We start from the raw sequence: 227460 nt of genomic DNA, 5'->3' as shown, positions 1-227460 counted from the left end.
TCGCACGTGCGGGGCTGGACGTGGAAATCGTTGTGCGTGACGACGCGCGAGGCGACACGCTCGATCACGTCATGCGCGGCGATGTGCAACTTGGCGTGTGCCCGACCCGGCGCGTGCTGGCCCGTTATGAAACGGGCGAGCCGGTCTGCGGTGTGGCCGCCGTCAACCAGCGCAGCCTGGAAGCCATCCATTCAGTGAGCGGCCGTGGCATCGCCCGCCCGCGCGATCTTTGTGGGCGCCGTGTGGCGCTCAACCCCACGAAGCGCGCGCGGGCATTGCTGGCCGACATCGTCCGTGCAGATGGCGGCGATTCCGATACGGTGAAGCTGGTCGACGCCGGCGTGCGCGAGCTGACCTTCGATGAACTGCGCGATGGGGCCGCCGATGCGAGCTTCGGCAGCTACTGGGCGTGGGAGGGCGTGATGCCCTCAACCTTGCCCGATGTGCAGCGCCAGGTCTGGCCGATCGACGAGATTGGCGCGCCGTCCTATCACAGCTATCTGCTCGCTGTGGATTCCCGCTGGCTGGCCGGCAATGCAGGCGTCGTCAGAGGTTTGCTGACAGCCGCTTCGCACGGATTTGTCGCGGCCCACGCGGATCCGGCCAGCGTGCTGCCGCTGTTCGAGCGCGTCATTCCGTATTTCCCTCGAACCACGATTGCCCGGTCGTTGCGCGCCGTGTCGACGACCTGGCTGGCCGATGGCGCGTGGGGCCGGCACGATGCCTCGCTCATGTGGGGCTACGCCGCTTGGCTGGCCCGACACGGCATCGTCCGCCGGCCGCAAGCATGGTCCGGCGCCGTGACGGACGCCTATTTGCCGCCGCGCATTGCGCGTGCCCCCGAGAAGCCGTGCGTGCCGACGTCACCGCGCGCCTTGGCCTACGCCCGCCCGTAGTTGTCGGCTGCCGCCGTGTTTCGATACTGAAGCGGCTCATGTTTTCCCCATCCATCGAAACACGACGCCGTGCGGCGTCAGGAGACGGTCATGACACTGGCGTCAGTGACATCGGTATCGGTCAGCGGTCCGAGCTGGTCCGGCGATTTCCTGCGCACGCTGCAGGCCCCCGCAAGCGGTGTTGGGCGCGTGGGCGGCGATGCGTGGTTGCGGGTCGAGCCAAGCCGCGTCGCTGCGCCGCGTGCCGACGAAATCGTCGTCAATGACGTGATGTTCGCGGTCGATGATGTCGATGTTGCGCATCGGCGGGCGGTGCGTGCCGGCGCGGCCGATCTGGCGCCGCCGCACTGGGGCGTTCTGCCCACGCCGCATGGGGAGCGCCCTGTGCGCATGGCACGCGTGGGCGGGATCGGCCATGTCACGCACACGCTTGTCGAGCGCGACCCCGCTGCTGGCGATGCTGCCTTCGATGCAGCGCAGGGTCTCGACCATCTCGCGCTATGCCTGCCGTGCGAAACCATGGGCGCAACGGTTGCGCGTTATCAAGCGGGCTTTGGCTTGCATGTCACGCAAACCGAGCACATCCAGACGCGCAGTCTCGGCATGGTCAACACGGTGCTGCAGAACGCCAGCGGCAGCGTGAAGCTCGTGCTCTCGGCGCCCACACCGACCAGCCAGACGACGCAACTGCACCGCTTTGTCGACGTGCACGGCGGCGCGGGCATTCAGCACCTGGCGCTGCGTGTGCCGGCTCTGTTGGCCCACAGCCTGGCGCTCAAACGCCACGATGTGAACTTTGCGGGCTCCATGCCCGAAGTGTTCGATGCCATGCTGGCCCGGATCGGGCACTGCCCGGTCCCGCGCGATGCTGCGCTGGCGCTCGGCATCATGGCCGATCGCGATGCCGATGGTCTGCTGTTGCAGTCCTTCCTGGCGCCGTCTCGCACGGCGGAGCCGGTGTTCTTTTTCGAACTGATCGAGCGCCAGGGCGCACGCGGATTTGGCGCTGCGAACATCCGCGCCCTGTTCGAGGCGGTGGAGCGTGTGCAGGGTGCGCCCGTGGAGGTGGACGAGCCGCAGCGTCAGCCATCCACGGTCTAGCGCCCCGGCGATACACCGCCGCCTGGGCCGTATTCCTCTTTCTTGCTGCAAGCGCTCAGGGACAGCGCAATCAGGATCAGGCCGAGGGGTCGAGTCATGGGCAAATGGAAATGGAACGACGTGAGGCTGTACGCAAAGTCCGGGGGATAGCGTCGCCGCCTAGCGCACACAGCGGAGCAGATTCCCGCCGCCCCGCAGACAAGAAAAAACGCCCGCCGGCAGAACCGGTCGGGCGTTTTTTTCCAGCGTGCAACCGTGGCGTCAGACGCCTTGAGGAACTTCGCGCGCGCCGCGCTTGCGGTCACGCACTTCGGTTTCTTCGTGCACGCTGTCCACCTCGTCCAGATAGCGCGTGTGCCAGCCGCTGACCACGCCCCAGTGGTAGAAGAACAGCGAAAGCACTGCGACGATGCCCATGTCCCAGCCGTAGGGGATGTAGCCGTGGCCGCCGAACTCCGTGCTGCCGCAGTACGACAGCGCTGCGATGGTCGGCAGGTAGGCGATCATCCACCACGCGCCCTTCAACTCCGTCTTGAAGTCGGGCCAGCCGGCCTTGGCCTGGTAGTAGAAGTACACGGGCAGGGCCACCAGCATCAGCACGATGATCTCGCCGGTCAGCGGCCACTTGGCCCAGTACAGGATGAGCGATGCGCACACAAACGCGAACGGCGCGATGAGCGACAGCCCCGGCAGACGCAGCGGACGATGCAGCTGCGGCGACGTGCGGCGCAGCGACATCACGCTGATCGGACCCGTCAGGTACGAGATGACCGTTGCCACCGAAATCACTGCAGCCAGCGCACCCCAGCCGCGGAAGAAGAACAGGAAGATGAACGACACCGCCAGGTTGAACCACATGGCCGGGCGCGACACGCCATACAGCGGATGCACGCGGCCGAAGATGGCCGGCATGGTGTTGTTGCGCTCCATCGCGTAGATCATGCGCGTGGTGGTGGCCATGTACGTACTGCCGGTGCCCGACGGGCTGACGAACGCGTCGATGTACAGCACGAGGGCGAGCCAGTTCAGGTTCAGCGCAATCGCCAGCTGGGCGAATGGCGAGTGGAAGTCAATGCCGTGCCAGCCGTTGACGAGCGACTCAGGCGGCACCGCACCCAGGAAGGCCACCTGCAGCGCCACGTAAATCACCGCGGCCAGCAGGATCGAACCGATCACCGCGATGGGCACGTTGCGGCCCGGGTTGCGCGCCTCGCCCGCCAGGTTGATCGGGCTCTGGAAACCGTTGAACGCAAACACGATGCCGCTGGTGGCGATGGCGGTCAGCACCGCAGACCAGCCGTACGGGGCGAAGCCTTGACCTGCCACATTCGCGCCCGTGCCCGTGCCGAAGTTGCCCGGATGGAAGCCTGCCGCAACCAGCGCCACCGCAGTCGCGGCCGGAATGATGAACTTGAAGATCGTGATGGCGTTGTTCGCCTTGGCAAACACCTTCACGCCCCAGTAGTTCAGCAGGAAGTACACCACGACGAGCACTGCCGACAGGACGAGCCCCGGCGGCGTCAGCTCACCGTGCTGGAAGAGCGACTGCGCCCAGGGCCACGGCCAACTGCTCATGTACTGGATCGAAGCCTCAGCCTCGATGGGAATGACGGTGACGATGGCGATCCAGTTGGCCCAGGCCGCCACGAAGCCCACCAGCGAGCCATGCGAGTAGCGCGCGTAGCGCACCATGCCGCCTGATTCCGGGAACATCGCGCCCAGTTCGGAATACGTCAGGGCAATGGCCAGAATGACGATGGCGCCGATCACCCAGGTGAAGATGGCAGCGGGGCCTGCCACCTTTGCCGCGTGGCCGGCGCCAAACAGCCAGCCGGAGCCGATGATCGAGCCCAAGCCGGTCAACATCAATGCCCAGGCGCCGAGATTGCGTTGTACGTTTTTTTCCAAGAGGAGTCTCCGCCCCGGCGAGTCGGAAGTTCGACAGGGCACCGCGGTTTGCTTACCAGTCCGCTTAGTTCTACCGAGGCGACGCTGTTTGGGCGTCGCCCGCCGTCCTATGTGGTGGGTGTCACCAGCCCAGGACATGCGTGTGCTGGATGATGCGTAGCATCAACCGCACCCGTCCGGCCGCGATGAAAGGCAGAACACGATGTCTGTCTTCCGGGGGGATTCGCGTATAGTCACCGACGACGTTGTGCGGGGTGCCGCACTTGCCGCCCGATTCCGGAGCCCGCAATGGGGCGCAATGATAGCGAAATCGTGAGCGGTTGCACCGCCTTTTTCATCGTTCCACGCAGTTTTTGTCCCCATGGACTCCTCTTTCGCCACTTCGGTTGCACCTGCGTCCCGGGCCCAGTGGCACCGGCGCGTGCTGACGCTGGCGTTTCCCATCGTGCTGGCCAACCTGACCCAGCCGATCCTCTCGGCGGTGGATACCGCCGTGGCGGGGCACTTGCCCGGGCCGGAATACATCGGTGGCGTAGCGCTGGGCGGGGTCTTCTTCAACTTCGTGTTCTGGGGGTTTGGTTTCCTGCGCATGGGCACCACGGGGCTGGTGTCGCAGGCACACGGCGCGGGCGACACGCAGGCGTTGCGGGCGAGCGTGGTGCGCGCACTGCTGCTGGCCTTTGCGATTGGCGTCGCATTGCTGGTGCTGCAGGTGCCGGCGATCCGGATCACGCTGGCGCTGCTCGGTGCGAGCGAATCCGTCACCCGCATGGCCGAGGTGTATTGCCACACACGCATCTGGTCGGCACCGTTTGCACTGGCCAACTATGTGGTGCTCGGCACGCTGCTCGGGCGACAGCAGGTGCGGCGGGCGTTGCTGCTGCAGGTGTTCATCAACGCTGTGAACATGGTCGCGGTGCTGACCCTGGTGTTGGGTGCTGGCATGGGCGTCGCTGGTATCGGCGCCGCCACGGCGCTGGCTGACATTGCCGGGTTTGGGTTGGGAATGTTGTTGCTCTGGCTGCAGCGGCCGATGGGCTTGCCGCCGCTCACCCGCGCCGAACTCCTCGCCCGTGACGCCTGGCGCCGCCTGATGGGGCTGAACACCGATATCTTCCTGCGCACGCTGTGCCTCCTGGCTGCCTTCGGCTGGTTTGCGCATGCCGGCGCCAAGCAGGGCGATGTGGTGCTGGCCGCCAACGCGTTGCTGCTCAATTTCCTGACCTTCATGGCCTACGGGCTGGACGGCTTTGCGCACGCCGCCGAAGCCCTGGTGGGCGCCGCCATGGGCGCGCGGGACCGCGCCGCACTCCGCATGGCGGTTCGCGTGTCAACGTTCTGGTCGGTGCTCGGCGCTGGGCTCTTCGCGGCCGTGTACGCGCTGGCGGGTGCCGGCATCATCGGTGTGCTGACCGATCAGCCTGCGGTGCGTGAAGCTGCGCGTCACCATCTGGTGTGGGCGGCGCTGCTGCCGATCGTGTCGGTATGGGGCTTCCAGTTTGACGGCGTGTTCATCGGCGCGACGCGCACGCGTGAACTGCTGGTGACGATGGCCGTGGCGGCTGCCGCGTTCTGGGGCTTGTCAGTCACACTGCAGCCGCTGTGGGGCAACCACGGGCTGTGGTTGTCGATGCTGGGGTTCATGGCGCTGCGCGGGCTGATGCTCGGGATGCTGCTGCCGCGCGTGTGGCACGCGCCTGAACTGCAGGCAGCCTAGGCAGCGTCGATCTGCAACGTCTACTGGGCGTATTCGACCACCAGCAACGCCGTCGCCACCGTCTTGCCGGCGTTCGAGATGGCGTGCTGCACATCCACCGGATAGCGCGCCGATTCCCCGTGCCGCACCTTCTTCTCGCTCGGGCCGGATTGCACCGTCACCGTGCCGCTCAACACAGAGATGTGCTCCTTCGAGCCCAGCTCGTGCGGCTCTGACGCCAGCACGCCGCCAGGCTGGATCGCCAGTTCATACCATTCGAAGCGCGCTGCCAGGTCGACGGGGCCAAGAATCTTCAATTCGCACTTGCCATCCGGGCTTTTGATGACTGGGATGGAGTGAGCGGGAATCACCGTCACCGCAGGCGCTGCATCGGCCGCGCCTTCGGGCGACAGAAAATCGGCCAGCCCCACGCCAAGCGCGGTGGCCAGCCGCCACAGCACCGCGACGGTCGGGTTGGCCAGATTGCGCTCGACTTGAGACAGCATGGATTTGGACACGCCCGCGCGCCGCGACAATTCATCGAGCGACAGCTTGCGTGCCTGACGCAGCGCCTGCAGCTTGGCGCCAACGGCGGGCGGGCCGTCGGCAAGGACATCGGTGGCGGGGGCTTGTGCCATCGGTTGGTATCTTGTAAATTGAACAACTTATTCGATATATCGAACTTGTTCGGTTTATCGATCAACGCAGTCTACAGGAGCAGCACCATGGGGACAACGCAAGCCAGCGCTTCCGCCGACGCCTTCTACGCGCACATCCGCCGCGAACTGGACGCCATCGAGGAAGCCGGTCTCTACAAGACCGAGCGCATCATCACCTCGCCGCAGGGCGCTGTGATCCGCACGGCTTACGGCAAGGAGGTCATCAACCTCTGCGCTAACAATTACCTCGGTTTGTCGTCGCACCCGGAGGTGCTGAAGGCTGCGCACGAGGCGCTCGACTCGCATGGCTTTGGCCTCAGCTCGGTGCGCTTCATCTGCGGCACGCAAGATCTGCACAAGACGCTGGAAGCGCGGCTGGCGAAGTTTCTCGGCACGGAAGACACGATCCTCTATGGCTCGGCGTTCGATGCCAACGGCGGCTTGTTCGAAACGCTGCTGGGCGCTGAAGACGCGGTCATCAGCGATGAGCTGAACCACGCGTCCATCATCGATGGCATCCGCCTGTGCAAGGCGCAGCGTTATCGTTACAAGCACAACGATCTGGACGACCTGCGCGCGCAATTGCAAGCCGCTGACACGGCGGGCGCACGCTTCAAGCTGGTGTTTACCGACGGCGTGTTCTCGATGGACGGAACCATCGCACGGCTGGATGAGATCCGCGCCATCTGCGATGAGTTCGGCGCGCTGCTGGGCATTGACGAATGCCACGCCACGGGTTTTCTCGGCAAGCGCGGCCGCGGTTCGCACGAACACCGTGGCGTGTTCGGCAAGATCGACATCATTACCGGCACGCTTGGCAAGGGCTTGGGCGGTGCGTCAGGCGGTTTCACGAGCGCGCGCAAGGAAGTGGTGGCACTGCTGCGCCAGCGTTCGCGGCCGTATCTGTTCTCGAACACGGTGGCCCCGTCCATTGTCGGGGCCACCATCAAGGTGCTCGATTTGCTGGAAGCCGACACCGCGCTGCGTGACAAGCTCGAAGAGAGCGCGCTGTACTTCCGCCGCAAGATCGTCGAACTGGGTTTCGATATCAAGCCGGGCGACCATCCCATCGTGCCGATCATGGTGTACGACGCGCAGAAGGCGCAGGCGTTGTCCAAACGCCTGCTGGAGCTGGGCGTGTACGTGGTCGGCTTCTTTTACCCCGTGGTGCCGAAGGGGCAGGCGCGCATCCGTGTGCAGATCAGCGCAGTGCACGAGCGCGCGCAACTCGATACGGCGCTCAAGGCGTTCGAAACCGCTGGCAAGGAACTGGGGATCATCTGATGAGCACTGGCACCGGCGCGAATCTGGGAACGGCACCGCGCATCCTCATCATTGGCGCCAACGGGCAATTGGGCACGGAGCTGGCGGCTGCGCTGGCCGAGCGCTACGGCACTGGCAACGTCGTGACAAGCGACATGGTGCCCCGCGGCCGCCACCCGCAGATCCGCCACGAAACGCTGGATGTGACGGATCGCGGCCAACTGCGCGAGATCATCGAGCGCCACGGGATCACGCAGATCTATCACCTGGCGGCGGCGCTGTCGGCCGCGGCGGAGCAATCGCCCACATGGGGCTGGGCGCTCAACATGAATGGCCTGCTCAACGTGCTGGAGGCCGCGCGCAATCATCGGCTCGAGCGCATCTTCTGGCCCAGCTCTATCGCCGCGTTCGGGCCCACCACGCCTGCGGACAACACGCCGCAGAGCACAATCATGGAGCCCAGGACCGTCTACGGCATTTCCAAGCTGGCGGGAGAGGGCTGGAGCCGCTGGTATTTCGAGCACCACGGCGTGGACGTGCGCAGCCTGCGTTATCCGGGCTTGATCTCGTACAAGACCGCGCCGGGCGGCGGCACGACGGACTACGCGATCGACATCTTCCATTCGGCCGTCAAGGGCGAGCGTTATACGTGCTTCCTTGAGCACGACGAGGCGCTTCCCATGATGTATATGCCCGATGCCGTGCGCGCCACCATCGAGTTGATGGAGGCACCGGCCGAACGCATCACCGAGCGCGGCAGCTACAACCTGGCCGGCGTGAGCTTTACGCCTGAGCAACTGGCGGCCGAGATCCGCCGGCATCGTCCGTCGTTCGAGGTGGCGTATGCGCCGGATTTCCGCCAGGCGATCGCGGCCAGCTGGCCCAATTCCATCGACGATTCGGTGGCCCGGCGCGACTGGGGCTGGAAGGCGGAATACGGCGTGGCTGAGATGACGGCCGACATGCTGCAGAACCTGGCGCACTTGGCCGCGCACCCCGCCTGAGCAATTTCAGTCGGGGGAATTGCGGGCGTTGCACGGCGCTGTTTTCTGTTTCGCTTCGATCGGTTGTGTTCAACAATGCAGCATGGCCATCACTTCTCGTCCCTGCCGCATGCCCCGTTCGACGCCCGACCCCGCGCCGCGTCATCGCGACGACCCCCTGCCCGCCAAGCGCACATGGTGGGTGCCGGTGCTGCGCATGTCGGTGGCTGCAGGCGTGGTGGCGGCAATTCCGCATACGTCGATCCAGCTTCCGTTTGCTGACGGTGCGTGGATGTTGCATACGGCCGCCGCGCTCATCTTCATGGTGGGCGCCATCGACAGCCTTTTCCTCTTTGCCATGCGTCATAAGCCCTGAGCGGCGCATCGGTCATTCAAACATCGCCGCGCTGCCGGTGATGTGCTCTTTGCCGCCCTCGCCCGGTAAGTTTTAAAACAGGTTGTAAAAACGTTCAGTGGACAGCCGATGGCATGACGGCGTCTGTCGTCACACCCCGAGGGTTCGTAACTAAATCGTTACAGAAATGCCTCAATTTGCGGCGCCGCATCAATCCATGCGATGGGCCTGCGATCCTTTGCCACAGCGGGTTTTCCTCCGCTTCTGCACCCCGCCGGTTGTGCCACAAGTGTAAGCAGATGTTGCGCTGCACGGAGGTGGCCCGATGCTTGCTCTATGTCGTGCGGTCACTCTGTATGTGCAAGGCAGTTCCGCCACATGCAGAACACGTTTTTCCAAATAAGCGAATCCGGAACCGGGTTGGTCCCCACGGTCTCACGGTCCCACGGCATTCGCACTTCGCTTCTCCAGTGCCGGCACATCGCCGGTGGCAGGGCGCTTCTCTCGGACGGTCCCGGGGTTTCGACGGTCATGTGCGTGCTCGCCCGCAGCGGCTGGCCTGCGCGCGCTCGGCCGGAATCGCTTCACAAGAAAACGAGGAAACCATGAAAGCAGTCCTGCTGGAGAATCATCCGTTGCTGCGAGCCGGACTTGCGCAGTTGCTCGCGCATCCCACCCTCGGTTTGGAGGTCGTTGCCCCGGCATTGCCTGCCCGCAGCTCTGGGGAATTACACGCCTGCGACGAGCGGGCCGACCTGCTCGTTATCGGTCTGGACGAGGCCGATGGCCCGACAGACGCCGGCCAGTTCGCCGCCCAGTTGCGCGAGGCCATCGACGCGAGCGAGGCCAGCCACGTGGTGCTGTTGGCCGCCAGCCTGTCTGCTGAACAAGCGCACGTCGCCATGACGTGCGGTGTGGACGCCTATTGCGCCAAATCGCAATCGCCGGAAGTCTTGCTGGCCACGCTGCGGCTCGTGCTGGCCGGCGGTCAGTCCTATCCGGCGCTGATGCCACGTGCCGCCAGTGCGGCCATGCCGATGCTCTCGCTCGAGGCATCGGAAGCAGCGCAGCGGCTCAATGTGTCGCTACGCCAGTACGAAGTGCTGGTGCTGCTGTCGCGCGGCCACTCCGTCAAAGGTGTCGGCCGCCTGCTGGGCATTTCGGAAGCCACCGTCAAAACGCACGCGTGCACGCTGTATCGGCGCCTGAACGTGCGCAACAAGAGCGAAGCGGTCTACGCCGCCATGCGCCTGGGTATTCCGCTGGAGTTGCAGGCCGGGCCTGCCGCCACGACCAGCGCTGCATCTGCGCAGACATCCGTCCAGGTGTCTGGCGATGTGCAAGACGCCGACGTGTTCGTGCAAACCGCTGCACGCGCACCGAGTCCGTTCCAGGCCCGCACGCCGGCCCGAGACGCGGTGATGGCGTCTTCGTCCCCCCAGATGGGGGCGCCCGAGCGGACGAATGCGTCGGTGAACGCATCGGCCACTGAACTGGGCGCCGAATCCCGCTGGGCCGCCATGACGCGGGCCTTTGGAGGCGTGACGCCTGCCAAGCCGATGCGCGCCCCGGTGCGCACCGCCAACGGTACGGCGCGCCTCGGCTGACTCAGCCCAGGCACCTCTTCATGCAATGCGGATGTCGTGCGCCTGCACGGGCCGCCCACTGGACATGACAACAATGACAATGTACGAGCCACTTTCCTGGCGCCTGCCGGCCGAGCGCACCCGCGCGGCTGTGGCATGGCATCCCCGCCGCTGCGCGATTGCTGCCGCCACCGTTATGGTGGTCGGTACGGTGCCCATGATCGCGCACGCCGCGACCGACGTTGCTTCCAGCGCGGCCACGCGTCGCCTGATCGACACACAGTTGGCCGACGCGGCGGGCAAGGGCCCGGCCACCTCTGCATCTACATCTACCACCGTCATCGTCGGCGGTGACGATCTGCCGGCGTCTCCCGCCAGCACGCTTCTGGTTGCTCAACAGGCGGTGCCGGCCGATGCGTCCGTGACGACATTGCCCGCGGCAACGGCACCCGCCACCACATCGCCGATGCCTGCCGTTCAGGCCGCACCGCCTGCCTCGCCACCCGCGCCGTCGTCACCCACGGTGATCCTGCCGCCGGGTGCGCCTGCACCCGCTACGGCTGCACAGGCCCCGGCCGCGCCTTCCGGCCGGAGCGCAGAGGGCCCGGGCGCGCTCGAACCGCTGCAGGTATCGCCGGAGGCGGCCAATGCGGCGGCCACCCACGCCGCCGGCAATGCCCCCGATAACGCCCCCGTCGGCCCGATGCCGACCGACCGCCAGGCCTTTCACGATGAGGTCATGCGTGAGTCGCGCGAAGGTGCCGCCACGCTGGCGCAAGAGCACCTGCGCGAGCATCCGGACTGGTTCAAGGAAAGCGAATCGTGGCACGTCGACCATGCCGCCGCCGCACAGCGCATCCGCTGGGGGCGCCAGCAGTTGAAGGTCATCAACGGACCGGAACGCTTCGTGATCATCGATCAGGCGGTGGCCGAGATCGAAGCGCTGCTCAAGAAGGTGCCCGATACGCCGGAGAACGCGGAGTTCCGCCAGGAAATCGTGGCGGATGAAGTGGTGGCTCTGTCCTCGCGCGGGCGCATGAAAGATGCCGTCAAGCGCTACGAAGCCATGTCGCAGACCGGCAAGGTGCCGGCCTATACGCGTGTGGCCGCGGGGGATGCCTATGCGTATCTCGATACGCCGGACAAGGCTGCCGACGCCTACGCCCGCGCGCTCAAGGATGCCGGCCCCGGCGAGATCGAAACCGGTGACGTCCAGGAAGGCCTGTTCTACGCCATGCTCGATACGGGCCGCTTTGAAGAAGCGCGCGCGCTGCTCGACAAGATGAAGGCCGACAATCCGGAATATGTACGCCTGGCGCCGGAAGCCGGTACGCCCAATCCCGATTACTCACGCATCAAGCGGCTGGAAGCGCAGTACCTGATCCTGACGGGCCGCACGCACCAGGGCATTGCCGAGCTGGACAAATGGCGCCACGAGGCGCCGTTCGCCGCCTCGCTCGTCAGCGCTCGTGCCGACGGCGCGATGGTGCAGACCGAGCCGTACCGCTCGCGCGACATGTACAAGACGGCGCTTGCCGAGCACCCGGACGACTTGAGCGTGGTGGCCGGCTATGGCCGTGCATCGCTGGCCGTGGACGATCTGAAGACGGCCAAGGATGTCGCCAACGGGTTGGACGAACGCTTTCCCGAGAACGGCTCGGTGCGTGCGCTGCGCAAGGATCTGGACGTCTACCAGAGCCCGCAGCTGATCATTGAATCCACGGCGGACAAGGGTAATTCGGTGTTCGCCAACAACGAGTACGGCATCAGCACCAAGGCCTACAGCGGGCCGTTTGCCGATCACTACCGGCTGTTCTTCCACAACTTTGCGGGCCGTGCCCAGTTCGACGGTGCATCGCAAAGCCGCGTGCGCAACGGCGCGGGCCTGCAGTGGTTCGACACCGGCGTCGAAGTGAACGGCGAGGTGCACCAGTCCGTCGGTGCCGCCGGCAAGACCGGCGGCACCCTGGATGCGACGTGGATCCCGAGCGACCACTGGAAAGTGTCGGGCCTGATTACCAACGATGACCTGGAGGTCCCCTACAAGGCCTACCAGGTGGGGGTGACCGGCAAGACCGTCAGCGGCAACGTGCGCTACACGTGGGACGAAACCCGCTATGCATCGCTCACGTACGGGGTGTCGCGCTACACCGACGACAACCTGCGCCAGCGCTGGGCTGCGAATTTCTATCAGCAACTGTTCGTGTCTCCGCGCCACACCGTGGGTGTGCTGCTGGGTGCCGACACCAGCAGCAACAGCATGACGGGCCTGAACTACTTCAGCCCCTCACGCGATTACAGCGGCACGGCCACCGCCATCTGGTCGTGGACGCCATGGCGCTACGCCGACAAGTCGTTCACGCAGCGCGTGTATCTCACGGGCGGCCTGTACAACCAGCAGTCCTTCGGCAGCAGCCCGATGGTCGAAGCGCGGCTGGAACATGTTTGGCAGATCAATCGCAAGACGCAGGTTTCCTACGGCATCGGCTTTGGCCGCCATCGTTATGACGGCCAGCCCGAGAACCGCAAGTTCCTGTACCTGAACCTCAACATTCCGCTGTGAAGCCCATGCAAGCTCTCCGACAACCGTCATTGCGACGATTCTTCGCCTGGATGGCATTGACCGTGATGCTGGCACTCGTGGGCGCCGTTCACCCTGCCGGCGCCGTACAGGTGGACTTTCTGCCCAAGCCCGATCCGGATGATGGCAAGACGTTCCGCGTGCTCTGCTTTCACGACATCCGCGACAACCTGCGCGCCAGCTTCGAGACATTGCCCGATGCGTTTGCCGTCGATACCAAGATGCTGACGAACATGTTCAGCTGGATCCAGGACAACGGCTACCACCCGGTCACGCTGGCGCAGATTGACGAGGCGCGCCGCGGCGGCAAGCCACTGCCCAAGCGCCCGATCCTGCTGACGTTCGATGATGGCTACGAAAGCCATTACACCAAGGTCTTCCCGCTGCTCAAGCAGTTCCGCTTTCCCGCCGTGTTCGGTCTGGTGACGGAGTGGACCAACGCCCCGCCGGGCGCGAAGATCAAGCTGTCGGACAAGCAGATCGTGCCGCGGGACTTCTTCATGAACTGGAACCAGATCCGCGAGATGCAGGCGTCGGGCCTGGCGGATTTCGCGACGCACACGCAGGACATGCACCACGGCGCACTGGGCAACCCGCAGGGCAATGAGATGCCGGCGGCCAGCACGCACGAATACTTGCGCAACCTCGGCCGTTACGAAACCGATGATGAGTACCGCAAGCGCGTGCGCGACGACCTGCAGCGCAGCGTCGACCTCATCCAGAAGAACCTGGGCACCAAGGTGCAAACCGTGGTGTGGCCCTACGGCGCGCACAACCTGATGCTCGATCAGGAAGCGGCCAACGTGGGCCTGAAGTACATGCTCACGCTGGAGCCGGGTCCGAACACGCCAGACGTGCCCCTGACCGCGATCCGCCGAAGCCTGATGGGCTACGACACCAACACCGGCGACCTTGAGCGCTCGCTGCGCGAGCCCGTGACGCACCACGGCGAGATCAACCCCGTGCAGCGCGTGGTGCAGGTCGACATGGACTACATCTACGACCCGGACCCGAAGCAGCAGGAAGCCAACCTCGGCAAGCTGATCGACCGCATCAAGGACCTGGCGCCGCGCGTGGTGTACCTGCAGGCCTTCGCCGATCCGAAGGGCAACGGCGCCGTGGACGCGGTGTACTTCCCGAACCGGCACATGCCGATGCGTGCGGACCTGTTCTCGCGCGTGTCGTGGCAACTGAAGACACGTGCGAAGGTGGAGGTGTACGCCTGGCTGCCGATGCTGTCGTACAAGCTGCCGGCCAACAACCCCGCTGCCACGCACCTCGTGCAGTCGTTGCCCGGCGCGCCGCAGAAGCCGGGTACGGTCAAGCCGCCTCGGCTGTCGCCGTTCGATCCGCAGGCGCGCCAGATGATCCGCGACATCTATGAGGACCTGGCCAAGAACTCGATCATCGACGGTGTGCTGTTCCACGACGATGGCGTGCTCGACGACTACGAAGATGCCAGCCCCGCCGCCCTCAAGGCCTACGAGGCCATGGGCCTGCCCGGCGACATCAGCAAGATCCGCCAGTCGCCCGAGCTGATGCAGAAGTGGTCGCGGGCCAAGACGGCTGCGCTGATCTCGTTCTCGAAAGAGCTGATCGCGGTGGCGCAGGGCTATCAGAACGGCCGCGACATGCTGACCGCACGCAACATCTTTGCGGGCCCGGTGCTCGATCCGAAGGCCGAGACGTGGACGGCGCAGAACTACGACGACTTCCTGGAGGCGTACGACTACGTGGCGCTGGAAGCCATGCCTTACATGGAAGAGGCTAAAGATCCGAAAGACTGGATGAAGAAGCTGACGGCCGCCGTGGCCAAGCACAAGGATGGCCTGAAGAAGACGATCTTCGAGTTGCAGGCGGTGGACTGGCGCAGCCAGGACAAGCCGATCCCGACGGCGGAATTGCGTGACCAGATGCGCGCGCTGCGCGCGGCCGGTGCCCTCAACTACGGCTACTACCCCGACGACTTCATCGCCGGCCGGCCCGATACCGAGGTGCTGCGCGATGTGATGTCGCTCAAGACGTATATCGAGACACGCAAGCCGCCAGGCGGCAACGCGGCAAGCGTCGAGAAGCTCAACAGCAGCACCGCGCCGCAGAGCCAGCCGCCAAAGGCCGGCGAGGCACCTGCAGACAAGAAGCCCGCGACAACGGAAGCGGCAGCGCCGGCCCACACCATCAAGGCGGGAGGCTGAGATGGTGGACGCACTCATTGCCAAGCGCTGGATCTCCGGCTTTGTTTTCTACTACCCGTTCTTCATGTCGTATTTCTGGATGATCGGGGGGCTGCTGCATTACTTCCTGCTCGAGCGCGGCACACACAAGGTGAAGCATCCGCTGGCGCTGCTGGGGGTCAAGAGCTACCCCAAGGTCTCGATCATCGTGCCTTGCTACAACGAAGAGGCGAATGTGCGCGAGGTGATCAGCCACCTCGTGCGCATGCGATATCCGAACTACGACATCATCGCCGTGAACGACGGCAGCTCCGACCGCACCGGAGAACGCCTCAACGAACTGGCTGCGGAATACCCGCAGCTGGTGGTGATCCACCAGTCGTCGAACCAGGGCAAGGCCATCGGCCTCACCACCGCCGCAAAGGTGACCGATGCCGAGTATCTGATGTGCATCGATGGCGATTCGATCCTGGATGTGGACGCGATTGCCTGGATGATCCGCCACCTGATGGAAAACCCGACCATCGGTGCCGTGACCGGCAACCCGCGCATCCGCACGCGTTCGACCTTGCTCGGTCGCATGCAGGTGGGCGAGTTCTCGTCGATCGTGGGGCTGATCAAGCGGACGCAGCAGATCTATGGGCGACTGCTGACGGTGTCGGGCGTGGTCGTGATGTTCCGCAAACACGCTATCGAGGATGTCGGCTACTGGAGCAACGACATGCTCACCGAAGACATCGACATCAGCTGGAAGCTGCAGGTGGGTGGCTGGATGATCCGTTACGAGCCGCGCGCGCTGTCGTGGATTTTGATGCCCGAGACCTTCCGCGGCCTGTACAAGCAGCGCCTGCGCTGGGCAAAGGGCGGCATCCAGGCGCTGATCAAGTACGCACCGGCGATGGCGAGCCTGCGTCAGTCGATGATGTGGCCGATCTTCTTCGAGTACGCACTGTCGGTGGTGTGGGCGTACAACATGCTGATCGTCATCGCGTGGTCGGTGGTCGGCTTCTTCATCACGCTGCCGCCTGAATGGCGTATGGAAGCGCTCCCGCGCTGGCACGGCACGTTGCTCTTCATCACGTGCGTGCTCCAGTTGCTGGTTGGATGCTTTATCGACCGCCGCTACGACGACAACATCCTGCGCTACTTCATTGACACCGTCTGGTATCCGGTGGCGTTCTGGATCCTGAATCTTGTCACCACGGTGATCGGCTTTCCAGCCGTCGCCTTCCAGCGTACGCGTGCCCGTGCCCGCTGGACCAGCCCTGACCGGGGCATCCAACAACAACAGGGGAATTCGCCATGACCATGCTTGTCATTGATGTTTCGCGAAACTCGATCCGACAGTCGTTCTCGGATAAGGGTGTCGTCGGTACCTTGCACCACGTGCTGTGGTTCCGCATTTTCCGGCCGGTACTCGTGATCTCGATCTGGGGACTGCTGGGGCTGTACGTGGGCTACTCCATCAGCAGCGTCGGCCCCAGCGGTCTGCCATTCGAGCAACTTCGCATGTACGGCAACATCATCGCCGGCATGGGTGGCGTGCTGGTGGTGTGGATGATCCTGTCTCGGCTGGACCGCGCCGTTCGACGCAAGATCGCCCGTACGCCGGCTGTGCCGACGGCATCGGCGGGCGCCACCGTCCGTGCGTCGCGCGGGGCGCTGCACGGACAGCAGCAACCCGCCTGGCAGCGCCCACGCAACACGCGTCTGCTGGTGGTCGACCACGACGACGACGGCGATATCACGCACGTGCGTTCGTGGCAGGAATGGGCAGGCCGCCCGGCTCCTGCTGGCACCGCGACGCCGCCCACGCCGTTCACCCGCAGCCCGGAATACGACCCCGACGAGCCGGTGCTCGGCTCCCGCCCTGTCGGCGAGGCGATCGTGCTGGAGACACTCGACCGCGCAGAGCCTTCGCTGGCAGGTTCGGATGCGCCTGCCCAGCCGCCGCGTGACGTCGCGAAGGCCGTGGATTCGATCACGGCGGACGCCGCAGGCTTCCATCGCTTCGGCTATCGCGGCCGTCTGGGCCGTAGCGATTGGGTTGAGCCGACCTCGCACGAATCGGCCGCGCAGACGTACGCAATGCGCCCCGGCATGGCCCGCTATTACGGCAGCGTGACAGCCGTGGTGCATGGCCGTGCTGCAGTGCAGGCGGCCGACCGCGCGACGGAACACCACCGTACGTGGCATGCATTTGGTGCGCATGCGCAAGTGGAGGATCCGTATGCACGGCTCCAACGTGCCGAGCACATCGACCCGCTGCACGGCTTCGGCCGTCGCGGCAACGTCGTCGCCAACGACGCGTAAGGTCCAGTCCGAGCGCATTGCTCAGCGCCCCGGTGACGCGAGCCACCGGGGCGCTTTCTTTTGCACAATTGACTTAGCGCAAACGGACGAGGGACGTTTTTTCTGCAATGCGCAATCGTTGCCGCCCGTGCGCTGCACCGCACGGCAAACGGTTGGCCCAGAGCCATCGGCGACGCGGCCGGTAACACTGGTGGGAGAAACGTCCCATTGCCCTCTTGAATGCCGCTGCGCGGATGCCTATGCTGGCTTCTCCTGCAAGCTCAGTTGCTCTCTCCCGATTTCTCGGCGGCTCTTGCAGTGCTCATGGTGTCAGTGAAAACCAAGCCCGCCCACCCGCACGGATTGCGTGCGACGGCCAACAGACAAGCTGGAGCCGACTGTGCTGAGTCCCCATGAATTTGCTGTCTTGCTTCTCGTCAACGACGGTGCAGAATCCGATGACCTCGACCGCGCCGACGTCGAAGCGCTCATCGAACGTCAGCTCGTGACACTGGAGCGCCGAGGCCCCGATCATTGCTATGCCCGGGTGACTCTCCAGGGCTATGCGCTGCTCAAGGCATCCGGGCACGTTCGCAGCGGCGGCCGCCGCGCGGTGGCGGTGTCGCATTAAACAATCCGCCGCGATTCACGCGTGCTGTGAGATCGCCGTGGCGATGACGGTACATACCGTCAGCCTCCGCCTATCCCCTGAATGATCTTGCCGCTGCCCTCGCACGACGGGCACGGCCTGCCGTCCTCGCGCTGGCCCGTTCCGTTGCACTCGGGGCAGACCGCTTCGCCGCTGCCGGGCGCGCCCGGCGCCGCTTCGTCGCCGGGTGCGGCGGGTGCGGGCGGCGTGCCGGGAATTGGGTTTTCGTTGTTCACGTGTCCTCCTGTCTGGCACGGGTCTGAACAGCCCTGCGCAGAAATCGTGCCGCTTCCGGAACGGTCGCGAACGGGAATCGCCCTTGCTTGATGCTGCGCTCAAGCGGGCCGGCGTTCGGCCTGCTCCTCAATCAAGGAGCCGCTCGTGGCAGACGACGATTTTTTCAAGGCCCGCCGCAAGGTCATGCAAGGCGCGACCGCAGCGCTTGCAGCCGCCGTAACAACGCCCGCGCTGGCGCAATCACAATCGCAGCCTGGCGCCGCAGCCGGCACTGCACCCGCCAAGGGCGGCGTGCAGGACCCGCGCCCCCTTTACCCGCATCCCCCGTTTCCGGTGCAATCCCAGCCCTGGCCGGGCCTGGCCGCGCGCATGACGCCGCGGCCCGATCATGGAGAACGTAGCTACCGGGGCAGTGGCCGCCTTGCTGGGCGGCGGGCGCTCATCACCGGCGGCGATTCAGGCATCGGCCGTGCGGCGGCCATCGCTTTTGCGCGCGAAGGGGCAGACGTCGCCATCAACTATCTGCCACAGGAAGAGGAAGACGCACGAGAAGTGGTGGAGCTGATTCGCGTGGCGGGCCGCAAAGCCGTCGCGCTGCCCGGCGACATTCGCGACGAAGCGTTTTGCAAGTCGTTGGTCGACAAGGCTGTCAGTGCGCTCGGCGGCTTGGACATCCTCGTCAACAACGCGGGGCGGCAGCACAGCTACGACTCCATCCTCGACATCACGACGGAAGCGTTCGACTGGACGCTCAAGACGAACGTCTACGCGCTCTTCTGGATCACCAAGGCGGCCATTCCGCACATGCCGGCCGGTGCGGCCATCATCAACACGGCATCGGTCAACGCATATGACCCTTCTGAAAACCTGCTGGACTATGCGTGCACGAAAGCTGCGATCGCCAACTTTACAAAGGGCCTGGCCAAGCAGATGGCCAAGCGCGGCATTCGCGTCAACGCCGTGGCGCCCGGCCCGTTCTGGACGCCCCTGCAAGTCAGCGGTGGGCAGACGGAAGCCAACCTGAAGGAGTTCGGGGCGAAAACGCCCATGGGCCGCCCGGGCCAGCCGGCAGAAATTGCCACCGTGTATGTGCAGCTGGCCAGCAGCGAGTCGAGCTATGTGACCGGGCAGGTCTATGGCGCCTCGGGCGGCAACGGCCAGCCTTGAACGCCTGCCCGCCGATGGTCAGGGGTGGGTTGCAGGAATGTTGGGCGGGCTGGCCGGCGGACGCTCGCGCCCCTGCGGGCTGCCGCCGGCCGATCTGTCCTTGACCACGTTGCCGTTGGTGTCCTGGTGCGAGGTGGAGCCTGTGCGCGGTACGTATTCGCCGGTAGGGTTGGCGTGGTCGTTGCGCGTGCGGTTGCGCGTGGCATCGCGCCCCGTGGGGCTGTCGGTCCGGCTCGTGGTACCGGTGGCGGTGCTGCTGTCTGGATGGGCTGCGGGTGCGTTGTCGCTGCTGCCGGACTGTCCGCCCGTTGCTTGGGCGAACAGGAGCCCGCTGCCGAGCGCCATGAACACGGCTGCCGCCGCGCACAACGCACGGGCCGAATAGGTGGTGCGATTCATCATCGTCCTCTTGTGAAGTGTCAATGTCGGTTCCCGTGACGCAACTCACGCGCCCGTGCCGCTAGCTGTCGGCGGCCAGCCGCCGCGCATGTCGGAGGGCAGTCACGATGGCGAGATAGGCGTGTTCCCGAGCGGCGGGGTCCGGCGCGCGAAGTGCGTAAGACGGATGCCAGGTCGCCAGCACCGTGCGGCCGTCATGTCGGACGGGTTTGTTGAAGTGGTCCTGCAGGCGCGCATGCGCATCGTCGAGCAGGGCTTTCAACGCAGTCGCACCCAGCGCCACCACCACGACAGGCGCCTCCTGCTGCAGTTCGCGCTCGAGCCAGTACATGCACGCTTGCACCTCGCGCTGGCCGGGTGTCTTGTGCAGGCGCCGCTTGCCGCGCATCTCCCATTTGAAGTGCTTGACTGCATTGGTGATGAACACGTCGTCCCGCGGGATACCGGCGTCTTCCAGTGCGCGGTCGAGCAACTTTCCGGCGGGGCCAACAAACGGTTTGCCGGCCAGGTCTTCGCCGTCGCCGGGCTGTTCGCCGACGAGCATGATGCGGGCGCGCCGCTTGCCTTCGCCGGGTACGGCTTGCGTGGCGTGGCGCCAAAGGTCGCACCGGCGGCACGCGTCGAGCGACCCGGGCTGCTGAGTCGGGTCGGTCTCGTCTGCTTGTGGGGAGGCGGGCGGCTTTTTCATCGGCGGGGTTCAGCTGTGCAAACCGCAGCAACGGCGATGCCAGGCTCCTGGAACGCCGGTTGCGTGGACAGTCGGTCTGCCAGACACGTCGCACCAATTGCCGGAGCCGGCCCATGCATGAGCCATTTGAGTCGTACCTGATGTACTTCCTGATTCCGCTATGGGTGGCGGCCGGGGTGGCGGACTGGTGGTGCCACCGTGCCACCCGCATTGAACGAACCTCCGGTGCCAAGGAGTCGTTGCTGCACCTGTTGATGCTTGCGGAGATGGGCGTGCCCGTGCTGACAGCGCTGTTCCTGCAGATCAATGCGCTGGTGCTCGTGGTGATGGCCGTCGCCTATGTCGTGCATCAGGCCACCGCCATGTGGGATGTCAGCTATGCGGTATCCCATCGCACCGTGAAACCATTCGAGCAGCACGTGCACAGCTTTCTCGAGATGATCCCGCTCATGGCGCTGTCGGTGGTTGCACTGTTGCACTGGAACGAAGTGCTTGGCCTGTTCGGTATGGGGTCCGCATCGCCCGATTTTTCCCTGCGTTGGAAAGAGCCGCCGCTGCCTTGGGACTATGTCGCGACCGTTTTGTCGATCTTCGTGGCGCTGGAGCTGTTGCCGTACGCGGAGGAGCTTGTACGTTGCCTGCGGCATCGGCGCGCTGCGCCCCTGGTTGCCGGGCAACGACGCGTTTAAGGAGGATTTTTTGGAAGCAGCATCGAATGTTCCATCGGACCGGCGCCGCCGGCTGGGCAACTGGCTGCCTGACGGCGAAGAGCAGTTGGCCGCATTCCGCACCGAACTGGTCGCGCAAGCGCTGTCACGCCCATCGAAGACGCCCCTGGTGGAGGCTGTGCGTGCGCTCGCCAACCTGATCGATAGCGAGCCCGTGTTGCGCATGCATCTTGCGCGTGCCATCGACGAAGCGAGGGACCGCGGATACGAGCTCGGCTACAGGGACAGCACGGAATTGCTGCTCGCCATCGACCATATCGTTACGTGCGCACCGCGCTTCAACGAGAAGGCGCTGGTGATCTGTCCACTGAACGCGTTGCTCGACTGGCCCATGTGCATGCCCTCCGGCTACGCGCTGTTCCGTGATCGGCGCTTCAACGATGCATTGAAGGCAGTGCTCAATGGCTGGAGTGCCTTCCTCAGCGGCCCGCATTCGCGTGCCTACCTGAACACGAACGAACCGGATGGCTGGTTCAGCGCCGAAGCGACGCGCCGCATCGGCATGGACGAGTTTCTGTGCGATCCGTCGCTGCCGTATTGGGGCTTTAGCTCGTGGAACGACTTCTTTACGCGCCGCTTGCGTGCCGGTATGCGCCCGGTCGCGGGGGAGGACGACAACAAACTGATCGTCAGCGCGTGCGAGGCCGCACCCTACAACATCAGCCACGATGCGCGCTATGAAGACGCGTTCTGGATCAAGGCACAGCCGTATTCATTGCGTGACGTCTTCGGGTCGAGCAAGGCCCACTTGGCGGAGCGGTTTGCCGGCGGCAGCGTGTATCAGGCATTCCTCAGCGCCTACAACTACCACCGCTGGCATGCGCCGGTTTCCGGCACCATCGTCGATACCTATCACGTGGAGGGCACGTACTACTCGTGCGCGGAATCGGAAGGCGCGGACCAGGAAGGGCTCAACGATTCGCAAGGCTACAGCGTTGCCGTAGCCGCACGCGCGATCATCACCATCGCGTGCGACGACCCGGCGATCGGCACCGTGGGCTGCGTCTTCGTCGGCATGGCGGAGGTGTCGTCGTGCATGATCGACGTCACGCCAGGCCAGCATGTCTGCAAGGGCGAGGAGCTGGGCTTCTTCCAGTACGGCGGGTCGACGTATTGCCTGTTCTTCGAACCCGGCGTGGTGGACGCGTTTGTCGTGCAGCCGCCGTTTTCGCACGATACGCCGCCATTGCGCGTCAACGCTGCGCTGGCGCGTGCCCGGTAGCGCCAGCGTCCGATCGCGGCCTGCATCGGGATCAGGCATCGACCTCGGCCAGTGCCTTGAGCCCGACGGAAAGCATTGCCAGGTCGGCTGACCCCGCCGCGACCTGATCGGCAATCACACGGTTGTAGCGTGCCAGCGCTTCCTGGCGTTTCGTTCGCCAAGTGTCGATCAGGGCCTCCGCGCTCGCGCCGGGGGCTGCATCTTGCAACACCGATTGCGTCAGACGGCGCCGCAGTTGCCCCAGCTCCTCGAGCAACGTGGCGCGAGCCAGCATCTGCCAATGCGTTTGCGTCGGCAGGCCGAGGATGCCGCCTTGCAGCCATCCGTAAGCGAGCGGTTGGTCGAGCGCAAAGTACACGCGTGCGGCGAGCCGCGCATCACAGCCCCCTGCGGCAGCCACTTCGGCAATGTCGAGCAACGACACGCGTGCCGGTACGCCGGTCGTTACGCGCGCGAGAGTTTCCGGCACACCGGCTTCACTCAAGCTCTGCTGTTGTTGCCCGGCGGCCAGTGCAGATTCCTCGGTTTGAAGCGCGTCGATGTCGGATGCCAGCGCATCCACCGCCCCACGGAAACGGTCGACCGCGGCCGGCACGTCCGACAGCCGGCGCCGCAGGAACCAAAGCGTAGCGCGCTCGTGCAATTGCGCCAGCGAGGTGAATAGGGCCGTCTGCGTTTCGTGTGGCACTTTCGCGTCCAGCGCGTCGACTTCCTCCCACAGCGCATCGAGCCGGTAGACAGCACGTGCCACCAGGCTGGCCCACACCACGGCAAGCGGTTCGGCGCCCGTTTCTTCGGCCATCCGATGCACGAACGTCACGCCGGCGCGGTTGACGAGCGCGTTGGCGTGCATGGTGGCCAGAATCTCGCGCCGCAGCGTATGGCGTGGGATCGACGTCGCGCAGCGCGTGTGCAGCGGCCGCGGAAAGTACGCCGGCAAGCCATCGGCCACGAACGGTTGATCGGGCAGATCGCTGCCCAGCAGCACGTCGTACAGCCACATCTTGCTGTAGGCCATGAGCACTGCGCGTTCGGGCGTGGTCAGGCCTGCGCCGCTGGGCCGCCGGGCGTCGATCTCTTCATCGGCGGGCAGGAATTCGATCGCACGGTTCAGGCGACCGCTGCGTTCGAGATGCCGCATCAACCGTGCTTCCGGGTCGAGCCACAACGCGGTGCGCGTGCGCGCAAGTGACAGCGCCTGCGTCTGGAAGTAGTTGTCGCGCAGCACCAGTTCGCCCACCTCGTCGGTCATCTCGGCCAGCAGCGTGTTGCGCTGCTTGAGCGTCATCTCGCCATCGGCCACCAACAGGCCCAGCAGGATCTTGATGTTGACTTCGTGATCGGAGCAGTCCACCCCGGCCGAGTTGTCGATGGCGTCGGTGTTGATGCGCCCGCCATGCTGCGCGTATTCGATGCGGCCAAGCTGGGTGCAGCCCAGGTTGCCGCCCTCGGCCACAACCTTGCAGCGCAGCTCGGCGCCGTTTACCCGCAGGCCGTCGTTGGCGCGGTCGCCCACCTGGGCATGCGTTTCGGTGCTGGCTTTGATGTACGTGCCGATACCGCCGTTGTAGAGCAGATCGGCGGGCGCCTTGAGGATGGCGTGCAGCAGGTCGTTCGGGGCCATCTCGGTGGCCGTCACGTCCAGCATGGCGCGCACCTCGGGCGTGAGCGGGATCGACTTCACCGTGCGCGGGAAGACGCCGCCGCCCGGGCTGATCAATGCCCGGTCGTAGTCGGCCCAACTCGAGCGCGGCAGGTCGAACAGCCGCTCGCGCTCCGCAAAGCTTGTCGCCGCGTCGGGCGACGGGTCCAGAAAGATGTGGCGATGGTCGAACGCCGCCAGCAGGCGGATATGGCGCGAGAGCAGCATGCCGTTGCCGAACACATCGCCCGACATGTCGCCCACGCCCACGACGGTGAAGTCCTGCGTCTGCGTATCGACGCCCATCTCGCTGAAGTGCCGCTTGACTGATTCCCAAGCGCCGCGCGCGGTGATGGCCATCTTCTTGTGGTCGTAGCCCACCGAGCCGCCGGAGGCGAACGCATCGCCCAGCCAGAAGCCGTATTCGGCCGAGATGGCGTTGGCGTAGTCTGAGAACGTGGCCGTGCCCTTGTCGGCCGCAACGACCAGATAGGGATCATCTTCGTCATAGCGCACGACATCGGGCGGCGGTACGACGCGGCCGTCGACGTAGTTGTCGGTCAAGTCGAGCAACCCGCGCAGGAAGGTCTGGTAGCACGCCACGCCCTCGGCCAGATAGGCATCGCGGTCGCTGGCCGGCGGCGGTTGCTTGACGACAAAGCCGCCCTTGGAGCCCACCGGCACGATGACCGTGTTCTTGACCATCTGCGCCTTGACGAGGCCCAGCACCTCGGTGCGGAAATCCTCACGCCGGTCGGACCAACGCAGCCCGCCACGCGCAACCTTGCCGCCGCGCAGGTGCACGCCTTCCACGCGCGGTGAATACACCCAGATCTCGAACATCGGCTTGGGCTCGGGCAGGCCCGGCACGCGCGCCGGATCAAACTTGAACGAGAGATAAGGTTTGGGCTGCCCCTGCCCAGCATCCGGCACGCTCTGGAAATAGTTGGTGCGCAGCGTGGCTTCGAGCACGCCCAGAAACTGGCGCAGGATGCGGTCTTCGTCCAGGTTGGGCACGTCTTCGAGCGCCTCGTCGATCTGCTTGCGCAACGTTTCGCTGGCACGCGAGCGCTCGGCCTCGGCAAGCGCAGGGTCGAATCGCACCAGGAACAGCCGCACCAGCGCACGCGCAATCGCCGGATTGCCGGTCAGCGCGCTCTCCATATACGCGTTGCTGAAGGTCGAACCGATCTGGCGGATGTAGCGCGCATACGCGCGCAGGATGCGCACCTCGCTCCAGGTCAGGCCGGCCTGCAGCACAAGGCGGTTGAGATCGTCGTTCTCCAGCTCGCCGCTCCAGATGCGCGCGAAGGCATCTTCAAAGCGTGCGCGGGCTTCGTCGAGATCGACTTCGCTGCCGTCGATGGTCTCCATGCCGAAGTCATGCATCCAGATCGGGGCGGCATCGGCGGGCTCGATGCAATAGGGGCGCTCCTCGTTGACGCGCACGCCCAGGTGCTCGAGCATCGGCAGGCTGTGTGACAGCGATGTCGGTTGCCCGGCGCGATAGATCTTGAATCGCAGCGCACCCGGCGGTGCTTCGAGCGGCCGGTAGAGCTGCATGGTCAGCACGTTGTCGGCGGCATTGGCGCCGAGCAGCGGCTCCATCAGTTCGATATCGCGCACGGCAAGGCGCGCGGCGTAGTCCTCGCGGAAACCCGCCGGAAACGCGCCGGCATAGCGGCGCAGCAGGCGGTTGCCGCGTTCTTCGCCGCCGCGTTCGAGCAGGGCGTCGGCCAGGTCGTCCTGCCAGCGCCGCGCTGCCTGCACGATGCGGTCTTCCAGCTCGGCCACGTCCACATCGGGCACATTGCCCGGCTGCGTGCGCACCGTGATATGGATGCGCGCCAGCATCGACTCGGACAACTGCGGCGTGAACTCCACGGCGGTGCCGTGATACGCCGCCTGCAGCAGGCTTTGGATCCGCACGCGCAAGTCGGTGTTGAACTTCTCGCGCGGCACGAAGACGAGGCACGACACGAAGCGGTCAAACGGATCGCGACGCACGAACAGGCGTGTGCGCTGCCGCTCCTGCAACCGCAGGATACCGAGTGCGATGTCGTGCAGCGCTTCGGCGTCCATCTGGAACAGCTCGTCGCGCGGGTATTGCTCCAGGATCGTGACGAGCGTCTTGGCAAGATGTCCGTCGGGAAGGAAGCCCGTGCGCCGGATGACGTCGGCCACCTTGCGGCGCACCAGCGGAATATCTTCGGCGGGCACCATGTAGACGTTCGACGTGTACATCCCCAGGAAGCGTCGTTGCCCGCAGACCCGGCCTTCGGCGTCGAACAGCTTGATGCCGATGTAGTCGAGATACCCGGGCCGGTGCACGGTAGCCCGCGAATTGGCCTTGGTGAGGAAGATGGGCTCGGGCGCTTCGATGAACTTGGCTGCGCCGGGAGCGAGGCGCGTGGTGTCCGGCGTGGAGGAGTCGCGCAGCGCTTCGCGCAGCACGCCCAGGCCCGTGCCGGGTATGCCACGCAGGTAATGGCCATCTTCTTGCGTGATCAGTTCGTAGTCACGGTAGCCAAGGAAGGTGAAATGGCGCTCGAGCATCCAACTGAGAAAGGCCTGCGTTTCCGCAATCTCGGCGCGTTCCACGTCGGCGGTAGAAGGCTGTGCGGCGCGCACGGCCAACGCGTCGATGGCGGCGTGGACTGCAGCCTGCATCGGCTTCCAGTCTTCCACCGCGGCACGCACGTCGCCCAGCACACGCAGCAGGTCGCTGTGCAAAGCCTGCATGCGTTCCGGCTCCGAAAACCGATCGACCTCGATGTGGATCGTGGACTCGAAGCGGGCAACGCCGTGGGTGGCTTGGTCCGCATCGGCGGGCGTGTCGGGCATGTCGCCCGCGAGCGCCGCCGGGCGCTGTACGCCGCCGCCGGCCGAGACCGCCACGCGCATACCCGCGGCGTCGCGCTGGACGCGGTAGACCGGATGGAAGGCGGAATGCAGCGCAAGCCCTTGCCGGTTGATCTCCATGGTGACGGAGTCAAACAGGAACGGCATGTCGTCGTTGACGATTTCAACGACCGTGTGACTGCAGTACCAGCCGTGCTGCTCAAGGCTTGGGTTGTAGACGCGGACGCGCGGTTGCCCCGACACGAATTTCTGGCCCAGTTGCCAGTGCGCCATCGCCGCGCCGTAGAGATCGGCCACGCTGCGCGAGATCACGTCTTCGGGGTCTGCCAGACCGTAGTAATGCCGCAGGAACGGCTCGAACAGGTCGGCAATATCGGGCGCGCGAACGCGCGCCAGGGCCACTGCGTCCGCCAGGTGCTGGCGGACTTTGTCTTCGTACTGGGCAGACATGAGGCGGCTCCCGAAGAAGGGCTGCCTCATGCTACGCCGCGTGCCCATGGCTGGCAATCAGCGTGCGCGGTGGTCGGCTTTCTGGATGCTGCTGTGTGCGGTGCAGCGAGAAAACGGGTGGTTCACTCGCTACTTGCAGCGGGTATCAGCGATGCCTCATCAGCCCTTGACGACATGGATGCGCAGTGGCGGCTCGCCCGCTGCGATAGCCAGCAGGCGGTCCACATTCGGGTGGGCACCCGGGCGGTTGCGCGCGTCGATGGTGTGCTCGGCAAACACGGCCAGGCCGTGCTCGGCGGCCTCGGCGTCGAGCTGGCCGAATGTCTGCTGCAGGTAGTGGTACACCGCCACCGAACCTTGCTTGCCCGGCTTGTTTTCGATGTCGGCGACGACGGCGCCCTGGCCGTCGACCAGATCGATACGTTCGATGCCGTCAATGGCCGGCAGTTGGGCGAGGTTGTCCTTGAATACGCTGGTCGGTTGAATCACTGCGGTTGCTCCGTTGGTTGATCAGGCGGGCCGTATGTTAACGGCTCCGGCCCGACCTGCGGGAGCTTGCGCGCCCTTCAGCGCTTGGCGCCGGCCTTGTTCACGGCGATGGCCGCCTGGATGAGCGCCTTCAGCGCTTTCTCGTTCACCTTGTCGCCCTCGCGGAAATCGATGGCGCGGCGTGTGTTGCCGTCCAGGCTGGAATTGAACAGGCCGGCAGGGTCCGGCACGGAGGCCCCCTTCGCAAACGTCATCTTGACCGTCTGCTTATAGGCCTCGCCGGTGCAGATCAGGCCATGGTGCGACCACACGGGCACGTTCCATTTCCATTCCTCCACCACGCCGGGGTCGGCCGCGCGGATGACGGCGCGCAGGTGGGCGAGCATCTCGCCGCGCCAGTCGTTCAGCTCTGCAATGCGTGCGTCGATCAGCTCGGATGCGGGTGCGGCGCTGTTCTGCGTGCTCGTCTTCATAAGCCTGCCTCCAGATGGACCCAGCAGACCATTCTGGCAGGAACACGGGCCGGCAGCCACTTGGCGCAGGTGCAGAATACCGGCCCCGCCTTCAAAGACTAAATCAGCAACACCCTTTTGTTGTATTTGAAACCACGGCCAAAACAAAGGGGGACATTAAATCGGAAATAAAGGGGCGATATGTAAACGGCAAATCAAAAAATAACTTGAGCGGTTTTTCGACAATTCCCCACCAGCGTGGGGTGCAAAGGGCGCGCTCTGCCGAATTTGCCGCAATCCCAAGCCTCATGCGAGTGTGAAGGCTTATGCCTGCGTGCATCAATGCAATGCCGCAATGCCCCGATGAGGTACATGGCAGTCATCGATTGGTCATCTTTCGACTCAATAATTGCGCCTCCGACGTTTAGGCAAGCAAATTGGATTACCCCTGCTTTCAGGGGGTATGGTGGATTCGAGAGAATTTCAAATGACCATTCGTCATCGCATTACATTGCTGGTGGTGTTGATGTTCGTCGCGCTGGCGGCCATCGGCGGATACGCGGTCTACCAGACCCGCGGCAGCGCGGCTGAGGTCCGCCAGGTGACGGAAGGCGTGGTGCCGAGCGCGCTGGCGTCGGCCGACCTGGTATCGCTCGTCAAGGATGTGCAGCTTGCGACGATGGTGTTGGTGTATGCGCCCGACGGCAACATCGTCGCGCAGGCCAAGGATGACCTGAAGGCGAAAGAAGCCGCCCTGCGTGCTGCATTGGACGTGCAGGCCAAACGCGCCAACAGCCACGCGCAGGAAGGCCTGGTTGCCCAGGCCAAGGAGAGCGTCGACAGCTACGTCGAGGCCATCCAGCAGACCACCGATATGAAGCTCGCGGGCAAGGACGAACTGGCGCAGGCCTTCCTGTTTGCCAACGTGGCGAGCTACCGCGATGTGCTTGAGAAGATTGTCGAGACGCTGCGCATCGAGAAGAACCGTGAGAAGGACGACGCCATTGCTGGCCTGAACGGCAAGCTCGCCAGCACGGCCACCACCATCGGCGTGGTGAGCGGCGTGGCCGTTGTACTGCTGACCGCCATCGGCATGCTGCTGTATCGCCAGATCACCCGGCCGCTCACGCGCATGCAGGCCGAAATGAGCGAGATCGCCACGAGCCAGGATTTCACGCGCCGCGTGCCGGTGGGCCGCATGGACGAGATCGGCCATTCCGTCGTTGCGTTCAACCAGATGATCGAAAAGATCCAGGAGAACGCCGCGCTGCTCAAGCAGAAGACCGCCGACATCCAGGCCATGCTTCAGAACATGCAGCAGGGCATCCTGACCGTGGTCGAGGGCGGCGTGGTGCACGAGGAATATTCGGTCTACCTCGAATCGATCTTCGAGACGCAGGAGATCGCCGGCCGCAGGCTGATGGAGCTGATCTTTGCCGATACCAGCCTTGGCGCCGATTCGCTGTCGCAGGTGGAAGCAGCCGTCGATGCATGCCTCGGGCAGGACATCATCAACTTCGCGTTCAATCAGCACCTGCTGGCGAGCGAGGTGGAAAAGCGCATGCCGGACGGGCGCACGAAGACGCTCGACCTGTCCTGGTCGGCCATCACCGATGAGAGCGACACAATCCTGCGCCTGATGCTGTGCGTGCGCGATGTGACCGAGCTGCGCAAGTTGGCGGCCGAAGCCAGCGAGCAGCGCCGCAACCTGGAGATGATTGGCGAGATCCTGGCGGTGAGCCAGGAGAAGTTCCAGCACTTCATCGACAGCTCCACGACCTTCGTGCACGAGAACGAACGGATCATCCGTCAGTACTCGCAGGCCGACAGCCAGGCCATTGCGGCACTGTTCCGCAACATGCACACCATCAAGGGCAACGCGCGCACGTACAACCTGCAGCACCTGACCAACGTGGTGCACGAGACCGAGCAGACCTACCATGCGCTGCGCGAGGCCGACAGCGAACACACCTGGGACCAGGACTGGCTGATGCAAGAGCTGGCACGCGTGCGCGAGGCCATCGAGAACTACGCCCGCATCAACGAGGTGAAGCTGGGCCGCAAGGGCGACGCGGCGCCGGGCAATGCCTCGCAGGCAGCGCCCGATATGATGGCGCGCATTCAGGAAAGCCTGCGTCTGCTGGAGTCAGCCAACCCGGGCAGTCTGTATGAACTCGTGGCGATGCGCGATTCCGTCTATCAACTGCTGCGCCTGCTCGGCAGCGAGACGTTGGACGCGCTGTTGTCTGGCACGCTGCAATCGCTGCCGTCGCTGGCGCAGGAGCTGGGCAAGGAACCCGTGGCCGTGCGCATCGACGACAACGGCTACCGCGTGCGCACCGAGGCTCGCGGCATCCTGCAGAACGTGTTCATGCACCTGCTGCGCAACTCGATCGACCACGGCATCGAGCCCGCAGACGAACGCATCGCGCACGGCAAGCCGGCGGCAGGCACGATCGACATCGAAGTGGGTGTGGATCAGGGCATGCTGCAGATCACGCTGTGCGACGACGGCCGCGGCCTGGCGCTCGAGCGCATTCGCAGCATTGCGGTGGAGCGCGGCTGGATCGGCGCAGACCAACAGGCCACCGATGAAGACATCGCCCAGTGCATCTTCCGCCCCGGTTTTTCCACCGCCGACAAGGTGACTGAAGTCTCGGGGCGCGGCGTCGGCATGGATGCCGTGCAGGAATTTCTCAAGCGCGAGCAGGGCCGCATCGAACTGCGCTTCACCGACGACCACAAGGGCGCAGCGTTCCGCCAGTTCCAGACGGTGGTGTGCCTGCCCGAACGTTATGCGGTCGACAGTGTGAACGCGGCGCTGGGTGCGCCAACCGACGTACGTATGGATCTGGATAAGGAAGCATCGTGATGGGGTCGATTGTTCTGGCCGTGCTGGCTGGGGGCTTGGTGGCGGGTGTGCTCGTGTGGCTGATCCGTCAGCAGAAGGTGCATGCCATGGCACGCACCTTGGCCGATGCCGAGCGCCGTATCGCAGATCTGTCGGACGATCTTGCGAAGCGAGGCGCACTGGTGGAAACGGCCGGGCGTGAAGTGGCAGCGCTGGAAACCACCGTTGCACAGATGCGCGATGCGGCTGCCGATCAACTGGAAGTCATCGAGCAACTGCGTACCGAACTGCAGTCGGCCACGGCTGCCAAGGAACAGTGGGCAAACCGCGCCCGGCAGATTGCCGAAGAAGCGGCGCGGCTGCGGGGCCTGGCACTCACGTTCGAACGCTGGCACGAGCAGATGATCTCGCTCATGGAGCAGAACCACGACATGCACGTGAAGAACCAGGAGCTGCAGTCCATCGTGCGGCATGTGGTGATCGTCTCGCTCAACGCGTCCATCGAGGCTGCGCGTGCGGGCACGGCGGGCCGCGGCTTTGCCGTGGTGGCCAGCGAAGTGCGTGCGCTGGCGGCGCGTTCTGAAGAGCTGTCGAAGAGCTATCGCAACAGCCTGCATGTGAATGATCTGACCACCACTGCCACGTTTCAGGACATCCAGGCGGGCGGCAAGATGATCACTGCGTCGCTGTCGAGCGTCGAGGCGCTGGCGAGCCAGTTTCAACATCAGCTTCACTAGGCAGGTCTGACGTGATCCGCAGCAACGCACAAGAGAGTTTCGATCGCATCTTCCGCAAGGCCGCGCGTACGCGGCTTGTGCGGCAGGCCGAAGACATGTGCCAGATCAGTAACGCAGCCGAAGGCCAAGCGGTCGGCGGCGAAGAGGCGCTGATCCTGACCATTTCGTCCATCGCCTTCCGCCTGCTGCTGGTGTTGCGCTTTGATGAATCCGAGGCCACGCGCGCTTATTTCACGGGTGAGGGCGTCGGGCGTTCCTTTGAAGAGGCGCGCCTGGAAATCGGCAACCTGTGCTGTGGCGCGCTCAACCAGGAATTGCTGCAGGTGTTTCCCGACCTTGGCATGTCCACGCCTTATGTGGTGAGCGCGCGCTGCCTGCCGTATCTGGACGTGCTCAAGCCCGGCTACACGGCCGCTTATGCGGTGACCATCAACGACACGGTGCGCGTGGACGCCACCGTGTGCGTGTGTGCCCACGCGCCGCTGGACTTCGTGGCCGATGTGAGCGACGAAGTCGAATCGGGCGGCGAGTTGGAATTGTTTTGATTGGAAAGATTAAGAACGAGGAAAGCGTCATGAGCAAGATTCTGGTTGTCGACGATTCGAGCACCGTCCGCGATGAGGTGGCCGGCTTCCTGAAGAAGCACGGCCTGGCGGTCGACACTGCCGTGGACGGCAAGGACGGCCTGGCCAAGATCAAGGCGAACCCGGGCGTCAAACTCGTCATCAGTGACGTCAACATGCCCAACATGGACGGTTTGACCATGGTCGAAAAGGTGCGCGGCGAGCTGGGCAACAAGACCGTCAACGTCATCATGCTGACCACCGAAAGCAGCCCCGCCATGAAAGACCGCGGCAAGGCCGCCGGCGTGAAGGGCTGGATCGTCAAGCCGTTCAAGGGCGACGCCGTGCTCGAGACGTTCAAGAAGCTGGCAAGCTGAAACGCAGGGGAGCATATCCGGGTGCGCAATGCTCAACCCGGTGCGAGTGGTCATGGCGCCCGGGCGATTTTGGAGCCAAACTTGCTTGCCTGAAGCTGGTTTGGCCGAGGGAGCCATCATGCAAGAGCTCGCCTTTCGCACCCTGCTGTACCGCTACTTCTTCTTCGGCTGGCTGTTCAAGGATGCCAGCCGCGGCAACCTGTTCGAACGGTCGGCCGCATGGCGTTTCAACCAGGCGCACGCGCACTGGCTGTTGGCGTACATGCGGCGCTGGCTGTGGTGCGGGTTGCTGTGCTACGCCCTCGGCGGCGTGCTCGAGCTTGGGCTCAAGACACCGTGTCTATCGGTATTGTTCTATGTGCCGAGCGCGTTGAGTGTGCCCGTCAACGTCGTCATCGCGGTGTTGTGGATCGGCCTGAAGGCGCTGCCCGGGCCGTTGCGCGACCGGTAGGCACTTGCGCGTCTAGACCGTCGCCAGCAACAGTTCTTCTGCGTTGCGCGGCGGGCGCAGGCCGTCGGTTCGGCCCAAGAAGTAGCGCTCCGTCAACATATCTGCCGAAATGTGCTGGGCATCGCGAAAGCCGTTTTCGCGGGCCAGCGCGAGCATCTCGGGCGGCGTGAAGAAGCTGATGAACGGTGTGCCGCTTGCGCGCGCGCCTTTTTCCGCCATCTCAAGGCCGGGTCGGACGTCGGGGTCAGCCATCTCCAGTGGCAGCAGGAACGTCATCGCCAGCATCGAGCCCGGCGCAAGCGATGCCACCTGCCGCAGCGTGGCCGCATTGGCTTCCTTCGACAGATACATGCTCACACCCGTCGACACCACGATGGCCGGTCTGCTTGCATCAAAACCGGCCGCGACCAGCGCATCCTGCCAGGATTCGCGTGCCTCGAAATCCACCGGCACGAAGCGCAGCCAATCCGGAACGCCCAAGCCCACATCCGCCAAACGTTGGCGCTTCCAGGCTTGTGGGCCAGGCTGATCGACTTCAAATACCGTCATGCGCGAGGCCACATCCGGCCGGCGTTGGGCAAAGCTGTCGAGCCCCGCCCCAAGAATCACATACTGGCTCAGACCGCGGCCGGCGTGTTCGATGACGAGGTCTTCGATAAAACGCGCACGCGCCACGATGGACGCGCGAAACGGCCGCGTGAATTGCGGGTTCATGTCGCCGCGTTGCTGCCAGCCCGGTTCCGGGGCGAGCAGCTTCAGCCCGACCTCGTCTTCCAGCACATGCGGCGGCGCATCGCTGTGCACATGCAAGGCGCGCCACAACGCGACGCGCGCCGCGGTGCTGTCGGGGGATGCTGTCTGTAGGTCGTTCATTGCACACGCGCCTCCATCGGTGGACCGTCGGTCCGATCAATCGGGATGCCGATACTCGGGAAATACGGCAACGGCCTGCACGGGCTGCTTTGTCATGCAGACCTCGAACAGGCGGCTGCCGAGCCACTCGGCCAGCCAGGCTTGCACCGCCGGCGAGGGCTGAGCGGCAAACCAGTCCGGCTCCACCGCCGCAAATTGCCGCACGAACGGGAAGATCGCCAGATCGGTTGCGCACGGCGTTGCGCCGCCAAGATAGCGTTGCGCCTGCAAGCGTGATTCCAGCGGTATCAGCAGCGTTTCTACTGCCCGGGCTCGAGCCGTCTCTCGCGCCGTGGCCTCCTGCGGATAGCGATCGGGGTATTTGTAGCGATCGAGCTGACGTTTGAACTCGCCGTCATTGGTGCGCAGCAGCGCGAGGTTGTCATCGGATTGCCCGCGGCTCCACCAACCTTCCGGGTCGCGTGCTTCGAAGGCCCACTGCATGATGTCCAAGCTCTCTTCCAGCACGCTGCCGTCGGTCAAACGTAAGACCGGAACGGTGCCTTTCGGGGACAGCGCCAGCAGTTCGGCAGGCTTGTCGCGCATGACGATCTCGAAGGTCTGGAAGCGTCGATTGGCTTGCAGCATTGCCAGCCGCGCACGCATGGCGTATGGGCAGCGGCGATAGCTGTAGAGCAAGGGCAGGGCTGAATTGTCGGCCATCGGTACGAATGCGGGACTACGGATTTCAGGGGCGTCAGGGTAACGGATTCATGGGTGCGGCGTGCTAGGCCGCCAGACGTGTATGTCCGGACCGCCCCGAGCGCCGCACCGATTGCGGCGGCTGCCCGAATACGCGGATGAACGCGCGCCGCATGCGTTCCGGATCGGCAAAGCCGACGGCGCGCGCAATGTGTGCCAGCGATTCGTCACCCGCTTCCACGCGCGGTCGCGCGATTTCGGCACGGAGTTTTTCGATGGCCTTGGCTGGCGTCTGGCCGGTCTCCGCCACAAAGGCGCGGTCGAACTGGCGGCGGCTCAGGTGAGCAACTTCGGCCAGGCGGTCGACGTCCAGCGCCTCGTGCAGGTGCTCGCGCGCATAGCCCAGCGCCCGCGCAATGCGGCTCGATGCCGGGTCCAGCTCCAGCAAGGTCGAGAATTGCGATTGCCCGCCGGGCCGCCGGTGATAGACCACCAGCTCGCGGGCCACGGCGCGCGACACGTCGACGCCCAGGTCTTCCTCGATGAGCGCCAGCGCCAGGTCGATGCCCGACGAGATGCCGGCCGACGTCCACACCGGGCCGTCGTGGATGAAGATGTGGTCGCTCTGCACCTGCACGCGCGGATAGCGCCGCTGCAGCAGCGCCGCCATGCGCCAGTGCGTGGTGGCGCGGCGGCCATCGAGCAGGCCCGCCGCCGCCAGCGCAAAGGCGCCGGAGCACACGCTCGTCATGCGCCGCGAATGCGCTGCCGCTTCCCGCACGAAGGCGATCAGCCGCGGCGAGAACGCATCTTCGCGCGGGCCATTGCCGCCCGAGATGACCAACGTATCGAAGGCCGGATCGTCCAGGCCCTGCGTCTGCATGACGAGGCCGGGCGCGCTTTGCACCTGCGCGCCGCCTTCGGACAGCACGTCGATCCGATACGCCGGCTGTGGCGCGAGCCGGTTCGCCACGTCAAAGGCTGTCAGCGGGCCGGTGAAATCGAGCAGGCTGCAGCCCGGAAACACCAGAAAGCCGATTCTGCGCATGATGTCTTGAAATGAGGGATTAACGTCATTTAGGCCTGATGTTGCTCCGCCAGACTGCTGCTGTCAAACGCATTTCTGGAGAGACGAACATGACAACCGCGATGGGTTTGCCGGCCACGTCGACGCCCCTGCCGCGCCATCACCGCTGGAAGGTGCTGGGCGTGGGCGTGGCGGCCAATGCGAGCTTTTCGGCAGCGTTTTCGGGCATCCCGACGACTGCCGTGTTCATCCGCTCGGCGTATCACCTGGGCAATCCGGAGCTGGGCGTGGCGCTGGGCGCGCTGGGGCTCGGCATCGCCATCAGCGAGTTGCCGTGGGGCTTGCTGACCGACCGCTGGGGTGATCGCACCGTGTTGCTTGCGGGGCTTGGCCTGACCGCGCTGGCGTTGTTCTTGATGGCATGTTGCGTGGTGCCGCTGCATGGCAACGTGCCGCCGCTCGCGTGGCTGGTGGGCGGCATGCTTAGCGTCGGCCTGCTGGGCGGCAGCGTGAACGGATCGAGCGGCCGCGCCGTCATGGGCTGGTTTCGCGAAGGCGAGCGGGGGCTCGCCATGAGCATCCGCCAGACCGCCGTACCGCTGGGCGGCGGCATTGGCGCGCTCGTGCTGCCGACTATCGCCGCGCACGCGGGGTTTGCCGCCGTCTATGGCGTGCTGGCGGCGGCATGTGCGTTGACTGCGGTACTGACGTGGCTGTGGGTGCATGACGCGCCGGACACGGTGAATGCGGTTGCGCAAGCAGCCACGCCCCGGGGCACTGGCCCGCTGCGCGATCCAACGCTGTTGCGCATGGCCCTGGCCATTGGGCTGCTGTGCGTGCCGCAAGGCGCGGTAGTTGCTTTTGCCACGGTGTTCCTGCGCGACTTTGCACACGCCAATGTGCTCACACTCAGTCTGACCATGGCAGCGGTGCAGGGCGGGGCGGCCGTCATGCGCGTGTGGAGCGGGCGCTGGACCGACCGCCACGGCAATCGCCGCGCCTATCTGCTCGCCTGTGCGCGGTTCAGCGTTGCGCTGTTCGTTGGGCTGGCCGGCGTGGCGTGGATGACGTCGGCGCTGTCGATCGATCTGTCGGTCATGCGCATTGCGTTGGTGGCGGCAGTGGTGGCGGGCGGCATCTGCGTATCGGCGTGGCATGGCGTGGGCTATACCGAATTGGCCACGCTGGCCGGTGCGCAGCGCGCCGGCACGGCGCTGGGGCTCGGCAACACGGGCGCGTTTGCGGCACTCGGGCTGGCGTCGCTGTGCCTGCCGCAGGTGTTGGCGTGGTCGTCGTGGCCGGTGGTGTGGCTGATGGCGGCCGGCAGCGCGCTGATTGCATGGCGTGTGCTGCCGGCGGTACGTCGGTAGACGCGCGCAACGCCAATCCCCTCGTTTCTTCCTATAGTGGCCCGCAGAACAACGCAACGAAACGAGGGGGCCACCATGGCAGGCTTGAATGCAATCGAGCACGTGGTCGTGCTGATGTTGGAGAACCGATCGTTCGACAACCTGTTCGGCACGCTTTATTCAAAGAGCGCAGAGTTCGACGGCCTGTCCGGCGAAGAGTCCAACCCCGACGGCGGCGGCCAGCCCATCCGGGTGTGGACAACCCCCGCGCCGCCCAACGTGATGACGCTGCCCAACCCCGACCCGGGCGAGCTGTTCACCGACATCAACCAGCAGCTCTTCGGCCAGCAGATGCCGCTCGGGCAGACGCCCACCATGCAGGGCTTCACCACCAACTACGCCAAGAACGGTGGCGACCCGCGCGACATCATGCATTTCTTCACGGCGGAACAAGTGCCAGCACTGAGCACGCTGGCGCGCAATTACGCCGTGTGCGATGCGTGGTTTGCCTCCGCGCCGTGCCAGACGTGGCCAAACCGGTTTTTCGTGCACACCGGTACCGCGCACGGCTATCCGAACAACTCGCCGGTGCATTTTCCGTACTTGATGCCGACGCTGTTCAATGCGCTCGAGGGCGTGGTGCCTGACGATTGGGCCGTCTATTACCACGACTTCGCGCAGACGCTCACGCTCACGCGGCTATGGCTGCACCTGGATCACTTTCACCTGATCGACGATTTTCTCGACGATGCATCCAGCGGAAAGCTGCCCTCGTACAGCTTTATCGAGCCACGTTACTTTGCCGATCTCGACTGGCCCAACGACATGCATCCGCCGCACGACATCGGCTACGGCGATGCTTTGGTCGCGCAGGTGTACAACGCGCTGCGCAATTCGCCGCAGTGGCATCAGACCCTGCTCGTGATCACCTTCGATGAGCACGGCGGCTGTTTCGACCACGTGCCGCCGCCCGCCGTGGTGCCGCCGAGCCCGCCGCAGCCGGGGCAGCTTTTCGCGTTCGACCGGCTGGGCGTGCGCGTGCCGGCGGTGGTGGTGTCGCCGTGGATTCCCAAGGGCACGATCTTCCGCTCGACCGTGGCGCAGCCGTACGACCACACCGCCATCATCAAGACGCTGCGCATGCGGTACAACATCCAGACGCCGCTGACCGCCCGGGATGCCAGTGCGCCCGACCTCGGTCAGGTGCTGGAGCTGAGCGCGCCCGACGACAACCGTGATCCCGTTGTCGCCCGAGCCGTGGCAGCGAACCCGGCCGGCTTGCAGGCCGCCCGCAACGCGCCGCTCAACGACTTCCAATGGGCCATGCACGAATCGGCGGCGATGCTCGCGCCGCTGGGCACCGGCATCAGCATTGACGACCATGTGCGCAATCTGTCGACCGATCAGCAGCCGCCCGTGCCCGCCGTACAGAATGCCCAGCAGGCGGCGCGGCACATCAAGGATGTGCTGGCATCGATGGATTTGCCGTATGCGGGGCAATGATCATGAACGCACCGCGCCAACACCTGCCCGTCGTCATACGCCCTTTCAGACTTGGGGACGAGCCGCTGCTGCACGCTGTCTTTCACTCCGCAATCCACGGCATCGCCGCCCGCCGATACACGCCCGAACAATGCGAAGCCTGGGCGCCCACCGACTACGACGTCGCCCAATGGAACGAGCGCATCCGCCGCCTCCGGCCGTTCGTGGCGGAATTTGACGGGCAAGCCGTTGCCTATGCCGATCTGCAGGCGAATGGCTATATCGATCACTTTTTCGTATCGGCGGCATATGCGCGACGAGGCATCGGGCAACAACTCATGAGCTACATCCTCGGCCTGGCGGCGCAGCGTGACGTGCGTCTGCAAGCGCATGTGAGTTTGGCCGCGGAGCCTTTCTTTGCGCGCAACGGGTTTGGAGTGATTGCGCGCCAGCGCGTCGCACCGCGTGGTGTCTTGCTCGACAACGCGTTGATAGCGAGACCGCGGGCCGAATGTTTCAGGGGTGGAGCGCGTTGAGGCCGCACCTGTAAAGCACGCGTAGCCAAGTTCCCTCCTCACCGTATATTCAGTACAAACCAGTAGACCTTGATTAAAGATTGCTGACTACCTGTCGTTAGTTTGGCTAAAGTCGGCGCCCCACCCGGCAGTCGCGACGTTCCACTCCTAGCAAACCACGGCAGATATGAAGACGCTTTCCATCAAGGCCCGGCTCGCGCTGGTCCTGTTTGTTCTGGCTGTATTTCTGGCGGGCGTCGGCGCGCTGGGGTTGTACGGCAACATGCGCTCCAACAACGCGCTCAAAGAAACCTATTCGAACCAGCTTGCATCCACGCGTGCATTGGGCCAGGCGATTTCGCGGCTGGTGCAAGTCCGTACTGCACTGGATCGTGCCGTCTATGAAACAGACGATGCCAAGATCGCGGACTTGGTGAAGGCTGCCCGCGAGCAGATCAAGGCAAGTGACGATGGCTGGAATGCCTACAACGCCCTGCCGTTTGCCACGCCTGAAGAGGAGCAGACGGCTGGCGAGGCCAAGCGCTTGCGTGATGCATTTTTCAACGACGGTTTGAAGCCTGCTCTGGCAGCGTTCGACAGCCACGACTACGCCACCGCCCGCCCGCTGGTACTCGACAAGCTGTACGAACTGTTCGTCCCGTATGCCATCAAGGCCGATCGCCTCAACGCCATCCAAGCGGAAATCGCTGCAACGGCTTACAGCAATGCCCAGTCGTTCTTTAACGGTCTGGTGTGGGCCTTCATCATCGTGATTGCCGTGGGCGTCGCGCTGGCCGCTGGTTGCTACCTCGTGCTGTCGCGCGCCATCTCGCGCCCGCTCGCAGAGATGCTCGTGCACTTCCACGAAATTTCGGGCGGTAACCTGACCACCGACGTGCGCATCCACTCGCGTGACGAGATGGGCCTGCTGATGGAAGGCCTGCAGCAGATGCAAGCCAAGCTGAAGGAAACCGTGGTGACGGTGCGTCGCGGCAGCGAGTCGATTGCCTCTGCCACGCAGCAGATCGCCGCGGGCAACACCAATCTGTCGCAACGCACGGAAGAGCAGGCCAGCTCGCTGGAAGAAACCGCGTCGAGCATGGAAGAGCTGACGAGCATCGTGAAGCAGAACGCCGACAACGCGCGTCAGGCGAGCACGCTGGCCGTCAACGCCTCCGAGATCGCCGTGCAGGGCGGTGCCGTGGTGCAGGACGTGGTGACCACCATGGGCGAGATCAGCGAATCGTCGCGCAAGATCACCGACATCATTGCCGTGATCGAAGGCATTGCGTTCCAGACCAATATCCTGGCGCTCAACGCTGCGGTGGAAGCCGCGCGTGCCGGTGAACAGGGCCGCGGCTTTGCCGTGGTGGCCGGTGAAGTGCGCACGCTGGCACAGCGCAGTGCAGGTGCCGCCAAGGAAATCAAATCGTTGATCGAAGATTCCGCTACGCGTGTGGAATCGGGCTCGACGCTGGTGGCGCGCGCGGGCAAGACGATGGAAGAGATCGTCGTGGCCGTGAAGCGCGTGACCGACATCATGGGCGAGATCAGCGCGGGCTCGGCCGAGCAAAGCACCGGTATCGAGCAGATCAACGAAGCCGTCACGCAGATGGACGACGTGACGCAGCAGAACGCCGCGCTCGTGGAAGAAGCCGCTGCTGCTGCACAGGCGCTGGAAGAGCAGGCGGACGAGCTGCGCCGCGCTGTGGCGGTGTTCCGCGTGGCGATGTAAAGCACCATTCCTGATGGGTTGCCGCGGCAGCGAAACGGCTGCCGTGGCGCTACACTGCGGGGTCGGCCTTCGGGTCGGCCCCGCTTTGTTTTATGCGGTGCACTCAGAAGCCGCTCATGGCCTTGCTACGCCCCTCGAGCCATTCGCTACGTGCCATGAGCCGGTTCACATAACGATTATCCGGAGGTGTCATGCGTTTCCAGTGTCGTCGTGTTCCCGTTCGCGTCTTGGTGTCTGCAGCCGTGTTGTCATGCAGCGCCGGCGCGTTCGCTCAGAGCATTCCCGCCAGCAAGCCCGCGCCCACCACGCTCACGCCCGAGCAGCAGCGCTACCACGACATTTACAAAGAGCTGGTCGAGATCAACACGACGCATTCGGCAGGTGACACCACCAAGGCTGCTCGCGCGATGGAAAAGCGCCTGCGCGGTGCCGGCTTTGCCGCCGCCGACATGCAGGTGCTTGAGCCTTTCCCGAAGAAGGGCAACCTGGTGCTGCGTTTCAAGAGCAGCGGTGCCAAGCAGCCCATGCTGCTGCTGGCCCACATTGACGTGGTGGAAGCCAAGCGCGAAGACTGGAAGACCGACCCCTTCACGCTGCAGGAGACCGACGGCTATTTCACCGCACGTGGCGCGATCGACGACAAGGCGATGGCCTCGGCTTTTGTGTCGGTGCTCGGGCAGCTCAAGCAGGAAGGCTTCAAGCCCTCGCGCGACATCATCCTGGCGCTGACCACCGACGAGGAACGCGGCGATGTGCCGACCAACGGCGCGTACTGGATCGTCAACAACAAGCCGGAACTGGTGAAGGCCGAGTTCGGCATCAATGAAGGCGGCGGTGGCGAGCTGCGCAACGGTAAGCCGGTGCTGCACCGCATTCAAGTGGCCGAGAAGATGTACACGACGTACGAGCTGGAAGTGCGTGACGTGGGCGGCCACAGCTCGGTGCCGACAAAGACGAACCCGATCTATGCATTGTCGGCGGCGCTGGATCGGCTGGGGGCGTATCAGTTTCCGGTCAAGCTGGCCGACGTGACGCAGACGTACTTCGCGCGCAGCGCGCCGCTGGCCACCGGGCAACTGGCGGAGGACATGCGTTCGGTCGGCAGCGGCAAGCCGGACCAGGCCGCGATCGATCGGCTCTCGGCAATTCCGTTCTACAACGCCCAGTTGCGCACGACGTGCGTGGCCACGATGGTCAACGCCGGCCATGCCGAGAACGCGCTGCCGCAATCGGCCAAGGCCACCGTCAATTGCCGCATCCTGCCGCACGATGATCCGGCGGATATCGATCGTCAGCTGAAGCAGGTGATCGGCAACGAGAAGATCAGCGTGCGCTACGTCAACAAGCCGCTGGCGAGTCCCGCGTCGCCGCTCAATGGCGACTTGGTAAAGACCGTGGAAGCGCTGACGCAGCAGATGTGGAATGTGCCGGTGATTCCTGCCATGAGCACGGGGGCAACCGATAGCCGGTTCATGCGCAATGCCGGCATTCCGATGTATGGCGTGTCGGGGTTGTTTACCGAGCCGGCTGACTTGCGCACGCATGGTCTGGATGAGCGTATCGAGATTGCGCGGTTGTATGACGGGCGGGAGTTTCTTTATCGGCTTGTGAAGCGGTTGGCCGAGTAAATTGTTGGGCGCTGCGCTCGTGTTTGTCTTCGGGCGCGGCTTGTTAGTGCTGGCTTGTGTTGGGTTTCGTCCCCTGCCGGGGCCGACCTACTTTCTTTGTCTTGCCAAAGAAAGGTAGGCAAAGAAAGGCGCGCCCGAGATGGCGACTTCCCCTTGGATTTGTGTCACGGGGAGGGAGGGGAGGCAAACTCGCTGCGCTCAGACAGCCTCCCCTCTTTTTCCTCCCCGCGACAAAAATCCAAGGCGCCATCTAGGGCAGGGCAGGGTACGGCCACACCGTCTGTGTATCTGTGTTGGCGTCTTGGCCAGCGTCCGTAGAGGGGCGGGTGTTAGATGAAGCCGCCGTCGGTCATCAAGGTGCGGCCGGTGATCCAGCGGGCGTCGTCCGAGGCCAGGAAGGCGATGGCGTCGGCAATATCGTCAGGTTCGGCCAGACGGCCCATCGGTGTCGATTCGCGCATGTGTGCTTTCACTTCATCGGGAATCGGGGCGGTCATGTCGGTGCGCGTGAGGGCGGGGGCCACGGCGTTGACGGTGATGTTGCGCAGGCCCAGTTCTACGGCAAACGCGTGGGTGAGGGCGCTCACGGCGGCCTTGCTTGCCGCATACACCGCCAGCCCTGCGCGGGGCCGGTACACCAGGCTCGACGACACGTTCACGATATGCCCGCCGCGCGCCGGCACATGCGGCAGCACCGCTTGCGTGACGAGAATCGTCGAGAAGGCATTGGTGCGGAACTGCGCGTCGAACGATGCGAGATCGATGCTGCCGACCGGCTGGTTTTCCAGAATGCCGGCATTGTTGACGAGAATGTCGATGGCGCCGAAGGCTTCGCGCACGGTGCTTACCATTGCGTGAACGGAAGTGGCGTTGCTCACATCGGCCTGTACGGCAATGGCCTGCGCGCCGGTGCTGTGGATGCTGTTGACCACGGCATCGGCTTGTGCGGCGTTGCTGCGATAGACCACTGCCACCCGCGCGCCGTCGGCGGCCAGTCGATGCGCCACGGCGGCGCCGATGCCGCGCGAGCCTCCGGTGACGATGGCGGTGCGGCCTGCCAGGCGTTGCGCGGTCGTGGATGGGGTGGTTTGAGTTGCGGACATGCTGTTCTCCTGAATGGGTGAGATGTTTCGGGAGAACAGGTTACGAACGAGCGGGCTTGTGCGCAGCCCGCTCGGCCGCGACGCGGCGTTCCAGCCTTGGAACGACCGAGGCCGCGATCAGCCCTGCTGGCGTTTGCGGTATTCGGCCACCTTATGCCGGTTGCCGCAGACGGCCATGCTGCACCAGCGGCGCTTGTGCGACTTGGTGCGGTCGTAAAACCACAGCGCGCATTCGGGGTGTTCGCACACGCGCACGAGCTGGAAATCGCCTTCGGCGAGCAGATGCGCAGCGGCCTCGGCCAGCGGCGCCAGACATTGCTCGACTGAATCGGTGGGGCGCAGGCGTTCGACATGCGGCATGCCGTTTTCCCACACCAGCACGGGATGGCTTGGCGCCTGCCGCAGGAACACATTCAGCGCATCGGCGCTGGCTGCGCGGCTTGCCTTGCGGGCCTCCACCAAGGCGCGAATCACCTCGCGCAGGTGCCGCGCCACGGCCAGCAGCACGCCAGGCGGGTAGCGGCCTGCCACAGGCTCCGCGAGCCAGCCGGCGCGCACCAGCCAATCGGAGACATCGACGTCGCTCTGCCAGAAGTCGTGCGGCTGGCCGTTGACGTTCGCCACGGTGTTGAGCATGTCTAGCACCGGATCGTCGGCAATCAGCAGGGGCGCATCGGCGGCAGCAGCGGGTGCGGGCATGGCGATTTTCAAAAAGGCGGTGGGTTGAATTGTAACCAATTTAATAAGCTATGCCAGTTACTTGTTGCGCGTGCGTTGCAACGGATCCGTCCGATGAAAAGCCCGCCGCATTACCATGTGTCATCCAAGAAACTCGCCGGAGACGATCATGAGCGCATGGCCCGATGCACGCGTGCTGGAGTTGTTCAACATCGAAGTGCCCATCGTGTTGGGACCGATGGCGGGCGTGGCCGGCGTGGAGCTGGCGATTGCCGTGGCACAGGGCGGGGGCCTCGGTTCGCTGCCGTGCGCGATGCTCAACGTCGAGCAGATCCGCCAGCAGGTCGAGCAGTTCCGGGCGGCCGTGCGCGGCCCCATCAACCTGAACTTCTTCTGTCACACGCCGCCGCAGCCGGACCCCGAGCGCGATGCCAAATGGCGTGCCCATCTGGCGCCGTACTACGCCGAGTTCGGTATCGATTTGAATGCGCAAGCGCCAGCCGTGAACCGCGCGCCGTTCGACGAAGCGACCTGCGCGCTGGTGGAGGAATTGAAGCCGGAAGTGGTGAGCTTCCACTTCGGCCTGCCCTCGCCGGAATTGCAGGCCCGCGTGAAGGCCACAGGGGCGAAGATCATCTCCGCTGCCACCACGGTGGAAGAGGCGCGCTGGCTGGAAGCGCGCGGCGTAGACGCCATCATCGCCATGGGCAACGAGGCAGGCGGCCATCGCGGCATGTTCCTTGCCAAGACGATCGAATCGCAGGTCGGCACGTTCGCGCTGGTGCCGCAAGTGGCGGATGCGGTGAAGGTGCCGATCATCGCAGCGGGCGGCATTGGCGATGCGCGCGGCGTGGTGGCGGCGTTGGCGCTGGGGGCATCGGCGGTGCAGATCGGTACGGCCTACATGCTGTCGCCGGAGGCCAAGACATCGGCCATTCATCGCGCGGCGCTCAAGCAGGCAACGGATGCCGACACCGCGCTCACCAATTTGTTTACCGGCCGGCCGGCGCGCGGCATCGTCAACCGGCTGATGCGCGAGATCGGTCCCATGAGCACGTTTGCGCCGGCCTTCCCCACGGCCGGCGGGGCATTGGCGCCGCTGCGCGCCAAGACGGAGCCGACCGGCTCGGGCGATTTCATCAACCTGTGGTCGGGCCAGGCTGGGCGGCTGGCCACGGAAGACTCGGCGGAAGTCATCACACGGCGCATCGCAGCCCAGGCGCTCGAGCGGCTCACCTGAGTTTTTCTGCTGCATCGTTTCCCGCGCGGGCACGCCAGACGGCGTGCCCGTTTTGTTTCACATCACAAATCGGCATGCGAGCAATGGGAAAATTTCATGTAACTTGAGAAATATTGTTTAAGTGGTTACGATGGTTTCGTTGCTTTTTCTCGAAACCCATCCGGAACCTTGACATGAACGCCCCTGTCCGAGCCGCTGATTTCGTTGTCGATGCGTATGCCGCCACCGCTGTGCGCCACCGCACGGTGGATGTTGAAGGTGTGCGCGTGTTCTACCGGGAGGCGGGCCCCGCCGATGCGCCGACCGTGCTGTTGTTGCACGGCTTTCCGAGCGCATCGCATATGTTTCGCAACCTGATTCCGCAGTTGGCCGGGCGCTATCACGTGGTGGCGCCGGACTTTCCCGGCTTTGGCCTGACGCGGGCGCCGAACGGTTTCCGCTACACGTTCGACAACCTTGCGCATGTGGTCGACGGCTTTACGCAGGCGATGGGCCTGTCGCGGTATGCAATCTACGTATTCGACTACGGCGCGCCGGTCGGCTGGCGTCTGGCGATGGCGCATCCGGAGCGCATCAGCGCCATCGTTACGCAGAACGGCAACGGCTACGAAGAAGGGTTGGGCGAGGGGCCATGGGCGCCCATCAGGGCGTATTGGAGCAACCCGGACGAAGCGCATCGCCGCGCGCTGCATGCGCTCGTGTCAGATGAGATGACGCAGTGGCAATACCTGGATGGCGTGCCGGACCCGACGCGCGTGGCGCCGGATGGCTATCTGCTGGATCAATATTTCCTGAGCCGTCCAGGCCAGCTCGATATCCAGATGGATCTGTTCCTGGATTACGCGAGCAACGTGGCGCTGTATCCGGCGCTGCACGCATACTTCCGCGCGCATCGGCCGCCGCTGCTCGCGGCATGGGGTCGCAATGACACCATTTTCATTCCGCCCGGCGCGGAAGCCTTCAAGCGCGACCTGCCGGATGCGGAGATCCACTTTGTCGACAGCGGCCACTTTGCGCTGGAGACGCACCATGCCGAAATTGGTGCACGCATGCTCGATTTTCTTGGCCGTGTGGTGAAGTAACGTACAGCTTCACTTCAACGGTTGCATGGTGGCTTCCGCCGCAAAGCGCTCGCGCAGGAACGCCACCAGCGCCTTCACCGAAGGCGGCACGCCTGCGCGCGACGGATAGAGGGCATGCAGGTCGGCCGGCTCGGGCGTCCAGCCGGACAGCACCGTGCGCAGTTGGCCACGGCCAAGCGCCGCATGGCAGCAATGCTGCGGCAGGATGGTCAGGCCCAGGCCAGCGATGGCGGCTTCGCGCAGGGCGATGATGTTGTCGCTGGCAAATCGGGGCCGAATCGGCAGCGACAGCCGATGGCCGCGCGCATCGTGCAGCACCCAATCGCGGCTGCGGGTGAGCGAGCCTTGCCCCAGGCAGGGGAGATCTTCCAGCGCGGCGGGCGTGTCGGGCTCGCCCACACGGGCAATCAACGCGGGGCTGGCCACCAGCACGCGCGGCGAGACCACCAGATGCCGCGCCATTACATCGCGCGAGGGCAGCGGCCCCGTGGCCGCGCGGATCGCCACGTCAATGCGTTGCTCGATCAGGTCGACATAGGTGTTGGACAAGTCCAGCTCGATGCGCAGCTTCGGATGCGCATCGGCAAACTCGGCCAGCCAGCCTGCGACCAGCGTTTCTGCCAGCAACGGCGACGTGCCGACGCGCAGCACACCGGCCGGTTCGCTGCGCGCGGCCCCGGCCAGCGCTTCAATGGCTGCCGACGCATCGGCCATATCGCGCGCATGCCGATACACCGCTTCGCCCACCGGCGTGACGGCTACACGATGGCTTGAGCGCTGCAGCAGCCGCGTGCCGAGCTGCACCTCCAATTCGGCAATGCGACGGCTCAGGCGTGACTTGGGGATGCCCGTGGCGCGTTCGGCTGCGGAAAAGCCGCCGGCTTCCACCACGCGCGTGAAGAGGTACAGGTCGTCGAAGCGCTTCATATCGGGACGGGGTTGCGGTCGAACTGCATTGAAGCATAAGCGCCGGCAGGGCACGCTCGCGGGCAACAGATCAGCGCTGTACAGTGTCGCTGGGCAGGTCTGCGCGCGTCGGAATGCCGCGCAGGCCGGATCGGGGTCTGGTACGCCTGCGCCTCGCGCGGGCATCAATGCAAGGAGAAAGCATGGACAGGCAAGGCACGCAAACGCAGGGGATGTCCCGCGAGCGGATCGAACGGGTCGAGCGCTTTATCGATGACGCCTACATTGCCACCGGCAAGCTGCCCGGCGCGCTGGTCCAGGTGTGGCGGCGGGGCGAGCTGGCCTTGAACTCCGTGCTGGGCCTGGCCGACCGCGAGCGCCAGGTGCCGCTGGCCGAAGATTCGATCTTCCGCATCTACTCCATGACGAAGCCGATCACGTCGGTGGCGTTCATGATGCTGGTGGAGGAATGCAAGGTCGCGCTGGACGATCCGGTCAGCAAATTCATCCCCGCGTGGGCAAACCTGGGCGTGCACGCCGGCGGCTTCATGGAGGGCTTCCAGTCCCATCCGGTCAAGCGCCCCATGCGCATGGTCGACCTGCTGCGCCACACCTCCGGCCTGACCTACGGTTTTCACCAGAACACGAATGTCGACGCAGCGTATCGACGGCTGAAACTGGGCGATATCGCTACCGCTGGCACGCTCGACGAGATGATCGAGAAGCTGGCCGGCGTGCCGCTGGAGTTCTCGCCGGGCGACGCGTGGAACTACTCCGTTTCCACCGATGTGCTGGGCTACCTGGTCGGCAAGATCAGCGGCATGCCGTTCGAGACGTTCCTGAAGGAGCGGATTTTTGATCCGCTGGGCATGGTCGACACGGCCTTCCATGTGCCGGAGGAGAAGGCGTCGCGCTTCTGCGCGTGCTATGCCGTGGGGGCGCTGGGCTCGAAGGCGGTGTCCGATCATGGGCCGGTCTTGCAGGACGATCCCCGCACCAGTCTTTACTTGAAGCCGCCCAGCTTCATTTCGGGCGGTGGCGGCTTGGTTTCCACGGCAGCAGACTACCTGCGTTTTTCGCGCATGCTGCTGCAGGGCGGCGAGCTGGATGGCGTGCGCCTGCTGGGGCCGAAAACGCTGTCGCTGATGACCGCCAACCACCTCCCGGGCGGGCGCGACATGTCGAGCCTGTCGTCACATTCGATGTTCAGCGAGGCCGCGTATGACGGCGTCGGATTCGGACTGGGGTTCGCGACCACGATCTCGCAAGCCGCTACTTTGATTCCCGGCAGCACGGGCGATTTCTTCTGGGGCGGCGCGGCCGGCACCTTCTTCTGGGTGGATCCGCAGGAGGATTTGATCGGGCTTTTCCTGACGCAGGTGCTGCCTTCGTCTGCCTACCCTGTGCGGCGGCAATTGCGCACGCTGGTCTACAGCGCGATCACCGACGTGGGTGGCGTGGCGCGCTGAGCGCGCGCTCACCATCAGGGCGGCAGAGCATTCCGCGCCGCCGCCTGATGATCACGTCGATCGAGCGCGATCAAACGTCGAACCGAACGCCCTGCGCCAGCGGCAGCGCGCCGCTGTAGTTGACGGTATTCGTGGCGCGGCGCATGTAGCCCTTCCATGCGTCCGAGCCGGATTCCCGGCCGCCGCCGGTTTCCTTCTCGCCGCCGAATGCGCCGCCAATCTCGGCGCCCGAGGTGCCGATGTTGACGTTGGCGATACCGCAGTCGCTGCCCGCCGACGACATGAAGCGCTCGGCATCGCTCAGGTTTGCCGTGAAGATCGCAGACGACAGGCCCTGCGGCACGCCGTTCTGGATCGCGATGGCCTGCTCGGTGTCGCCGTCGTACGTCACGACATAGAGGATCGGCGCGAAGGTCTCGGTTTCCATCACCTTGGTCGGCTTCGCCATCTTGACCAGCGCAGGACGGACGTACCAGGCGTCGGCGCCGAGGTCTTCGCGTACGCGCTCGCCGCCCAGCACTTCGCCACCTTCGGCGCGGGCCTGCGCGAGCGCCTGCTGCATGCCGTCGAAGGCGGCCTGGTCGATCAACGGGCCGACCAGCGTGCCGTCAGCCAGCGGGTCGCCAATGGCGATGCTCTGGTAGATCTTTTCCAGGCGAGCCAGCAGCGTATCGGCCACCGAGCGGTGCACGATCAAACGTCGCAGCGAGGTGCAGCGTTGGCCTGCAGTGCCGACGGCGGCAAACGTAATGGCGCGCGCCGCCAGTTCCAGATCCGCCGACGGCGTGACGATCATCGCGTTGTTGCCGCCCAGTTCCAGGATCGAGCGGCCGAAGCGCTCTGCCACCTTCACGCCCACTTGGCGGCCCATGCGCGTCGAGCCCGTGGCGCTGACCACGGGCACCAGGTGGCTGGCCACCAGCGCTTCGCCCACGTCGCGCCCGCCAATCAGCAGTTGGCTCAGTCCGGCAGGAATGGCGCCCGGCTTCTCTGCATTGAACGCGTCGACTACCTGCTGCATCAGGTGCTGACAAGCGATGGCGGTGAGCGGCGTTTTCTCCGACGGCTTCCACACGATGGCGTTGCCGCACACCAGGGCGAGCGCGGCGTTCCACGACCACACCGCCACCGGGAAGTTGAACGCCGAAATGATGCCCACCACGCCCATCGGATGCCACGTCTCCATCATCCGGTGCCCGGGGCGCTCGCTGGCGATGGTCAGGCCATGCAGTTGCCGCGACAGGCCGACAGCAAAGTCGCAGATGTCGATCATCTCCTGCACTTCGCCCAGGCCTTCGGAGGTGATCTTGCCGGCTTCCAGCGAGACCAGTTCGCCCAGCGCCGCCTTGTGCGTGCGCAGGACTTCGCCCAAGCGGCGCACGAGTTCGCCGCGCACGGGTGCCGGCACGATGCGCCATGCCAGATACGCCAGATGCGCGCTCTGGATGGCCGCCTCGGCCTCGGTGGCGGTGTGTGATTTCACGGTCGCCAATACCGTGCCATCGCGCGGGGCGCGGCTCGTCCAGTCCGTGCCTTCATAGGCCTTCAGGTCCAGGCCGAGGGACTTCAGTACGGTCTGCAATCGTGTTCGGGAATCTGACATGGCGTGAATCCTTGCTCTTCTCTCGTGTTCAATCGAAAAACTGTTGCGATGCGGTGGTGCGTAAGGCTCAACGCTCGACGATGCGGTTCCAGCGCTTGCTCCACTCGGGGCGCTCGGCGTTGATCACGTCCCAGTCCAGCGCAACGGCCGTCTTCAGGATGGTGTTCATCTTGTTCTGCTCTTCTGCCGCCTTGCCCTTGAGCGGGGCCTTGGGGTTGACTGGATTGTAGGAGCCGTTTTCCATGGCGAGCGCCTGGGCTTCGGGGCTGATCAGGTAGTCCGCCAGCTTCTGCGCCAGATCGGCATCCGGATTGTTGGCCAGCACGCACTGCGCTGTGAGCAGAACGACGGCGCCTTCCTTGGGCGCGACGAATTCCATCGGGATGCCCTTGGATTTCATCAGTTCCACCTGCGTGAGCGTGTACGGGAACAGCGCCGCATCGCCGGCCTGCATCATCTCCACCACCTTCGACGAGTTGGGGATGTACTCGACCACGTTCGGGCCGATGGTGGTCGGCCATGCCTTGAAGGCCGGGTCGACGTTCTTTTCCGTGCCGCCCTTCATGCGATTGAACATCAGGAAAGCATCCAGCCCGAACGACGAAGCCGGCATGGATTGCACGACCACCTTGCCCTTGTATTTCGGGTCAGCCAGATCGCCCCACGAAGTGGGCGGCGTCCAGCCTTTGTCGGCAAAGATCTTGGTGCTGTAGGCGAGGCCCGTCAGGCCCATCGACAAGCCGACGGCGTAGTCACCCTTGAGGTGCGCAATGGCGGGCACAGCCGACAGGTTGGCCGATGGCTTGAGCTTTTCGCACAGCCCCATGCCGATCGCGCGGAACATGACACCGTCGTCCAGCGTCATCACGTGCATCTGTGCCGTGCCTTTGGTGGCTTGCGCCTTGGCGAGGATGTCGGTCGAGGTGCCGGGCACGACGACGACCTTGACGTTGTTGGCCTTCTCGAACGGCGGGAACACGAACTGCGTGTAGGTGCGTTCCATGTTGCCGCCGTTCATGCCGATGTACAGCGTCTTGGTTTCCGCGTGGGCGGCACCGGCGGCGAGCAGCGCGGTTCCGGCAGCCGCAGCAATGATGGACGTGAACGATGTTTTCGCGTGTTTCACAAGCATGGTGGTCTCCTGGGGCATCAAGTGCATCAAGCTGCGGGTGGCAGAAAGCGTTGGATGGAAAAGGGCTCGATCGGCGTGGAAGTGCGGCCCTCGGCAATCAGTTCGGCCATGACATCGCCCACGCCGGGGCCGAGCTGGAAGCCGGCACCGGCAAAGCCGAACGCGTGGAACAGGCCGGGGCGGCGGGCACTGGGGCCAATCACGGGCTCGTCGTCAGGCAGGTTGCCTTCGGTGCCGCTCCAGGTGCGGATGATGTGGGCGCCCGTGAGTTGCGGCAGCAGGGCTGCCAATTGCGGCAACTGGCGCAGGATCGCCACGTGCGACGAGCGTGCGCGCTGGTCATCCAGCACGTAGCCGCGCCCGCCGCCGAACACCACATTGCCGCGCCGAACCTGGCGGCAGTAGATGCCGCCGCCTTCCACGCCCAGGCTCCAGGGCAGGAAGAACGGCAGCGGCTCGGTCACGCCCATGGTGGGCGGGATGGTGAACATCGGTACGGGCTCACCCCATTGCGCGGCAAACTGGGCGGCCCACGCTCCGGCGCAGTTGACGAGCGCAGAGGCTTTGACCTCCAGATCGCGGTCATGTTGACGAGCATGGATGACGAAGCGCGTGCCATCGTGCTCGACCGATTGCACCGGCGCGTGCTCTCGCACATCGGCGCCGGCAGCCTGCGCGACGCGGGCGAATGCAGGCGACAGCAGGCGCGGATTGGCTTGTCCGTCTTCCGGGCACAGCGAGCCGCCGACGATCTGTTCGCCGCCCATCGGAAACACTTTCTGCAGCGCGGCCCGGCCCTCGATGAGCTGCAAGCCGAGGCCGTAGCCCTCGCTGCGTGCTGCGTAGCTCGCCAGCGATTCCATGTCGGCCACGCTGCGGGCGATCTTGAAGTGCCCGCTGCGCTCGTACTCGGCTTCGGTGCCGATCAGCTCGGTCAGGCGTCCCCAGATCTGGTGCGAACGTTGGGCCAACGGCAATTGCTCGATGGAGCGCCCCTGGCGCCGCACACCGCCAAAATTGACGCCGCTGGAGCGCGAGCCGCACAGGTCGCGTTCGAGCAAGGTGACGGCCAGCCCGCGCCGCCGCAGGAACAGCGCCGTGGCGCTGCCCATGATGCCGCCGCCGATGATGGCCACGTCGCATGCAAGCTGCTCACGCATGGTGGCTCTCCGGTTCGATCAGCTCGGTCACATCCAATGGCAGCGGCTTGATCGGTGCCTGACCGCGCAGTCGCCCCACCTGTGCCAGCGGCACGGACTGCGCGTGCGCCAGGATTTCGGCTGCCGACGCGCCGCACATCCGGCCCTGGCAGCGGCCCATGCCGACCCTGCACAGCGCCTTCAGGCGGTTCAGTTCATGCACGCCGCATTCGGCGGCTGTCTGGCGCAGGGTGCCGGCGGTGACGTTTTCGCAGCGGCACACCACCAGGTCGTCGCTGGCGTGCGCGGCCCAGTCATCGGGAAAGGGGAAGGCAACTTCCAGCGCGTGGCGGAACCGCTCGATCTTCTGCAGGCGCTGGCGCAGCGCGTCCAAGCGATCCGCATCGACGGTGATTTGCCGATCCTGCAACAGGGCGAGCGCGGCCAGTTCGCCGGAGTACTCGGCTGCGTCGGCACCCATGATGCCCCCGCCATCGCCTGCCAGATAGACGCCCGCGACGGAGCTGCGCCGCATGGCGTCGATGCGCGGCACATGGCAGCGGTGCAGCGCAGAAAACTCGAATGCGCAGCCCAGCAGATCGGCGAGTTGTGTTTCGGGCCGCAGCGCGTAGCCCATGCCCACCGCGGAGCATGCGGTGTGCTGCTCGCGACCGGCGCTGTCGTTCCACACGAGCTGCTCGACCGCCGCATCGCCTTCGGCGCGCAGCAGTCGCACGCCGTGATGCATGGGGATGCCGTGCAGCTTGAGCCAGCCCACCAGCGCCATCCCCTTGGCCATGACGGCAGGCTGGCCCAACATGGCCGGCGCTGCCTTGTAGCGCGCGGAAGCCGGCGCCGTATCGAGCACCGCCACGACATTCGCGCCGGCCTTGGCGTATTGGCAGGCCACCAGATACAGCAGCGGGCCGGTGCCGGCAAACACCACGGCATCGCCAATCGCACAGCCCTGGTATTTGAGCGCGACTTGCGCACCGCCCAGCGTATAGACGCCGGGCAGCGTCCAACCCGGGATTGGCAGCACGCGGTCGGTGGCGCCGGTAGCGACGATCACATCGCGCCAGGGCAGGCTGCTCACTGCGCGCGTTGGCACATGCAGCAGGTCGAGCAGATCCGGCTGGGCATTCCAGACCAGGGTCTGCGGGTGGTAGTCGATCTGCGGCTGGAGGCGGTCGAAGGTGGCGTGTATGTCTTGCGCACGTTCGGCTTCGGTGCCATACAAATCTGCGGCACTCCTGGCGAAGCCATCCGGCTGGCGGCGATAGATCTGGCCGCCCGAGCGCGGCGCTTCATCCAGCACGATGGGTTTGAGGCCGTGCGCCAACAGCGTCTGCGCCGCACGCACACCTGCCGGCCCGGCACCGATGATGACGGGCGGCAGATCCGCTTGCGACTGCCGCTGCAGCGTGGGGGCGGGTTGCGTCATCACGCGGCTCCCTCGTTACCGGCCGGTTGCGTGCAGATGTGCATGCCTGGTTCGATCATGGTCTGGCAGGCGCGCAGCGATTTGCCGTCGGCCAGGCGCACCCAGCAGTCCTGGCATGCGCCCATCAGGCAGAAACCCGCGCGCGGCTGCTGGCTGAATTCATTGATGCGCAACTGGCGTATGTGCGTGAGCACGGCCGTGAGGACGGTGTCCCCGGCAAGGGCTTCAGCGGGCTGGCCGTCCAGCACGAAGGCCACTGTGGGGCGATTGCGCTCTTTGAGGCGCTGGAGCTGCGCGCGGGCAGAGCGGTTTGCAGGAGCATTCATCGTGATCTGTATCTCAATGCTTGCCGATCAGAATCCGGTCCAGGCCGTAGACCTTGTCCAGCAGCAGCATCAGCGCGAGCGTGAGGAAGACGATCAGCGCCGAGACGGCGGCCATCATCGGGTCGAGCGATTCCGTGGCGTACATGTACATGCGCACCGGCAGCGTGACGGTGGCGGGCGACACCACGAAGATCGACATCGTCAGTTCATCAAAGCTGTTGATGAAGGCCAGCAGCCAGCCGCCCGTGATGCCCGGCAGGATCATCGGCAGCGTCATGCGGCGGAACACCGTGAAGCTGCTTGCGCCCAGCGAATAGGCGGCGTGCTCGACCGAGTGGTCAAAGCCCACCAGCGCCGCCATCACCAGCCGCATCGTGTACGGCGTGACGATCAGTGCGTGCGCGAAGATCAGCCAGCCGAAGCTGCCTTGCCCGCCCACCAGCGAGAACATGCGCAACAGCGCCACGCCCAGCACGAGGTGCGGAATGATCAGCGGCGACAGGAACACGCCTTGCAGATACTGCAGCCCCGGCGCGCGGTAGCGCACGATGGCCATGGCTGCCGGCACCGCGAGTGCGGTCGACAGCGTGGCCGCCGCCAGGCCCAGCCAGAGGCTGTTCCAGAACGACTGCACGAAGTCGGGGTGATGCAGCACCTGGTCGAACCAGCGCAGCGAGAAATGACTGGTGGGCAGCGTGAGCGTTTCTTCGGGCGTGAAGGCGACGATGCACACGATCACCAGCGGTGCCAGCATGAAGGTGATGACGAGCGCGTTGAAGATGAGCGCGAGCGGTCCGTTCTTTTGCATGTGCGCTCCTTCAGCCCAACGTCTTCTTGTAGCGGCCTTCGATCATGCGGTTCCAACCCAGCATGATGACGAGGTTGGCCGCCAGCAGGATCAGCGCGATGGCTGCGCCCAGCGGCCAGTTCAGTTCGTTCAGGTATTCGTCGTAGATGAGCGTGGCGACCATCTTCACGCGGCGCCCGCCAAGGAGCCCCGGAATGGCGAAAGAGCTGGCCGCCAGGCCGAACACGATCAGGCTGCCCGACAGAATGCCCGGCATGACCTGCGGCAGCACCACGCGGCGCAACGTCGTGAAGTGCGATGCGGACAACGACAGCGCGGCGTTTTCCACCCACGGGTCGAGCTTTTGCAGTGACGTCCACACCGGAATCACCATGAACGGCAGCATTACGTGCACCAGTGCAATCACCACGGCTGTCTCGTTGTACAGCAGCTTGACCTGGCCGATGCCAACGGCCTTGAACGCCGCGTTGATCAAGCCTTCGGGGCCGAGCAGCATGCTCCAGCCGAATGCGCGCACCACGACCGAGATCAGCAGCGGCGCGAGGATGATGAGCAGAAAGATCGAACGCCAGGGTTTGCGCATCCGGCTCAGGATGTAGGCCTCGGGCGCGCCGACCAGAATGCAGATCAGCGTCACGAGCGCCGAGACGCGCAGCGTGCGCCAGAAGATTTCGTAGTAGTACGGGTCTTGCACCACGTGCAGGTAGTGCGCGAACGTGAAGGTGCCCGCAATGGGGCCTTTGTCGGCGTCGAACGCGTTGAACGACAAAATCACGCTCAGCGCGAGCGGCACGAACAACATCACACTGAAGAGCGCCAGCGCCGGGCCGGTCATGCTCCACGGCACCCAGATCGGTCTGCGGCTCATGCTGCGTTACCCTCGGTGCCGATCACGCGCACATAGCGGTCTTGCCAATCCACGCCCACGGTCTGGCCCACTTCGCGCGGGGCGTCGCCATCGTTCACGGCGGATACCAGCATCGCGCCAAGCGGCGTGTCGACGGTGTACATCCACTGGTTGCCGAGGAAGAAGCGCTCGGTCACGCGGCCTTCGCAGCGGCCCGTGCCGTCGGCGGTGCACGTCATCTTTTCGGGACGCAGCGCCAGCACGACCTTGCTGCTCACGGGTGTGCCCGGCGGCAGAGTCAGGTGCACGGAACCGACCGATGCGCGAAGTTCGCCATTGGCGCCCGACTCCACCGCTGCATGCAGCAGATTGGCCTTGCCGACAAAGGTGGAGATGAATGCATTGCTCGGATGCTCATACACCGCCAGCGGCGTATCCACCTGCGTGATGCGGCCTGCTTCCATGACGACCACGCGGTCGCTGATCGACATGGCTTCGGCCTGGTCGTGGGTGACCATGATGGTGGTCGTGCCGACCTTGCGCTGGATTTCACGCAGTTCGAACTGCATCTCTTCGCGCAGCTTGGCGTCCAGGTTCGACAGGGGCTCGTCCAGCAGCAGCACCGGCGGCTTGATGACCAGCGCCCGCGCGAGGGCCACGCGCTGCCGCTGGCCGCCCGACAGCTCGCGCGGGTAGCGATCGATATGTTTGTCCAGATGCACGAGCGCCAACGTCTGCAGGGCGCGCTCGCGGCGCTCTGCTGCGGGGCACTTGCGCATCTCCAGCCCGAATTCAACGTTTTCACGCACCGTCATGTGCGGGAACAGCGCGTAAGTCTGGAACACGATCCCCAGGCCGCGCGCGTTGGCTTTCGCACGGGTGATGTCCTTGCCGTCCAGCTCGATCGAGCCCTCGGTCACCTCTGCAAAGCCCGCAATCATCTGCAGCGTCGTCGTCTTGCCGCAGCCCGACGGGCCCAGCAGCGAGACGAATTCGCCCTTGTGCACGTTCAGGTTGAAGTCCTGGACGACCCGGAGGTCGCCGTACTGCTTGGAGACATGGTTCAGGCGCAGAAAACTCATCGGTGATCCTTTGCGACTGGGGGCGTCGCCAGACTCTTCCAATTGAACAATATGGATATGCTATTGCAACAGGTGTGCCAAAACTTCGATTTCGCCTAGGTGTATACGCTGTAGTTGGAATTTTTATCGTATTTATTCCGTCCATCGGAATACAATCGATCAACCAAATTCAGTCCATTCCAGCTTTATGTCCATAGATTCCGACGACGATGCGCATCAGCGCAGCGCCATGCACCGCACCTTCCAGATCCTGCGCACCATGGCGGAGCAGCAGCACCAAGGTGTGCGCGTCACCTACCTGGCCAAGACGCTGGGAATGACTCCCGCCACCACGCACCGCCTGCTGCAGGGGCTGACGCAGGAGGGCATGGTCGAGCAGGATCAGCAGAACAAGCTGTACCGCCTGAGCCTGGATTTCTTCTGTCTGGCGGCCCAGGCGGGCGCGGTGAACGACTTGCGCTCCGTCGCCCGGCCGGCCCTGCTGCGGTTGAATGCCAGCCTGGGCGACACGGTGCTGCTGCTGGTGCGCTCCGGCTTCGATGCGGTGTGCCTGGACCGCGTGGAAGGCCAATACCCGATTCGCACCTTCACGGGCGATGTGGGCGGGCGGATCGAACTCGGTGTGGGCCAGGGCGCGCTGGTGATCCTCGCCCACCTGCCCGACGCCGAGCAGGAGGAAGTGCTGCGCTACAACCTGCCGCGCATCCGGCACTACAGCGTGTACGACGAGGTCTATCTGCGCTCCGAGGTCAGGAAAGCACGCGAGCGCGGCTACAGCGCCAAGACGGACGGGCTGCTCGAAGGCATGGCCGGTATTGCCGTGCCGGTGTTCGATCGCAACGGCAACGTCGTCGCCGCGCTATCCGTGGGTACGCTCGCCAACCGCCTGAGCGCAGATCGCCTGCCCATCGTGTACGACATGCTGCTGCGCGAGGCCAATCGGCTGACCACGCAGATCAATCCGTTCGATCCAACGCTGCGCCGCCCCATGCAATCAATGGCCGTGAGCGATACCTATCGCGCCATCTGACCCGGCGGCCGTTCGAGCACTCGCCCCGGGTTCAGCAGATATTGCGGGTCGAGTGCCTGCTTGATCGTCTGCATCAACTGCAGGGCCACAGGCGCCTTGTAGTGTGGAAGGTGATCGCGCTTGAGCGCGCCGATGCCATGCTCGGCCGAGATCGAACCGCCAAAGCGGTGGACAGACTGGTACACCGCATCGCCAATCGCAGCCTCATGCGCGGCAACGAACGCCGCAGCGTCCACCCCAACCGGCGGCTGTACGTTGTAGTGCAGGTTGCCGTCGCCCAGATGCCCGAAGTTGATGAGCCGCAGCCCGGGCGCGAGCGCCTGCAGTTGCGCATCGGTCTGCGCCACGAACTCGGGGATGCGCGAGATCGGCACCGACACATCGTGCTTGATGTTGGGCCCTTCGGCGGCCTGGGCCAGGGTGATGCTTTCGCGGATGTGCCACAGGTCGTGCGCTTGCCGGATGTTTTCGGCAATGATCGCGTCGGTCACGATGCCGTCTTCCATCGCGGTTTCGAGCAGGTGCTCAAACTGCGCACGGGCATGCGCTTCGGATTCACTGTCGGACGCTTCCAGCAGCACGCACCACATCGTTTCGCGCCACATCGGCACGCGCAGATGCGGATAGTGCGTGTCGACCAGCCTGAGCCCTTCCTGACTCATCACCTCAAAGCCCGTGAGCGCCGCAGACAGATGCCGGTGCGACAACGCCAGCAATGCCGTGGCGGCTTGCAGCGAAGGCACCGCGGCCCACGCCGTCAATTGCGCGGCCGGTTGCGGATACAGCCGTAGCGTGGCCGCCGTGATGATGCCCAGCGTGCCCTCGCTGCCGATGAACAGATTGCGCAGGTCGTAACCGGTGTTGTCCTTGCGCAGGCCGTGCAGGCTCTCCCAGATTTGCCCATCGGCCAGCACGACTTCCAGCCCCAGGCACAGCTCGCGCGCATTGCCATAGCGCAGCACCTGCGTGCCGCCCGCATTGGTCGCCAGGTTGCCGCCGATGGTGCAACTCCCTTCCGCACCCAGGCTCAACGGGAACAGCATCCCGGCCTCGCTTGCCACGTCCTGCAGCGACTGGAGCACGCAACCGGCGTCCACCGTCATCGTCATGTTGGCGGCGTCGATGGCGCGCACGGTCTGCATGCGGCGCAGGCTCAGGATGATTTGCCCGCCGCTGGCATCGGGCACCGAGCCTTCCACCAGGCCCGTATTGCCACCCTGCGGCACGATAGACACACCGGCTTGTGCGCACGCGCGCACGACCGCAGCGGCGTCGGCCGTGCAGCCGGGCCGCACCACGCACAGCGCCTTGCGGCGCACGCGCTGGCGCCAATCGGATTCGTATTCGGCGCAGTCGTCGCCGGTCAGAACGTTGGCGGCCCCCACGATGTCGCGCAAGGCCGGAATCAGGTTGTCGGGCGTCATGGCTACGCGATGAAGATGGTGTCTGTCTGAGGAGGCGTCAACGCATGGCCAGCGCCACGGCGGCCGCCAGCCGCTGCACGGCCTGTTCGATCTGCGGCACCTCGGGCGCGGCAAACGACAGGCGCATGGTGTTGAGCTGCGCGTTGTCCGGGTAGAACGCCTTGCCGGGCACATACAGCACCTGCTGCGATACGGCGGCATCAAAGAGCGCTTGCGGGTCGATTGACGGCGCGAACGTGGCCCAGACAAACATGCCGCCCGCGGGCGCGGCGCACCAGACTCGGCCATCCAGCTGCGTGGCGATGCCTTGCACCAGAGCCTGCATGCGCCGCTGATATTCGACGCGTGTGCGTCGCACCGTGGCCGGATAGCGGCCGCTTTCCAGATAGCGCGCTGCCACCGTCTGCGCCAGCGGAGACGTACACAGATCCACCGTCTGCTTGGCGATGGCGCAGCGGCGCAAGAGGCCGCTGTCGGCCAGCATCCAGCCGATCCGCAACGCAGGTGCGACGGTCTTGGAAAGGCTGGAGAGATACACCACCGGGTTCGTGCCGCCCACGGCCTGCCGATCGCCCACCGCGCGCAGCGTGGGTGGCATGGCGGCGTCGTTGCCCTCCGCCGCATCGAAGCGCAGCTCGCCGTAGGGATCGTCTTCCACCACCCAGAAGCCGTGCGCGCAGGCCAGCTGCACCAGGGCTTCGCGCCGCTGGGCGGCGAGCAGCGTGCCGCGCGGGTTGGAAAAATTCGGTACGGTGTAGAGCAGCTTGGGGCGCTGCGTGGCAGGCAGTTGATTCAGCAGGCCGGCCAGTGCGTCGGTCTGCAGGCCGTGTTCGTCCATCGGTACGGGCACGATGCGGGCCTGCGCCAGGCGCAAGGCTTGCAGCGTGGCAGGGTAGGCCGGCACTTCCACCAGCACCGTATCGCCGGGTTCGATCAACACCCGCACCAACAGGTCGAAGGCTTGCTGCGAGCCTGTGGTCACCATCATCTGCTCGGCGCTGGCCTGGATGCCGCGCGCGTCCATCAGCGCAGCGAGGGCTGTGCGGAGGACCGGCAGCCCTTCAGTCGCGCCGTACTGCAAGGCCTGCGTATCGCCCGTCATGGCTTGGCCGGCGGCGTGCGCGAGGCCTTCAGCGTCGAACAGGCTGGGCGACGGATAACCGCCCGCCAGCGAGATCATCCCCGGCTGGCTGAGGTACGGAAACAGTTCACGGATGGGCGAGCCGGCAGGGTTCGCGAACGGGGCGGCAAAGCCCGGCATGGCGGCTGGCGTGTGCGGGCCGGTCATGCGGCATCCACCACGGGCGTGCCGCGCAGCACGGCGCGCACCTGATCGATGGAGCGCTGCTGCGCTGCCTCGTACAGCGCGATTTCGTCATGCACGCGTGCGCCCAGCGCGGTCTCGAAGGCCTGCTGCGCGGCGTGGGCCTGATACTGCTTCTGCTCCTCACCGCCCAGGTTGGACTGGAAGATGCCCGCCGCGCTCACTGGCAAGAAATCTTCATACGTGATGGGGTCGGCCTGCACCCAGCCCTTGGCGAGGAGTTCATCCAACGACGCATCGGCTGCCGCGGCTGCGTCGGCCTGTGCATGGCCCGACGGCGTAAGCGTGTAGCGATAGAACGCTAGGCCTTGTGCGCGCAGCGCGTCATGGCTGTCGGGAAAGGCGCGGAACGCCTGGGCCAACCGGCTTCCGTAGTTGGGTGCGGCACTGCCGGCATTGCCCATGCTGCGCACCTCCGCCAGCAGTTGGTCATACAGCGCGCGGCCCTTGCGCGTGAGGGCCACGCCGCGCTGCTCGATTTCGCCAAAGCGTGCCGTGTGGGCGCCTGCATCGTCGGTAAAGCGCACCGCTTCCTGCAGCGCCTTGAAGCTGGTCTGGCGCAGCAGGATGGGGCAGTCGCGGCGCGGCGGGCCTTCCACCACATCCTTGGCATCCATGCCGCGTGTGGGCATGGCGGCCTGTGCGGCGTCGATGTCGAGCGTGCGCGGTGTCAGGTGGTTGATGTGGGGGCCGCGGAAGCACACCACGTCGGCCACAAGACGGTGAGCGGCTTGCAGCGCGCGATACGTCCCGGCGTCGACCGTGGCGGTGCTGTGCCAGCGGAAGGTCTCCAGCGCCTCGCGTACGAACGCGTCGGCATCTGCGTCGGCCAAGCCGCCGTCGGCTTCGCATTGGGCAATCAATTCGAGCACGCGCGGGGTAAAGATCTGCCGGCGCGCCAGGATGGCAGCGGCCTTCTCGCGCAGGGCGGCGTCCGCAATCAGCTCAAGCCGCAGCAGCGAGGTGAACACACGAAACGGGTTGGCCAGCAACGCGGCATCGGTCACCGGGCGAAACGCCGTCGAATGCACGGGCACGCCGGCCACCGACAGATCGTAGTAACCCACCGGTTCCATGCCCATGACGGCAAACAGCCGACGCAGCGTGGCCAGCTCGGCGGCCGTGCCGACGCGAATGGCGCCGTGGCGCTCGATATCCAGCCGCTCCAGTTCGCCCGACTGCGCCATCTGCGCGCGCAGCGCGGGCTGAGCGTCCAGCGTGCGCGCGTTGATGTCGGCCACCAGCTCAACCAGGGTGCCGTACTGGGGCACTTCTTCGCGGTACATGGCCGACATGGCGCGCGAAAAGCGTGAGCGGATTTCGTTGGCGTGGATGAAGCTCGACGCGGGAAGTTGATGCGCAGCGCTCATGACTGAGGTGGATTTGGCAGTGGTGAAGCGATGCTAGGTTGGCCAGTGAGCGGCGGTCAAACGATAATCCGGCCTGATGTCATTCCAAATTAGAATGACCGGCCGACTTTCGCATCGCACAATTTCAGCGCTTCCATGTTCCTGTCCCGCCGCTTTCTGCCGCCGATGTCCCTGCTCTGCGCGTTCGAGGCCGCCGCGCGGCACCAGAGCTTCACGGCCGCCGCCGCTGAACTGCACCTGACGCAGAGTGCCGTCAGCCGGCAGATTCGCGCCCTGGAAGATCGCCTCGGCGCTGAGCTGTTCGTGCGCGAGCGCCAGACCGTGCGCCTGAGCGCGGCGGGCCAGGCGTATGCGGAGGAAATCCGCGGCGCGTTGATGCGCATCTCGAGCGCCACGGTCGGGTTCCGTGCCAATCCGCAAGGCGGCAGCTTGAATCTCGCCATCCTGCCGACGTTCGGCACCCGCTGGCTGGCGCCGCGCCTGCCGGCGTTCTTCGACGAGCACCCGGGCATCACCATCAATCTGACGACACGGCTGTCGCAGTTCGACTTTCAGCTGGAGGCGGTGGATGCGGCCATCCATTTCGGTACGCCGCACTGGCCGGGGGCGGAATTGGCTTTTTTGATGAGCGAAACCGTCGTGCCCGCTTGCAGCCCGGCGCTGCTGGCCCGTTACGACTTTGCGCAGCCGCGCGATTTGCTGAATGCGCCGCTATTGCATCTGGCCTCCCGCCCCGACGCCTGGCCGCGCTGGCTGGCAAGCCATCAGGTGGCGGGTGCCGAACCCCAGGGCATGCTGTTCGACCAATTTGCCACGGCCGCGCAAGCTGCGGTTGCCGGCCTGGGCGTGGCCCTGCTGCCGCGTTTTCTGATCACCCACGAGCTGCAGCAAGGTGATTTGGTGCGTGCATTGCTGCATGTGCCCGAGATGGAAAGTGCCGAGCGCTACTACCTCGCCTGGCCCACCAGCCGCGCCGACTATCCGCCGTTGCAGGCGCTGCGGACATGGCTTGTGAAGGCGGCACAGGATTTCATGCCGACGTAGGGCCCCAGGTGAGAGGCGGCGTTTTCCAGGAGGGATAGAAAACGCGTGAGCGCTTATTTGCCCGCCGAGTAATTGACGGGAATCCAGCGGAAGCCATGCTGATCCGCCTGCAAGCGCCCCAGTCCGGGAAAAGGAACGTGTGCGGCCGCAAACAGCATCTTGTCCTTGGCAATGCCGGTGAATTCCTTGATGCGTTCCTGTTCCGCCAACTGGCTGTCGCTATCGAACGCCACCGTCACTGTCGGATCCTCAAACTGAACGGCCGCGACATGAATGATGTCGCCCACCACCATCAAGCGATTTCCCTGGCTCTCGATCATGTAACCCACGTGCCCGGGTGTATGTCCGGTGCTCTGGTACGCACGGATGCCGGGGCTCAGCTCTTGCTCGCCATCAAACGGCTGTACGCGGCCCGCCTTGATGTAAGGCTCCATGATCGTCATGGCGCGACGATAGGTGCCTTTTTGATCGCCGCGATTGCCATCGGGCGCCTTGGCCATGTTCGCCTCGCTCAGCCAGTAATCCAGCTCACGACGATTGACGCGGACGATCGCATTGGGAAAGTGCATCTGTCCATCCGTCGTCAGCCCGCCGATATGGTCTGCGTGCATGTGCGTGATGTAAATTTCGTCGACCTGCGAGGGCGCGTAACCGGAGGCCTTCATGTTGGCTGTCAGACGGCCAAGGCGCGCGCCGAAGATGTTGCCGGCGCCGGTATCGACCAGGATCAGTTTGGTACCGGTATTGACCAGGAACGCGTTGTAGGACGTTTCAAGCGGACTTTGCAGGTAATCACGGGCCAACGCTTCGTTGACCTTCTGCGGTGTGGTGTTCGTCAGAAACTGGTCGACCGGCAATTCCAGTGTGCCGTCATTGAGCGAGGTGATCTCATAACCGCCCAACATGAATCGGTAGAAGCCTGGCGCCGAGGTACGTGCGAAAGGTGCGGCCGCGTGGGCTGCACACTGCAGCAGCAGGGACATTGCCAGGAGGTTACAGAGCGCAAACAGCTTGGTCATTGGATGTCGACATCTCATGGTTGTCTTTTCTGTATCGGTGTCTGTGTCGATGTCAGCACGGGGCTGCAGGAGTGCGACCGGTTTGGCGACACGCCGGCCGTTCTCCATGACCATCACGGGCGCGTTCCACCCGGGGTAGATGCGCGAGCCCCTCGGCCTGAACTAGGCGCGGCGGGTGCTCGTGCGAGCGAGATGCCAAGCGCGGCGCCGACGGCGAGGAACAACGCCATCGAGAGAAGCGCGACGATGAACGCGTGCGCAATGGCGGCCGGATCCTGGCGCGTGCCGAGGACCGTATAGAAAATTCCGCCGATGATCGCTACGCTGAGCGACGTGCTGACCTGCAGCGTCGAACTCGCGATGCCGGCGATCATGCCGGAAAGCGCCGGTGCGACGCGCCCGGTCACCATGCGCATCAGCGTGGGCAGGGCGAGCCCCTGTCCGAAACCGATGACGAACAATGCGACGGCGAGCGGCACGGATGCGAGCAGCATCCCGGTCGGCGTGCCATCGATCAACCATGCGAGGCAGACGAGTCCGACAACCTCCAGGCCAATGCCGAACGGGTTGACGTAGGCGCCGATGAGTCGTGCACAGAACGGCGTCGACAACGGGCCGAGCAGGAAACCCACGCCGAACGGCAAGAACACGAGGCCAGCGCTGAGCGCGTCAACGTGCAATGCATTCTGCAGATACACCGAGAACAGCAGGAAGAACGCGCCGATCGCGTAGAGCAGCAGCGCGATCAGCAAGGCACGTCCGAGGCCCGGGGCGCGCAGCGCGGCCGGATCGAGCAGCGGGGCGCCTCCGCGGCTGCCCAGCCTGCGCTCGTAGCGCCAGAAGAACCTGCCCAGCGCCGGCACCGCGATCAGCGACAACCATGCCCATACTGGCCAGCCGGCTTCGCGTCCCTCGATCAGCGGCACGATCAGCGCGCCCAGCGTCAGCATCGACAGCGCGGTGCCACCGAGGTCGAGCTTGCGCGCATGCTGCGCACGCGTCTCCTTCAACAGGGGAACGCCGAACAGCACGACCAGAATCGCCAGCGGCAGGTTGACCAGGAAGATCGTGCGCCAACCCAGATTCAACAGATTCAGCGAGATCAGAACGCCGCCCAGCGCCTGGCCAACCACGGCGGCGAGGCCGAACACTGCGCCATACAGGCTGAGCGCGCGCGGCTTTTCCGCTTCCGGAAAGATCGCCTGGATCGACGCGAGTGCCTGCGGCGCCATGATTGCGGCTGTCAAGCCTTGCAACGCGCGGCCGGCGATGAGCGTCAACGGCGAGCTCGCCAAGCCGCACAGCATTGAGGCCGTCGCAAATCCGATCAGCCCGAGAAAGAACATGCGGCCTCGACCGAACAGGTCGCCCAATCGCCCGCCGGTGATCAGCGTCACTGCGTACAGGCCGGCATAGGACGAAATCACCAGTTGCTCGGCCGATGACGAAGCTCCGAGGTCCGTGCGGATCGACGGCAGCGCGACGTTGATGATGAAGAAGTCGAGCGGCGGCAGGAACGCGCCGACGAGCAGGATGGAGAACATGGCCCAGCGACGCGGGTCGGGTGAGACGGGATCATTTCGTAGCATGTGGACCATTCCCATACGGAACCAATCAGTTCCAAAGTGAGGAAAAAAATTCAGTCGAGTAGGCGCATCGTGCGGTCGACCAACGCAAGCATGTCGCCCTCGGGCACGCCGGTTTTCCCCAGCACGCGCATGCCTTCGACTTGGCACACAAGCAAACGCGCGAGCACCTGTTCGTCCTGCTCGGCGATCTCGCCGCTCGCCTGTCCGCGGACGATTGCGCCCGCATAGAGCTGCTGCAGGCGCCGGAACATGCGCCCCGTGCGCTCCGCGACGTCCGCGTCGCGCGCGGCCAGTTCGGTGGTCATCGCAACCGCGAGACACCCCCGCCGGCCCTCCTCGCCAACGGACAGGCGCGCATAGCGCAACAGCGAGTCGCGAATTGCGTCCCTCACGGGGCCAGGTTGCGACAGGATGTCGGCGGTCGCCTTGAGCCCGTCCGCCATGTAGAGGTCGAGCGCCGCCAGCAGCAGCGTCTTCTTGTCGCCAAATGCCTTGTAGAGACTGCCGCGCGACAAGCCAGTACCGGCCATCAAGTCGGGTAGGGACGCGCCTTCATATCCGTGGTCCCAGAAGACATCCATGGCGTCGCGCACGGCATCGCCGAGTTCGAATTCGCGGGGGCGGCCCACGCCAGCCGGGTTTGCCATTGATTCGTTTCGCAATCGATGCGGTGTTTGAAGGTGGAGTCGATTATATAGACCGACCGGTTCCGATGTCAATGCCGGGCTCGCGGTGTCAGCTGAGATCAAGGCGGAAGAAGAGCGAATTGCGGTCGGGGTAGTCGTACTTCACCGGCACCTCACTCTGCGGGATTTCCCGAAATCCATTCGCCTTGTAGAAGGCATGAGAGCGCGTTGCGAGCGATGGTGTGTCGAGCACGATAGTGACCATGCCAGACGCGCGAGCGAAGGCGATGAGGGCGCTGAACAACTTCGCTGCGCACTGCGTTTGTTTGCCTCTGTAGTCCGCCAGCACAAACAGCTTTTTCAGAATGCCGATGCCATTCGGCTTTGCCTGCAAGCCAATGGTGCCGACGACTCTGCCATCCTGCGCGAGGGCAACCCAGAATTGCCCGCCTGGCGCTAAGTAATGCGTCTCGATGTCCAAAAGGTCCGGTTGGTCCTCCAGCGAAATTCCCACGTTGAACTCAACGTTTTGCACATAGAGGATGGTGTCGATGACTTGCTGCTGTTGCGTCGCATTGAAGACCTCGACGGTGACGCTGCCGGCGTGCGCGGCTGCTTCGGACATACAGTGACTCCACGAATCTAGGTCAGGGGTGATTGCCGTTCAAAACGCCATGGCTAGACACCCATTGCATTGCCAAGAAACACCTTGAATTCGTGGGAAAAAATCTTCCACGACGCGGGTATTCTGCATTTAGAATCAACGGCTTATATAAAAAATCACATCATGTCCATCCAACACGCGCTGCTGACATCCCTGCTGGAAAAGCCCTCGTCGGGCTACGAGCTTGCCCGACGCTTTGACAAGTCGATGGGTTATTTCTGGAGCGCCACGCATCAGCAGATCTACCGCGAACTCGGTCGCATGGCCGAAGCCGGCTGGGTGAGCGTGGAGGAAGAGGAAGACAGCCGCAAGAAGACCTACACCGTGCTGCCGCCGGGCCGCGACGAACTCGCGCGCTGGGTGCTTGAGCCGACCGTGTCGTCGGACAACCGCGAAGAAGTGCTGGTGAAGCTGCGCGCTGACGCAGTGATCGGCCCGCTCGGTTTTGCTGAAGAGATGCAGCGCCTGATCGAGCAGCACCGCACGCGGCTGAATACGTTCCGCGAGATCGAACAGCGCGATTTTGCCCGGGCTGACCTCACGCGTGCGCAGCAGCTGCAGCACGCGGTGCTTCAGCGCGGCATCGTTTACGAAGAAGGCTGGCTCGCGTGGGCAGACGATGTGCTGCCGTTGCTGGAGCCAGCCTCAGTCCCTGCTTGAACCCCGGGCCTAAGCCTTAAGCCGTCGCCTTGCTGCCAGCTGGAGCGCGCAGCGCTTCGATGTTGTTCAGCCGATGGCGCGCCACTTCGAACTCCTCGGCAAAGCGCTTGACGAGTTCCGCTGCCGGCACCACACGCTTGACTGCGCCCACGCCTTGGCCGGCACCCCAGATGTCTTTCCATGCCTTGGCCTTGGCGCCGCCGCCCGAGCCGAAGTTCATCTTGCTCGGGTCCGATTCCGGCAGCGCGTCCGGGTCCAGGCCAGCGCCTTCGATGCTCTTGCGCAGGTAATTGCCGTGCACGCCAGTGAACAGGTTCGTGTAGACGATATCGCTGGCGGTGCTTTCCACGATCGCTTGCTTGTAGCCCTCGATCGCATTCGCTTCTTCGGTGGCGATGAACGCGGAGCCGACATAGGCCAGATCAGCGCCGGCTGCCAGCGCCGCCAGGATGGCGTTGCCGTTGGCGATGGCGCCCGACAGCAGCAACGGGCCATCGAACCATTCGCGAATTTCGTGGATCAGCGCAAACGGCGACGTTGTGCCCGCGTGACCGCCTGCGCCCGCCGCCACGGCGATCAGGCCATCCGCGCCTTTCTCGATCGCCTTCTTGGCGAATTTATTGTTGATGACGTCGTGCAGCACGATGCCGCCATAGCTGTGCACCGCTTGGTTCACGTCTTCACGCGCGCCCAGCGACGTGATGACGATGGGCACCTTGTACTTCACGCACAGCTCCAGGTCGTGCTCCAGGCGGTCGTTCGACTTGTGCACGATCTGGTTGACGGCAAATGGCGCCGACGGCTTGTCAGGGTGCTGCGCGTCGTATTCGGCCAGCTCCGTGGTGATGCGCTGCAGCCAGGTCTCCAGCAGCTCGGCCGGCCGCGCATTGAGCGCCGGGAACGAGCCGACCACGCCCGCCTTGCACTGCGCGATCACGAGGTCGGGGTTGGAAATGATGAACAGTGGCGAGCCCACCACGGGCACGGACAGGCGGTTTTGCAGAATCGGGGGCAGCGACATGGCAGTCTCCGTTGGAATCGTTATGGAATGAGGGACGAGGTGAGGGGGTCAGGCTTCGGCCTTGAGCAGCGCCAGCTTGTCGCCCAGCTTGGCGCCCATGGCCGCGCCGAGCGCCTGCAGGCCGCTGGCCGGACGGACCATGACTTCAAACTCGACGATCTTGCCTTCAGCGTTGAAGCGCACCATGTCGATGCCCTTGAGGGCCTTGCCGCTCACGTTGGCACTGAATTCCAGCACCACGCTGGCGCCGTCGCTGGTCACGAAGCTGCGGTGGTATTGGAAGTCTTCAAAGACGGTGTTGACGGTGCGAAGCACCAGCGTAGTCGCCGTGCGGCCCGGGTAAGGCGTGTGCGCCACGGGTGAGCGGAAGATCACTTCATCGGCGAACAGCCGGTCGAGATCGTCCATGTTGCCGCTCTCGAGCATGGCATGCCAGGCCTCGAGCGTGGCCTGCGCGGGCGCGTTCAGTGTCTGGGGAATCGGCTGCGGCATGCTGGCTCCTGGGCAAAAAGTGCAACGGATTGCATCAACGTGGAACGCAACATAGCACAGTCAACTTTTTCTATGCAACAGGTTGCATAGTGGGGATATTCGACTTCAGCCGGCTGCATGCTGAGGGTGCTGGGCGCGTACCACGACAACGGTGCGGTGCGACAGGCGCGTCGTTCGCTCGGCCACACTGCCCAGTAGGAGGCGCGCGAGCCCGTGCTTGCCTTGCGAGCCTACAACGATGGTGTCGGCCTGCCAGCGTTCGGCTTCGAGCTCGAGCGCGTTGCCGATATCGTCATCGGTGGCGTCGAGCATCAGCACGCCGGTTTCGGCGGGGGTGCCGTCGGCGTCGAACTGGCGCTGCAATTCGACTAGCGATGCGCTGGCTGTCCGGTGTGCTTCTTCCCGCAGTTTGTCGACGCTATAGATTTCGCGCGACTCAGGCATGGTAGGCGAACCGATCGCCCAGACGACCCGGACGCGGCCGTTGAAAGCGCGGGCAAGGGCGGCTGCTTCCTCGACCGCCAAGTGGGCTTCATGGGTGCCGTCGAAAGCGGCAAGAATGCGCTGATGCATGGGGCGCTCCGCAGAATCGGAATGGGATGCCTCACTGTAGCAGCGCAGGTGGGCGATGCTGCACCCCCGGATGTGCCCGGGTTGCGCGCCGTCAAACTGGCGCCGCCGCGCGCGCCGGGTGCGCCAGCAGCAAGTCCAGCAACCCTTGCGCCGCCACCGAAAGGCTGCGCCCGTCGCGCCGGATGACATACAGCGTGCGCACCAGCCCCGGCAGGGGCAGCGGTCGCACCACCAGCTCCGGCAGGCGGAACTGGAACAGCGCCAGCGCAGGAATGACGGTGATGCCCAGGTTGGCCGCCACCAGCGCCGCCGCCGTGGCCAGATGTTCGACTTCCATGCCGCTGCGCAGCTTCGTTGGATGCAGCGCCGCATCCAGGTATTGCCGGATGCTCGTGTTGCGCGCAAGGTGGATGAACGGCGTATCGACAAGATCGCCCACGGCCAGCGCCGGCTTGCGCGAAAGCGGGTGCTCCTGATGGCAGACGAGGTGGAAGTCGTCGGTGCAGAACGGCTGGGCGGCCAGGCCTGCCATGTCGGCGCCCATGGCCGCGATGGCGAAGTCCGCCGCCCCGCGCCGGACCATGTCGATGCATGAGTCCGACAGTTGATCGTGCAGCGCCAGTTGAATGCCCGGATGCTCTGCAGAGAATGTGGCCAGCACGCCAGGCAGAATCCCCGCCGCGATCGACGGCAGCGCGGCCACCGTCACGCGTCCGGTGCGTGCCGCGGCGCGATCGCGCAGCTCGGAGAACGTCGCCTCGAAATCGGCCAGCAGGCGCAGCGCCGATTCCGCAAAGGCTTCGCCCTCGGGGGTCAGTTCAACATGGCGCGTATTGCGGTCGAACAGGCGCACGCCGGCATCGGCCTCCAGGTTCTGGATCAGCGCGCTGAAGGCCGATTGCGACAAGTGGCACGTCTGTGCCGCCTGCGTGAAGTTCTTGTGCTCGCGCAGCGCGGCAAAGGCGCGGAGCTGCTTGACGGAGAGGTTCATGGCGATGCCGGGCGTGGTGCGCCAGCTTAGCCCGGAATCTCGAGCGTGAGCAGTGCGCTGGACAGCGACTTGCCATGCGCATCCAGCGCCAGCGAGCGCGTCACGCCGCCGGCCAGGGCGCCGTGGAGTACGAAGTTGAGCGCGCCAAGCTGCGGCAGCACGTAGCGTTCGACCTCGCCGCGAACGAGTTCAGCGAAATGCGCGCGCACGCGCTCGGCCGTGACGTGCTGCTCAAGCAAGGCAAATTCTTCCGCGCATTCCGGACGGAGCGCGATGACAGAGATGCATGAGATGTCGCCCTTGTCGCCGGCGCGGGTGTGGGCGAGGTCGCGTAGGGTGCGGGGCATGTCAGCTCTCCAGAATGTGCACGGCGTGCGGGGCGAGTTCAGCGGGAATCAACGTCGATGCCACGGCGATGATTTCGCGCGCGCTCTTGGTCGCCCCGCCGCCGCCCGACGGGCCGCACGTTAGCAAGGTTTCCACTTCGTTGCCGACGCGCACGGCTTCCGCCATCGATTCAGTGCGCGCAGCCACGCGCACGCGCACTTCGTACGGTTCGCCATCGATGCGGGAGAGGGCTGCGCCGTGCAGCGCATCCACGCCGATCAGCTCAAAGCGCGTTTCCGTCATCTGCACGCCGGTGAGCGCCAACCGCTCGCGCACGATGTCGAGCGCCAGCTTGCCGCGCGCCACCGCGTTGGGGCCGGCATAGCTGATCTGACCTTCGCCGATATAGCTGTCGAGATAGCCGATCGAGACCTTCAACTGGCCCGTGCGCGGTGTTCCGGTGGCCCCTTCAATGACAACGCGGTCTTTGCCGTCGGCGTGCATGCGCACGTTGGAGAAGTCCGCTACTACGTCAGGCGTGAGGTAGCGCGCCGGGTCGTGGATCTCGTACAGCAACTGCTCCTTGCACGTGGCTTCGGTGACAAGGCCGCCGGCCGTGGCGACTTTGGTGATGCGCACCGAGCCGTCTTCGCCCACCTCGCCAATCGGGAAGCCCAGACGAGCGAGTGCCGGTACGTCCTTGATGCCGGGGTCGGCAAAGTAGCCGCCGGTGATTTGTCCGGCGCATTCGAGCAGGTGCCCGGCGAGCGTGCCGCAGCCCAGGCGGTGCCAGTCGTCCATGCGCCATCCAAACGCATGGACGAGCGGCCCAAGTGCCAGCGCCGGATCGGCCACGCGCCCGGTGATGACGACGTCCGCGCCTTGCGCCAGCGCATCGACAATGCCCTGCGCGCCGAGGTACGCATTGGCCGACACCATACGTGCCTGCAGCGATGCGACTGGCGCGCCGCCATCCATCAGCGTGAAGTCGTGGCCGCGGGCCTGCAGCAGATCGAACACGTCGTCGCCCGTCACGGCCGCCACGCGCAGCTTGAGCCCCAGCTCGCGGGCGATGTCGAGTGTGCGTTCGGCCGCCGCCTGCGGGTTGGCCGCGCCCATGTTCGTGACGATGCGGATGCCGCGCGCCGCGCAGGCCGGCAGTACTGCCCGCATGCGCGCTTCGAGCAGCGGGTCGTAGCCATGCGACGGGTCTTTGCGGCGCACCTGCTGTGCGAGCGCGATGGTGCGCTCGGCCAGGCATTCGAACATCAACACGTCGATGTCGCCGTGCTCTGCGAGTTCCAGCGCCGGTTCGATGCGGTCGCCCGAATATCCGGCGCCGCCGCCGATGCGCAGTGTTTTCAACGCAGTCTTCATGCCATCACCACGGAAGCACGCCCAGCACCACGGCCACTGCGGTCATCAGTAGCGAGGCACCGAACAGGAAGGGGATCGAGAATTTCTGGTGGTCGGCCAACTCGATGCCGCACAGGCCCACCACGAGGAACGTCGCCGGTGTGAGCGGGCTGACCGGGAAGCCGGTGGTCATCTGGCCGAGCACGGCGGCCTGTGCCACATGCACCGGCGCAACGCCCAGCATCTTCGACGCTTCGGCCACGACGGGCAGTACACCGAAGTAGAACGAATCCGGATCGAACAGCAGCGACAGCGGCATCGACAGCACGCCCAGCACCACCGGGATGTGGTGCGCCATGCCGGGCGGAATGAAATCGACCGCCGTCTTCGCCATTGCCGTGAGCATGCCGGACTTGCTCATGATGCCGGTGAACACGCCTGCCGCCAGCAGGATGCTCGCCATCATCAGCGCGGCCTTGGCGTGGGCGTCCACGCGCTGGCGTTGCTGATCGACGTTCGGGTAGTTGATCATCAGCGCGGCCACCACGCCCAGCATGAACATCACCACCGGGTCCACCTTGCCGCTCACCATCACGCCCATCACCACGACGGTGAGGATGAGGTTGATCCAGAAATTGCGCGGGCGGCGCAGCGCCTGCTCTGCATCCGTCAGGGGGCGCGCGACGACCTGCGTGCCGGCGGCGTGGTTGGCCAGGCCCAGGCGCTTCTCTTCACGCTTGCCCAGCAGCCATGCGCACGCAAACACGAAAACGAGCCCGGCAATCTGCACCGGGATCAGCGGGTTGAAGATGTCCGTGACGGGCATATGCAGCGATGCGGATGCGCGGATCATCGGCCCCGTCCACGGCAGGAAGTTCACGCCACACGCCATCGACGTCACGCACGCGAGGATGCGGCGGTCCATGCCGAGGCGGTCATACAGCGGCAGCATGGCCGGAATGGTGATGAGGAACGCCACCGCGCCCGAGCCGTCCAGGTGGATCAGCAGCGCCAGCAGGGCAGAACCCACCACGATGCGCGGCGGACGGCTGCCCACGGTGCGCAGGATGCGGTCGATGATCGGGTCCAGCATGCCGGCGTCGGTCACGATGCCGAAGTACAGGATGGCGAAGATGAACATCCCCGCCACGGGCGCGACGTCCTTGATGCCGCCGATGATGAATTTGCTGGTGTTCAGCCCGAAGCCGCCTACGAGCGCGGCGATGACGGGTATGGCGATGAGCGCGACCAGCGGCGACATGCGTTTGGTCAGGATGACGACAAACAGCGCGACGATGGTCAACAGCCCGAGCAGTGCGAGCATGGTCTCCTCCGAGTGTTGGATTCGGAATCCCTGTTGGCGGGATTTATGAGCGACTGTAGAAGCGCGTCATCTGCCTGTGAAACAGAATATTTGGATGGATTGAGCGGATTTGTCGATGAGTGGCGCCGACGCCGCCCACGAAATCCCGGCAAAATGTCGCGCATCTCAACTCACCATCCGCTGCGGGAGACATCGTGAGCGCCACCCCCACCGTCTTGATCCTCCCCGGCTGGCAGAACTCTGGCCCGGAGCATTGGCAATCGCGCTGGGAACGCCTGCATGGTGACCGCCGTGTCGAACAGCGCGATTGGTTGACCCCGAAGCGTGCCGATTGGGTGGCCGCGCTCGAAGCCGCAGTCAGCGCAGCGCCCGGCGATGTCGTTTTGGTGGCGCACAGCCTGGGCTGCGTGCTGACGGCGCATTGGGCGGCCACTTCGGCGCGTGCCGTGCGGGTTCGTGGGGCCTTGCTGGTTGCTCCGCCGCAACTGGATCGCGCCGGCATGCCGCCGGAACTGGCAGACTTCCGGCCGATTCCGCAGCAGCGTTTGCCGTTTCCTGCCGTGCTCGTCTTCAGCACCGACGATCCGTTCAGCGACGCCGCCTGGAGCCACGGTCAAGCCGAAGCGTGGGGTGCGGAGCCCGTGAACCTGGGCGCGCGCGGCCATATCAACGCGGAATCGGGCCTGGGCGACTGGCCGGAAGCCCGTGCCATCGTCGCCAAGTGGATGAAAGACCCTTATCTGAAGCAGCGGTATGCGGGGCTTGACCCTGAAGTTTCTTCAGGGTTTTGAATGGAGGCATGAAACCCGATCTCGCCTCCTCCCTGCCTGTCCACGACCACGCCAAGCCGGAAGTCTCCGGCTGCGGCGGTTGCTGCGGTCATGCGCAACCGGTCGCAAGGAACGCTGCCCAACCTGCGCATGACCATGGCCACGATCATCACGATCACGATCACCACGGTCATGATCATGATCATGGCCACGCGCCGGTAGCCGCGGCCCCCTTCGATGCCCAAGCTCGCGCAGCCGCCACCGGCCGCACCGTCGTGCGCATCGAGCAAATGGATTGCCCGACCGAAGAGCGCATGATCCGCACCAAGCTGGGTAGCGCCGATGGCGTCGTCGCGCTCGATTTCAATTTGCTTGAGCGGCATCTCACTATCCACCACACCGTTGACGATGTGACGCCCTTCCTGGAAGCGCTGCGCGCCATCGGCATGGATGGCGAGGTGCTTGAACAGCGCGAGCGCCTGGCCGCAGCGTCTGCGGAGCCCACCCGCATCTCGCGCCGCACGTGGCTGCTCGGTATCGGCGGCGTAACTTCCTTCGGTGCGGAAGCCATCGCCTGGTCGCTGGGCGATCACGCCTGGCCGGTGTTGGCGTTGGCACTGGCTTCCATCGCATTGGCCGGCGGACCCACGCTGCGCAAGGGCTGGATTGCCGTGCGCGCGCTCACGTTCAACATCAACTTCCTGATGGCGGTGGCCGTCATCGGCGCGCTGCTGATCGGCAAGTGGGCCGAAGCGGCCATGGTGATCTTCCTGTTTGCTGTGGCAGAAGCGATCGAAGCACGCGCGCTGGTGCGGGCCCGCGATGCCGTGCGCGCCCTGACGGCCATCGCACCGGACACAGCAGAGTTGGCCGATGGCGCGGGCGGCTGGCGCGATGTGGCGGTCGATAGCGTTGTCGTTGGGGCGCGCCTGCGTGTGCGCACCGGCAGCCGCGTGCCGGTCGACGCGCGCATCGTGAGCGGTCGCGCGGCGCTGGACGAATCGCCCGTGACAGGCGAAAGCCTGCCGGTGGAGAAGGCCGTTGGCGACACCATCCTGGCCGGCACGATCGTCACCGACGGCGTGGTCGAGGCGCAAGCCACGGCGGTGGCTGCGGACAGCACACTGGCGCGTATTGCCGGGGCCATCCAGCAAGCGCAATCGCAGCGGGCGCCCACGCAGCGCTTTGTCGACAAGTTCTCTTCCATCTACACGCCCGCGGTGATGGTGCTGGCGTTGGCGGTTGCCGTCATCGGCCCGCTCGTCACGGCCGACGGTTGGCTGGCGTGGACGTATCGCGCGCTGGTGCTGCTGGTGATCGCGTGCCCGTGCGCGCTCGTGATCTCCACGCCGGTCACGGTCGTCAGTGGACTGGCCGCCGCCGCACGCCGTGGCATCGTCGTCAAGGGCGGGGTGTATCTGGAAAGCGGCCGGCGCCTACGCGCGCTGGCGCTGGACAAGACCGGCACGCTCACTGCCGGCCGCCCGGTGCTCGATGCGGTGATGTTGCCGGGTGGCGCCCGCCGCGCCATCGCAGCGTTGAGCGCCGCAACCGACACGACGCAATTGCATGCATTGGCAGTGGCTGCAGCGCTGGATGCCAACACCACGCACCCGATTGCCGTGGCCATTGTGCAGGCGGCCGCAGCGCACGGCGCGGTCGATGCGAACTCGGTGCAAGACCTGTCGGTGCTGCCGGGCCGTGGCGTGGCCGGCACCCTCAACGGTGTGCGCTGGCATCTGGGCAACGCGGCGCTCGTCGCAGAGCGTGGCTTCGATACCTCCGACTGGCGTGCCGCTGCGGAGTCACTGCAAGCCGAGGGCATGTCCGCCGTCACGCTCTGCGATACGAAGGGCGCCGTGGCGCTCTTTGGCGTGCGCGACCGCGAGCGCGCCGAAAGCGCCGAGGCCATCGCCGCATTGCGCGCGCTGGACGTGACGCCCGTCATGCTCACCGGCGACGACCGCCGCGCAGCACAGGCCATCGCCAAGACGGTCGGCATCGACCACGTGCACGCGCAGCAGCTGCCTGCCGACAAGCAACGCGTGGTCGGTGAACTGGCCGCCCAACACGGCTTCGTCGGCATGGTCGGCGATGGTATCAACGACGCCCCGGCGCTGGCGCGCGCCGACATCGGTTTCGCCATGGGCGCCGCCGGTACAGCCACCGCGCTGGAAGCCGCCGACGTTGCCATCATGGACGACGACCCGCGCAAGCTCGCCAGCTTCATCCGCATCAGCCGACGCACGGTGGCCGTGCTGCGCCAGAACATCGTGCTGGCGCTTGGCATCAAGACGGTGTTTCTGACGCTGGCCGTGATGGGCGACGCCACGTTGTGGATGGCGATCTTTGCCGATGTGGGCGCGAGCCTGCTGGTGGTGTTCAACGGCCTGCGGGTGATGCGCGTGCGCGCTTGAAGTGCCGACGCGCAAGGTCACTCGATCAGCCCGGTTAGACGATGGGGTCGTCAGGCGAGTAGCGCCTGCTTTCGCCGGCCAGAATCGTCCGCTCCCACGCGATCACGCCGGGGTGGCGTTTCCTATTGCGCTAGGCTGGTACCAGCGTGGAGGCCGAGTCCACCTTGATGTCGTCGGACTCGACCACCGGCGTAGCGTCCACAATCCGCACGTCGCTCAGCGATGCACGCCGCGAATATGCCGGTGCGCGTGTTCGCCCTCGCCATGTTCGTGTCTGTGGCCTTGCGGATGGGCGGCTACGGGCTCTTCGTGCAACGACTGCAGCACGCCGCACTCAGCCACGGACGCTGCCGTCGTGCAGCGTTGCCCAATCGCCTCGATCTGGCCCTTGAGATCGGTCAGCTCTGCGATACGCGCTTCAACGTGGCGCAGGTGCTCGTCCAGCAGGTTGTTGATCTCTTCGCACGAGGCCTGCGGGTTGGCCTGCAGTTCGAGCAGACGGCGGATTTCGGTGTGCGCCATGTCGAGCGACCGGCACTTCGCAATGAAGGCCAACTGCTCGACATGCTCCGGGGTGTAGACGCGATAGTTATTGGCGGCGCGCGCAGCCGGGGGCAGCAGGCCCTGCGCTTCATAGAAGCGGATGGTCTCAATGCTGATGCCCGTGCGCTGGGCGAGTTCGCCAATTTTCATACGCGTTGAAAAAAAAGAATCAGAAGACAGTCGGCTCGGCGGTGATGGCTTCGACGCCGGCGACTTTCAGGCAGGCGTCCAAGCAGGCGCGGCAGGCCGTTGCACAGGCGCTGCAGTGGCCTTGGCCGTGATGATCGCATTCTTCCGCGCATTGGGAACAGATCTCGGCGCAGTCTTCCAGAAGCAGTTCTGCAAATTCGCTGTTGCGCTCCAGGAATTTGCGCGTGAGGGCGCAATATTCGGCGCAATCCGTGCACACACCGATGCAGCGCGCCATGGCTTCGGCGTGGCCGTTCTTGCCGAATTCCGTCGCGCAGTGAGTGCAAGCGGCCTCGCATGCCTGCAGCGCCTGGATCACACTGGCAAAACGCTTGGCATTCTCTTTCGCGGTCGGACGAGTGGTCATGTCGGTTCTCCTGTGGCAGTGGATGTGCACGCTGGCGCGCTTGTGAAGGGATGAGCCCGGGCGCGGCCCGAGCCTCATCTCTTCAATTTAGCAACTCGCGCTCCACTGTGTGAGCCCGACTTGTGCGTTACACCGCTTCTGCCGCGCTCTTGCCGCTGCGCAGCAAGCCGTTACCGGCGCGTGCGATCAAACGATTGACGCCGCCCACCACGGCGCGAATCGACGCCGTTGTCAGGTTGGCATCCACGCCCACGCCGAAGACGCTGCCCGCCACGCCCGGCGCGGCCATTTCTGCAAACGCGATGGCATCGGCATTGGCACCCTGGCCGAGTGCGCGTTCCTCGTAGTGATGGACCGACACGGGCGCTGCGAGTACGTGCGACAGCGCATGCACCAGCGCATCGAGCGGCCCGTTGCCGGAGCCTTCGCAGATGTGCTCGCGGTCGGCGATATTGACCACCAGGCGAATATGCTGGCTGCCGTCATCGCGCTCGGTCAGGCGGTGCGATACGTAGCCGATCGCGCCATCGCCGCGCAGATAGGTCTGCTGGAACAACGCCCAGATGTCGGCACCGGTGGCTTCGCGGCCGCTCTGGTCGGTCAGCTGTTGCACGGTGCTGCTGAATTCCACCTGCAGGCGGCGCGGCATGGCCACGCCATAGCCGGATTCCAGCAGATAGGCGATGCCGCCCTTGCCCGACTGGCTGTTCACGCGAATGATCGAGTCATACGTGCGGCCCACGTCGGCCGGGTCGATCGGCAGGTAGGGCATTTCCCACAGCGCATCGGGCTTCTGCACCGCAAAGCCTTTCTTGATCGCATCCTGGTGCGAGCCCGAGAATGCCGTGAACACCAGATCGCCGACGTACGGATGGCGCGGATGCACCGGCAGTTGCGTGCAGTCTTCGCAGGTCCGTGCCACGTCATTGATGTGCGAGAAATCCAGCTCCGGATCCACGCCCTGCGAGTACAGGTTCAACGCAAGCGTGACGAGGTCCACGTTGCCGGTGCGCTCGCCATTGCCGAACAGGCAACCTTCCACGCGATCGGCGCCGGCCATCACGGCCAGCTCAGCGGCTGCCACGGCCGTGCCGCGGTCGTTGTGCGGGTGCACCGAGAGGATGATCGAATCGCGGCGCGCCAGGTTGCGGTGCATCCATTCGATCTGGTCGGCATAGATGTTTGGCGTGGCCATCTCCACCGTGGCAGGCAGATTGAAGATGATCTTGTGTTCGGGCGTCGGCTCCCAGACTTCGGTCACCGCGTTGCACACCTCCAGCGCGAAGTCCAGTTCGGTGCCGCTGAAGACTTCCGGGCTGTACTGATACGTCCACTGCGTCTCGGGCATCGTTTCCGCAATCTCGCGGATCAGCTTGGCGCTTTGCACCGCAATGCGCTTGACGCCTTCGCGGTCGGTGTTGAACACCGTGCGGCGGAACACCGGCGCCGTTGCGTTGTAGACGTGGATGATGGCGCGTTTGGCGCCCCGCAGGGATTCCATCGTGCGGCGGATGAGGTCTTCGCGCGCCTGCGTGAGCACTTCGATAGCCACCCCGTCGGGGATGTGTCCGCCCTCGATCAGCTCGCGCACAAAATCAAAATCGGTTTGGGAGGCGGCGGGGAAAGCGGCTTCGATTTCCTTGAAGCCGATCTGCACGAGCATCTTGAACATGCGCATCTTGCGCTCGGCGTTCATCGGCTCGAACAGGGCCTGGTTGCCATCACGCAGGTCCGTGCTCATCCAGATCGGAGCACGGGTGATGGTCTTGTTGGGCCAGGTGCGATCGGTGAGGGCGATGGCGGGGAAGGGGCGGTATTTGGTGGCGGGGTTCTTCAACATGGTGAGTGCGTCCTGCGAGATCGAGATCGGTTTCGTACAACGGGGACGGCCGCGCGGGCGGCGTCCGGGGTGGCCGGAATCGGGGTCGGGATGTGGCGGCCAGACAGCCACGGGCGCGTGGTCTGGCAACCGGTCGGTAGTCGTAGCGAAAACAGGATCGAGGCAGGCATGAGAGGCTCCAACGATTCGGCGCACGGATTGCGCCACACACAAGGCCCGTCGCCGTTTAGGGCACGGACCGGTCAAACACCGGAACGAGGGGGAAAGAGAGGTCTACGCGCTTACACGCGTAGTAGAGAAGCGGATAGCAGACCGCGCACGCACGAGAGGGTGCGGGCAGGAGCGGTACGGAGGTTGGTCTGCTGAGAATGCATCTGGCGATAGTGATGGCGGCGCCGGGGTGTTGTCAAGCTGCGTGGGCGGATTCCGGACGGTTTTTTGGGATAGACGAAACACCGGATCCGAGAGCCGACGAAAACGTGTGCAGCCCGCCAGAAGCCATGTGATGTGGGCGCCAGCAGAACCCATCCGAACCTGCTTTAATACACCCCGTCCATGCCGCCAGCCCGCTATATCAAGGGGTTTATAACGGCAAGACTCCCTCACGCCCCACAAGGAGAATCCCACAATGGTCACGTTGAACATCAACGGTAAACCGGTGGAAGTTGATGCTGATCCGTCGACGCCGCTGCTCTGGGCGTTGCGCGACAACCTCGGTCTGACTGGCACGAAATTCGGTTGCGGTGTCGCGTCGTGCGGCGCCTGCACCGTGCATCTGAACGGCCAGCCGACGCGCAGCTGCGTGCTGCCGATTTCTGCGGTGGCCGGCCAGCAGATCACCACGTCCGAACACATCGCCGATGACAAGGTCGGCAAGGCCGTGCTTGACGCCTGGGTCAAGCACGACGTGGCGCAATGCGGCTACTGCCAGAGCGGCCAGATGATGAGCGCGGTGGGTTTGCTGCGCACCAAGAAGAAGCCGACCGACGCCGATATCGACAGCGCGATGGCCGGCAACCTGTGCCGCTGTGCGACGTACCAGCGCATTCGCGCGGCCATTCACGACGCGGCGAAATCGCTGGCCTGAGCCCCACCGGAGAATTCACGATGCGTATTCGAAATCTTGAAGCGCTGGCCGGTGGCGGCGCGCAACATCAGGCGGCGTCTGCGGATGCCGGGCCGGCAACGCTCGATCGCCGCAGCTTTCTGAAGCTCACGACGCTGGCCGGCGGCGGTCTGGCGCTGGGTGTGGCGCCGATGCTGGCCGGCGCGCAGGACGCCAAGGCCAAGCCGCCTTCGCCGCCGCAGGCGTTCATCATCATTGCCCCGGACAACACGGTCACCGTGGCGGTCAACCGGCTCGAATTCGGTCAGGGCGTGCACACGGCATTGCCGATGGCGCTGGCCGAAGAACTCGACGTGGACTGGCGCAACGTGCGCGGCATGTTGGCGCCCGCGGGCGACCCGTACAAAGACCCCGGCTTCGGCATCCAGATGACGGGCGGTTCGACCGCGCTGAACCACTCGTTCCAGCAATACCGCGAGCTGGGCGCGCGTGCCCGGGCGATGTTGATCGCTGCGGCAGCCGAACGATGGAAGGTTGATCCGTCGACATGCCGCACCACCAATGGCGTGGTCACGTCGGGCAGCCACCGCGCCACGTATGGAGAACTGGCCCAGGCGGCGATGGCGCTGCCGGTGCCGGCGCAGGTCACGCTGAAGAATCCGTCGCAGTTCCGCATTGTCGGCAAGCCGACGCCGCGCCTCGATGCGCGCGCGAAGCTCGACAGCTCGCTCAAGTTTGGCCTCGACACGCGCCTGCCCAACATGAAGGTGGCGGTGCTGGCCCGCCCGCCACGCTTTGGCGGCAAGGTGGCCAAGTACGACGCAGCGGCGGCCAAGGCGGTGAAGGGCGTGGTCGATGTGCTGCAGATCCCGACCGACCGTGGCGGCACGGGTGTGGCCGTGATTGCCGACGGGTACTGGCCAGCCAAGCAGGGCCGCGATGCGTTGCAGGTCACGTGGGAAGACGCCGGCTCGACGGTGTCCACACCGGCGCTGATGGAGGAGTACAAGAAGCTCGCCGGCCAGCCCGGAACGGTGGCCAAGGCTGGCGACGTGAGCGCAATCCAATCCGCCGCAACGCGCATTCAGGCCGATTACGAATTCCCGTACCTCGCGCACGCGCCGATGGAGCCGCTGAACTGCACGATCGATCTGCAGAAGGACGGCGGCAAGACCACGGGTGCGAAGGTGTGGGTCGGCTCGCAGTTCCAGACCATCGACCAGGGTGCCATCGCCAAGGTGCTCGGCGTATCGCCCGAGAAGATCGAGCTGAACACGATGATGGCGGGCGGCGGTTTTGGCCGGCGCGCGATCGTCACGTCGGACTACGTGGTGGAAGCCGCCAATGTGGCCAAGGCTTATGCGGCGGCCGGACACAACGGCCCCGTCAAGGTGATCTGGAGCCGCGAAGACGACATCCGCGGCGGCTACTACCGCCCGATGCATCTGCACCGCGTCAACGTGGGCGTGGACAGCAGCGGCAAGGTCGTCGGCTGGGATCACGTGATCGTCGGCCAGTCGATCCTCAAGGGCACCCCGTTTGAAGCCTTCATGGTCAAGAACGGTGTGGACGAGACCATGGTCGAGGGCGTGATCGAAAACGACTACGGCTTCCCGATGCAGTTGACGGTGCACCATCCGGACGTGAACGTGCCGGTGCTGTGGTGGCGTTCCGTGGGCCACACGCATACGGCTTACGTGATGGAAACGATGGTCGACGAGGTGGCGCATGCCGCCAAGCAAGACCCCGTGGCCTTCCGCCTGGCCCGCTTTACCGGCAAGGAGCACGAGCGCCATCGTGCGGCGCTTCAACTGGCCGTCGACAAGTCCGGCTACGGCAAGCGCAAGCTGCCCAAGGGCCAGGCCTGGGGCGTGGCGGTGCATGCGTCGTTCGAATCGGTGGTGGCATATGTGGTTGAGGTTTCCGTCGATCAGGGCAAGCCGCGCGTGCATCGCGTCACGGCTGGCGTGCATGCGAACCGCGTGGTCAATCCGATGGGAGCGGAAGCGCAGATCCAGGGCGCTTGCGTGTTCGGCCTGGCGATGATTCAACCCGGCTTTGCCATCGACATCGAAAACGGCGCCACCAAGAACAGCAACTTCACCGACTTCCCGCCCGTGCGCATGCCCGACGCGCCGCCGGTGAACGTGTTCTTCGTGCCATCGGAAGACAACCCGACCGGCCTGGGCGAACCCGGCACGCCGCCGATTGCACCGGCTGTGGCCAACGCGTTGTTCACCCTGACCGGCAAGCGTCAGCGCAAGCTGCCGTTCGATACGGTCTAGTTGTCATCATCGTGTGATGAGATGGAAGCCGGCATGCAGTCCTGTGTGCCGGCTTTCTTGTTCTTGCAGCCTCGTATCTCCCAGATTTGCGGACCGATTCTTGCGTTCGCGATTGCGTTGTTCACCCACCGGAGGAGCATGTCATGGCATTGAATATCCTGTACACCGCCCACGCCAAGGCCACAGGCGGCCGCAACGGCCACACGCAAACCGAAGACGGCCAGGTCTCGCACGACCTGTCGGTGCCCAAGGCCATGGGCGGCCCCGGCAAGCCCAACACCACTACGCCCGAAGACCTGTTTGCCGCCGGCTACGCAGCGTGCTTCGGCTCGGCGTGCGACTTCGTTGCGAAGAGCATGCTCAAGCTCAATCCGAGCAACATCGAGATCCACTGCGACGTGGGTATCGGTACGCGCGAGGAGGGCGGTTTCGGCCTGAAGGTGGGCCTGACCGCACGGATCAGCGGTCTGTCGCAAGCCGATGCCGAGAAACTGGTGGCCCAGGCGCACCAGGTGTGCCCGTATTCGAACGCCACGCGTAACAACGTGGAAGTCACGCTCAAGACCGAGGTGGTCTGATGCCGCAGCGGCCTGTTGTTGGTGTGTTGCTGGCTGCAGGCCGCGGCAGCCGCTTTGATGCAGCGGGCGTGGTCAACAAGCTGCTTGCCCCGCTGCCCGACGGCACGCCCGTGGCAGTCCAGGCCGCCCGCCACCTGAAGCAGGCCTTGGGCGATGTGGTAGCCGTAGTGCCTGCCGCTGCCACGCATGGCGCGCAGGTCGATCAATTGGCCGCACTGTTAGGCGAAGCAGGCTGCGAAGTCCTCCGCTGTGCCGATGCCGCACGCGGCATGGGTGCCAGTCTGGCTGCCGGTGTGGCTGCGCGCCCGCAAGCCGGCGGGTGGATCATCGCCCTGGCCGACATGCCGTGGATTGCCTGCGAAACCATCACCCAAGTCGCCAACGCACTCGATCCGCATCATTGCGTTGCACCTTTTCACGCGGGGCAGCGGGGCCACCCAATGGGCTTCGGCGCCGACTTTTTCGCGGGCCTCACATCGCTCGACGGTGACGAGGGGGCGCGCCGACTGGTCGACCCTGCCAAGCTCATCCGCATTGCGTCCGATGACGCGGGCATTCTGCGCGATGTCGACACACCCGCCGATCTTGCCGGCTGATCTCACACCGTCGGCGTACAGCGACGCGCCACTGTGTAGCTGGCGTCGTTAAATCGCCGCGGTCGTGGTCGGGCTCACGAGCGAACGGCCCCGGCGTTATCAATCTTCTCCTTGCATACGCTTCGTCGCAGTCGACGCGTGAGGAAGCGCTTGCGCCCCGAAACTATTCCCCTGCGAAATTTTTCCCGCTGTCCATAAATCATCATAGTTGACAAAGTTATCAATTATGACTAGATTACGCAGACTCGCGGCGGAACGAGCCTTAAACAGGCTGCAGGCGACTGCCGGGCGGTTCAGTGCGCTCAACGTCTCAGGCAACTGCCGCATCAACGTACGCCGACCGGCGAGCCTTGTTCGAGGTGCATATGGATCATTTCGAGAGCTTGCGGCTCTTCCGTACGATCGTTGAGGTCAGGAATTTCAGGCGGGCGGGGCAGATGCTTGGTGTATCGCCATCCGTCGTTTCACGGGCGATGACAGCTCTGGAGGAGCGTCTCGGCGCGCGCCTCTTTCACCGATCCACAAAGCAGTTTTCGCTGACGGACGCGGCGCACAGGTTTTATGACGGCTGCTGCCGTGTGCTCGACGATCTGGACTGCCTTGAATCGGATGCGCGCAGCCAGGGTCATCTACCTGTCGGCGTCCTGCGGTTGGTCGCCCATACGACAGCAACATCTGCGTGGCTGGCTGAGCTGGTGTCGTCGTTCAAGCGGATGCACCCGAACCTCATGGTGGAGGTGACATTGGCGGAAGGTGTTGTCGATCTTGCAACGGAGGGGTACGACATCGGCCTGGTATTGCCCTTCATGCTGGCAACCGATCTGGCCGTGCCTCGTATGCTGCTGCGCTTGCCGTTGGCCATCGTGGCTGCACCTGACTACTTGGAATCGCATGTGCACCCGCGTCACCCGATTGACCTGTCGGACCACGTTTTCGTGACCGTGCCGCCTTCGGTGCATAAGCCCATCGTGACCTTCCGCGCGGATGGAGCGCCTCTCGTGGTTCCATTGCAATACGAAATCACCTCGAACAACGCCGCATTCAACCGTGAAGTCGTGCTGGCCGGACTCGGCATGGGGCTGTTGCCGTTGGCGCTGGTTGAAGACGATCTGCGCGAAGGGCGCCTCGTCCGGTTGCTTGGCGAACATGAAATCCTGGATACCGCAGCGGAGGTTCGCCTCGCTTACATGAGCCGAACGTTGGTGCCCGCCAGGGTCAGGGCATTCATTGACCACACCGTCGCGTACTTTGAGGAGAAGTGAGTTGCGGGTTTCGTCTTCTCGGTCAGGCACCGTTGTTGGCCCTTGCGAACGGTGCAATGTCGATCACCGGGGGCATGCGCGTTTATCGAGAACGCTGGTGCCCGCTCTGATCCGGCGCCAGGCTTGGTTGTGGGGCCTTGTCGCGCTTGCCGTCGGTGTCCTCATGTGGGCATTGCGGCCCGTGCTGACGCCGTTCCTGCTTGGCGCGCTCATCGCCTACATGCTGCAGCCCGGGTGGAGTGGCTGACGCGGCACCGCGTGCCCCGCTGGCTCGCAGCGTTGGCGATGATCCTGTGCTTTGCGGCGATGGCCGCACTGCTCGTTACGCTGATGTTTGCGGTCGTCCAGACCGAGGGTCCGCAACTCCAGGCAAAGATTCCTGTGTTGCTTGCCAACCTCAATGCATGGCTGCAGCCGAAGCTGGCCGTTCTTGGGCTTGGTGTCGACCTGGATTTAACACATCTACGTGATCTGCTGGCCGGACCGCGCAATGGTGACGATGGCACGTATGCCCTTGCCATCTGGCAATACCTGCGCTCAAGCGGCAACGCAATGTTGACCGTGGTGGGTAACGTGGTGCTCGTTCCGCTGGTGTTGTTCTATCTGCTCTACGACCGCCACCAGATGTTTCGGCGCATGGAAAGCCTTGTTCCGCGCCGATGGCTCGCCAGGACGCGGGCGTTCGTCATCGACATCGACCGGATGCTCTCGCAATACCTGCGCGGGCAGCTCCTGGTGATGGTCGTGCTGGCCGCGTTTTACCCCATCGCCCTGACGCTGGCCGGTTTCGAGATTGCATTGCCTCTGGGCTTGTTCACTGGTCTTGCGGTGTTCATCCCCTATGTCGGATTTGCCGTGGGCCTTGCGCTTGCCCTATTGGCCGCCGCGCTGCAGTTTGGCGACCTTTACGGTATCGGCGCTGTTGCTGTGGTGTATGGCCTCGGCCAGATCGTTGAGAACGTCTTCCTCACGCCGCGCCTGATCGGCGAACGCATTGGCTTGCACCCATTGGCGGTGATCTTTGCATTGCTGGCCTTTGGCCATTTGTTCGGGTTCTTCGGCGTGCTACTGGCTTTGCCTGCGAGTGCCATTCTTGCAGCCGCGCTGCGGGAACTGCGCCACCGCTATCTGGCGAGCGCGCTCTATCAAGCCTGATCCATGCGCCCTCGCCAGACAATGCGAGGGCTTAGACGGCGTGTGCCGCGTCACCGTCTTCGACTGCGGGTAAGGGCAGTTGCGCAATTCTTTCTGCTTCAGGGCGCTTGACTCCAAGCGCCTGGAGCACGAAGACGGCCGCACGTTCGGCCAGGTGCTCGACACGCACCGCAGCGGCCGGGTGGTCGCGCCCGGAAACGGCCGCGGTCGCCGCAAAGTGCAGCTCCGCCGCAACACCGGCGAGCACTGTCCCAATTACGGAAAGCACGCTGGTTAACGGATCGGCCACCACAAAGCGCTTGGCCGCAAGCCCGCGCTTGCTGTCGCGCAGCAGGCGCAAACCGAGGCCGCGCGTCAGGGCGCGTGTGGACACGCCTTCGCGCATCAGCAGCCGGCCCCAGACCGGTTCGCGTTGCGCCCGCAGCAGTGTGTGACGGACCGCGATGGCGATGACTTCGGCCGGATCGGTCAGGCCATGCGCAATGGCATCCAGCCTGTCGGCAAAGTCTTCAAACGCCCAGTCGATCAGGGCGGCAAAGAGGCCTTCCTTCGATTCGAAGTGGTTGTAGAACGAGCCGAAGCCCACATCGGCGGCTTCGGTGATCTCGTTGATGGCGACGCGCTCGATGTTTTTTTCAGACAACAGCAATAGCGCCGCCTGAAGCAGACGAGCCCGTGTTTCCTGTTTGCGACGCGCACCGCGCCGCTGGCGGCCGCCTTCTTTCACGCAATTCGTGAGGTTCCGCATAGGGGTTTGGAATGGTGTTTTCATCCCTGATGATAGTGGCTCACGTCATAGTTGACAAGTTTATCAGTTATGAGTTTAATGTCGAAATGTAGGGTCGATCAGGGTCATGTGCCCTGAGTTAGGACGCGGTGATGGGGCAAGCGCCCGGCGACAAAGGCCAGAGAGCCGTCCGCCATGGCTTGCCAGCTGAGTGCAGCCAATTGCCGAGAAGTGGTTCCTGAACGCCGTGGAGACAGGCGACTCGCGTACCCGACATCCGAGTTCCGTGACGCGTAGCCCGAGAGCCGACCGCGCAGAAGAAGCGCGGCTGCGGGATGTGCGTTACCCATTGTTCGTTAGGCCATCACTTGCTTGGAAACATCGTGAAACATCCTGGTCGACATGCGCAAACGACAGCGCGCCCCCACCTCTCCGTTGTCGGGCGTTCCAAACGAGCGCCTCTTTTCATTGCCGCCTGCTGCGCCGTGCTGCTCGCGGGCTGCCACCACAGCGAAACCCTGGTCAGCGCCCCCAAGCCGGTCGTTGCGCTGACGCTGCATCCGGACGGCAACGCCGTTGCCAACACACTGCCGGGCCAGGTGCAGGCGCGGTACTCCACACCGCTGTCGTTCCGTGTTGCCGGCAAAGTGGTCGAGCGTCGCGTGCGCATCGGCGATACCGTCAAGCAAGGTCAGGTGCTGGCGATGCTCGATCAGTCGGATCTGCGCAACGACCTCGCCAATGCGCGGGCGCAATTGGAAGCTGCCGAACATCGGCTCGTCTTCGCCAAGCAACAGCTTGACCGCGACCGTGCGCAATCGCAGGCGAACCTGATTGCGCCGGCACAGATGGAGCAGACGCAGGACGCCTACGCATCCGCGCTTGCGCGACGCGATTCCGCGCGGGCACAGGCCGCACTCGTTGGCGATCGCCTGCGCTACGCAACGCTGGTGGCCGACCACGATGGCGTCATCACCTCGGAGGATGCGGACACCGGCCAGAACGTCCAGGCGGGCCAATCGATCTATCACCTCGATTGGACGGGTGACGTCGACATCGTTTGCGATGCGCCCGAGGGCGCGTTGTCTTCACTGACCGTGGGAAGCACGGCTCGCGTAAGCCTCCCGGCTGCGCCCTCGCAAGTTTTTGAGGCACGCGTGCGCGAGGTGTCTCCCACGGCCGATCCGCAAAGCCGCACGTGGCGCGTCAAGCTGTCGCTCGTGGCGCCGAACGCAGCGGTGCGCATGGGCATGACCGCCAATATCGCCTTCGATGCGAAGAGCGACGCGGGAGCCGCGCGCCCGTTCAAGCTGCCGGTCACCGCACTCTTTCACAGGGGCGAAGAGCCCGCGGTCTGGGTGGTGCGCGCGAACACGGATACCTTGGAATTGCGCCCCGTCACCATCGCGCGCTACGACGAGCGCAGCGTGCTGGTCGCTTCCGGTTTGCGCGATGGTGATCGCGTGGTGATGCAGGGCGTGCATGCCGTCAATGCCGGTCAGCACGTGCAAGTGGTCGCCCCGCTGCACCCTGAGGACTTCCCATCATGAGCGCCGACGATCGCGAAATCGTGCAAGGCACGGCCCCAGTGGCGGCGTCAGCATCTCAGGCGGACGAAGGCGGCTTCAACTTGTCGGCATGGGCGCTGCGCCACCAGCAACTGGTGATCTTCCTGATTGGGTTGGCCACGCTTTTTGGCGTGATCGGTTACACGCACCTTGCCCAGTCTGAAGATCCACCGTTCACCTTCCGGACGATGGTGATCCAGACGTACTGGCCCGGCGCCACCGCGCGCGAAGTCCAGGAGCAGATCACCGACCGCATCGGACGCCAGCTTCAGGCGGCGCCGTATGTCGACAACATCAAGAGTTATTCGCGCCCCGGCGAGTCGATGATCTTCTTCGCCATGAAGGACTCCGCTCCCGTGAAGGACGTGCCGGAGACCTGGTATCAGGTGAGAAAGAAAGTGGGCGACATCCGCGCGACGTTGCCCAAGGGCACGGTCGGACCGTTTTTCAACGATGAGTTCGGCGATGTCTACACCAACATCTATGCGCTGGAAGGGGACGGCTTCTCGCCGGCACAACTGCACGACTATGCAGACAAGCTGCGCACCGTCCTGCTGCGCGTGCCGGGCGTCGCCAAGGTCGACTACTTCGGTGATCCGGCCGAGCACGTCTTCATCGAAATCTCCAATGCGCAGCTGACTCGGCTCGCCATCACGCCGCAGCAGATCGCACAGGCCATCGACGCACAGAACACCGTGGCACCGGTCGGCACGATCACGACAGCCGATGATCGCGTGTTCGTACGACCGACCGGCGCATTCAAGGATGTGCAGGCGTTGGCCGACATGCTGATCACGGTGAACAAGCGCACCTTCCGGCTGGGCGATATCGCGAAGATCACCCGCGGCTATGACGACCCGCCCGTGACGCAGATGCGCGCCAACGGCCATGCCGTGCTGGGCATTGGTGTCACGATGCAGAAGGGCGGCGATGTGATCGACCTCGGCAAGGCGCTCGACGCCACGGCGGTCGAACTTCAGGCGACGCTGCCTGCTGGGCTGAAGCTGTCTCCGGTTTCCAGCATGCCGCATGCCGTCAAGCACTCCGTGGATGAATTCGTGCGCTCGGTCGGTGAAGCCGTGGCGATTGTGCTGGTGGTGAGTCTGGTATCGCTGGGCTTGCGTACTGGCATGGTGGTGGTGATTTCCATCCCGATCGTGCTGGCGGTGACCGCACTTTGCATGCACGTCTTCGGCATCGGGCTGGACAAGGTGTCACTGGGCACGCTCGTGCTGGCACTCGGGCTGCTGGTGGACGACGCCATCATTGCGGTCGAGATGATGGCCGTGAAGCTCGAGCAGGGGTGGAGCCGCCTGCGCGCCGCCGCCTTTGCCTACTCGAGTACCGCATTCCCCATGCTGACCGGCACGCTGGTGACGGTGTCAGGCTTTCTGCCGATCGCGCTCGCCAAATCGAGCACGGGCGAGTACACGCGTTCGATCTTCGAGGTGTCGGCCATCTCATTGATCGTGTCGTGGTTTGCGGCCGTGGTGCTGGTGCCGCTGCTGGGCTACCACATGCTGCCCGAGCACAAGAACGGCGCAGCCGAGCATGGCCACGAGCACGATATCTACAACACCGGCTTTTATCAGCGCCTGTCGGGTTGGATCTCGTTCTGCATCGGGCGCCGATGGGCAATCCTGGGTGTCACGGCCGTGCTGTTTGCTCTGGCCATGGTGGCGTTCACCCGTGTGCCCCAGCAGTTCTTCCCGAACTCCGAGCGGCCCGAATTGCTGGTGGATCTGCGCTTGCCGGAAGGGGCGTCTTTTGTCGCCACCCTGCGCGAGGCAAAGCGCCTGGAGAAAGCACTGGATGGTCGAAAGGAGATCGAACACTTTGTCGATTACGTCGGCACCGGTGCCCCGCGTTTCTATCTGCCGCTGGACCAGCAGCTTCAGCAGCCGAACTTCGCACAGTTCGTCATCACGGCCAAGAACGTTGAAGAACGCGACGCACTGTCGCGGTGGCTGAGCGCCACGCTCGAGAAGGATTTCTCTGGCGTTCGCACCCGTGTGGCCCAGCTCGAGAACGGCCCGCCCGTGGGTTTCCCGATCAAGTTCCGTGTGAGTGGCGACAACATCGCCACCGTGCGCAACATCGCTGACAAGGTGGCCGAGAAGGTCCGTGCCGACGCGCGCACCCAGAACGTGCAGTTCGACTGGGATGAACCGGCAGAGCGTTCGATGTCGTTCGAGATCGACCAGATCAAGGCGCGCCAGCTGGGGGTGACGTCGGAAGAAGTCTCCAACTTCCTCGCCATGACGCTGTCCGGCTACACGGTCACGCAGTATCGCGAACGCGACAAGCTGATCAACGTCGACCTGCGGGCGCCGAAGACGGAGCGCGTCGACCCCGCCAAGCTCGCCGGCCTGGCCATGCCGACGCCCAACGGCCCGGTTCCGCTCGGTGCGATTGGGCATGTGCAGAACAAGCTCGAGTACGGCGTGATCTGGGAACGCGATCGCCAGCCGACCATCACGGTGCAGGCAGACGTGCGCGGCAACGCGCAGGGCATCGGCGTGACGCGTGACATCGATCAGGCCCTCGCGGCAGAACGCGCCAAGCTGCCCGTGGGGTATCGCATCCAGATTGGCGGTGCAGTGGAAGAGAGCGTGAAAGGCCAGACGTCGATCAATGCCGAGATGCCCCTGATGATCATTGCCGTGCTGACGCTGCTGATGATCCAGCTCAAGAGCTTCTCGCGCACGTTCATTGTCGTGTTGACGGCGCCGCTGGGCCTGATCGGCGTGGTGATTGCGTTGTTGCTGTTCGGCAAGCCGTTCGGGTTCGTGGCGCTGCTCGGGGTGATCGCCATGTTCGGGATCATCATGCGCAACTCCGTGATTCTGGTCGACCAGATCGACCAGGACATCGCGGCGGGCCAAAAGCGCTTCGACGCCATCATCGGCGCGACGGTGCGGCGCTTCCGGCCCATCATGCTGACGGCCGCTGCCGCCGTGCTGGCGCTGATCCCGCTGCTGCGCTCGGGCTTCTTCGGGCCGATGGCCACCGCGCTGATGGGCGGCATCACCATCGCCACGGTACTGACCATCTTCTTCCTGCCGGCGCTGTATGCCGCGTGTTTCAAGGTGCGCCCGGACGAACGGGACCTGCCTTCGACCGGCTCTGCCGCCCTGGAGAATTGATCATGAAACACTCTCGTATGACGTGCGCGCTTGTCGCAACGTCGGTGCTCGCTCTCACGGCGTGCTCCCTGGCGCCTACCGCCGTGCCGCCTGCCACGCCTTCGCCGGACCATTACGGCGTAACCTCGCAGCCAGCCAAGACGGTGGAAGCGGCCGGCGTTGCCCAGCAGTTTGATGTGGGCGCCGCGCCGGTGCCGCAATGGTGGAGGCTCTATCGCTCCGATGCGCTGAACGCGTTGGTGGAAGAAGGACTGCGCAATAACCCCACGCTGGCTGCAACGCAGAAGACCTTGTCCGCCGCCCAGGAGGAACTGCGTGCGCAGGTGGGTGCATCAACATTGCCGTCCCTGGACGCCGGGGCGCAGGTGGCACGCCAGCGTACCCCGAACCTCACGGGCGTAGGCCCCGAAGCGCTGCGCTACAACGTGTTTGTTGGGCAGTTGCAGGCGCATTACACGTTCGACTTGTTCGGTGCCACGCGCTATGCCAATGCCGCGAGCGCGGCGCGGGTGGATGTGCGTGGCTGCGAACTGGAGGCAGCACGGCGTGCCCTCGCGGCGAATATTGTCGGCGCCGTGATCAATGCGGCTGCGCTGGACCAGCAGATCGCCTTGACCGAACGTCTTGTTGTGGTGGCAGACGCGACGGCGCGGGACAGCCAGCGGCGGTACGAGCTGGGGGCGCTCTCGCATGCGCAGGCGCTGGCATCGACGCAGAGCGCCGCATCGCTGGCGGCGACGCTGCCGCAGTTGCGCCAACAGCGTGCGGTGTCGATCCACGCGTTGGCCGTGTTGCTGGGCCGCACACCGGATGCAGCGCCTGCGGTACCCGAGTTCAGCAGCCTTTCGCTGCCGAACCAGGTGCCTGTGGCCGTACCCTCGGATCTGCTCCGCGCCCGGCCGGATATCCGCGCCGCCGCTGCTGCGGTCAGGGCAGCGTCTGCGGACGCAGGCGAGGCCACCGCACAGCTTTTCCCGAGCCTGTCGCTCACTGCCTCGCTTGGTCGGGGTGGGTTGAGCTGGCCTGCGCTGCTGTCGGGGGCGGGCGGCTTATGGGCCGTGGGCGCCGGGCTGAGTCAGCCGATCTTCCACGGCGGCGCGTTGATGGCGCACCGCCGCGCCACGCTCGAGCTGTATGACGCAACGGTCCTGCAGTACAAGTCGGCGGTCTTGTCGGCATTTGAAAACGTTGCCGACACGCTCGCCGCGCTGGAGAACGATGCACAGACGCTCGCTTCAGCAGAAGTCGCTTCGACGGCTGCGCGTACGGCCTTCAACGAGACCGCCTCGCGCCGCCGCTTGGGCGCGCTGCCCGCATCTGCCGAGCAGTCGAGCGAGCTGCAGTACCTGAACGCGCAGCTCGACACCGTGCGTGCGACCAGCCGGCGCATGAGCGACACGGCTGCCTTGCTGCAGGCCATGGGTGAACTGCCCGCAAACACTGTCCAGACGATCGCCAAGGACTGACATTGCCTTTGGATGGGCTCGGCCTCCACGCGACTCGCGTGGAGTGCCGTGCTTCGCCCGCAATGCCGTTTGGCTCCGTCCACGCCCATGGAATCCACCCACCTGATTGCCTGCCATGAGTGCGACCGCGTGTTTCGGCGGCCGCCGCCGTTGGAAGGCTTGAACGTCCGATGCTCGCGTTGTGCGAGCGACCTGAGCAGCGCCCATCTCGCCCGGCCGACCCTCGACAACGCAGCTGCGATGGCGGTGGCAGCGCTCATTACGCTGGTGATCGCGCAGTGCTTCCCGATCATTGCCCTCAAGGCCCAGGGGATGACGTCGCAAGCCACGTTGCTTGATGCAGTGTCCTCACTTTGGGCGGGACACATGGGCGTCGTGGCTGCGGTCGTGTTTTTCACCACCACGCTTTTCCCATCGATGGAATTGCTCGCGTTGCTTTACGTGTTGCTCCCGTTGCGCGCCGGCAGTGTGCCGCCCGGATATCGCCTCGTCATCCGCTTTCTCCAATGGCTTCGCCCTTGGGGAATGATCGAAGTGTTCATGCTCGGCGTGCTGGTCACGACGGTCAAGATGATCAGCCTCGCGCGCGTCATTCCCGGTGCAGGCCTGTTTGCCTTCGGCGCGTTGACGGTGCTTCTGGCGCTGGTTTCGCGCTTCGATCCGCACAGGCTCTGGCATGCGTGCGACGAGATCAAGGGTGGGGATGGCGCAGCGCCGTCTGGCGAACTGCGAACTGGCGCGTCGTTGAAAGAACCGTTCGTGGCGGACTCGCTCAAGGCCGTTTCCGCAAAGCAGGCGGGGCTGGTGGTCTGCCACACGTGCGGCAGCGTGCAACAGCGGGATGGCGTCGGGTCGCATCCGCGGTGCCGTCGTTGCCATACGGCCCTGCACGAACGCCGCCCGGCCAGCGTTTCGCGGACTGCCGCATTGCTCCTGGCTGCCGCGCTGCTGTACATCCCGGCCAACCTGCTGCCGGTGATGCACAGCACCTCACTCGGGCGCTCGGAAGACGACACGATCCTGAGCGGGGTGGCGTACTTCTGGACCTCCGGCGACTGGGGCCTCGCTGCGGTCGTCTTTATTGCGAGCGTGGTGGTGCCAATGCTCAAGCTCGCCATTCTTGCGGTGCTGGTATTCGCGGCACGCCGGCGCTCGACATGGCGTCCGCACGAGAGGACACGGCTTTATCGCCTCGTCGAACGCATCGGCAGGTGGTCGATGCTCGATGTGTTCGTGGTGGCGCTCACGGTTGCACTGGTGCACTTCGGCTCCTTCGCTGTCATCACCGCGGGCCCGGGGGCACTGGCATTTGGCGCTGTGGTGATCCTGACCATGATCGCCTCCATGCAATTCGACCCCCGGCTTATCTGGGACCCGATCACCGACGAAGCACCCGCGCACGCCGATTCCTGAGCGGGTCTCGCGCACACCGTCCGTCCGCCTTCTCTTCCTTGTAAGCAATGCGTCCTATCGATCTACCTCTTCCCGAAATCACGCCTCCACGGCGTTGGCTTCCTTCCATTGTGTGGCTCGTGCCGCTGATCGCGGCGTTGATCGGGCTTGCGCTGGTCGCCAAGACCATCGCCGAGAAAGGCCCTGTCGTGACCGTCACCTTTTCCAATGCCGAGGGCCTTGAGGCAGGCAAGACAAAGGTGAAGTACAAGGACGTCGAGATCGGCACGATACAAGCCATCTCGCTCACACCGGATCTGAAGCGCGTGACGGTGAAGATCCAGCTGGCGCGCGAAGCCGAGCGCTTTGCGGCCAAGGACACCCGGTTTTGGGTGGTCCGACCGCGCGTGGGCGCGAGCGGCATATCCGGGCTGGGCACGTTGCTTTCCGGCGCGTATATCGGCGTGGATATCGGGCGCTCCAAAGACAGCCAGACCCAGTTCGTGGGGCTGGAGAGTCCGCCTTCCGTCACCACGGATCAGCAGGGGCGCCAGTTCTCGCTGCACGGCGACTCGCTCGGTTCCGTCGATATCGGTGCGCCGGTCTTCTATCGCCACCTGCAAGTGGGGCAAGTGGTGGGCTTTGCGTTGGACAAGCAGGGCGCGGGCGTGCAGGTGAAAGTCTTCGTCAACGCACCCTACGACAAATACGTCGGGACCAACACGCGCTGGTGGCATGCCAGCGGGGTCGACCTCCGGCTCGATTCCAGCGGCCTGAAGCTGAATACGCAATCGCTGGCCACCGTCATCGTTGGCGGGCTGGCGTTCCAGACGCCCCAAGGCCAGCCGGATGGGCCGCCGCCCCCGGACAGCGCGGTGTTCTCGCTGGCGTCCGATGAATCGGACGCAATGCGCGAGCCCGACGGCGCGCCGCTGACTGTGGTCATGCGATTCAACCAGTCGCTGCGCGGTCTGTCTGTGGGTGCGCCTGTGGATTTGCGCGGCATTGCACTGGGCAACGTCACCGATATCGGCATCGAATATGACGAGACGGGCAAAACGTTCAGCATGCGCGTCACCATGGCGCTATATCCATCGCGGCTCAGCCGGCGCACCAACACGTCGCTTCCTGCGCCGGACACGCCGGGCGGCCATGAGCTGCTGCAGCACTTGGTCATGCAGGGTTTGCGCGGGCAACTCCGCATGGGCAACCTCCTGACCGGACAGCTGTACGTTGCGCTTGATATGTTCCCCAAGGCGCCGCGTGCGACGGTCGATGTGCACCGGTCGCCGGTGGAGCTGCCGACCGTGCCGAATTCGCTGGATGAACTGCAGGTGCAGCTTGCCGACATCGCGAAGAAACTCAACCAGGTGCCGTTTGACAAGATTGGCAACAACCTGAATGGCACGCTCGAAAACGCGAACCGGCTGTTCGGTCATCTCGATACAGACGTGGTGCCGCAGGCGCGCGACACGCTGGCATCCGCGCAGCAGACCTTCAACGCAGCGCAGGCAACCTTGCGACAGGACTCGCCGCTCCAGTCGGATGTGCACGAGGCAATGCAGGAATTGACGCGCACGCTTCAATCGCTCAATGCGCTGACGGACTACCTGGAGCGCCACCCGGAGTCGCTGCTGTTTGGCAAGAAAGGAGATGCGCGGTGAAGTTGTTCCGTTCCCCGATTGGCCGCGTGCTTGCTGGCGCGGTTGTCAGCGCGGCGCTGACGGCTTGCACCTCGCCGCCGGCGCGCTTCCATAGCCTGGTGGCCGCCGATGGCGTTGCGGCGGCAGCGCGGGCACAGGCCCCTGTGCAAGCGTTCCTGGTGGATGTGCTGCCGGTGCGTGTGCCGCCGTCGGTGGCGGGCAGGCGTCTGATCGTCCAGGCCGGGTCAGGTCAGGTGGACGTCCTGGAAATGGACCGCTGGGCTTCGCCTGTGGCAGATGAGATTCGTGGGGCGCTGTCGTCCGGGCTGGCATTGCAGACCGGCGCGATCGACCTGCACGGCCTTCCATACGATGGCAGACGGCCAGCATACCGCGTGGCCGTCGATATAAAGCGGTTTGATGCGTGGCGCGGCTCGCATGTCCTGATCGATGCCGTCTGGTCGATTCGCACTATGGAAGACCGTGAGGTGCTGACTTGCCGCAGCGTCGTTCGGGAGGACGTATCCCCCGGTATCGAAGGCGTGGTCCAAGGCCATCGACGCGCGCTGAAAGCGCTGGCTTCACAGATAGCCACGGCCCTGCTGGCTCACACTGCTGCACCGTCTCAGGTGGTGCGTCCGATGCCCGGTTGCCTGGATCCGGCGGTCAGCGCCGCCGCCCCGTGAGATTGCCGCATACACGCCTGCGCGCCAACGCGGGCGGTCAAATCAGCTTGCGCTGTCTGCCATCTCCACAACGGGCAGCGGCCGGGCCGCCACTTTTTCGGCTTCCGCGCGTTTGATCCCTAGCGTCTGGAGCAGCGCAGCCGCCGTACGTTCGGGGAAGTGCTCCCCTGAAAACCCCAACTCTTTGACGATGTTGGCGGCCGGCGCATCGGGCGCCAAGAAGTTGAGTTCCGCCGAGATTGCGGTCAGCACGGTGCCGCCGACTGACAGAAAGGTAATGAACGGATCCGCCAGGACAAACCGTTTTGCCGCGATGCCGCGCTCGATATCGCGCAGCAAGCGCTGGCCCAGGCCGTGTGTCAGCACGCGCGCCGAGAAGCCCTCGCGAATGAGAAAGCGGCCCCACACAGGCTCGCGCCGCGCCCGGACCAACGTATGCCGTACCGATACCGAAATGATCTCGGCCGCGTCGGATAGCCCTTCCGTCACCTTGTCGAGCGAATCGGCGAACTCGTCGAACACCGCGCTTACCAGCGCGGCGTAGATGGCTTCTTTCGACTCGAAGTGGTTGTAGAACGACCCGAAACCAACGTCCGCCGCCTCGGTGATCTCGTTGATGGCAACGCCCTCCATGCCCCGTTCAGCCATGAGCCGAAGCGCGGCATCCAGCAAGCGCGCGCGCGTTTCCCGTTTGCGCCGTGCGCCACGGGGCTCGCGTTCGTCAGCGGCGGGCGCCGCAGGAGTGGGCGTCTTCGCAACGGAGCGCTTCGGAGTTCGGCGTGTCTCGGTGGTGGCCATGATGGTCTGGTGGTCCTTGTCGTGGCCGGAATTATAGATTCGAATGTCGATATTGACAAAATCATCAGCGATGACTTTAATGTCAAAAAAAGGGCGAAAGAAGCCTGACTGAGACGTAGACCAAGAAATGGAGTAGCGGTGGAGACAAATGCACATACGCGTGCCAGTTCACGCGTGGCAGAGGATGCGCGCCCCCAGGCGGCAGGCGCGTTGCCATCTCAGGTGGATGTTCTGGTCGTGGGGCTCGGCCCGGTCGGAGCGATGGTGGCCCATCTGCTGGCGCGCGAGGGCGTAAGCGTGATGGCGATCGACAAGGCGCCAGATATCTACATGGCCCCGCGTGCCATCGCGCTGGATAACGAGGCCTTGCGAATCCTGCAGTTGGCCGGCATCGGGGAAAGCGATTTCGAAACGGTGGCCATTCCGCATGTCCGCATGCATTCGCCCTGGCTGGGCGAATTCGGGCGGGTCAACACGCTAGGCAGCCTGGACGGTCATCCGAAGCTCGTCACGTTCTATCAGCCCGATCTGGAGCGCTGCCTGCGCGCCCGTCTGGCGGCACATGGCAATGTGCATGTCGCGCTCGGCACCACGCTGCTCAGTCTGACGAATCTGCCGGATGGGGTACTGGCCTCGTTGGATGTCGGACGCGGGCAGGTGCGTCGGGTCCGCGCCCGCTATTTGGTGGGCGCAGACGGTGCGAGTTCGCTCGTGCGGCACCTGATCGGCCAGGAATTCAGGGGCACGACGTATGCCGAGGATTGGCTCATTGTCGACGCGCGACATGTTCCCAAGCCGATCGACCACGTTGAATTCCTCTGCGATCACCGGCGTCCCACGCCGCACATGGTCGCCCCCGGTGCGCGCGAGCGCTGGGAGTTCATGCTTCAGCCGGGCGAGAGCCGCGAAGAGATGGAGTCGGACAGCCGCATTCGCCAGTTGCTCGCACCGTGGACGGACGTTGACAGCATCACGATCGAGCGCAAGGCGGTGTATCGCTTCCATGCCAGAACCGTCGACCGGTTCAGCGTTGGGCGGGTTTTCCTCGTGGGCGATGCGGCTCACATCACGCCACCGTTTGTCGGCCAGGGGCTGGTTGCCGGACTGCGGGACGCCGCCAACCTGAGCTGGAAGCTGGCCTGGGTGCTTCAGGGGCGGGCGGACGCTCGGATACTCGACACCTACGACGAGGAGCGCCGCCCGCACGCGAAAGCCATGATCAATCTCGCGCGATTCATGGGCAAGCTGGTGATGCCGCGCAGCGCCCCGATCGCGCTGTTGACGCACGGCGTGATGCGCTTGACCCGGCTGGTGCCCGGCCTGCGCTCGCAGTTCGAGGAACTGCGCATCAAGCCGAAGAACGCGTTCAAGACCGGCCTGTTTGTCAAAGGATGCTCGTCAACCAAGCTGACGCGCGGCGGAGTGATTCAGCAGGGCTGGGTCAGGAATGCGCAAGGGCAGACGCGCCTGAGCGACGACGTGTTCGGCCACGGATACACGCTTGTCAGTTTCGGATGCGACGCCCGCGCGTCGCTGGCGCCCGCAACGGCAGCCGCATTCGAACGCCTGGGCGGTACGTTCGCTCGGATCGCGCATCGTGGGCAGCCGTTGCACCGTGACGTGCCCGGCGTTTGGGAAGACCTCAACGGCACGTTCCTTCCCGATGCGGTGCCCGTTGGCTGGGCCGCCGTCGTGCGCCCGGACCGCACGGTCGTCCATGACGGGCCAGCCGCCGATGCTGACCGCCTCGTCAGCGAGAGCCTGGCGATGCTCGGTGCCCGTCCCGAGCCAGAGCCCGCCACTGCCGCCGCCGTTCAATCCGCCTGAGTGTCTTGCCATGAAACTCACCACAGCACAGCCCGCTCGTCATCCCCAACCGACGACAAAGGCGTTGGCGCTCGCCTACCTGATGTTCGATCGGCCCGATCTCGAACGCGCCGAGCGGTTCCTCAATGACTTTGGTCTCGTGACGGTGCGGCGCGATGAGGCGACATTGCTCTTGCGCGGAACCGGCGCGGCGCCGTTCTGCTATGTCGTGCGCAAGGCGCCAAAAGCCGCGTTTGCCGGCTTCGGGTTGCAGGTTGCCGGACGCACAGCGTTGGATGCCCTGGCGAAACTGCCCGGGGCATCGTCGGTGGAGCCATCGGCGTGGCCGGGCGGTGGCGAGCGCGTGCGGCTTGTTGATCCGTCCGGGTTCCGCGTAGACGCCATTGCCGGCCAGGCGCCCGCAGCCGAGCTGCCGCACCGTTCACCGTTGCCGTTCAACTCAGTGGATGCCCCCTTGCGCATCAACGAAACGCAACGGCCGCCCGTGAGCACACCCGAGGTGATTCGCCTCGGGCACGTTGTCCTGGAGCTTGCAGATTTTCAGGCCACCTGCGCGTGGTACACGCAGCATTTCGGTTTCATACCGAGCGACGTGCAGGTGTTGCCGGACGGCTCCCCTGCGGTTGCATTCATGCGGCTGGATTTGGGCGACACGCCGGCCGATCACCACACGCTCGCGCTGGCTCAGGGGTTTGTTTCGAAGTACAGCCACAGCGCCTTCGAGCTGATCGACGCCGATGCCGTCGGCATGGGGCACCGCATGCTGCGCGAACAGGGGTGGAAGCACGCCTGGGGGCTGGGGCGGCACATTCTCGGAAGCCAGATTTTCGATTACTGGCAAGACCCGTGGGGCGACAAGCACGAGCACTACTGCGACGGTGACCTCTTCACCGCAGATCAGCCGACCGGCATTCATCCCGTGAGCCGCGAGGCCATGTCGCAGTGGGGCCAGACCATGCCGGCCAGCTTCACCAAGCCGAAGCTGACGCCGGCAGCCGTGGCAGCCCTTATCCGGAACCTGCGGCGCAGCCCCGACCTGACGCTTCGCAAGCTGGCAACGCTCGCCCGGATCTTTGCCTGAGGCAGCGCAACGCGCCGTCTGCCGTTATCCATCAAACGCATTTTTCGCCATGTCCATCAATATCGTTCGCTTTGAATACCAGGATCAGACGCAATGGGGCGTGATCCGCGATACGCGCATTACGCCCGTGCCTGGCAGCTATGCCACGACGGGCGACTTCGTACGCAATTGCACGCTTGCAGGGCTGGCTGCGTTGGGTGGGGAAACGCTGTCGGTGTCGGCGGTGAAGCTGCTGTCCCCGGTCACGCGCAATCAGCAGTTCATCTGCCAGGGCGCGAACTACCGCCAGCACATGGTCGAGTCCGGCATGGACCCGGACGTGAAGACGTACAACATGATCTTCACCAAGGCGTCGAGCTGCATCGTCCCGGCCGACAGCGACGTGATCAAACCGAAGCGCGTGCAGTTTCTCGATTACGAGATCGAGCTTGGCCTCGTGATGCGCCAGGCGATTCACGGGCCAGTCGACGTGACAGACGACAACCTGCACGAATACGTGGCGGGCGCCGTGATCGTGAACGACTATTCCGCGCGCGATGTCCAGATTCCGCAGATGCAGTTCTACAAGGGCAAGTCGTTCCGTACGTTCGGGCCGGTCGGCCCGTGGCTCACGCTGCTGGAACCGCGCGAGATCTCTGCGCTCAGGAGCCTGCAGCTCAAGCTGACCGTCAACGACAAGCTGCGGCAGAACGACACGACAGCCAACCTCGTCTACGGGCCGGCCGAGACGCTGACCGAGCTGTCCCGCGTGCATGACCTGGAAGCCGGAGATCTGCTGGCCACCGGCACGCCGGCGGGCTGCGCGTTGTCGGTTCCCTCGCCGACCAAGCAGAAGATGGCCGCGATGCTGCCCGAGAAGGCGAAGTGGGAGATGTTCCTGAAAGTGCAGGCGGCGCGCCCTCAATACCTGAAGCCTGGCGACGTGGTGGAAGCACGCATCCACTCGTCGGACGGACGGATCGATCTGGGCATGCAGCGCAATCGCATCGTTGCCGAGGAGTAAGCGCCATGTCCGGTTTTTCCAGCCTGCAAGACGTGGAAGCCGTGGAAGGGCAGGGTCTTCCGCCCGATCTTCCGCAGAGCACATACGAAATGATCCGTCGCGGCGCCAGCTTGAATCCGCAGGCGCCGGCATTGAGCTTCTTTCTGAGCGTCAATGACCACCGCACTCCGCAGACGTGGAGCTACGCGGCGCTTCTTGAGCGCGTCACGCAGACGGCCAATTTCTTCGACAGCATCGGTGTCAAGAAAGACAGCGTGATTGCGTTTGTGCTGCCCAACCTGCCGGAAACGCATTTCGTGATCTGGGGCGGTCAGGCGGCCGGCATCGTCGCGGCGTTCAATCCGCTGCTCGAAGGGCCCGCGCTGGCCGAGCTGCTCAATGCCGCCGGTGCGTCGGTGTTGGTCACGTTGGCACCGTTTCCCGGCACCGATACGTGGGTCAAGCTGCAGCCGCACTTGCCCGCCATCAAGAGCCTGCGGCACCTGGTGCTGGTGAACCTGGCCGACCGCGTGCATGGCGCGGCGCAATGTGCCGCGCAGATCCAAAGGAACGAAGCGCTGCGCTTGCTGGGCCCGCAGGGCGTGCATGGCGCCGTCCCGATGTCGGTGCGCATCCACGATTTCAACAGCGCCATCCAGGCGCAGCGTGCAGACGGCCTGAACAGCCGACGGCACATTGCTGCACACGATGCGTCGTCGTACTTCTGCACCGGCGGCACCACGGGCTTGCCGAAGATTGCGATGCGCACGCATGGCAATGAAGTCGCCAACGCATGGAGCACCGCACAGGTACTAGGCGACGGGATCGGCCCCGGCAAGGTGGTGTTTTGCGGCTTGCCGCTGTTCCACGTGAATGGCGTTCTGGTGACTGGGCTGCTGCCGTTTTCCAGGGGCGCGCATGTCGTGCTTGGCACGCCGCAAGGCTATCGCGGCGACGGCGTGATCCAGCGCTTCTGGGAGATCGTTGAGCACCACCGCGTGAACTTCTTCAGCGGCGTGCCGACGCTCTACGCTTCACTGCTGCAGGTGCCCGTTGGCGAGCGCGATGTGCGATCGCTCGAATACGGCCTCTGCGGCGCCGCGCCCATGCCGGTCGAAGTCTTTCGCCGCTTCCAGGAGCAGACTGGCATCAAGATTCTCGAAGGCTATGGTCTGACGGAAGCAACCTGCGTGAGCAGCGTCAACCCGCCGATGGGCGAGCGCCGTCTTGGCTCCATCGGCCTGCGCGTTCCTGCGCAGCAGATGAAGACCGTGGTGCTGGACGAGGGCGGCGCATACCTGCGTGATTGCGTTGTAGACGAGGTGGGCGTGTTGGTGGTGTCTGGCCCCAACGTGTTTTCGGGCTACCGCCAGGCCGCGCAGAACGAGGGGCTGTGGGTCGATACGGGCGATGGACGGCGGTGGCTCAATACCGGCGACCTGGCCCGGCAGGATGAACAGGGCTACTTCTGGCTTACCGGCCGCAAGAAGGAACTGATCATTCGCGGCGGCCACAACATTGATCCGCTCACCATCGAAGCGCCGCTGCATCGGCACCCCGCGGTGCAGATTGCCGCCGCGGTCGGGCGCCCGGATGTTCATGCAGGCGAACTACCCGTGGCATACGTGCAGCTGCGTGCCGGTGCGTCTGCCACGGAAGCCGATCTGCTGGCCCTCCTGAAGGCGGAAATTGCGGAGCGTGCAGCGCTGCCCCGGCAGGTCAACATCATTGAAACGATGCCGCTGACCGCCGTGGGCAAGATCTTCAAGCCCGCACTCAGACACCGGGAGACGCGTGAAGCCCTGTCCGCAGCACTCAAGGATGCGGGTATCGCCTTTGAGGCTCTGGAAGTGGCGGAAGACAAATCCAGAGGGCTTATGGCGACGGTCAGGCTCAACGCCTGCGCATCGATTGCCGCCGCGCGTGAAGTACTCGGCCGCTTTCCATTTCCCTTTTCCGTCAATTGATTGAAATGCCGGTGAAGCAGCGTCGTGGCTGATCCGGCTGAAGGAGGAACTCCTCGCCTGCGCACTGTCGCGTGAGCAGGCGAAGTGCCCCGCGCCGCATGGTGGCGCATTCCTGCAGTTGCAGTACCTACATTAGAAAAATCGGAGACAACATGAAGTACACACGCGCGGCAATGCTGTTGTCGATCGCGGCGACCTCGCTCGCTCATGCGCAATCGGCAGGGCAGTGGGTCGTCAATGCAGGCTGGATGCATCTCGCCCCTCAAGATTCCAGCCAACCGCTGACGGTGCATGCACTCGGTCAATCGGCCGAGGTGCCCGGCAGCGGGTCGACGCTGGCCAACGCCAATACCTTCGCGCTCACCACACGGTATTTCGTCACGGATCATGTGGCCCTGGAAACGGTGCTTGGCGTTCCGCCCAAGCTGCACCTGAGCGGAACCGGATCACTCGCACCGGTTGGTGAGTTGGGCACCGCCCGGGCATGGAGCCCGGCTGCGCAAGTGCAATACCACTTTGGTGAACCGAATGCGCGCGTGAGGCCGTACCTTGGCGTGGGGCTTGGCTATGTCTGGTATCGGGATATCGAGTTGAGCCGGCCGTTGGCAACCGGGCAGATTCTCGCCTCGCCAACCACGGGCTCCATGTTGGTCGGCTCGACCACGGCATCGCTCAGCAAATCGTTCGCCCCCATCGTCAATGCCGGCTTGACTTACAACCTCGACGCCCATTGGTCGATCGGCGCATCGGTGTCGTATATGTGGCTATCCACCAAGGCGACGCTGACGACGCAGGCGCCAGTGGGCACCGTAACAACGACGACCAAGGTGCGGATCAACCCGTTGGCGAGCTTTCTGTCGGTGGGGTATCGCTTCTGACTCGGCTGGATAGGAAAGGCGTGCGGCACGCGAGCCACACGCCTTCGATGATTGATCCGGAGGTGCGGAAGTGCGGGTGTGCCATGCCCTGTAAGGCTTTGCGGAACACGGTAGCTATCCGTATCCCCAACTGCTCCAGCGCTGTATCCGCAACTAATCGAACGCCTCAAGGCCGCGCTCCCGGGCGCCCCCACTTGTCCACAACAACGCGCACACCGCTTGCAAAACCCTCCGCAACCAGTTGATGGGAAAGGGTTTGTTGCACGATGTAACAGCTGTGCCCGATGTGGATAACTTTGCGCAGGCGCACCGGTTTTACGTGATCGGCATGTTTGCCAAAACCCGTCAAGCCCTTTTGTGACTTGGGTCTTGGGAGGCCGCGCAGGTTATGCACAGAACATGTGGATAAGTCTGTGGGAAACACCATCCGGGCCGCGTGGTGACGGCTTTTGGTCGGCGCTGCTTGCGAATGCGGCACGGCTTCGCAGACGTAGCCGACCTGCAAATTGCAACGATTGATTACAACTTGAAACAGCATGTCGCGCACCCGTTGACGAAACTCTCGGTACGCGATGGCTTGATCGCGACCGACGCATTCAAGGAGAAAAACATGGTTCGGGTACTGACGATTCTGCTGGCCGGTGCCACCTTGCTGACTGCAACCGGCTGTGCCGACATGACGGCACGCCAACGCAATACCGCCATTGGTGCCGGCGTGGGCGGGTTGGCCGGTGCTGCGTTGATTGGCGGCCCGGGTGCAACCCTGGGCGGTGCCGCACTGGGCGGCCTGGTGGGCAACGTATCGACGCGTTGATTTCAATTCGACCTGCGCGTCGAGCCCCAAAAAGAAACAGAGCCGAGGTCAAACCTTTGGGTCCGTTTTTTTATGCCTGTGCGCGGCTTCGGGTGCGGAGCAACTCTTCCAGGGCCGACACTTCCAGTGGGCGTCCGAAGAGAAATCCCTGCACTTCGTCGCACGCATGCGCGGTCAGGAAGGCGGTTTGCTCGGGCGTCTCCACACCTTCGGCCGTGACGGTCATGTTCAGCGCGCGCGCCATCGCAATGATCGTCTTGGTGAGCGCCACGCAGTCCGCCACCCCGGGCACGCCGCTGATGAACGAGCGATCGATCTTGATGTTGTGAATGGGCAAGCTGCGAAGATACGACAGCGACGAGAATCCGATGCCGAAATCATCGAGCGAGATGCGTACGCCCCGCGCGGCCAGGCTCATCAGCAGCCGTTGTGTCGATTGACGGTCGGCCAGTAGCACGCTTTCCGTCAATTCCAGCTCGAGCCGGCCCGGCGCCATGCCCGAGGCCTTGAGCGCCTCGTCAACGTCGCGCTCGATCACACCGGCATCGCATTGCCGCGCAGACACATTCACCGCCATGCGTCCCGCGAAGCCGAACTTGCGGGCCCATGCTTCGCCCTGCGCGCACGCCTGCATGAGCGCCCAGCGGCCGAGTTCGAGGATGTAGCCGGACTCCTCCGCCACGTCGATGAACTCGCTCGGTGACACGGCGCCCAACTCAGGGTCGGACCACCGCATCAGCGCTTCAACTGCCACCAGCTCGCCTGAATGCAGTGCGTACTTTGGCTGATACACCAGCCGCACCTGCCCGCGCCCCAGTGCCCGCCGCATGCGCTCGTTGAGTGTGAAGCGGCGCAGCATCTGCGTTTCCAGCGCACGCGAATAACGAGCGATGCGTGCGCGTCCGCTCTCCTTGGCGCGGTACATGGCGGCTTCGGCATGGCTGACGAGTGTGGCCGCATCGCCCCCGTCTTCCGGGTAGGCTGCCAGGCCGATGCTGGCCGACAGGTGCACTTCGCGCTCGCCGCCGGTAAAGGGGCTGGCGAGCGCGTCGAGCACCTGCTGCGCGAGCGTAGCGGCGGCGTTTGGATCATCGATGGCCACGCAGAACTGGTCGCCGCCCAGGCGGGCTAGCAGTGCACGCTGGCCCGCCTGCCCCCGGATGCGTTGCGCCGCCATGTTCAGCACCTGGTTGCCCATGTGGTGCCCGATCGCCTCGTTGACGGTCTTGAAGTGGTCAAGCCCGATATACAGGAGCGCCGATTCCCCGGTGGAGGGCAGTGCCAGCCGCGCATCCAGCCGCTCGATGAACGCGGCGCGATTGGGCAGTCCCGTGAGCGAATCCTTGGTTTCCAGCAGGCGCAGTTGCTCGTAGGCGGAGCGCTCGGCCGTGATGTCGGTAAAGATGACCAGCACCGCGTGCGGTGAGGCGCTGTCCGGCGAGAACATCGGCAGCACCGATTCGCGCAGCCACACGATCTGTCCATTGCCTGCAGGCACGCCCACGACGACGTTGCTGATGGCGCGCCCCGTGCGCGCGGCCAGCGTGGAGGGCCATGCGGCGCGCGGCAGGATGGCGCCGTCTTCGCCCAGCATCATGTCGCTCAGCGCCACACGCGGGCGGCCTTTCCATGAGGCGCCCGACATGCGCAGGATCTCTGCCGCGCTGCGGTTGTACGACAGCACGCGGCCATCGGTGGAGAGCGTCAGCACGCCTTCGCTCAGGTGGTTGACCACCAGCCGATACTGATCGCGCAGCTCGCGGGACTGGCGATATTCATTCTCCAGGCGCAGCAGCTTGACCAGGGCGGCGATGTAGCAGCCGCACTCCGCACGCAGCGTTGCGTCATCGGGCGGGTTGGGTGCTGGAAAGAAAAGGCACAGCAGATCGTCGGCGACGGCCATGCCGCCGTGCTGGGCCGGGATGCGGCACAGCCATGCCAGCTGCGCGGTGTCCACCATGGGGATGAGCGCTTCGCGCAGCGCGGCGGGCGCGTTGGCTTCGCGAACCAGTTCGATCGGGGCCAACTCATTGAGTAACGGCGCAATGCCGGCCAGTCCAATATCGACCTCGCCCTGGGCTGCGGACGACAGATTCGCCGCATGGCCGTCGTGCAGAGCCAACCGCGCGCGGGCGCGCTGTGTGCCATAGAGCCGCGCCCGGCCGGAAACGACACGCACCACCACGCACAAGGCCGCTGGCAAGGCGGCTTCGAGCGCGCGCAGCGCTGCATGCAGCCGCTCCCCAAGCGACGCGGCGGAAGGCAGCGTGGAAAGCAGATGGTCGAGATGCTCGTGCGGCAACGCGGCGCCGATGGCGTCTGCGCTCAGCACGCGCTCGCCGGCCTTGCCCGGGAGTTGCGCATCGAGCGGCAGCGGCAGCCCGTGTACGACGACCTGCTGCGCTGGCAAGCCGTCAAAACGGGTGGGTGTGACCGTCAGGCGGACACTGACGACCTCGCGGGAATTGCCGGCGCAGATGCCGGCGACGAGCTGCGCGTCCGGCGTGACTCCGGCGTGGGGCTGCGTTGGGTCGGCGTCTTGTTTGCTGGGGGGCTCCAGCCACGCGGGCAAGTCCTGGAAGAAGCGCGAGAAGGGCTCGCCCAGCAGTTGGTCGACCGAGAGCGCTCGCAGGATGCAAACGCCTGCAGCATTGGCAAAGACGATGCGGCCTTCGAGCACCACATAGAGCGGAACCGGAAGGCTTTGCGCTGACAACGGGTAGGAATTTTCGTCTTGCATCCCGCGCTCCAACCTGAGGTATTGCCCGTCCTCTGTCATTCAGCGTGGACTTCTGCGGCGGGCGATGAAAACGCGCCGCCTACAGGAAGTCGGGGCAGTGTCCTTCATGATGCGCAAAACTCGTGCGCGCCGCAAAGTCTAGTTTGTGGTCGATACAACACATTCTGGTTTCGTTTTGCCGGCCGCGCTGTCGTCGATTTGTGGCGGGGGTTTCAAAACGGTTTGCTCGCATGCAGATGTGGATGCGGATGCGGATGCGGGCGGGAGTGGGAATTCAGTATCCGGCCCATGACCACTTTCCCGCGCGGCGAAATGCTGATCCATCCAGCGATGCGTCAGCGTCAGCCCGATTGCACATATCAAAACGCATGTTCCCATTGTCAGGATCAAATATGCGCTGATCCGTTCGACCGAACGTTCCGGAAAGAAAAAAGTCGCGGCGGCGAATAAGGTGCCTGCCAGCACGCCAAACACCAAAAGCAGATAGTAAAAACGACGCGGCAAGGGCGAATTCATCGTTGTCTCATCCAACTGCAACCAAGGGTGTGCTGCTTTGAATCGTTTTACTGCCGGACCAAATCGGCATGCCGCAGCAGCTGCAATCGCGGTGCAATGGCATGCCGGCGCGCGGCGGCCTGCATATGAATTGATATTGCGTTTGCTGTACTGCTGCAGATTGCGGCTTGCGGCAAATAGCTGGAATTGCGGGACCCGGCGGCGCTTGCTATGGTGATGGCACCGAAATGCAGAGCGATACCGGCATGCGGCCTTGCATCATCGCGTACGCTAATCCGATGCGTCAATCCGGCTTTCCGGATGAAACTGAGCATCCGGTGTGCCATGAGTTGATTCCTGGCTTAGTGGAGCGGTTTGAGGGGTCCCGATCAAAAACGTTGAAATTTGATTTCAGTTATGAATACAATTGATCTAATATCTGATCCACACCAGACTTCACACCAGAATTTAACAGGAGCGCATATGGCGACATACAAGGAATTGATTGCACAAAAGGCCAAACTGGAAGAGCAGATCGAAACTGCGCGCGCCAAAGAGCTGGAAGCGGTTATCCAGCAAGTGCGTCAGACGGTTGCCGAATATGGCCTGACGGCTGAAGACCTGGGCTTGGCCCAGCGTCGCGGCCGCCGTGCCGGTGCCAAGGCCCCGGTGCCGCCCAAGTATCGCGACCCGAAGACCGGTGCGACGTGGTCCGGCCGCGGCCGTGCGCCGGCCTGGATCGGCAAGAACCGCGATAAATTCCTGATCGCCTGATTAGTCAGACCCTGCCTGGCGCGCGCAAGCGTGCATTGCAAATGGCCCACCTGTCCGGTGGGCCATTTGCATTGCTGCGCGCGATGATCGTTCCTGTATAACGACGGCATGACGCCCCGCCTGCCCAAATACCTCGAACTGGCCGACCGCATTCGGCTCGACATCCTGCACGGAGCGCTGCCGGCCGGCAGCATCGCGCCCAGCGAGAATGAAGTCGCTCAGCGCTACGGTGTATCCCGACTGACGGCGCGCCGGACGCTGAATGAGCTGGCGGCACGCGGGCTGCTCAAGCGGTCGCGCGGGCAGCGCAGCGTGGTGCTCGATCGCGTGGGGCCGCATCGGCCGGTGCTGTATGCACCGGGCCAGTCTGACGCCGCGCTGGAATATGTGCCAGGCGCCGTCTATACGGTCGGTGCATTTCGGCTGGAACCGGCCGACGACACCGTGGCTGCCGCACTCGACCTGTCGGTGGGCGCACCGGTGGCGTTTGTCGAGCGCCGAGCCCTGGTGGCAGGGCAGTCCATCATGCTGCTGCGTACCTGGCTGACGTCGCGGCTGGCGGCGATGCTGGAGGCGCGCGACTTTGAAGATCGCCTGTTCGTGCAGGTGTTTCAGCGCGCCAATCTGACAATCGCGCGCTCGCGCGAGGCACCGCTGGCTTGTGTGGCCGACGCCCACCAGGCTGCGCAGCTGGGTGTGGATGCAGGCGTGCCGCTGGTGCGCGTGCGCCGCATCGGCTACAGCGTGGCGGACACGCCGATCTCCCTCACGTACTGCGATTTTTCGCCCGAGCGCTACACGCGCGAAGTCGACATCCGGGTGCTTCAAAACGACTGAAAGCGCACTGCGCCAGACCGGTGCAGAAACGGCGCCACACACCCCGCGATGGGGACTTGTCCGCCTGGGGTATTCAAGCTAGTCTGCGCCCCTTCCGAGAAAACATACTCATTTGTGAAGCGGCGCTTTGCCGACAACGTATTGGCACGGCAGTTGCATTCACGGCGCCATCTCAGCGGCGACGGGTTGAGCCACCTGCCGCCTCAACGCTGATTCAGTCGATTCAACACAACGGAACCACACGAGGGAGAACTCAACAATGCAACTCAAGCGACGTTTTTCGCTGGCCGTGCTGGCTGCCGCCGCCGGTTTGACAGCAGGCGCAGCGCAGGCCCAATCGTCTGTGACGCTGTACGGCCAGGTGGATGCCTGGGCGGGCGCCACCAAGAACCTGGGCCAGGACCGCGCCTGGGGTGTCAATTCGGGCGGTATGTCGACGTCGTACTGGGGCCTGAAGGGCAGCGAAGATCTCGGCAACGGCCTGAAGGCGATCTTCACGCTGGAGGCGTTCTTCCGCCCCGATACGGGCAAGTCCGGCCGTTTTGACGGCGACCACTTCTTCGCACGTAATTCGTTTGTCGGCCTGCAGTCCAATAGCTGGGGCTCGATCAAGCTGGGCCGCAACACGCCGCCGTACTTCGTTTCGACGATCCTGTTCAACCCGTTCATCGATTCGTACACGTTCTCGCCGATGGTGTTCCACACCTACCTCGGCAATGGCCGTTCGGGCGCTGCGGGCATCTCGGGCCTTGTGGGGGATTCGGGCTGGGACAACTCGATCATGTATTCCACGCCGGACATGGGCGGCCTGACGGGCACCCTGATCTACGGCGCAGGCGAGCAAGCCGGCCACAACGGTCAGAACAAGTGGGGCGGCAGCCTGCTGTACTTCCGCGGCAATTTTGCAGCGACGGCGGCGTTCCAGCAGGTGCGCTACGACAACGCGCCGGGCGACCTGAACAGCCTGGTGGCTGGCTTCTCGCGCCAGACGGCGGGGCAGCTGGGCGCGACGTATGACTTTGGCGTGGTCAAGCTGTACGGCCAATACCAGTACATCAAGAACACGATCAGCACGGGCGACGCCAAGAGCAACGGCGGCCAGCTCGGCGTGTCGATCCCGGTTGGCCCCGGCAGCATCCTGGCCTCGTACGCGTACACGAAGACGTCGGGCGCCGCAGACGTGAAGCGCAACACCTGGGCAGTCGGTTACGACTATTCGCTGTCCAAGCGCACCGATGTGTATGCGGCGTATTTCCGCGACAAGGTTTCGGATCTGTCGACGGCCGACACCTTCGGCGTAGGCATCCGCGCAAAGTTCTAAGCTTTTCGCGATCTGCTTTCCTTGTCACCGCCCGCGTCTCGACAGCGTGGGCGGGCATTTGCGACGGCGTCCGGTTTCCGGGCGCCGTTTTTTGTCGTGCGGACAACCAGGGTAAGGGTGGGCGTCAGCCCGTGCGGGCCAGGCGCAGCGGCGGGGCGGGCGTCGAAGCGGTCTCCGCTCCGATGTTCGGCTGATTCAGCAGCATGGCGCCGCGCTGCGTGGCAACAAAGACGGCCTCGGTACGGCTGCGTACTTCCAGCCGACGATACAGCGCGTTGATATGCGCCTTTGTTGTCGCCTCGGAAATGCTCAGCATGCGGCTGATGGTTTTGACCGGATGCCCGCGTGAGAGCAGGACCAGAATCTCATATTGACGCTGTGTCAGGCCGAGCAAGGCGCAATCGTCATTACCATTTCCGCTGGAAGAACCTGCCGCATTGGCTTCAGGCCGTGTCAGCACAATCGATGCCGGCACATAACGGCCGCCCGCAAGCACCAATTCCAATGCTGCCGCAATCAATTTGCCGGAATAGCTTTTCAGCAGATATGCCGAAACATTCAATTGCATCAGCGTGCGCACATGCGCGGCGGAATCGGTTTCGCCGAGCACGGCAACGTGTCGGGGATGGGGCTGCTGCAACAGTCGCGAGAGGGCCGGCAGATCGTCGATGCCGGGCAAGGGCAGGCCGATCAGGGCCAATTCGGCGTCCGCATGCGCCGCAAGATTTTCAAAGAGGGCTTCGTCCGGCTCGACGCTGACCACCTCGGTAATGGCCGGCAGGGATTGCAACACATGGGTCGCGCCGGCACGCACCAAAGGGTGTGCCTCCACTACGATTGATTTCACTGCGCCGCCTGTCTGGTTATGGTTTGTTTGTCCATTTCCGGAATCAGCTTGTTGCCGCGTCTATATTTGAACCTGCGGTCCAAAATGAATGCGGCCGTGCCGATAGAAAATGCTTTTAGCGCGCGGTCTCGGTATATTTCCCCGTTCAACCGGCAGTCACCGCAGTGCGGTGCCGCCGGGCCGAAACCTTGGCACGCCATTAGGCGCAATTTCCTTCCGGTTTTTCTTGTTTATGTCGCCAGGCGCGGAGGATTAACTCCGCCGAAATCGCAGAATAAATCCCCAGCATGCTTGTTGCACCCATCAATGGGATGTAAACCTTTTTGTTTACCCCGATTGGTGGTGTGCTAGACCCCTCTATACATAGCAGGATCAGACGGCAGCAGCTAGCCCCACTTCACGCCCATTGACGTGGGCGTAAAGCGCGGCTTTTGTGCTCAAAAGATGGGTTCTGGTGGCTTATTGCGCGACCACCGAGAAGCGCGGCATCGACAGCGGCTGTTTGCCGTCACGGCCGTAGGGCGTGCCGCCGCCGTTGTTTGCGGCATGCAGGACAGACAGTGCGTTCTGCGTGGCGCGCAGGCGCAGGTCGATCAGGGTGCCGTTGTCGATGTTGCGCTGGCGCAGCAGGCGGGCCAAGGCCAGGTTCTCGTCGAACAGGCGGCTGGCGTTTTCGTCGGTGCGCAGGTATTTGACCAGCCCGTACGGATCGGCCCCGCCATGCTGGGCCCACCACAGGCGGCGGTCGCGGTCGGCCTCGCCCAGGGCGGCGAGCTGTTTTTGCTTGGTCTGGGTGATGCGTTCGAGCTCGACCATGTCGCCATCGCGCAACGCCTGCGCTTCAGCATCCAGGGTGAGCGTGGCGGCGCGCAGCAGTTCCTGCTCGTCGGCAAGGGTGCGGATCAGCAGTGTGTTGTCCATGTTGACTACCTTCGGCTTGGGAGCTTGGGCAGCCGCCGGCCGGCACACCGCCCCGCCGCGATCAGTCCGAATGGACCGGCGGCGTCAGAAAATACAGGGGACGGTCGACGGGAAACGCCCGTCAGACCTTCTTGGAGCGCGTAGAGAGCAGCGATTGCGCGTCGGAAAGCGCCGCATCGGCAATCTTGCCGGCGTCCATCTTCAGCGTGCCGTTCTGAATGGCACTGCGGATCTGCTCGACGCGCGCGGCGTCGAAGTCGCCGCTGCCCACTTGGCGCGAGACTTGTTGGACCGACAGCGACGGCGAATCGCCAGTGTGGCGCGTGGTGCCCGAAGCCGTCGTGGTGGCCGGGGACGAGCCGGTGGCGCGCGTCGACCCGGACGCAGCGTCCTTGGTCGGCGCAACGGCCGGCGTGTTGTTCACGATATGGTTGATTTTCACGGGTGTCTCCGAAGAGCGCGTTCATCCTAACACCCATATCGGCCAACCCCGGCCCAAACTTTAGCGGCAGGTATCGATTACGCATCACAGCAGGAAAGTGATCCGCCGTTATCAATTTGATCCTAAAACTGGATCGCCACGACGCCGGCGGACTGTGCGATGCCCGAGACGACATTGCCGTTGGCGGTGCGCACCTGGGCCACTTGGCCCACCGCGGCCTGGTTCAAGGCCCGACCGTCGCTGCTGACCTGGAAGCCACCGCCCTCGGCGATGAGCTTGACGGTCTGGCCGGCCTGCACCGCCATCGGCAGGCGCAGGCTTTCCGCGCGCAGCGGCTGGTTGGCGGCCACACCCGTGAGCAGTACACGCCCCACGACATCGGCCGGCTGCTGCACGACTGAAGCCGGCAGCGTCGACAAATCGCCCGTGCGGGCTTCCAGATCGCTCATATCGAGCGTCTTGCCCGGCGGCAGCTGGTGCGACGCAACGTAATACGTCCCCGTAATCTGGATCGTGGCCGGCACCCAGGCCGCCCAGGCATGCGGCGAACGGCAGCGCACGCCTACTTGTATACGGCCGCGCAGGCGGTTGGCCGCGGGCAGCATCAGGTCGATCTGATCGCAAGGCTGGTTGGCCACGCGTGCATCCACGGGGCCAACTTCCACCGAAGCATGTGGCGCACCCGTCTCATTCGTGCCGCCCAAGATGTCGAGTTGGGACTGCAGCTGTTGCTGAATCTGCATCTGAATGGCGTTCGGGCCCTGGATGGTGGTGGGCTGCGGGGCCGGCTGCACAACTGCAGCCTGGGCCGGCGGATAGCCGACGCGCACCATGCCTTGAGCGTGCGCCAGGATCGGATGAACGACGCTGGCCAGCAGGCCCAGCGCCAGGATCAGCAACAGCTTGCGCTGGCGCGCGGCCAGCGGCATGGCCGTGGCGGCTGATCGGATCGGGTGGTGCGCGCTGCGTGCAAACCGCGTGGACATGGACAGCCCCTTCATCAAAAGTCCGGTGAAGTGTAGCCACGCGTGCGCGAGGGCCAAATGCGGAAATGTCGGCCAATCCCCCCCTTATTCGAACGAATGGTGTTGCACACCCGCCCCTAGACTTTGCAACGTGGTGAAGTCCCTGGCGTTGCGCGGTTCCTGGCCGTGCAGCCTGCCTCCGGTAGATGGCGAGTTGCCCATTCAGCCAGAGACCGGATTCGCAGACAGGCCTTTTCCATTGAGGCTGCATGACGGCAACTCAGCATGACAAGCGGTTCAGCGGTTCGGGAGACGGCATCGGCGGTTTTGAAGGGGCCGCTGATGCCGGGCCCTCCTGCCGGACGGAACGCGCAGCACGCAAACGCAAGACAGAACGCAACCCCGGCGGGTGGCTGCAATCACCAGGACGCCACGCGCAAGGAATGACAGACATGGTCGACAAGCTGGATCAGTTGTTCGGTTTTCAGGAGCAGGCGTTGCACCTGCGCTCGCAGCGGCACCAGATTCTGGCCTCGAACATCGCCAACGCCGATACGCCCAACTACAAGGCACGCGACTTCGACTTTCAGTCGGCGCTGCAGAAGGCGGTCGGCCAGCAAGGCGGTAACAGCCTGCCGATGACGGCAACGGCTGCGGGCCACCTGAGTGTGGATGGCGCGCCGGCCGGCGATGTGTCGCTGATGCAGGCGTCGCTCTCGCAGCAGACCAAGGCGCTGCAGGGCGAGGTGCAGTACCGCACGTCGCAGCAGCCGTCCATCGACGGCAACACGGTCGACATGGACGGCGAGCGCATGCGCTTTGCAGACAACACCGTGCGCTACGAGGCCGACCTGAGCATCGTGACGCAGAAGATCAAGTCGATGCTGGCGGCCATTCAAAACAGCTAGCGTGATGTAGCAACAGCAGCAAGAGCAGCAGACAGGCATTAAGACGACCGCGCAGCAATCACGCGCGGCGAAAGAGGGGCGGGAACTGTGTGGCGCTCCGGGCCGGGAACGATCGGTCCGGAGCAAGCCGCCATACAGGACACCGGATGGGTCCGGCAGGCATGCCGGCAACAGTGTTTGAAGACATCGGAATCAACATGTCGCTATTCAAGGTGATGGATGTAGCTGGCAGCGCGCTCACCGCGCAGTCCAAGCGCATGAACGTGGTCGCCTCCAACCTGGCCAACGCCGAAAGCGTGACGGGCCCGGATGGAACGGCGTACCGCGCCAAGCAGGTGGTGTTCTCGCCCGCGCAGCAGTCTGACGACTACGCCACCGGCGTGTCGGTCGACCGCGTGGTGGAGGACACCGTCACCCCCATGAAGCGCATGCACCAGCCGGGCAACCCGCTGGCCGATGCCGACGGCTACGTGACCATGCCGAACGTCGATGTGGTGGACGAAATGGTCAACATGATTTCTGCGTCGCGCTCGTACCAGGCCAACGTGGAGGTCGCCAACACCACCAAGACGATGGCTTCCAAGGCTCTGACCCTGGGCCAGTAAGCGGCACCTTCCTAGCGAGACACGAACATGACCGTCAGCTCAACGACCAACACGAACAGCACCGCGGGCACGACCTCCGGCAACCAGCTTGCCATCACCAAGGGCAGCGACCTGCAGAACACGTTCATGCAACTGCTCGTGGCGCAGTTGAAGAACCAGGATCCGCTCAACCCGATGGACAACTCGCAGATGACCTCGCAGCTTGCGCAGATCAACACTGTGAATGGCATCCAACAGTTGAACACCACGATGTCGAGCATGCTCACGCAGAACGCGACCACGCAGGCGTCGTCGATGATCGGCCGCACGGTGCAGGTGCCGACCAACAACCTGACGCTGGCGTCGGGCGCAGCCAACTTCGGCGTCTCGGTGCCCAATGGGGCCGACGACGTCGTCGTCACGATCACGAACGCCGCAGGCGTTGCCGTGCGCACCGTCGACCTCGGCCAGATGACGGCCGGCAGCGGCAACTACACCTGGAACGGCAAGGACGACAAGGGCAACCAGCTCGCCGATGGCGCCTACTCCATCAAGTTGACGGCCACGCAGGGTGGGAAGGTCGTCACGGCAAACGCCCTGGGCACCGACAAGGTGGCCGGCGTCACCATCAACAACGGCACGATGCAGCTGGTGCTGGCATCTGGCGGAACCGCCAAGCTGTCCGACGTTGCATCGATTCAATAAACACGGGTGAACTGCGGGCAGACCCCGCGCTTTTATCTTCTACGGGAGAACACTATGGGATTCCAGCAAGGCCTGAGCGGTCTCGACGCCGCCGCTGCCAACCTCGACGTGATCGGCAGCAACGTGGCAAACGCCAACACTGTCGGCTACAAGAAATCGACTGCCGAATTTGGTGACGTGTATGCACGCTCGCTGGTGGGTGCGTCCGACAACCAGATCGGCCAGGGCGTGAGCGTGACCAAGGTCTCGCAGTCGTTCACGCAGGGCAATGTGACCAACACCGGCAACCCGCTGGACATCGCGATCAATGGCACGGGCTTCTACCGTATGGTCGATCCGTCCAGCGGCCAGGTGTCTTACACGCGTAACGGCCAGTTCGAGACCGACAAGAACGGTTTCATCATCTCGGCCACGGGCCAGAACCTGACGGGCTACGGCGTGGATTCGACCGGCAAGGTCAATACCGCCGTGCTGACCAATCTGAAGATTCCCGTCAACGACCTGGCGCCGCTGGCCACCACCAACACCGCATTCGGGGTGAACCTGGATGCTGCGGCCACGGTGCCGACCACCACGCCGTTCTCGCCCACCAACTCGGCCACGTTCAACCACTCGGTTTCGGAGCAGGTGTACGACGGTACGGGCACGGCCCACATGCTGACCAACTACTACGTGCGCACCGCCACTGGCTGGGACGTGTATTCGCAGGTGAATGGCAACAACCCGACGGGCGGCAACCCCGTGACGTCGCTCACGTTCAACAGCAGCGGCCAGCTTACCTCGTCGCCCAGCAAGGTCAACGTGGCCTTTGGCGGCATGAGCATTGCCACCATGGATTTCACGGGTACCACGCAGTACGGCGGCGGCTATAACGACACCGCCCCGGGCGTGACGCAAGACGGTTACGCCACCGGCCGCCTGGCCAGCTATGCGGTCGGTACCGATGGGACCGTCACCGCACGCTACTCCAATGGCCGCACCTCGACGCTGGGCCAGATCGCCATGGCCAACTTCAAGGCACCGGAAGGCCTGCAGAACATCGGCGGCAACCAGTGGGTGGAAACGGCCAACTCCGGCGCGCCGAACCTGGGCACCCCGGGCATGGGGTCGTTCGGCCTGCTGCAATCGTCGGCGGTGGAGCAATCCAACGTGGATTTGTCCGCCGAGCTGGTCAACATGATCATTGCCCAGCGCTCGTATCAAGCCAACGCGCAGACCATCAAGACGCAGGACACCATCCTGCAGACGCTGGTGACGTTGTAATTGTCGTTGCCTGAAGCTGACTGACCGCACACCAAGGACACTCGCATGGACCGCTCGATCTACGTGTCGATGACTGGCGTAAAGCACCTGTTTGACCAACAGGCTGCCAGCGCCAACAACCTCGCCAACGCCAGCACCACGGGTTTCAAGGCGCAGATCGACGCGTTCCATACGGTGGGTGTGCAAGGCGATGGCTCGCCCACGCGCAGCTACGTGATGGCTTCGGCCATCGGTACGGACCTGGCGCCCGGCCCGATCGAAACCACCGGCCGCAGCCTGGACGTGGCCATCGACGGGCCCGGCTTCTTTGCCGTGCAGACGCCGGATGGCGGTGAGGCTTACACCCGCGCCGGCGCCTTCCAACTGGGCCCGGACGGCACGATCCAGACGCTCTCAGGCCAGCCCGTATTGGGCGACGGTGGTCCGATCACGTTGCCCCCCGACACCTCGGTGCAGTTTGCCAAGGACGGCACGGTCAATGCGATCAGCGCCGATAGCCGCACGCCGCCGGTGTCGCTGGGCCGACTGAAGCTGGTGAGCATCGACCCGGCGAACATTGACCGCGGCGCCGACGGCCTGTTCCGCCAGCGCGACGGCCAGGACGCAGGCGTGGACGAAAAGGTCCGCATCACCGGCGGGGCGCTTGAGGGCAGCAACGTCAACCTGACCGACTCGCTGGTCAACATGATCGCGATCTCGCGCCAGCTCGAAATGCAGATGAAATCGCTGCACACGAGCGACACGAATGCCCAGTCGGCCAATGAACTGCTGCGCCACGCCTGAACGGCTGGCGCATTGAATTGAATCAACCAAGGACTCGAACATGATTCGCTCCCTGTGGATTTCCAAAACCGGGATGGACGCCCAGCAATCGCAGCTGGATGTCATCTCGAACAACCTGGCGAACGTCAACACGACGGGCTTCAAGCGCTCGCGCGCCGTGTTCGAAGACTTGCTGTATCAGAACGTGCGCGAGCCGGGTGCGCAGTCGTCGCAACAGACCACGCTGCCTTCCGGCATGCAGATCGGTACGGGCACGCGCATCGTCGCCACCGAGCGTCTGCACACGCAGGGCAACCTGCAGCAGACCGGCAACTCGACCGACGTGGCCATCAACGGCAACGGCTTCTTCCAGGTGCAGATGCCCGACGGCACGCTGGCCTACACGCGTGACGGCAGCTTCCAGATCAACGCACAGGGTCAGCTGGTGACCTCCAGCGGCTACCCGGTCCAGCCGGCCGTGACGGTGCCGCAGAACGCAACCAGCCTGACGATCGGCAAGGACGGTGTTGTGACGGTCACCACGCCGGGCACGGTCAACAACACGCAGGTGGGCACGTTCCAGCTCGCCAACTTCATCAACCCGGCCGGCCTGCGCAGCATGGGCGAAAACCTGTACGCCGAAACCGAAGCGTCGGGCACGGCCAACCTGGCCAACCCCGGCTCGAACGGCGTCGGCGCGCTCAACCAGAACTACGTTGAAACGTCCAACGTGAACGTGGTGGAAGAAATGGTCAACATGATCCAGACGCAGCGCGCGTACGAGATCAACAGCAAATCGGTCCAGACGTCGGACCAGATGCTGGAGAAGCTGTCACAGCTTTGAGCTGGACAGCGCAGTTTTTGAGGATGTAGTGCGATGCATACCCCCCCGGTTCACTCGCTCCAGAATGGCAAGCACAGCGGCCGCGCTGTGCTGGCTGTTCGAGTCGTTCGATTGGTCGTGCTCGGCACGACCGCCTTGCTCGCTACGGCGTGCGGCATGCTGCCGCCGCCGGCCCCGATCGTGCAAGGTCCGACAACCGCACGCCCGCCGATGCCGGTGATGGCGCCGCGTCAGAACGGGGCGATTTACCAGGAAGTGGCATCGGGCAGCGGTGGGTTTCGCGGTATGTTCGAAGACCGCCGCGCACACATGGTGGGCGACACGATCACGATCGTGATCACCGAGAACACGGCGGCCAGCAAGCAGACTTCGGGCAGCGTCAACCGCACGGGCAGCCTGACCGCTTCGGTGCCGACATTTGCTGGCATGAACCCGGGCGTGCTGTCGCTGCTGGGTGTGTCGGCCAGCGACGCAAACAAGTTCGACAGCAAGGGCGCCAACGGTGCGCAGAACAACTTCACGGCCACCATCACGGTGACGGTGGTGGAGGTGCTCTCCAACGGCAACCTGGTGGTGAGCGGCGAGAAGCAGACCGCCGTGGGCCAGGGCACCGAATCGGTCAAGTTCTCGGGCGTGGTCAACCCCACGACCGTCAACAACCAAAACACCGTGCTGTCCACCCAGGTGGCGGACGCACGCATGGAATATCGCGGCACGGGCTATGTGGCCGAGTCGCAGCAGATGGGCTGGCTGTCGCGGTTCTTCCTGACCGTGTCGCCGTTCTGAGGAATCTGCCATGACTTTGCATCGCATCATCGGCGCAGCCCTGGTGGCACTGAGCGCAATTTCGGCGGTGGTTCCGACCACGGCACACGCCGACCGCATCAAGGATCTGACCACCGTTGCCGGCGTGCGCGACAACGCGCTGATCGGCTACGGCCTTGTCGTCGGCCTGGACGGTAGCGGCGACCAGACCACGCAGACGCCGTTCACGGTCCAGAGCTTCAACAACATGCTCACGCAGTTCGGCATCAATGTGCCTGCCGGCGCCAGCATCCAGCTCAAGAACACCGCCGCCGTGGTGGTGACGGCCACGCTGCCCGCCTTCGTGCGGCCGGGCCAGACGATCGATGTGACGGTGTCGTCCATCGGTAACGCCAAGAGCCTGCGCGGCGGCACGCTGCTGCTCACGCCGCTCAAGGGCGTGGACGGCCAGCTCTACGCATTGGCACAGGGCAACGTGGTGATTGGCGGTGCAGGCGCATCGGCCAATGGCAGCAAGGTGCAGATCAACCAGCTCGGCGCGGGCCGTATCGCCAACGGCGCGACGGTGGAGCGTGCCGTGCAGGCCACGGTGGGCGAGGCGGGCAGCATCCAGCTCGATACGGGCACGACGGATTTCGGCACCGTGCAGAACATCGTGACCGCCATCAACAAGCAGTTCGGCACGGATACGGCGCAAGCCGCCGACGGCCGCACGATCAACGTGCGCGCACCGGCCCTGGCGTCGGACCGCGTGGGCTTTCTGGCCAAGCTGCAGAATATTGACGTCACGCCGGCGCTGGCTGCGGCACGCGTGGTGGTCAACGCCCGCACAGGCTCGGTGGTGATGAACCAGCTCGTCAAGCTCGAGCCCTGCGCGGTCGCGCACGGCAGCCTGTCGGTCACCATCAGCACGGAGCCGGTGGTGAGCCAGCCGGCGCCGTTCTCGCAAGGACAGACGGTGGCGGGCGCGCGCTCGAACATTGAGGTCAAGCAGCAAGGCGGCAGCCTCATCAACGTCAAGGGCGGCACCAACCTGGCGGATGTGGTCAAGGCCATCAACGCGATTGGCGCCAACCCGCAAGACCTGATCTCGATCCTGCAGGCGATGAAGGCGGCCAACGCGCTGCGCGCCGACCTGGAAATCATCTGACGCTGCGGAGGCCACGATGAACCAAACCGACCTCACCAGCCGCCTGGCGCTCGATTCCCGCGGGTTCGAGTCGCTCAAGCAAACGGCGCGTACCGATCCGACTGGCGCGGCCAAGACCGTCGCCAAGCAGTTCGACGCGATCTTCGTGAACATGATGCTCAAGCAGATGCGCGATGCATCGCCGCAGAACGGGCCGCTCGATTCGTCTTCGAGCAAGATGTACACGTCGATGCTCGACCAGCAGCTGTCGCAGACCATGGCGTCGCGCGGCGTGGGCGTGGCAGACCAGCTTCTCAAGCAGATGCTGCGTCAGGCCAACCATGTGAACCCGGATGCGGGTGGCAAGGTGAATACTGCGCTGTCCAATACGACGGCGACCAATACCGCGCTGCCAGGGGCCGCCGGTGCCACCAGCGATGCCGCCAAGGCCATCGCCCGTTCGTCGCTGAACAGCATGGCCGCAGCCGTCGCGCCCGGCACGGAAGACGACGGCTCGGGCATCAGCACCGTGCCCCGCCCGGGCCTGGAAGAACGCGTGCAGCGTGCGCTGGCCGCCTTGCGCAAGCAGGCGGACGCGCAGGCGCAGAGCCCAAGCGCGCCACCCGAGGTCGATCTGTCGACGGTGGCATCGGAGCCGCGGGGCGAGCGCATGAGCAGCTTCTACAACAAGCTGATCGACCACGCATCGCAGGCCGCGCAGGAAACCGGCATTCCGGCCAACTTCATGATCGGCCATGCCGCGCTGGAGTCGGGCTGGGGCCGCCGCGAGATCAAGGCAAAGGACGGCACGAACACGCACAACCTGTTCGGCATCAAGGCCGGTGGCTCGTGGGCTGGCAAGACCGCCACGGTGACCACCACCGAATACATCGGCGGCGTCGCCCACAAGGTTCAGGAGAAGTTCCGCGCCTACAGCTCGTACGCCGAGGCGTTCAAGGACTACGCCAACCTGCTGGCCAACAACCCGCGCTACAGCAATGTCGTGGCAGCCGGCAACGGCAACGATGCGGCGTCGTTCGCCAAGGGCTTGCAGCGCGCAGGCTACGCCACCGATCCGAACTACGCCCACAAGATCATGGCGGTGCTCAAGCAGATCGCTTAAGTGACTTAGTAGGCATATTTGGCAGCATCGGCCGGCTCAAGTTTGTTCTTGTCCGGCCGATGTTGTTTCTAGAGCTTATTTCGGCGGCTTCGTGCTGCCCGCACCGAGACAACTATGAGCAGCTCCCTTCTGAATATTGGCGCGTCCGGCCTGCGGGTGGCCGATATCAACCTGCAGGTGACCGGCAACAACATTGCCAACGCCAGCACGCCCGGCTATTCGCGCCAGGAAGCCGTACAGACGGAGAACATTCCGCTGTACGCCGGCGTGGGTTATCTCGGGCAGGGCGCCAACGTCACGACCGTCAAGCGCATCTACGACCAGTTTCTGACCGCGCAGGTGCAAAGCGGTCAGGCCTCGACCAGCGCAGCCGATCAGCTCAACAGCCTGGTGTCGGGCCTGAGCAAATACATGTCGGACAGCAACAGCGGCCTGACTTCGTCGCTCACGAGCTTTTTCAATGCCGCGGACGGCCTGGCGTCCAAGCCTTCGGACACCACCGCGCGCCAGGTCTTCCTGAACGCTGCTGCGGGCCTGCAAAGCCGCTTCAATTCGATTGCCGGCCAGGTGAGTTCGCTCAACAGCCAGGTCAACACGCAGGTGCAGACGCAGATCAGCGCGGTCAATGGCACCGCGCAGCAGATCGCCTCGTTGAACGACCAGATTTCCAAGGCGGAAGCGTCGACCGGTCAGCCGGCGAACGACTTGCGCGACCAGCGCGACCAGCTTGTGCAGACGCTCAATCAATCGATCAAGGCCAGCGTGGTACAGACCGGCGACGGCCAGTTCAACATCTACGTGGGCAACGGCCAGGCGCTCGTGCAGGGCAACCAGAGCTACCAGCTGACGGCGGTGCCGTCGCAGTACGACCCGACGCAACTGTCGGTGGGCTACAAGAGCCCGGGCGGCACGGTCAACATCGACGACAGCCAGCTCGGCGGCGGTGCGCTGGGCGGCCTGATGGATTTCCGCAACAACACGCTGATTCCGGCGCAGAACAGCCTCGGCCGCCTGGCCACGGCCGTGGCGGCCGACGTGAACGCGCAAAACAAGCTGGGCATGGATGCCAACGGCAAGATGGGTACGGATCTCTTCTCCGTGGCCAGCCCGAGCGTCGCGCCCAGCACGAACAACACGGGCAGCGGCACGCTGACTGCCAGCATCACCAACGCCAATGCAGGACAGGGCTACGACTACCAGGTCAAATACCAGGGCGGCGCCTATACCGTTTCGCACTATCCGGACGGCTCCGCCTCCGTAACGGTGTCGAGCTGGCCGACCACGATCGACGGCGTCACGCTCAACCTGTCGGGCACGATGAACAGCGGTGACTCTTTCCTGGTGCGCCCGACTGCCAACGCGGCCGCCACCATGCAGACGCTCACCACCGACTACCACAACGTGGCCGCAGCCTCGCCCGTGGTGCTCAACCAGGGCAGCAACAACACGGGCAGCGCCACGGTGTCTTCGCTGGGCGTGGACAGCACGTATGCCGGCTCGCCGCTCAGCTCGCCCATCAACCTGACTTACAGCTCGGCCGTTGGCGGCTCGCTGTCGGGATTCCCGGGCAGCGTCACCGTCACGGTGGGTGGCACGTCGACCACGTACGCGGGCGGCACTGCGCCGTACACCCAGGGCGCGACGTACGCGTTCAACGGCGTACAGATGACGCTGTCGGGTTCGCCCGGCAACGGTGACACATTCGCTATTTCGGCCAATACCGCCAACAGCACCGACAACCGCAACGCCAGCGCGCTGGCCAAGCTGCGCAACAGCAACCTGCTGGACGGCGGCACGACTTCGATTGGCTCGGCGTGGAACAACCTCGTCACCCAGGTCGGTGTGCAGGCTAACCGCGCCAGCACCAACCTGACCTCGCAGAAGGCGCTGCTGGCCAGTTCCACGCAACAGCAGCAGTCGGTGTCGGGCGTGAGCCTTGATGAAGAGGCGATGAACCTGATGAAGTATCAGCAGGCCTACCAAGCTTCGGCCAAGGTGATGCAGACGGCCAATTCGCTGTTTGGCAGCCTGCTGTCGATTGCCGGCGGCTGATGGGTAGTGCTGAAGAAAACGCCCCGCCTGCCGATAACGTCCTAAAGCCCTTCGTCCGGACCGATCATGCGAGTCAGTAGCGCCCAATTCTTTGCCGCGTCTTCCGCTTCGATGCAGAACACGCAATCGAACCTGCTTACGCTGCAGCAGCAGATTGCGAGCGGTATCGCGCTCACCAGTGCGGGCGACAACCCCAGCGCGTTCGGTCAGATGGCGCAACTGCAGCAAACGCAGGACGCCAACGACCAATACCAGTCCAACCGTGACACCACCGACGCGCGCCTCACCAGCGTGTCTTCGGCGCTGACCAACCTGGTGACCACGCTGCAGCAGGGCAAGCAGACCTTGGTGGGCGCCAACACCTCGCTGATGACGGAGTCACAGCGCGTTGGTGTGCTGGCGCAGGTCAAGCAGCAGTACCAGCAACTGCTGTCGACGGCCAATCAGCGCGATGCCGCGGGCGTAGCCCTGTTTGGCGGCGCCAACGGCACGACCGATCCGTTCACCAACACCGGCGGTTCCGTGCAATACGTCGGCAGCGGCCAGCCACCCGTGGTGCAGGTGTCCCAGAACATCTCGATGCCGAATTCGGTGGCGGGCGATTCGGTGTTCGTGCGCATCCCCAACTCGGATGCGTCCAACCCGAACGCTAATCAGAGCATCTTCAAGACGTACGAGAAGCTGATCACGGCGCTGTCGACCCCGATCAACGCAGCCACGCAGGCTACCGACGTCGCTAACCTGCAAAAGGCCGTGCAGACGGCGCAGGGCAATCTGGACAACGCTTACCAAGTGGCCCTGCAGGCGCAGGTGACGGTGGGCACGCAGCAGGCGCAGCTCACCACGCTCAACAGCAGCGGCTCGAACTACGGCGAGCAGTTGAAGGAACAGATCTCGAAGCTGCAATCGGTGGACTACACTTCTGCCATCTCGCAGTTCTCTCAGCAGCAAGTGTCGCTGCAGGCCGCGCAGAAGACCTTCACGGCCATGCAGGGCATGTCGCTGTTCCAGTACATCAATCCTTGATGCGGCGCAGTCGGGCGGGCAGGGAGCGCGGCGTATCATGTCGGCTCACCTACCGTCAGGACTGGTCATGCCCATCCAGTATCTTCGCCGCCTGACCAGCCCGGAACGCTCAGAAGACGCCAACCGGCGCCTTGGTCAGTCACTGGCCTTCGTGGCGGGCGCCGCCAACGCAGGCGGATTCCTCGCCGTCAAGCAATACACCTCGCACATGTCCGGCGTTGTCTCGGCAATGGCCGATGACCTGGTGTTGGGCAATGTTGTGCTCTTGCTCGCGGGTTTTGCTTCGCTGCTGGCGTTTCTGTGCGGTGCAGCCTGTACGGCGGTACTCGTCAACTGGGGGCGTCGCCGCAGCACGCAGAGCGAATTTGCGCTGCCGCTCATGCTGGAGGCCGCGCTGCTGCTGCTCTTCGGTCTGATGGGCACAACGCTCGGACAATACCGGGTCGTGTTCGTGCCGGCTACCGTGGCATTGCTGTGCTTCCTGATGGGGCTGCAGAACGCCATCATCACCAAGATCTCGAAGGCGGAGATCCGAACCACGCACGTGACCGGCCTCGCCACCGACATCGGCATCGAAATCGGCAAGGCGCTGTATTGGAACCATGGGCACCACAATCTGCCCGCTGTGGTGGCCAACCGGCCCAAGCTGCGGCTGCTGGCGTCCTTGCTCGTGATGTTCTTTGTGGGCGGCGTGGTGGGCGCGTTGGGCTTCAAGCATCTGGGCTATGCCGCTACGATTCCGCTGGCGTCGATTTTGATGCTGCTGGCGGTGGTGCCGGTGGTGGACGATCTGCTGGCGCGCCGCCGGTAGAGACGGGCGCGCCTCAGCGCAGCAGTTTGTTGCCGGCAATTGCCCATGCCGCCGACCACACCCTGATCAGCACCACGTGCATCCGCAGCGTAAAGCGGCTCGCCAATCAGCGCGCGAAGTGAGGCTTGAGCGTGGGCTCTGCGCCCAGAGCGGCAGCCTTGCGGCGCATCACACCATGCCCCCGTTGACCCCGATCACCTGCCGCGTTACGTAAGACGCCGCATCGGACATCAGGAAGCCGACCACCGCAGCCACCTCCGCGGGCTGTCCAACGCGTTGCATCGGTATGGCCTGCAGGGCTTGGTCCACGTGTTCCATGTGGGCAAGCATGTCGGTTTCGATCAACCCGGGCGCAACACAGTTGACGGTGATCTTGCGCGATGCAAGCTCGACGGCCAGTGCCTTGGTCGCACCGATCAGCCCCGCCTTGGCAGCGCTGTAGTTGACCTGCCCGCGATTTCCCATCACGCCGGACACGGACGCGATGGTGACGATCCGCCCGCCCTTGCGTGCGCGCACCATCGGCATGGTGAGCGGGTGGACGACGTTGTAGAAGCCATCCAGCCCGGTCTCGAGGACGATGTCCCAGTCTTCGTCGGTCAGGGCAGGGAAGGCGGCGTCGCGCGTGACGCCTGCACACAGGACGATGCCGTAGTAGGCGCCGTGGGCTTCAACGTCGGCGTCGAGCTGGGTGCGACAGGCAGCGCGGTCGCGCACGTCGAACTGCAGCACGCGGGCGCTGCCATGGTTTGCATGGATGTCTGCGACGATGGCTTCGGCCTCGGCACGGCCGCTGCGGCAATGCACGGACACGTCAAACCCGTCGGAGGCCAGTTGGTAGACGATGGCGCGGCCAATGCCGCGGCTGGCACCCGTCACAAGAACGCGGCGGCTCATGTGGTGAGACTCCCTTGAAGATCGGTCGGCGGAATACCGCGATCATCGCACGCGGGGCCGGCAGTGCTGCGGCTGCGCGCGCTGCCTATCGAGGCAGGGTGCTGAACTGGCTGAACGCCCGCCCGCCTAAATCCAGCGCATCCATCACCGACCGTTCCACCACCGGCGCCAGCGACGTCATCATCACCATGACGAGCATCAGCCCCACCACCAGCGTGGCGGCGATGCCCACGGCAAACGGGTTGAGCGCCTGCGCCGTGCGCGAGAGCACGGCAAAGCCGAGGTTGACGATCATCATGATCGCGATGATGGGCAGGGCGATGCGCAGGGCCAGCGCAAAGACGATCGTGCCGCCGCCGGCCAGCGTCTGCCAGCCAGGGTTGCCCAGCGGCGCCGCCGAGACGGGCAGGGCGGTGAAGCTGTCAAACAGGGCGTGCAGGAGCACGAGATGGCCGTCGCCGGCAATGAACGCGGTGACGGCCGTGAGGCTGAGGAAGCGGCCAAGCAGCATGCTGCTCTCGGTCTGCGTCGGGTCGAGCAGGGATGCAAAGCCCAGACCCATTTGCACCGACATCACTTCGCCGGCGCCGCTGATGGCGGAAAACACGAGCTGCACACAAAAGCCGAGTACCAGCCCGATCAACACCTGCACCAGCGTGATCCACAGCCCTTCATAGGAGCCCACCGACACGCCCGCGGGCACCGGCAGCATGGGCGCCAGCGCCACCGTGATGACCACGCCGAACGCCACCTTGATCGACGTCGGGATCTCGGTATTGGCAAACGGCGGTGCAATGGCGATGAACGCCAGCACGCGCACCAGCGGCCACCAGTACATGGCGATCCAGCCGTTGAGCTGCGTGGCGGTGAATTGGATCATCGTGGATTGGGCGGCTGCGTCAGCTTGCTGACGTCAATTCACGTAGTTGGGAATGTTGGTCAGCACGCCGCGTGTGTAGTCGACGATCACGGCGACGATCCACGGGCCGGCCAGCACCATCGTGGCTGCCACGGCCAGCAGCTTGGGGATGAACGACAGCGTCTGCTCGTTGAGTTGCGTGGCGGCCTGGAACACGGCCACCAGCAGCCCGACGACGAGCGACACCAGCAACATCGGCGCGCCCACCATCATGGCAACCTGCATGGCCTGTCGGGCCATATCGAGAACGTACTCGGGGGTCATGTCGGTTTCCTATCGGCGCTCATTGCACAAAGCTCTGGGCCAGGGAGCCCAGCAGCAGGTGCCAGCCATCCACCAGCACGAACAGCATGATCTTGAACGGCAGCGAGAAGATCGATGGCGTGACCATCATCATCCCCATCGACATCAACACGGCCGCCACCACGATGTCGATCACCAGGAACGGGATGAAGATGGCGAACCCGATCTGGAACGCGCTTTTCAGCTCGCTCGTGACGAAGGCCGGGATGAGCGCACGCATGGGCGTTTGCTCGGGCGAGGCGATGGCCGGCATGTTGCCCATCTTGACGAACAGGGCGAGGTCGGGCTCGCGCGTCTGCTTGAGCATGAACTGGCGCAGCGGCGTGGCGGCCGTGTCCATGGCCTTCTCGACGGTGATCTTGCTGTCGCGCAGCGGCACGTAGGCGTCGGTGTACACCTTGTCGAGCACCGGCGACATGACGAAAAACGTGAGGAACAGCGCCAGCCCGATCAGCACCTGATTGGGCGGCGTGGTTTGCGTGCCGAGCGCATGGCGCAGCAGCGACAGCACGATGATGATGCGCGTGAAGCTGCTCATCATCAGAATGATGGCCGGCAGAAACCCGAGCGACGTCAGGAAGACCAGCGTCTGCACGGGCAGGGAATAGCTCTGGCCGCCGGCGGTGCCCGTGAGCAGCGGCAGACCCGGTTGTGCCTGTGCAAACACCGCGGGCGCAGCGCCCAGCAGCGCCAACGCCATCAGGCAACGGAGGAAGATACGCACGTTCATTCCGACTTCCCCGTCAGGTGACGCTTGAGCTGGATGGACAGTGCATCGGCAAAGCGGGGTGGCTTGCCGGAGCCGGAAGTGCCGTCGCCGGATGGGTCGTCCGGGGTGGAAGCGGCTTCTGCCGGGCGCGGCAGCGTGTGGAGCGTCTGCACGTGCTGCTGCGTGACGCCCAGCACGAGCCATGTGCCTTCCACATCGACGACGACAACCTTCTCGCGCGCGCCCAGCATCTGCTGCGCGACCACGGTAATCACCTGGCTGCGGCGCCGGCCCATACCCGCGGGGCCCATGCCCGCGCGCTGCTGCAGGCGGCGCAGCAGCCAGCCGGCCGCCACGATCATCGCCAATACTACAAACAGCCCGCCTAGGGTGCGGGCCCAATCCACTGCATGGTTCATTTCAACACCTTGCCCGGGGGGAGCATTGGTTGCTGTCAGGGTGCCGAGTGACGGCGTATTTGTGCGGCTTAACGGTTCAACTTACGGATGCGTTCCGACGGCGTGATGATGTCGGTCAGGCGGATGCCGAACTTCTCGTTGACGACCACCACTTCACCTTGGGCGATCAGGTAACCGTTGACAAGGACATCCATCGGCTCACCGGCCAGTGCGTCGAGTTCCACCACCGAACCCTGCGCAAGCTGCAGCAGGTTCTTGATGGGCACCTTGGTGCGGCCCAGTTCCACCGTCAGCTGCACGGGGATGTCCAGGATCATGTCGATGTCGTTGCGCTGCGCAGCACCCAGGCCATCGGCCGTCAGGGGCTTGAACACCGGGCTGGACTCGGCGGCCGGCGGGTTGGCCGCCGCACGCTGCGCGGCTTCCAGGGCCATGGCCTCTTCCATCGTCATCTCGACATCGACGTCGTCGGCGTTGGCTTCGGGGTTCATGGTCGGTTCAGTTGTCATCGTCAGACTCCGTGGCAGACTCGCTGCCGCTCATATTCAGCATGCGGTTGACCCGCAGCGCGTATTGGCCGTTGAACGTGCCGTAGTTGCATTCCATGACGGGCACGCCGTCTACCTTGGCGGTCACGCAGTCATCCAGCTCCAGCGGAATGACGTCGCCCACCTTCATGTTCAGGATGTCCGACACCTGCACCTTGGCCGTGGCGAGGTCGGCAATCAGTTCGACCTCGGCGGTCTGCACCTGTTGCGACAGCAGTCGCAGCCAACGCTTGTCCACTTCCAGCGCTTCGCCCTGGATGGCGGAAGTGAGCCGGTCGCGGATCGGCTCGATCATTGTGTAGGGCATGCAGATGTGCACGTCGCCGCCGTTGCTGCCCAGCTCGATGCTGAAGCTGGTGGTGACCACCACTTCATTGGGCGTGGCCACGTTGGCGAACTCGGTGTGCATTTCCATGCGCAGGAATTCGAAATCGATCGGGTAGACCGGCTGCCACGCCTTGGCGTAGTGCTCGAAGACGAGGTGCAGCATGCGCTGGATGATGCGCTGCTCGACGTCGGTAAAGTCGCGGCCTTCCACGCGCATGTGGAAGCGGCCATCGCCGCCGAACAGGTTGTCGACCACCAGGAAGATCAGATTGGGGTCGAACACGAACAGCGCCGTGCCGCGCAGCGGCTTGACGTGCACGAGGTTGAGCGAAGTCGGCACCACCAGGTTGCGGATGAACTCGCTGTACTTCTGCACCTTCACCGGCCCGACGGAGATCTCCGCGTTGCGCCGCATGAAGTTGAACAGCCCGATGCGCCAGTTGCGCGCGAACCGCTCGTTGATGATTTCGAGCGTGGGCATGCGCCCACGGACGATGCGCTCCTGCGAGCCCAGGTTGTACGAGCGTATGCCCGAGGGGTCGGCGGCTTCGACGGGGTCGTCGTCCGCGTCATCGGACACGCCCTTCAGGAGCGCGTCGATTTCCTCCTGGGAAAGAAACTCTTCCTTGAGCATGTCACTGGATCACAAAGTTGGTGAACAAGACATCTGCAACCGGCGATTCCTTGCCGACAGCCTTGAAGACGTGTTCGCACAGTTCAACGATTTCCTTGGCCAGCTTGACCTTGCCATCTGCCGGATACAGCTCGGTGGGCGTCTTGCTGGCCAGCAGCATCAGGACCTTGCTGCGCAGTTCCGGCGTGTAGGTCTTGATCTGTTCTTCGGCATGCTTGTCGAAGCTCTTGAACGTGATGCCGATCTGCAGATAACGGTCGTTGCCCTCTTCGGGCTGCAGATTGACGGTCAGCGTTTCCATCGGCACGAACACCGGCTCTTTCGGCTTGGGCGGTGCGGCGGGGCCGGACGCGGCGTGAGTGCCGCCTCCGAGGAAGAACCAGGCGGCGCCGCCGCCCATGCCGACGAGCAGGAGCACGATCAGGATGATCAGCAGCAGCTTGGTGGAGCCGCCCTTTGCGGGGGCGGGGGCGGTAGTGGCAGCAGCTTCAGCCATGGGGATCACTCGGGGACTAAGGGGGGGTGGGCTTTCCCGGCTCGCGTCGCGCAAGACACCGTAAAACAACGCAACGTACAGAGTCGGGTTCTCGGATGGCATTCTTCCCCACCTCTGTCCAGCTCATTCCAGCAAGAAACGCGGTCAATCCCGCTTATCTCGGGCGTTTGCGGTGGACGGTGTCGCCTGTAGTTCGCGCCATAAGTAAATAAAGAGTCACTTTTTGGGGCGATGAGGCCTGCCGCAGTGCACTCCGTCCCCGCCGGTGCAGGGGCATGCCGAAAAGTGACGCTGGCCCGAAAGATTTGCCCGCGCCTGCCGTTGTAATAAGGGAAGGCGCCGGTACGTTCCGGCCCTGCATATCTGCGTTGCCTTGCCGGAAGCCGCCTTGAATTCCTTGCCCTTTCCCACCCGTGTTGACCTTGCGCACGTCGATGCCGATGGCTTGCCGGCTGACTGTCCTGCACGCGGCGCACTGCCGGGCTTCTGCCCGAAGCTGGACCTGCTGTCGATGGTCAATGCGCTGACGGAGGGCATCCTCGTGTGCGGGGCGGATCGCCGCGTCACCTATGCCAACCCGAGCGCCGCGCGGCTGCTGGGTTTGCCGGTGGAAGCGCTGGTGGGGCGCCTGCTGCCCACGGTGGTCACCTCTGCCGTGGACGAATTCGACGCCTCCATCCACGAGGCGGACTGGCCCGATCAGGACGTGATCGCCGAGGGCCAGCCGCAGTTGAACCAGATTTTCGGAATGCACTGCGTAGATGGCCGCACGGTGTGGGTTTCCAGCAACTGGACGCCACTGTTTGCCGATGGCGGCCATTCGATGACGGCCTCGGCGCGCGCCTCGGAAGCCGGCGCCACGCCCTATTCGGTGCTGGTGTCGCTGGTCGACATCACGCAGATCCGCGAAGCGCAGCAGCGCATCCGACATCTCGCTACGCACGACACGTTGACCGGGCTGCTGAACCGCTCTGCGCTGGAAGACCGGCTGGAGCACGCGCTGGCGCTTGCGCGCCGCAACCAGTCACGCGTCTCGGTCATGTTTCTGGACCTGGATCGTTTCAAGAACGTCAACGACACGCTGGGCCACCAGTTTGGCGACATGCTGCTCCGCGAAGTGGCGGCCCGCCTGCAGGCCTGCGCACGTGAAGCCGACACCGTCGCGCGCCTGGGTGGCGACGAATTTGTCGTCATGCTCGAGGCGCTCGATGGCCTGGGCACGCGGCGCGTGGCCGAGCGCATCCTCTCGGCCATCAGCGCGCCCTTCCATATTGAGGGGCAGGAGCTGTATCTGGGCGTGTCGATCGGGATTGCCGTGGCACCGCACGACGGCGACGATCCGAACACGCTGCTGCGCAAGGCCGACGCCGCCATGTACCTGGCCAAGGAGCGTGGGCGCAATAACTTCCAGACCTTTACCAGCGACCTGGACGACCGCGTCTCGCGCCGCTTCCGCATTGAATCGGGCCTGCGCCGCGCGGGCGACCGCAACGAGTTCTACGCCGACTACCAGCCGCGCGTGGATGTAAGGAGCGGCCGTATCGTCAGCGTGGAAGCGCTCATCCGCTGGAACTCGGCCGACTTCGGCCGCTTGATGCCCGGCCAGTTCATTCAGGACGCCGAAGAAACCGGCCTCATCGTCGAGATCGACCGCTGGATTCTGCGCGCCGCCTGCGACCAGCTTGCGCGCTGGCGCCGCATCGGGCTGCCGGACTTGCGCATGTCGATCAACCTGTCGGGCCAGGCATTCAGTTCCGGGCAGTTGAGCGGGATGGTGCGTGGCGCGCTATTGACCAGCGGCTTGCCCGGCAACGCGGTCGAGCTGGAGATGACCGAAGGCATTCTGATTCGCGACGATCCGTCATTGCATGCGCTGCTGACCGAGCTGCGCGCGATGGGCGTATCGCTGGCGCTGGACGATTTCGGTACCGGATATTCATCGCTGTCGTATCTGCACCGCTTCCCGATCGATACGCTGAAGATCGACCGGTCGTTCGTGCAAGACCTGCCGCACGTGGTCGAGCGCGCGGCCATCACGCGGGCCATCATCATGATGGCGCAAGCCATGGGAATGAAGACCGTGGCCGAAGGCGTGGAAACCCTCGGCCAGCTTGAATTCTTGCGCGAAGTCGGCTGCGACGAGTTTCAGGGCTATCTGCTGACGCGGCCGCTGGAGCCGGCAGCGGTGCAGGACCTCGTGCGCGAGAACGCCCGCCGTTACGGCGAGCGTGTCCCGCGGTTCTCATAGCGTGCTCAGATCTGCAAGCTGTTGCTGACCACGTACATGGTCAGCTCGGCGTTGTTGCGCAGCTTCATCTTCGAGAGCACGCGCCCCCGATAGACGCTCACTGTCTTGACACTGATCTGCAGTGCCTCGGCAATCTCGCCCAGCGTGCGGCCGGAGCCGAGCATGCGCAGGGTCTGGAATTCGCGGTCGGACAGGATGTCGTGGCGGGGCTTGTCCCAGTCGACATTCAGGTTGTCGGCCAGGACTTCCACAAGGTCCGAAGGCAAGTATTTCTTGCCCTTGGAGATGGCGTTGACAGCGGCCAGAAGCTGCGGCTGGCTCGCGTCCATCGGCAGATAGCCGGCGGCGCCCGCCTTGAGGGCCCGCACGGCCAGCAGCGCTTCAGGGTGCCGACCCAGCGCCAGGACAGCCAGGCGGGCGTGCTGTTGACGCACGGTCTTGATGGTCTGGAATTCGTCTCCGGTGGCCGATTCCACCGAGAAGAGCATGACGTCCCACTCGCGCTGGGCGAGGAGGTCGTTGTTGGCATCGCGCAGGTCCGGCACGGCTTCGATCTGGCGGGCCAGTCGTGAATCCTTGAGGATCTGGCGCAGGCCGACACGGGCAATATCGTGCGGTTCGACGATCAGGACATTGAGCATGGTGGGTGTTGCGGGTCAAACGCGGGCTCGCTTCGAGCTCTTCTTTCCGCCGGCAGGCCTTGGGCCGTCCGGCGGGCTTGCAACTCCCCATCTGTGCCGTATGTGGCGCTCTATATAGAGAGATGCAGGCGCCTATGAACTGATCGAACGAGTATAGCCGAGGGCCTGCCGGCCAAGAAGCAGGCGCACCGCCTCTTTTGGAGGGGTGTCGCAAGTCAGGCGGCCGCAAGCCCAAACCGCCGCCGACGCACAAATTTGTCAAGGCGACCCTAAACTTTCCTCAGAGGCCACCGATAACCTGAGTACAACGCAGACCTGATCCCCTTCAAGTTGCAGGTCACGTTGCCCGGCCTAGCCGGAATTAGCAAACACGGGCAACAAACCATCGGGAAACTTAGGAGCCGTCATGTCCCTCAGCCTTAATACCAACATCTCGTCCCTGCAAACGCAGCAAGCACTGTCGGCATCGAAGGATGCCCTGCAGACCTCGCTGGAACGTCTGTCGACCGGCCTGCGCGTGAACAGCGCCAAGGACGACGCCGCTGCTTATGCTGTGGCCTCCAGCCTGACCACCACGCTGAACTCGCAAACGCAAGGTATCCAGAACTCCAACCAGGCGATGTCGTATCTGCAAACGGCCGACTCGTACCTGGGCCAGGTTGAAAACAACCTGCAACGTATGCGCCAACTGGCTGTGGAAGCCAACAACGGCGGTCTGTCGACCACCGACCAGGCCAACCTGGACAAGGAATACCAGAAGCTGGCCACCGCCAACAAGAACATCGAGACCAACGCGAACTACAACGGCAACAAGCTGTTCGACGGTTCGGTCACGTCCACGACGTTCCAATACGGCCAGAATGCGTCGACCGATGTGACCACGGTCACTAACGCCAACCTGGCGAGCTTCGGCACGCTGACCGGCACGAGCGTGACCTCGACCGCCAACGCGACCGCCGCACAGGCAGCCATCGACACCGACCTGACCAACCTGAAGGCGGCTCGCGCCAACCTGGGTGCTCAGCAAAGCGGTCTGACCTCGACGATCAACACGCTGACGTCGAACAACACTGCGCTGTCGGCAGCCAAGTCGTCCTTGATCGATACGGACTATGCGTCGGAAACGTCGAACATGACGCGTCAGAACATCCTGCAGCAAGCGGGTACGGCGATGCTGGCGCAAGCCAACTCGGCACCGAACAGCATTCTGAGCCTGCTGAAGGGCTAATCAGGCAGTTGAATGCAGTCCAGCCGCCTGGCGGTTGGGCCAAGGGCCGGCGCTCCTCGGGGCGTCGGCCTTTTTTCTTTTGTCGGATACCCCACTTCTTCGTGGGTGGCGCCTGCATAACCGGCCCTAAAGAAGCGGCAGCCAGTGCCGTTGTGTAGAGAGACTTCCGCCGGCGCAGATGCTTATCGGACCCGATCATGGCGACTACCACTACCTCCTCCTCGACCAGCAACTACGTACCGCCGATCTCCATTCCCGGTATCGGGACGAGCATCGACGTCAATTCGCTGGTGACCAGCCTCATGAAGGTGGAGAGCCAGCCGCTGACGCAGTTGCAGACGCAGCAAAGCTCGTACCAGACGCAGCTGTCGGCTGTGGGGTCGCTCAAGAGTGCGCTGTCGACCTTCCAGACCGCGCTGTCGAGCCTGACCAGCGCGTCGAACTACAGCGCCATGAAGGCCAGCGGCTACGACACCTCGATGCTGAGCGCGTCGGTGACGGGCTCGGCGCCTGCAGGTTCCTACGCGGTCAATGTCACGCAGCTTGCGCAATCGCAGGTGCTGGCGGCGCAGGGGCAAGCTTCCACCACCACCGCCATCGGCAGCGGCGCATCGACCACGATTTCGTTCTCGTTCGGCACGGTGTCGGGGGGCTCGCTTTCCGGCGGCAAGTACACCGGCTCGACGTTCACGCAAAACGGCAACCTGGCGGGTGGCTCGATCACGATCAACTCGTCCAACAACACGCTGGCGGGCATCCGCGATGCAATCAACTCGGCCAACCTGGGTGTTTCGGCCAGCATCGTGAACGATGGCAGCGGCAGCCCTTACCGTCTGGTGCTGACGTCCACTGCGGGCGGTTCCAGCTCGGAGATGAAGATTTCGGTGTCGGGCGACTCGACGCTGCAATCGCTGCTCTCGCAAGATCCGGCCGGCACACAGAACCTGACCGAGGTGACCACGGGCCAGAATGCCCTGGCCACCATCAACGGCATTGCCGTGCAAAGCCCGACCAACACGTTGTCGAACGTGGTGGATGGCACGTCGTTCACGCTGTCCAAGACGGGCAGCACCAACGTGACGGTGGCGAACGATCCGACCGCCACCACCACGGCTGTCACCAACTTCGTGAACGGCTACAACGCGCTGCGTACGCAACTGAACGGGCTCACCAACATCGATACCGCCAACAAGGCCAACAACGGCCCGCTGGCTGGCGATGTGAGTACCAAGACGCTCATCAACCAGATTACCGACGTGCTGGGCCAGGCGGTCGGCAACGGCAACTACCAGTCGCTCGGCAGCGTGGGCGTGACGATGAACTCCGACGGCACGCTGTCGGTGGACAACACCAAGCTGTCGGCTGCCATTGCAAAGTCGCCCAGCCAGGTTGCCGGTTTGTTTGCCGGTACCGGCACGGCCACCGACTCCCTCGTCAGCGTGCCGACGTTCTCCGATTCCACGCAGGCCGGCAGCTACGCCATCAACGTGACGCAGTTGGCCACGCAGGGCACGCTCACAGGGTCGGCCGCCGCCAACACGACCATCACGGCAGGTGTGAACGACACGCTCGCGTTCAACATCAGCGGGGTGTCCGTCAACGTGACGTTGGCGGCCGGCAGCTACACGGCCGCGACGCTGGCCACACAGATTCAAAGTCAGATCAACGCTTCGACCGCGCTGCAGAACGCCAAGGTCAACGCATCGGTGTCGGCCAATGCCGGCGGCGTGCTGAGCATTACCGATAGCCAGTTTGGCTCGGTGTCGGCGGTCTCGGTATCGGGCGCGGGGGCTTCGTCGCTCTTCGGCGCGAGCCCGACGTCGACCAATGGTGTGGACGTGCAGGGCACCATCAACGGTGCGGCCGCGACCGGCTCGGGTCAGAGCCTGTATGGGATTGCGGGTTCCGCCACGGATGGCCTGAGCGTGCAGATTGCAGGCGGCCCGCTGGGCGCTCGCGGCACGGTTACGGTGCAGCGCGGTTACGCTGCCCAACTCAACACGGTGATGAACAACCTGCTGTCGTCCAGCGGCATGTTGCAGAACGAGACCGACTCGATCAACAGTTCGCTGACTTCGCTTGCCAGCCAGATCACCGCCATGCAGACGCGCCTGGATAACAAGCAAGCGCTGTACTACACGCAATTCAATGCGTTGTCCTCCGCGGTGGCCAGCATGACGAACACCAGCAATTACCTGACGACGCAGCTTGCGGCCATTACAAAGCAAACTTCGAGCAACAACTAAGCCGGGTTTAGGTTTAGAGCACAACCCAAAACAAAACAGACTACAGCGAGGACCATTTCCATGTACGCTGCACGCCGTGCCATCGGTGCCTATGCGCAAGTCGGCATCGAGACGTCCGTGGTAGACGCCAATCCGCACCGCCTGATCGCCATGCTGTTTGAAGGCGCGCGGGCCGCCATCAACCTGGCCAGTGCCGCCATGCAGCGCGGCGACGTGCTGGCCAAGGTGCGGGCGTTCGACAAGGCCATCTCGATCATCGGCCAGGGGCTGCAGGCCAGCCTGGATCACCAGCGCGGCGGCGAGATTGCCGTGCAACTGAACAATCTGTACGACTACATGCTGCGCCGGCTGCTGTTGGCGAACGCGAACAACGATCTGACGATCCTCGCGGAGGTGGATGCTTTGCTGGTCCCGCTGCAGGATGCGTGGCTCGCCATCGGCCAAGCCGGCCAACCGGGTGCTGCTGCGGCAAACAGCCACCTCAGCGTTGTGAGCTGATTGCACGTCGTTTGTAGTAAAGCGACCTTTGACTGAATTCGGCCCAACTGGAGCCAATATGCACCGCAACATCCCGATCAAGGACAGCGAAAGTCGGTTCGCCTGCTACGAAGCCATCGCAAGTCTGACCGCTGAAATGGTCAGCGCGGCCGAAGTGGGTAACTGGGAAGTCGTCAGTACGCTGGAACGCGAAAGCGCCGCCTATGTGGATGCGCTGCGCCGTTCCGAACCGCATCCGCAGCTCTCGCGTGCCGATGTAGAGCGCAAGCGCACGCTGCTCGTGCGCATTCTGGAAGATGACGCACGCGTGCGCGCCATGGTGTATCCGCGCCTGGACCGCCTGCAGAAGCGCATCGACACGGCACGCCGTGCCACCAACGCCAGCAACGCTTACGGCAGCATGGCGCGTTATTGAGACGACGCGTCCTGCAGCTGTTTTGACAGCGTCAGATAGTGCTCGGACTTGCGTGCGAGCGCTTGGCTCTGCATCTGGTACGCGATCGCCAGTTGCTGGGCTGCCAGGAAGCTGCCCCGGCCGACGACGCTGCCGTCCATCTCCGGCTGATCGCCGATTTCCAGGCAGCGGTTGAAGACCTGCTCCGCCAACGGTAGCCACCGCACGCCTGCCTCGTCAGGGTGCTTGGCCGCCGCATCCAGCAAGACCAATCCCAGCGCAAAACACAGATCCGGAAAGTCGGGCCACGTCTGGATGGCGACATCGCCTTGCGCCAGTGCCTCGTCAACGCGGTCGGCCTTGCCCAGGCTGTACACATAACGCAGCGCCAGGTTACGGCGGTACGGCGCATCTGCGGGCGCCAGGCTGAAGGCGCGCGCGTAGTAGTTCACGGCCTTTGCATAGTCTTCATGATGCAGCTCGGTTTCCTTGCCGAGCTGATACAGCACATACGGGTCATCCGGCCGATGCGCGAGTTCATCCAGCAGCAGTTGGGTATTGCGCTCGCCTTTCTTCTGCATCTTGGCCGCGGTATAGCCGTCGTGGCGCACCACGACCGGCACGCGCGTCGCCGGCAAGGACGACACCGGCTGCTCATGGATCCGCCCCGTGTAGTGCACGCCACGCGGCAGCAGTCGCGGAATCCACGCTATCAACTGGCTGGCGGATTCGGTTGCATCGGTATCGTTCTTGACGCACACCACGCCGACGGACGGGGCCGCACCGCTGAGCGTGCGCAGATGCTCGCCGCCGCTTTCGAGCCATTCGTCAGCGTCGAGGATAAGGTTCCAGTCGGCATTGGCGGCCTGCAGTGCGGTGTTGCGCGCTGCCGAGAAATCGTTCGTCCAGGTCATGTGGCTGACGAGCGCGCCGCATGACTGCGCAATGGCGGCGGTGTCGTCTGTCGAGCCCGTATCGAGTACCACCATGCGGTCGACAAACGGCTTGGCGCTGAGCAGGCAGCGCGCAATGCTGTCGGCTTCATTGCGTGCGATGACAACCAGCGCCAGATCGGCGGAAGCAGACGGTGCGCTCATTCGCGGTCGTCCGCTGTGGCCAGAGCGTCGAGCAGCTTGCGCAGCACGTCGCGCGTGGCGCCAATTTCGTCCAATTCCAGCGGAATCTTGCAGGCAAGAGCTTCAGGCACTTTGGACGCGCGTTCGCGCAGTGCACGGCCGGCGTCGGTCAATTCGATGACGACGCGGCGCTGATCATCAGGATCGCGCGTGCGCGTGACGAGGCCTTGTTCTTCGAGGCGCTTGAGCAGGGGCGTCAGCGTGCCCGTGTCGAGGTACAGACGGCGGCCGAGGTCGCCGACCGCACATGGCGCCTGCTGCCAGCACGCCAGCATCACCAGGTACTGGGGATAGGTCAGCCCCAGCTCGTCGAGTAGCGGGCGGTAGAGGCGCGTCAGCAAGTGGCCGGCGGCATACAAAGGAAAGCAGAGCTGCTGATCGAGCGCCAGCACGTCGTTCACGGAAAACTCCCGGGGAGACGGTCTGGCGCTCGAGCGGCGAGTGCCGCTTCGGCCCAACAGGGCGGAGCAAGAGGCTCAGCGCGTGACCGTGTTCAATTGGACGTCAATATTGCCACGGACGGCATGCGAATAGGGGCACACGCCATGTGCCGCAGCCACAAGCGCTTCAGCGGTCGCCTGATCGACGCCGCCCAGGGTGGCCGCCAGCGACACCGTCAATGCAAAGCCGCCGTCTTCCCGCGGGCCGATGCCGACCGTGGCCGTGACCGAGGTCGACGCCAGTTTGATCTGCTTGGCACGTGCCACATGCAGCACTGCATTTTCGAAGCAGGCCGCATAACCTGCGGCAAACAGCTGCTCGGGATTCGTAGCTGCACCGCCTGCGCCACCGAGTTCGCGCGGTAGCGAGAGGGGCAGATCCAGCGTGCCATCGGCGCTACGAACATGGCCGGCACGGCCGCCTTCCGCGGTGACTTGGGTCTGGTAGAGCGTTTTCATGGTCGGGTCCTCTTATTGGGAAGCCCGGTCGGCGACATGTCGGCCGGGAGATCGATCCAAAATCGATGACACAATTATATTGAACACAATATAAATGGCAAGGAGGACTGGAAACCCCTCTCCGCCACGTGGAAAAGGGGGTGCAGCGTGATGTCAGATCGACATGCTCATGATGCTTTGGTAGGCCGAGACGAGCTTGTTGCGCACCTGCACGGCCGTCTGCATGTCGATGTTGGCCTTCTGCAGCGAGAGCATCACGTCGTGCAGGTCGACATCGTTATTGCCCATTTCAAAGCTGCGGGAGATCGATTCGGCCTTCTGCTGGGAAGCGTCGACACGGTCGAGCGACGACTTGAGCACGGAGCCGAAGTCGACACTGGGTTTGCCGGCCTCGCCGCTGGCGGTGCTGCCGCCGACGGCGCTTGTCGGTGCCAGCACGCTGTTCATCAGCGAGACGACGGAATGGGCGTTGGAAAGATCCATGTGGGCGTGACCAGTGACTCAGGGAAATTTGGCGAGTGTTTCGAGTTCCGAGACGAAGCGGACTTCACGGCCGGCAGGCACCGCAATCTCCATCGGAATCGGCGTGACGATGACGGTGTGATGGGGAATGGCGGCATCGTCGTCGAGCACCAGAAACTCGGTGTCGGCAAAGGCTTGCGCGTGATGAAAGACCTGCAGTGGCGCGCGGCGCAGGGTGGCGTACTTGGGCGGCTGGGGCTGGAATGGGTCGAGCTTGGTCACGTATTCGAACGCGGCATTGACGCGGTACAGGTCATACGGCGCGGGCAAGTCCGCCACTTCGCCCAGCGCGCGGACGCGGTTGGCGATGTAGTAGTTGTTGATCCAGTCGCCGCCCTCCTGGGTGCGCAGGCGTAGCGCCACCTTCATGCGCAGCAGGATGAACTGGTTGACGGCATTCAGCCACTCCGGCCGCTCGGCTGCGGGTAGCGTGTGACAGAACTTGCCGAACAGGTATTCCAGACCGCCGCGATAGCGGTCCCACGCGAACTTCACTTGTTCGTTGCCGGCCTGGGCGCGCGTCTCGTCGGCAAAGTAGCGCGAGACCGAGCGATAGAACGGTGTCTTGCTGAAGTACACCGCGCTGGAGCCGAGCATTTCCGCCGCATGCACGAAGGCGTAGAAGGCATGCTCCGGCGCGCTGAAATAGAGGTTGTTCATCACCTCGCGGCGCGCGATGTAGATCTCCGGAAACAGGTGGTGCGACAGCACCAGCGCCAGCAGCTTGGCGTAGTCGTGCTGCTCGATCAGGTAGTTGTCGTCCTGACGGTAGAAGGCGGTCAGGTCTTGCCGCGTCGGCAGGTCGTGGATGAACCACGGCGCGAAGACAACACCCACGCCCGGATTGCGTTCCAGGATATCGATGTTGTTGTTGATCTCTGCAAGGATCGGCAGATCGTCGTCGGCATGATAGAGAACGTACTTGCCCTGTGCAGAGCGGTACAGCTCACTCAGGTTTCTGTCGGAACCGAGGTTCGATGGGCGCCGGAAATACCGGATGTTCAGCTTGTCCTGGTAGCGGCCCACGACTTCTTCGGTGGCATCCGTCGAGCAGTTGTCGCCGATCAGCAATTCGTAGCTGAACTTCAGCTCGCCAGTCTGCGAGACGAGTTCTGCAAGCAGATTCTCGAGATAGCGGGCGCGGTTGTAGGTCGGGATGCAGACGCTCAGCGCAACCTGCTGGATGGCCTCGGCCTGCTTCACAGGCGCCACGTCTTGCGGCGCTTCGGGTTGGATTGCTTCGATTTCACTCATTGGATGAACTCGCGCCAGTGGAGGGTCTGAGGGCACATGTACTGCTTGCCGGCCGGGCCATGATTGGCAATCAGGTCCAGGCTGCTGACAAACGGGGTGAACGCGCCATGCAATTGCGGATACGGCCGCATGGCGTAGTTCATGTATTCGACGGCAACGCCTTGCTGCTCGAAATCTTCGTGGGCCAGGTAGTTCTTGGCGCCGTGTCCGGTGATGTAGGTGTCGCCTTGCAGCTTCTTCACGATGGCGAGCACGCGGTCGGTGTTGCGCCCGGGAATGTCCAGCTCCGGCGCGTCGACAAACTTGCGGTCCAGCTCGATGCCCAGGTAACGGCACACCGCCCGCATGGACGCCAGTGCCAGCGCACCCATGTTGGTGTAGTCGGCTTCGTACACGGAGCGCACGAGCGCCAGCATGTCGCTTGCATGCGGCGCGGCCTCGTAGGCCTGCTCCAGCATGCGCAGATGCTGCGCTCGCCAGTCGACGTTGGTGGCGGGTTTGACTTCGTCGATGCGCGCACCGAGGTGGAACTTCTCCAGCGGCACCGTCATCCAGCGCGTGCCGGCGGGCTCCTTGATCTGCACGCGGTTGGTGAAGCTGCCCTTGGAGAACTGAACGTCAGCGTAATTGACGAGCACGTCGGCCAGCATGATCTGCTCGAGCAGACCGACCCACGGGAACAGCATTGGTTGAGTGATCACGACTTTCATGACGCGAGCATCCGTTCCATGAGGACAACGTCGTGCCAGCGGTTGTCTTGCAGGTAGTGGCCGGCCAACGTGCCGACGGTGCGGAAGTCGAGCTTCTCGTACAGCGCGATGGCGCGCGTGTTTTCGGCCAGCACTTCCAGCGTGATCTTGCGCAGGCACAGCGTTTCGCTGGCGTAGGCAAACGCGGCTTCGCATGCGGCCCGCCCGTGGCCCTTGCATTGCGCGGACGACGCCAGGCAGATGCCCAGCGAAGCGTGTCGGTTGACCGCATCGATGTGGTTCAGCTGCAGGTAGCCCAGCACGCTGTCATCTGCCTGGCTGGCAATGACGAAAAGCACTAGGTCGCTCTGCTTCGATTTTGCGATCAGCCAGTCGCGCACGCTCGCGGCCGAGTTGGGCCGCGGACGCGTCATGAGTTGCAGCTGCGTCGGCACATCGTTGCGCAACGGCACCAGTTGGGCGATGTCGCTCTCGCGCCATTCCCGAAGGACGAGGGAGCCGCGCGCGATCATGGCTGGAAGCGGAAATAGCGGAAGCGATTCGGATACGCGGCTTCCACGGTGTGCCGCACTTCATCGGCAATGACTGGGTTCACGGCCAGGTACACCACTTCGACTTCGTCCGGAATGCTGTCCAGCGCCACCACCGGTTTGCCCGCCAGGGAAGACCCTTGCAGGTACGGGTTCTGATCGACAAAAGCGCGCAGGGCATGCGGCTGTTGCAGGTTGCTTGCCGTGTAGGCACCGTAGAAACCCGCGCCGTAAATGACGGCGGGGGCGCTGCCGTGCTGCGTTTCAAAGTCCGTCAGATGGCTGGAGGCCTGTTGCCAGAAGTGGGCGAGCTTGCGAGCGGCGCTCTGCGTGTCGGCCAATGCTTGCGCATCGAGCACCGGCGCGAGTTTGCTGTCGCCAGGACGGCGCACGGCGGTCACGACGAATGCGCCACGGTGGCTGTGCGCGTCGGCCTCGAGCAAGTCAAACCCATGGTTGGCCAGCAGCGTCTGCAGCGACGTGTGGGTGAAGTGGTTGACGTGATCCGCCACCAGAAAATCCACCGAATTGGTGAACGTGTTCGGCACGATCGCGTACAGCACGCCGCCATCCCGCAGCAGGCCGTGAATGTTGCGCAGCGCTGTCGTCAGGTCGGGGATGTGTTCGAGAGAGAAGAACGAGCTGACGACATCGAACGAACGCTGCCATGCCGGCGGGATCGTGTACGTCGCCCATTGTTCGGGGCTCAGGAATTTTTCCCAGAAGCCGACGTAGCGGTCGCTGATGTCGAACAGATGGACATTTACGTCGGGGCGCTGCTGCTTGAGCAGGCGCATGGTGGCGCTCTTTGCACAGCCGAAGTCGACTACGCGCGCGCCCTCATGCAACGCGCCTTGCAATGCCAGCTTGCCCTGGAACGTGGCGACCTGGTGGTCGGCGCGGAAGATCTTCTGGCCGTTTTCGACCGCATAGATCTGGTCTTCTTCCTCGCTGTTGACGAGGATGTCGTACTCGGTGTCGTAGAAGCTGCCGTTGTCGCACAGCTCGGCGGTCTGAATATGGCCGCACGCAGCGCAGCAGAAGACCTCGAGCGTGCCGTCCATGGCGCGGCGCAGAGAAGACAGCGAGCTTTGCGGCGCGGCGCGATAAATCGGTTCTGGCAGCGGCTGCTGGCAGACGTTGCAGGGCAGTGCACCTTGGATCATGGTCAGGCTTCCACGGAGAGTTCGGGGTGGACGGTACGGAAATCGACGCCGTTGGCGTACGAGCCCTTCCAGCCGTGCGAGCGCCCGGTCGGCTCGCAGAAATTGAAGTAGCGGAATTGCATCGACCAGCGCGAACGCTGGCTTGTGTTGTGTCCCGAGGCGTGCAGCACCAGGAAGTCAACCATCACCAGATCGCCGGGCTTGGTCAGCGGTTGCACGTGCGGATAGCGCGCGAGGTAGCTCGCCTCGTCCTTGATCAGCAATGCGTAGGCGCCTTGCTTGCCCGCGTTGTCCGGGTCGGCGCTGAAGACGGGCAGCGGGCCTTCGACGTGCGAGCCGGGGCAGAACTCCACCGGCCCGATCTCGGGCGTGATTTCGACGAGCGGGCTCCAGAACACCACGCCGTCCAGGCTGCGCAACTGGGCCGGATATTCCTGATGCCAGTTGGCGCGAAATTTCTCTTCGCGCGGGTTGTCGATGCGGATGCCGGAGCCGGCGTGCGCAATGCCCGGCAGGGCACCAGGGCGCACGCTGCGAACGAGCTGCTCATGGCGCTCGTCGCCCAGCAGCCGGACAAACGCCGGGATCTGTTTGACTGCGTCATACACCTCGGCGCCGTACTTGCGATTGGCTTTGATCAGCGCCTGATAACCGTCGTCGAACCGTTCCGGTGCAAATGGCGCTCGCTCGATGTCGAGACGGTATTTGTCGATCACCAGACCGATGATGTCGTAGACCGCGCGCTGAATCGGCTCCACCTGCGACGGCGCATAAAAGTCGCGCAGGATCAGCAGGCCGTCGCGCTGGAAGGTCTCGATCTGGTCGGGGGTCAGGATGCCAGGCATGTCAGCGTCTCCTGGTGTTCGCGCACGAGATCGAGCACGACGTTGCATACCGTCTTGATGTTCTCGCTCGACATGTCGTGATACGACGGCAGGTTGATGGCGCGCTCGGCAATCGCGTAGCTGTTGGGCGCGTTGTGGCGCGCGGTGGCGGCGGACGTGCCGAACAGCTCGGTTTCGCTCAGCGGGTAGAAGAACACGCGTGCATCGATGCCGTAGCGCGAGAAGGCGGCCAGTAGCCCGTCGCGCGTAATGCCAAGCGCTTCGTCAAACACGACGGTGGGCATCCAGTAGCTGTTGAGCGTGCCAGGCGCCTCGGGGTTCAGCGCAAGGCCAGCAACGCCGCCAAGGTGCGCCTGATACTCGGCAAAGATCTCGCGCTTGCGTGCAACCAGTGCGTCGATGCGCTCAAGCTGCGCGCAGCCGATGGCGGCCTGCACGTTGGAAATGCGGTACTTGAAACCGATGAAGTCGGACCAGAACTGCTTGCCGCCCGGGACGCGACCATGGTTGTTCAGCGTCATCACGCGGTCGTACAGCGCGCGGTCGTTGGTGACGAACATGCCGCCTTCGCCCGTCGTCATGGTCTTGGTGCCATGGAACGAGAACGTGCCGAAGATGCCCTGCGAGCCGGTTGCGTGCCCGTGCCAGCGCGAGCCGACGGCTTCGGCCGCGTCTTCGATGACGGGAATGCCGTGGCGCTTGCCGATGTCCAGCAGGCGGTCCATCTCGCACAGGTTGCCGTAGAGGTGCGTGGCGATGATCGCTTTCGTGCGCGGCGTGATGGCGGCTTCCACGAGCGCCGGGTCAAGGCACCACGTATCCGGCAGGATGTCGACAAACACCGGCGTCGCGCCCACGTAAGTGATGGGTGATGCCGTGGCGATCCAGTTCGTGTCGGCCAGGATCACCTCGTCGCCGGCGCCGATGCCGAGCGCGGCCAGCCCCATGTGCATGGCACCGGTGCAGCTTGAGGTGGCAATGGCGTACTGCGTGCCGACAAATTCGGCAAACTGTTTTTCGAAGCGGTTGATGTAGGCGTAGCACTGGTCGCCCCAGCCGTTGCGTGCGGCGTCGGTGGCGTATTCGACTTCCAGCTCGGTGATCGACGGCTTCGAGTACAGAATCTTTTGGGTCATGGCTGTTCCTGCAGTTCAGGATTCAGGGCTCGCAACGCGATGCCTGCAAATGCGTCGGTCAGCGGCGGATGGTTGCGGTCCCGGTCGGAGCATTCGGTCATGTCGAGCGGCCACTCGATGGCCAGGCGGCTGTCGGTCGGGTTGAGGCCGTCTTCAGCGGCTTGCGCGTACGGCGTCGAGGTCAGATACAGCAGCTCGCAATCGTCTTCTAGCGCCTGGAAGCCGTGGGCAAAGCCGCGCGGCACCAGCAGGCTGTTGTGGCGCTCGGCGGACAATTCCACCGCATGCCATTGCAGGAACGTCGGCGAGCCTGCACGCAGGTCAACGGCCACGTCGAACACACGGCCGCGCACGCAACTCACCAGCTTGATCTCGGCATGCGGCGGGTACTGAAAATGCAGCCCACGCACGGTGCCGCGCTTGGCGGAATACGAGTGATTGATTTGCGCGATCGGGCTGTCAAAGCCGGCGGCGGCCAGTTCGTCTGCGCAGAAGAAGCGCGTGAAGTAGCCGCGATGGTCACCGATCACCTTGCGGTTGATTTCGACCATGCCGGCCAGCGGCGTCGGTTGGATGGTGAAGCGGCTCATGCGGCGCTCCTGAAAGCGGCAGCAGACGCGGCGGCGGTGAAGCGGTCGATCTGCTGGTCGCACAGCGCGCGCGCATCCGCGGTTTTTTCATGCAGATGCCGATACCACGCGGCGGTCTGTTCCAGCGCGGTCTCGAACGGCCACGCCGTCTGCCAGCCCAGATGCTGGCGCGCCCGGCTGGCGTCCAGATGCAGCATGCCGGCTTCATGGCGGCCGGCGGCGGCATGGGCGTCCAGTTGCCAGATCAGCGCGGGCCAATGGTGTTGCAAGCCTTGCAAGACCTGTTCGACGGTGCGCGTGGCGGCGCTGTCCGGGCCGAAGTTCCAGGCGGTTGCGCACGCGGCGTCACCGGCCAGCAGCCGTTGTGCGAGCACCAGGTACCCATGCAGGCAATCCAGAACGTGCTGCCACGGCCGGGTGGCGTGCGGCGAGCGGATGACCAGCGGCGTACCGGCACGCATGGCACGCTCGGCATCGGGAATGAGGCGGTCTTCCGACCAGTCGCCACCGCCGATGACATTGCCTGCGCGGCCGGTGGCCAGCAGCGGGCCGTTGGCGAAAAACGCGCGCCGGTAGCTTGCGGCCACCAGTTCGGCGCAAGCCTTGGAGGCGCTGTACGGATCATGGCCGCCGAGCGCATCCGTCTCGCGGTAGCCCCAGGCCCACTCGCGGTTGTCGTAGCACTTGTCGGTGGTGGCCACCACGATGGCCGACAGGCCGGCGCAGGCGCGCGCGGCTTCCAGCACGTTTACGGTGCCCATCACGTTGGTGGCGTAGGTGCCGGCCGGGTCCTGGTACGACGCACGCACCAGCGGTTGCGCCGCGAGGTGAAACACCACGTCGGGCCGCGCCGCCGTCATCGCGGCACGCAGGCCATCCGCGTCACGGATATCGCCCAGCGTGTGGCCGGCCATGGCCGATTCCACCTCGGCCAGCGTAAAGAGATTCGGGTTCGTTTCCGGCGCCAGGCTGTAGCCGGTCACATCGGCGCCAAGCTGGCGCAGCCACAGTGCCAGCCAGCTGCCCTTGAAGCCAGTGTGCCCGGTCAGGAAGACGCGCTTGCCCGCCCACGCACGCGGGTCGAGCGTCACCACTTTTTCCACGGTGCACTCCCCGATTGCCACATGGCTTCGAGACTGTTCTTGTCGCGCAGCGTGTCCATCGGCTGCCAGAAGCCATGGTGCTCGAACGTGCTCAACTCGCCCATCTCGGCCAGGCGATTCATCGGCTCGCCTTCCCAGTGGGTGTCTTCACCCGCGATGTATTCGATGACGGCCGGGTTCAGTACAAAGAAGCCGCCGTTGATCCAGGTGCCGCCGTCGCCGGGTGGTTTCTCCGTGAAACCGGTCACACGGTTGCCATCGCGTTGGAGCATGCCGTAGCGGCCCGGCGGCTGCACGGCCGTCACCGTGGCCATCTTGCCGTGGGCGCGGTGGAAGGCGATCTTGCTGGTGATATCGACGTCGGACACACCGTCGCCGTAGGTAAAGCAGAAGGGCTCGTTCGGGTCGAGATACGCGGCAACACGCTTCAGGCGCCCGCCAGTCATGGATTGCTCGCCGGTATCCACCAGCGTGATACGCCACGGCTCGGCATGGCGCTCATGCACGGTGACTTCGTTCTTCGACATGTCGAACGTCACGTCCGACATGTGCAGGAAGTAGTTGGCGAAGTACTCCTTGATGACGTAGCCCTTGTAACCGAGGCAGATGATGAAATCGTTGATGCCATGCGCGGCATAGATCTTCATGATGTGCCACAGGATGGGGCGGCCACCAATTTCGATCATCGGCTTGGGCCGCAGGTGCGATTCCTCGCTGATGCGCGTGCCGAGGCCCCCGGCCAGGATGACTGTCTTCATGATTGCGTACTCATGCGGCGACGGCGGCGCTGCGTTCCTGCATCTGCCGCGCAATGTCGGAATAATGGTTCGACTTGATGGCGAGGGTGTCGGCGAGGGCCCGGTAGGTCAGCGCCAGGTACTTGGCGGCGGCAAAGCTGCCGCGCCCGAATACGGCGGCGTCCAGTTTGGGCTGCTCGCCAATCTCCAGGCACTTCAGGAAGGCGTTTTCTGCCATCGGCAGCCATTGCTTTTCGGCTTGTGCGGGGTCTTGCGCGGCAGCTTCGAACATCAGGTGTCCGAGCATGTAGAAGTAGTCTGGCGAGCCCGACCACTCTTCCATCCATTCACCCGCCAGCGTGATGGCCGCGTCGAGTTGCTTCGATTTGGAAAGACACGCCAGCAGGCAAATGCACAGGTCATGCCGATATGGCGCCACCTTGGGTGCCCTTGCGAGCGCGCGCTGATAGTGCGCAGCGGCCTCGGCGGGGTCTTTCTGGTTGATCTCGAAGTCTTTGCCGAGCTGGTACAGCACATACGGGTCATCCGGATGCGTGGCCAGCTCGAGTTGCAACAGCGTGTGGTTGCGCCCACGCTTGCGGTCCAGCTTGGCGTTCATGTAGCCGTCGTGACCAATCACGAGCGGCAGGCGCACCCGCTGCAGGTTGGCCGCGGTTACGACCGGCTGCTCGTGGATGCGGCCCTGATAGCGCACGCCACGCGGCAACAGACGTGCGATCCAGCTGTTGGAATGCTCCACATGGCCGGAAATGTCGTATTCGCTGCGGATGCAAACCACGCCGAGCAGCGGGCCAAAGCCGCAAGCGTTGCGCAGCTCTTCCGTGCCGCCCTCGATCCATTCGTCGGCGTCCAGCACGAGGTTCCAGTCGGCATTGGCGGCGGCCAGCGCGGCATTGCGGGCGGCGGAAAAGTCATCCACCCACGTGAAATGCTGCACCTGGGCGCCGCACGCCTTGGCGATCGCCACGGTGTCGTCGGTCGAGCCGGTGTCCAGCACGATCATGCGATCGACGTGCGGCTTGGCGCTCATCAGGCAGCGCTCGATGCAGGCGGCCTCGTCGCGGGCGATGACGACCAGCGCAAGACTGCCCCTGGCTGGCTTGGCGCGGTGTTTGGCGTGTTTGGACATGCGACGCGAAGAAAAATTAAATCTATAGAAGTGACGTCAAATCGACATACTCATGATGCTTTGATACGCCGAGACAAACTTGTTGCGCACCTGCACCGCCGTCTGCATGTCGATGTTGGCCTTCTGCAGCGAGAGCATCACGTCATGCAGATCCACGTCGTTGTTGCCCATTTCGAAGCTGCGGGAAACGGACTCGGCCTTCTGCTGCGACGCATCCACCCGATCCAGCGACGACTTGAGCACCGCGCCAAAGTCGACGCTGACCTTGGCGTCGTCGCCGGAGGCCGCGCCGCCCGCGCCAATGCCGCCCACCTTGGTGGAGGGCGCCAGCACGCTGTTCATCAGCGAAACCACTGAATTGGCGTTCGTAATATCCATGTGAAGTCAACTCCTCTTTGCTCGTATTGCTTGCGGCGCCGCTGCTTGGCTGCCTGGGCCGGCTTTCCTGGGCGTTTTCCGCCCGGGCCGGCTGGTCGCTATGGCGCCACGGTGATGCAAAGGTAGCCGCCCGGCGGTCGTTCCCAAGCGCCCAAAAGAACGGGAAAAGGCCCTCTTCTTGGCAATTTGCTTGCGCACCCGCTGCCGATAATGGCAACCACGGAGCCATGCCCAGATGTTGGGCGACCGCTCAAGCAACGTAGTCAGTCAGGAGATTTGGGATGCCAACGACAGCCGATTCGGTTGCTGTCGCCGACACGCTAGGTACGGTGGATATGCCGGCGGTGGGCCAGGGCGCGATGACGCGCCAGAACGCGGGAGGTGCAGGTGCGCTGGGCGCCCTGGGCCCGCTCGGCCGTCTGTCGCCGCGTCTGCTGATGACGATCGGCGGTGCAGCGCTCGTGGCTGTCATTGCCGCCGCGATGCTGTGGAGCCGCGGTCCGGACTATCGCGTCCTGTACAGCAATGTGTCCGACAGCGACGGCGGGGCGATCATCGCTGCGTTGCAGCAAATGAACGTGCCTTACCGCTTCGCCGAGGGCGGCACCGCCATCATGGTGCCCGAGACGAGCGTGCACGAGGCCCGCCTGAAGCTGGCGTCGCAAGGTCTGCCCAAGGGCGGCCAGGCCGGCTTCGAGCTGATGGAAAACCAGAAATTCGGTACCAGCCAGTTCACCGAGCAAGTCAATTACCAGCGCGCCCTGGAGGGTGAGCTGGCCCGCACCATCCAGGCCATGCAGGAGGTGCAATCCGCCCGCGTGCATCTGGCGATGACCAAGCCGTCGGTGTTCGTGCGCGAGCAGGCCAAGCCCAGCGCCTCGGTGCTGCTCAAGTTGTATCCGGGCCGCATGCTCGATCGCTCGCAGGTGCAGGCCATTGGCCACCTGGTGTCGAGCAGCGTGCCGAACCTGCCGCTGGCCAACGTGACGGTGGTCGACCAATCCGGCCGCCTGCTGTCGTCTTCGTTCCAGGACAACGCCTCGGGCCTTGACCCGACGCAGCTGAGCTACGTGCGCGATGTCGAGCAGGGCTACATCAAGCGCATCGAAGCCATCCTCGGCCCCGTGGTGGGTGAGGACAACGTGCGCGCGCAGGTGACGGCCGACGTCGATCTCGACAACACCGAGCAGATGGCCGAGACGTATCGTCCGAACCAGGACCCGGCCAACGCCGCCGTGCGCAGCACCCACACCGCTGAAGCCACGCAGAACAAGGCCGACGCCCAGGGTGGTGTGCCGGGCGCGCTGTCCAACCAGCCGCCGACCGCGCCGCGCATGCTGCCGACCGCACCGGCTCCGGCTTCGGCGTCGCAGCCGGCCGCAACCGGCCCGAACGGCCAACCGCAGCAAGCGGCCGCTGCCAACACGAGCGGCACCGCAACCAACGGCAATTCGTCGAGCACCCGCGACACCACCACCAATTACGAAGTCGACAAGACCGTGCGCCGCACCCGCGCCGCGGTGGGCACCGTGCGCCGCCTCTCGGTGGCCGTGGTGGTCAACTACCGCGGCGACGGCAAGACGTGGAAGCCGCTGTCGGAAGCCGAGATGGTCAAGCTGAACGCACTGGTCAAGGATGCCGTGGGCTTTGACGCCAAGCGTGGCGACTCCGTCAACGTGGTCAACAGCCAGTTCTCGGGCACGCTGCCTACGCCCAAAGACGACCTGCCGCTGTGGAAGCAGCCGGAGATGATCCAGTACGCCATCCAGGCCGCCAAATACCTGGCGCTGGCCATCGGCTTCCTGATCCTCGTGTTTGCCGTGATCCGTCCGGCCATCCGCTCGATGGGCAAGAAGGCCGAGCCGGTCACGCCCACGTTCGTTGGCCGCGAGGGCGAAGACCCGAACGCACCGATCATCACCGGCGCCGCGGCTTCGGCCGGCCCCGAACTGGAAGGCCCGGCGGCTGCCGGCGCCGAATCCGAAGAGCTGCCGGACGCGCTGCCGCAACTCAAGAACAACGACTTCGAGAAGAAGCTCGAGACCATGCGCCGCGTGGCGCAGAGCAACCCGCGCGCTGTCGCGGCCGTCATCAAACAATGGGTGAGTAACGAATGAGCGCCGAAGGACTCCAACGCAGCGCCATCCTGATGATGTCGCTGGGCGAAAGCGAAGCCGCCGAAGTGCTCAAGCACCTGGGCCCGCGCGAAGTGCAGAAGCTGGGCGCGACCATGGCCGCGCTGAAGAACGTCTCGCGCGAGCGTGTGCTCGACGCCTTTGATGCGTTCTTCGTTGAAGCCGAAGACCTGCCGCTGGACGTGGATTCGAACGAGTACATCCGCACCGTCTTCCGCAAGGCACTGGGCGACGACCGCGCCGCCAACATCATCGACCGCATCCTGTCGGGCGGTGACACCAGCGGCATTGAAGGCCTGAAGTGGATGGACGCATCGTCGGTGGCGGAACTGATCCGCAACGAACACCCGCAGATCATCGCCACGATCCTGGTCCACCTGGACCGCGACCAGGCGTCGGAAATCCTCACCTATTTCACCGAGCGCCTGCGCAACGACACCATCCTGCGTATCGCCACGCTCGACGGCATTCAGCCCAGCGCACTGCGCGAGCTGAACGACGTGCTGACCAAGCTGCTGCAAGGCAACGACCACCGCAAGAAGAGCGCGATGGGCGGCGTGCTTACGGCAGCGGAAATCCTCAACCTGGTGCCGAGCGCCGTGGAAAGTTCCGTCATCGAAGGCGTGCGTTCGCGCGATCCGGAGCTGGCCGATGCCATCGTCGAGAAGATGTTCGTGTTCGACAACCTGATCGACCTGGATGGCCGTGCGCTGCAGACGCTGCTGCGCGAGATCAGCCAGGACGTTCTGGTGGTGGCGCTCAAGGGCGCCAAGCAGGAGTTCCGCGACAAGGTGTTCGCCAACATGTCGCAGCGTGCCGGCACGATGCTCAAGGAAGAACTGGAAGTGCTGGGCCCGGTCAAGGTGTCGGAAGTCGAAGCGCAGCAGAAGGAAATCCTGGTGGTTGCGCGTCGCCTGGCCGACGAAGGCGAGATCACGATCGGCCGGAAGGCGGAGGACGCTTATGTCTGACCGTGCCGGTTGCCCTGTTGTGACGGAGCGCTGAGATGCCGCGTCCGCCGATCATCCCGCGCGACACGCTGGTCGAATACCAACCGTGGGAACCGACCGACTTCCGGCGGCAGGCCGCAGAGGCTGCTGTCGCCGCCGAGCCGCCGCCGCCTCCGCCTGAGCCCGAAGAGCCGCCGATTTCCGAAGAGGAATGGCAAGCCGCGCTGGACGCCGAACTTGCCACTGCGCGCGACGAAGGCCGCCGCGATGGGTTTGCGCAAGGCTTTCAGGATGGCTTTGAACAAGGCCGCCGCCAGGGCGAGGAAGATTCAAAGCACATCGCCACGCTGATGCAATCCGTGCGCGAAGCGATCGACCAACTGAACGGCAGCGTTGCCGAAGAGCTGGTTGATCTGGCGCTGCAACTCGCGCAGCAGTTTCTGCACGGTGCGCTGCGTGCGCAGCCCGAGCGCATCCTGCCGTTGATTCGCGAAGTGCTGGGCGATGCGCCCACCGCACCGGCACCCGCCATGCTGCGCGTGCATACCGATGACGCTGAGCTGATCCGCCAGACGCTGGGCACCGAGCTGGCCGCCGCCGGCTGGACGCTCGTCGTCGATGCCGCCATCGAGCGCGGCGGCTGCCGCGTGCAGACCCGCTTTGGCGAAACCGATGCCACGCTGCAAACCCGCTGGGCCGAACTGACCCGTGCTTTGGGCCGCGACACCGCGTGGCTTGCCAGCGAGCGCTCTGAAGCAGAACGCGTTGCAGGAGGCGCACTCCATGTCGCCTGAGACCGTGCAGCCCGCCGCCGACAATCCGAACCTGCGCGTGTGGCAAACCCACCTGCAGCAGACCGCGCAGCGTGCGCGTCTGGCGCGCCCGGTGGTGACGTGCGGCAAGCTCACGCGTGTCGCAGGCTTGGTCATGGAAGCCGTTGGCCTGAAGCTGCCGGTGGGCAGCGCCTGCCGCGTGGAACTCCCGCACGGCCGCCACGTGCTGGCCGAAGTGGTGGGTTTTGCCGAAGAGCGCGCCTTCCTGATGCCGCAAACGGATCTGGTGGGCGTGGTGCCCGGTGCGCGCGTGTTCCCGCTGGAGCCGCAACGTCTGCCCGTGTCGAGTGAGGACGGCGCCGACCCGACCATTTCGCACAGCAAATTCCTGCCCGTGGGCCCGCGCCTGCTGGGCCGCGTGGTGGACGCCAACGGCGAACCGCTCGACGGCAAGGGGCCGCTGGGCGCGCATGAAGACCTGGCCTGGGGCACGTTGAACCCGGCGCCGCTGAACCCGCTCAAGCGCAAGCCGATCGAGCATGTGCTCGACGTGGGCGTGCGCGCCATCAATGGCCTGCTGACCGTTGGCCAAGGCCAGCGTCTGGGGCTGTTTGCCGGCTCGGGCGTGGGTAAGAGCGTGCTGCTGGGCATGATGGCCCGCTACACGGAGGCCGACGTCGTGGTCGTGGGCCTGATCGGCGAACGCGGCCGCGAAGTCAAGGAATTCATCGACGAGATTCTTGGTGACGAAGGCCTGGCACGCTCGGCCGTGGTGGCGGCGCCCGCCGACACCTCGCCGCTGATGCGCCTGCAGGGCGCCGCTTACGCCCACACGATTGCCGAATACTTCCGCGACCGCGGCTGCAACGTGCTGCTGATCGTCGATTCGCTCACACGTTATGCGATGGCGCAACGCGAGATCGCCCTGGCCATCGGCGAGCCGCCAGCCACCAAGGGCTATCCGCCCTCGGCGTTTGCCAAGCTGCCCGCGCTGGTGGAGCGTGCCGGCAACGGCATGGTCGATGCCAACGGCCGCGGCGGCTCCATCACCGCGTTCTACACCGTGCTGGCCGAAGGCGATGACCAGCAGGACCCGATTGCCGATGCGGCGCGCGCCATCCTGGACGGCCACTTTGTGCTCTCGCGCAAGCTGGCCGAGCAGGGCCACTACCCGGCCATCGATATCGAGCAGTCGATCAGCCGTGTGATGTCGGCCATCGTGCCGCGCGAGCAGCTCGACACGGCCCGCCGCTTCAAGCAGCTCTACGCCCGCTACCAGCGCAACCGCGACCTGATCGCCGTGGGCGCCTATGCACGTGGCAGCGACCCGGTGACCGACCAGGCCATCGCGCGCTACCCCGACATGGAAGCGTTCCTGCAGCAGGGCATGTTCGAGAACGAAAGCCGCGAGCACACGCTGGAAAAAATGCAGGGAGTGCTGGCGTGATGCGGCCGCTTGACACTGTGAAGCCGCAAGCGTTGCGCAAGCCGAAGGCTAAAGCCGCCGGGTTTGCGTCCGATGGGTTGATGTAACGGGAAGCTGGAGGGTCTACCGATGACCACCATGAACAAGCCGTTCCGCCTCGAAACCGTGCTGGAACTGGCCCAGAAGGACACCGAGAAAGCCACGCAGGAAGTCGGCCGGCTGATGAACACGCGCGAGGCCGCCACGCAAAAGCTCGCTCTGCTGTCCGACTACCGCAACAACTATCACCAGCAGATGCTGAGCAGCGCTGAAGGCGGCATGGACGTCACGCGCCTGCGCAACTATGCGGCCTTTATTGACCGCCTGGGCAATGCCGTGCACCAGCAGAAAGGCACCATCAACGCGCTGGAGCAGCAGCTTGCGATGAGCCGTGCCAACTGGCTTGAAAAGCAACGCCGCGAGCAGTCGTTCGACATCCTGCGCCAGCGCCACATTGAAGAGCAGCGCCTGGACGAAGAACGCCGTGCCCAGCGCGACAACGACGAACACGCCGCCAAGGTGATCCGCATGCGTGCGGCACAGGGCGGCAATTGAAGACCAACGCGAACACGCAGTCGCAAGATGGAGTCAACGTGGGCTTGAGTGCCACCCCCAACGCCGCTGCCAAAGACCTGGGCGCCATGCTGTCGGCCGGCAACACCGCCGCCGCCGACAAGACGCAGGCCCCGTCGTCGGGCACCGATACCTTCGGCAACCTGTTGTCGGACCGCATGGCCCAGGATGCCGCGCGCCGCCGCGCCGACGCTCAGTCCACCGCGGACGATGCCGCCCGCCGTGCCGATATCGCGCGAAAGGACGCCACCCGCACCGATGCCGCGAGCAACGGTCAGGACGCCAAGCCGGCCGACGGCAATACGCCCGCGCCGGCCATTACAACGCCCGCCGGCAGTACGGCGGATACGGCCAGCGCCAAGCCGGCCCAGCCTGCAGGCACCAAGGATCTTGATACCGCTGCGCAGCAGGCGGTAGCCGATCCGGCTGCCCAGTTGGCGGCCCAGATCGAGGCCGCACGCCAGGCAGCCCAGCAGGCCGCCGCAGCCATGCAGCAGCCCGTTGCACAGCCAGCACCCCAAGCGAATACCAAGGCCGATGCCGACTTGGCAACGCCGGTGACCGGTAAATCGCCCGCAAATGACGCCGCCGCACAGGCGGCAGCAAACGTGGCTGCTAACGGGGCCCAAGGCGCCGTTGAGCCGGCCGCGACGGCACAGGTCGGCCAGGCGGGCTTGCCTGCCGCCAAGGACACCCAGGCGAACGCTGGAAACACCCCGACGCCGCCCGCCACCGCGCTGCCCGACAGCGGCACGCTGGCCCAGACCATGGCCCGTACGCGCGCCGTGGCCGACAACACGCCGCCCGCAGCGCGCCAACTCGGCACCACGTCGTCTGCGCAGGGCGCCAATGCCGACCACGGCCTGGCGCGCCGCAGCGACCTGAGCGCACACAGCACCGTCACGCAAGCGGCAACCGCTGCCGTGACCGATGCCTCCAGCCGCGCCAGCAATGGCGGCAACGCTGGCACGGACAACGCCGGTACGCAAGCCAATGCGCAAGGCAGCGGTGCGTTGTTCCAGGGCGTGCTGTCGCGTGCGAATGGCGACGCCGGCATGGCGGCTGCACCTACCTTTGCGGTAGGCGGCGCCAATGCGGGTGGTGCAGCAGCGGCATCGATCACGCCGCAGCAAGTCCACACGCTGCCCACCTTCGGCGACGCCGCATGGCCGCAGAGCATGGCCAGCCAGCTCGCCTTCATGCAAGTGCATCGCCAATCGTCGGCCGAGCTGCAGTTGAACCCGGCGGAGCTGGGCGGCATGCACGTCAAGCTGGAAGTGGACAACGGCGCGGTCAACGCGAGCTTTGTCTGCCAGCACCAGGCCGTGGCCGAACTTGTGCAGGACGCCATGCCGCGGCTGCGCGACGCCATGCAGCAAGGCGGGATGCAGCTTGCGCAAACATCCGTCAGCACGGGCGACTTCAGCCAGCAGCAGAACGCATCACAAGGCGCATCGGCGCAAAACCAGGGTAGCGGTTCGGGCAATGGAAGCGGCGGCCGCTATGGAAGCGGCGGCTCGCAAGACACCACCGATACGCTGGCAGTGGCACCGCGCCGTGTCTCCACCCACGAGGGCGCGATCGACACGTTTGCCTGACGTTGGCCCCGCGGCGCCTAAAGTTCGGTGCAACCCTGCCGTTAATACGCAGGAGTGCCATGGAAAAATGGCCAGCCGCAAGGCAACGAAAGAGGGACGGGAAATAACAAAAGCGAGGGCGCCGCGCATCGATTTGACGCGGCAGCGTCGCCAACGAATAACAAGGGGGTCAAGTCCGACCGGCGAAGAAGGGATCAAACGGGGATCATTTCGCCACATCCGTCCTCGGGCGGATGCACACGGACCGATGCGGGGTGTCCGAGCCGGGGGGCTGGCGCACCGCATGTTTGCCGTACTTACGGGAGAGCGCACCGAGAGGTGCGCTTTTTGTTTTTGTGCGTCCGCTTTGTCGTCGCGGCGCGCATGCGGGCCAGCCTCAGGCGCCCGCTTCCGCCGTTGCGAGTGTGGCGGGCGTGACCGATACGACGTGCTCCACGCCATAGCCGCGCTCCACCCATGCATCGATACCGCCATGCAGCGGACGCACGCGCTTGAAGCCGCGGCCCATCAGTGTGCGCGCCAGCATGACGGCAGACGCCTCGTTGGGGCAGGCGCAGTAGATGATGATCTCGCGGTCGGGGCCGTCGATCTCGATCGCGCGGTTGCTGCTGGACATGTCGTACAGCATTGCCCCAGGAATGCGTTGCGGCTGCAGCATGCGCGAGCTGTCGGCGCGCACGTCGATAATGACGGGTGCCGCGCCAGATTCGATCAACGCGTGCAACTCGTCGGGCGAGATGCGCGCCATCTCCAGCATCTTGCGAAAGCGCCAGCGCTGCAGCCAGCGCGCCGCCACATACACCGCCACCAGCAACGCGATCAGCAGCACGGCGCGCGTGCCGAGCAGGTCGAGCTGGCGCAGCGCCTGGTCGATGCTGTCGTGCGCGACGCGGCCCAGCAGCAGCCAGAGCGTTGCCCAAATTGCCGAGCCCACCAGGTTGTACAGCGCAAACGTGCTGAACGGCGTGCGCATTGTGCCCAGCAACGCAGACGATACGGTCGACAAACCCGGGATGAATTTCGCAATGAGCAGCATCGGCGCGCCCCAGCGCTCGAACTGCGTACGCGTGCGCCGCACGCATGAATCAGGCGACAGCGACACGCGGCACAGCAGTGCCATGACGTGTCGGCCATAGCGCTTGCCTGCGAAATACCACAGTCCGTCGCCCAGCAGTGCGCCGGACACCGCCGCCGGTGCCAGCTCCATCAGGTAGAGCGGTCCGTGAAACGTGAGCGCGCCGGCCACCAGCAGCGTCGGCACGGCCGGCAGCGGCGCGCCGGCTTGCGTCAGCAGCACATTGAGGAACACGGCAAACGCGCCGTATTCGGCGATAAGGGGGAACAGGTCATGCATGGCAGGAAGGGCGCAGGAGGCAAATGCGTTTGCCAAGTTACCGCATTCCGGCGCTGCCCGATAGCCATGTCACCGGAATGCACTCGGCGATATGCGGTGCGTGTGAAATTGGCGTGACAATGAACGCTTCATACCGCTTCCCCATCCTGCCGCCATGTCTTCTGCAATGCCCATCCATGCCTCCGCTTCTTTACGCGTTCCCGGCGCCGTCGCCATTCGTGCGGCTACTGTCGAGGATTTGCCGACCATCGTCGGCATCTATGCACATAACGTGCAGACCGGAACCGCCAGCTTTGAGATCGACGCCCCCGACCTGGCCGAGATGACGCGCCGCTTTCACGCCTTGCAGGATGCCGGCATGCCTTACGTTGTGGCCGAAGCCGACGGTATGTTGCTCGGCTATGCGTATGCCGGCCCGCATCGCGCGCGACCCGCTTATCGCCATACGGTGGAAGACTCCATCTACCTGGACAGCGCCGCTCAGGGGCGGGGCGTCGGGACATTGCTGCTCGAGGCGCTCATCCGCGAATGCCAAGCGCGCGGTTTCAAGCAGATGGTGGCCGTGGTGGGCGGCGGCCGCGAAAACCCGGGTTCAGCCAAACTGCACGCGCGCTGCGGGTTTCGGGAGGTGGGCGTGCTTGAGGCGGTGGGCTACAAGTTTGGTCGTTGGCTCGATTGTCTGCTCATGCAGCGGGCGCTGTGAAGTGCGGCTCGCGTCCATATGAGGATGAGGGAGACTCAGTCTCGGCCCTTTTCGACGATGGCAGGTCTCCCGCCCAGCCGCAGACAATCGGCGACCCATCAATCAATGATGTCCGCGCAGGCGTCGGTAGGTGCGGCCGCCACATGCCCGACCAGCGGCACCATCTTCAGGCCCGCCGATGCCACGCGGCACGGCGCGGCCGCCACACCGCAGCCGGAAATGCATGCAGCACCAAGCAGGGACACAGCGAGCAGAAGGCGTTTCATCATGGGTGGCTTTGAAAGCGAATGCCGCGCAGTGTGACACAGAGTCATTCGCCAACCTGTGCGCGTTTGTATCGGGAAATGACAATCTGTGCGTGTTCCAAGACCATGATGCGATGCGGCAGAACGCAACAATCCAACACGTTCGGAGACCGCACAACGCTGACTTTTGGCGAAAAAGTCACATCCTTTGTTTGCGCAAATCGGCCCGCCAGCCTTTGCTACAGGCCGCAATGCCAATGTTGATGCGGGTTTTCCCGCAATTTCAAATATCGCAACAATAAATTGTCTGTCGCGACATTTATTGTCTGAACAGGCTCGCCTACGATGACTCCATCGAATGCGGCGCCGCAGCGAAAAAGAAGATCCCGGAAACGTCCGGATCACCTGCCCGACGCGCTGCGCCCTTCTGGAGAAGACATCATGAAAGCCCAACGTACTCTGATTGCCGCCCTGATCGCCCTGGCAAGTGTGCCGGCCCTGGCGGCAGCCAAGTTTGACGTGTACACGCAAGGTGCTGCGCAAGTCAGCCAGCGCTTTGACGTGTACTCGGATGGCGCCAAGGTTGGTGACAAGTTCGATCCGTACACCCAGGGGGCAAAGGCCGGCAGCAAGTTTGACCCGTACACCGAAGGCGCACTGGCCCGCGCAGGCAAGTTCGATACCTACACCGAGGGTGCCAAGGCTGGCAGCAAGTTTGACCCGTACACCGAAGGCGCGTTGGCCCGTGCAGGCAAGTTCGACACCTACACCGAAGGCGCCGTGGCCTGAGCCAGGTTCCTTACGCAAGAACGCCCGCACATTGCGGGCGTTTTTGTTTGTGTTACCTGGAAGCACAATGATTGCGAACCGAGTCGCCGTTGTGGCGTCTCACCCTCATCGCAACCCGGAAGTCATGATGATTCGTTCCCGTCGTCCGACCCGCTCCCTCCTGTGCCTTACGCTGGCCGCGGCCGCCATGCTGGCCGCCTGCGCGACCGTCACCCCGGGCGTATTCCAGATCACCGTGCGGGATGCCGATGACAAGGTACTGGAGCAATTCCAGTTCCAGGCCAGCTCGCAAGGGTCGCTTGAGACTGCCATGATCGGCATGTGCCGTGTGTATCCGGACGCCACTGTCATCGCGGAACAGCTCTCAACGCACGAGCGTCTGCAGGAGCGTTGCAAGCGCTCGTTCGCTTCCATCCTCTTGCCGTCCTGAAGCGGCGCCGAAGCGGCTACCATGTCGCCTCAACGGGCTGGCGTTGCCAGCCTTGTGTGAGCACACCGAGGCACGCACCTGAGGCGCACGTGAACCCGCAAGACAAATCCTCCGAGTTTTCCCAGGTTTCCCGCTTTGCCGCGACACGGCCGCGCCTGTTGTCGGCGTTTGCGCTGGGCGCCGCCGCGGTTGCTGTCCTACCCGCACATAGCTGGCTCTCCCGCCTGCTGCTCGGCTGGGACATCGCCGTGTGGGCGTACCTCATCCTGATCATGGTGATGATGTTGCGCGCCGATCCACTCCGCATCCGCGCCGTCGCCCGCCATGAAGACGAACGGGCTTCAGCCGTGCTGGCGGTCGTCTGCCTAGGGGTGGTGGCCAGCATGGTCGCCATTGCGTTCGAACTGGCGACCGCGAAGTCGGCAGGACATGCGCAGACGTCGCACTACGTGTTCACCGGCATCACGGTGCTGGGTGCGTGGCTCATGGTGCCGATGATGTTCACGGTCCACTACGCGCATCTGTATTACCGTGCGCCCCACGAGCCGCCGCTACGGTTTCCCGACGAACAGATCGAGCCCGATTATTGGGATTTCCTTTACTTCTCCTTTACGATCGCGGTCGCCAGTCAGACGGCCGATGTCAGCATTCGATCGCGCGCCATGCGTCGGGCGGTGCTGGGACAATCGCTGCTGTCGTTCTTCTTCAATACGAGCATCCTTGCGCTCTCCATCAACATTGCCGCCGGCCTGTTCTCATGACGATGCTACCTCCTGAGCTTCCCCCCAACGCACAGACTCGCCCGATCAACGCTGTCAGCTACGTGCTGGTGGCCGCCATGATTGCAGCCGTGCTGTGGCTGCATCTGCTGCCAGCCGCCATTGCCGGCTTTCTTGTCTATGCGCTGGCCCGCAAGCTGGAAGCGCGCCTGCGCGCGCGGCGCACGGTTTCCACACGCGCCAGGGCGAGCGCGGTGATTTGCGTGTTCGTGATCGCAGCCCTGATTCTTGCGGGACTCGGCATCGGGATCGGCCGCCTGGTCGAGCACGGTCATGGGCTCGAAGGCATGCTTACCCGCATTGCCGATGTGCTCGACAATTTGCGCGAGTCGCTGCCGGCGGCGGTGGTGAATTACGTGCCGCAATCGGTGACCGAGTTGCGTGTGCAGCTCGTGCAGATGCTCAAGGAGCATGGCCACCAGGTGTCGACCATAGGCATCGATGGACTGCGAGCCAGCGCATTGATGCTGGTGGGTCTGATCTTGGGCGCGATGGTGGCCTGGTCGGAAACGCCCGACGCCGAGCACCACAAGCCCCTGGCCGGAGCACTGGTGAGCCGGCTGAGCCGGCTGACCGATGCGTTCGACGCCGTGGTGTTCGCACAGGTGAAGATCTCCGCGCTCAACACGGCCCTCGCGGCCATCTATCTGCTGGGCGCGCTGCCGCTGTTCGGGCAGCACGTGCCGTACTCCAAGTCGCTGATCCTGCTGACCTTTGTGGCGGGGCTGATTCCGGTGGCGGGCAACCTCATCTCCAACACAGCGATCGTGGTGATGAGCGTGACCGCCTCATTGGAGTTGGCGGTGGCGTCGCTCATCTTCCTGGTGGTGGTGCACAAGCTGGAGTACTTCGTGAATGCGCGCATCATTGGCAGCCGTATCGACGCGCGGGCTTGGGAGCTGATCCTCGCGCTGATCGTGATGGAAGCGCTGTTTGGCGTGGGCGGCGTGATTGCCGCGCCGGTGCTGTACGCCTATATGAAGCGTGAGTTGACGGACGCCGGGCTCATCGGCTGACACGTTTCCCGTTGATGCGTGGGGTGACCCGCCAGCGCCCCCGCGCTGACGGCATCGGCAGAAAAGAGCGCGCCCTACGGGACGAGGGGCGCGCAATAACTCGCTGACCGAGAGACGTCAGCGAGCCGAGGGTCGGTACATGGGGACGAAGCGGGCGGCGGGCGCGTGCCGTCGCCAGTGACATCCACGGCTTCGGACGTGACGAAGCAGCAGACGACCCGGTCGTCGAGCAGGGCCTGATAGAAAAGGTCTCCCATCGCGCGGCATAGCGTTCCCGTTAGCAAGATCATCATGGCTCCCCTCCCATGTTGGCCGATGTGCGGCATCGTCGATGCTGGTCATCGGTTCGGGTTGCGGATCATCGTGCGTGTGAAGCGGCTCACGCATCGGGCTCCGTCAGGCCGTCGGCACTGGCGCCAGGCTGGTGTTGCGGCGTCGTGCTGCAGTCCATGCTGGCGAGTATAGAAAGCGTCTCCTGGGCGGCCATGCTACGAACGGAGTAGCCCCGCGCGAGAAAACGGCTAACACGTTAGCTACCTGCCAGGGCAAGCGGGGCCAGGGTTTGCGGGAAAACGCCTCCTGTTTTAGTGAAAGGGGCGCGGCGTGAGCTGACGCTTCTGCCGTAGCAATAGATTGTCCGGTTTGCGCTAATCGTTGTCGAAGTTGCGGTAACACGCCGGCCCCGTTTAGGCGGAAGATTGAGCGCTTCCTCGCCTCAACTTTGTGACCTCAAACCATCATGCAAACCACCGCAAACGGCACGGCCGCTGCCCCGGCGACTGCCGCCGCGCAGGCCGACAAGACCGGCTTTGGCGTGATCGGCGCCATCAGCTTCGCGCACTTCCTCAACGACATGATGCAGTCGTTGATCCTGGCGATCTATCCGCTGCTCAAGGGCAACTTCCATCTCGATTTCTCGCAGATCGGGCTGATCACGCTCACGTACCAGATCACGGCGTCGCTGCTGCAGCCGATGGTCGGGCTGTACACCGACAAGCATCCGAAGCCATATTCGCTGGCTGTGGGCATGGGCTTTACGCTGGTGGGGCTGCTGTTGCTGTCGGTGGCGCCCAACTTTGGCACGGTGCTACTGGCGGCGGCGCTGGTGGGCACCGGCTCGTCGATCTTCCATCCGGAATCGTCGCGCGTGGCGCGTATGGCCTCAGGCGGCCGCCATGGGCTGGCGCAGTCGCTGTTCCAGGTGGGCGGAAATGCGGGCAGCGCGATGGGTCCGTTGCTCGCGGCAATCATCATCATGCCGTATGGGCAGCACAGCCTGGCGTGGTTCTCGATTGCCGCGCTGATCGCTATCTTCGTGCTGTATCACGTGGGCGGCTGGTACAAGCGTGAACGTGCCGCTGGCCATGGCCGCAAGGCAGGCGGCCGTGCGCACGCCGCGATCAAGCTGTCGGGTGGGCAGGTCGCGTTTGCGATGACGCTGCTGGTCGTGCTGCTGTTCTCCAAGTACTTTTACCTGGCAAGCCTGAACAGTTATTACACGTTTTTCCTGATCACCAAGTTCCACCTGTCGGCGCAGACGTCACAGCTGTTCCTGTTCCTTTTCCTGTTCTCGGTGGCGGTGGGCACGATCGTGGGTGGCCCGATTGGTGATCGCGTCGGCCGCAAGGTCGTGATCTGGGTGTCGATTCTGGGCGTGGCGCCGTTCACGTTGCTGCTGCCGTACGCCAACCTGTTCTGGACGGCCGTGCTCACGGTGATCATCGGGCTGGTGCTGGCCTCGGCGTTCTCGGCCATCCTCGTGTATGCACAGGAGCTGATTCCCGGCAAGGTCGGGATGGTCTCGGGCCTGTTCTTCGGGTTTGCGTTCGGGCTGGGCGGCATCGGCGCCGCGGTGCTCGGCAAGCTGGCCGATGCGACCGACATCTACAACGTCTATCACCTTTGCTCGTTCCTGCCGCTCATCGGCCTGTTGACGGTGTTCCTGCCGGATATCGAACGCAAGCGCCAGCAGGCGGCATAGCGCACCGCACATCGCGTACAGATGCAGCGCGGCGGACGTCCCTCCCGGACGCTCCGCCGCTTTGTTTTGCGGCATTACTTCTCGATGGCGTGGATCTGTCCCGCCCCACGCCAGTCATCAGCAGAAGACCTGGGGCAGACGGCACGGGCGCAGGCACGGGCAGGCTGCGGTGTGCGACATCACGCAAGCCGCGCAAGGCCCAGTGCCAATCCCAGTCCGATCAGGATCACGCCGATCACGCGGTCGACGAGGCGTTGACGTGCCAGCAGAGAACGTCGCAACGCACCGGACGCAAACACCGATGCCACCAAGGCAAACCACACCGCATGCGCCGCCGACATGAACACGCCGTAGCCGAACTGCGCGACCAGCGGCGTGCCTGCGTGAACCACCTGCGTGTACGTGCTGACCACGAACAGTGTCGTTTTTGGATTGAGCGCATTGGTGAGAAAACCCATGCGCAGTGCAGCAAGGGTCGATAGCGTTGGAGCGCCCGTGCCGTAGGCGGCTGTTTCGCCGCCGGGCAACGGCTTGGCCGACAGCGTCTTCCAGCCAATCCACACCAGGTACGCCGCGCCCACCAGCTTGATTCCCTGCAGAAGCGCCGGAGCATGCGCTATCAGCAGCCCCACGCCGAACATCGTGTAGAACACGTGCACCTGCACGCCCAGCGCAATGCCCATCGCGCAGAGCACGCCCGCGCGCCGGCCATGCAGCAGGCTGTTGCGCGTGACCATGGCAAAGTCCGCGCCCGGACTGATGACGGCGAGGATGGTGATGACGGCAACAGCAAGGAGTTCGGCCATGACGGTGCAAGCGCAAAGTGAGGATGCGCCGATTCTGGATGCCGCCGCCATCGCTGAAAATCGATTTATGATGCCGTTTTTCGGTGAGAAAAACTGACAGATGGCGCTGCCTCCGCTGAATACCCTGCGTGTTTTTGAAGCTGCCGCCCGGCATGGCAGCTTCGTGCGGGCTGCACAGGAATTGCACGTGACGCATGGGGCGGTCAGCCGGCAGATACGGCAGCTGGAAGTCTCCTTGGGAGTCGACCTGTTCGAGCGCCGCAACCGCGCTGTCTTCCTGACGCCGGCGGGCGCACAGTTGCATGCGGCTGCCGCCGATGCGTTCGAAATCCTCACGGATAGCATCGACCGGATCGCCCGCCGGGCCACGTCTTCCGCGCTGGTGGTGTCATGCGAACCCACGCTGGCGATGCGGTGGCTGATCCCGCGGCTGTCGCGTTTTCAGGCCAGGCATCCGGCCATCCAGGTGCATCTGTTTGCAGCGGGCGGCCCCATCGATTTCGCACGCACGGGTGTGGACGTTGCATTGCGCCGCGATGACTTTGCATGGCCCGCGCACGTGCACGGGGTCGCCATTTGCGAAGAATGGATCGGCCCGGTGCATGCCCCGCAAGCGGATATCGCCGCGCGCCGACGGCTGCTGCACAGCGCCACCCGTCCTGACGCATGGCAGGCGTGGTGGCGCGCCAGTGGCACGGCTTGGCCACGCGGGCGCTTGCCCGAGGCGCGCTACGAACATTTCTATCTCAGCTTGCAGGCTGCGCTGGCGGGGCAGGGCACCGCCATTGCGTCAAAGCTGATGGCCAGCGATGACCTGAAAGATGGACGGCTGGTTGCGCCGGAGGGGTTCCGGCGTGACGGCTCGGGTTACTACCTGCTGTCCGATTCGCCTATTGCGGCTGACAGCGCGGCCGGAGCGTGGCTCGCCTGGTTGCGCGAAGAAACGGCCGCCACGCTCGCGGACTAGCGCAAGGCGGCTTATGCAGCCGCGTGCCCGCCGCGCAGGATGCCCCGAATCGTAGCCAGATAGGCCTCGCCGACGGCCCGGTTGAGTGGTCGCGCGCGGCGCGGTGCCGCGCGTTTGCGCGGCGGCGGCGTCAGGCCCAGCGTGCGGCAGACTTCCGACGCATAGGGCCGCCCCCGCACATCCATGCGCAACACGACTTCGTTGAGCGCCTGTTCACCCAGACGCTCGCGCAGCCAGAGCACCGTCTGGCGGTCGTACTCGTTTTCGATGCGGATAAGGTCGTCCATGGCAAATGCTGTATAAATTTACAGTTACTGTAAATATATACAGTTGTCCACAGATTTCAAGGACGATGTTGTGCCGGATGGCGGGATTTTTCAGACCTGGGAATCACTTCAAGTGTTGGTGGGCAGCTTGAAGGCCCGCCGCTGTCGCTCGCTACCATGCGGGGGGATTCTTCAGCAATTGCTGATTCGACGCGCTATGCGGTCTGGCCTCGTTGTGATCGTGGCGGCATCCAGGAATGACGACGCGCGCATAGATGCGCATCGGCCCGTCAGCTACGGTATTGAGCTTTGACTTGCAAGCGAACGGACAGATCAGTGCCGTTGAGCAGCGCAACCAATGACTAGGCTTTGCGTCGCGGCTTGGATGTGGGTAGGCGCACGGCTTCTTTCTCCACCTCGCGACGCCGGGTCGATTCCCGCACGATCAGGCGCGGTTCGAGCAGTGAGTATTCACCGTTACCATCGTGGCCAGCCAGCACGTCGAGCAGCTTCTGCATGGCCACCTCACCCATGCGCTCGCTCTGCAGATCCATCGTGGTGAGCGCGGGCGATGCGTATTCCCCATAGGGCACGTTGTCGAAGCCCACCACCGATACGTCGTGCGGAAGCTTGAAGCCAAGCGCGCGGGCCTCTTTCATGAAGCCGAGGGCGATGAGGTCGTTGTAGCAGATCACCGCCTCCGGACGCTTGGGCGCAAGCATGATGGCCGAACAGGCGTGCTCGCCCGCCTGCGCCGACGGCGCATGGGCATCATGAACGTCGATCGTGAGTCCCGCCTCCTGGAAGCATTCGGTCACACCGCGAATACGCTCCGCGTTCCAGCGCGACTGCCCAAAGCCCAGATAGGCGACGTGCCGGTGGCCCTCGTTCAGCAAGTGTCGCGCCAACATGTACGCTGCCAGATGGCTGTCTGTGCCGACACTGGGGATGGGCAGATCACGCGTGCGGCCGAACAGCACCACCGGCTTGTTCAGATCGATCATCCATTGAATGGCTTCCTCCGGCATGCGGGAGCTGACGATCATGCCGTCCACGCGCTGCGCGAGCGCTTCGATCAGTTGACGCTCGCGCTCCTGGCTTTCTTCCGTATCCACCAACAGGAGTGTGTAGTCATTCTGCAGGGCGATCCGGTTGGCGCCTTTCACGATATTGGTGAAGTGCGGGTTGCGGATGTCGAGGATGGCCAAGCCGATGGTGCGCGTCTTGCCCGTGATCATCGAGCGGGCGAGCGGGTTGGACCGGTAGCCGAGCTGTTCGATCGCTGCCTTGAGTTTGGCTTCCACCGGCGCAGAGAAGCGCTGCGTGCTGTTCATGTATTTCGACACGGTGGCCACCGAGACCTCGGCGGCGGCGGCAACGTCTCGGATGGTCGGAGAGCTCTTCTTCATCAGGTGGCACGTGCGGGGTGGTTGGCCGCTGCACGAAGACGCCAGCGGCCAATGATGCGGGAATTATAGGTGGAGAACGTTTTCCGTCGGCGCCAGTGAGCACCTCTAAGGCCATCCGCGCCGTCCAGTCTTGGGCCTGTTTCAAGACACCCAGGTGACTGCCTCAGGCGACGGTGTGATTCGCCATCAGCTCGAGCGCGCGCACCATCGCGGAGTGGTCCCACGCCTTGCCGCCGTTGGCCGCGCACACGCTGAAGAGCTGTTGTGCGCTGGCTGTGTTCGGCAGGGCGATGCCGAGCTTGCGTGCGCCTTCCAGCGCCAGGTTCAGATCCTTCTGGTGCAGCTCGATGCGAAAACCCGGGTCGAACGTACGCTTGATCATGCGCTCGCCATGCACTTCCAGGATGCGCGACGAGGCAAAGCCGCCCATCAACGCTTCGCGCACGCGTGCCGGATCGGCGCCGGCCCTGGAGGCGAAGAGCAGCGCTTCGCCTACGGCCTCGATGGTCAGTGCCACGATGATCTGGTTGGCCACCTTGCAGGTCTGTCCAGCGCCGGATTCGCCCACATGGGTGATGTTCTTACCCATCAGCGCGAACAGCGGCCTGGCGCGCTCGAACGCCGCTTCCTTGCCGCCGACCATGATGGTGAGCGTGGCATCGCGCGCGCCGACTTCACCGCCGGAAACAGGCGCATCGAGGTAGTCGGCGCCGAGCGCTTCGACACGCTTGGCAAACGCCTGCGTCTCGATGGGCGAGATCGAGCTCATGTCGATGAACAGCTTGCCGGCCGTCAGGCCCTGCGCGACACCATCTTCGCCAAACAGCACGTCGGCCACGTCGGGCGTGTCCGGCACCATGGCGATGACGATGTCCGCTGCGTGCGCAACCGCCGCCGAATTCTCGACAACGGTGGCGCGCGAACGCAGATCGTCCGGCACGGAATGTTTGCCGCTGACGATGAGGGTGTGGTCGCCCTTGAGCAGGTTGCGGGCCATGTGGGCGCCCATGATGCCCAGGCCGATGAATCCGATGGTTGCCATGATGTTCGTCCGTATTGTTCAGTCGGGAAAAAATTGCGGGGCGGTGGTCAGTAACGCGGCTTCTTGCGTGTCCAGTCGGGGCGGAACTTGCGCATCTGCGAGACATCGTCGCGGTTGGTGATACCGCAGCGCAGGTACTGCTCGTGCAAGGCGGCCAGCGCATCCCGGTCAATCTCGATACCAAGGCCCGGTGCGTCGGTCACGCTCACGCAACCGCCCTCGATGGCGATCTTGCCGCCCTTGAGCACTTCGTCGTCCTGCCACGGGTAGTGCGTGTCGCAAGCGTAGGTCAGATTGGGAACCGCGGCGGCCAGGTGCGTCATCGCCATCAGACTGATGCCCAGGTGCGAGTTGGAATGCATCGACAGGCCCAGCCCAAAAGTGTCGCACATCGTCGCCAGCACCTGCGTGGCGCGCAGGCCGCCCCAGTAGTGGTGATCCGACAGCACGATCTGCACGCCATTGAGGGACACGTTGCGGCGGAACTCGTCCATGTCGGTGACTACCATGTTGGTCGCCAGCGGCAGGCCCGTGGCCTTGTGCAGCGCGGCCATGCCTACCAAACCTGGGGTGGGGTCTTCGTAGTACTCCAGGTCGCCCTTGAGAAGCTCCGCCATGCGGATGGCTGTCTCCAGCGACCAATTGGCGTTCGGGTCGATGCGTAGCGGGTGGTTGGGGAAGGCGCGCCGGAGCGCCTTCAGGCATGCCACCTCCACCTCCGGCTCCAGCGCGCCGGCCTTGAGCTTGATGCTGCCGAAACCGTATTCGTCGATCATCTTGCGGGCCTGGGCAACCATCTGCTCGGCATTGAGCGCGGGGCCCCACGGGTCGGGCTTGTACGACGCGTCGACATCGCTGGCGAACTTGAAGAACAGGTAGGCGGAGAACGGCACCTTGCGGCGCACTGCGCCACCCAGCAACTCATGCACGGGAATACCGAGCGAGCGAGCCTGCAGATCCACGAACGCCACCTCGAACCCGCCGAACACCTTGCGGTCGCCCTTGTTGGCGGCTGAACCTGGCGCGACGTCCAGTTCAACCCCCTGCGATGCCGGGGCTCCTGCAGCCACCACACGCTCCCACAGGCCGTTCAGGTCGAACGGGCTGAGCCCAACCAGCGAATCCTTCACGTTCAGCAGGCCGTCGAGCACCGGCTTGTCGCCATAGGTCTCACCGAGGCCAACCAAGCCATTGTCGCTCTCCACCTCAATGATGGACCGCAGCGCAAAGGGCTCGTGGACGCCGCTGGCGTTCAGCAACGGCGGATCGCTGATGGCAATGGGGGTGACGCGAACGGCGGTGATCTTCATGGATGGCTTCCTCTTGTGAGTGACGGCGTAAGGCCTGCAGCCCTATTTTAGGGTAACGTTTTCCTATCCTAATCAATTTTCCTGGGCGCGTAAACCGAACGCTCTGACCGCCCGGATCTGCACGGCGTGGCAGAGGTAGATCCCCTTTCAGGCCGCGAGGGCGGATCATAGGATTTGGCGTATCCAGGCCGAATATGGGTAGTTTGTGGGGCGAGATTCCCCGGCATGTCCATCTCATATCGCATCGCGCGCGACAACTGGAGCGCTTCGTTGATGCGTGCTTTCGGTGGGGTCGGGTTTTCACGTATGCAGAAAATTAGGAAAACGGTTGACTTGATTTGATCGGCTCCCTATAGTTTGGAAACCGTTTTCCAGCAAGCCCCTTTCAAAGCGCGTCTTCCACATGCATATCCAGTTCGATTTCCACGGCAAGTTGGTCGTCGTGACCGGCGCCAGCGGCGCAATCGGCGCGGCCATCGCCAAAGAATTCCACCGTGCCGGCGCGCACGTGGTCGCCACCGGCCGCAACCGTCATGCGCTCGATACCCTGCGCGAGAGCCTGGGCGAGCGCTGCGACATCGTCATCGGCGACATGGCCGACGCCGCTCACCGCCAAGCCATCATTGATCGTGCCATTGAGCGTGGGGGTATCGATGTGCTGGTCAATAACGCCGGCATGACCCAGACGAAGAAGCCAACGGAAGAGGGCACGCTCGCGGATTTCGACGAGATCGTCTCGGTCAACCTGCGCGCCATGTACGCACTCAGCCTGGACGTGATGCGCGGCTGGGTTGGACTTGGGCACCCGGGCGTGGTGGTGAACGTGTCGTCACCCGGGGCGCAGCGTGCGCACCGCAATAACGCGATCTACGACATCAGCAAGGGCGGCGTGGATGCCATGACGCGCTGCCTGGCGGTGGACTTTGGCCGCCACGGCATTCGCGTCAATGCGATTGCACCGGCGCAGATCCCGCACTCGCATACAAAGAACGTCGACCCTGCGGCGGCAAGCGGCCTGCCGCTGCCCCGTCACGGGCTGGCGGAAGAGGCTGCGCGGCCGGTGCTGTTCCTGGCATCCAGTGCGGCGTCGTTCATTACCGGGCATGTGCTGCCCGTTGACGGGGGCTTGCTGGCGCAGTTGCGAATGCCCGCCGCAGCCTGAGGCGGCGCAAGGGCGCAGTAGTTGATGAACGAGCACGGCGCCACATGCATTGGACGCCGGGCCGATAGAACAAGCAGGAGACAAGATGAAGTTGACCAAGCAAAGCCCGCATCAATTCGCGCGGCTGGCGGCCTCTGCCGCGGCATGCGTGGCGCTGTTCGGATTCGCATCACACGCGCTGGCCGAGACCACGCTACGTGTCTGGACGCGCTCCAACCCGGATGCGCGCGCCACCTACGACAACATTGCTTCGGCGTTCACCAAGAAAACCGGCATCAAGGTCGAGTACTTCAACGCGATGACGGACTACGAGCAGCGTCTGTCGCGCGCGATTGCCGGCAATGACTTGCCCGACGTCATCATCAACGACAGCTCGTCGCTGGGTCTGATGATGAAGACGGGTGTGGCCGCCGAGATCGACCGCGCCGGTTTCCCTGGTGGCGCTGACATTCAGGACCGTGCCTGGCAGGGGGCGCAGGGCTACAACGGCAAGTACTACGCGGTGCCGGTGTCTGTGCAGTCGTTCGTGTTCTTCATCCGCAAGGACTGGCGCGAAAAGCTCGGCCTGCCGCAGCCGAAATCGTGGGATGACATCGCAAAGCTGGCCAAGGCCTTCACCACGATGCAACCCGCTGGTGCAGGCAAGCCGGTCTACGGCTTTACGTTCCCGGCATCGGCCACACGCGGCTACACCACCTGGTTCATGAGCAGTTTCCTGTGGCAAGCCGGCGGTGATTTCATCCGCCCGGACGGCAAGGGCAGGTTCCGTGGCGCCCTGGATGAGCCCGCCGCAGCAAAGACGGTGGGCTATTTCCGTCAGATGTTGTGCGTTGACAAGGTCACGCAGCCCGGCGCCATCAATGCCACCACCGCCGATGCCATTGCCAGCTTCCGCTCCGGCCAAACAGGCATCTTCTTCAGCGGCCCGTATCACATCGCCGTGGTCGATCAGGAGCCGGGGCGTGACAAGGTGGAGGTGATTGCTCCCCCGCCGGGCCCGGCCGGCAAAGCGGACAGTCTCGGCGAAGGGGAGTTGGCCTATGTCACGCGTTCGGCCAACAAGCAGGCTGCGCTGTCATACATTGCGTTCCTCACCTCGCCGGAAGGGCAGAAGCTTGGTATGCATCCGGGCGGGTTTCCCGTGGTGCGCCTGCCCGTCAACAAAACCGTCGATGCCGGCAAGGTCTATAACGACCCTCGCTGGCAGACGGTTGAAACCGTGTACGCCAAGAATGCGCACTACGCACCGGCCATTCCCGACTGGATGAGCGTGCGCCAGCTCACGGCTGATGGCCTGAACCGCATTCTGGCCAACTGCAGCAGCGATATCGATGCCGGCCTGAAAGACCTGAACAAGAAGGTCAATCAGGAGTTGGCCCGCCAGCGCGTGGGCGCGAACTGACGGTGAGCGCCTCATGAAACTCACCATCGGACTTCCCACCAGGCGCAGCGCCATCCCGTGGCTCTTCCTGCTGCCGGCCATTGCGGTGTTTGCCACGTTCAAGTTCGTGCCGATGCTGCGCGGGCTGGAGATGAGCTTCTACCAGGTGCACTTCGGCTCGGATTGGCAGTGGGTGGGGCTCGATAACTTCGAGCGCGCCTTTGCCGACACCGATCTGCATGCTGCTGTGGTGCAGACGGCGCTGTATGTGGCGGTGTCGGTCATCGCATCGGCTGTGATTGCCTTCTTCCTCGCATTGGCGCTGGAAGGCCCGGCGCGGCACCTGCGCATCATCCGCACCGCGATGTTCCTGCCGGCCGTGACGAGTGCCGCCGTGGTCGCCCAGATCTGGCAGATCCTGCTGGCTCCCACGCCCGAGGGCATCGGCAACACGATGCTGGGCTGGTTTGGCGCGGCACCCGCGGGCTTTTTCGCCGATCCGGATCTTGCCCTTGGCTCCTTGATCGCCATGCAGATCTGGAAGACCGTGCCGTACGACATGATGATCTTCATCGCGGGTCTCACGGGCGTGAACCGCGAACTGTACGACGCGGCCGCTGTGGATGGCGCCCGTTGGCACCATCGCCTGTGGTACGTGACGCTGCCCGCCATTCGCCACACGTTCGTGATCGTGGGCGTGCTCGGCTTCATTCGCGGCGTGCGTGTGTTCACCGAGGTGTACTCAAGCACCGGCGGCGGCCCGGGTGGCGCGACCGAGGTGGTGATGACCTACGTCTACAAAGCCGGTTTCGTGCAGTTCGACTATGGCTATGCCTCTGCCGTGTCTTGCCTGCTGTTCTTCTTCACGGCCGTGACCACCGTCACCTACCTGGCCTTGCGGCAACGGAGCAAACGCCATGACCGCTAAAACCATCGTCGCCAGACAACCTGCCGTCATGACGCCCACGCAATCTCGGATCCGGCTCTCGGCTGCAGCCGGTATGGCAGTTCGCTGGCTGCTCTACGCCGTCGTTGTCGTCATCTTCGCCGGCCCGTACTGGGCGATGCTGGCCACCGCCTTCAACGCCGATACCGTGCAGCCGGGCCAACTCCAGTTGTGGCCCTCGCATCCTTCGCTCAAGCACTTTGTCTATGCGTGGAGCGAAGCCGGTGCCTGGCGACATCTGCTGAATTCCTGCGTGGTGGTGGTAGCCGGGCTGGCGCTGCAGATCACCGTCAGTGCGCTGGCTGCTTATGCGCTGGCGCGCAAGAAGTTCGTTGGAGCAGGGGTCGTGAGCTTGCTGTTTCTGTCGACCATGATGCTGCCGGAAGAGGTCATTGCCATTCCGCTCTACCTCGTGCTCGGCAAACTGCCGGTGGTGCACGTGAGTCTGCTGAATTCGTACCTTGGAATGATTCTGCCCGTCGCCGGCTGGGCGTTCTCCATCTTCGTGCTGACCGAATTCATGAAGGCCGTCCCGATGGAGCTGGAGGAAGCCGCGCGCATCGACGGCGCCAGCGAGTGGCAGATCTTCTTCAACGTCGTGCTGCCGCTGGTCAAGCCGGCACTCGGGACCACGGCCATCTTCGGTTTCTTGATGATCTGGGACCAATACCTGTTGCCCCTCATCGTGGTCAACCGCGAGACGCTGTACACGCTGCCCGTCGTGCTCGCCTCGCTACGCACAGACGAACACATCTCGCCCAACGTCTTCATCGCAGTGACGCTGCTTGCAATGATCCCGAGCGTGGGGCTGTACCTCGGCCTGCAAAAGCACTTCCAGCGCGGGCTTACGTCCGGTGCGCTGAAGGGCTGAAACCGACAACTGACAAGAGGAGCGAATCATGGCTTCCGTGACCCTGGTCGCAATCGACAAGCGCTTTGGCGACCAGCACATCATCAAGAACGTCTCGGTGGACATCCGCGACGGTGAATTCTGCGTGCTCGTGGGCCCGAGCGGCTCCGGAAAATCGACCTTGCTGCGCATCATCGCGGGCTTGGAAGAGGTGTCGAGCGGCGCCGTCTGCATCGGCGGGCGCGACGTGACACAGCTGCACCCCAAGGAGCGCGACATCGCGATGGTCTTCCAGAGCTACGCGCTCTATCCGCAACTCACCGTGCGCGAGAACATGGGCTTCAGCCTGAAGCTCGCCAAGCGGCCCAAGGCAGAGATCGACGGCATTGTGAACGAGATCGCGCGTTCGCTGGCACTCGACAAACTGCTGGACCGCTATCCGCGCCAGCTCTCGGGCGGCCAGCGCCAGCGCGTGGCCATGGGGCGAGCTATTGTGCGCAAGCCGTCGGTCTTCCTGTTCGATGAGCCGCTTTCGAATCTCGATGCAGCGCTGCGTCACCACGTGCGTGCGGAGATCCGCGAGATGTACGAGCGCATGCGCACCACGTGTGTGTACGTGACGCACGACCAGGTCGAGGCCATGACGCTGGCCGACCGGATCGTCGTATTGCGCGATGGCGGTGTCGAGCAGGTCGGCACACCAGTCGAGTTGTATGACCGCCCGGTGAACCGGTTCGTCGCGCAGTTCATCGGCTCGCCATCCATCAACTTCTTCGAGGGCGTGGCCCAGGTCCGTGGCGACCGGGCTGCCATCCGCTGCGCGGACGGCGTTGAGATCGCACTGCGTGACCGTGGCGCCGTGCAGGATGGCCAGGAGGTGGTGTGCGGCATCCGGCCGGAGCACATCAGCATCGGCGGGGACGAAGGAGCGCACGACATCCGTGTCAATGCGCGAGTGAAGAGCGGAGAGTTCTACGGTGCCGAGACGTTGCTTGTCTGCGATACGCCGGTCGGCGCACTCGCAGCTACCGGCCGCGACCGCCAGGCCTATGGTCTGCAGCACGGCGCGCACGCCAGCCTGAGCATGCAGTCGGCCAACCTGCATCTGTTCGATCGCACAACGGAGCTGCGCTTGAACTGAGAGACCGGTTTCCCGCAGTGGATCTGCCACGGGTGAAAACCACAAAGCAATCACAAAGAAAACAGAGATCCACAAGGAGGAAGGAAATGGGTTTGAACACGAAGCTCTCTTGCGCGGCCGGCGCGGTGGCGGCGATGTGTGCGTCCGTGAATGTGCACGCACAAAGTTCGGTAACGCTGTATGGAGTGATCGACAACACAGTCGAGGCCGTGCGCACTACGGGATCCAACAAGGTGGGCGGCAATGTGCCGATGGCATTCAAGGACTCCAGCAACAGCTCGCTGTGGGGCTTGCGCGGCAAGGAGGAGCTGGGCAATGGCCTTTCCGCGATCTTCCAGATCGAGTACGGCTTCAACGCGGATACGGGTTCAGGCCCCAGCGGGCGTGATCAGTTTGTCGGCCTGCGCAGCGACACGCTCGGTACAGTGCAGATGGGGTTGATGACGACCCCGATGCGCGGCCTGGGCGGCAAGCTCAACTTCATTCCGGGCAGCACATCGATTGCCAACAACATTGGCATCATGACCACGCTCAACGGCGTGCAGACCAACCTGAATGCGCGTCTGGCCAACACCATCCAGTACACCACGCCCGACGTGCTGGGCGGATTGAGCGCGCAGGTGGTGTATTCGCCGGGCGAGGGCAGCGTGGGCCCGACCAACAGCAGCGTGAGCGGCTCTGCCGGCAAGCCGATCAACGGCATGTACGCGTGGGGCGCCGGGACGCAGTTCGCTCGTGGCCCGATTTACGCCGCTTATGCCTATGAAACGCGGCGTGGCCAAGCATTGCTGGGCGCGGGGGCGGGCCTCTCGGGGGCGGGCAGCGCGGGCATGGGCGTGGCTGGGGCCGGCTACTCGAACGACTACGAACACCGCGTGGCTGTGCGCTACGAGGCGACGTGGCTGTCGGCGGGCTCGACCAACTTCTCGGTAGGCTGGGACCGGCTTGGCTCCAAGGGGATCTTCGGCACGGGTGCAGCCGCTGGCAGCGGTGAGACGTACCGTGATGCCTTCAGCATATCGGTCATGCAGAAAGTGGGCGCGCAGGATTTCATCTTCAGCTATTCCGTGGCACGCCCGCTCAAATGCTCGGGCGCAGCGCAGTTCGGCCAGTGCTCGGATGCGCAGCGCGAACACACGGGCGCGCAGCAGATGGTGTTTGCGTATCACTACTGGCTGTCGCAGCGCACCATGTTGCAGGCCTACGTCAGCCGCATTCACAACGGCTCGTTTGCCACCTATGACTATGACGTGAACCCGGTTGTCACCGCGGTGGCAAACCGTACACCGGGTGGGTCCCCGATCGGTGTAGGCCTGGGCATCCGGCATTCGTTCTAACTCTCGGTAGGGCTTTTCCATGCAGCGCAACCGGTTCAAGGCACAGTTGCTCGCTCGCAAGCAGCAACTCGGCATCTGGAGCATGCTGGCCTCCAGCAATGTCGTCGAAGTCCTGACGCAGTCCGACTACGACTGGATCCTCCTCGACACCGAGCACGCACCCAACGAGGTGCCGATGGTGCAGGACCAGTTGCGCACCGTGGCCCAGACGCCGATGTCGGCGGTGGTCCGGCCCAGCACGAATGACGCGGTCGTCCTCAAGCGCCTGCTCGACATTGGCGCGCAGACGGTCCTGGTACCCATGGTGGATACCGCGGACGATGCGAGGCGCGCCGCAGCGGCAGTCCGCTATCCACCGGCGGGTATCCGTGGCGTGTCGCTTGCCACGCGCGCCAACCGTTATGGGCGCGATGCCGACTATGGCCAATGCGCCAATGAGGAGGTCTGCCTGCTCGTGCAACTGGAGACGCCCAGGGCCCTGGAGAACCTCGAGTCCATCGCTGCGGTGGAAGGCATCGATGGCATCTTCGTTGGGCCCGCCGACCTCGCCGCCACGATGGGACACCTGGGCGACGTCCGACATGCGGCGGTGCAGGCTGCCATCCATGACGCCTGCGAGCGCGCTCACCGTTGCGGCAAGCCGATCGGCATCCTGATGGCTGATCCGGAGCTGAATGCCCGTTACATCGCCGACGGCTTCGACTACGTCGCTGTCGCCACCGACATCAGCCTGATGCGCAGCGGAGCGGAAGCCGCACTCAAACAGGCTCGTTTACATCAACGCTAACCACACCATTGAGCATGGGAACCAACGAAACAGAAAGCGGCACAGCTGCACAACACAAGCCATTCAAGCGGCTACTTCTGACCGGCGCTGCCGGCAACCTTGGCCGGCAACTGCGCGGCGCGCTGGCGGCATGGGCTGAGGTGGTTCGCGTGAGTGACATTGCTCCGCTGGGCGAGCTGGCCGGCCACGAAGAGGGCGCAGTGGTCGACCTGGCAGACCGGCAAGCTGTGCACGCCCTTCTCGAAGGTGTCGACGCGGTCGTGCACCTGGGCGGCATTTCGGTCGAGGCCCCGTTCGATGATCTGATGCAGGCCAATATTCTCGGGTTGTACAACGTGTACGCCGCTGCGCAAAAACAAGGCGTGAAGCGCGTTGTCTACGCCAGCTCGAACCACGCGATGGGCTTTCATCCGGTCACCTCGGTGCTGGATGTCGATGCACCGCTGCGCCCGGACTGTCTGTACGGCGTGACCAAGTGCTTTGGCGAGGCGCTGTCGCGCTACTACTTCGATCGCTTCGGCCTGGAGACGGTATGCCTGCGCATCGGCTCGTCGTTCGAGGCGCCGAGGAATCCGCGCATGCTGGTCACGTATCTGAGCTATCGCGATTTCATTGAACTCGTGCGCTGCTCGCTGTTTACCAACCGCGTCGGCCACGCGATCGTCTATGGTGTGTCGGACAACCGCATCAAATGGGCCGACAACACCAAGGCGAGTTTTCTGGGCTTCCGCCCGCAGGACAGTTCGGCGCAGTTCGAACACCTGTTTCCAGCGGTTGCCCCCAGCACCCATTTCGATGACCCCACGCAACGCTACCAGGGCGGCCCCTTCGTGCTTGCCGGGCCGATGGAGCCGAAGTGATGCCCGTGGTTTCGCAAGCCTCTATCGAACGCATTGACGTCGGGTATGCACCGGCCACGGTCGGCGAGAGCCCGGTCTGGCGTGCGCAGGAAGACGCGCTGTACTGGGTCGATATTCCCGCGCAGCGCATCGTGCGACAGCACGTCTCCTTGGGCGTGCGCACCGAGTGGACATTGCCCGAGAAGGTGGCGTGCATGGCGTTCAGCCGCAACGGCACGCTGGTGGCTGGGATGGAAACGGGCGTGTTCGCCGTCACGTTGGGGGAGCCCACGCCTGCCGATGGCGTGTTGCCAGCCAGCGTAAGCAAACTGGCCGCACCGGCCTTTCCCGTTCCACGCATGCGGTTCAACGACGGCCGCTGTGACCGCCAGGGCCGCTTCTGGTCCGGCACGATGGTGCAGGACATGGCCGCCGCCAATCCGGCCGGCGCATTGTTCTGCCTGGATGCACAGGGTCGGCTGTCGGCACCCGTGGTCGATCAACTCATCGTGCAGAACGGGCTGGCGTGGTCGCCCGATGGCACGACGATGTATCTGTCCGATTCGCACCCGCAGCGCCGGCTGATCTGGGCATTCGACTACGACACCGAGACGGGGACGCCCAGCCGCCGCCGGGTCTTTGCCGATCTGCACGATTACGTGGGGCGCCCCGATGGCGCCGCGGTCGATGCCGATGGCTGTTATTGGATCTGTGCGAACGATGCCAGGGCGGTACTCCGCTTCACGCCGCAGGGCGAGCTGGATCGCAGGATCGACCTGCCGGCTGTCAAGCCGGCCATGTGCGCATTCGGCGGGCGCGATCTCGATACGCTGTTCATCACGTCAATCCGCCCCGCCGTCGGTGCGACAGAGCATGACGGCCATGTTTTCGCGCTTCGCCCGGGGGTACGCGGCTTGGCCGAGCCCGAATATGCGGGGGTGCTGTGAGCTGCGAACACATCTCGCCCAGGTATTCCCCGGGCCGGCGGCTGCTTTTGCACGGCATGTTCGCAGCGCCGTTGGCAGTCGCGGCCAGAGGCTATGGCAACGGCTGGGCGGCCGATCTGGTATCCCGCCCCAACAGTAAGAATGCGATGACGTACGCACTGACCTCGTTACAGCGTGCGGAAGCACTGGCGGCTTCCGTACCACCTGCGGTGGCGGCACAACTCATTTCACAGGCGCACACAAGCTTGGCGCGCCCGCTGCATGTGCGCGACATCGTTCACACGCAGGGCCTCCTGCCGCATGAAGGCGACCGCGATGCAAGCGTGCTGGCCCAGCAGGATTGGCAGCAGACGCTGGTGCAGGCGTTGGCGTTTCGCGTATCCAACACCCCCGCTTATGCCGACAAGGCGGTGGCGTACATCGCAGGATGGCTGCCGGTATACCGCTCATCCTCCAACCCGGTCGACGAGGCTGAGCTCGTGCAATTCCTGTTCGGGCTCGATCTGATGCGTGAGCATTTGTCAGCCGAGCTGGCAGAACGCGTCCCTTCCTTTGGTGCGCAACTGGCCGAGGCTTACCTGACGCCCGCGCGGCGCGTGGGCGACGACAGCACACTGCTCAACAACTGGCAGAGCCATCGCATCAAGCTGGCGACCGCCGGGGCCTATCTGAGCGGCGAGAGGCGGTGGATCGACGCTGCGCGGGCGGCCTTCATCGATCACGTGCGGCAGAACGTGCGCGATGACGGCAGCACGTACGATTTCGCCCAGCGTGATGCTATGCATTACGTGGTCTACAACCTCGAGCCGCTGTTGATGGCAGCAACGATGGCGGTTGCGCATGGGCAGGATTGGTACGGCGCCCCGGAGATTCGCGGCCGGCTGGCGAGCGCGCTGAACTGGCTTGCCCCCTATGCGCGGGGTGAGAGGCAGCACGAGGAATTCGTGCACAGCAGCGTCAAGTTCGATGCGCGTCGCGCTGCTGCCAACGTGAAAGGCTACTCCGGCCTATGGCAACGCAACGAGGCAGCGGACCTATACCGCATCGCCTCGCATCTTGATCCACAATTTCGCGCCGTATCGGTTGGGCTGAATGCCTCGCCGGTTGCGCGCGCCTTGTTCCCCGCCTAGGGAGAGCGCGATGAAAATGAAAATCAAGGGACTGCGCTGGTGGATGATCGGCCTGCTGACGCTCGGTACGGTCATGAACTATCTGGCGCGCAGCTCGCTGGGCGTGGCCGCACCCACGGTCATGCAGAGCCTGCATATCACCACGCAGCACTACGGATGGATTACCGGTGCCTTCCTGGTCATGTATCCGATTGGCGCGCCGCTGACCGGGTATCTGATGGATCGCATCGGCCTGCGCTTCGGTTTCTTGCTGTGCGGTGTCGCATGGTCGCTCATCTGTATCGCGCATGGGTTCGTAAGCGGCTGGATCGGGCTGTTCGTGCTGCGTGGCATGCTGGGGCTCGTGGAAGGCGCTTTCATCCCGGCCGGTATGCGCGCCACGGCCTACTGGTTCCCCGCTCGGGAGCGAGGCTTTGCGGCCGGCACGTTCAACCTGGGCGCTTCGGTCGGGGCCATCATGGCGCCGCCGCTGATCGCATGGTCGATCCTCAAGTACGACTGGGAGACCGCCTTCATCATTGCTGGCGCACTGAGCCTCGGCTGGGCTGGATTGTGGCTGATCTTCTATCGTCATCCAGATGCGCACCCAGCGCTGACGAAGGAGGAGGCGGACTACATCGCGGCGGGGCAGGTGGAGGACCAGACGATTGGAGCGAACGACAGGGTGGCGCAGGCAAAGGATGGCGGCAGGCCGACCATCCGCCATATCCTGTCTCAGCGGAATTTTTGGGGCATTGCGTTGCCGCGCTTCTTCGCCGATCCAGTGTGGGGCACGCTGGTCTACTGGATGCCGCTGTACCTGTATCAGGCACGCGGGTTCGATCTCAAAACCATTGCGCTCACTGCGTGGCTGCCATTTGTGGCCGCGGATTTCGGCTGCATGATGGGCGGCACCATCTCCGCGTATCTGAACAAGCGCTTCGGCGTCGCCATCGTCGACGGCAAGCGCGTTGCATTCTCTCTGGGTGCGGTGCTCATGATCGGCATGGCGGGCGTGGGTTTCGTCAAGGACCCAGCGGTGGCCATCTTCTTGCTGTGCTTGGGCGGATTCGCACACCAGACCCTTTCGATCTCGGTGATCTCTCTGTCGGCAGACCTGTTCCCCAAGCACGAAGTGGCGACTGTTACTGGCATGGCGAGTTTTGTGGCCGGAATCGGCAACCTGAGCTTCACATTGCTGATCGGGGGGCTGGTCAGCAGCATCGGCTACACGCCGTTCTTCGTGGCGCTAGGCTGCGGTGACCTGATAGGCATGGCGCTGCTGTGGACGCTGGTCAGGCATCGCGCGCCGGCACAAAGCCGCAATCTATCTTCGGCGGCAAACGCCTAGCTTGGGAGTTGACGATGGACCCAAGTTTGCTGTTGCGAAAGATGTTTGACGCCGCGATCGATGCAGCGCTGCCGGCGAGCAACCTTGCGGCGCATCTGCCCGAGGCGCCCGCCGGTCGCTTGATCGTCATCGGTGCCGGCAAGGCATCTGCAGCCATGGCGCGCGCCGTTGAGACACATTGGAAAGGCCCACTCAGCGGCCTGGTGGTGACTCGTTACGGTTACGCCGTGCCGTGCGAGCGCATCGAGATTGCCGAGGCCGCACACCCAGTGCCCGACGCTGCCGGGATGGATGCCGCAAAGCGGATGCTGTCGCTGGTCGGCAACCTGAGCGCGAGCGACACCGTGCTGTGTCTGATCTCGGGTGGTGGGTCGGCGCTGCTGCCGTTGCCGATCGATGGCGTTACGCTGCAGGACAAGCAGGCCGTGAGCCGCGCGCTGCTCAAATCTGGCGCAAGCATCAGCGAGATGAATTGCGTGCGCCGGCACCTGTCAGGCATCAAAGGTGGACGCCTGGCGGCAGCATGCCATCCGGCCAAGGTCGTCACACTGCTGATCTCCGATGTGCCGGGCGACGATCCCTGCGACATCGCCTCCGGCCCGACGGTCGGCGATCCCACGACGTGTGCGGATGCGCTGGCGATCCTGCAGCGTTACCGGATCGACGTGCCGAAACCGGTGCTCGAGGCGCTCGAAAGTGGGCGCGGCGAATCCCTCTTTCCAGACGACTCGCGCCTGGCGGGCAACACCGTGCGCATGGTCGCCACGCCCCAGATGGCGCTGGAAGCCGCTGCCGCGGTGGCGCGCGCGGCCGGAATCCCCACGCACATTCTCGGCAACGCGATTGAAGGCGAGGCGCGCGACGTCGGGGCGGTCATGGCAGGCATTGCGCGGCAAGTCCGGCTGCACGGCCAGCCATTTTCTGCACCGTGCGTTTTGCTGTCTGGCGGTGAAACGACCGTCACTGTCCGTGGTAATGGCCGTGGTGGGCGCAATGTCGAGTTCCTATTGGCCCTTGGTATTTCACTCGCGGGCGAACCCGGCATCTACGCAATGGCTGGCGACACCGATGGCGTGGACGGTCAGCAAGAGATTGCTGGTGCAGTGCTCACTCCCGATTCGCTCCGCGAAGCGAGGGCGCTCGGCATCCAGCCGCGCGAAGCGCTCGACAACAATGACGGGCACGGCTTCTTTGGCGCCTTGGGCGCATCTGTCGTGACGGGCCCGACCTTCACGAACGTCAATGACTTTCGCGCCGTGCTCGTTTTATGAAAGCCCCCCCAGTGAAGCTCACGTCTGACCTCTGCTGCTCCCTTTCTTCACGCTTCACTCAGGCGCTGATGCACGAGTAAGCCGTGCGCTCTGGGAGCCGTCACCCCGAGGCCCGGCGCAATATCGGTGTGCCGGGCATGGAGACCAGCGGAGGTGCACCGGCAGGGGCGCCCCGTTGTCAGACCGTCATGCCGCCGTCGACGACGATGCACTCGCCATTGGTGTAGCTCGCTGCATCAGACACGAGGTAGAGCACCGTGCCGGCCATCTCGCGCGGCTCGGCGTGGCGGCGCAGTGGGATCTCGCTGATCCAGCGGTCGTACGTGGCCTTGTCTTCAAAGAGCGCGCCCGCGAACTTGGTCTTCGTCAGACCCGGCAGCAGGGCATTCACGCGAATGCCGAACGGCCCGCATTCCTTGGCGAACGCGCGCGTCATGTGGGCCACGGCGGCCTTGGTGATGGAGTAGATGCCTTGCTTGTCGCCCGGGTGCAGCGCGTTGACCGACGCGGTATTGACGATCGCGCCGCCGCCCTGCGCCTTCATCATCTTGCCGGCTTCAACCGACATGAAGAAGTAGCCGCGGATGTTCACCTCAACAGTCTTCTCGTACGCCGCCAGATCCGTGTCGAGGATGTGGCCGAAGTGCGGGTTGGCCGCCGCGTTGTTGATGAGAATGTCGAGCCGGCCGTGCGTGCGGCGGATGGTGTCGAACGCCGCGGCAATGTCTTCCATGCGCCCGACGTGGCAGGCGAGGGCTTCCGCCTTGCCGCCGGCTTCACGGATGCGTTCTGCCACGACTTCGCAGTCGGCCAGCTTGCGGCTCGACACGATCACGTGCGCGCCTTGTTCTGCCAGCAGCTTGGCAATCTCTTCGCCAATGCCGCGGCTGGCGCCGGTAACCAGGGCGATCTTTCCGGTCAGGTCGAACAGGTTCGTGCTCATGGTGTGCTCCTCCAATGGTGATCTGTTATGGGCGTCCGGCCTGGGCGATCAGCCGTACGTCTGGAACGCGCGTCGGGCCGGATCGTCCAGATGCGGGATGCCGTTGAAAGTGGCCAACTGGAACGATTCGGCGTTGAAGAAATACTGCGAGACGCTGCTGTTGCGGATCTGCAGGTTCAGCGCAATGGCGGTGGTGGGCGGTGCGGCCAGCACCTGCTGCGCGGTCACCGCAATGGGGCCGCCGGAACTGATCGCCAGCACACGCTGCCCGGCGCCTGCCTGGATGGCCGCGCGGGCGTCGGCCACGCGTTGCTGGAAGGCGGCCCACGTTTCAGGAAGGGGCCCGCGGATCTTGTCGTCCGACCATAGATGCAGCACCTTCTTGAGCGCCCGGTAGTGATCGCGCATCGAGCCCGAGGCCAACTGCGTCAGCTCCGGAAAATCCTCGCCCAGCGCGGCAAAGAGGCCCTGGAAGTCGTATTCGTTCAGCCCGGCATGCTGCTCAACCGCCGTGCCGGAAATGCCCATGCCGCGCAGGATGCCGTCGACGGTCTGGTTGTGTCGGCGCAAGGTGCCGCAGATGACGCGATCAAAAACAATGTCCTGCCGCGCAAAATATTCACCAAGCCAGACGCTCTGCTGCTCGCCGCGCTCGGAGAGCCGGTCGTAATCTGCAGCGCCAAACGAGGCCTGTCCGTGCCGTACGAGATAAAGCTCCGCCATCGTGTGCTTGCGAAAAATTCACGGGAGAACCAGAGTAGCGGCGCGTGCATTATTTGTGAAATTTATTGTTTGAATGACCGGTAATGCATGCGATGAATAGTTATTACGCTGCATCAGTCGCGGCCCAAGAGCAAGCCACGCATGACGACCGTGCGCCGAACGCAACATGGCTGCCCGCGCGGCACGATCTTGTGTGTAATGGCCGTTTCGCCACTCGCTAGAAAAAGGTCCTGTATGAAACCGTCCCGCCTTGCCGTTGCTGCGCTGTTGCTGTGTGCCACAGGTCTGTCTTGTGCCGCCGATGCCAATCCCAAGGTGCTGTCCGCCGCCGAGGGCTACCGCGGCGACGCACTGCAATTGCTCGAGCGCCTGGTGAACATCGATTCGGGCACGGGCAACGAAGCGGGACTGAGCCAGATTGGCACCATCGTCACCGACGAACTGCGCAAGGCTGGCGCCCAGGTGGAAACGGTGTCCGCCGCGCCGGCAGCGGGCAACAACATCCTGGCGACCTGGAAGGGCTCCGGCAAGACGCGCATTCTGCTGATGGCGCATATGGACACCGTCTTCAAGGACGGCACCGCACGCGCCAAGCCGTTTTACATCAAGGACAAGCGCGCCTACGGCCCCGGCGTGATGGACGACAAGGGCGGCGTAGTGGCGGGTTTGTATGCGATGAAGATCCTGCAGCAGCTCGACTTCAAGCAATACGGGCAGGTCACGCTGCTGCTCAACACGAACGAGGAAACCGGCTCCAAGGGCACGCGCGCGTTGATCGAGCGCGAAGCGAAGCAGCATGACGTGACGCTCAACCTGGAACCGGGCCGGCCCGCCGATGGGCTGGTCGTGTGGCGCAAGGGCAGCGGCACGGCGGAGATCGACATCAAAGGCAAGGCCGCGCACGCCGGCGTGGCGCCCGAATCCGGTCGTAACGCCGGCAACGAACTGGCGCACCAGGTGCTGCAAGTCGGCAAGCTGGGCGACAGTGCCAAGCAGACGACTTTCAACGTGACGGTGCTCAAGGCGGGCGACGCGACCAACGTCATCCCCGACCATGCAACGGCGTACGCCGACGTGCGCGTGGCCGTGCCGGAGGAATTCGACCGCGTGGAGCGCGACCTGACGCGCGTGTCGGCCAACAAGCTGATCGCCGAGACGGAAGTGAAGACCTCGCTGGTGCGCAGCTTCCCGCCGATGCCGCGCAATGCGGCGTCCGACCAACTGGCCGCCAAGGCGCAAGCCATCTACGCCGAGATCGGCCGCAAGCTCACGCTGGAGGGCAGCGGCGGCGCGGCCGATTCCAGCCTGTCGGCGGGTGTCGGTACGCCCACGCTGGATGGCTTCGGGATTGTTGGCGGCGGCATCCACACGCCGGAGGAATACGCGGAAGTGGAGAGCGTCGTGCCGCGCCTTTATCTGCTCTCGCGGATGATCATGGAGGTTGCGGCGAACAAGTAGCCGCAGCGCCCACGCTGCGGAACAAAGCGCGGGTGACGGCGCGGTGCTGTCACCCGTTTTGTTTTGCTGGCTGGGCGAGGGCCGGGGCCGGGCGCGCGGAGTCGGGATGGTGTCGGCGCATGTGCGCCCGGCTGAACAAGGTCCAACTAGACGTAAACGACCACATGCCGGCCCCCGCATTGCCGGGCCGATGTGCTATCGTCGCCGCCACGAAAAATTCATAAATTCCGGGTATGTACGACGTCGTTATCAGCGGCACGGGCCTGTGGGTCGCGCCCGAGGTCATCACCAACGAGGAGCTGGTCGCCTCCTACAACGCCTACACTCAGCGCTACAACGCGCAGCACGCCGAAGCGATCGCCGCGGGCGAGCTGACGGCGCTGGCGGAATCGTCGGCGGAGTTTATCGAGAAGGCTTCAGGCATTCGCCAGCGTTACGTGATCGACAAGGCCGGTGTGCTGGACCCAACGCGCATGCGCCCGCGTCTGACGCCGCGCCCCGACGATGCGCTGTCGCTGCAGGCTGAGATTGGCGTGGCGGCCGCGCGCGATGCCTTGGCCGCTGCCGGCCGCGATGCCGCCGAGGTCGACATGCTGCTGTGCGCAACGTCCAACTTCCAGCGGCCGTATCCGGCACTGGGCGTGGAGATCCAGAACGGCATTGGCGCGGGCGGCTACGCGTTCGACATGAACGTCGCGTGCTCGTCGGCCACCTTCGGGCTGGAGCAGGCCATCAATGCGGTGCGCAGCGGCACGGCGCGGGCGGCGCTGGTCGTGAGCCCCGAGATCACCTCCGGCCACCTCGATTGGAAAGACCGCGACTGCCACTTCATCTTCGGCGACGTGTGCACGGCCGTGCTGGTCGAGCGCGCGGAAGACACACGCTCCGCCGACGCCTGGCGCGTGCTCGGCACCAAGTGCGCGACGAGCTTTTCCAACAACATCCGCAACAACGCCGGCTACCTCTCGCGCAGCGAAGACCGCAACCCGGACGACCGCGATCAGCTCTTCCACCAAGAGGGCCGCAAGGTCTTCAAGGAAGTCTGCCCGATGGCCGCCGAGCACATTGCCGGCCATCTGCAGCAACTCGGCCATGTCCCGGCTGACGTGCGCCGCTTCTGGCTGCACCAGGCCAACCTGGCAATGAACCAGCTGATCGGCAAGCGCCTGCTTGGGCACGATGCATCGGCCGACGAAGCGCCGGTGATTCTGGATGAGTTCGCCAACACCGCATCGGCGGGGTCGATCATCGCGTTCCACCGCCACCGTGCCGACCTGAAGTCGGGCGACCTGGGCATGATCTGCTCGTTTGGCGCGGGCTATTCGATCGGCAGCGTGGCGGTGCAGAAGCGGTAATCGATCTGCATCGAATCGCGGTGACGCTCAGGTCTGACCGGGCAGCGCCGCCCCGAAGAAATCCAGCGCCCGGCGCACGGCCTCGGCATGCACCGCATCACGGTCGACGCCCGGGTTGTCCTTGCACAGCAGCGGCACATGGGGTGCGGCCCCCGGCAGGCACGTATCCATGAACGTGTAATGCGACGCGCCCGGCACCAGCAGCAGATCGGCCTTGGGCAGCATCTTGGCGACGCGGCGCACGTTGGTGTCGACGGGCACGGTGACATCCGCGTCTCCGGCCATCAGCGAGACCGGGATGCTGATGTTGCCAAGCGACGTGGCGTCCATCGCCATGCCCAGTGCCGGCGCCATCGCAAAAACGGCTTTGATGCGTGCGTCGCGGTAAGACGCACCGGAGCGGGCGAGGGACGCTTCCGCCTGCGGTGATCTTGTCGTGTCGACGGTCGGGTTGATCTGCGCGCGGGCCATCTCGGGTGGATGGCAGATCGCGTCGGCCTGCGGCGAGCCGCAGAACGCCATGAACGCCGGGACATCCGTGCGTGCGCCGGCAAGTTCGAGCACCGTATAGCCACCCAACGAAAAGCCCACGGCGCCGATGCGCGTGCGATCGACATGCGCGCCCAATACGGGATCGGCGAGCACGCCATCCAGCACTTCGCTCACGTCAGTGGCGCGCTCCCACCACAGCATGAAGCCTTCGCGCGTGAGCGGTTCCAGCGCCGTGTTGCCCGGATGATTCACGCCCGCGACGATGTAGCCGTTCGCGGCCAGCGCAGCGGCCATCCAATCGAGGCTGCCCGCCGTGCCGCCCGTGCCGTGCGAAAGCAGCAGCAGCGGATGTTGCGCCTGCGTTGACGCGACGGGCGCTTCGCCGGCAGATGGCTGCATGCGGAAGGGCGACCGGCCCGGCGCATCGACGTTGTGCGAAACCTCCGGCACGGAAATGTCCACCGGATACCAGATGTTGGTGATGAGCGCCTGCGTGCGTGCCCCGCGCCAATGGCGTTCAGCCTGCGGGTGGAACGTGCGGGTGGTTTCGCCCACGTGAAACGGCGCAGCGGGTGCGTCTGCCGGACCGCCATGGGCAGCGCCCATGACGACGGCCGCCAGCGCGGCGGCAAGCCAACGGTGCAGCATCTCTACTCCTTGCGGATGGGGATCATCAGATCGGTCACGCAGGCACGCGGCGGGTGGTGCCGCCCTGGGCTGCGATACAACTCAAGTGCCGGCCGGTCGTCCGGTTCAAAGCCGTAGCTTGGGAGGCAGCCGCCGTAGAGCGCCTGCATGGTCGGCGCGATCAGCGCGTAAGGACCGATCAGCCGGTGGCAAGCGTAGAGACCGCCTTCGATGCGCATCGGGAGCAAGGGCCCGGTGACGGCGCGCGGCGCATCGAGGATGACGCCCGCGAAATACTCAAAGGAGCCGGGCGTTTCGGGGTCGCCGTTGCAGATGCCAATGCGATCGGGTGCATCCGCCGATTCCATGTCGATGCCGAGCAGTTGCCGCAACGTGATGAACGTCTGGCGGATGGTTGCGACGGGGCCGTCGTGGCGCAGGCAGAGCGCGTGCAAAGGCGGCTGCTCGATCAGCTCGATGGGCGGCAGGTCTTCCGTATCGGCGCTGCGCACATTCAGCGCTTGCTGCCGGGTCTGGAAGGCGCGCGGGCTTACGCCCGTGAACTCGCGAAAGGCGCGCGCGAATGCCTGCGGGCTGCCATAGCCGACGTTGAGCGCGACGTCGGTGACGGAATCTTCTGCGCCGCTCAAACGCCGCGCGGCCTGCGCCAGCCGCATGCGCTGGACGGTCTCGAACACGCCTTCGCCGGTCAGCGCCCGGTAGATGCGATGGAAGTGAAACGGCGACAGGTGGGCCACCGCGGCCAGACTCTGCACAGTATGTGGCGCGGCGGGGTCGGCCAGGATCGCCTGGATCACGCGGGCGATGCGGCGGTGGTAATCGTGTTGAGTGCGCGGTTTCATGGGGCAAAGCATAGTCGCCCCGCAGGCGCCGCGCGGTGCAGCGATTGCGCAAATCTGCGCCTATGGCTATCGTCTAACGCCCCGCCGTGGCCCGCAAGGTGGACGCGAACGTGCGCAGCGCCTTCTTCGCCACAGAATCGGTCAAACGGGAATGCAGCACCACGCTGCGTGGTGGAAGCGGAGGAAGGCCGAGCGCAGCGCCCATGTCCACTGTGCCGGGCGGCGCCACGCGGCGGCTGAGGGCCGCCACGGCGAGGCCCGCTGCCGCGGCCGCCCCGATGGTGGCCACACCGCCGCCCACAAACACCTCCTGCCAGGGAATGCCCGCGTCTTCCAGCGTGGCGACTGCCATCTGCCGTATGCGGCATGTGTCCGCTTGATTTGCCAGGCGAATGGGCTCGCCGGCGCGGTGTTCGAAGTCGGGCGCAGCCATCCAGCCGAACGGTTCTTCCATGAGGACTTCGCCATCGGTGCGGCGGTTGTCGTGGCGCAGTACGATGGCCGCATCCAACGCGCCGCTCTCGAAAATGTCGAGGATCTCCCACGAACTGGCGATGCGGATCTCCAGCGTCAATGCAGGTTCGGCCAAGCCCATCTGGCGGAGCAGCCGTGGCAGTTCAGCGCCGACGATGTGATGGCTGATCCCGACCGACAGCCGCCGCCGTTCCACGCCAAACGCGCCGAGCGCGCCTTCGTGCGCGGCCACCAGTTCGCGCGCCGCTACCAGAAAGGCGGAGCCATCCTGAGACAGCCGCACGAGGCGCGGCGTGCGTTCCAGAAGCCGGCGGCCCAGCGCATCTTCCAGCCGCTTGATCTTCAGGCTCACCGCGGATTGCGTGGAGTCCATGGCCTCCGCCGCGCGCGTGAAGCTCTTCAGATCGGCGGTCAACACGAAGGCCTGGACGGCCTCCATATCCAGCATCTTCATGGTTCAATCATTTTGAAATCGAATGATTGAAATATCTTAGGATGCCTTTTTTGAATGATCAACGTGGGGCATGCTTTGGTCACTGCAAACCTCGGAGTTGACCATGCCTCTCGTTCAAGTGTCGCTGCGGCGCGGCAAGTCTGCCGCTTATCACCAGGCCATTTTCGACGGCGTCTATCGCGCCATGCGCGAGACCTTCAACGTGCCGGAAGACGACCGCTTCATGACGCTCACCGAGCACGACGCCAGCACCTTCAGCGTCAGCCCGACGTACTTTGGCATCGCGCGTAGCGACGACGTTGTGATCATCCAGATCACTGCCAACAACACGCGCAACCGCGAGCAGAAGCAGGCCCTCTATCGCCGCATCGTCGAGCTGCTGGGCGAGGAGCCCGGCATACGGCCCGAAGACGTATTCATCAGCCTCGTGGAGGTGCTGCCCGAGAACTGGTCGTTCGGCAACGGTCTCGCGCAGTACGCGCAATGACGCCGCGCCAGGCGCTTCTGGCGCACCTGGGCGGCGTGTTGTGGGCGGCAGTGTTGATCGTCGGCGCGGCGGTCACGTTGGCGACCATTGCGCGCGACGTCGTGCAGGTGCTCAGTCCTTGAGCGAATTGCCGAGCATGTCGAGCAGGAACTGCGTGCCGCGCTCACGCGATCCGGAGTCGTCGTAGCCATCCAGGAAGGCGCCTTGCTCGGTCATGACGAGGTGCGTGCCGCCGGAGCCGTCCTTGGGCTCGCGCAATTCCAGCGTGGCGAGCGATGCGGAGATCTTGCGGTCGTCCAGGTGCATCACATACGAATAGACGACGCGCTCGTTCGGAATGACGTCGTGATACAGCGCTTCAAAGCTGGACACGACACCGCTGTCCCACCGGCCCTTGACGACCTCGCGGCCGCCGGGCGTGGCGTTCATTTCGCGCACGAGCAAGGTGTAGCCATTGCCGCCGGCAAACCACTTCGCCTTGGCGGCCGGGTCGGTCAGCGCCGTGAACACGCGCGAACGGGGTGCGTCGTACGTGCGTTCCACCGTAAAGGTGGCATGCACGACCGAGCGCTGGATGCCCTCCGCCACCGGCACGCTTGCGGCTTCGCGTTCCAGCTTGTCGAGCGTCTGCTTCCAGCCTTCGGACGCGCCCTTGATCATCATCTCGGCAATCGGCGCCAGCGGCGTGTGGGTTTGCGTAACTTCCATGCGCGTGCCGCCGCCGGTTTCTTCGGCAAAGGTCACGACGGTGTGGGCGTTCATCAGCGGGCGGTTGTCGCCGTCAACGACGTTCATGTCGATGACCAGGCGCGCGTTCGGCACGATCTCCAGAAAGTGACCGCGCGACCAGTGGTCTTGGCCCTCGGGCGAGCGCATGCAGACGTCAAACTTGCCGCCCACGCGAAACTCCACCGTTGCATCCGGCACCGTGTAGTGCGTCGGGCAGAACCAGCGCTTGATGTGGTCGGCGGTGCTCCAGGCCTTGAAGACCCAGTCGCGCGAAACCGGGAAGGTGCGTGAGATCACGAGAGGGCGCAGGGTCGTGCCGGCGGGGCGGTCAATGGTCGTCGTCATGTACGTCTCCTTGGGTTTTGAGTGTTTCCAGATAGGCGCCGAGGCGGTCGAAGTGCTGTTCCCACTCCAGGCGTCGTTGGTTGATCCACTGCTCGGCGAGGCTCAGCGCCTCCGGTTCGATACGGCAAGTCCGCACGCGGCCCACCTTTTCCGATCGCACGAGACCGGAGTTCTCCAGCACCGCCAGGTGCTGCATCACCGCGGGCAGCGAAATATCGAGGGGTTGGGCAAGTTCGCTCACCGACGCCGGCCCGCGCACGAGCTGCACCAGCATCGCGCGCCGGTTGCCGTCGGCCAGGGCCTGGAAGGCGAGATCGAGAGAGGTGTCATGGTTAAGCATGTGGTTAACTATAGCGGCTCTAAATAGTTAAGCAAGTACTTTATCTTTCTGTCGTTGACACACCGATTTACTTCGCATACAAAGTAAAACACTTCGCATGCGAACTAAATCGACGTCATGGACAGCACACCGCACACCATTCCCGCCACGGACGGCTACCCGCTGGGCGCCATGCTCTGGACCGCTGCCGGCGTGCCGCACGGCGTGGTCGTCATGCACCCGGCCACGGGCGTGCCGCAACGCATCTATCAAGCCTTTGCCAAATTCCTGGCCGAGCGCGGCTTCCACACCATCACGTATGACTACCGCGGCATCGGCGCATCCCGGCCCAAGAGCCTGCGCCGCTTTGCTGCACGCATGCGCGACTGGGCGCTGCTCGACGCCGAAGGCGTGATGCGCTGGGCAAGGGCGCGCTACCCGGAACTGCCACACCTGGCGGTCGGGCATTCTGTGGGCGGTCACGCCATCGGCTTGTGCAGTGCGGACTGGGACGTCGCGGGCGTGGTGCAAGTGGCCTGCCACACGGGCAACGCGCGCTTCATCCGCCAACGCGGCGAACGCTGGCGCGTGGACCTGATCCTGCGCGGCGTTGGCCCATTGATGGCGCGGTTGATCGGCTACGTGCCCGGCAAGCGCATGGGCCTGGGCGAAGATCTGCCGGGCGGCGTCGCCATCGAATGGGGCGCATGGGCCGGCATGCAGCGCTACTTTTTCGATGATCCGACGCTCGGCGCCATCGAGCGCTTTAACCGAGTCACGCATCCCGTGCTCGTCTACGGCTTTGACGACGACCCGTGGGCCACGCCCGCCGCCATCAACGCGTTGACGATGCACTTCACGAACACGTGGGTCGAGCGTCGGCAAATCACGCCTGCGCAGGCCGGCGGCGCAGTGGGGCACATGGGCTTCTTCCGCGCGCAGTTCGCCACCACGCTGTGGCCAGGTCTGGTGGATTGGCTGCGCGAACGTGCCGCCGCCACGCGCAACGAAGCGGAGGCTGCATGACAGCACCCGACCGCCGCCTTGTGTATCTCATCAGCGTTGGGCAGCGCCGCTTGCAGCGCTGGATTCAATCGCGTACCGGCGAGGGCGTGACCGCCGCGCAATCCGGCCTGCTGTTCTTCCTGGAGAAGAACGACGGCGCGTTGATGCGCGAAGCCGGCGCCGCGCTGGACCTCGGCCCCTCCGCCATGAGCGGCCTGGTCGATAGAACCTCCGACGCCGGCCTCATCGAGCGCCGCGCTGACGCCAAGGATGGCCGCGCCTGGCAACTCTGGATCACGCCCGCCGGCCGCGAAGCCTTGGCAGCAACACGCAACGGCCTGGCCGAGTTGAACGCGCGGCTGACCGAAGGCTTTACCGACGCCGAGATCGACGTTGTCGCACGCTGGCTCGCCAGCCTGCAAACCAAGTTCCCCAACGGAGACGAGCAATGAGTGAACATATCCAAAGCCACAACGCCGATGGCGTGCTGACGCTTACCCTGGCCCGCGCCGACAAGAAGAACGCCATCACCGATGCGATGTATGGCGCGCTGGCCGATGCGCTGAGCGCCGCCGAGCGTGACAGTACTGTGCGCGTGGTGCTGCTGCGGGCTGAAGGCGACATGTTCTCCGCCGGCAACGACATCGGCGAATTCGCGTCGATTGCGATGGCCGGCGGCAAGGGCAATGGCGAGCGCAATGTCATCCGCTTCCTGCATGCGCTGGCACGTGCCACGCGCCCGCTGGTGGCGGCGGTGCAGGGCCGCGCGGTTGGCATCGGCACGACCATGCTGCTGCATTGCGACTTCGTGCTGTTGGCGGACAACGCGCAGCTCTCCACGCCGTTCGTCAATCTGGCGCTGGTGCCGGAAGCTGCATCGAGCCTGCTGATGCCAGCCCGACTCGGCCACGTGCGCGCGTTCGAGATGTTCGCGCTGGGCGATGCGGTGAGCGCCGAATCGGCGCTCGCGTGGGGCTTGGCGAATCGAGTAGTGCCGTTGTATCAGCTCGGCACGGAGGCGCAGGCCATTGCGGCGCGGTTGGCGCGCCAGCCGCTGGGCGCCCTCACCGAAACCAAGCGGCTGATGCGCGATGCCGAACTGCTCAAGCAGCAGATGGATGCCGAGAGCGCCTGCTTTGCGCGGCGGCTGCAATCGCCCGAGGCGCATGAAGCCTTCCGGGCGTTCGTCGATCGACGGCCGCCCAATTTCAACGCCGTGGCGCACTGAGCGCGGCGGTGTCGTGTTCGGCGGCCCTGGGCCGGCCGCCTTTTTTCATTCAGACAGCCAAGCGCCCTTGCGTGGCTGCCACGGAAATCGTCGCTTCCATGCCGGCGGTAAAACGCAGGTAATCGGCCTCCATGCCATCGGAAAAGATGACGCCGTTCTCCGGCATGCGCGAGCGCAGCTTGAGCGGTTGGTCTGCATCCACATGGCCAAACACGAGCGTGGCCTGCGATGCGCGGCTCGGAAACGGCTCGCGCACAGCGAACGTCAGTTGCGGGGTGTCCCACGGTTCGGGTTCGTAGCGAAAGCCATCGCCGCCGGCATGCATGGCGCGTGCGACGCCCATCGAGCCCGTCACGATGCTCTTCAGCCACGCCGTCGAACCCAGCCCCGTGGCGACGATGATGCCCGACGACGATTGCGCTTCACGCCGCTCACTCAGCTCGATTTCATACAGCGCAGACGCATGCGTGCGCGGCCCGATGAAGAGGTCGTTGACGGCGCGCAGCACCTGCCCGTCGGACAGCCGTGCTTCGGCCATCGTCACCGCTTTGGTGGGGCGCTTGTCGCGCGCCACGTCGGCCAGCACGGTGCCGAGATCTTTCGGCTCGAAGGGCAACAGCACGCCGTCCCAGCGGCCGGGCTCCGGGTTCAGGCCGATCAGCGGCTGGCCGTCGAGATACTTCATCGAGTTGGCGACCAGCCCGTCTTGCCCGAGCGCCACGACGATATCGTCCGGCGCAAATATGAAGTTGGGCAGGTAGCCGCGATCCACCACCTGATAGCGGCCCCAGGCTTCCAGCGCGCGCACGGTGATTTCGAGGCTGCGCGCGTAGGCGGCGTTCTCGGCCAGGTAGTCGGAAAAATCGGCGCCCAGGTGTTCGAGGTAGAACTTCGCCTGCGCCAGCGTGTGGTGGCGCGCCACCAGCTCTTCAAGCCGGGTGCGGCGCGTCACCAGCACGACCTTGCGGCCATCGGTGCTCATGATGCGGCCCTGCCGGTTGTGCCCGTGGAGGCGTTCATTAGCCCTTGCAGCAGGTCCGGCGACACATTCAATTGGCCGATGCGTTCGGCACGTTCGGCAATGCCGCCAAAAGCCTGCGCGATGAGCTGGCCGGGTTGCATGCCGGCCGCAGCCAGCGCGTTGACGATGCGCGGGTCGGCCTTTTCCAGCGCCTGCATGACAGCGGCCACGCGGTAGGCCTCGGCTTCGGCCAGCGTGCGGCTGTTCTCGGCTTGGCCTGTCACGAAGGCCTTGCGCTGGCCTTCGAGTTCCACATCGGCGGCCATCTGTTCGTTGCGCAGGGCGTTCTCCTTGCGCATCAGCGTGGCCTTGGCTTCCATCTGGGTCTCGCGGATCTGGCGCTTCTTCTGCTCAACCGCAATGTCGGTGTCCAGCTCGTTCTGGCGAATGGCGCGTTCGTTTTCCACGGCCGACATGCGACGCAAGTAGACGGCGTCATCCGCGGCCTTGAGGTTGGATTCGCGTGCTTCGGCTTCCAGCGCGCGGGCGATGTCCGGGGTTGGCTTGACCGCCATGACCGACACGCCCAGGATCTCCAACCCCAACGCGGCAATTTCAGGCTGCGCAGCCAATTCGGCTTGCGCGGTGCGCGCGATAGCCGCCGATGCGCGCAGCGCGGCCTTCAGCTCCATCGCCTGCACGGCTTGCTGCACGATCACTTCCACTTGCTGAGCCACGCGATCGCCCAGACGCTTCGGGTCTTCCGACACGTAGGTCTGGCCGTTCTTGGCGAGCGAGAAATCCATCATCGCAGCGGTGCGGCGCGGGTCGCTGATGCGGTACGTCACCTGGCCCTGCACGGTCACGCTCTGGAAGTCGGCCGTCACCAGTTCAAGGATGAAAGGGCGGTCCTGACTCGCTACCGGCACCGCCACCAGCGTGGTCGTCGGGCCGTAGTAGAAGAACGACAGGCCCGAGCCTTCGCGCACCACCTTGCCGGCGCGGAACTGCATGAGATGAACGGTGGGCTGCGACTTGATGAAGCGGATGCCGAACATGATGACCTCCTTGTTTATAAGTTGTACAGTACAACTTGTATGGGTTGGACAATACAACTTACTATGGGGGCCGTCAAGACATTTGTGGATGCGCCATGGCTACCCGAACTTCTGCGAAGACCTTCCCGCTGCCGTTCACCACGGTCGATGTCGTCATCTTTACGGTGCTGGACGACGTGTTGCGCGTGCTGCTCGTGCAGCGTCCCAATACGGAAGGGGAGCCTTTTCCCGGCGCGTGGGCGCTGCCGGGGGGCTTTGTCGATACGGCCGTCGATGCCACGCTGGAAGACTGCGCGCGTCGCAAGCTGCTGGAGAAAACCAATGTGGGCAGCCCGTATCTGGAGCAGTTGGGCAGCTGGGGCGGTGCGACGCGCGACCCGCGCGGCTGGTCTGCCACGCATGTCTACTTTGCGTTGATGCCCGCGCAGGGCGTGGCGCTGGCCAAGGGCGCCAATGCGGCTGACGTGGCGTGGTTTGCGGTGGACGACGTGCTTCGCGCGCCTGAACTGGCCTTCGACCACGCGGACATACTGCGCGCCGCCGTCGAGCGTTTGCGCAGCAAGGTCGAATACACCTCGTTGCCAGCCTTTCTGCTGGCCGAGCCGTTTTCGCTGCCGCAGTTGCAACGCATGTACGAAATCGTGCTCGGCCGCCCAGTCGACAAAAGCGGTTTTCGCACCCGCATGCTAGCCGCCAACTTTCTGGAAGAGTCCGGCGTGGCGGAAGGGGATTCGTACCGCCCTGCCAAGGGCTACCGGCTGATTGACCGCCGCCAGCCGGTCGTTTTTCCGCGCACCTTCAGCCCGCGCGGGGGCGATTCAAACGGCTGAGCACCGGCTCGGCGCCGCACCCCTCCAGCGGGTGCTGTAACAGAACAGTCACGTTGCATTACTACCCTACGCGCTTACTTCACACTTGCGCGCTGTGAAACACGCCTGCAGACCGGGCGCTGACGCACGCGTCTTTCACTGACCGGGTATGGCTGGAAACGTCGCATCGGGTGGTGCGCGGCGGATACTGCCTTGGTGCATCGCGATGATCGGCATCTGCGCTTTCCAACCTGCCGTGCTGGCCGGTCCGCTTGAGGCGGAGCCGGCTGCCATTGCCGGCGCGCCGCCTGCCGATGTCGAGCGCTGGTTCGACATCGAGGCGCAGCCGCTGCAACGCGCGCTGGAGCACTATGGCGCCGTCACCGGAATATCGCTGCTGTATGACAGCGCGTTGACGTCGGGCCGTGCAGCCCCGGCGGTGCGCGGCACGATGACGCCCCATATGGCATTGCTGCGTTTGCTGGAAGGCAGTGGCCTTGCGCCGCGCTATACCGGCAACGATGCGCTGGTGCTCTTGCCGGTGCGGCCGCAAGCGGGCCCTGATGCAAACGATACCGGGGCAACCGACCTGCCGGCGCAGCGACGCTACTACGGCTTGATCCAGCGTCGCATCCGCGATGTGTTCTGCGCAAATGCGATCCTGGCGCAAGGCCGCCACCGCATCGCGCTGCGCCTGTGGGTCGATGCGTCGGGCAGCATCGGCACGGTGCGCCTGCTCGATTCCACCGGCGATGCCGTGCTCGACAGGCTGGTGGTGAGCGCCCTGCAAGGCGCGCCGGTGGGTGAGCCGGTGCCCGCATTCGTGCCGCAGCCTTTTACGCTGGTGGTGATGCCGCGGGCATCGGGCCAGAGCTGGGGATGCCCGGCACCGGCCACGTCGGTCTCCGTGCTTTCCATGGGGAGGCGGCATGGCGGATAGCGGCCGCGCGATGCTGCGCGATTTCCTCCTTGAGCGGTACAGCCACCTCAAGTTTCTGTTGTCGCGGCGGCTGGGCAACCCCGACCTTGCCGGCGACGCGCTGCAAGACATCTGGCTGCGCCTGGAGAACCACGGCAGCGAGGAGGCCATCGAGCCGGTGCAAAACCCCGGTGCCTATCTTTATCGCATGGCGTTCAACGCGGCCATCGACCAGCAGCGCGCCGAAGACCGCCGCCTGAGCGTGGGCGAGGTCGAAACCATGCTCGATCTGGTCAGCCCTGCGCCGGGGCCCGCTGAAGTTGCGGAGGCCAACTCCGAACTCGATGCGCTGATCCGGGCAATGGAGCAGATGCCCACGCGCCGCCGCGACATCCTGCTGGCCGTGCGGCTGGAAGGCACGCCGCAGCGCGAGGTGGCTGAGCGCTTCGGCATCTCGCTGCGGCTCGTCGAGCTGGAACTGCAACGCGCCCAGGAGCACTGCGCCGCCAAGCTGGGTCGCTAGCCGCGCGCCTTCGCAAGCCACAACCTGCCGCGGCAATCGATTCAAAAAAACTCTCGAAAAAATGCTTGCGGGTTTGTGTGCCGGGCGTCGTCATACCCATAAGACCGTCGAAGTGGCGGCAGAGGCAAGCCGCGCCCACGAATACGGCCGTATGACAGATGGTTGAACGCATGAAGGCAGCACCCGAACCCAACACGACGACGCTGAAGATTTCGCACACGCTGCGCCGCGAAGCGCATGCCTGGGTGCGCCGTCTGACTTCGGGCGACGCCACCGTGGCAGACGCGCAGGCGCTCAAGCGCTGGTGCGAAACGAGCGACGCGCATGCGGCAGCGTTTGTGGAGGCGCGCCGGTTGTGGAAAGACTTTGGCCCCGCCGGTGAGGCCGTGCGGCGCAGGCAAGCCGCACAGGCCACCCAGGCCACCAACATGCAGCGCGTGCCCACGTTTGGCCGCCGCGCGTTTATCGGCGGCGCCTTTGCAACCGCGGCGGGCGTTGCCGTGGCGGTGGCGGCGCCGGCTGGGCTGTGGGGCGCGTTTCCCGCCTTGGCGGCAGACTTCCGCACCAGGACGGGCGAGCAGCGCCAGCTGGCGCTCGCACCCGACGTGACGGTCGACCTCAACACGCACACGAGCGTTGCGCTGCGCCGTGATGCAACAGCGAATGCGCTCCAGGGCGTCGAGCTGCTCGACGGCGAGATCGCAGTCAACACCACGCGCGCCGCGGCGCAACCGTTCATCGTTGCGGCGGGACCGGGCCGTGCGATGGCCACGCAGGCCAACTTCGAAGTGCGTCATCTCGATACGCGCGTGTGCGTGACATGTCTTTCAGGCGACGTGCGGGTCGACGTGAACGGCCGCAGTGTGATGCTGACGGCCAATCAGCAAGTGACTTACGGCAAGCACGCCATGAGTGCCGTGACCGCTGCTGATGCGGCAACCACGTCGGCGTGGCGCAGTGGGGTGCTGGTGTTCCGTCAGACGCCGTTGTCCGACGTGGTGGATGAGATCAATCGGTATCGCCCCGGCCACGTGCTGGTGGTGGACAGCAAGCTCGAGCGCAGCCGCTTGAATGGGCGTTTTCGCATCGACAAGTTGGACACGGTGTTTGCGCAGATGCACGAAGTGCTCGGCGCCAAGGTGACGGAGCTGCCCGGCGGCATCGTGCTGCTGGGATGAGCCGGGCGGCGAGCATGCGCCGCTGACATGTTTCTGTCATTGCGGGTTGGGGCTGTGACCTTCGTCATAGCAGGAGAGGCCGCAAGGTGAGTGTGGCCGCCGTTCGATCGTCCGTTCGCCACCCGACATGCAGCCGAGCCCGTCCGCCAAGCTTTCTTTTGCCAATACTGCGTTGCATCGCCAGCGCAAGCGTCATGCGTGGCGCCTCAAGCCGCTCGTGCATGCCGCCGCACTGACGCTGCTGGCGGCCAATGCGCACGCAGCGCCGCGCGCCTTCAGCGGTGCATGGTTTGCTGAACGCGGGGCGGCGCAGAATACGGCAGCGGCCACGGGGCGCCTGCCCAACGGCACGCCGGTCGCGCTGCTGAACGATCCACAGCAGCAATCGCAACAGGCGCGCCAACAGTTGCAGCAGTCGCTTGCCAACCTCAACGGTGTGGCCGCAGCCATCGCCGCGCAGCAGGCGGCACAGAATGCGGCCCGGCAAGCCGCCCTCAGCGGCCGCTCCGACGTGCCCGACGGTCTGGCGGACGGCGGCCTGAAAGTCGACACGAATTCGCTCACGCGTGGCTGGGTCAACGCCAATGCGCCGGTTCAGTCCAATAAGGACGGCCGCGTGAACGTGGCCATCCGGCAGACCGACGACAAGGCGGTGCTGAACTGGGAGACCTTCAACGTCGGCCGCAACACGACGGTGGAATTCCAGCAGCAGTCCAACTGGTCGGCACTGAACCGGGTGAACGATCCGAATGGGCGGCCGAGCGAGATTCGCGGCCAGATCAAGGCCGACGGCACGGTGCTTATCGTCAACCGCAACGGTGTGGTTTTCACGGGCAGCAGCCAGGTCAATACGCGCAACCTCGTGGCTGCCGCTGCCAACATCACCGACGAGCAGTTCCGCAAGGGCCTGTACGGTGACAATGCCACGCCCACGTTCACGAACGCGGGCGGCAAGGTCAAGGTGGAAGCCGGTGCGCAGATCACCACGCAGACGCCGCAGTCCGTGACGCAGGGCGGCGGCTACGTGCTGCTGGTGGGCACCGAAGTCGAGAACGCAGGCACGATCACCACGCCCAAGGGCCAGACGCAGCTGGCCGCGGGCGACAACTTCATCATCCGCAAGGGCGTGGGCACGGACGGCAATACGTCGTCCACCACGCGCGGCAACGAGATTGCGCCGCAGTTCGTCGCCAACAGCACGGCCGGCCATGTCGTCAACAACGGCCTGATCGTCGCCAACCAGGGCGACATCACGCTGGCGGGGCGTGATGTCGTGCAGAACGGCGTGGCGGTCTCCACCAGCACCGTCAATACGCGCGGCACGATCCATCTGCTGAACTCGGCCACCGATACGCAGGGGCGAGTGTCGATGGGGCAGGGCGCAACCACGGCCATTCTGATCGAGCAGGACGGCAGCACCGCGCTCGATAGCCAGCGCAACGCGCTGCTGCAGGAATCCGCAGCGCAAGACAAGGTGCGTGCGGATACCGCGCAAGGTGTGTTCGACAACCTCTCGCGCTTGTCGGACCGGCGCGACCAATCGCGCATCGAGGTCGTCTCGGGCGGTGACGTGTCCTTTGCCGACAGCTCGCTCTCGCTCGCCACGGGCGGGCAGATCCAGGTGAGCGCTGCACGCCGCACGCTGGTGAATGACCGCGCGCGGCTGGACGTGGGCGGCGCGGTGGGCGTGCAGGTGTCGATGGAATCCAACAACGTTGCCGTGAACGTGCAGGGCAACGAGCAGCGCGATGCCCCCGGCAACCGTGACAGCGGCGCGCTGAACAACGCGACGGTCTGGATCGACCGCCGCCGCCTCATCTACGTGCCGGCCAAGCCCGGCGTCTATGACAAGGACCGGTACTACACTGCCGGCGGCCTGCTGGAAGTAGGTGGCTACCTCGACAACGCCGGCCACAGCATCGGCGAGTGGGCGGCACAGGGCGGCACCGTCACGCTCGGCGGCAAGGAAGTCGTCACGCAGCGGGGGTCGTCGATCAACCTGTCGGGCGGTTCGTTGGATGTGCAGAGCGGCTACCTGCGCCAGACCTTCCTCAAGGGGCGCGACGGGCAGCTTTACGATGCGTCGTCCGCGCCGATGGACGTGCTGTACAGCGGCGTCTATCAGGGTTTTGAAGCAGCGCATCCGCGCTGGGGCAACAAGACCACCGAGTACTACTACAGCCCGTTGATCGCACCGCGCCAGAAGCTGGAGAACGGCTATACGGCCGGGCGCGATGCTGGCCAGCTGATCCTCTCCACGCCGACGGCGGTGGTGGATGGCGACATCGTCAGCGCCGTCTACAACGGGCCGCGCCAGAACCAGGCGCACGTGCCCGGCGCGGCCGATGGCTACGGCCAGGCGCAGACCGCCGTGGCCATTCCGGCCACGCTGCGCATCGGCCGTTACGACGCGTACGGACTTGCTGGCGCCTACGACACGCAGGTGCGCGTTGGCGACGTGGCCGCGGCGGCACCGATCTCGCTCAAGGACGCGTTGCCGGCAGACCGCGTCAACACCATCCAGCTCGATGCTCAGCGCCTGAACGACATGGGGCTGGGTGGGCTCGCCATCGCCACGCAGGGCAATGTGTCGATCGACAAGCGCCTGGCGTTGGCCGATGGCGGCACGGTGTCGGTGTCTGCATCGTCCATCGACGTGAATGCAGACGTGGTGGCGCACGGCGGCAACGTTGCGTTCAGCAATGTGCTGCGTGCTGCCAACCCGGCCACGCAAGCGACGGCGCTCACCAAGGATGGCAAGTCGCGCATCGCGCTCGGCAACGATGCGACGGTGGATGTGAGCGGCCTGTGGGTGAACGGCGCGCTGGATCCGACCGCGGTGGCCGGCATGGCGTGGCTCAACGGCGGCAACGTCAGCATGGAAGGCGTGCAGGGCATTGCGCTGGCGAACGGCAGCACGATCGATGTGTCGTCGGGCGCGGGCATTCTCGCCAGCGGCACCGTGCGCGGCGGCAAGGGCGGCAACGTGACGCTGACCGCCAACACGCCCCCGTTTGCGCCCGCAACCGCCGACGGCAGCACGCTGCAACTGGGCAGCACGCTCAAGGGCTACGGCGTAAGCGGCGGCGGCACGCTGACGGTGGCGGCCGACAAGGTGCTCATTTCCGACGGCACGGGGGCGCAGCCGGGACAATTGCTGCTCACGCCCGATTTCTTCCGCCAGGGTTTCTCCGCCTATGACGTGAACGGGTACCGCGGCCTGAACGTCGCGCCGGGCACGGCATTGAATGTGGAAATGCCGGTCTACTTCGTGCCCGACGCCGCGCGCAAGATCGCCACCGGCGCACGCCCGGCCGACGTGCTCACGCTGTGGACGCCGCCGGTGTATCAGGAGGACGCGGTCAACGCCAAGCTGATCCAGCGTGGCGGGGCGAGCCTGACGCTGGAGTCGAACAGCAGCCTGAACCAGACGGTGGGATCGCACCTGCAGGTCGGCGAAGGCGCGCGGATTGTGGTGGACCCGGGCCAGACGGTGACGTTGCAGACGCCAGGACAGATCACGATTGATGGTTCGATTACGGCGCCGGGCGGCACGATCAAGGTGCTGCAGATGAATGGTGCGGACGTCGAAACGGGCAGCGCCGATTACTTCGACCCCATGCGCTCAATCTGGATTGGAGATCACGCCGTCCTAGACGTCGCCGCGCGGGCCGTCACGGCAGTCGATCAGTTCGGCCGCCGGTTCGGCGTGGCAGGCAACGGCGGCACCATCGCCATTGGCCCGAACGGCCCGCGTAGCAACGGCGGCAATGAGCCGGCGGCCAACGCGTTCATCGTCATTCGTCCTGGTGCAGTGCTTGATGCCTCCGGTGCAAGTGCGACCGTCGATGTGCAGGAGGGCTCTGGGCAGACCGTCCCGGTCGGTGCAGCGACGCGCCCCGTGCAGTTGGCCGGCGACGGCGGCACGATTGCGCTCGCCTCATACAACGGCATTTACGCAGATGGTGTCATGCGCGCGTTTGCCGGCGGCAACGGCGCGGCGGGGGGCACACTGGTCGTCACGTTGGAGACGCCCCAGTATCGCTACGGTGCTGGGATGGAACCACTGCCCGGCATGCTCGTTCCGCGCGAGCTGGAGATTGGCGCCGGCCAGCCGGCGACATTGCCTGCGGACTTGCTGCCCGGCGCGACCAGCTCGGCATTGGCGTTTGGCAAAGCACGCATCAGCAGCGACCGCGTGCGCGCGGGGGGCTTTGATGCGCTTTCCGCCTATGCCGACATGGTGACCTTTGACGGCCCGGTCAATCTGTCGTTGGGCCGTAGCTTGCAGATCCGCAGCAACAACCTGTCGAGCAAGGACGGTGTTTCTGCCGTGCATCTGTCGGCACCCTACGTGCGGTTCGATCGCACGGCCGTCAAGCTGAATGCGGGAGGTGCGCTGTATCCCATTGTGGGAGGTACCGCGGTCGACAACGTCGACCGGTTCCGGCTGCGGAACGTGTCACCGATCGCGAGTCAGGCGTCTCTGAATGTGGACGCGGACTTGATCGACCTTGTCTTTGCGTATACCGCCGGAGCCTACGGCAACGTCGAACAACGCCCGCCCGCGGCGCCCGTGCAGGTGGCGCGTGCCGGCTTTGATACCACCACGTTGAACAGCACCGGAGACATTCGTGTGCAGTTGGGTGCGGGCGGATCGCGACAGGTCACGTTGAACGCGGCACAGGTGTACCCGGTGAGCGCGGCCAATGCAAGACTTGTCGCAACCGAGCGCATCACATTCGGCCGCAATGGTGCCGACACTCCCGCTATGCCGGACAGCGTGTTCGGCACGTTGCGCGTGTTCGCGCCGACGATCGAGCAGGGCGGCATTGTGCGTGCCCCGCTGGGCAATATCGCATTGGGTGCAACCGCTGCCAGCGAAGGGCCGACATCGGGGCACATCAATCTGTTACCCGGCAGCCTGACCTCAGTGAGCGGTGCAGGACTGGTTTTGCCGTATGGCGGCACCTCTGACGGCGTCACCTATACCTATGACGGCGCACCGGTAAAGGGTGCAGTTTTTGATACCTTCTATTCAGGCGTGCTTCGCCTGACCGGCACGAGCTTCGACGTGGCCCCGGGGGCTGTGCTGGACATGTCCGGCGGTGGAGCGATTCTTGGCGCGGGATTCATCAGTGGTCGCGGGGGATCGGTCAACGTGCTGACCACACCGTTGGTCAACGCGAATCCGGCGCTGACGTATAGCGCTACCGGCAATCGCGTCTACGCCATCGTGCCCGGCTATCGCAGCGACTATGCGCCGTTTGATGCCGGCGCGAGCACCGCGGCGGCTGGGCGGCAGATCACCATTGGCGCAGGCATTCCAGGCCTGGCTCCTGGCGTTTACACCCTCCTGCCGGCGTCGTATGCGCTGCTGCCAGGGGCATATCGCGTCGAGGTGGGGGGCACTAATCCACTTGCGACGGGCGTCAGCGCTGTCGGCAGCGGCTCATGGCTCACGGGTGGTGTGCTCAGCACGGCTAACACCGGTGTGCACGCGGCGTTGCCAACGCAGATCGTTCTCACGCCCGGCGACGTGGTGCGCACCTACTCGCAGTACAACGAAACGAGCTACGCCGATTTCGTACGCGCTGATGCCCAGCGTTTCGGCGCCCCGCGGCCGCAGTTGCCTGCGGATGCCAGGACGTTGCAGTTGGCCTACAGCGGTCCATCTTCGGATCGACCGGCGTTGACGTTTGCCGGCACGGCACGCTTCGATGGCGCAGCCGGCGGATATGCGGGAGCCCTGCAGGTTGACAGCGCCAGCGGCTCTGGAAGCCGGATGATCGAGGTGACAGCACCTGGCGCCCCACCGACCGCCGGCTTCACCTCGATCGACGCTGGTGCGTTGAACGCCATTGGTGCACCCAGGCTATCGATCGGTGGCGGCGCTCAAATGAGCGCCGACGGCACGCGCGTTCTGGATGGCTATGCCAACGCCGTGACGTTGCGTACCGGGGCAGAACTCAAGGCACGAGAGGTGCTGCTGATCTCGCAGGCAGGCGGCATTACTGTTGAAGACGGTGCACGCATCAGTACGCTGGGCCAGGGAACGGAGACGCCCTATCCATCTACAGACGGTTACGTCTACAACTCGGCTTCCAATCTGGTCGCGGTGTCGAATGGACTGCTCAATGTCATTCAGGGAAACATCGGCGGGGATTCGCAAGGTATTGCCATTGGCCGTGCCGAACTGTATGGGCAAGGTTCCCTGCTGTTCTCCACGCGCAGCAACGGTCAGCTATTGCTGAGCGACGGCGCCCGCTATGGCGCAAAATACCTCACACTGTCGATGCCCAGCATCAACATCGGCGAGCAGGCAGCACTGGACGCTGCCGCCAACGTGCTTCCGAACGGCTTGCGCCTGAATCAGGATCTGCTCAGCCGCCTGCTTGCGGGCAATACGGGCATTGGCGTGCCCAAGCTTGAAAACCTCGTGCTGACGGCCTCGCAGTCGGTCAACTTCTACGGCACCACGGCGCTCAATACGATTGATCCGCTGACGGGCAAATCGTCGCTGGCTTCGTTCGTGCTCAATACGCCAGCCATCTACGGCTTGGGCAATTCTGGTGACGTTGCCACCATCACGACTGACAAGCTGGTGTGGAATGGCGTGAGCGATGGCGTCATTCGGGCGTCCAATCAAGCGCCGTCGAGCGCAAAACCGGGCGGGGTCATCGCAGGTGGTGCCGGCACCGGCAGCGGCACGCTGAACATCGTTGCCCGCGACGTGGTGTTCGGCTACGGCCCGTTCAGCCAGCCCGACACGCAACTCACGCTGGACCGCCTTGTGCTCGGCTTTGCCAACATGAATGTGCAGGCCAGCGACAAGATCACGGCGAACAACCGCAATACGTTGTCGGTGTATCAATCGCAGGGCGCATATCAAGCGGGTACCGGCTACCAGTACAGCGGCGGTAATCTCAATCTCGTTGCACCGCTGCTGACGGGCGAGTCCGGCTCCATCAGCCGCTTCACGGCAGGCGGAGCACTCAACGTTGCCGCGCCAACGGGGGCGGGTACTGTCAGCACGGATGCACTCGGTGCTGAGATCGGCCTCAAGGGCAACACCGTCAACGTCGCCAGCACCATCGTGCTGCCGAGCGGCAAACTGACGATTTTCGGTGACAACGGCGTCACGCTGGCCGACGCATCGCGCATTGACGTAGCGGGGCGCGCCGTGCCGATGAACGACGTCACCAAGTACAGCGCTGGCGGCGATGTGCTGATCGACAGCGCGCACGGCAACGTGAGCCAGGCGGCGGGGGCGGTCATCGATGTTTCCGCACAGAACAACCATGCGGGCAGCGTGTCAGTCACCGCATTGGATGCGGCAGGGGGCCGGGTCGATCTGGCCGGCACCATTCGCGGCACGGCAAGCGGCCGCTACGACGCGGGCGGTACCGATGTGCCATGGCAAGCCGGCAGCGTCGATGTGCGCGCACAAGTGCTGAACGACTTCGCAGGCTTGAACCAGCGCTTGACGACGAACGGCGTCACCGGCTCACGCAGCTTCCAGATCAAGCAGGGCGATCTCTCCATTGGTGACGAGCTGAAGGCGAATGCAATCAACATCTCGCTCGACGGCGGCAGCCTGACCGTCAACGGCCGTGTCGATGCCAGTGGCGAGCAGCCGGGCACGATTCGACTGGCGGCGCGCAACGGGCTGACGCTCGGCGCGGGTTCCATGCTGGATGCTCACGGTACGCGTTTGCGTGTCGACAGCTACGGTTTGCCCATTGACGCGCCCAACCGCGGCATCGTTGAGCTGCGCGCCACCGAAGGGCGCCTGACACTGGCGCCCGGTGCGGTCATCGATGTGCGCGCCGCTGACAACGTGGCGCGCGGCACGGTCACGCTAAGCGCGCCGCGCATCGGTGCAGACGCCCAGGGCGACATGGCGATCGACGCGTCTGGCGCGGTGGACATCCGCGGCGCCAGGAGCATCGCCGTGCAGGGTTTCCGCCGCTACGACAACGCGCCGCTTGAAACGGCGCCCACGGTGGACGGCAAGCCCATTCAGGTCATCACGCAAGGCTGGATGGACGGCGTCGATGCTGACAGCCGCAACTTCATCAATGCTGCGTGGAACAACGCCGATCTGCAGGCGCGGCTCGCTGGCCTGAAAACCTATGGCGGCGCCTACCACCTGCGGCCCGGCGTTGAGATCGTCAGCGCCACGCCGGACGGCAATCTGCTCGTGCGCGGCGATCTGGATTTCTCGGGCTACCGCTATGGCCCGAATGTCGATCCGGGCGTGCGTGGTTCGGGCGAACCCGGCGCGCTGGTGATTCGGGCGGGCGGCAAGCTGCAGGTGCTCGGCAGCATCAACGATGGCTTTGCGCCGCCGCCGGCGACGCAGGATGATGCAGGCTGGCTGCTGACCTCCGGCAAGCAGCCCTACGGCAACGACATCATCGTGCCCCGCAGCGGCATCACACTGGCCGACGGCACGCTGTTTGCCCCCGGTACGATGCTCAACTACGACGTGCCGCTGCGCTCGTTCACGCTGCCGGCCAACACAACGGTGCCTGCCAGCCTGACCTTGGGCCAAGCGCTGAGCCTGCCTGCCGGCACGGTACTGCGTGCCGCCGTGCGCGATGCAACCGGCAATGTGGTGTACCCCGCCGGCACGGTCTTGCGGCAGGACACCGCGCTCGCGGCCGGCATGGTGCTGGATGCAGGCAGCGTGGTCGCTACGCCCGTGTCGGTGGCTTCGGTTGTCTGGCCGAAGGGTGTGTCGATGGCAGCGCCGTTGGGCACACCCGGCATTGCGCTAGATGGTGCACTGGCCCTGCCAGTGGGGGCGCTGATCCCCGGCTCTGCCGATGTGAAGCTGCCCGGCGACGTCAAGTTTGTCGAGCTGCGCGATACGGTGAACGGTTCGCAGGGCAGCAACTGGGCGATTGCGCCCATGTTGAAGTCGGGCACTGAGTCGTGGTCGATGCGGTTGGTGAGCGGCGCGGATCTCAGCGCAGCAGACAGCCGCGCGGTGCGGCCTGATGCGGGGCAATCCGGTCATTTCGTGTTGGGAGATGCACATCTGTCTGCGGTGGCGCAGTCGCTTCCGCCCCGTGTGGTGTGGAAGGATGGGGGACTCGGCACGGCCGGGGAAACAGTGCCTGACGACCTTCTGTTCCTCTGCGACTTGGGGGACTATTGCCAAAGTCTGCCTGGTGAAACAAACCTGGCCCCACGCTTCCCGCTTTTTAGCGTCCTGCGCACTGGTACTGGCGACCTGGACCTCGTCAGCGGCGGCAGCATCGACATGCGTTCTACCTACGGCGTCTACACGGCCGGAACGCAATCCGCATCGATGCTCGACAGCAGTGGCAACAACCCCTACAACCAGCGACGCGGCACCGAGCGCACAACCGGCAATACGGTCCTCGGCGCTGACGGTGCTGCATATGAACCGTTCGTCAACGGCGATCCGGCAACCAGCCTGTACCAAGCGTGGTATCCGGAGCGCGGTGGCAATGTTGTGCTCTCCGCGCAAGGTGCCATCACGGGGCACACGTTGGGAAGCGGTCCGACCTTCAGTAATAACCCGGGCGATTGGCTTTGGCGCCAGGGCGGCACGGGGTCGGGCCTTCCTACGGCATGGTGGGTGAATTTCGGTACGTACGTGTTATCGGCGCCGAATAGCAGCACGGCGGCTTCCCCAAGGCTCGTGGGCTTTACAGGAATCGGCGCACTGGGCGGCGGCAATGTTCAAGTGATAGCCGGTGGTGATGTTGGTGTGCAATCGGACCAGGGTGTCCGATCGCAGCCGACAAGCGAAGCACTGAATGTAGCCGTGGCCAGCACGGGGCGAATTGGCACGGACGGAAAGCCGTTGCTGACGGGCGGTGGCGACCTGCAGCTCGATACACAGGGCGCGATCAATCCGCTGGACTCAGCTTTCCGCAAGTCATACCTCAATAGCCCCGATATCAATGGTGTGCTGACGAACCTGCGCGGCAACCTGAGCGTGGAAGCGGGCGCCATTGGCCGCCTTGAGCTGACCTATGGATCCGCGATTCCAAACGACCCGCGCGGGCAGGATGTCTTTGCCGCCACCAAAGCAACGCCGCTGGGCGGGCTGACGCTCGTACCGGGCGATGCGACGGTCAATATGTCGAGCCGTGGGGATCTGGTGCTCGCTGCAGTGGGAGATGCGGGCCGCCTCAACCAGATGAATGCCACGCCGTATCTGCCGACGTTGGGCGGCACGCTGACGCCACAAACGGGTGGTGGCTACAGCTGGTTCTCGCTGTGGACCGACAAGACGGCGCTAAACCTGTTCTCCGCCGGCGGTAACCTCACACCCACCACGCAGAGCCTTGATTCCTCGGTGGCAGCGGGCGTCGGCGCTGCAACGGACGGTCGCTTCGTCTATCCGGGGACGCTGCGGGCAAGTGCGGCGCGAGGCAACGTGTACTATGGCGGCGGAAGTGGTAGCGCTGCCAACACGTCGCTCGTGCTCGCGCCCGCTCCGTTCGGCCAGTTGGAAATTCTGGCCAACGGCTCGCTGTATGCAAACGGCTACGGAATCGCCCAGTCCGGCGCATCGCAAAATGCGCTCGTCACGCCGTTCAACCCAGGTTTCATTGGCTATGGCATCGGCGCTGGCACTGTGCCGTTGGTAGACAACACCAGCGCTGACGGCACGGCTGCCTCGCGGGGAAGCGGTGGAGCGTTGTTCGCATTTGGCCCCGATACGGCTTCCGGCACGTTGCACGCGAACGATAGCGAGCCAGCACGTTTCTATGCGGTGAATGGCGACATTGTCGGACTGCGCACCGGCGAGATGTTGGATTTCACCAATGGCGGCCAGAATGCTTCGCCGAAATCTCTGAAGAATTGGTATGTCGCAGCCAAGCCGACCTGGATTCTGGCCGGCAGGGACATCGTGGATGCCGGCACCCCGCCAGGCACATCCACACCGACCGGCTTCTCCGCCACGACTTCCACCGGCAACCTCCTCCTCAACAACAACCCCAACGACATCTCCGTCGTCTCTGCAGGCCGCGACATCCTCTTCGGCAACTTCCGTGTGGCGGGCCCCGGCACGCTGGAAGTCACCGCGGGCCGCAACCTGTATCAGGCGGACAAGGGTTTGCTGGAAAGCATCGGTCGCATCGGAACGGGCATCTCCGTCAACGCGGGCGACCGCAGCAGCGGCGCGGGCATCAGCGTGATGGCGGGCGCGGGCGCAGCAGGCGCGGACTTCTCGACGTTCGCCCGCCGCTACCTCGACGGGGCCAATCTGGCCAACCCCAATGCGCCGCTGGCCGACCAGGCAGGCAAGGTCGTCAAGACGTACGACAAGGAACTGCTCGACTGGCTGCAAACGCGCTTCGGCTATACCGGCACGCAAGACGGCGCGCTCGCGTTCTACCTGGGCCTGCCGGCGGAGCAGCAACGCGTGTTCGCGCGTTCGGTGTACTTCAGTGAACTGCGCGCAGGCGGCCGCGAATACAACGACCCAGGCAGCCGCCGCTTCGGCAGTTACCTGCGCGGGCGCCAGGCCATCGCATCGCTGTTCCCCGACAAGGATGCCGAAGGCCGGCCGATCCAGCGCGAGGGCACGATCACGATGTTCGGTCCCTCGGGCATTCGCACGGATTTCGGTGGCGCCATCCAGACGCTCACGCCGGGCGGCAAGCTGATCGTGGGTGTGGAGGGGCAGGTACCTCCGGCCACGTCGGGCCTGCTCACCCAGGGCGCGGGCGACATTCAGGTCTATTCCAAAGACAGCGTGCTGCTGGGTCTGTCGCGCATCATGACCACGTTCGGCGGCGGCATTCTCGTGTGGTCGGCCGAAGGCGATATCAACGCGGGGCGCGGGTCGAAAACGTCGCTGCTCTACACGCCGCCGCTGCGGGTGTACGACAGCATGGGCAACGTCACGCTGTCGCCGCAGGTGCCGAGTTCAGGCGCGGGCATTGCCACGCTCAACCCGATTCCGGACGTGCCGCGCGGTGACGTGGACCTGATCGCGCCGCTCGGCACGGTGGACCCCGGCGAGGCGGGCATCCGCGTGTCAGGCGACATCAACGTGGCGGCGCTGCGCGTGGTGAATGCGGCCAACATTCAGGTGCAGGGCGAATCGCGCGGTGTGCCGACGGTGGCGTTGGTCAACGTGGGGGCGCTCAACTCGGCCAGTGCCGCAGCCAACTCGGCCACGCAGGCGGCGCAAGACGTGATGCGCCAGCAGCAGGCAGCAGCGCGTAACGGCTTGCCTTCCATCATCACCGTGCAGGTGCTGGGCTACGGTGGCACGGGCGGGGCGGGTGGTGAAGGCGGCAATGGCGCGCCGAAGGCCCCGGAGCCCGAACGCCAGGACCGCTCCAGTTACGACCCCGGGAGCGCCTTCCAGATGATCGGCAATGGCGAGCTGAACGAGCGCCAGAAGATGCGGCTCACCGCTGCCGAGCGTAAAAACCTGTGATGCCATAAGCGGCAGGCAAGCGTTCTGCATCGACGCGTCATCGTGTGGTCATACACCGCGCGATGCCCCACCAAGCTGCGGCGCACCGCGTTATGTGGATGCGCCGCAGCGCCAATCTTCATGCGCCTTCATGGTCCGCGTGCGATGTCGCCATGACAACGCACGCGGCGCTCCATGAACTTTGCGTGACATCACAAAATGTTTGCGGATTTGCGTTTCAGCAAACGTCATTCCTGTGAAGACCGACGGCTGACGAACGACGCGGCCGGCCGGCGCACAACACACGAATGATGCCGAATCGGCACCGAGCCAACGCATGTCCGAGTTCAATCAACGCTGCAAACAACGCCGCAACCAACGCAGGTCTGGGGGAAGTGTCCGGCTGGCAGTCCTGATGCTGCTGATGCGGGGCGTGGCTCTGGCGCAAGAGCCGACGGCGCCCGCTGCCGCACCGGCTGCTGCACCTACCGCCGAGCCGGCACCGCAACGCAAGGTCAACATCAACGAGTACGTCGTGCGCGGCAACACGATGCTCGACGTGCGCACCATCGAGAAGACCGTCACGCCGTTTCTCGGGCCCGATCGCACGCTCAAGGACATTGAAGACGCACGTGCTGCGCTGCTGGCGGTGTATCAGGCCAAAGGCTATCAATCCGTCTATGTCGATCTGCCCGAACAGCAGGTGACCGGCGGCGTGGTGATCCTGCAGGTGAACGAAACACGCGTGGGCCGCGTGCGTGTAACGGGCGCGGAGTACACCTCGCCCCGCATCGTGCGTGAAGCGGTGCCGGCGCTGCAGGAAGGCAAGGTGCCCGACTTTGCGCAGGCGCAGAACGAGCTGGCAACGCTCAACCGCGCAGACCGCCAGGTGATTCCGGTGGTGCGCCAGGGCGCGCTGCCCGGCACGATGGATGTTGACCTGAAGGTCGATGACAAATCGCCGGTGCATGCCAGCATTGGCCTGAACAACGATCACAGCGCTGATACGCGCCCGCTGCGCATGACGGCCTCCGTGAGCCACGACAACCTGTGGCAGCTTGGCCATCGCGCATCGCTGTCGTTCTTCGGTGCGCCGCAAGACTTCAGCCAGGCGCGGGTGTGGTCGGGTGCTTACACGGCGCCGATCCCCGATACCAACTGGAGCCTGGAGTTCTCCGGCTACAAATCCGACAGCAACGTCGCCACGGTCGGCGGCACCAGCGTGCTCGGCAAGGGCCACGCAGTGGGCGTGAAAGCCAATTACGTGCTGCCAATGGCGGGCGCCTGGTGGCAGCAGCTCGGCGTCGGTATCGACTTCAAGGACAACGCCGAGAGCCTGCGCTTCGGCAGCACGAGCGACCACGTGCCGCTCAAGTACGCGCCCATCTCGCTCTACTACACCGGCTATCGGCAGACCGAGCGCGACACGCTGAGCCTGAACCTGACCGCCACCGCCGGCACGCGCAGCCTGTTCGGTTACGGCAGCCGAGAAGAGGCCTACGACTACAAACGCGTGAACGCGCGTTCGAGCTTCCTCGTCTTCAAGGCCGACGCCACCGAGACGCACACCTTCCAGGGCGGCTCGCAAGCGGTGGTGCGCGTGGCAGGGCAGTTGTCGGATTCGCCGCTCGTCTCCAGCGAGCAGTTTGCCGCTGGCGGCATGAGCAGCGTGCGCGGTTATCTGTCGGCGGAGACCACGGGCGACTATGGCGCGCTTGCCTCGCTCGAATGGCGCACCGCACCGTTCAACAAATTCGCGCCTGCGCTGGATGAACTGCGCTTCTACCTCTTTACCGATGCGGCCTACCTGCGCCTGAGGCAGCCGCAGGTGGAGCAGGCCAGCAGCTTCACGCTCGCTTCGCTTGGCTTCGGCACCAGCTTTAAATTGACCGACTATGTGCGCGGCCGCCTGGAGTTCGGTTATCCGCTGCGCGACGGCCCGAGCACGCGGGCGCATTCGCCCAGCGTGAACTTCAGCGTCAACGCAAGTTACTGAGCCGCCTTGAGCCCATCACTGAGCCACGTCCTTATTTGTTTCCGGAGAGTTCCTGCCATGCGACGCATTCTGTTCCTGCTCACGCTGCTGAGCGTCTTCCTGCCCGGCACCGCGCTGGCGTGGTGGCAGCCCGATTGGGCGTATCGCAAGCCGATCACCATCGACGCCGGCCCGCAAGGCGGCGCGCTCAAGAGCGATGCCGGCCGCACGCCCGTGCTGGTGCGCCTGCATACCGGCAACTTCAGCTTTGACGGCACGAGCGAGAACGGGGCCGACTTGCGCTTCATCGCCGGCGACGACAAGACCGTGCTGAACCACCAGATCGAACAGTTCGACCCGCTGCTCGGCATCGCGCTGGTGTGGGTGGATGTGCCGACGGTGACGACCGGCACGCCGCAGCACATCTGGATGTACTACGGCAATCGCAAGGCTCCGGCCGCTGGCAATGGCCAGCTGACGTTCGATCCCGACTACACCCTCGTCTATCACTTTGGTGAGACGGGCGCTCCGCCGCGCGATACCACGGCCTATGGCAATCACGCGCAAACGCCCGTGACGACGCTCGACGGCGCGGTGATCGGCAAAGGCGCGCAGTTCAACGGCGCACCCCTGATGCTGCCGGCATCGCCGTCGCTGACGACGCAGGCCAACGGCACCTTTACCGTTTCTGCGTGGGTACGGCCCGAGAAGCTGGCGGCCGGGCAGGTGATCTACGCACGCCGCGATGGCGCCAACGAATTCGTGCTCGGCGTGGACAACGGCGTGCCCTTCGTGCAGGTGAACGGCCAGCGCAGCACACCGGGCCAACCCGTGCGCGATGGACAGTGGTCGCACGTGGCGGCCACTGCCGATGAGCAGGGCGTGCATCTGTATGTGAACGGTGCAGTAGCAGCCACGCTCGCAGCGCATATGCCGGCGCTCAACAGTGCCGCAGCCGTCGGTGGCGACGCCCCCGGTGGCTCGGGCCTGAACCCGTTCAGCGGGGCGATCGATGAACTGCGCCTGTCCAAGACCGCACGCCCCGCCGGGCTGATCCAGGCCGATGCGATCGCGCAGGGCGCTGAGTCACGCCTCGTGGTGATGGGCCCGGATGAGCAGCAGGCCGGCAAGAGCCACTTCGGTTTCATCCTCGCGGCCATGCCGGTCGATGCATGGGTGGTGGTGTGCGTGCTGGGGCTGATGATGGCCGGTTCGTGGGCCATCATGATTACCAAGAGCCGTTACTACAGCGCGGTGTCGCGTGCCAATGCGCGGTTCATGGCGGTGTTTCGCGAGACGGCCGGTGCATCGCTCGATTCGCTCGTGCGCGGCGGCAAGGTGGGCGCGGATGTACGGCAGGATTCGTCGCTGTGGCGCCTGTACGAAATCGCCATCCGCGAGATGCAGTTGCGCCACGAGCGCGGCTTCGACATCAACGCAGTGTCGGCCGCCACGATTGCGGCCATTCGCGCCGCCATGGAAGGTGTGATGGTGCGCGAGAACGAGCGCATGGCACGCCGGATGAACTGGCTGTCCACCACCATTGAAGGCGCGCCGTATGTGGGCCTGTTCGGCACGGTGATCGGCATCATGCTGGTGTTCGTGGTGGCGGCCATGGCCGGCGCGGTGGACATCAACTCGGTGGCGCCCGGCATGGCAGCGGCACTGCTGTGTACCGCAGCGGGCCTGGGCGTGGCCATACCGGCGCTGTTCGGCTACAACTGGCTCGCCTCGCGCTCGGAAGCCATCGCGGCGGACATGGCCGTGTTTGTCGACGAGTTCGCCACGCGCCTGGCTGAAGAGCACGGCGACGGCCGCGCCACCATCGTGATGGGCGACACCGCTGCGCACAGCGCGCCATCCGGTCACCGCACCGATGCGCCGGGCGGCGGCTTCGTGGCCAGCCCGGCCGCGCCGCACCGCGAGTGAGGGCGCCATGTCCACAGCATCCCGCTTTGGCCCCAAGAAGCGCTCCAGCGGCATCAACATCACGCCGTTTGTCGATGTGCTGCTGGTGGTGCTGGTGATCTTCATCCTCACCAGCAACGCGAGCATTCCCGGTATCAAGGTCAACCTGCCCAAGGCCAGCGCCAGCGTTGCGCTGGAAAAGCCCAAGACCAAGGCCATCACCATCGACAACAACGGGCAGGTGTTCCTGGATGCATATCCGGTGACGCTGCCCGAGCTGGAAGACCGCCTGCGCACCGAGAAGGCCATCACGCCGGACTTTCCTGTAATCGTGCGCGGCGATGCCGCCGTGCAATACGCCAAGGTGGTGGAAGTGCTCGACCTGCTGCGCAGGATCGAGCTGAACCAGATCGGTCTGGTGACCGGCAAGCCGGCGGCATGAGGGCGGCGCGATCATGCAGCTCGACCTGAATCCGCCCACATCCACTGCCGAGGCACCGCCTGCCTTCTGGCGGCGCTGGGGCGGCTATGCGATCGGCGCCGTGTTGGCGCTGATTGCGGTGGCGGTGGTGTGGTACCTGCTGGCGGGCACGGCCAGCACCAAGCGCGACGCGCCTTCCACGCCCATGCTGGTGTTGCAGCCGCCGCCTCCACCGCCTCCGCCTCCGCAGCCGGAGAAATTGCCTGAGCCCGAAAAGGTGAAGCCCGAAGTGGTGGAGCCCAAGCTCGAGCCCACGCCGGCAGAACCCAAGCCGGCTGAGGACACGCCCAACCCGGCGAAAGACCTGTCCGACCCCGTGACGATGAACGCCGACGGCCAGGCCGGCACGGACGCCTTCGGCATTGGCGCAGGCAAGGGCGGCGGCATGAGCGGCAGCGGCGCCGGCGGAGGCAACGCCACGTACGGCCGCTATTTCGGGTACGTGCTGCAGCAGGCTCTGTCACGCGATGAGCGTGCGCGCCGCCTCGTCTTCCTGATGCAGGTGAACGTGTGGCTCGACCCGAACGGCCGCCTCACGCGTGTCGAACTCGTACACGGCAGCGGCAATGCCGACACCGATCAGGCCGTGCTCACCGCCCTGCGCAGCATCGAGAAGGTGGACGAACGCCCGCCGGCATCGCTGCAGTTTCCGCAGCGCGTGACGCTGCAAGGCAAGCGGCCCGCCGGTTAACAACGACATGCCGGCTTGGCAGTCGCACCGGCACTCCAGCATGCAACGCACCTCTTCCAACAACATGGCACTCAACCCAATCACTCATCCCTTCCGCGCTGCGGCGCTGGCCTCGGCGGTCGGTCTGCTGATTGCATCAGGCACCGTACACGCGCAAGCCACCACGGGCGACAGCACAATGGTCAAGCTGATCCGCGGCCTGATCCAGAGCGGTGCGCTCAAGAAAGACGTGGGCGAAGCACTGCTCGCACAGGCCCGCGCAGAGGCCCAAGCCACGCAGCAGTTGCAGCGCCAGGTCGCCGCACAAGCCACGGCGCAACCCACGCAAACCGCGGGCGGCGTGAAGCCTGAGCCCGGCGATGTGCGCGTGCCCTACGTGCCGCAAACCGTGCGCGATCAGATTCGTGACGAGGTCAAGACCGAAGTGCTCGCGCAAGCCAAGTCCCAACGCTGGGCCGCGCCGGATTCGATTCCCGCCTGGACACAGGGCATTCGGGTCGAAGGCGATGTGCGCGTGCGCAACGAATCCCGATTCCTCTCCAGCCAGAACAGCAACATCGAAATCGACTGGGCGGCCATCAATGCCGGCAGCGGTTTCGACGTCAACACCAACACGAACACCAAGCTGCCGCCGCTGCTCAACACCTCGCAGAACCGGCGCAACCAATGGAAGGTGCGTGCGCGGCTGGGCATCTTTGCGGACATCTCCGAGAGCACGCAGGCCGGTGTGCGGCTGGCATCGGGCAGCGACAACAACCCGGTGTCGACCACGCAGACTTTGGGCGGCGGCCTGAGCAAGAAGAACGTGTGGCTCGATCAGGCCTGGATTTCGCACAAGCCGGCAGACTGGGTGACGATCACGGGCGGGCGCTTCGGCAATCCGTTCTGGTCGACCGACACGCTGTTCTCGCAAGACCTGAACTTTGACGGCATTGCCGCCAACTTCAGCAAGACGCTGCGCGGCGATTCGCTCACACTGTTCGGCACGGTGGGCGTGATCCCGCTCGAGTATTCCGCCGACGGCTTCCCGAGCCGCAGCCAGGACAAGAGCGCCAGCGAGAACAAGTGGCTGTTCGCGGCCCAGGCCGGCGCGGAATGGAAGCTCGACAGCCGCAATACGCTGCGCGGTGCGGTCGCGTATTACAACTTCAACAACGTGAGCGGCCAGGTGTCACAGCCCTGTGCGCTGTATGCCGGCCAGGACAGCTGCAGCACGGATTGGTCCCGCCCCGCCTTCATGCAGAAGGGCAACACGCTGATGCTCCTGCGCAGCATCGCGCTCAACCCGCTCGACCCGGCCAACACGCCGATGCCGCAGTACGTCGGCCTGGCTTCCGAGTTTCACCTGCTGGACCTGAACGCCCGCTGGGACACGAAGGTCATGGGCAACTACGGCTTGCGGCTGGACGGCAACTACATCCGCAACTTGGCTTACGACCCGGACAAGATGTGGAATCGCGCGGGACCGAACGGCATCGTCAACAACTTCGGCGGCACGGGCGGCACCAGCCGCTCCGACTTCCGCAGCGGCGGCAATGCGTACATGTTCCAGGCGACCTTCGGCAAGCCTGCCCCCACGGCTCGCGGAGACTGGAACATCCTCGCCGGCTACAAGCGCATCGAGGCCGACTCCATGCCCGACGGCTACAACGATTCGACCTTCCACGGTGGCGGCACCAATGCGCGCGGTTACTACTTCGGCGGTTCGTATGCGGTGGACAAGAACGCGTGGTTTACCGGCCGTTGGATCTCCACGCGTGAAGTCACCGGCCCGCGCCTGTCGATCGACACGCTGCAGCTCGACTTCAACGCCAAGTTCTAAGGGGATTTGCCGTGGATGAGACCCGAATCGCTTCGCGCTTGCTGCTGGCATTGCTGGCAATGGCTTCGCTGTCGCCCTGCATCGCGCGGGCGCAGCAGCCGAGCATGGAGGAGCGCCTGCGTGCGCAGTTGCGCGCGACCACCACGCAGCTACAGCAAACACAAGCGCAGCTCGCGCAACTGCAGGCAGCCGGTGGCAACGCGCCGGCGTCTGATGCCTCCAAGAAAGAACTGGCCGACCTGCGCGCCCAGCTCGATGCAGAACGCGCCCGCACCCGCCAACTGAGCGAAGGCAGCGCCGCAGCGCATCGCGAAGCGCAGACCGTGGCCGACAAGGCCAACACGCAGATCACGCAACTGCGCGCTGCGTACGAAGAACTTCTGCGCCGCGCTCGCGCCAGCGAAGCCGAGCGGCAGAAGCTTGTCACCGCATCCGCCACACAGCAAACGGCTTTGCAGCAATGCGAGGCCAAGAACGCCAAGCTCTACGCCGTCGGCCAGGAAGTCCTGAACGCCTACGAATCGATGGACGTGACCACCGTCATCGCCGCCCGCCAGCCGTTCGCCACCAGGTCGCGCGTCAAGTACGAGCAAATCGCGCAGGCGTACGGCGACAAGCTGTACGAGGGCCGTTTCGACCCGCGTGCTGTTACCACGCCGGCACCCGCGTCAGACGCCTCCGCCCCGCACGCAGAAGCGCCCAAGGCGCCCTGAGTGTTCCTCTCCCTCCTGTTGGACTTACGCACATGACAACCATGTCCATGCTGACCACGCTCTCCCCCAACGATGTCGCCGATGCCATCAAGGCCGCCGGCGGCGCCGTCAACGCCATCGAGCAGGGCGGCATCACGTACCTCACCAGCGCCAGCCATGGCATCAGCTTCCAGATTCTGTGGGGCAACGCCATCGAACCGGGCCACTATGCGGACCTCACGCTGAGTTGCCCGCTGCGCGTGCAGGGCGGTACGTTGCCTGAGGGTTTGATTGCCGACTGGCACCGCTCGCGCCGCTTTGCGCGGTTGACGCAGCATGGCGATTTCGTAGTGCTGGAGATGGACGTAATCGCTGCTGGTGGCATCTCCACCGAGCACCTCATCACGCAAATCCGACTGTGGATGCAGATGATGGGCGAGTTCTTCGTGTACCTGCGCAACTACCGCGATGAGCCGATCACGCACGTCGCATCGGATGCAGGCGTCGCCCAAGCCACAGAAGCGGTGACGCAGTAACGCGGTCAATCGCTTCGCTTTGATGTTGCTGCATTGGCATCACCATGAAAAAGGCCCGGCATTGCCGGGCCCGAACCTCATGACAGCGGCGAACCGCTGCCCCTGTCGCTATCGATCAACGACCGGCCTTGCCTGCGCAAGCCGTGGTGTTGCCGATGTTGACGTTCTTGCCGTTGACGTTGTTGAGCAGGTTGTCACGCACCAGGGTGAGCAGGCCGCTCGGCAGTTGGGCAAAGCCGTTGCCAAGAATGCGGCCGGCGTTGCTGTTCGTGCCCGAGTACGTCGTGTGGCGATCCAGGAACGTCTGGATCTTGCTCAGCACCGTTGCATCCGAATAGCACTGGACGTGATCGAGGTACGTCAGACCGGCGATCGGGTAGCCGGTTGCCGGGTTGGCAACGGTCAATGCCCAGGTGTTCGGATCAGCCAGGTTGGACGACAGCGTCGGCAGCGTGAGGTTGCTCAGGGCCGTGGTGGCATTGGCAGAGCTGGGGGTGTACGTCACGCCGTTGTTGCTGTTCACCAGGCTGGCAGCCGTCAGGTTTTGCGTAGCAACGGTCGACAGCGGAGCCAGGGTCTTGTTGATGTAGTCCGGGCTCAGGTAGCCGATGGCGTTGCCTGCGCCAACACCGTCACGCACGCCGGCGCTCAGGGTGCCGCCAACGAAGTTCGACGGCACCACGCCACCCGGGAAGCTGTCGGTGAACTTCGTGCTCGTCACGAAGGCCACGTTGGAGTTGCCCGAGGCACCCGTCGTGCAAACGGCATTCAGGTGACGCGTGAAGATTTCCGACGTGCCGCTGCCATCCGAACGGTACACAACGGTGATCGGGCCCGAAACAGCACCGCCCGTGATCGCGCTCCAGTCGGTGATCTTGCCGGAGAACACGCCGCACAGCTGGTTGTCGTTCAGCGTCAGCGTCGACAGGCCGGTCTTCTTGAACGGAATGCCAACCGCCGTACCCACCGACGGGATCTGCACCAGGGCGCCGTCCGTGCCGGCGCGCGGCGAGAAGGCGCTGATGTCCGAAGCGCTCAGGACCGAGTCGCTGCCGGCGTAGTGCACGGTCGTGTCGGTGCGGGGCGTGACGTAGGCAGCGTTGAACGCAGCCGGGTTGTTGGTGGTCAGCGCGGTCTTGCCACCGCCGCTACCTGTCACGGCGTAGATGTGGTTCGGGCCGAACACGGCGATTTCCGAGCTGTACAGAAACTCGGGCAGCGACGCGCCACCACCCACGACGACCGGCGATGCCGGGCTCGGGTTCGGTTGCGTACCGGCAAATGCCACGGCGGCCGAGCCCATGGCCAGGGCGGCGCAGGCGGCTTGAATCATGACTTGCTTCAGCTTCATGGAGTGCTCCAGAGGAATGGGTATCAGCAAATACAAGTGTTGTTGTTTGCCGATGCGCATTCATGCGGTGCATCCATGTGTTGATTCACATCGGCATGCAAAGTATTGATGCCGCGCATGAATCAGACGGGATAAGCAGATGAAGAAACGATGGAGCCGCCTCATGCGCTGCGGTCATGAGGTTGCACGAAAAAGAAAGCCGAAAACTATATGCGTTATGCGGGTTTGCGGGGCGGCATTCGTCAATTAGAAGCGAACGGTGCGTTTGAGTTTCAGGCGTGACTGACGCATGGCATTGCGCCATGCATGCATGCGGAATGCAATCCAAACAATTGAATCGCATGACTGCATTCTGATTGAAATTCAATTGAATACAAGCATGGCGTGGTTAGCCAGGGATGCGTGTTGCTTTTTGATCCTGTTCCAAAGCAGAGCAGGGCGTCTTGCATCATGCAAAGCCTTGCAGGAAGGGGAGCGCTGCGGAGTCATTCAACCATGAGGTCCATTCATGAATCTGGCTTTGCATCCGACCGAAGAGCGCATGTTGACGGTAGCGATGTATCTCGAGGAGTTTGGTCATCTGGCAAGGGCAGAACACGTGCCCCGCGCGCGTTGCCCCATCTGTCACGGGGCGCTGTATGTGATTGGCTCGAAGAGCGACAAGCTCAAGCCGCGCTTCAGCCATCTCAGCGGCGAGCGGTTGCGCTGCCCGCTGGTGCGCAATGGTGAAGCGCCCTCCGACATCACCGTCGACCAGCAGGCCGATATCGCACTTGCGCAGCGCAACCGCGAGCGCTTCCTTTCGCAATGGCAGTGGCACTTCGCGTTCATGAAGCGGCCACAGCATGCGCCTTCGCTGTCCATTGCGCGCTTCATTGCGTTACTGGACTACGCGACGCTGCGCAACCTCTGGGCGTACGAAGCACTGCAGCCCGCGAGCGTGCCGTACATCTTGTTGTCGTATGCCGGTTTCATTCTGGCGGGGCGGCAGCGCGGTGGGCGCTGGCTGCATTTCTGGTTCGACTCTTCGGTGCGCGACGTGCATGACCTGCATGTGCCGCGCGCATCGCCGCCGCGCTTCTTTCGCGCGCACTACGCACACCCGCGCGCAACGCTGCTGCCGTCACAACAACATCTGTTCCATATGGAGGAGGTGAGCTTGTCGCAGTCTTATCTGGAGGACACGCAGCCCGCCGTCAGTGCGGAAGACGTGGGTGCATTCTGGGCCTACCTGCGGCGGAGCGAAGCATGACGCGCGCATCGAAGCAGCGCGGCGCAGCAGTGGTCACCGCGTTGCTGGTGGTCGCCATGGCGGTCACGCTCGTGGCGACGATGTTTGCCGGCCAGCGCGCTGCCATCCGCACGGTGGAAGCGCAGCGCCTGCGCACCGATAGCGTCTGGATGCAGCGTGCGTCTGTTGAATGGGCGCGCCTGCTGGTGCGCGAGAACGCCCGCACCACGCCGGCCGATCATCTTGGCCAGCGCTGGGCGTTGCCCGTGCATGACCTGCCCGTGGCGACCGTGCTGGGAAAGACGGCGGTGCAGATCTTCAACGCCGCGAACGACATGCGCGTCGACGGCACGATCGAAGATGCGCAGGCCCGCTTCAACCTCAACACGCTGGTGACAGCGGCCGAAGGCGGCAAGCCGCCCGGTATCCGGCCCGAGGGTGTGCGCGTGTATCAGCAGTTGCTCACCAGGGCCGACCTCGATCCCACCCTGGCAGCGCTGACGGCGACGGCCATCCTGCGCGGGTTGGATGCAAAGACATCATCGGCATTGCCGTTGGAGCAGCCGGAAGACCTGCTGCGCATTCCTGGCTATTCCCCCGAGGGTGTTCGCAAGCTGGCGCCGTACGTGGTCGTGTTGCCTGAGCCCACGTCGGTCAATCCGAACACAGCAGGGCCGGAAGTGCTGCAGGCGACCATCCAGGGTTTGTCGCCGGGGCAGGCAGCGGCGCTGGTGTCGAGCCGCGAGCGCGCGTGGTTTCGCGATGCGGCCGATCTCACCAATCGGCTGAAAGCCATTGCGCCGGCATTGCCCGAGCAGCAAGACATCCTGCTGGAAACGCGCAGCCGCTACTTCATTGCGCACAGCCGATTGCGCAACGGGCGCGCGACGCGCTTGCTCGACGCGTTGATCCTGCGCGAAGGCATCGGCGAGCGGTATCGCACAACGGTGCTATGGGTGCGGGAGCCCGCCATGCCTGGCATCGACGGTTAAGGCTCTGCGTCAAAGGTCTGGCAGCACCACCTTGGTATAGGGCGCATTGCTCACCGTGATGGTGACTTCCAGGCCGGTGACGGTGTTCGGTGACATCCGCCGCAGCATGCCCGGTACAGCCGCCGGAGACGCCGGCTGTGATGCATCCGGCGGGGAATCGAGCCAACCCTGCCTGGACCAGCCACGCACCTGCAGCGCTGAAGTGTGCTCGACCAGCACCAGCCGTTCCGGAAGCGCCTC

208 protein-coding genes and 1 pseudogene (2 of these 209 only partly in view) are annotated in these 227460 nt (G+C 64.5%); 117 read left to right on the top strand and 92 right to left on the bottom strand.

Annotation, left to right across the window (positions count from 1 at the left end):
* Positions 1-896, top strand: the 3' portion of a protein-coding gene (locus N5B55_RS22885; RefSeq protein WP_304540202.1) for an ABC transporter substrate-binding protein. The gene continues 85 nt to the left of window position 1, outside the view; the window shows 896 of its 981 coding nt (coding positions 86-981); its start codon lies off the left edge, out of view; the stop codon is at positions 894-896.
* Positions 897-986: 90 nt separating this feature from the next.
* The gene (locus N5B55_RS22880) at positions 987-1997 is read left to right on the top strand and encodes a VOC family protein (RefSeq protein ID WP_304540200.1); all 1011 of its coding nucleotides are present in this window, start codon (positions 987-989) and stop codon (positions 1995-1997) included.
* A gap of 261 nt (positions 1998-2258) precedes the next feature.
* Here N5B55_RS22880 and N5B55_RS22875 read toward each other — a convergent pair whose 3' ends face one another.
* Positions 2259-3905, bottom strand: a complete 1647-nt coding sequence (locus N5B55_RS22875; protein ID WP_304540198.1) for an APC family permease — start codon at positions 3903-3905, stop codon at positions 2259-2261.
* A 361-nt stretch (positions 3906-4266) separates the two neighbouring features.
* Here N5B55_RS22875 and N5B55_RS22870 point away from each other — a divergent pair, with 361 nt between their 5' ends.
* Positions 4267-5622 (top strand): MATE family efflux transporter, encoded by a 1356-nt coding sequence (locus tag N5B55_RS22870; protein ID WP_304540196.1) that lies wholly within the window; start codon positions 4267-4269, stop codon positions 5620-5622.
* Positions 5623-5642: 20 nt separating this feature from the next.
* Here N5B55_RS22870 and N5B55_RS22865 read toward each other — a convergent pair whose 3' ends face one another.
* On the bottom strand, positions 5643-6239 hold the full coding sequence (locus N5B55_RS22865; RefSeq protein WP_103518701.1) for a helix-turn-helix domain-containing protein: 597 nt from the start codon (positions 6237-6239) through the stop codon (positions 5643-5645).
* A gap of 87 nt (positions 6240-6326) precedes the next feature.
* Here N5B55_RS22865 and kbl point away from each other — a divergent pair, with 87 nt between their 5' ends.
* The 9 genes from kbl to N5B55_RS22820 all read left to right on the top strand — a co-directional run bounded on the left by kbl (position 6327) and on the right by N5B55_RS22820 (position 18125).
* Positions 6327-7544, top strand: coding sequence for a glycine C-acetyltransferase (gene kbl / locus N5B55_RS22860; protein ID WP_304540191.1), 1218 nt, complete (start codon positions 6327-6329; stop codon positions 7542-7544).
* Positions 7544-8527 (top strand): NAD-dependent epimerase/dehydratase family protein, encoded by a 984-nt coding sequence (locus N5B55_RS22855; RefSeq protein ID WP_304540189.1) that lies wholly within the window; start codon positions 7544-7546, stop codon positions 8525-8527. The genes kbl and N5B55_RS22855 overlap by 1 nt, the downstream gene beginning before the upstream one ends.
* A 109-nt stretch (positions 8528-8636) precedes the next feature.
* Positions 8637-8882 (top strand): hypothetical protein, encoded by a 246-nt coding sequence (locus tag N5B55_RS22850; RefSeq protein ID WP_065858504.1) that lies wholly within the window; start codon positions 8637-8639, stop codon positions 8880-8882.
* Positions 8883-9466: 584 nt separating this feature from the next.
* The gene (locus N5B55_RS22845; RefSeq protein WP_304540187.1) at positions 9467-10468 is read left to right on the top strand and encodes a LuxR C-terminal-related transcriptional regulator; all 1002 of its coding nucleotides are present in this window, start codon (positions 9467-9469) and stop codon (positions 10466-10468) included.
* Between the two features lie 73 nt (positions 10469-10541).
* Entirely contained in the window at positions 10542-13010 is a 2469-nt protein-coding gene (gene pgaA, locus N5B55_RS22840; protein WP_304541798.1) for a poly-beta-1,6 N-acetyl-D-glucosamine export porin PgaA, read from the top strand.
* Positions 13011-13015: 5 nt separating this feature from the next.
* A complete protein-coding gene (pgaB, locus tag N5B55_RS22835; RefSeq protein ID WP_441295871.1) occupies positions 13016-15223 on the top strand; it encodes a poly-beta-1,6-N-acetyl-D-glucosamine N-deacetylase PgaB in 2208 nt (735 codons plus the stop codon).
* Between the two features lies 1 nt (position 15224).
* On the top strand, positions 15225-16508 hold the full coding sequence (gene pgaC, locus N5B55_RS22830; protein WP_009240071.1) for a poly-beta-1,6-N-acetyl-D-glucosamine synthase: 1284 nt from the start codon (positions 15225-15227) through the stop codon (positions 16506-16508).
* Positions 16505-17515, top strand: coding sequence for a poly-beta-1,6-N-acetyl-D-glucosamine biosynthesis protein PgaD (locus tag N5B55_RS22825; protein WP_304540183.1), 1011 nt, complete (start codon positions 16505-16507; stop codon positions 17513-17515). Before pgaC ends, N5B55_RS22825 begins: the two co-directional genes overlap by 4 nt.
* 379 nt (positions 17516-17894) lie before the next feature.
* Positions 17895-18125, top strand: coding sequence for a hypothetical protein (locus tag N5B55_RS22820; RefSeq protein ID WP_065858496.1), 231 nt, complete (start codon positions 17895-17897; stop codon positions 18123-18125).
* Positions 18126-18184: 59 nt separating this feature from the next.
* On the opposite strand, the gene N5B55_RS22815 is transcribed toward N5B55_RS22820, so the two are convergent.
* The gene (locus N5B55_RS22815) at positions 18185-18379 is read right to left on the bottom strand and encodes a hypothetical protein (RefSeq protein ID WP_304540180.1); all 195 of its coding nucleotides are present in this window, start codon (positions 18377-18379) and stop codon (positions 18185-18187) included.
* Positions 18380-18524: 145 nt separating this feature from the next.
* Between N5B55_RS22815 and N5B55_RS22810 the strand changes: the two genes are divergently transcribed.
* Positions 18525-19547 (top strand): SDR family oxidoreductase, encoded by a 1023-nt coding sequence (locus N5B55_RS22810; RefSeq protein WP_304540178.1) that lies wholly within the window; start codon positions 18525-18527, stop codon positions 19545-19547.
* Between the two features lie 18 nt (positions 19548-19565).
* Here N5B55_RS22810 and N5B55_RS22805 read toward each other — a convergent pair whose 3' ends face one another.
* Positions 19566-19949, bottom strand: coding sequence for a hypothetical protein (locus N5B55_RS22805; protein ID WP_304540176.1), 384 nt, complete (start codon positions 19947-19949; stop codon positions 19566-19568).
* A 58-nt stretch (positions 19950-20007) separates the two neighbouring features.
* Positions 20008-20634 (bottom strand): UdgX family uracil-DNA binding protein, encoded by a 627-nt coding sequence (locus tag N5B55_RS22800; protein ID WP_065858488.1) that lies wholly within the window; start codon positions 20632-20634, stop codon positions 20008-20010.
* A gap of 113 nt (positions 20635-20747) precedes the next feature.
* Between N5B55_RS22800 and N5B55_RS22795 the strand changes: the two genes are divergently transcribed.
* Positions 20748-21323 carry a diguanylate cyclase gene (locus N5B55_RS22795; RefSeq protein WP_304540174.1) on the top strand — a complete coding sequence of 192 codons (576 nt, stop codon included), beginning with the start codon at positions 20748-20750 and terminating at the stop codon, positions 21321-21323.
* Positions 21324-21333: 10 nt separating this feature from the next.
* Positions 21334-22584 (top strand): phosphatidylserine decarboxylase family protein, encoded by a 1251-nt coding sequence (locus N5B55_RS22790; RefSeq protein WP_304540172.1) that lies wholly within the window; start codon positions 21334-21336, stop codon positions 22582-22584.
* Between the two features lie 31 nt (positions 22585-22615).
* On the opposite strand, the gene N5B55_RS22785 is transcribed toward N5B55_RS22790, so the two are convergent.
* From N5B55_RS22785 to N5B55_RS22775, 3 genes are all read right to left on the bottom strand, one after another.
* The gene (locus N5B55_RS22785) at positions 22616-27538 is read right to left on the bottom strand and encodes an NAD-glutamate dehydrogenase (RefSeq protein ID WP_304540170.1); all 4923 of its coding nucleotides are present in this window, start codon (positions 27536-27538) and stop codon (positions 22616-22618) included.
* A 159-nt stretch (positions 27539-27697) separates the two neighbouring features.
* The gene (locus tag N5B55_RS22780; protein ID WP_065858483.1) at positions 27698-28027 is read right to left on the bottom strand and encodes a DUF2322 family protein; all 330 of its coding nucleotides are present in this window, start codon (positions 28025-28027) and stop codon (positions 27698-27700) included.
* A gap of 77 nt (positions 28028-28104) precedes the next feature.
* Positions 28105-28500: a DUF1801 domain-containing protein gene (locus N5B55_RS22775; RefSeq protein ID WP_065858481.1), complete on the bottom strand. Its 396-nt coding sequence runs from the start codon at positions 28498-28500 to the stop codon at positions 28105-28107.
* A 466-nt stretch (positions 28501-28966) separates the two neighbouring features.
* On the opposite strand from N5B55_RS22775, the gene N5B55_RS22770 reads away from it, so the two are divergent.
* The 5 genes from N5B55_RS22770 to N5B55_RS22750 all read left to right on the top strand — a co-directional run bounded on the left by N5B55_RS22770 (position 28967) and on the right by N5B55_RS22750 (position 33458).
* Complete coding sequence (locus N5B55_RS22770; RefSeq protein WP_304540166.1) at positions 28967-31351, top strand: ATP-binding protein; 2385 nt, start codon at positions 28967-28969, stop codon at positions 31349-31351.
* Positions 31351-32067 (top strand): methyl-accepting chemotaxis protein, encoded by a 717-nt coding sequence (locus tag N5B55_RS22765; protein WP_178961379.1) that lies wholly within the window; start codon positions 31351-31353, stop codon positions 32065-32067. The genes N5B55_RS22770 and N5B55_RS22765 overlap by 1 nt, the downstream gene beginning before the upstream one ends.
* Before the next feature lie 11 nt (positions 32068-32078).
* Positions 32079-32612, top strand: coding sequence for a hypothetical protein (locus tag N5B55_RS22760; RefSeq protein ID WP_304540164.1), 534 nt, complete (start codon positions 32079-32081; stop codon positions 32610-32612).
* A 29-nt stretch (positions 32613-32641) separates the two neighbouring features.
* The gene (locus tag N5B55_RS22755; RefSeq protein ID WP_004631346.1) at positions 32642-33007 is read left to right on the top strand and encodes a response regulator; all 366 of its coding nucleotides are present in this window, start codon (positions 32642-32644) and stop codon (positions 33005-33007) included.
* Positions 33008-33125: 118 nt separating this feature from the next.
* Positions 33126-33458, top strand: a complete 333-nt coding sequence (locus N5B55_RS22750; protein WP_065858561.1) for a hypothetical protein — start codon at positions 33126-33128, stop codon at positions 33456-33458.
* Between the two features lie 12 nt (positions 33459-33470).
* Here the strand turns inward: N5B55_RS22750 and N5B55_RS22745 are convergent, their stop codons facing one another.
* The 3 genes from N5B55_RS22745 to N5B55_RS22735 form a co-directional block, all read right to left on the bottom strand.
* On the bottom strand, positions 33471-34331 hold the full coding sequence (locus N5B55_RS22745) for a class I SAM-dependent methyltransferase (protein ID WP_103518715.1): 861 nt from the start codon (positions 34329-34331) through the stop codon (positions 33471-33473).
* A 36-nt stretch (positions 34332-34367) separates the two neighbouring features.
* The gene (locus N5B55_RS22740; protein ID WP_304540160.1) at positions 34368-35033 is read right to left on the bottom strand and encodes a glutathione S-transferase; all 666 of its coding nucleotides are present in this window, start codon (positions 35031-35033) and stop codon (positions 34368-34370) included.
* 64 nt (positions 35034-35097) lie between these two features.
* Positions 35098-36060 (bottom strand): GlxA family transcriptional regulator, encoded by a 963-nt coding sequence (locus tag N5B55_RS22735; RefSeq protein ID WP_304540158.1) that lies wholly within the window; start codon positions 36058-36060, stop codon positions 35098-35100.
* Positions 36061-36149: 89 nt separating this feature from the next.
* Here N5B55_RS22735 and N5B55_RS22730 point away from each other — a divergent pair, with 89 nt between their 5' ends.
* From N5B55_RS22730 to N5B55_RS22710, 5 genes are all read left to right on the top strand, one after another.
* Positions 36150-37409 (top strand): MFS transporter, encoded by a 1260-nt coding sequence (locus N5B55_RS22730; RefSeq protein ID WP_304540155.1) that lies wholly within the window; start codon positions 36150-36152, stop codon positions 37407-37409.
* A 75-nt stretch (positions 37410-37484) separates the two neighbouring features.
* Complete coding sequence (locus tag N5B55_RS22725; RefSeq protein ID WP_304540154.1) at positions 37485-38891, top strand: alkaline phosphatase family protein; 1407 nt, start codon at positions 37485-37487, stop codon at positions 38889-38891.
* Positions 38892-38893: 2 nt separating this feature from the next.
* Entirely contained in the window at positions 38894-39406 is a 513-nt protein-coding gene (locus N5B55_RS22720; protein ID WP_304540153.1) for a GNAT family N-acetyltransferase, read from the top strand.
* A 166-nt stretch (positions 39407-39572) separates the two neighbouring features.
* Positions 39573-41120 (top strand): methyl-accepting chemotaxis protein, encoded by a 1548-nt coding sequence (locus N5B55_RS22715; RefSeq protein WP_065858466.1) that lies wholly within the window; start codon positions 39573-39575, stop codon positions 41118-41120.
* A gap of 191 nt (positions 41121-41311) precedes the next feature.
* Positions 41312-42748 (top strand): M20/M25/M40 family metallo-hydrolase, encoded by a 1437-nt coding sequence (locus N5B55_RS22710; protein WP_304540152.1) that lies wholly within the window; start codon positions 41312-41314, stop codon positions 42746-42748.
* Between the two features lie 329 nt (positions 42749-43077).
* Here the strand turns inward: N5B55_RS22710 and N5B55_RS22705 are convergent, their stop codons facing one another.
* Positions 43078-43851: an SDR family NAD(P)-dependent oxidoreductase gene (locus N5B55_RS22705; RefSeq protein WP_304540151.1), complete on the bottom strand. Its 774-nt coding sequence runs from the start codon at positions 43849-43851 to the stop codon at positions 43078-43080.
* A gap of 117 nt (positions 43852-43968) precedes the next feature.
* Positions 43969-44550, bottom strand: coding sequence for a CGNR zinc finger domain-containing protein (locus N5B55_RS22700; protein WP_304540150.1), 582 nt, complete (start codon positions 44548-44550; stop codon positions 43969-43971).
* 148 nt (positions 44551-44698) lie between these two features.
* Between N5B55_RS22700 and N5B55_RS22695 the strand changes: the two genes are divergently transcribed.
* Positions 44699-45769: an NAD(P)H-dependent flavin oxidoreductase gene (locus N5B55_RS22695; RefSeq protein WP_065858458.1), complete on the top strand. Its 1071-nt coding sequence runs from the start codon at positions 44699-44701 to the stop codon at positions 45767-45769.
* Between the two features lie 173 nt (positions 45770-45942).
* The gene (locus N5B55_RS22690; RefSeq protein WP_178961366.1) at positions 45943-46851 is read left to right on the top strand and encodes an alpha/beta fold hydrolase; all 909 of its coding nucleotides are present in this window, start codon (positions 45943-45945) and stop codon (positions 46849-46851) included.
* Positions 46852-46860: 9 nt separating this feature from the next.
* Here N5B55_RS22690 and N5B55_RS22685 read toward each other — a convergent pair whose 3' ends face one another.
* Entirely contained in the window at positions 46861-47778 is a 918-nt protein-coding gene (locus tag N5B55_RS22685) for a LysR substrate-binding domain-containing protein (protein WP_304540149.1), read from the bottom strand.
* Between the two features lie 182 nt (positions 47779-47960).
* On the opposite strand from N5B55_RS22685, the gene N5B55_RS22680 reads away from it, so the two are divergent.
* Positions 47961-49226: a serine hydrolase domain-containing protein gene (locus tag N5B55_RS22680; protein WP_304540148.1), complete on the top strand. Its 1266-nt coding sequence runs from the start codon at positions 47961-47963 to the stop codon at positions 49224-49226.
* Positions 49227-49296: 70 nt separating this feature from the next.
* Here N5B55_RS22680 and amaB read toward each other — a convergent pair whose 3' ends face one another.
* From amaB to N5B55_RS22640, 8 genes are all read right to left on the bottom strand, one after another.
* Positions 49297-50829, bottom strand: coding sequence for an L-piperidine-6-carboxylate dehydrogenase (amaB, locus tag N5B55_RS22675; protein ID WP_304540147.1), 1533 nt, complete (start codon positions 50827-50829; stop codon positions 49297-49299).
* A gap of 67 nt (positions 50830-50896) precedes the next feature.
* On the bottom strand, positions 50897-51961 hold the full coding sequence (locus tag N5B55_RS22670; protein WP_304540146.1) for an ABC transporter substrate-binding protein: 1065 nt from the start codon (positions 51959-51961) through the stop codon (positions 50897-50899).
* A gap of 26 nt (positions 51962-51987) precedes the next feature.
* Positions 51988-53121 (bottom strand): NAD(P)/FAD-dependent oxidoreductase, encoded by a 1134-nt coding sequence (locus N5B55_RS22665; RefSeq protein WP_304540145.1) that lies wholly within the window; start codon positions 53119-53121, stop codon positions 51988-51990.
* Positions 53114-54544, bottom strand: a complete 1431-nt coding sequence (locus tag N5B55_RS22660; RefSeq protein ID WP_304540144.1) for an FAD/NAD(P)-dependent oxidoreductase — start codon at positions 54542-54544, stop codon at positions 53114-53116. Before N5B55_RS22660 ends, N5B55_RS22665 begins: the two co-directional genes overlap by 8 nt.
* Positions 54544-54870 (bottom strand): (2Fe-2S)-binding protein, encoded by a 327-nt coding sequence (locus N5B55_RS22655; protein ID WP_304540143.1) that lies wholly within the window; start codon positions 54868-54870, stop codon positions 54544-54546. Before N5B55_RS22655 ends, N5B55_RS22660 begins: the two co-directional genes overlap by 1 nt.
* A gap of 13 nt (positions 54871-54883) precedes the next feature.
* A complete protein-coding gene (locus tag N5B55_RS22650) occupies positions 54884-55678 on the bottom strand; it encodes an ABC transporter permease (RefSeq protein WP_092971010.1) in 795 nt (264 codons plus the stop codon).
* Positions 55679-55688: 10 nt separating this feature from the next.
* Positions 55689-56546: an ABC transporter permease gene (locus tag N5B55_RS22645; RefSeq protein ID WP_304540142.1), complete on the bottom strand. Its 858-nt coding sequence runs from the start codon at positions 56544-56546 to the stop codon at positions 55689-55691.
* Complete coding sequence (locus N5B55_RS22640; RefSeq protein WP_304540141.1) at positions 56543-57607, bottom strand: ABC transporter ATP-binding protein; 1065 nt, start codon at positions 57605-57607, stop codon at positions 56543-56545. Before N5B55_RS22640 ends, N5B55_RS22645 begins: the two co-directional genes overlap by 4 nt.
* 187 nt (positions 57608-57794) lie before the next feature.
* Here N5B55_RS22640 and N5B55_RS22635 point away from each other — a divergent pair, with 187 nt between their 5' ends.
* A complete protein-coding gene (locus N5B55_RS22635; protein ID WP_304540140.1) occupies positions 57795-58637 on the top strand; it encodes an IclR family transcriptional regulator in 843 nt (280 codons plus the stop codon).
* Here the strand turns inward: N5B55_RS22635 and N5B55_RS22630 are convergent.
* From N5B55_RS22630 to hglS, 3 genes are read right to left on the bottom strand one after another with little or no spacing between them, the layout of a single operon-like run.
* On the bottom strand, positions 58622-60061 hold the full coding sequence (locus tag N5B55_RS22630; protein WP_304540139.1) for an FAD-binding oxidoreductase: 1440 nt from the start codon (positions 60059-60061) through the stop codon (positions 58622-58624). The genes N5B55_RS22635 and N5B55_RS22630 overlap by 16 nt on opposite strands.
* A 37-nt stretch (positions 60062-60098) precedes the next feature.
* On the bottom strand, positions 60099-61349 hold the full coding sequence (locus N5B55_RS22625) for an aminotransferase-like domain-containing protein (RefSeq protein ID WP_304540138.1): 1251 nt from the start codon (positions 61347-61349) through the stop codon (positions 60099-60101).
* Positions 61346-62755, bottom strand: coding sequence for a 2-oxoadipate dioxygenase/decarboxylase HglS (gene hglS / locus N5B55_RS22620; protein ID WP_304540137.1), 1410 nt, complete (start codon positions 62753-62755; stop codon positions 61346-61348). The genes N5B55_RS22625 and hglS overlap by 4 nt, the downstream gene beginning before the upstream one ends.
* A gap of 135 nt (positions 62756-62890) precedes the next feature.
* Here hglS and N5B55_RS22615 point away from each other — a divergent pair, with 135 nt between their 5' ends.
* Entirely contained in the window at positions 62891-63799 is a 909-nt protein-coding gene (locus N5B55_RS22615) for a LysR family transcriptional regulator (RefSeq protein WP_304540136.1), read from the top strand.
* A gap of 53 nt (positions 63800-63852) precedes the next feature.
* Here N5B55_RS22615 and N5B55_RS22610 read toward each other — a convergent pair whose 3' ends face one another.
* From N5B55_RS22610 to N5B55_RS22595, 4 genes are all read right to left on the bottom strand, one after another.
* Positions 63853-64782 (bottom strand): MBL fold metallo-hydrolase, encoded by a 930-nt coding sequence (locus N5B55_RS22610; RefSeq protein ID WP_369812459.1) that lies wholly within the window; start codon positions 64780-64782, stop codon positions 63853-63855.
* 149 nt (positions 64783-64931) lie between these two features.
* Positions 64932-66407: an MFS transporter gene (locus N5B55_RS22605; RefSeq protein WP_304540135.1), complete on the bottom strand. Its 1476-nt coding sequence runs from the start codon at positions 66405-66407 to the stop codon at positions 64932-64934.
* Positions 66408-66457: 50 nt separating this feature from the next.
* The gene (locus tag N5B55_RS22600; protein WP_065858656.1) at positions 66458-67054 is read right to left on the bottom strand and encodes a TetR/AcrR family transcriptional regulator; all 597 of its coding nucleotides are present in this window, start codon (positions 67052-67054) and stop codon (positions 66458-66460) included.
* A gap of 88 nt (positions 67055-67142) precedes the next feature.
* Positions 67143-67658 (bottom strand): GNAT family N-acetyltransferase, encoded by a 516-nt coding sequence (locus N5B55_RS22595; RefSeq protein WP_154205309.1) that lies wholly within the window; start codon positions 67656-67658, stop codon positions 67143-67145.
* Between the two features lie 162 nt (positions 67659-67820).
* Between N5B55_RS22595 and N5B55_RS22590 the strand changes: the two genes are divergently transcribed.
* Positions 67821-68357: a PadR family transcriptional regulator gene (locus N5B55_RS22590; protein ID WP_103519441.1), complete on the top strand. Its 537-nt coding sequence runs from the start codon at positions 67821-67823 to the stop codon at positions 68355-68357.
* A gap of 16 nt (positions 68358-68373) precedes the next feature.
* Here N5B55_RS22590 and N5B55_RS22585 read toward each other — a convergent pair whose 3' ends face one another.
* From N5B55_RS22585 to N5B55_RS22555, 7 genes are all read right to left on the bottom strand, one after another.
* Positions 68374-69378 carry an NAD(P)H-dependent flavin oxidoreductase gene (locus N5B55_RS22585; RefSeq protein WP_103518729.1) on the bottom strand — a complete coding sequence of 335 codons (1005 nt, stop codon included), beginning with the start codon at positions 69376-69378 and terminating at the stop codon, positions 68374-68376.
* A 48-nt stretch (positions 69379-69426) separates the two neighbouring features.
* Positions 69427-69870 (bottom strand): nuclear transport factor 2 family protein, encoded by a 444-nt coding sequence (locus N5B55_RS22580; RefSeq protein WP_304540134.1) that lies wholly within the window; start codon positions 69868-69870, stop codon positions 69427-69429.
* 105 nt (positions 69871-69975) lie between these two features.
* Positions 69976-70443, bottom strand: coding sequence for a universal stress protein (locus N5B55_RS22575; protein ID WP_154205307.1), 468 nt, complete (start codon positions 70441-70443; stop codon positions 69976-69978).
* 91 nt (positions 70444-70534) lie between these two features.
* Entirely contained in the window at positions 70535-71434 is a 900-nt protein-coding gene (locus N5B55_RS22570) for a LysR family transcriptional regulator (protein ID WP_065858644.1), read from the bottom strand.
* Positions 71435-71460: 26 nt separating this feature from the next.
* Positions 71461-71781, bottom strand: a complete 321-nt coding sequence (locus N5B55_RS22565) for an AtuA-related protein (RefSeq protein WP_154205305.1) — start codon at positions 71779-71781, stop codon at positions 71461-71463.
* Between the two features lies 1 nt (position 71782).
* On the bottom strand, positions 71783-73138 hold the full coding sequence (locus tag N5B55_RS22560; protein WP_304540133.1) for an acyclic terpene utilization AtuA family protein: 1356 nt from the start codon (positions 73136-73138) through the stop codon (positions 71783-71785).
* A 4-nt stretch (positions 73139-73142) separates the two neighbouring features.
* Complete coding sequence (locus tag N5B55_RS22555; RefSeq protein ID WP_304540132.1) at positions 73143-74441, bottom strand: CitMHS family transporter; 1299 nt, start codon at positions 74439-74441, stop codon at positions 73143-73145.
* A gap of 194 nt (positions 74442-74635) precedes the next feature.
* Here N5B55_RS22555 and N5B55_RS22550 point away from each other — a divergent pair, with 194 nt between their 5' ends.
* On the top strand, positions 74636-75232 hold the full coding sequence (locus N5B55_RS22550) for an RBBP9/YdeN family alpha/beta hydrolase (protein WP_304540131.1): 597 nt from the start codon (positions 74636-74638) through the stop codon (positions 75230-75232).
* Here N5B55_RS22550 and N5B55_RS22545 read toward each other — a convergent pair.
* Entirely contained in the window at positions 75178-75594 is a 417-nt protein-coding gene (locus tag N5B55_RS22545) for a hypothetical protein (RefSeq protein WP_304540130.1), read from the bottom strand. The genes N5B55_RS22550 and N5B55_RS22545 overlap by 55 nt on opposite strands.
* Here N5B55_RS22545 and N5B55_RS22540 point away from each other — a divergent pair.
* Positions 75526-77628: a heavy metal translocating P-type ATPase gene (locus N5B55_RS22540; protein WP_304540129.1), complete on the top strand. Its 2103-nt coding sequence runs from the start codon at positions 75526-75528 to the stop codon at positions 77626-77628. The genes N5B55_RS22545 and N5B55_RS22540 overlap by 69 nt on opposite strands.
* 216 nt (positions 77629-77844) lie before the next feature.
* Here the strand turns inward: N5B55_RS22540 and cadR are convergent, their stop codons facing one another.
* The 3 genes from cadR to leuA form a co-directional block, all read right to left on the bottom strand.
* On the bottom strand, positions 77845-78321 hold the full coding sequence (gene cadR, locus N5B55_RS22535) for a Cd(II)/Pb(II)-responsive transcriptional regulator (RefSeq protein ID WP_304540128.1): 477 nt from the start codon (positions 78319-78321) through the stop codon (positions 77845-77847).
* 19 nt (positions 78322-78340) lie between these two features.
* Positions 78341-78727, bottom strand: coding sequence for a four-helix bundle copper-binding protein (locus N5B55_RS22530; protein ID WP_009240028.1), 387 nt, complete (start codon positions 78725-78727; stop codon positions 78341-78343).
* A gap of 127 nt (positions 78728-78854) precedes the next feature.
* Positions 78855-80567, bottom strand: coding sequence for a 2-isopropylmalate synthase (gene leuA, locus N5B55_RS22525; protein ID WP_304540126.1), 1713 nt, complete (start codon positions 80565-80567; stop codon positions 78855-78857).
* 628 nt (positions 80568-81195) lie between these two features.
* On the opposite strand from leuA, the gene N5B55_RS22520 reads away from it, so the two are divergent.
* The 6 genes and pseudogenes from N5B55_RS22520 (at position 81196) to N5B55_RS22495 (ending at position 87509) form a co-directional block, all read left to right on the top strand.
* On the top strand, positions 81196-81654 hold the full coding sequence (locus N5B55_RS22520) for a (2Fe-2S)-binding protein (protein WP_004631388.1): 459 nt from the start codon (positions 81196-81198) through the stop codon (positions 81652-81654).
* Positions 81655-81674: 20 nt separating this feature from the next.
* Entirely contained in the window at positions 81675-83918 is a 2244-nt protein-coding gene (locus N5B55_RS22515; protein WP_304540125.1) for a xanthine dehydrogenase family protein molybdopterin-binding subunit, read from the top strand.
* A 143-nt stretch (positions 83919-84061) separates the two neighbouring features.
* The gene (locus N5B55_RS22510) at positions 84062-84496 is read left to right on the top strand and encodes an organic hydroperoxide resistance protein (RefSeq protein ID WP_009240025.1); all 435 of its coding nucleotides are present in this window, start codon (positions 84062-84064) and stop codon (positions 84494-84496) included.
* A complete protein-coding gene (locus N5B55_RS22505) occupies positions 84496-85092 on the top strand; it encodes a nucleotidyltransferase family protein (RefSeq protein WP_304540124.1) in 597 nt (198 codons plus the stop codon). Before N5B55_RS22510 ends, N5B55_RS22505 begins: the two co-directional genes overlap by 1 nt.
* A 365-nt stretch (positions 85093-85457) precedes the next feature.
* The gene (locus tag N5B55_RS22500; protein ID WP_304540123.1) at positions 85458-86354 is read left to right on the top strand and encodes a LysR family transcriptional regulator; all 897 of its coding nucleotides are present in this window, start codon (positions 85458-85460) and stop codon (positions 86352-86354) included.
* Between the two features lie 163 nt (positions 86355-86517).
* Positions 86518-87509: pseudogene (locus N5B55_RS22495) on the top strand (AI-2E family transporter).
* 31 nt (positions 87510-87540) lie between these two features.
* Here N5B55_RS22495 and N5B55_RS22490 read toward each other — a convergent pair.
* On the bottom strand, positions 87541-88257 hold the full coding sequence (locus tag N5B55_RS22490; RefSeq protein ID WP_304540122.1) for a TetR/AcrR family transcriptional regulator: 717 nt from the start codon (positions 88255-88257) through the stop codon (positions 87541-87543).
* 362 nt (positions 88258-88619) lie between these two features.
* Between N5B55_RS22490 and N5B55_RS22485 the strand changes: the two genes are divergently transcribed.
* From N5B55_RS22485 to N5B55_RS22460, 6 genes are all read left to right on the top strand, one after another.
* On the top strand, positions 88620-89786 hold the full coding sequence (locus N5B55_RS22485) for an efflux RND transporter periplasmic adaptor subunit (RefSeq protein ID WP_304540121.1): 1167 nt from the start codon (positions 88620-88622) through the stop codon (positions 89784-89786).
* Complete coding sequence (locus N5B55_RS22480; protein ID WP_304540120.1) at positions 89783-92950, top strand: efflux RND transporter permease subunit; 3168 nt, start codon at positions 89783-89785, stop codon at positions 92948-92950. The genes N5B55_RS22485 and N5B55_RS22480 overlap by 4 nt, the downstream gene beginning before the upstream one ends.
* Positions 92951-92952: 2 nt before the next feature.
* Positions 92953-94416, top strand: a complete 1464-nt coding sequence (locus N5B55_RS22475; protein ID WP_178961336.1) for an efflux transporter outer membrane subunit — start codon at positions 92953-92955, stop codon at positions 94414-94416.
* Positions 94417-94503: 87 nt separating this feature from the next.
* Entirely contained in the window at positions 94504-95829 is a 1326-nt protein-coding gene (locus N5B55_RS22470; RefSeq protein WP_304540119.1) for a paraquat-inducible protein A, read from the top strand.
* A gap of 47 nt (positions 95830-95876) precedes the next feature.
* A complete protein-coding gene (locus N5B55_RS22465) occupies positions 95877-97472 on the top strand; it encodes a PqiB family protein (RefSeq protein WP_304540118.1) in 1596 nt (531 codons plus the stop codon).
* Positions 97469-98137: a PqiC family protein gene (locus N5B55_RS22460; RefSeq protein ID WP_304540117.1), complete on the top strand. Its 669-nt coding sequence runs from the start codon at positions 97469-97471 to the stop codon at positions 98135-98137. Before N5B55_RS22465 ends, N5B55_RS22460 begins: the two co-directional genes overlap by 4 nt.
* A 42-nt stretch (positions 98138-98179) precedes the next feature.
* Here N5B55_RS22460 and N5B55_RS22455 read toward each other — a convergent pair whose 3' ends face one another.
* A complete protein-coding gene (locus N5B55_RS22455) occupies positions 98180-98935 on the bottom strand; it encodes a TetR/AcrR family transcriptional regulator (protein WP_065858606.1) in 756 nt (251 codons plus the stop codon).
* Between the two features lie 138 nt (positions 98936-99073).
* On the opposite strand from N5B55_RS22455, the gene N5B55_RS22450 reads away from it, so the two are divergent.
* The 5 genes from N5B55_RS22450 (at position 99074) to N5B55_RS22430 (ending at position 105670) form a co-directional block, all read left to right on the top strand.
* Positions 99074-100762: a bifunctional 3-(3-hydroxy-phenyl)propionate/3-hydroxycinnamic acid hydroxylase gene (locus tag N5B55_RS22450; RefSeq protein WP_369812441.1), complete on the top strand. Its 1689-nt coding sequence runs from the start codon at positions 99074-99076 to the stop codon at positions 100760-100762.
* Positions 100763-100772: 10 nt separating this feature from the next.
* Positions 100773-101843 (top strand): VOC family protein, encoded by a 1071-nt coding sequence (locus N5B55_RS22445; RefSeq protein WP_304540116.1) that lies wholly within the window; start codon positions 100773-100775, stop codon positions 101841-101843.
* 49 nt (positions 101844-101892) lie between these two features.
* On the top strand, positions 101893-102846 hold the full coding sequence (locus N5B55_RS22440) for a fumarylacetoacetate hydrolase family protein (RefSeq protein ID WP_304540115.1): 954 nt from the start codon (positions 101893-101895) through the stop codon (positions 102844-102846).
* 5 nt (positions 102847-102851) lie between these two features.
* The gene (locus tag N5B55_RS22435; RefSeq protein WP_304540114.1) at positions 102852-104792 is read left to right on the top strand and encodes an acyl-CoA synthetase; all 1941 of its coding nucleotides are present in this window, start codon (positions 102852-102854) and stop codon (positions 104790-104792) included.
* Between the two features lie 152 nt (positions 104793-104944).
* Positions 104945-105670, top strand: coding sequence for an OmpW/AlkL family protein (locus tag N5B55_RS22430; protein ID WP_304540113.1), 726 nt, complete (start codon positions 104945-104947; stop codon positions 105668-105670).
* A gap of 166 nt (positions 105671-105836) precedes the next feature.
* Here the strand turns inward: N5B55_RS22430 and N5B55_RS22425 are convergent, their stop codons facing one another.
* Positions 105837-106208: a hypothetical protein gene (locus N5B55_RS22425; RefSeq protein ID WP_304540112.1), complete on the bottom strand. Its 372-nt coding sequence runs from the start codon at positions 106206-106208 to the stop codon at positions 105837-105839.
* 72 nt (positions 106209-106280) lie between these two features.
* Between N5B55_RS22425 and N5B55_RS22420 the strand changes: the two genes are divergently transcribed.
* Positions 106281-106484: a hypothetical protein gene (locus N5B55_RS22420; RefSeq protein WP_009277078.1), complete on the top strand. Its 204-nt coding sequence runs from the start codon at positions 106281-106283 to the stop codon at positions 106482-106484.
* 70 nt (positions 106485-106554) lie between these two features.
* Here N5B55_RS22420 and N5B55_RS22415 read toward each other — a convergent pair whose 3' ends face one another.
* The 3 genes from N5B55_RS22415 to N5B55_RS22405 all read right to left on the bottom strand — a co-directional run bounded on the left by N5B55_RS22415 (position 106555) and on the right by N5B55_RS22405 (position 110066).
* Positions 106555-109224: a putative bifunctional diguanylate cyclase/phosphodiesterase gene (locus N5B55_RS22415; RefSeq protein ID WP_304540111.1), complete on the bottom strand. Its 2670-nt coding sequence runs from the start codon at positions 109222-109224 to the stop codon at positions 106555-106557.
* A 138-nt stretch (positions 109225-109362) separates the two neighbouring features.
* Positions 109363-109740 carry a hypothetical protein gene (locus N5B55_RS22410; RefSeq protein WP_139111031.1) on the bottom strand — a complete coding sequence of 126 codons (378 nt, stop codon included), beginning with the start codon at positions 109738-109740 and terminating at the stop codon, positions 109363-109365.
* Positions 109741-109787: 47 nt separating this feature from the next.
* Positions 109788-110066 (bottom strand): hypothetical protein, encoded by a 279-nt coding sequence (locus tag N5B55_RS22405; protein ID WP_139111030.1) that lies wholly within the window; start codon positions 110064-110066, stop codon positions 109788-109790.
* Between the two features lie 136 nt (positions 110067-110202).
* Here N5B55_RS22405 and N5B55_RS22400 point away from each other — a divergent pair, with 136 nt between their 5' ends.
* The 3 genes from N5B55_RS22400 to N5B55_RS22390 all read left to right on the top strand — a co-directional run bounded on the left by N5B55_RS22400 (position 110203) and on the right by N5B55_RS22390 (position 112651).
* Positions 110203-110493 (top strand): H-NS histone family protein, encoded by a 291-nt coding sequence (locus tag N5B55_RS22400; protein ID WP_065858594.1) that lies wholly within the window; start codon positions 110203-110205, stop codon positions 110491-110493.
* Between the two features lie 108 nt (positions 110494-110601).
* Positions 110602-111330 (top strand): GntR family transcriptional regulator, encoded by a 729-nt coding sequence (locus tag N5B55_RS22395; RefSeq protein ID WP_304540110.1) that lies wholly within the window; start codon positions 110602-110604, stop codon positions 111328-111330.
* A 259-nt stretch (positions 111331-111589) separates the two neighbouring features.
* Positions 111590-112651, top strand: a complete 1062-nt coding sequence (locus N5B55_RS22390; RefSeq protein ID WP_065858590.1) for a porin — start codon at positions 111590-111592, stop codon at positions 112649-112651.
* Positions 112652-112775: 124 nt separating this feature from the next.
* Here the strand turns inward: N5B55_RS22390 and N5B55_RS22385 are convergent, their stop codons facing one another.
* From N5B55_RS22385 to flgA, 4 genes are all read right to left on the bottom strand, one after another.
* Positions 112776-113498 carry a LuxR C-terminal-related transcriptional regulator gene (locus N5B55_RS22385; protein WP_081311307.1) on the bottom strand — a complete coding sequence of 241 codons (723 nt, stop codon included), beginning with the start codon at positions 113496-113498 and terminating at the stop codon, positions 112776-112778.
* A 459-nt stretch (positions 113499-113957) separates the two neighbouring features.
* Positions 113958-114419 (bottom strand): flagella synthesis protein FlgN, encoded by a 462-nt coding sequence (locus tag N5B55_RS22380; protein ID WP_009240017.1) that lies wholly within the window; start codon positions 114417-114419, stop codon positions 113958-113960.
* Between the two features lie 121 nt (positions 114420-114540).
* Entirely contained in the window at positions 114541-114861 is a 321-nt protein-coding gene (gene flgM / locus N5B55_RS22375; protein ID WP_009240016.1) for a flagellar biosynthesis anti-sigma factor FlgM, read from the bottom strand.
* 122 nt (positions 114862-114983) lie between these two features.
* Positions 114984-115847, bottom strand: coding sequence for a flagellar basal body P-ring formation chaperone FlgA (gene flgA / locus N5B55_RS22370; protein ID WP_304540109.1), 864 nt, complete (start codon positions 115845-115847; stop codon positions 114984-114986).
* A 431-nt stretch (positions 115848-116278) separates the two neighbouring features.
* Between flgA and flgB the strand changes: the two genes are divergently transcribed.
* The 12 genes from flgB (at position 116279) to N5B55_RS22310 (ending at position 127798) form a co-directional block, all read left to right on the top strand.
* Complete coding sequence (gene flgB, locus N5B55_RS22365; protein WP_065855914.1) at positions 116279-116734, top strand: flagellar basal body rod protein FlgB; 456 nt, start codon at positions 116279-116281, stop codon at positions 116732-116734.
* 197 nt (positions 116735-116931) lie between these two features.
* Positions 116932-117339, top strand: coding sequence for a flagellar basal body rod protein FlgC (flgC, locus tag N5B55_RS22360; RefSeq protein WP_065855977.1), 408 nt, complete (start codon positions 116932-116934; stop codon positions 117337-117339).
* Positions 117340-117366: 27 nt separating this feature from the next.
* Entirely contained in the window at positions 117367-118023 is a 657-nt protein-coding gene (locus tag N5B55_RS22355; protein ID WP_065855912.1) for a flagellar hook assembly protein FlgD, read from the top strand.
* A 54-nt stretch (positions 118024-118077) separates the two neighbouring features.
* Positions 118078-119286 carry a flagellar hook protein FlgE gene (gene flgE, locus N5B55_RS22350; RefSeq protein WP_065855910.1) on the top strand — a complete coding sequence of 403 codons (1209 nt, stop codon included), beginning with the start codon at positions 118078-118080 and terminating at the stop codon, positions 119284-119286.
* 45 nt (positions 119287-119331) lie between these two features.
* On the top strand, positions 119332-120069 hold the full coding sequence (gene flgF / locus N5B55_RS22345) for a flagellar basal-body rod protein FlgF (protein WP_065855908.1): 738 nt from the start codon (positions 119332-119334) through the stop codon (positions 120067-120069).
* Between the two features lie 40 nt (positions 120070-120109).
* Positions 120110-120892, top strand: coding sequence for a flagellar basal-body rod protein FlgG (gene flgG, locus N5B55_RS22340; RefSeq protein WP_009240010.1), 783 nt, complete (start codon positions 120110-120112; stop codon positions 120890-120892).
* Between the two features lie 33 nt (positions 120893-120925).
* Positions 120926-121678: a flagellar basal body L-ring protein FlgH gene (locus tag N5B55_RS22335; RefSeq protein ID WP_304540108.1), complete on the top strand. Its 753-nt coding sequence runs from the start codon at positions 120926-120928 to the stop codon at positions 121676-121678.
* A 10-nt stretch (positions 121679-121688) separates the two neighbouring features.
* Positions 121689-122807 (top strand): flagellar basal body P-ring protein FlgI, encoded by a 1119-nt coding sequence (locus N5B55_RS22330; protein WP_178961322.1) that lies wholly within the window; start codon positions 121689-121691, stop codon positions 122805-122807.
* Positions 122808-122823: 16 nt separating this feature from the next.
* Positions 122824-123909 (top strand): flagellar assembly peptidoglycan hydrolase FlgJ, encoded by a 1086-nt coding sequence (gene flgJ / locus N5B55_RS22325; protein WP_009240007.1) that lies wholly within the window; start codon positions 122824-122826, stop codon positions 123907-123909.
* Positions 123910-124023: 114 nt separating this feature from the next.
* The gene (gene flgK / locus N5B55_RS22320) at positions 124024-125961 is read left to right on the top strand and encodes a flagellar hook-associated protein FlgK (RefSeq protein WP_304540107.1); all 1938 of its coding nucleotides are present in this window, start codon (positions 124024-124026) and stop codon (positions 125959-125961) included.
* Between the two features lie 66 nt (positions 125962-126027).
* Positions 126028-126987, top strand: coding sequence for a flagellar hook-associated protein FlgL (flgL, locus tag N5B55_RS22315; RefSeq protein WP_065855900.1), 960 nt, complete (start codon positions 126028-126030; stop codon positions 126985-126987).
* Between the two features lie 67 nt (positions 126988-127054).
* Positions 127055-127798, top strand: a complete 744-nt coding sequence (locus N5B55_RS22310; RefSeq protein WP_178961320.1) for a YoaK family protein — start codon at positions 127055-127057, stop codon at positions 127796-127798.
* Positions 127799-127966: 168 nt separating this feature from the next.
* Here N5B55_RS22310 and N5B55_RS22305 read toward each other — a convergent pair whose 3' ends face one another.
* From N5B55_RS22305 to fliL, 8 genes are all read right to left on the bottom strand, one after another.
* Positions 127967-128695, bottom strand: coding sequence for a 3-ketoacyl-ACP reductase FabG2 (locus tag N5B55_RS22305; protein WP_304540106.1), 729 nt, complete (start codon positions 128693-128695; stop codon positions 127967-127969).
* An 85-nt stretch (positions 128696-128780) separates the two neighbouring features.
* Positions 128781-129575, bottom strand: coding sequence for a flagellar biosynthetic protein FliR (gene fliR, locus N5B55_RS22300; RefSeq protein ID WP_009240002.1), 795 nt, complete (start codon positions 129573-129575; stop codon positions 128781-128783).
* 33 nt (positions 129576-129608) lie between these two features.
* Positions 129609-129878, bottom strand: a complete 270-nt coding sequence (fliQ, locus tag N5B55_RS22295; RefSeq protein WP_004631435.1) for a flagellar biosynthesis protein FliQ — start codon at positions 129876-129878, stop codon at positions 129609-129611.
* A gap of 19 nt (positions 129879-129897) precedes the next feature.
* Positions 129898-130647: a flagellar type III secretion system pore protein FliP gene (fliP, locus tag N5B55_RS22290; protein ID WP_304540105.1), complete on the bottom strand. Its 750-nt coding sequence runs from the start codon at positions 130645-130647 to the stop codon at positions 129898-129900.
* Complete coding sequence (gene fliO, locus N5B55_RS22285; protein ID WP_178961318.1) at positions 130644-131045, bottom strand: flagellar biosynthetic protein FliO; 402 nt, start codon at positions 131043-131045, stop codon at positions 130644-130646. Before fliO ends, fliP begins: the two co-directional genes overlap by 4 nt.
* Before the next feature lie 68 nt (positions 131046-131113).
* The gene (gene fliN, locus N5B55_RS22280; protein WP_304540104.1) at positions 131114-131554 is read right to left on the bottom strand and encodes a flagellar motor switch protein FliN; all 441 of its coding nucleotides are present in this window, start codon (positions 131552-131554) and stop codon (positions 131114-131116) included.
* On the bottom strand, positions 131544-132554 hold the full coding sequence (gene fliM / locus N5B55_RS22275) for a flagellar motor switch protein FliM (RefSeq protein ID WP_065855869.1): 1011 nt from the start codon (positions 132552-132554) through the stop codon (positions 131544-131546). The genes fliN and fliM overlap by 11 nt, the downstream gene beginning before the upstream one ends.
* A 1-nt stretch (position 132555) precedes the next feature.
* Entirely contained in the window at positions 132556-133050 is a 495-nt protein-coding gene (gene fliL, locus N5B55_RS22270; protein ID WP_178961317.1) for a flagellar basal body-associated protein FliL, read from the bottom strand.
* 511 nt (positions 133051-133561) lie between these two features.
* On the opposite strand from fliL, the gene N5B55_RS22265 reads away from it, so the two are divergent.
* Complete coding sequence (locus N5B55_RS22265; RefSeq protein WP_178962316.1) at positions 133562-135298, top strand: putative bifunctional diguanylate cyclase/phosphodiesterase; 1737 nt, start codon at positions 133562-133564, stop codon at positions 135296-135298.
* A 5-nt stretch (positions 135299-135303) separates the two neighbouring features.
* Here the strand turns inward: N5B55_RS22265 and N5B55_RS22260 are convergent, their stop codons facing one another.
* The gene (locus N5B55_RS22260) at positions 135304-135939 is read right to left on the bottom strand and encodes a LuxR C-terminal-related transcriptional regulator (protein ID WP_009239997.1); all 636 of its coding nucleotides are present in this window, start codon (positions 135937-135939) and stop codon (positions 135304-135306) included.
* 406 nt (positions 135940-136345) lie between these two features.
* Between N5B55_RS22260 and N5B55_RS22255 the strand changes: the two genes are divergently transcribed.
* From N5B55_RS22255 to N5B55_RS22240, 4 genes are all read left to right on the top strand, one after another.
* Positions 136346-137167 carry a flagellin N-terminal helical domain-containing protein gene (locus N5B55_RS22255; protein ID WP_304540103.1) on the top strand — a complete coding sequence of 274 codons (822 nt, stop codon included), beginning with the start codon at positions 136346-136348 and terminating at the stop codon, positions 137165-137167.
* A gap of 197 nt (positions 137168-137364) precedes the next feature.
* Positions 137365-139413 (top strand): flagellar filament capping protein FliD, encoded by a 2049-nt coding sequence (gene fliD, locus N5B55_RS22250; RefSeq protein ID WP_304540102.1) that lies wholly within the window; start codon positions 137365-137367, stop codon positions 139411-139413.
* 60 nt (positions 139414-139473) lie between these two features.
* The gene (fliS, locus tag N5B55_RS22245) at positions 139474-139911 is read left to right on the top strand and encodes a flagellar export chaperone FliS (protein WP_065855861.1); all 438 of its coding nucleotides are present in this window, start codon (positions 139474-139476) and stop codon (positions 139909-139911) included.
* Between the two features lie 58 nt (positions 139912-139969).
* Positions 139970-140326, top strand: a complete 357-nt coding sequence (locus tag N5B55_RS22240; RefSeq protein WP_304540101.1) for a flagellar protein FliT — start codon at positions 139970-139972, stop codon at positions 140324-140326.
* Here the strand turns inward: N5B55_RS22240 and N5B55_RS22235 are convergent.
* The 15 genes from N5B55_RS22235 to fliE (N5B55_RS22165) all read right to left on the bottom strand — a co-directional run bounded on the left by N5B55_RS22235 (position 140320) and on the right by fliE (N5B55_RS22165) (position 152461).
* Entirely contained in the window at positions 140320-141402 is a 1083-nt protein-coding gene (locus N5B55_RS22235) for a glycosyltransferase family 2 protein (protein ID WP_304540100.1), read from the bottom strand. The genes N5B55_RS22240 and N5B55_RS22235 overlap by 7 nt on opposite strands.
* Complete coding sequence (locus tag N5B55_RS22230; RefSeq protein WP_065855855.1) at positions 141399-141842, bottom strand: MarR family winged helix-turn-helix transcriptional regulator; 444 nt, start codon at positions 141840-141842, stop codon at positions 141399-141401. The genes N5B55_RS22235 and N5B55_RS22230 overlap by 4 nt, the downstream gene beginning before the upstream one ends.
* 75 nt (positions 141843-141917) lie before the next feature.
* Positions 141918-142340, bottom strand: coding sequence for an organic hydroperoxide resistance protein (locus tag N5B55_RS22225; protein WP_065855853.1), 423 nt, complete (start codon positions 142338-142340; stop codon positions 141918-141920).
* A 153-nt stretch (positions 142341-142493) separates the two neighbouring features.
* Positions 142494-142823, bottom strand: a complete 330-nt coding sequence (fliE, locus tag N5B55_RS22220) for a flagellar hook-basal body complex protein FliE (protein WP_009239989.1) — start codon at positions 142821-142823, stop codon at positions 142494-142496.
* An 18-nt stretch (positions 142824-142841) separates the two neighbouring features.
* Positions 142842-144116, bottom strand: coding sequence for a glycosyltransferase family 2 protein (locus N5B55_RS22215; protein ID WP_304540099.1), 1275 nt, complete (start codon positions 144114-144116; stop codon positions 142842-142844).
* Positions 144113-144826: a WbqC family protein gene (locus N5B55_RS22210; protein WP_116575096.1), complete on the bottom strand. Its 714-nt coding sequence runs from the start codon at positions 144824-144826 to the stop codon at positions 144113-144115. The genes N5B55_RS22215 and N5B55_RS22210 overlap by 4 nt, the downstream gene beginning before the upstream one ends.
* On the bottom strand, positions 144823-145338 hold the full coding sequence (locus N5B55_RS22205) for a GNAT family N-acetyltransferase (RefSeq protein ID WP_116575097.1): 516 nt from the start codon (positions 145336-145338) through the stop codon (positions 144823-144825). Before N5B55_RS22205 ends, N5B55_RS22210 begins: the two co-directional genes overlap by 4 nt.
* Positions 145335-146522, bottom strand: coding sequence for a class I SAM-dependent methyltransferase (locus N5B55_RS22200; protein WP_154209330.1), 1188 nt, complete (start codon positions 146520-146522; stop codon positions 145335-145337). The genes N5B55_RS22205 and N5B55_RS22200 overlap by 4 nt, the downstream gene beginning before the upstream one ends.
* 2 nt (positions 146523-146524) lie before the next feature.
* On the bottom strand, positions 146525-147367 hold the full coding sequence (locus N5B55_RS22195) for a phytanoyl-CoA dioxygenase family protein (protein WP_304540098.1): 843 nt from the start codon (positions 147365-147367) through the stop codon (positions 146525-146527).
* Positions 147352-148503 carry a DegT/DnrJ/EryC1/StrS family aminotransferase gene (locus tag N5B55_RS22190; RefSeq protein WP_304540097.1) on the bottom strand — a complete coding sequence of 384 codons (1152 nt, stop codon included), beginning with the start codon at positions 148501-148503 and terminating at the stop codon, positions 147352-147354. The genes N5B55_RS22195 and N5B55_RS22190 overlap by 16 nt, the downstream gene beginning before the upstream one ends.
* Positions 148500-149093 (bottom strand): dTDP-4-dehydrorhamnose 3,5-epimerase, encoded by a 594-nt coding sequence (gene rfbC / locus N5B55_RS22185; protein WP_304540096.1) that lies wholly within the window; start codon positions 149091-149093, stop codon positions 148500-148502. The genes N5B55_RS22190 and rfbC overlap by 4 nt, the downstream gene beginning before the upstream one ends.
* A complete protein-coding gene (rfbG, locus tag N5B55_RS22180; RefSeq protein WP_304540095.1) occupies positions 149090-150196 on the bottom strand; it encodes a CDP-glucose 4,6-dehydratase in 1107 nt (368 codons plus the stop codon). The genes rfbC and rfbG overlap by 4 nt, the downstream gene beginning before the upstream one ends.
* Positions 150181-150954, bottom strand: a complete 774-nt coding sequence (gene rfbF / locus N5B55_RS22175) for a glucose-1-phosphate cytidylyltransferase (protein ID WP_065855831.1) — start codon at positions 150952-150954, stop codon at positions 150181-150183. Before rfbF ends, rfbG begins: the two co-directional genes overlap by 16 nt.
* A 10-nt stretch (positions 150955-150964) precedes the next feature.
* Positions 150965-152083 carry a glycosyltransferase family 2 protein gene (locus tag N5B55_RS22170; protein WP_304540094.1) on the bottom strand — a complete coding sequence of 373 codons (1119 nt, stop codon included), beginning with the start codon at positions 152081-152083 and terminating at the stop codon, positions 150965-150967.
* A gap of 36 nt (positions 152084-152119) precedes the next feature.
* On the bottom strand, positions 152120-152461 hold the full coding sequence (gene fliE / locus N5B55_RS22165; RefSeq protein WP_027679898.1) for a flagellar hook-basal body complex protein FliE: 342 nt from the start codon (positions 152459-152461) through the stop codon (positions 152120-152122).
* 281 nt (positions 152462-152742) lie between these two features.
* Between fliE (N5B55_RS22165) and fliF the strand changes: the two genes are divergently transcribed.
* The 6 genes from fliF (at position 152743) to N5B55_RS22135 (ending at position 159955) form a co-directional block, all read left to right on the top strand.
* Positions 152743-154578, top strand: a complete 1836-nt coding sequence (fliF, locus tag N5B55_RS22160; protein WP_065855824.1) for a flagellar basal-body MS-ring/collar protein FliF — start codon at positions 152743-152745, stop codon at positions 154576-154578.
* Positions 154575-155567: a flagellar motor switch protein FliG gene (fliG, locus tag N5B55_RS22155; RefSeq protein WP_065855822.1), complete on the top strand. Its 993-nt coding sequence runs from the start codon at positions 154575-154577 to the stop codon at positions 155565-155567. Before fliF ends, fliG begins: the two co-directional genes overlap by 4 nt.
* Positions 155568-155602: 35 nt before the next feature.
* Entirely contained in the window at positions 155603-156340 is a 738-nt protein-coding gene (gene fliH / locus N5B55_RS22150) for a flagellar assembly protein FliH (RefSeq protein ID WP_304540093.1), read from the top strand.
* Positions 156330-157766 carry a flagellar protein export ATPase FliI gene (gene fliI / locus N5B55_RS22145; protein ID WP_065855818.1) on the top strand — a complete coding sequence of 479 codons (1437 nt, stop codon included), beginning with the start codon at positions 156330-156332 and terminating at the stop codon, positions 157764-157766. The genes fliH and fliI overlap by 11 nt, the downstream gene beginning before the upstream one ends.
* Before the next feature lie 108 nt (positions 157767-157874).
* Positions 157875-158339, top strand: a complete 465-nt coding sequence (gene fliJ, locus N5B55_RS22140; protein WP_065855816.1) for a flagellar export protein FliJ — start codon at positions 157875-157877, stop codon at positions 158337-158339.
* 38 nt (positions 158340-158377) lie between these two features.
* The gene (locus tag N5B55_RS22135; RefSeq protein WP_304541779.1) at positions 158378-159955 is read left to right on the top strand and encodes a flagellar hook-length control protein FliK; all 1578 of its coding nucleotides are present in this window, start codon (positions 158378-158380) and stop codon (positions 159953-159955) included.
* Between the two features lie 376 nt (positions 159956-160331).
* Here N5B55_RS22135 and N5B55_RS22130 read toward each other — a convergent pair whose 3' ends face one another.
* Positions 160332-161309, bottom strand: a complete 978-nt coding sequence (locus tag N5B55_RS22130) for a DedA family protein/thiosulfate sulfurtransferase GlpE (protein ID WP_065855814.1) — start codon at positions 161307-161309, stop codon at positions 160332-160334.
* 154 nt (positions 161310-161463) lie between these two features.
* Here N5B55_RS22130 and N5B55_RS22125 point away from each other — a divergent pair, with 154 nt between their 5' ends.
* Positions 161464-162012, top strand: coding sequence for a GNAT family N-acetyltransferase (locus N5B55_RS22125; protein WP_304540092.1), 549 nt, complete (start codon positions 161464-161466; stop codon positions 162010-162012).
* A 98-nt stretch (positions 162013-162110) separates the two neighbouring features.
* Here N5B55_RS22125 and N5B55_RS22120 read toward each other — a convergent pair whose 3' ends face one another.
* Positions 162111-162278 carry a DUF6726 family protein gene (locus N5B55_RS22120; protein ID WP_369812458.1) on the bottom strand — a complete coding sequence of 56 codons (168 nt, stop codon included), beginning with the start codon at positions 162276-162278 and terminating at the stop codon, positions 162111-162113.
* Between the two features lie 420 nt (positions 162279-162698).
* Here N5B55_RS22120 and N5B55_RS22115 point away from each other — a divergent pair, with 420 nt between their 5' ends.
* From N5B55_RS22115 to N5B55_RS22095, 5 genes are all read left to right on the top strand, one after another.
* A complete protein-coding gene (locus N5B55_RS22115; RefSeq protein WP_304540091.1) occupies positions 162699-163046 on the top strand; it encodes a hypothetical protein in 348 nt (115 codons plus the stop codon).
* Positions 163047-163173: 127 nt separating this feature from the next.
* Positions 163174-163476 carry a hypothetical protein gene (locus tag N5B55_RS22110; RefSeq protein WP_178962310.1) on the top strand — a complete coding sequence of 101 codons (303 nt, stop codon included), beginning with the start codon at positions 163174-163176 and terminating at the stop codon, positions 163474-163476.
* Positions 163477-163565: 89 nt separating this feature from the next.
* Complete coding sequence (locus N5B55_RS22105) at positions 163566-164237, top strand: DUF1345 domain-containing protein (protein ID WP_178961304.1); 672 nt, start codon at positions 163566-163568, stop codon at positions 164235-164237.
* Positions 164234-165271, top strand: coding sequence for an AI-2E family transporter (locus N5B55_RS22100; RefSeq protein WP_065855808.1), 1038 nt, complete (start codon positions 164234-164236; stop codon positions 165269-165271). Before N5B55_RS22105 ends, N5B55_RS22100 begins: the two co-directional genes overlap by 4 nt.
* 739 nt (positions 165272-166010) lie before the next feature.
* Positions 166011-167252, top strand: a complete 1242-nt coding sequence (locus N5B55_RS22095; protein ID WP_154207503.1) for an MFS transporter — start codon at positions 166011-166013, stop codon at positions 167250-167252.
* Positions 167253-167431: 179 nt separating this feature from the next.
* Here the strand turns inward: N5B55_RS22095 and N5B55_RS22090 are convergent, their stop codons facing one another.
* Entirely contained in the window at positions 167432-168058 is a 627-nt protein-coding gene (locus N5B55_RS22090) for a LysE family transporter (RefSeq protein ID WP_304540090.1), read from the bottom strand.
* 100 nt (positions 168059-168158) lie between these two features.
* Here N5B55_RS22090 and N5B55_RS22085 point away from each other — a divergent pair, with 100 nt between their 5' ends.
* Positions 168159-169025, top strand: a complete 867-nt coding sequence (locus tag N5B55_RS22085; protein ID WP_304540089.1) for a LysR family transcriptional regulator — start codon at positions 168159-168161, stop codon at positions 169023-169025.
* An 11-nt stretch (positions 169026-169036) separates the two neighbouring features.
* Here N5B55_RS22085 and N5B55_RS22080 read toward each other — a convergent pair whose 3' ends face one another.
* From N5B55_RS22080 to N5B55_RS22065, 4 genes are all read right to left on the bottom strand, one after another.
* Positions 169037-169312: a hypothetical protein gene (locus tag N5B55_RS22080; RefSeq protein ID WP_065855799.1), complete on the bottom strand. Its 276-nt coding sequence runs from the start codon at positions 169310-169312 to the stop codon at positions 169037-169039.
* 341 nt (positions 169313-169653) lie between these two features.
* Positions 169654-170700 (bottom strand): LacI family DNA-binding transcriptional regulator, encoded by a 1047-nt coding sequence (locus N5B55_RS22075; RefSeq protein ID WP_304540088.1) that lies wholly within the window; start codon positions 170698-170700, stop codon positions 169654-169656.
* A 163-nt stretch (positions 170701-170863) separates the two neighbouring features.
* A complete protein-coding gene (locus N5B55_RS22070; protein ID WP_065855795.1) occupies positions 170864-171742 on the bottom strand; it encodes a 2-hydroxy-3-oxopropionate reductase in 879 nt (292 codons plus the stop codon).
* A 47-nt stretch (positions 171743-171789) separates the two neighbouring features.
* Complete coding sequence (locus tag N5B55_RS22065) at positions 171790-173052, bottom strand: glucarate dehydratase family protein (RefSeq protein WP_304540087.1); 1263 nt, start codon at positions 173050-173052, stop codon at positions 171790-171792.
* A gap of 403 nt (positions 173053-173455) precedes the next feature.
* Here N5B55_RS22065 and N5B55_RS22060 point away from each other — a divergent pair, with 403 nt between their 5' ends.
* The 12 genes from N5B55_RS22060 to N5B55_RS22005 all read left to right on the top strand — a co-directional run bounded on the left by N5B55_RS22060 (position 173456) and on the right by N5B55_RS22005 (position 186173).
* Positions 173456-174214, top strand: coding sequence for an SDR family NAD(P)-dependent oxidoreductase (locus N5B55_RS22060; RefSeq protein WP_304540086.1), 759 nt, complete (start codon positions 173456-173458; stop codon positions 174212-174214).
* 85 nt (positions 174215-174299) lie between these two features.
* Complete coding sequence (locus N5B55_RS22055; protein ID WP_304540085.1) at positions 174300-175616, top strand: ABC transporter substrate-binding protein; 1317 nt, start codon at positions 174300-174302, stop codon at positions 175614-175616.
* A 13-nt stretch (positions 175617-175629) separates the two neighbouring features.
* Positions 175630-176523 (top strand): carbohydrate ABC transporter permease, encoded by an 894-nt coding sequence (locus tag N5B55_RS22050; RefSeq protein ID WP_304540084.1) that lies wholly within the window; start codon positions 175630-175632, stop codon positions 176521-176523.
* The gene (locus N5B55_RS22045; RefSeq protein WP_304540083.1) at positions 176513-177412 is read left to right on the top strand and encodes a carbohydrate ABC transporter permease; all 900 of its coding nucleotides are present in this window, start codon (positions 176513-176515) and stop codon (positions 177410-177412) included. The genes N5B55_RS22050 and N5B55_RS22045 overlap by 11 nt, the downstream gene beginning before the upstream one ends.
* A 28-nt stretch (positions 177413-177440) precedes the next feature.
* Positions 177441-178532, top strand: a complete 1092-nt coding sequence (locus N5B55_RS22040) for an ABC transporter ATP-binding protein (protein WP_304540082.1) — start codon at positions 177441-177443, stop codon at positions 178530-178532.
* A gap of 86 nt (positions 178533-178618) precedes the next feature.
* Positions 178619-179869, top strand: coding sequence for a porin (locus N5B55_RS22035; RefSeq protein ID WP_304540081.1), 1251 nt, complete (start codon positions 178619-178621; stop codon positions 179867-179869).
* A gap of 19 nt (positions 179870-179888) precedes the next feature.
* Positions 179889-180656, top strand: a complete 768-nt coding sequence (locus N5B55_RS22030) for an HpcH/HpaI aldolase family protein (RefSeq protein WP_304540080.1) — start codon at positions 179889-179891, stop codon at positions 180654-180656.
* Between the two features lie 14 nt (positions 180657-180670).
* A complete protein-coding gene (locus tag N5B55_RS22025) occupies positions 180671-181516 on the top strand; it encodes an NAD-dependent epimerase/dehydratase family protein (protein WP_304540079.1) in 846 nt (281 codons plus the stop codon).
* Positions 181516-182442: an SMP-30/gluconolactonase/LRE family protein gene (locus tag N5B55_RS22020; RefSeq protein ID WP_304540078.1), complete on the top strand. Its 927-nt coding sequence runs from the start codon at positions 181516-181518 to the stop codon at positions 182440-182442. Before N5B55_RS22025 ends, N5B55_RS22020 begins: the two co-directional genes overlap by 1 nt.
* A gap of 146 nt (positions 182443-182588) precedes the next feature.
* A complete protein-coding gene (locus N5B55_RS22015; RefSeq protein WP_178961296.1) occupies positions 182589-183572 on the top strand; it encodes an alginate lyase family protein in 984 nt (327 codons plus the stop codon).
* Between the two features lie 10 nt (positions 183573-183582).
* Complete coding sequence (locus tag N5B55_RS22010) at positions 183583-184902, top strand: MFS transporter (protein ID WP_304540077.1); 1320 nt, start codon at positions 183583-183585, stop codon at positions 184900-184902.
* 14 nt (positions 184903-184916) lie between these two features.
* Positions 184917-186173, top strand: coding sequence for a glycerate kinase type-2 family protein (locus tag N5B55_RS22005; RefSeq protein ID WP_065855770.1), 1257 nt, complete (start codon positions 184917-184919; stop codon positions 186171-186173).
* A 178-nt stretch (positions 186174-186351) separates the two neighbouring features.
* Here N5B55_RS22005 and N5B55_RS22000 read toward each other — a convergent pair whose 3' ends face one another.
* Both N5B55_RS22000 and N5B55_RS21995 read right to left on the bottom strand, forming a co-directional pair.
* Positions 186352-187116, bottom strand: coding sequence for an SDR family oxidoreductase (locus N5B55_RS22000; protein ID WP_009239961.1), 765 nt, complete (start codon positions 187114-187116; stop codon positions 186352-186354).
* Positions 187117-187164: 48 nt separating this feature from the next.
* Positions 187165-187839 carry a histidine phosphatase family protein gene (locus N5B55_RS21995; RefSeq protein WP_304540076.1) on the bottom strand — a complete coding sequence of 225 codons (675 nt, stop codon included), beginning with the start codon at positions 187837-187839 and terminating at the stop codon, positions 187165-187167.
* Positions 187840-188073: 234 nt separating this feature from the next.
* Between N5B55_RS21995 and N5B55_RS21990 the strand changes: the two genes are divergently transcribed.
* Together N5B55_RS21990 and N5B55_RS21985 are read left to right on the top strand one after the other, a co-directional pair.
* Positions 188074-189297, top strand: coding sequence for a M20/M25/M40 family metallo-hydrolase (locus N5B55_RS21990; protein WP_304540075.1), 1224 nt, complete (start codon positions 188074-188076; stop codon positions 189295-189297).
* A gap of 233 nt (positions 189298-189530) precedes the next feature.
* Positions 189531-190652: a beta-ketoacyl-ACP synthase III gene (locus N5B55_RS21985; protein ID WP_304540074.1), complete on the top strand. Its 1122-nt coding sequence runs from the start codon at positions 189531-189533 to the stop codon at positions 190650-190652.
* Between the two features lie 27 nt (positions 190653-190679).
* Here the strand turns inward: N5B55_RS21985 and N5B55_RS21980 are convergent, their stop codons facing one another.
* From N5B55_RS21980 to N5B55_RS21970, 3 genes are all read right to left on the bottom strand, one after another.
* Positions 190680-191792, bottom strand: coding sequence for an alpha/beta hydrolase family protein (locus tag N5B55_RS21980; RefSeq protein WP_304540073.1), 1113 nt, complete (start codon positions 191790-191792; stop codon positions 190680-190682).
* A gap of 2 nt (positions 191793-191794) precedes the next feature.
* The gene (locus tag N5B55_RS21975; protein WP_304540072.1) at positions 191795-192634 is read right to left on the bottom strand and encodes an AraC family transcriptional regulator; all 840 of its coding nucleotides are present in this window, start codon (positions 192632-192634) and stop codon (positions 191795-191797) included.
* 73 nt (positions 192635-192707) lie between these two features.
* Positions 192708-193562, bottom strand: a complete 855-nt coding sequence (locus N5B55_RS21970; RefSeq protein WP_304540071.1) for a LysR family transcriptional regulator — start codon at positions 193560-193562, stop codon at positions 192708-192710.
* Between the two features lie 103 nt (positions 193563-193665).
* On the opposite strand from N5B55_RS21970, the gene N5B55_RS21965 reads away from it, so the two are divergent.
* Complete coding sequence (locus tag N5B55_RS21965) at positions 193666-194049, top strand: tautomerase family protein (protein WP_304540070.1); 384 nt, start codon at positions 193666-193668, stop codon at positions 194047-194049.
* Complete coding sequence (locus N5B55_RS21960) at positions 194046-194171, top strand: hypothetical protein (RefSeq protein WP_304540069.1); 126 nt, start codon at positions 194046-194048, stop codon at positions 194169-194171. Before N5B55_RS21965 ends, N5B55_RS21960 begins: the two co-directional genes overlap by 4 nt.
* Here the strand turns inward: N5B55_RS21960 and N5B55_RS21955 are convergent.
* Together N5B55_RS21955 and N5B55_RS21950 are read right to left on the bottom strand one after the other, a co-directional pair.
* On the bottom strand, positions 194161-195123 hold the full coding sequence (locus tag N5B55_RS21955; protein WP_304540068.1) for an SRPBCC family protein: 963 nt from the start codon (positions 195121-195123) through the stop codon (positions 194161-194163). The genes N5B55_RS21960 and N5B55_RS21955 overlap by 11 nt on opposite strands.
* Positions 195107-195463, bottom strand: a complete 357-nt coding sequence (locus N5B55_RS21950) for an ArsR/SmtB family transcription factor (protein WP_009239950.1) — start codon at positions 195461-195463, stop codon at positions 195107-195109. Before N5B55_RS21950 ends, N5B55_RS21955 begins: the two co-directional genes overlap by 17 nt.
* A 117-nt stretch (positions 195464-195580) precedes the next feature.
* Between N5B55_RS21950 and N5B55_RS21945 the strand changes: the two genes are divergently transcribed.
* From N5B55_RS21945 to N5B55_RS21935, 3 genes are read left to right on the top strand one after another with little or no spacing between them, the layout of a single operon-like run.
* On the top strand, positions 195581-196468 hold the full coding sequence (locus N5B55_RS21945) for an alpha/beta hydrolase family protein (protein WP_178961289.1): 888 nt from the start codon (positions 195581-195583) through the stop codon (positions 196466-196468).
* A complete protein-coding gene (locus tag N5B55_RS21940; RefSeq protein WP_009239948.1) occupies positions 196465-196899 on the top strand; it encodes a MarR family winged helix-turn-helix transcriptional regulator in 435 nt (144 codons plus the stop codon). The genes N5B55_RS21945 and N5B55_RS21940 overlap by 4 nt, the downstream gene beginning before the upstream one ends.
* Complete coding sequence (locus N5B55_RS21935; protein ID WP_065855746.1) at positions 196896-197675, top strand: enoyl-CoA hydratase; 780 nt, start codon at positions 196896-196898, stop codon at positions 197673-197675. Before N5B55_RS21940 ends, N5B55_RS21935 begins: the two co-directional genes overlap by 4 nt.
* Before the next feature lie 49 nt (positions 197676-197724).
* Here the strand turns inward: N5B55_RS21935 and N5B55_RS21930 are convergent, their stop codons facing one another.
* Both N5B55_RS21930 and N5B55_RS21925 read right to left on the bottom strand, forming a co-directional pair.
* Positions 197725-198657, bottom strand: a complete 933-nt coding sequence (locus N5B55_RS21930) for a sugar kinase (RefSeq protein WP_304540067.1) — start codon at positions 198655-198657, stop codon at positions 197725-197727.
* The gene (locus tag N5B55_RS21925) at positions 198654-199694 is read right to left on the bottom strand and encodes an SPFH domain-containing protein (RefSeq protein WP_304540066.1); all 1041 of its coding nucleotides are present in this window, start codon (positions 199692-199694) and stop codon (positions 198654-198656) included. The genes N5B55_RS21930 and N5B55_RS21925 overlap by 4 nt, the downstream gene beginning before the upstream one ends.
* 95 nt (positions 199695-199789) lie before the next feature.
* Here N5B55_RS21925 and N5B55_RS21920 point away from each other — a divergent pair, with 95 nt between their 5' ends.
* From N5B55_RS21920 to N5B55_RS21865, 12 genes are all read left to right on the top strand, one after another.
* The gene (locus N5B55_RS21920) at positions 199790-200524 is read left to right on the top strand and encodes an NUDIX hydrolase (protein WP_304540065.1); all 735 of its coding nucleotides are present in this window, start codon (positions 199790-199792) and stop codon (positions 200522-200524) included.
* A gap of 205 nt (positions 200525-200729) precedes the next feature.
* The gene (locus N5B55_RS21915; protein WP_304540064.1) at positions 200730-201443 is read left to right on the top strand and encodes a TonB C-terminal domain-containing protein; all 714 of its coding nucleotides are present in this window, start codon (positions 200730-200732) and stop codon (positions 201441-201443) included.
* The gene (locus tag N5B55_RS21910; RefSeq protein ID WP_304540063.1) at positions 201433-201945 is read left to right on the top strand and encodes an RNA polymerase sigma factor; all 513 of its coding nucleotides are present in this window, start codon (positions 201433-201435) and stop codon (positions 201943-201945) included. The genes N5B55_RS21915 and N5B55_RS21910 overlap by 11 nt, the downstream gene beginning before the upstream one ends.
* 170 nt (positions 201946-202115) lie before the next feature.
* On the top strand, positions 202116-203123 hold the full coding sequence (locus tag N5B55_RS21905; RefSeq protein WP_304540062.1) for a FecR family protein: 1008 nt from the start codon (positions 202116-202118) through the stop codon (positions 203121-203123).
* Between the two features lie 127 nt (positions 203124-203250).
* The gene (locus N5B55_RS21900; RefSeq protein WP_304540061.1) at positions 203251-215562 is read left to right on the top strand and encodes a filamentous haemagglutinin family protein; all 12312 of its coding nucleotides are present in this window, start codon (positions 203251-203253) and stop codon (positions 215560-215562) included.
* A gap of 394 nt (positions 215563-215956) precedes the next feature.
* Positions 215957-217537, top strand: coding sequence for a ShlB/FhaC/HecB family hemolysin secretion/activation protein (locus tag N5B55_RS21895; RefSeq protein ID WP_304540060.1), 1581 nt, complete (start codon positions 215957-215959; stop codon positions 217535-217537).
* 57 nt (positions 217538-217594) lie between these two features.
* Complete coding sequence (locus N5B55_RS21890; RefSeq protein ID WP_304540059.1) at positions 217595-219445, top strand: DUF2341 domain-containing protein; 1851 nt, start codon at positions 217595-217597, stop codon at positions 219443-219445.
* Between the two features lie 7 nt (positions 219446-219452).
* A complete protein-coding gene (locus N5B55_RS21885; RefSeq protein WP_304540058.1) occupies positions 219453-219866 on the top strand; it encodes an ExbD/TolR family protein in 414 nt (137 codons plus the stop codon).
* Positions 219867-219879: 13 nt separating this feature from the next.
* A complete protein-coding gene (locus tag N5B55_RS21880; protein WP_304540057.1) occupies positions 219880-220596 on the top strand; it encodes a TonB family protein in 717 nt (238 codons plus the stop codon).
* Positions 220597-220636: 40 nt separating this feature from the next.
* Positions 220637-222418 (top strand): putative porin, encoded by a 1782-nt coding sequence (locus N5B55_RS21875; RefSeq protein WP_304540056.1) that lies wholly within the window; start codon positions 220637-220639, stop codon positions 222416-222418.
* Positions 222419-222429: 11 nt separating this feature from the next.
* On the top strand, positions 222430-223131 hold the full coding sequence (locus N5B55_RS21870) for a hypothetical protein (protein ID WP_304540055.1): 702 nt from the start codon (positions 222430-222432) through the stop codon (positions 223129-223131).
* 32 nt (positions 223132-223163) lie between these two features.
* A complete protein-coding gene (locus N5B55_RS21865; protein ID WP_304540054.1) occupies positions 223164-223646 on the top strand; it encodes a YbjN domain-containing protein in 483 nt (160 codons plus the stop codon).
* 115 nt (positions 223647-223761) lie between these two features.
* On the opposite strand, the gene N5B55_RS21860 is transcribed toward N5B55_RS21865, so the two are convergent.
* Positions 223762-224997 (bottom strand): substrate-binding domain-containing protein, encoded by a 1236-nt coding sequence (locus N5B55_RS21860; RefSeq protein ID WP_304540053.1) that lies wholly within the window; start codon positions 224995-224997, stop codon positions 223762-223764.
* Positions 224998-225505: 508 nt separating this feature from the next.
* Here N5B55_RS21860 and N5B55_RS21855 point away from each other — a divergent pair.
* Complete coding sequence (locus tag N5B55_RS21855; protein WP_304540052.1) at positions 225506-226249, top strand: hypothetical protein; 744 nt, start codon at positions 225506-225508, stop codon at positions 226247-226249.
* Positions 226246-227220 carry a type II secretion system minor pseudopilin GspK gene (gspK, locus tag N5B55_RS21850; RefSeq protein WP_304540051.1) on the top strand — a complete coding sequence of 325 codons (975 nt, stop codon included), beginning with the start codon at positions 226246-226248 and terminating at the stop codon, positions 227218-227220. The genes N5B55_RS21855 and gspK overlap by 4 nt, the downstream gene beginning before the upstream one ends.
* Positions 227221-227229: 9 nt before the next feature.
* On the opposite strand, the gene N5B55_RS21845 is transcribed toward gspK, so the two are convergent.
* Positions 227230-227460, bottom strand: partial view of a prepilin-type N-terminal cleavage/methylation domain-containing protein gene (locus N5B55_RS21845; protein WP_304540050.1) — the final stretch only. Its footprint extends 393 nt past the window's final position; the window shows 231 of its 624 coding nt (coding positions 394-624); its start codon lies off the right edge, out of view — the gene reads right to left on this strand; the stop codon is at positions 227230-227232.

The sequence above is a fragment of the Ralstonia pickettii genome (genome assembly GCF_030582395.1).
Lineage (GTDB): Bacteria > Pseudomonadota > Gammaproteobacteria > Burkholderiales > Burkholderiaceae > Ralstonia > Ralstonia pickettii_D.
This window is presented reverse-complemented; position numbering and strand designations above follow the sequence as displayed.

What these genes read in the sequence shown, in the direction of transcription:
- N5B55_RS22880 (WP_304540200.1), top strand. Translation starts at nt 987, where the DNA reads ATGACACTGGCGTCAGTGACATCGGTATCGGTCAGCGGTCCGAGCTGG.
- N5B55_RS22870 (WP_304540196.1), top strand. Translation starts at nt 4,267, where the DNA reads ATGGACTCCTCTTTCGCCACTTCGGTTGCACCTGCGTCCCGGGCCCAG.
- N5B55_RS22865 (WP_103518701.1), bottom strand. Translation starts at nt 6,239, where the DNA reads ATGGCACAAGCCCCCGCCACCGATGTCCTTGCCGACGGCCCGCCCGCC.
- kbl (WP_304540191.1), top strand. Translation starts at nt 6,327, where the DNA reads ATGGGGACAACGCAAGCCAGCGCTTCCGCCGACGCCTTCTACGCGCAC.
- N5B55_RS22855 (WP_304540189.1), top strand. Translation starts at nt 7,544, where the DNA reads ATGAGCACTGGCACCGGCGCGAATCTGGGAACGGCACCGCGCATCCTC.
- N5B55_RS22850 (WP_065858504.1), top strand. Translation starts at nt 8,637, where the DNA reads ATGCCCCGTTCGACGCCCGACCCCGCGCCGCGTCATCGCGACGACCCC.
- N5B55_RS22845 (WP_304540187.1), top strand. Translation starts at nt 9,467, where the DNA reads ATGAAAGCAGTCCTGCTGGAGAATCATCCGTTGCTGCGAGCCGGACTT.
- pgaA (WP_304541798.1), top strand. Translation starts at nt 10,542, where the DNA reads ATGACAATGTACGAGCCACTTTCCTGGCGCCTGCCGGCCGAGCGCACC.
- pgaB (WP_441295871.1), top strand. Translation starts at nt 13,016, where the DNA reads ATGCAAGCTCTCCGACAACCGTCATTGCGACGATTCTTCGCCTGGATG.
- pgaC (WP_009240071.1), top strand. Translation starts at nt 15,225, where the DNA reads ATGGTGGACGCACTCATTGCCAAGCGCTGGATCTCCGGCTTTGTTTTC.
- N5B55_RS22825 (WP_304540183.1), top strand. Translation starts at nt 16,505, where the DNA reads ATGACCATGCTTGTCATTGATGTTTCGCGAAACTCGATCCGACAGTCG.
- N5B55_RS22805 (WP_304540176.1), bottom strand. Translation starts at nt 19,949, where the DNA reads ATGATGAATCGCACCACCTATTCGGCCCGTGCGTTGTGCGCGGCGGCA.
- N5B55_RS22800 (WP_065858488.1), bottom strand. Translation starts at nt 20,634, where the DNA reads ATGAAAAAGCCGCCCGCCTCCCCACAAGCAGACGAGACCGACCCGACT.
- N5B55_RS22795 (WP_304540174.1), top strand. Translation starts at nt 20,748, where the DNA reads ATGCATGAGCCATTTGAGTCGTACCTGATGTACTTCCTGATTCCGCTA.
- N5B55_RS22785 (WP_304540170.1), bottom strand. Translation starts at nt 27,538, where the DNA reads ATGTCTGCCCAGTACGAAGACAAAGTCCGCCAGCACCTGGCGGACGCA.
- N5B55_RS22775 (WP_065858481.1), bottom strand. Translation starts at nt 28,500, where the DNA reads ATGAAGACGAGCACGCAGAACAGCGCCGCACCCGCATCCGAGCTGATC.
- N5B55_RS22770 (WP_304540166.1), top strand. Translation starts at nt 28,967, where the DNA reads ATGACCATTCGTCATCGCATTACATTGCTGGTGGTGTTGATGTTCGTC.
- N5B55_RS22765 (WP_178961379.1), top strand. Translation starts at nt 31,351, where the DNA reads ATGGGGTCGATTGTTCTGGCCGTGCTGGCTGGGGGCTTGGTGGCGGGT.
- N5B55_RS22755 (WP_004631346.1), top strand. Translation starts at nt 32,642, where the DNA reads ATGAGCAAGATTCTGGTTGTCGACGATTCGAGCACCGTCCGCGATGAG.
- N5B55_RS22750 (WP_065858561.1), top strand. Translation starts at nt 33,126, where the DNA reads ATGCAAGAGCTCGCCTTTCGCACCCTGCTGTACCGCTACTTCTTCTTC.
- N5B55_RS22745 (WP_103518715.1), bottom strand. Translation starts at nt 34,331, where the DNA reads ATGAACGACCTACAGACAGCATCCCCCGACAGCACCGCGGCGCGCGTC.
- N5B55_RS22740 (WP_304540160.1), bottom strand. Translation starts at nt 35,033, where the DNA reads ATGGCCGACAATTCAGCCCTGCCCTTGCTCTACAGCTATCGCCGCTGC.
- N5B55_RS22735 (WP_304540158.1), bottom strand. Translation starts at nt 36,060, where the DNA reads ATGCGCAGAATCGGCTTTCTGGTGTTTCCGGGCTGCAGCCTGCTCGAT.
- N5B55_RS22730 (WP_304540155.1), top strand. Translation starts at nt 36,150, where the DNA reads ATGACAACCGCGATGGGTTTGCCGGCCACGTCGACGCCCCTGCCGCGC.
- N5B55_RS22725 (WP_304540154.1), top strand. Translation starts at nt 37,485, where the DNA reads ATGGCAGGCTTGAATGCAATCGAGCACGTGGTCGTGCTGATGTTGGAG.
- N5B55_RS22720 (WP_304540153.1), top strand. Translation starts at nt 38,894, where the DNA reads ATGAACGCACCGCGCCAACACCTGCCCGTCGTCATACGCCCTTTCAGA.
- N5B55_RS22715 (WP_065858466.1), top strand. Translation starts at nt 39,573, where the DNA reads ATGAAGACGCTTTCCATCAAGGCCCGGCTCGCGCTGGTCCTGTTTGTT.
- N5B55_RS22710 (WP_304540152.1), top strand. Translation starts at nt 41,312, where the DNA reads ATGCGTTTCCAGTGTCGTCGTGTTCCCGTTCGCGTCTTGGTGTCTGCA.
- N5B55_RS22705 (WP_304540151.1), bottom strand. Translation starts at nt 43,851, where the DNA reads ATGTCCGCAACTCAAACCACCCCATCCACGACCGCGCAACGCCTGGCA.
- N5B55_RS22700 (WP_304540150.1), bottom strand. Translation starts at nt 44,550, where the DNA reads ATGCCCGCACCCGCTGCTGCCGCCGATGCGCCCCTGCTGATTGCCGAC.
- N5B55_RS22695 (WP_065858458.1), top strand. Translation starts at nt 44,699, where the DNA reads ATGAGCGCATGGCCCGATGCACGCGTGCTGGAGTTGTTCAACATCGAA.
- N5B55_RS22690 (WP_178961366.1), top strand. Translation starts at nt 45,943, where the DNA reads ATGAACGCCCCTGTCCGAGCCGCTGATTTCGTTGTCGATGCGTATGCC.
- N5B55_RS22685 (WP_304540149.1), bottom strand. Translation starts at nt 47,778, where the DNA reads ATGAAGCGCTTCGACGACCTGTACCTCTTCACGCGCGTGGTGGAAGCC.
- N5B55_RS22680 (WP_304540148.1), top strand. Translation starts at nt 47,961, where the DNA reads ATGGACAGGCAAGGCACGCAAACGCAGGGGATGTCCCGCGAGCGGATC.
- amaB (WP_304540147.1), bottom strand. Translation starts at nt 50,829, where the DNA reads ATGTCAGATTCCCGAACACGATTGCAGACCGTACTGAAGTCCCTCGGC.
- N5B55_RS22670 (WP_304540146.1), bottom strand. Translation starts at nt 51,961, where the DNA reads ATGCTTGTGAAACACGCGAAAACATCGTTCACGTCCATCATTGCTGCG.
- N5B55_RS22665 (WP_304540145.1), bottom strand. Translation starts at nt 53,121, where the DNA reads ATGCGTGAGCAGCTTGCATGCGACGTGGCCATCATCGGCGGCGGCATC.
- N5B55_RS22660 (WP_304540144.1), bottom strand. Translation starts at nt 54,544, where the DNA reads ATGACGCAACCCGCCCCCACGCTGCAGCGGCAGTCGCAAGCGGATCTG.
- N5B55_RS22655 (WP_304540143.1), bottom strand. Translation starts at nt 54,870, where the DNA reads ATGAATGCTCCTGCAAACCGCTCTGCCCGCGCGCAGCTCCAGCGCCTC.
- N5B55_RS22650 (WP_092971010.1), bottom strand. Translation starts at nt 55,678, where the DNA reads ATGCAAAAGAACGGACCGCTCGCGCTCATCTTCAACGCGCTCGTCATC.
- N5B55_RS22645 (WP_304540142.1), bottom strand. Translation starts at nt 56,546, where the DNA reads ATGAGCCGCAGACCGATCTGGGTGCCGTGGAGCATGACCGGCCCGGCG.
- N5B55_RS22640 (WP_304540141.1), bottom strand. Translation starts at nt 57,607, where the DNA reads ATGAGTTTTCTGCGCCTGAACCATGTCTCCAAGCAGTACGGCGACCTC.
- N5B55_RS22635 (WP_304540140.1), top strand. Translation starts at nt 57,795, where the DNA reads ATGTCCATAGATTCCGACGACGATGCGCATCAGCGCAGCGCCATGCAC.
- N5B55_RS22630 (WP_304540139.1), bottom strand. Translation starts at nt 60,061, where the DNA reads ATGACGCCCGACAACCTGATTCCGGCCTTGCGCGACATCGTGGGGGCC.
- N5B55_RS22625 (WP_304540138.1), bottom strand. Translation starts at nt 61,349, where the DNA reads ATGACCGGCCCGCACACGCCAGCCGCCATGCCGGGCTTTGCCGCCCCG.
- hglS (WP_304540137.1), bottom strand. Translation starts at nt 62,755, where the DNA reads ATGAGCGCTGCGCATCAACTTCCCGCGTCGAGCTTCATCCACGCCAAC.
- N5B55_RS22615 (WP_304540136.1), top strand. Translation starts at nt 62,891, where the DNA reads ATGTTCCTGTCCCGCCGCTTTCTGCCGCCGATGTCCCTGCTCTGCGCG.
- N5B55_RS22610 (WP_369812459.1), bottom strand. Translation starts at nt 64,782, where the DNA reads ATGTCCCTGCTGCTGCAGTGTGCAGCCCACGCGGCCGCACCTTTCGCA.
- N5B55_RS22605 (WP_304540135.1), bottom strand. Translation starts at nt 66,407, where the DNA reads ATGCTACGAAATGATCCCGTCTCACCCGACCCGCGTCGCTGGGCCATG.
- N5B55_RS22600 (WP_065858656.1), bottom strand. Translation starts at nt 67,054, where the DNA reads ATGGCAAACCCGGCTGGCGTGGGCCGCCCCCGCGAATTCGAACTCGGC.
- N5B55_RS22595 (WP_154205309.1), bottom strand. Translation starts at nt 67,658, where the DNA reads ATGTCCGAAGCAGCCGCGCACGCCGGCAGCGTCACCGTCGAGGTCTTC.
- N5B55_RS22590 (WP_103519441.1), top strand. Translation starts at nt 67,821, where the DNA reads ATGTCCATCCAACACGCGCTGCTGACATCCCTGCTGGAAAAGCCCTCG.
- N5B55_RS22585 (WP_103518729.1), bottom strand. Translation starts at nt 69,378, where the DNA reads ATGTCGCTGCCCCCGATTCTGCAAAACCGCCTGTCCGTGCCCGTGGTG.
- N5B55_RS22580 (WP_304540134.1), bottom strand. Translation starts at nt 69,870, where the DNA reads ATGCCGCAGCCGATTCCCCAGACACTGAACGCGCCCGCGCAGGCCACG.
- N5B55_RS22575 (WP_154205307.1), bottom strand. Translation starts at nt 70,443, where the DNA reads ATGCATCAGCGCATTCTTGCCGCTTTCGACGGCACCCATGAAGCCCAC.
- N5B55_RS22570 (WP_065858644.1), bottom strand. Translation starts at nt 71,434, where the DNA reads ATGAACCTCTCCGTCAAGCAGCTCCGCGCCTTTGCCGCGCTGCGCGAG.
- N5B55_RS22565 (WP_154205305.1), bottom strand. Translation starts at nt 71,781, where the DNA reads ATGCCCCGCACCCTACGCGACCTCGCCCACACCCGCGCCGGCGACAAG.
- N5B55_RS22560 (WP_304540133.1), bottom strand. Translation starts at nt 73,138, where the DNA reads ATGAAGACTGCGTTGAAAACACTGCGCATCGGCGGCGGCGCCGGATAT.
- N5B55_RS22555 (WP_304540132.1), bottom strand. Translation starts at nt 74,441, where the DNA reads ATGCTCGCACTGCTCGGGCTGTTGACCATCGTCGCGCTGTTTGTCGTC.
- N5B55_RS22540 (WP_304540129.1), top strand. Translation starts at nt 75,526, where the DNA reads ATGATCCGCACCAAGCTGGGTAGCGCCGATGGCGTCGTCGCGCTCGAT.
- N5B55_RS22545 (WP_304540130.1), bottom strand. Translation starts at nt 75,594, where the DNA reads ATGCCGCTCAAGCAAATTGAAATCGAGCGCGACGACGCCATCGGCGCT.
- cadR (WP_304540128.1), bottom strand. Translation starts at nt 78,321, where the DNA reads ATGAAAATTGGCGAACTCGCCCAGCGCACGGGCATCAGCATTGAGACC.
- N5B55_RS22530 (WP_009240028.1), bottom strand. Translation starts at nt 78,727, where the DNA reads ATGACCACTCGTCCGACCGCGAAAGAGAATGCCAAGCGTTTTGCCAGT.
- leuA (WP_304540126.1), bottom strand. Translation starts at nt 80,567, where the DNA reads ATGTTGAAGAACCCCGCCACCAAATACCGCCCCTTCCCCGCCATCGCC.
- N5B55_RS22520 (WP_004631388.1), top strand. Translation starts at nt 81,196, where the DNA reads ATGGTCACGTTGAACATCAACGGTAAACCGGTGGAAGTTGATGCTGAT.
- N5B55_RS22515 (WP_304540125.1), top strand. Translation starts at nt 81,675, where the DNA reads ATGCGTATTCGAAATCTTGAAGCGCTGGCCGGTGGCGGCGCGCAACAT.
- N5B55_RS22510 (WP_009240025.1), top strand. Translation starts at nt 84,062, where the DNA reads ATGGCATTGAATATCCTGTACACCGCCCACGCCAAGGCCACAGGCGGC.
- N5B55_RS22505 (WP_304540124.1), top strand. Translation starts at nt 84,496, where the DNA reads ATGCCGCAGCGGCCTGTTGTTGGTGTGTTGCTGGCTGCAGGCCGCGGC.
- N5B55_RS22500 (WP_304540123.1), top strand. Translation starts at nt 85,458, where the DNA reads ATGGATCATTTCGAGAGCTTGCGGCTCTTCCGTACGATCGTTGAGGTC.
- N5B55_RS22490 (WP_304540122.1), bottom strand. Translation starts at nt 88,257, where the DNA reads ATGCGGAACCTCACGAATTGCGTGAAAGAAGGCGGCCGCCAGCGGCGC.
- N5B55_RS22480 (WP_304540120.1), top strand. Translation starts at nt 89,783, where the DNA reads ATGAGCGCCGACGATCGCGAAATCGTGCAAGGCACGGCCCCAGTGGCG.
- N5B55_RS22475 (WP_178961336.1), top strand. Translation starts at nt 92,953, where the DNA reads ATGAAACACTCTCGTATGACGTGCGCGCTTGTCGCAACGTCGGTGCTC.
- N5B55_RS22470 (WP_304540119.1), top strand. Translation starts at nt 94,504, where the DNA reads ATGGAATCCACCCACCTGATTGCCTGCCATGAGTGCGACCGCGTGTTT.
- N5B55_RS22465 (WP_304540118.1), top strand. Translation starts at nt 95,877, where the DNA reads ATGCGTCCTATCGATCTACCTCTTCCCGAAATCACGCCTCCACGGCGT.
- N5B55_RS22455 (WP_065858606.1), bottom strand. Translation starts at nt 98,935, where the DNA reads ATGGCCACCACCGAGACACGCCGAACTCCGAAGCGCTCCGTTGCGAAG.
- N5B55_RS22445 (WP_304540116.1), top strand. Translation starts at nt 100,773, where the DNA reads ATGAAACTCACCACAGCACAGCCCGCTCGTCATCCCCAACCGACGACA.
- N5B55_RS22440 (WP_304540115.1), top strand. Translation starts at nt 101,893, where the DNA reads ATGTCCATCAATATCGTTCGCTTTGAATACCAGGATCAGACGCAATGG.
- N5B55_RS22435 (WP_304540114.1), top strand. Translation starts at nt 102,852, where the DNA reads ATGTCCGGTTTTTCCAGCCTGCAAGACGTGGAAGCCGTGGAAGGGCAG.
- N5B55_RS22430 (WP_304540113.1), top strand. Translation starts at nt 104,945, where the DNA reads ATGAAGTACACACGCGCGGCAATGCTGTTGTCGATCGCGGCGACCTCG.
- N5B55_RS22425 (WP_304540112.1), bottom strand. Translation starts at nt 106,208, where the DNA reads ATGCTGTTTCAAGTTGTAATCAATCGTTGCAATTTGCAGGTCGGCTAC.
- N5B55_RS22420 (WP_009277078.1), top strand. Translation starts at nt 106,281, where the DNA reads ATGGTTCGGGTACTGACGATTCTGCTGGCCGGTGCCACCTTGCTGACT.
- N5B55_RS22415 (WP_304540111.1), bottom strand. Translation starts at nt 109,224, where the DNA reads ATGCAAGACGAAAATTCCTACCCGTTGTCAGCGCAAAGCCTTCCGGTT.
- N5B55_RS22410 (WP_139111031.1), bottom strand. Translation starts at nt 109,740, where the DNA reads ATGAATTCGCCCTTGCCGCGTCGTTTTTACTATCTGCTTTTGGTGTTT.
- N5B55_RS22405 (WP_139111030.1), bottom strand. Translation starts at nt 110,066, where the DNA reads ATGGCACACCGGATGCTCAGTTTCATCCGGAAAGCCGGATTGACGCAT.
- N5B55_RS22400 (WP_065858594.1), top strand. Translation starts at nt 110,203, where the DNA reads ATGGCGACATACAAGGAATTGATTGCACAAAAGGCCAAACTGGAAGAG.
- N5B55_RS22395 (WP_304540110.1), top strand. Translation starts at nt 110,602, where the DNA reads ATGACGCCCCGCCTGCCCAAATACCTCGAACTGGCCGACCGCATTCGG.
- N5B55_RS22390 (WP_065858590.1), top strand. Translation starts at nt 111,590, where the DNA reads ATGCAACTCAAGCGACGTTTTTCGCTGGCCGTGCTGGCTGCCGCCGCC.
- N5B55_RS22380 (WP_009240017.1), bottom strand. Translation starts at nt 114,419, where the DNA reads ATGGACAACACACTGCTGATCCGCACCCTTGCCGACGAGCAGGAACTG.
- flgA (WP_304540109.1), bottom strand. Translation starts at nt 115,847, where the DNA reads ATGTCCACGCGGTTTGCACGCAGCGCGCACCACCCGATCCGATCAGCC.
- flgB (WP_065855914.1), top strand. Translation starts at nt 116,279, where the DNA reads ATGGTCGACAAGCTGGATCAGTTGTTCGGTTTTCAGGAGCAGGCGTTG.
- flgC (WP_065855977.1), top strand. Translation starts at nt 116,932, where the DNA reads ATGTCGCTATTCAAGGTGATGGATGTAGCTGGCAGCGCGCTCACCGCG.
- N5B55_RS22355 (WP_065855912.1), top strand. Translation starts at nt 117,367, where the DNA reads ATGACCGTCAGCTCAACGACCAACACGAACAGCACCGCGGGCACGACC.
- flgE (WP_065855910.1), top strand. Translation starts at nt 118,078, where the DNA reads ATGGGATTCCAGCAAGGCCTGAGCGGTCTCGACGCCGCCGCTGCCAAC.
- flgF (WP_065855908.1), top strand. Translation starts at nt 119,332, where the DNA reads ATGGACCGCTCGATCTACGTGTCGATGACTGGCGTAAAGCACCTGTTT.
- flgG (WP_009240010.1), top strand. Translation starts at nt 120,110, where the DNA reads ATGATTCGCTCCCTGTGGATTTCCAAAACCGGGATGGACGCCCAGCAA.
- N5B55_RS22335 (WP_304540108.1), top strand. Translation starts at nt 120,926, where the DNA reads ATGCATACCCCCCCGGTTCACTCGCTCCAGAATGGCAAGCACAGCGGC.
- N5B55_RS22330 (WP_178961322.1), top strand. Translation starts at nt 121,689, where the DNA reads ATGACTTTGCATCGCATCATCGGCGCAGCCCTGGTGGCACTGAGCGCA.
- flgJ (WP_009240007.1), top strand. Translation starts at nt 122,824, where the DNA reads ATGAACCAAACCGACCTCACCAGCCGCCTGGCGCTCGATTCCCGCGGG.
- flgK (WP_304540107.1), top strand. Translation starts at nt 124,024, where the DNA reads ATGAGCAGCTCCCTTCTGAATATTGGCGCGTCCGGCCTGCGGGTGGCC.
- flgL (WP_065855900.1), top strand. Translation starts at nt 126,028, where the DNA reads ATGCGAGTCAGTAGCGCCCAATTCTTTGCCGCGTCTTCCGCTTCGATG.
- N5B55_RS22310 (WP_178961320.1), top strand. Translation starts at nt 127,055, where the DNA reads ATGCCCATCCAGTATCTTCGCCGCCTGACCAGCCCGGAACGCTCAGAA.
- N5B55_RS22305 (WP_304540106.1), bottom strand. Translation starts at nt 128,695, where the DNA reads ATGAGCCGCCGCGTTCTTGTGACGGGTGCCAGCCGCGGCATTGGCCGC.
- fliR (WP_009240002.1), bottom strand. Translation starts at nt 129,575, where the DNA reads ATGATCCAATTCACCGCCACGCAGCTCAACGGCTGGATCGCCATGTAC.
- fliQ (WP_004631435.1), bottom strand. Translation starts at nt 129,878, where the DNA reads ATGACCCCCGAGTACGTTCTCGATATGGCCCGACAGGCCATGCAGGTT.
- fliP (WP_304540105.1), bottom strand. Translation starts at nt 130,647, where the DNA reads ATGAACGTGCGTATCTTCCTCCGTTGCCTGATGGCGTTGGCGCTGCTG.
- fliO (WP_178961318.1), bottom strand. Translation starts at nt 131,045, where the DNA reads ATGAACCATGCAGTGGATTGGGCCCGCACCCTAGGCGGGCTGTTTGTA.
- fliN (WP_304540104.1), bottom strand. Translation starts at nt 131,554, where the DNA reads ATGACAACTGAACCGACCATGAACCCCGAAGCCAACGCCGACGACGTC.
- fliM (WP_065855869.1), bottom strand. Translation starts at nt 132,554, where the DNA reads ATGCTCAAGGAAGAGTTTCTTTCCCAGGAGGAAATCGACGCGCTCCTG.
- fliL (WP_178961317.1), bottom strand. Translation starts at nt 133,050, where the DNA reads ATGGCTGAAGCTGCTGCCACTACCGCCCCCGCCCCCGCAAAGGGCGGC.
- N5B55_RS22265 (WP_178962316.1), top strand. Translation starts at nt 133,562, where the DNA reads ATGGTCAATGCGCTGACGGAGGGCATCCTCGTGTGCGGGGCGGATCGC.
- N5B55_RS22260 (WP_009239997.1), bottom strand. Translation starts at nt 135,939, where the DNA reads ATGCTCAATGTCCTGATCGTCGAACCGCACGATATTGCCCGTGTCGGC.
- N5B55_RS22255 (WP_304540103.1), top strand. Translation starts at nt 136,346, where the DNA reads ATGTCCCTCAGCCTTAATACCAACATCTCGTCCCTGCAAACGCAGCAA.
- fliD (WP_304540102.1), top strand. Translation starts at nt 137,365, where the DNA reads ATGGCGACTACCACTACCTCCTCCTCGACCAGCAACTACGTACCGCCG.
- fliS (WP_065855861.1), top strand. Translation starts at nt 139,474, where the DNA reads ATGTACGCTGCACGCCGTGCCATCGGTGCCTATGCGCAAGTCGGCATC.
- N5B55_RS22240 (WP_304540101.1), top strand. Translation starts at nt 139,970, where the DNA reads ATGCACCGCAACATCCCGATCAAGGACAGCGAAAGTCGGTTCGCCTGC.
- N5B55_RS22235 (WP_304540100.1), bottom strand. Translation starts at nt 141,402, where the DNA reads ATGAGCGCACCGTCTGCTTCCGCCGATCTGGCGCTGGTTGTCATCGCA.
- N5B55_RS22225 (WP_065855853.1), bottom strand. Translation starts at nt 142,340, where the DNA reads ATGAAAACGCTCTACCAGACCCAAGTCACCGCGGAAGGCGGCCGTGCC.
- fliE (WP_009239989.1), bottom strand. Translation starts at nt 142,823, where the DNA reads ATGGATCTTTCCAACGCCCATTCCGTCGTCTCGCTGATGAACAGCGTG.
- N5B55_RS22215 (WP_304540099.1), bottom strand. Translation starts at nt 144,116, where the DNA reads ATGAGTGAAATCGAAGCAATCCAACCCGAAGCGCCGCAAGACGTGGCG.
- N5B55_RS22210 (WP_116575096.1), bottom strand. Translation starts at nt 144,826, where the DNA reads ATGAAAGTCGTGATCACTCAACCAATGCTGTTCCCGTGGGTCGGTCTG.
- N5B55_RS22205 (WP_116575097.1), bottom strand. Translation starts at nt 145,338, where the DNA reads ATGATCGCGCGCGGCTCCCTCGTCCTTCGGGAATGGCGCGAGAGCGAC.
- N5B55_RS22200 (WP_154209330.1), bottom strand. Translation starts at nt 146,522, where the DNA reads ATGATCCAAGGTGCACTGCCCTGCAACGTCTGCCAGCAGCCGCTGCCA.
- N5B55_RS22195 (WP_304540098.1), bottom strand. Translation starts at nt 147,367, where the DNA reads ATGCCTGGCATCCTGACCCCCGACCAGATCGAGACCTTCCAGCGCGAC.
- N5B55_RS22190 (WP_304540097.1), bottom strand. Translation starts at nt 148,503, where the DNA reads ATGACCCAAAAGATTCTGTACTCGAAGCCGTCGATCACCGAGCTGGAA.
- rfbC (WP_304540096.1), bottom strand. Translation starts at nt 149,093, where the DNA reads ATGAGCCGCTTCACCATCCAACCGACGCCGCTGGCCGGCATGGTCGAA.
- rfbF (WP_065855831.1), bottom strand. Translation starts at nt 150,954, where the DNA reads ATGAAGACAGTCATCCTGGCCGGGGGCCTCGGCACGCGCATCAGCGAG.
- N5B55_RS22170 (WP_304540094.1), bottom strand. Translation starts at nt 152,083, where the DNA reads ATGTCCAAACACGCCAAACACCGCGCCAAGCCAGCCAGGGGCAGTCTT.
- fliE (WP_027679898.1), bottom strand. Translation starts at nt 152,461, where the DNA reads ATGGATATTACGAACGCCAATTCAGTGGTTTCGCTGATGAACAGCGTG.
- fliF (WP_065855824.1), top strand. Translation starts at nt 152,743, where the DNA reads ATGCCAACGACAGCCGATTCGGTTGCTGTCGCCGACACGCTAGGTACG.
- fliG (WP_065855822.1), top strand. Translation starts at nt 154,575, where the DNA reads ATGAGCGCCGAAGGACTCCAACGCAGCGCCATCCTGATGATGTCGCTG.
- fliH (WP_304540093.1), top strand. Translation starts at nt 155,603, where the DNA reads ATGCCGCGTCCGCCGATCATCCCGCGCGACACGCTGGTCGAATACCAA.
- fliI (WP_065855818.1), top strand. Translation starts at nt 156,330, where the DNA reads ATGTCGCCTGAGACCGTGCAGCCCGCCGCCGACAATCCGAACCTGCGC.
- fliJ (WP_065855816.1), top strand. Translation starts at nt 157,875, where the DNA reads ATGACCACCATGAACAAGCCGTTCCGCCTCGAAACCGTGCTGGAACTG.
- N5B55_RS22130 (WP_065855814.1), bottom strand. Translation starts at nt 161,309, where the DNA reads ATGCATGACCTGTTCCCCCTTATCGCCGAATACGGCGCGTTTGCCGTG.
- N5B55_RS22125 (WP_304540092.1), top strand. Translation starts at nt 161,464, where the DNA reads ATGTCTTCTGCAATGCCCATCCATGCCTCCGCTTCTTTACGCGTTCCC.
- N5B55_RS22120 (WP_369812458.1), bottom strand. Translation starts at nt 162,278, where the DNA reads ATGAAACGCCTTCTGCTCGCTGTGTCCCTGCTTGGTGCTGCATGCATT.
- N5B55_RS22115 (WP_304540091.1), top strand. Translation starts at nt 162,699, where the DNA reads ATGAAAGCCCAACGTACTCTGATTGCCGCCCTGATCGCCCTGGCAAGT.
- N5B55_RS22110 (WP_178962310.1), top strand. Translation starts at nt 163,174, where the DNA reads ATGATTCGTTCCCGTCGTCCGACCCGCTCCCTCCTGTGCCTTACGCTG.
- N5B55_RS22100 (WP_065855808.1), top strand. Translation starts at nt 164,234, where the DNA reads ATGACGATGCTACCTCCTGAGCTTCCCCCCAACGCACAGACTCGCCCG.
- N5B55_RS22095 (WP_154207503.1), top strand. Translation starts at nt 166,011, where the DNA reads ATGCAAACCACCGCAAACGGCACGGCCGCTGCCCCGGCGACTGCCGCC.
- N5B55_RS22090 (WP_304540090.1), bottom strand. Translation starts at nt 168,058, where the DNA reads ATGGCCGAACTCCTTGCTGTTGCCGTCATCACCATCCTCGCCGTCATC.
- N5B55_RS22085 (WP_304540089.1), top strand. Translation starts at nt 168,159, where the DNA reads ATGGCGCTGCCTCCGCTGAATACCCTGCGTGTTTTTGAAGCTGCCGCC.
- N5B55_RS22080 (WP_065855799.1), bottom strand. Translation starts at nt 169,312, where the DNA reads ATGGACGACCTTATCCGCATCGAAAACGAGTACGACCGCCAGACGGTG.
- N5B55_RS22075 (WP_304540088.1), bottom strand. Translation starts at nt 170,700, where the DNA reads ATGAAGAAGAGCTCTCCGACCATCCGAGACGTTGCCGCCGCCGCCGAG.
- N5B55_RS22070 (WP_065855795.1), bottom strand. Translation starts at nt 171,742, where the DNA reads ATGGCAACCATCGGATTCATCGGCCTGGGCATCATGGGCGCCCACATG.
- N5B55_RS22065 (WP_304540087.1), bottom strand. Translation starts at nt 173,052, where the DNA reads ATGAAGATCACCGCCGTTCGCGTCACCCCCATTGCCATCAGCGATCCG.
- N5B55_RS22060 (WP_304540086.1), top strand. Translation starts at nt 173,456, where the DNA reads ATGCATATCCAGTTCGATTTCCACGGCAAGTTGGTCGTCGTGACCGGC.
- N5B55_RS22055 (WP_304540085.1), top strand. Translation starts at nt 174,300, where the DNA reads ATGAAGTTGACCAAGCAAAGCCCGCATCAATTCGCGCGGCTGGCGGCC.
- N5B55_RS22050 (WP_304540084.1), top strand. Translation starts at nt 175,630, where the DNA reads ATGAAACTCACCATCGGACTTCCCACCAGGCGCAGCGCCATCCCGTGG.
- N5B55_RS22045 (WP_304540083.1), top strand. Translation starts at nt 176,513, where the DNA reads ATGACCGCTAAAACCATCGTCGCCAGACAACCTGCCGTCATGACGCCC.
- N5B55_RS22040 (WP_304540082.1), top strand. Translation starts at nt 177,441, where the DNA reads ATGGCTTCCGTGACCCTGGTCGCAATCGACAAGCGCTTTGGCGACCAG.
- N5B55_RS22035 (WP_304540081.1), top strand. Translation starts at nt 178,619, where the DNA reads ATGGGTTTGAACACGAAGCTCTCTTGCGCGGCCGGCGCGGTGGCGGCG.
- N5B55_RS22030 (WP_304540080.1), top strand. Translation starts at nt 179,889, where the DNA reads ATGCAGCGCAACCGGTTCAAGGCACAGTTGCTCGCTCGCAAGCAGCAA.
- N5B55_RS22025 (WP_304540079.1), top strand. Translation starts at nt 180,671, where the DNA reads ATGGGAACCAACGAAACAGAAAGCGGCACAGCTGCACAACACAAGCCA.
- N5B55_RS22020 (WP_304540078.1), top strand. Translation starts at nt 181,516, where the DNA reads ATGCCCGTGGTTTCGCAAGCCTCTATCGAACGCATTGACGTCGGGTAT.
- N5B55_RS22015 (WP_178961296.1), top strand. Translation starts at nt 182,589, where the DNA reads ATGACGTACGCACTGACCTCGTTACAGCGTGCGGAAGCACTGGCGGCT.
- N5B55_RS22010 (WP_304540077.1), top strand. Translation starts at nt 183,583, where the DNA reads ATGAAAATGAAAATCAAGGGACTGCGCTGGTGGATGATCGGCCTGCTG.
- N5B55_RS22005 (WP_065855770.1), top strand. Translation starts at nt 184,917, where the DNA reads ATGGACCCAAGTTTGCTGTTGCGAAAGATGTTTGACGCCGCGATCGAT.
- N5B55_RS22000 (WP_009239961.1), bottom strand. Translation starts at nt 187,116, where the DNA reads ATGAGCACGAACCTGTTCGACCTGACCGGAAAGATCGCCCTGGTTACC.
- N5B55_RS21995 (WP_304540076.1), bottom strand. Translation starts at nt 187,839, where the DNA reads ATGGCGGAGCTTTATCTCGTACGGCACGGACAGGCCTCGTTTGGCGCT.
- N5B55_RS21990 (WP_304540075.1), top strand. Translation starts at nt 188,074, where the DNA reads ATGAAACCGTCCCGCCTTGCCGTTGCTGCGCTGTTGCTGTGTGCCACA.
- N5B55_RS21985 (WP_304540074.1), top strand. Translation starts at nt 189,531, where the DNA reads ATGTACGACGTCGTTATCAGCGGCACGGGCCTGTGGGTCGCGCCCGAG.
- N5B55_RS21980 (WP_304540073.1), bottom strand. Translation starts at nt 191,792, where the DNA reads ATGCTGCACCGTTGGCTTGCCGCCGCGCTGGCGGCCGTCGTCATGGGC.
- N5B55_RS21975 (WP_304540072.1), bottom strand. Translation starts at nt 192,634, where the DNA reads ATGAAACCGCGCACTCAACACGATTACCACCGCCGCATCGCCCGCGTG.
- N5B55_RS21970 (WP_304540071.1), bottom strand. Translation starts at nt 193,562, where the DNA reads ATGAAGATGCTGGATATGGAGGCCGTCCAGGCCTTCGTGTTGACCGCC.
- N5B55_RS21965 (WP_304540070.1), top strand. Translation starts at nt 193,666, where the DNA reads ATGCCTCTCGTTCAAGTGTCGCTGCGGCGCGGCAAGTCTGCCGCTTAT.
- N5B55_RS21960 (WP_304540069.1), top strand. Translation starts at nt 194,046, where the DNA reads ATGACGCCGCGCCAGGCGCTTCTGGCGCACCTGGGCGGCGTGTTGTGG.
- N5B55_RS21955 (WP_304540068.1), bottom strand. Translation starts at nt 195,123, where the DNA reads ATGACGACGACCATTGACCGCCCCGCCGGCACGACCCTGCGCCCTCTC.
- N5B55_RS21950 (WP_009239950.1), bottom strand. Translation starts at nt 195,463, where the DNA reads ATGCTTAACCATGACACCTCTCTCGATCTCGCCTTCCAGGCCCTGGCC.
- N5B55_RS21945 (WP_178961289.1), top strand. Translation starts at nt 195,581, where the DNA reads ATGGACAGCACACCGCACACCATTCCCGCCACGGACGGCTACCCGCTG.
- N5B55_RS21940 (WP_009239948.1), top strand. Translation starts at nt 196,465, where the DNA reads ATGACAGCACCCGACCGCCGCCTTGTGTATCTCATCAGCGTTGGGCAG.
- N5B55_RS21935 (WP_065855746.1), top strand. Translation starts at nt 196,896, where the DNA reads ATGAGTGAACATATCCAAAGCCACAACGCCGATGGCGTGCTGACGCTT.
- N5B55_RS21930 (WP_304540067.1), bottom strand. Translation starts at nt 198,657, where the DNA reads ATGAGCACCGATGGCCGCAAGGTCGTGCTGGTGACGCGCCGCACCCGG.
- N5B55_RS21925 (WP_304540066.1), bottom strand. Translation starts at nt 199,694, where the DNA reads ATGTTCGGCATCCGCTTCATCAAGTCGCAGCCCACCGTTCATCTCATG.
- N5B55_RS21920 (WP_304540065.1), top strand. Translation starts at nt 199,790, where the DNA reads ATGGCTACCCGAACTTCTGCGAAGACCTTCCCGCTGCCGTTCACCACG.
- N5B55_RS21915 (WP_304540064.1), top strand. Translation starts at nt 200,730, where the DNA reads ATGATCGGCATCTGCGCTTTCCAACCTGCCGTGCTGGCCGGTCCGCTT.
- N5B55_RS21910 (WP_304540063.1), top strand. Translation starts at nt 201,433, where the DNA reads ATGGCGGATAGCGGCCGCGCGATGCTGCGCGATTTCCTCCTTGAGCGG.
- N5B55_RS21905 (WP_304540062.1), top strand. Translation starts at nt 202,116, where the DNA reads ATGAAGGCAGCACCCGAACCCAACACGACGACGCTGAAGATTTCGCAC.
- N5B55_RS21900 (WP_304540061.1), top strand. Translation starts at nt 203,251, where the DNA reads ATGCAGCCGAGCCCGTCCGCCAAGCTTTCTTTTGCCAATACTGCGTTG.
- N5B55_RS21895 (WP_304540060.1), top strand. Translation starts at nt 215,957, where the DNA reads ATGCTGCTGATGCGGGGCGTGGCTCTGGCGCAAGAGCCGACGGCGCCC.
- N5B55_RS21890 (WP_304540059.1), top strand. Translation starts at nt 217,595, where the DNA reads ATGCGACGCATTCTGTTCCTGCTCACGCTGCTGAGCGTCTTCCTGCCC.
- N5B55_RS21885 (WP_304540058.1), top strand. Translation starts at nt 219,453, where the DNA reads ATGTCCACAGCATCCCGCTTTGGCCCCAAGAAGCGCTCCAGCGGCATC.
- N5B55_RS21880 (WP_304540057.1), top strand. Translation starts at nt 219,880, where the DNA reads ATGCAGCTCGACCTGAATCCGCCCACATCCACTGCCGAGGCACCGCCT.
- N5B55_RS21875 (WP_304540056.1), top strand. Translation starts at nt 220,637, where the DNA reads ATGCAACGCACCTCTTCCAACAACATGGCACTCAACCCAATCACTCAT.
- N5B55_RS21865 (WP_304540054.1), top strand. Translation starts at nt 223,164, where the DNA reads ATGACAACCATGTCCATGCTGACCACGCTCTCCCCCAACGATGTCGCC.
- N5B55_RS21860 (WP_304540053.1), bottom strand. Translation starts at nt 224,997, where the DNA reads ATGAAGCTGAAGCAAGTCATGATTCAAGCCGCCTGCGCCGCCCTGGCC.
- N5B55_RS21855 (WP_304540052.1), top strand. Translation starts at nt 225,506, where the DNA reads ATGAATCTGGCTTTGCATCCGACCGAAGAGCGCATGTTGACGGTAGCG.
- gspK (WP_304540051.1), top strand. Translation starts at nt 226,246, where the DNA reads ATGACGCGCGCATCGAAGCAGCGCGGCGCAGCAGTGGTCACCGCGTTG.